General features: G+C 64.9%; 216 protein-coding genes, 2 tRNA genes, 1 other RNA gene, 2 pseudogenes and 2 riboswitches (1 of these 223 cut by a window edge). Of the genes and pseudogenes, 109 read left to right on the top strand and 112 right to left on the bottom strand.

Going from position 1 to position 225,381, the window contains the following annotated elements; all coding sequences use genetic code 11:
• Positions 1–275 precede the first annotated feature (275 nt).
• Positions 276–2,426, bottom strand: coding sequence for a TonB-dependent siderophore receptor (locus JQK15_RS03035; protein WP_214863338.1), 2,151 nt, complete (start codon positions 2,424–2,426; stop codon positions 276–278).
• 657 nt (positions 2,427–3,083) lie between these two features.
• Between JQK15_RS03035 and JQK15_RS03030 the strand changes: the two genes are divergently transcribed.
• Both JQK15_RS03030 and JQK15_RS03025 read left to right on the top strand, forming a co-directional pair.
• Positions 3,084–3,959 carry an OmpA family protein gene (locus JQK15_RS03030; protein WP_026109112.1) on the top strand — a complete coding sequence of 292 codons (876 nt, stop codon included), beginning with the start codon at positions 3,084–3,086 and terminating at the stop codon, positions 3,957–3,959.
• A 199-nt stretch (positions 3,960–4,158) separates the two neighbouring features.
• On the top strand, positions 4,159–6,027 hold the full coding sequence (locus JQK15_RS03025; protein ID WP_214863336.1) for an ABC-F family ATP-binding cassette domain-containing protein: 1,869 nt from the start codon (positions 4,159–4,161) through the stop codon (positions 6,025–6,027).
• Position 6,028: 1 nt separating this feature from the next.
• On the opposite strand, the gene JQK15_RS03020 is transcribed toward JQK15_RS03025, so the two are convergent.
• From JQK15_RS03020 to JQK15_RS03005, 4 genes are all read right to left on the bottom strand, one after another.
• Positions 6,029–7,123, bottom strand: coding sequence for an AI-2E family transporter (locus tag JQK15_RS03020; RefSeq protein ID WP_048936390.1), 1,095 nt, complete (start codon positions 7,121–7,123; stop codon positions 6,029–6,031).
• 49 nt (positions 7,124–7,172) lie between these two features.
• Positions 7,173–8,408 carry a YceI family protein gene (locus tag JQK15_RS03015; protein ID WP_214863334.1) on the bottom strand — a complete coding sequence of 412 codons (1,236 nt, stop codon included), beginning with the start codon at positions 8,406–8,408 and terminating at the stop codon, positions 7,173–7,175.
• Positions 8,409–8,511: 103 nt separating this feature from the next.
• Complete coding sequence (locus tag JQK15_RS03010) at positions 8,512–9,852, bottom strand: alkaline phosphatase family protein (protein WP_214863332.1); 1,341 nt, start codon at positions 9,850–9,852, stop codon at positions 8,512–8,514.
• A 1-nt stretch (position 9,853) separates the two neighbouring features.
• Entirely contained in the window at positions 9,854–12,124 is a 2,271-nt protein-coding gene (locus JQK15_RS03005) for a TonB-dependent receptor (RefSeq protein WP_214863330.1), read from the bottom strand.
• A 219-nt stretch (positions 12,125–12,343) separates the two neighbouring features.
• Between JQK15_RS03005 and JQK15_RS03000 the strand changes: the two genes are divergently transcribed.
• Positions 12,344–12,784 (top strand): acyl-CoA thioesterase, encoded by a 441-nt coding sequence (locus JQK15_RS03000; protein ID WP_214863328.1) that lies wholly within the window; start codon positions 12,344–12,346, stop codon positions 12,782–12,784.
• Positions 12,785–12,806: 22 nt separating this feature from the next.
• On the opposite strand, the gene JQK15_RS02995 is transcribed toward JQK15_RS03000, so the two are convergent.
• On the bottom strand, positions 12,807–13,193 hold the full coding sequence (locus JQK15_RS02995; protein ID WP_214863326.1) for a DUF983 domain-containing protein: 387 nt from the start codon (positions 13,191–13,193) through the stop codon (positions 12,807–12,809).
• A 93-nt stretch (positions 13,194–13,286) separates the two neighbouring features.
• Here JQK15_RS02995 and pabB point away from each other — a divergent pair, with 93 nt between their 5' ends.
• The 7 genes from pabB (at position 13,287) to JQK15_RS02960 (ending at position 19,412) form a co-directional block, all read left to right on the top strand.
• Entirely contained in the window at positions 13,287–14,465 is a 1,179-nt protein-coding gene (pabB, locus tag JQK15_RS02990) for an aminodeoxychorismate synthase component I (protein WP_214863324.1), read from the top strand.
• A gap of 32 nt (positions 14,466–14,497) precedes the next feature.
• Complete coding sequence (locus JQK15_RS02985; protein WP_017500849.1) at positions 14,498–15,121, top strand: aminotransferase class IV; 624 nt, start codon at positions 14,498–14,500, stop codon at positions 15,119–15,121.
• A 185-nt stretch (positions 15,122–15,306) separates the two neighbouring features.
• On the top strand, positions 15,307–16,509 hold the full coding sequence (locus tag JQK15_RS02980; protein ID WP_214863322.1) for a pyridoxal phosphate-dependent aminotransferase: 1,203 nt from the start codon (positions 15,307–15,309) through the stop codon (positions 16,507–16,509).
• A 310-nt stretch (positions 16,510–16,819) separates the two neighbouring features.
• On the top strand, positions 16,820–16,981 hold the full coding sequence (locus JQK15_RS02975; protein ID WP_170319005.1) for a hypothetical protein: 162 nt from the start codon (positions 16,820–16,822) through the stop codon (positions 16,979–16,981).
• On the top strand, positions 16,968–17,642 hold the full coding sequence (gene msrA / locus JQK15_RS02970; protein ID WP_214863320.1) for a peptide-methionine (S)-S-oxide reductase MsrA: 675 nt from the start codon (positions 16,968–16,970) through the stop codon (positions 17,640–17,642). Before JQK15_RS02975 ends, msrA begins: the two co-directional genes overlap by 14 nt.
• 85 nt (positions 17,643–17,727) lie before the next feature.
• Positions 17,728–18,846 (top strand): zinc-binding dehydrogenase, encoded by a 1,119-nt coding sequence (locus JQK15_RS02965; RefSeq protein ID WP_214863319.1) that lies wholly within the window; start codon positions 17,728–17,730, stop codon positions 18,844–18,846.
• A 38-nt stretch (positions 18,847–18,884) separates the two neighbouring features.
• Positions 18,885–19,412 (top strand): GNAT family N-acetyltransferase, encoded by a 528-nt coding sequence (locus JQK15_RS02960; protein WP_214863318.1) that lies wholly within the window; start codon positions 18,885–18,887, stop codon positions 19,410–19,412.
• An 80-nt stretch (positions 19,413–19,492) separates the two neighbouring features.
• On the opposite strand, the gene infC is transcribed toward JQK15_RS02960, so the two are convergent.
• Positions 19,493–20,026: a translation initiation factor IF-3 gene (infC, locus tag JQK15_RS02955; protein WP_029547879.1), complete on the bottom strand. Its 534-nt coding sequence runs from the start codon at positions 20,024–20,026 to the stop codon at positions 19,493–19,495.
• 127 nt (positions 20,027–20,153) lie between these two features.
• On the bottom strand, positions 20,154–22,136 hold the full coding sequence (gene thrS / locus JQK15_RS02950; RefSeq protein WP_214863944.1) for a threonine--tRNA ligase: 1,983 nt from the start codon (positions 22,134–22,136) through the stop codon (positions 20,154–20,156).
• A gap of 170 nt (positions 22,137–22,306) precedes the next feature.
• Here thrS and JQK15_RS02945 point away from each other — a divergent pair, with 170 nt between their 5' ends.
• The 3 genes from JQK15_RS02945 to JQK15_RS02935 all read left to right on the top strand — a co-directional run bounded on the left by JQK15_RS02945 (position 22,307) and on the right by JQK15_RS02935 (position 23,614).
• Complete coding sequence (locus JQK15_RS02945; RefSeq protein ID WP_214863317.1) at positions 22,307–22,744, top strand: ExbD/TolR family protein; 438 nt, start codon at positions 22,307–22,309, stop codon at positions 22,742–22,744.
• Between the two features lie 94 nt (positions 22,745–22,838).
• Positions 22,839–23,426, top strand: a complete 588-nt coding sequence (locus JQK15_RS02940) for a hypothetical protein (RefSeq protein WP_010338663.1) — start codon at positions 22,839–22,841, stop codon at positions 23,424–23,426.
• The gene (locus tag JQK15_RS02935; protein ID WP_214863316.1) at positions 23,423–23,614 is read left to right on the top strand and encodes a helix-turn-helix transcriptional regulator; all 192 of its coding nucleotides are present in this window, start codon (positions 23,423–23,425) and stop codon (positions 23,612–23,614) included. Before JQK15_RS02940 ends, JQK15_RS02935 begins: the two co-directional genes overlap by 4 nt.
• A 667-nt stretch (positions 23,615–24,281) precedes the next feature.
• On the opposite strand, the gene JQK15_RS02930 is transcribed toward JQK15_RS02935, so the two are convergent.
• The 7 genes from JQK15_RS02930 to JQK15_RS02900 are packed head-to-tail and all read right to left on the bottom strand — an operon-like array spanning position 24,282 to position 29,813.
• Positions 24,282–24,647 (bottom strand): DsrE family protein, encoded by a 366-nt coding sequence (locus JQK15_RS02930; protein ID WP_214863315.1) that lies wholly within the window; start codon positions 24,645–24,647, stop codon positions 24,282–24,284.
• Positions 24,635–25,402, bottom strand: a complete 768-nt coding sequence (locus JQK15_RS02925) for a HesA/MoeB/ThiF family protein (protein WP_214863313.1) — start codon at positions 25,400–25,402, stop codon at positions 24,635–24,637. The genes JQK15_RS02930 and JQK15_RS02925 overlap by 13 nt, the downstream gene beginning before the upstream one ends.
• Positions 25,399–25,803, bottom strand: a complete 405-nt coding sequence (locus JQK15_RS02920) for a hypothetical protein (protein WP_097385827.1) — start codon at positions 25,801–25,803, stop codon at positions 25,399–25,401. Before JQK15_RS02920 ends, JQK15_RS02925 begins: the two co-directional genes overlap by 4 nt.
• Positions 25,804–25,808: 5 nt before the next feature.
• Positions 25,809–26,264, bottom strand: a complete 456-nt coding sequence (gene dut / locus JQK15_RS02915) for a dUTP diphosphatase (RefSeq protein ID WP_004210314.1) — start codon at positions 26,262–26,264, stop codon at positions 25,809–25,811.
• Positions 26,239–27,483, bottom strand: coding sequence for a bifunctional phosphopantothenoylcysteine decarboxylase/phosphopantothenate--cysteine ligase CoaBC (gene coaBC / locus JQK15_RS02910; RefSeq protein ID WP_214863311.1), 1,245 nt, complete (start codon positions 27,481–27,483; stop codon positions 26,239–26,241). Before coaBC ends, dut begins: the two co-directional genes overlap by 26 nt.
• A gap of 49 nt (positions 27,484–27,532) precedes the next feature.
• Positions 27,533–29,074, bottom strand: a complete 1,542-nt coding sequence (gene ubiB, locus JQK15_RS02905; RefSeq protein ID WP_214863309.1) for a 2-polyprenylphenol 6-hydroxylase — start codon at positions 29,072–29,074, stop codon at positions 27,533–27,535.
• 7 nt (positions 29,075–29,081) lie between these two features.
• A complete protein-coding gene (locus JQK15_RS02900; protein WP_214863307.1) occupies positions 29,082–29,813 on the bottom strand; it encodes a class I SAM-dependent methyltransferase in 732 nt (243 codons plus the stop codon).
• A gap of 180 nt (positions 29,814–29,993) precedes the next feature.
• Between JQK15_RS02900 and mutM the strand changes: the two genes are divergently transcribed.
• From mutM to JQK15_RS02880, 4 genes are all read left to right on the top strand, one after another.
• On the top strand, positions 29,994–30,806 hold the full coding sequence (gene mutM / locus JQK15_RS02895) for a bifunctional DNA-formamidopyrimidine glycosylase/DNA-(apurinic or apyrimidinic site) lyase (RefSeq protein WP_214863305.1): 813 nt from the start codon (positions 29,994–29,996) through the stop codon (positions 30,804–30,806).
• A gap of 117 nt (positions 30,807–30,923) precedes the next feature.
• Positions 30,924–31,187, top strand: coding sequence for a 30S ribosomal protein S20 (gene rpsT, locus JQK15_RS02890; protein WP_010335635.1), 264 nt, complete (start codon positions 30,924–30,926; stop codon positions 31,185–31,187).
• A gap of 431 nt (positions 31,188–31,618) precedes the next feature.
• Complete coding sequence (gene dnaA, locus JQK15_RS02885; protein ID WP_214863302.1) at positions 31,619–33,037, top strand: chromosomal replication initiator protein DnaA; 1,419 nt, start codon at positions 31,619–31,621, stop codon at positions 33,035–33,037.
• A 68-nt stretch (positions 33,038–33,105) separates the two neighbouring features.
• Positions 33,106–33,723 carry a peptidylprolyl isomerase gene (locus tag JQK15_RS02880; RefSeq protein WP_214863300.1) on the top strand — a complete coding sequence of 206 codons (618 nt, stop codon included), beginning with the start codon at positions 33,106–33,108 and terminating at the stop codon, positions 33,721–33,723.
• A gap of 10 nt (positions 33,724–33,733) precedes the next feature.
• On the opposite strand, the gene JQK15_RS02875 is transcribed toward JQK15_RS02880, so the two are convergent.
• From JQK15_RS02875 to JQK15_RS02860, 4 genes are all read right to left on the bottom strand, one after another.
• Positions 33,734–35,428 (bottom strand): putative bifunctional diguanylate cyclase/phosphodiesterase, encoded by a 1,695-nt coding sequence (locus JQK15_RS02875; RefSeq protein ID WP_214863298.1) that lies wholly within the window; start codon positions 35,426–35,428, stop codon positions 33,734–33,736.
• 102 nt (positions 35,429–35,530) lie between these two features.
• Complete coding sequence (locus JQK15_RS02870; protein WP_037490930.1) at positions 35,531–36,064, bottom strand: Smr/MutS family protein; 534 nt, start codon at positions 36,062–36,064, stop codon at positions 35,531–35,533.
• A 9-nt stretch (positions 36,065–36,073) separates the two neighbouring features.
• Positions 36,074–37,339 (bottom strand): murein transglycosylase A, encoded by a 1,266-nt coding sequence (gene mltA / locus JQK15_RS02865; protein ID WP_214863296.1) that lies wholly within the window; start codon positions 37,337–37,339, stop codon positions 36,074–36,076.
• The gene (locus JQK15_RS02860; RefSeq protein WP_026109117.1) at positions 37,336–37,992 is read right to left on the bottom strand and encodes a Tim44/TimA family putative adaptor protein; all 657 of its coding nucleotides are present in this window, start codon (positions 37,990–37,992) and stop codon (positions 37,336–37,338) included. The genes mltA and JQK15_RS02860 overlap by 4 nt, the downstream gene beginning before the upstream one ends.
• Before the next feature lie 221 nt (positions 37,993–38,213).
• Between JQK15_RS02860 and secB the strand changes: the two genes are divergently transcribed.
• The 3 genes from secB (at position 38,214) to trpS (ending at position 41,440) form a co-directional block, all read left to right on the top strand.
• Positions 38,214–38,717 (top strand): protein-export chaperone SecB, encoded by a 504-nt coding sequence (gene secB, locus JQK15_RS02855; RefSeq protein WP_099234505.1) that lies wholly within the window; start codon positions 38,214–38,216, stop codon positions 38,715–38,717.
• A 122-nt stretch (positions 38,718–38,839) separates the two neighbouring features.
• Positions 38,840–40,414 (top strand): murein biosynthesis integral membrane protein MurJ, encoded by a 1,575-nt coding sequence (gene murJ / locus JQK15_RS02850; RefSeq protein WP_214863294.1) that lies wholly within the window; start codon positions 38,840–38,842, stop codon positions 40,412–40,414.
• A gap of 21 nt (positions 40,415–40,435) precedes the next feature.
• Positions 40,436–41,440 carry a tryptophan--tRNA ligase gene (trpS, locus tag JQK15_RS02845; protein ID WP_017500871.1) on the top strand — a complete coding sequence of 335 codons (1,005 nt, stop codon included), beginning with the start codon at positions 40,436–40,438 and terminating at the stop codon, positions 41,438–41,440.
• Between the two features lie 33 nt (positions 41,441–41,473).
• Here the strand turns inward: trpS and JQK15_RS02840 are convergent, their stop codons facing one another.
• Complete coding sequence (locus JQK15_RS02840) at positions 41,474–42,061, bottom strand: energy transducer TonB (protein ID WP_214863292.1); 588 nt, start codon at positions 42,059–42,061, stop codon at positions 41,474–41,476.
• 195 nt (positions 42,062–42,256) lie between these two features.
• Between JQK15_RS02840 and JQK15_RS02835 the strand changes: the two genes are divergently transcribed.
• The gene (locus JQK15_RS02835) at positions 42,257–42,904 is read left to right on the top strand and encodes a DUF4136 domain-containing protein (RefSeq protein WP_214863290.1); all 648 of its coding nucleotides are present in this window, start codon (positions 42,257–42,259) and stop codon (positions 42,902–42,904) included.
• 174 nt (positions 42,905–43,078) lie between these two features.
• A complete protein-coding gene (locus JQK15_RS02830) occupies positions 43,079–44,320 on the top strand; it encodes a dicarboxylate/amino acid:cation symporter (protein WP_214863289.1) in 1,242 nt (413 codons plus the stop codon).
• A gap of 589 nt (positions 44,321–44,909) precedes the next feature.
• On the opposite strand, the gene dapE is transcribed toward JQK15_RS02830, so the two are convergent.
• Positions 44,910–46,052 (bottom strand): succinyl-diaminopimelate desuccinylase, encoded by a 1,143-nt coding sequence (gene dapE, locus JQK15_RS02825; protein WP_214863288.1) that lies wholly within the window; start codon positions 46,050–46,052, stop codon positions 44,910–44,912.
• 53 nt (positions 46,053–46,105) lie between these two features.
• On the opposite strand from dapE, the gene JQK15_RS02820 reads away from it, so the two are divergent.
• Together JQK15_RS02820 and JQK15_RS02815 are read left to right on the top strand one after the other, a co-directional pair.
• Positions 46,106–46,552, top strand: a complete 447-nt coding sequence (locus JQK15_RS02820) for a cupin domain-containing protein (RefSeq protein WP_214863287.1) — start codon at positions 46,106–46,108, stop codon at positions 46,550–46,552.
• Entirely contained in the window at positions 46,549–47,598 is a 1,050-nt protein-coding gene (locus JQK15_RS02815) for a S66 peptidase family protein (protein ID WP_214863286.1), read from the top strand. Before JQK15_RS02820 ends, JQK15_RS02815 begins: the two co-directional genes overlap by 4 nt.
• Positions 47,599–47,659: 61 nt before the next feature.
• Here JQK15_RS02815 and JQK15_RS02810 read toward each other — a convergent pair whose 3' ends face one another.
• Positions 47,660–48,961 (bottom strand): dipeptidase, encoded by a 1,302-nt coding sequence (locus JQK15_RS02810; RefSeq protein WP_214863284.1) that lies wholly within the window; start codon positions 48,959–48,961, stop codon positions 47,660–47,662.
• Positions 48,962–49,042: 81 nt separating this feature from the next.
• Here JQK15_RS02810 and aat point away from each other — a divergent pair, with 81 nt between their 5' ends.
• Positions 49,043–49,795, top strand: coding sequence for a leucyl/phenylalanyl-tRNA--protein transferase (gene aat, locus JQK15_RS26775; protein ID WP_214863282.1), 753 nt, complete (start codon positions 49,043–49,045; stop codon positions 49,793–49,795).
• A gap of 35 nt (positions 49,796–49,830) precedes the next feature.
• Here aat and JQK15_RS27400 read toward each other — a convergent pair.
• The 4 genes and pseudogenes from JQK15_RS27400 to JQK15_RS02785 all read right to left on the bottom strand — a co-directional run.
• Positions 49,831–50,001, bottom strand: a pseudogene (locus tag JQK15_RS27400) (DUF2155 domain-containing protein); the annotation flags it as partial.
• Positions 50,002–50,243: 242 nt separating this feature from the next.
• Positions 50,244–50,642, bottom strand: a complete 399-nt coding sequence (locus tag JQK15_RS02795; RefSeq protein WP_004210347.1) for an NADH:ubiquinone oxidoreductase subunit NDUFA12 — start codon at positions 50,640–50,642, stop codon at positions 50,244–50,246.
• Positions 50,643–50,692: 50 nt separating this feature from the next.
• Positions 50,693–51,250 carry a DUF192 domain-containing protein gene (locus JQK15_RS02790; protein ID WP_004210348.1) on the bottom strand — a complete coding sequence of 186 codons (558 nt, stop codon included), beginning with the start codon at positions 51,248–51,250 and terminating at the stop codon, positions 50,693–50,695.
• Positions 51,251–51,298: 48 nt separating this feature from the next.
• Positions 51,299–51,823, bottom strand: a complete 525-nt coding sequence (locus JQK15_RS02785) for a regulatory protein RecX (protein WP_214863280.1) — start codon at positions 51,821–51,823, stop codon at positions 51,299–51,301.
• Between the two features lie 163 nt (positions 51,824–51,986).
• Here JQK15_RS02785 and JQK15_RS02780 point away from each other — a divergent pair, with 163 nt between their 5' ends.
• Together JQK15_RS02780 and JQK15_RS02775 are read left to right on the top strand one after the other, a co-directional pair.
• A complete protein-coding gene (locus tag JQK15_RS02780; RefSeq protein ID WP_214863278.1) occupies positions 51,987–53,747 on the top strand; it encodes a fatty acyl-AMP ligase in 1,761 nt (586 codons plus the stop codon).
• Positions 53,748–53,855: 108 nt separating this feature from the next.
• On the top strand, positions 53,856–56,159 hold the full coding sequence (locus JQK15_RS02775) for a putative bifunctional diguanylate cyclase/phosphodiesterase (RefSeq protein ID WP_214863276.1): 2,304 nt from the start codon (positions 53,856–53,858) through the stop codon (positions 56,157–56,159).
• A gap of 9 nt (positions 56,160–56,168) precedes the next feature.
• Here JQK15_RS02775 and JQK15_RS02770 read toward each other — a convergent pair whose 3' ends face one another.
• From JQK15_RS02770 to aroQ, 5 genes are all read right to left on the bottom strand, one after another.
• Positions 56,169–56,918 (bottom strand): ParA family protein, encoded by a 750-nt coding sequence (locus tag JQK15_RS02770; RefSeq protein ID WP_017500882.1) that lies wholly within the window; start codon positions 56,916–56,918, stop codon positions 56,169–56,171.
• 84 nt (positions 56,919–57,002) lie between these two features.
• Positions 57,003–57,347 (bottom strand): arsenate reductase family protein, encoded by a 345-nt coding sequence (locus JQK15_RS02765; RefSeq protein ID WP_125997200.1) that lies wholly within the window; start codon positions 57,345–57,347, stop codon positions 57,003–57,005.
• The gene (accC, locus tag JQK15_RS02760; RefSeq protein WP_004210354.1) at positions 57,344–58,696 is read right to left on the bottom strand and encodes an acetyl-CoA carboxylase biotin carboxylase subunit; all 1,353 of its coding nucleotides are present in this window, start codon (positions 58,694–58,696) and stop codon (positions 57,344–57,346) included. Before accC ends, JQK15_RS02765 begins: the two co-directional genes overlap by 4 nt.
• Positions 58,697–58,708: 12 nt before the next feature.
• The gene (gene accB / locus JQK15_RS02755; protein WP_004210355.1) at positions 58,709–59,197 is read right to left on the bottom strand and encodes an acetyl-CoA carboxylase biotin carboxyl carrier protein; all 489 of its coding nucleotides are present in this window, start codon (positions 59,195–59,197) and stop codon (positions 58,709–58,711) included.
• Positions 59,198–59,280: 83 nt separating this feature from the next.
• Complete coding sequence (aroQ, locus tag JQK15_RS02750) at positions 59,281–59,721, bottom strand: type II 3-dehydroquinate dehydratase (protein ID WP_010335659.1); 441 nt, start codon at positions 59,719–59,721, stop codon at positions 59,281–59,283.
• 131 nt (positions 59,722–59,852) lie between these two features.
• Between aroQ and thiS the strand changes: the two genes are divergently transcribed.
• A complete protein-coding gene (gene thiS, locus JQK15_RS02745) occupies positions 59,853–60,854 on the top strand; it encodes a sulfur carrier protein ThiS (protein WP_161731984.1) in 1,002 nt (333 codons plus the stop codon).
• Positions 60,855–61,184: 330 nt separating this feature from the next.
• A complete protein-coding gene (locus JQK15_RS02740; RefSeq protein WP_214863274.1) occupies positions 61,185–61,502 on the top strand; it encodes a hypothetical protein in 318 nt (105 codons plus the stop codon).
• A gap of 22 nt (positions 61,503–61,524) precedes the next feature.
• Here JQK15_RS02740 and JQK15_RS02735 read toward each other — a convergent pair whose 3' ends face one another.
• Complete coding sequence (locus JQK15_RS02735; protein WP_214863272.1) at positions 61,525–62,409, bottom strand: LysR family transcriptional regulator; 885 nt, start codon at positions 62,407–62,409, stop codon at positions 61,525–61,527.
• 88 nt (positions 62,410–62,497) lie between these two features.
• Between JQK15_RS02735 and JQK15_RS02730 the strand changes: the two genes are divergently transcribed.
• The 9 genes from JQK15_RS02730 (at position 62,498) to JQK15_RS02690 (ending at position 70,946) form a co-directional block, all read left to right on the top strand.
• Positions 62,498–63,208: a CoA transferase subunit A gene (locus JQK15_RS02730; RefSeq protein WP_048936425.1), complete on the top strand. Its 711-nt coding sequence runs from the start codon at positions 62,498–62,500 to the stop codon at positions 63,206–63,208.
• Entirely contained in the window at positions 63,208–64,104 is an 897-nt protein-coding gene (locus JQK15_RS02725; RefSeq protein WP_214863270.1) for an HAD family acid phosphatase, read from the top strand. The genes JQK15_RS02730 and JQK15_RS02725 overlap by 1 nt, the downstream gene beginning before the upstream one ends.
• Before the next feature lie 2 nt (positions 64,105–64,106).
• Positions 64,107–64,742 (top strand): CoA transferase subunit B, encoded by a 636-nt coding sequence (locus JQK15_RS02720; RefSeq protein WP_214863268.1) that lies wholly within the window; start codon positions 64,107–64,109, stop codon positions 64,740–64,742.
• Positions 64,743–64,751: 9 nt separating this feature from the next.
• Complete coding sequence (locus JQK15_RS02715) at positions 64,752–65,192, top strand: HIT family protein (protein ID WP_214863266.1); 441 nt, start codon at positions 64,752–64,754, stop codon at positions 65,190–65,192.
• Between the two features lies 1 nt (position 65,193).
• Positions 65,194–66,489 (top strand): glycosyltransferase family 4 protein, encoded by a 1,296-nt coding sequence (locus JQK15_RS02710; protein ID WP_214863264.1) that lies wholly within the window; start codon positions 65,194–65,196, stop codon positions 66,487–66,489.
• Between the two features lie 131 nt (positions 66,490–66,620).
• The gene (locus JQK15_RS02705) at positions 66,621–68,264 is read left to right on the top strand and encodes a capsular polysaccharide export protein, LipB/KpsS family (RefSeq protein ID WP_214863261.1); all 1,644 of its coding nucleotides are present in this window, start codon (positions 66,621–66,623) and stop codon (positions 68,262–68,264) included.
• Entirely contained in the window at positions 68,257–69,543 is a 1,287-nt protein-coding gene (locus JQK15_RS02700) for a capsule polysaccharide biogenesis protein (protein ID WP_214863259.1), read from the top strand. The genes JQK15_RS02705 and JQK15_RS02700 overlap by 8 nt, the downstream gene beginning before the upstream one ends.
• Positions 69,544–69,613: 70 nt before the next feature.
• On the top strand, positions 69,614–70,309 hold the full coding sequence (gene modB, locus JQK15_RS02695; RefSeq protein ID WP_214863257.1) for a molybdate ABC transporter permease subunit: 696 nt from the start codon (positions 69,614–69,616) through the stop codon (positions 70,307–70,309).
• Positions 70,299–70,946: an ATP-binding cassette domain-containing protein gene (locus tag JQK15_RS02690; protein ID WP_214863255.1), complete on the top strand. Its 648-nt coding sequence runs from the start codon at positions 70,299–70,301 to the stop codon at positions 70,944–70,946. Before modB ends, JQK15_RS02690 begins: the two co-directional genes overlap by 11 nt.
• A gap of 39 nt (positions 70,947–70,985) precedes the next feature.
• On the opposite strand, the gene modA is transcribed toward JQK15_RS02690, so the two are convergent.
• Positions 70,986–71,771, bottom strand: coding sequence for a molybdate ABC transporter substrate-binding protein (gene modA / locus JQK15_RS02685; protein WP_214863253.1), 786 nt, complete (start codon positions 71,769–71,771; stop codon positions 70,986–70,988).
• A 143-nt stretch (positions 71,772–71,914) separates the two neighbouring features.
• On the opposite strand from modA, the gene JQK15_RS02680 reads away from it, so the two are divergent.
• A complete protein-coding gene (locus JQK15_RS02680) occupies positions 71,915–73,552 on the top strand; it encodes a molybdopterin-dependent oxidoreductase (RefSeq protein ID WP_214863251.1) in 1,638 nt (545 codons plus the stop codon).
• A gap of 652 nt (positions 73,553–74,204) precedes the next feature.
• On the opposite strand, the gene JQK15_RS02675 is transcribed toward JQK15_RS02680, so the two are convergent.
• Together JQK15_RS02675 and JQK15_RS02670 are read right to left on the bottom strand one after the other, a co-directional pair.
• On the bottom strand, positions 74,205–75,374 hold the full coding sequence (locus JQK15_RS02675; RefSeq protein ID WP_214863249.1) for a glycosyltransferase: 1,170 nt from the start codon (positions 75,372–75,374) through the stop codon (positions 74,205–74,207).
• A gap of 57 nt (positions 75,375–75,431) precedes the next feature.
• Entirely contained in the window at positions 75,432–75,995 is a 564-nt protein-coding gene (locus JQK15_RS02670; RefSeq protein ID WP_004210404.1) for a helix-turn-helix domain-containing protein, read from the bottom strand.
• 148 nt (positions 75,996–76,143) lie between these two features.
• Between JQK15_RS02670 and JQK15_RS27625 the strand changes: the two are divergent.
• Both JQK15_RS27625 and JQK15_RS27620 read left to right on the top strand, forming a co-directional pair.
• Positions 76,144–76,311, top strand: a pseudogene (locus JQK15_RS27625) (DUF6456 domain-containing protein); the annotation flags it as partial.
• A gap of 40 nt (positions 76,312–76,351) precedes the next feature.
• A complete protein-coding gene (locus tag JQK15_RS27620) occupies positions 76,352–76,570 on the top strand; it encodes a DUF6456 domain-containing protein (RefSeq protein WP_251007518.1) in 219 nt (72 codons plus the stop codon).
• A gap of 218 nt (positions 76,571–76,788) precedes the next feature.
• Here JQK15_RS27620 and JQK15_RS02660 read toward each other — a convergent pair whose 3' ends face one another.
• Genes JQK15_RS02660 through JQK15_RS02645 form a run of 4 tightly spaced genes read right to left on the bottom strand, consistent with a single transcriptional unit; the run spans position 76,789 to position 79,418 of the window.
• Positions 76,789–77,331 (bottom strand): NUDIX hydrolase, encoded by a 543-nt coding sequence (locus JQK15_RS02660; RefSeq protein ID WP_214863247.1) that lies wholly within the window; start codon positions 77,329–77,331, stop codon positions 76,789–76,791.
• Positions 77,328–77,954 (bottom strand): TPM domain-containing protein, encoded by a 627-nt coding sequence (locus tag JQK15_RS02655; RefSeq protein ID WP_214863942.1) that lies wholly within the window; start codon positions 77,952–77,954, stop codon positions 77,328–77,330. The genes JQK15_RS02660 and JQK15_RS02655 overlap by 4 nt, the downstream gene beginning before the upstream one ends.
• Before the next feature lie 50 nt (positions 77,955–78,004).
• Positions 78,005–78,805, bottom strand: coding sequence for a TPM domain-containing protein (locus JQK15_RS02650; protein ID WP_214863246.1), 801 nt, complete (start codon positions 78,803–78,805; stop codon positions 78,005–78,007).
• Between the two features lie 10 nt (positions 78,806–78,815).
• On the bottom strand, positions 78,816–79,418 hold the full coding sequence (locus tag JQK15_RS02645; protein WP_004210411.1) for a LemA family protein: 603 nt from the start codon (positions 79,416–79,418) through the stop codon (positions 78,816–78,818).
• 101 nt (positions 79,419–79,519) lie between these two features.
• Between JQK15_RS02645 and mscL the strand changes: the two genes are divergently transcribed.
• The 14 genes from mscL (at position 79,520) to JQK15_RS02575 (ending at position 91,946) form a co-directional block, all read left to right on the top strand.
• The gene (gene mscL / locus JQK15_RS02640; protein WP_004210412.1) at positions 79,520–79,954 is read left to right on the top strand and encodes a large conductance mechanosensitive channel protein MscL; all 435 of its coding nucleotides are present in this window, start codon (positions 79,520–79,522) and stop codon (positions 79,952–79,954) included.
• A 143-nt stretch (positions 79,955–80,097) separates the two neighbouring features.
• Positions 80,098–80,370: a hypothetical protein gene (locus tag JQK15_RS02635; RefSeq protein WP_004210413.1), complete on the top strand. Its 273-nt coding sequence runs from the start codon at positions 80,098–80,100 to the stop codon at positions 80,368–80,370.
• 136 nt (positions 80,371–80,506) lie between these two features.
• Positions 80,507–82,876 carry a chemotaxis protein CheA gene (locus JQK15_RS02630; protein WP_214863245.1) on the top strand — a complete coding sequence of 790 codons (2,370 nt, stop codon included), beginning with the start codon at positions 80,507–80,509 and terminating at the stop codon, positions 82,874–82,876.
• Between the two features lie 11 nt (positions 82,877–82,887).
• Positions 82,888–83,325: a chemotaxis protein CheW gene (locus JQK15_RS02625; protein ID WP_125986173.1), complete on the top strand. Its 438-nt coding sequence runs from the start codon at positions 82,888–82,890 to the stop codon at positions 83,323–83,325.
• A gap of 84 nt (positions 83,326–83,409) precedes the next feature.
• Entirely contained in the window at positions 83,410–83,775 is a 366-nt protein-coding gene (locus tag JQK15_RS02620) for a response regulator (protein WP_004210416.1), read from the top strand.
• Between the two features lie 63 nt (positions 83,776–83,838).
• Complete coding sequence (locus JQK15_RS02615; protein ID WP_214863244.1) at positions 83,839–84,933, top strand: chemotaxis protein CheB; 1,095 nt, start codon at positions 83,839–83,841, stop codon at positions 84,931–84,933.
• Positions 84,933–85,802, top strand: coding sequence for a CheR family methyltransferase (locus JQK15_RS02610; protein ID WP_214863243.1), 870 nt, complete (start codon positions 84,933–84,935; stop codon positions 85,800–85,802). Before JQK15_RS02615 ends, JQK15_RS02610 begins: the two co-directional genes overlap by 1 nt.
• A gap of 137 nt (positions 85,803–85,939) precedes the next feature.
• Entirely contained in the window at positions 85,940–86,638 is a 699-nt protein-coding gene (locus JQK15_RS02605; protein WP_004210419.1) for an N-acetylmuramoyl-L-alanine amidase, read from the top strand.
• Positions 86,639–86,667: 29 nt separating this feature from the next.
• Positions 86,668–87,053: RNase P RNA component class A (rnpB, locus tag JQK15_RS02600), an RNA gene on the top strand.
• A gap of 97 nt (positions 87,054–87,150) precedes the next feature.
• Positions 87,151–89,103 carry a hypothetical protein gene (locus JQK15_RS02595; protein ID WP_251007517.1) on the top strand — a complete coding sequence of 651 codons (1,953 nt, stop codon included), beginning with the start codon at positions 87,151–87,153 and terminating at the stop codon, positions 89,101–89,103.
• A 49-nt stretch (positions 89,104–89,152) separates the two neighbouring features.
• Positions 89,153–89,701, top strand: coding sequence for a J domain-containing protein (locus JQK15_RS02590; RefSeq protein ID WP_214863242.1), 549 nt, complete (start codon positions 89,153–89,155; stop codon positions 89,699–89,701).
• Positions 89,674–90,024, top strand: a complete 351-nt coding sequence (locus JQK15_RS02585; protein ID WP_214863939.1) for a (2Fe-2S) ferredoxin domain-containing protein — start codon at positions 89,674–89,676, stop codon at positions 90,022–90,024. The genes JQK15_RS02590 and JQK15_RS02585 overlap by 28 nt, the downstream gene beginning before the upstream one ends.
• Positions 90,025–90,096: 72 nt before the next feature.
• Positions 90,097–90,417 carry a hypothetical protein gene (locus tag JQK15_RS02580; RefSeq protein WP_004210423.1) on the top strand — a complete coding sequence of 107 codons (321 nt, stop codon included), beginning with the start codon at positions 90,097–90,099 and terminating at the stop codon, positions 90,415–90,417.
• A complete protein-coding gene (locus JQK15_RS02575; protein ID WP_010336709.1) occupies positions 90,417–91,946 on the top strand; it encodes a methyl-accepting chemotaxis protein in 1,530 nt (509 codons plus the stop codon). Before JQK15_RS02580 ends, JQK15_RS02575 begins: the two co-directional genes overlap by 1 nt.
• A 7-nt stretch (positions 91,947–91,953) precedes the next feature.
• On the opposite strand, the gene JQK15_RS02570 is transcribed toward JQK15_RS02575, so the two are convergent.
• Both JQK15_RS02570 and JQK15_RS02565 read right to left on the bottom strand, forming a co-directional pair.
• Entirely contained in the window at positions 91,954–92,400 is a 447-nt protein-coding gene (locus JQK15_RS02570; RefSeq protein WP_214863239.1) for a hemerythrin domain-containing protein, read from the bottom strand.
• A gap of 169 nt (positions 92,401–92,569) precedes the next feature.
• On the bottom strand, positions 92,570–93,184 hold the full coding sequence (locus tag JQK15_RS02565; protein ID WP_010336711.1) for a superoxide dismutase: 615 nt from the start codon (positions 93,182–93,184) through the stop codon (positions 92,570–92,572).
• A 421-nt stretch (positions 93,185–93,605) separates the two neighbouring features.
• Between JQK15_RS02565 and rnk the strand changes: the two genes are divergently transcribed.
• A complete protein-coding gene (gene rnk / locus JQK15_RS02560) occupies positions 93,606–94,010 on the top strand; it encodes a nucleoside diphosphate kinase regulator (RefSeq protein WP_214863237.1) in 405 nt (134 codons plus the stop codon).
• Between the two features lie 120 nt (positions 94,011–94,130).
• Here the strand turns inward: rnk and ispZ are convergent, their stop codons facing one another.
• From ispZ to JQK15_RS02535, 5 genes are read right to left on the bottom strand one after another with little or no spacing between them, the layout of a single operon-like run.
• Positions 94,131–94,784, bottom strand: a complete 654-nt coding sequence (ispZ, locus tag JQK15_RS02555) for a septation protein IspZ (RefSeq protein ID WP_004210432.1) — start codon at positions 94,782–94,784, stop codon at positions 94,131–94,133.
• Complete coding sequence (gene ftsY, locus JQK15_RS02550) at positions 94,774–95,712, bottom strand: signal recognition particle-docking protein FtsY (RefSeq protein ID WP_214863235.1); 939 nt, start codon at positions 95,710–95,712, stop codon at positions 94,774–94,776. Before ftsY ends, ispZ begins: the two co-directional genes overlap by 11 nt.
• The gene (gene mtaB, locus JQK15_RS02545) at positions 95,712–97,034 is read right to left on the bottom strand and encodes a tRNA (N(6)-L-threonylcarbamoyladenosine(37)-C(2))-methylthiotransferase MtaB (RefSeq protein ID WP_214863233.1); all 1,323 of its coding nucleotides are present in this window, start codon (positions 97,032–97,034) and stop codon (positions 95,712–95,714) included. The genes ftsY and mtaB overlap by 1 nt, the downstream gene beginning before the upstream one ends.
• Before the next feature lie 2 nt (positions 97,035–97,036).
• Positions 97,037–97,849, bottom strand: coding sequence for a diaminopimelate epimerase (gene dapF / locus JQK15_RS02540; protein WP_214863231.1), 813 nt, complete (start codon positions 97,847–97,849; stop codon positions 97,037–97,039).
• 40 nt (positions 97,850–97,889) lie between these two features.
• Positions 97,890–98,897 carry a threonine ammonia-lyase gene (locus JQK15_RS02535; protein ID WP_214863229.1) on the bottom strand — a complete coding sequence of 336 codons (1,008 nt, stop codon included), beginning with the start codon at positions 98,895–98,897 and terminating at the stop codon, positions 97,890–97,892.
• A gap of 139 nt (positions 98,898–99,036) precedes the next feature.
• Positions 99,037–99,278: riboswitch (cobalamin riboswitch) on the top strand.
• Positions 99,279–99,449: 171 nt separating this feature from the next.
• Here JQK15_RS02535 and JQK15_RS02530 point away from each other — a divergent pair.
• The 3 genes from JQK15_RS02530 to JQK15_RS02520 are packed head-to-tail and all read left to right on the top strand — an operon-like array spanning position 99,450 to position 103,064.
• Positions 99,450–101,306 (top strand): TonB-dependent receptor plug domain-containing protein, encoded by a 1,857-nt coding sequence (locus tag JQK15_RS02530; protein ID WP_214863227.1) that lies wholly within the window; start codon positions 99,450–99,452, stop codon positions 101,304–101,306.
• On the top strand, positions 101,293–102,297 hold the full coding sequence (locus JQK15_RS02525) for a FecCD family ABC transporter permease (RefSeq protein ID WP_353047173.1): 1,005 nt from the start codon (positions 101,293–101,295) through the stop codon (positions 102,295–102,297). The genes JQK15_RS02530 and JQK15_RS02525 overlap by 14 nt, the downstream gene beginning before the upstream one ends.
• Positions 102,291–103,064: an ABC transporter ATP-binding protein gene (locus JQK15_RS02520; RefSeq protein ID WP_214863225.1), complete on the top strand. Its 774-nt coding sequence runs from the start codon at positions 102,291–102,293 to the stop codon at positions 103,062–103,064. Before JQK15_RS02525 ends, JQK15_RS02520 begins: the two co-directional genes overlap by 7 nt.
• Before the next feature lie 37 nt (positions 103,065–103,101).
• Here the strand turns inward: JQK15_RS02520 and JQK15_RS02515 are convergent, their stop codons facing one another.
• On the bottom strand, positions 103,102–104,307 hold the full coding sequence (locus JQK15_RS02515; RefSeq protein ID WP_374552798.1) for a penicillin-binding protein activator: 1,206 nt from the start codon (positions 104,305–104,307) through the stop codon (positions 103,102–103,104).
• An 11-nt stretch (positions 104,308–104,318) separates the two neighbouring features.
• Between JQK15_RS02515 and rsmI the strand changes: the two genes are divergently transcribed.
• The 4 genes from rsmI (at position 104,319) to JQK15_RS02495 (ending at position 107,372) form a co-directional block, all read left to right on the top strand.
• Positions 104,319–105,176, top strand: a complete 858-nt coding sequence (gene rsmI, locus JQK15_RS02510; RefSeq protein ID WP_214863223.1) for a 16S rRNA (cytidine(1402)-2'-O)-methyltransferase — start codon at positions 104,319–104,321, stop codon at positions 105,174–105,176.
• Complete coding sequence (locus JQK15_RS02505; RefSeq protein WP_004210447.1) at positions 105,173–105,526, top strand: YraN family protein; 354 nt, start codon at positions 105,173–105,175, stop codon at positions 105,524–105,526. The genes rsmI and JQK15_RS02505 overlap by 4 nt, the downstream gene beginning before the upstream one ends.
• 130 nt (positions 105,527–105,656) lie before the next feature.
• Entirely contained in the window at positions 105,657–106,631 is a 975-nt protein-coding gene (gshB, locus tag JQK15_RS02500; RefSeq protein ID WP_004210448.1) for a glutathione synthase, read from the top strand.
• A 141-nt stretch (positions 106,632–106,772) separates the two neighbouring features.
• Positions 106,773–107,372, top strand: coding sequence for a DedA family protein (locus tag JQK15_RS02495; protein WP_004210450.1), 600 nt, complete (start codon positions 106,773–106,775; stop codon positions 107,370–107,372).
• 6 nt (positions 107,373–107,378) lie between these two features.
• Here the strand turns inward: JQK15_RS02495 and JQK15_RS02490 are convergent, their stop codons facing one another.
• From JQK15_RS02490 to JQK15_RS02480, 3 genes are all read right to left on the bottom strand, one after another.
• Complete coding sequence (locus JQK15_RS02490) at positions 107,379–107,672, bottom strand: hypothetical protein (RefSeq protein ID WP_214863220.1); 294 nt, start codon at positions 107,670–107,672, stop codon at positions 107,379–107,381.
• Between the two features lie 62 nt (positions 107,673–107,734).
• On the bottom strand, positions 107,735–108,625 hold the full coding sequence (locus tag JQK15_RS02485) for a tyrosine recombinase XerC (protein ID WP_214863218.1): 891 nt from the start codon (positions 108,623–108,625) through the stop codon (positions 107,735–107,737).
• A 161-nt stretch (positions 108,626–108,786) separates the two neighbouring features.
• On the bottom strand, positions 108,787–109,188 hold the full coding sequence (locus JQK15_RS02480) for a hypothetical protein (RefSeq protein WP_097382232.1): 402 nt from the start codon (positions 109,186–109,188) through the stop codon (positions 108,787–108,789).
• A 137-nt stretch (positions 109,189–109,325) separates the two neighbouring features.
• Here JQK15_RS02480 and JQK15_RS02475 point away from each other — a divergent pair, with 137 nt between their 5' ends.
• From JQK15_RS02475 to JQK15_RS02445, 7 genes are read left to right on the top strand one after another with little or no spacing between them, the layout of a single operon-like run.
• Positions 109,326–110,204 carry an MBL fold metallo-hydrolase gene (locus JQK15_RS02475; protein ID WP_214863935.1) on the top strand — a complete coding sequence of 293 codons (879 nt, stop codon included), beginning with the start codon at positions 109,326–109,328 and terminating at the stop codon, positions 110,202–110,204.
• On the top strand, positions 110,189–110,902 hold the full coding sequence (locus tag JQK15_RS02470; RefSeq protein WP_214863216.1) for a DUF4230 domain-containing protein: 714 nt from the start codon (positions 110,189–110,191) through the stop codon (positions 110,900–110,902). Before JQK15_RS02475 ends, JQK15_RS02470 begins: the two co-directional genes overlap by 16 nt.
• 31 nt (positions 110,903–110,933) lie before the next feature.
• Positions 110,934–111,920 (top strand): quinolinate synthase NadA, encoded by a 987-nt coding sequence (nadA, locus tag JQK15_RS02465; protein WP_048938376.1) that lies wholly within the window; start codon positions 110,934–110,936, stop codon positions 111,918–111,920.
• A gap of 24 nt (positions 111,921–111,944) precedes the next feature.
• Entirely contained in the window at positions 111,945–113,360 is a 1,416-nt protein-coding gene (gene cls / locus JQK15_RS02460; protein WP_214863213.1) for a cardiolipin synthase, read from the top strand.
• A gap of 32 nt (positions 113,361–113,392) precedes the next feature.
• Positions 113,393–115,519 carry a prolyl oligopeptidase family serine peptidase gene (locus tag JQK15_RS02455; protein ID WP_214863211.1) on the top strand — a complete coding sequence of 709 codons (2,127 nt, stop codon included), beginning with the start codon at positions 113,393–113,395 and terminating at the stop codon, positions 115,517–115,519.
• Positions 115,516–116,370: a carboxylating nicotinate-nucleotide diphosphorylase gene (nadC, locus tag JQK15_RS02450; protein WP_214863209.1), complete on the top strand. Its 855-nt coding sequence runs from the start codon at positions 115,516–115,518 to the stop codon at positions 116,368–116,370. The genes JQK15_RS02455 and nadC overlap by 4 nt, the downstream gene beginning before the upstream one ends.
• Positions 116,363–117,070, top strand: coding sequence for a ribonuclease T2 family protein (locus JQK15_RS02445; RefSeq protein ID WP_214863207.1), 708 nt, complete (start codon positions 116,363–116,365; stop codon positions 117,068–117,070). The genes nadC and JQK15_RS02445 overlap by 8 nt, the downstream gene beginning before the upstream one ends.
• A gap of 142 nt (positions 117,071–117,212) precedes the next feature.
• Here the strand turns inward: JQK15_RS02445 and JQK15_RS02440 are convergent, their stop codons facing one another.
• Both JQK15_RS02440 and JQK15_RS02435 read right to left on the bottom strand, forming a co-directional pair.
• Positions 117,213–117,635, bottom strand: coding sequence for a DUF4112 domain-containing protein (locus JQK15_RS02440; protein ID WP_010336734.1), 423 nt, complete (start codon positions 117,633–117,635; stop codon positions 117,213–117,215).
• 65 nt (positions 117,636–117,700) lie between these two features.
• Positions 117,701–119,209: an ABC transporter substrate-binding protein gene (locus JQK15_RS02435; RefSeq protein ID WP_214863205.1), complete on the bottom strand. Its 1,509-nt coding sequence runs from the start codon at positions 119,207–119,209 to the stop codon at positions 117,701–117,703.
• A gap of 246 nt (positions 119,210–119,455) precedes the next feature.
• Between JQK15_RS02435 and JQK15_RS02430 the strand changes: the two genes are divergently transcribed.
• On the top strand, positions 119,456–120,895 hold the full coding sequence (locus JQK15_RS02430; protein WP_214863203.1) for a porin: 1,440 nt from the start codon (positions 119,456–119,458) through the stop codon (positions 120,893–120,895).
• Positions 120,896–120,910: 15 nt separating this feature from the next.
• On the opposite strand, the gene JQK15_RS02425 is transcribed toward JQK15_RS02430, so the two are convergent.
• The 3 genes from JQK15_RS02425 to rplJ form a co-directional block, all read right to left on the bottom strand.
• On the bottom strand, positions 120,911–122,332 hold the full coding sequence (locus tag JQK15_RS02425) for a carboxylesterase/lipase family protein (RefSeq protein ID WP_214863201.1): 1,422 nt from the start codon (positions 122,330–122,332) through the stop codon (positions 120,911–120,913).
• A gap of 169 nt (positions 122,333–122,501) precedes the next feature.
• Positions 122,502–122,876: a 50S ribosomal protein L7/L12 gene (gene rplL, locus JQK15_RS02420; protein WP_004210471.1), complete on the bottom strand. Its 375-nt coding sequence runs from the start codon at positions 122,874–122,876 to the stop codon at positions 122,502–122,504.
• 72 nt (positions 122,877–122,948) lie between these two features.
• Entirely contained in the window at positions 122,949–123,464 is a 516-nt protein-coding gene (gene rplJ, locus JQK15_RS02415; RefSeq protein WP_037506115.1) for a 50S ribosomal protein L10, read from the bottom strand.
• Between the two features lie 372 nt (positions 123,465–123,836).
• Between rplJ and JQK15_RS02410 the strand changes: the two genes are divergently transcribed.
• Together JQK15_RS02410 and JQK15_RS02405 are read left to right on the top strand one after the other, a co-directional pair.
• Positions 123,837–124,127 (top strand): type II toxin-antitoxin system RelE/ParE family toxin, encoded by a 291-nt coding sequence (locus tag JQK15_RS02410; RefSeq protein WP_214863199.1) that lies wholly within the window; start codon positions 123,837–123,839, stop codon positions 124,125–124,127.
• 34 nt (positions 124,128–124,161) lie between these two features.
• Positions 124,162–124,449: an addiction module antidote protein gene (locus tag JQK15_RS02405; RefSeq protein WP_214863196.1), complete on the top strand. Its 288-nt coding sequence runs from the start codon at positions 124,162–124,164 to the stop codon at positions 124,447–124,449.
• A gap of 55 nt (positions 124,450–124,504) precedes the next feature.
• Here the strand turns inward: JQK15_RS02405 and JQK15_RS02400 are convergent, their stop codons facing one another.
• On the bottom strand, positions 124,505–126,610 hold the full coding sequence (locus JQK15_RS02400) for a RelA/SpoT family protein (protein ID WP_169859819.1): 2,106 nt from the start codon (positions 126,608–126,610) through the stop codon (positions 124,505–124,507).
• Positions 126,611–126,731: 121 nt separating this feature from the next.
• Between JQK15_RS02400 and JQK15_RS02395 the strand changes: the two genes are divergently transcribed.
• From JQK15_RS02395 to JQK15_RS02385, 3 genes are read left to right on the top strand one after another with little or no spacing between them, the layout of a single operon-like run.
• Positions 126,732–127,214, top strand: a complete 483-nt coding sequence (locus JQK15_RS02395) for a winged helix-turn-helix transcriptional regulator (protein ID WP_214863194.1) — start codon at positions 126,732–126,734, stop codon at positions 127,212–127,214.
• A gap of 55 nt (positions 127,215–127,269) precedes the next feature.
• Positions 127,270–128,376, top strand: coding sequence for a sensor histidine kinase (locus JQK15_RS02390; RefSeq protein WP_004210476.1), 1,107 nt, complete (start codon positions 127,270–127,272; stop codon positions 128,374–128,376).
• On the top strand, positions 128,373–129,176 hold the full coding sequence (locus tag JQK15_RS02385; protein ID WP_004210477.1) for a LytR/AlgR family response regulator transcription factor: 804 nt from the start codon (positions 128,373–128,375) through the stop codon (positions 129,174–129,176). The genes JQK15_RS02390 and JQK15_RS02385 overlap by 4 nt, the downstream gene beginning before the upstream one ends.
• Before the next feature lie 216 nt (positions 129,177–129,392).
• On the opposite strand, the gene JQK15_RS02380 is transcribed toward JQK15_RS02385, so the two are convergent.
• Complete coding sequence (locus tag JQK15_RS02380) at positions 129,393–130,124, bottom strand: SDR family oxidoreductase (protein WP_214863193.1); 732 nt, start codon at positions 130,122–130,124, stop codon at positions 129,393–129,395.
• Positions 130,125–130,313: 189 nt separating this feature from the next.
• On the opposite strand from JQK15_RS02380, the gene JQK15_RS02375 reads away from it, so the two are divergent.
• Positions 130,314–131,207, top strand: a complete 894-nt coding sequence (locus tag JQK15_RS02375; RefSeq protein WP_214863192.1) for an AraC family transcriptional regulator — start codon at positions 130,314–130,316, stop codon at positions 131,205–131,207.
• Positions 131,208–131,225: 18 nt separating this feature from the next.
• On the opposite strand, the gene JQK15_RS02370 is transcribed toward JQK15_RS02375, so the two are convergent.
• On the bottom strand, positions 131,226–131,642 hold the full coding sequence (locus JQK15_RS02370; RefSeq protein WP_004210480.1) for a GtrA family protein: 417 nt from the start codon (positions 131,640–131,642) through the stop codon (positions 131,226–131,228).
• A 44-nt stretch (positions 131,643–131,686) separates the two neighbouring features.
• Between JQK15_RS02370 and JQK15_RS02365 the strand changes: the two genes are divergently transcribed.
• Positions 131,687–133,600, top strand: coding sequence for a hypothetical protein (locus tag JQK15_RS02365; RefSeq protein ID WP_214863191.1), 1,914 nt, complete (start codon positions 131,687–131,689; stop codon positions 133,598–133,600).
• Here the strand turns inward: JQK15_RS02365 and JQK15_RS02360 are convergent.
• Positions 133,562–134,020, bottom strand: a complete 459-nt coding sequence (locus JQK15_RS02360) for a nucleoside deaminase (protein ID WP_214863190.1) — start codon at positions 134,018–134,020, stop codon at positions 133,562–133,564. The two genes, JQK15_RS02365 and JQK15_RS02360, sit on opposite strands and share 39 nt — an antisense overlap.
• Positions 134,021–134,169: 149 nt before the next feature.
• Complete coding sequence (locus JQK15_RS02355; protein ID WP_004210483.1) at positions 134,170–134,391, bottom strand: hypothetical protein; 222 nt, start codon at positions 134,389–134,391, stop codon at positions 134,170–134,172.
• 153 nt (positions 134,392–134,544) lie between these two features.
• Between JQK15_RS02355 and rpmB the strand changes: the two genes are divergently transcribed.
• The gene (rpmB, locus tag JQK15_RS02350; RefSeq protein WP_004210484.1) at positions 134,545–134,838 is read left to right on the top strand and encodes a 50S ribosomal protein L28; all 294 of its coding nucleotides are present in this window, start codon (positions 134,545–134,547) and stop codon (positions 134,836–134,838) included.
• A 117-nt stretch (positions 134,839–134,955) separates the two neighbouring features.
• On the opposite strand, the gene JQK15_RS02345 is transcribed toward rpmB, so the two are convergent.
• Positions 134,956–135,939, bottom strand: a complete 984-nt coding sequence (locus tag JQK15_RS02345; protein WP_214863188.1) for an esterase-like activity of phytase family protein — start codon at positions 135,937–135,939, stop codon at positions 134,956–134,958.
• Positions 135,940–136,122: 183 nt separating this feature from the next.
• Between JQK15_RS02345 and JQK15_RS02340 the strand changes: the two genes are divergently transcribed.
• Positions 136,123–136,566, top strand: a complete 444-nt coding sequence (locus tag JQK15_RS02340; RefSeq protein ID WP_010336747.1) for a DEAD/DEAH box helicase family protein — start codon at positions 136,123–136,125, stop codon at positions 136,564–136,566.
• 58 nt (positions 136,567–136,624) lie between these two features.
• Here the strand turns inward: JQK15_RS02340 and JQK15_RS02335 are convergent, their stop codons facing one another.
• On the bottom strand, positions 136,625–136,858 hold the full coding sequence (locus tag JQK15_RS02335; protein ID WP_214863186.1) for a hypothetical protein: 234 nt from the start codon (positions 136,856–136,858) through the stop codon (positions 136,625–136,627).
• A gap of 84 nt (positions 136,859–136,942) precedes the next feature.
• Positions 136,943–137,161, bottom strand: a complete 219-nt coding sequence (locus tag JQK15_RS02330) for a hypothetical protein (RefSeq protein ID WP_004210488.1) — start codon at positions 137,159–137,161, stop codon at positions 136,943–136,945.
• Between the two features lie 213 nt (positions 137,162–137,374).
• Between JQK15_RS02330 and JQK15_RS02325 the strand changes: the two genes are divergently transcribed.
• The 6 genes from JQK15_RS02325 (at position 137,375) to JQK15_RS02300 (ending at position 146,199) form a co-directional block, all read left to right on the top strand.
• Positions 137,375–138,346: an ArsR/SmtB family transcription factor gene (locus JQK15_RS02325; RefSeq protein ID WP_214863184.1), complete on the top strand. Its 972-nt coding sequence runs from the start codon at positions 137,375–137,377 to the stop codon at positions 138,344–138,346.
• Positions 138,343–139,263 (top strand): methylenetetrahydrofolate reductase, encoded by a 921-nt coding sequence (gene metF, locus JQK15_RS02320; protein ID WP_214863181.1) that lies wholly within the window; start codon positions 138,343–138,345, stop codon positions 139,261–139,263. Before JQK15_RS02325 ends, metF begins: the two co-directional genes overlap by 4 nt.
• Positions 139,264–139,361: 98 nt before the next feature.
• A complete protein-coding gene (locus JQK15_RS02315) occupies positions 139,362–140,408 on the top strand; it encodes a homocysteine S-methyltransferase family protein (RefSeq protein WP_214863179.1) in 1,047 nt (348 codons plus the stop codon).
• A 140-nt stretch (positions 140,409–140,548) separates the two neighbouring features.
• On the top strand, positions 140,549–143,149 hold the full coding sequence (gene metH, locus JQK15_RS02310) for a methionine synthase (RefSeq protein ID WP_214863176.1): 2,601 nt from the start codon (positions 140,549–140,551) through the stop codon (positions 143,147–143,149).
• A gap of 141 nt (positions 143,150–143,290) precedes the next feature.
• The gene (locus JQK15_RS02305) at positions 143,291–143,560 is read left to right on the top strand and encodes a SemiSWEET family transporter (protein WP_004210495.1); all 270 of its coding nucleotides are present in this window, start codon (positions 143,291–143,293) and stop codon (positions 143,558–143,560) included.
• A gap of 80 nt (positions 143,561–143,640) precedes the next feature.
• Positions 143,641–146,199, top strand: coding sequence for a PepSY domain-containing protein (locus JQK15_RS02300; protein ID WP_251007516.1), 2,559 nt, complete (start codon positions 143,641–143,643; stop codon positions 146,197–146,199).
• A gap of 336 nt (positions 146,200–146,535) precedes the next feature.
• Here JQK15_RS02300 and JQK15_RS02295 read toward each other — a convergent pair whose 3' ends face one another.
• From JQK15_RS02295 to JQK15_RS02275, 5 genes are all read right to left on the bottom strand, one after another.
• Positions 146,536–146,802 carry a hypothetical protein gene (locus JQK15_RS02295; protein ID WP_161730190.1) on the bottom strand — a complete coding sequence of 89 codons (267 nt, stop codon included), beginning with the start codon at positions 146,800–146,802 and terminating at the stop codon, positions 146,536–146,538.
• A gap of 127 nt (positions 146,803–146,929) precedes the next feature.
• Positions 146,930–147,799, bottom strand: a complete 870-nt coding sequence (locus JQK15_RS02290; protein ID WP_214863174.1) for an FAD:protein FMN transferase — start codon at positions 147,797–147,799, stop codon at positions 146,930–146,932.
• Positions 147,800–147,909: 110 nt separating this feature from the next.
• Complete coding sequence (locus JQK15_RS02285) at positions 147,910–148,782, bottom strand: DUF4198 domain-containing protein (RefSeq protein ID WP_010337107.1); 873 nt, start codon at positions 148,780–148,782, stop codon at positions 147,910–147,912.
• Positions 148,783–148,797: 15 nt separating this feature from the next.
• The gene (locus JQK15_RS02280; protein ID WP_214863172.1) at positions 148,798–149,331 is read right to left on the bottom strand and encodes a DUF2271 domain-containing protein; all 534 of its coding nucleotides are present in this window, start codon (positions 149,329–149,331) and stop codon (positions 148,798–148,800) included.
• A gap of 17 nt (positions 149,332–149,348) precedes the next feature.
• Complete coding sequence (locus JQK15_RS02275; RefSeq protein ID WP_004210504.1) at positions 149,349–149,993, bottom strand: PepSY-associated TM helix domain-containing protein; 645 nt, start codon at positions 149,991–149,993, stop codon at positions 149,349–149,351.
• A gap of 309 nt (positions 149,994–150,302) precedes the next feature.
• Here JQK15_RS02275 and JQK15_RS02270 point away from each other — a divergent pair, with 309 nt between their 5' ends.
• A complete protein-coding gene (locus JQK15_RS02270) occupies positions 150,303–151,418 on the top strand; it encodes an MlaA family lipoprotein (RefSeq protein ID WP_214863171.1) in 1,116 nt (371 codons plus the stop codon).
• 117 nt (positions 151,419–151,535) lie between these two features.
• Here JQK15_RS02270 and JQK15_RS02265 read toward each other — a convergent pair whose 3' ends face one another.
• Both JQK15_RS02265 and JQK15_RS02260 read right to left on the bottom strand, forming a co-directional pair.
• Positions 151,536–156,197 (bottom strand): NAD-glutamate dehydrogenase, encoded by a 4,662-nt coding sequence (locus tag JQK15_RS02265; RefSeq protein ID WP_214863168.1) that lies wholly within the window; start codon positions 156,195–156,197, stop codon positions 151,536–151,538.
• Positions 156,198–156,529: 332 nt separating this feature from the next.
• Positions 156,530–157,804, bottom strand: coding sequence for a PAS domain-containing protein (locus tag JQK15_RS02260; protein WP_214863166.1), 1,275 nt, complete (start codon positions 157,802–157,804; stop codon positions 156,530–156,532).
• 204 nt (positions 157,805–158,008) lie between these two features.
• On the opposite strand from JQK15_RS02260, the gene JQK15_RS02255 reads away from it, so the two are divergent.
• Positions 158,009–158,084: transfer RNA gene (locus tag JQK15_RS02255), tRNA-Thr, on the top strand.
• Between the two features lie 812 nt (positions 158,085–158,896).
• Here the strand turns inward: JQK15_RS02255 and JQK15_RS02250 are convergent.
• From JQK15_RS02250 to JQK15_RS02225, 6 genes are all read right to left on the bottom strand, one after another.
• Entirely contained in the window at positions 158,897–160,678 is a 1,782-nt protein-coding gene (locus JQK15_RS02250) for a hypothetical protein (RefSeq protein ID WP_214863164.1), read from the bottom strand.
• A gap of 50 nt (positions 160,679–160,728) precedes the next feature.
• Positions 160,729–161,655, bottom strand: coding sequence for an ATP-binding protein (locus JQK15_RS02245; RefSeq protein WP_214863162.1), 927 nt, complete (start codon positions 161,653–161,655; stop codon positions 160,729–160,731).
• A gap of 132 nt (positions 161,656–161,787) precedes the next feature.
• Positions 161,788–164,031 (bottom strand): GmrSD restriction endonuclease domain-containing protein, encoded by a 2,244-nt coding sequence (locus tag JQK15_RS27390; RefSeq protein ID WP_214863160.1) that lies wholly within the window; start codon positions 164,029–164,031, stop codon positions 161,788–161,790.
• A 47-nt stretch (positions 164,032–164,078) separates the two neighbouring features.
• Positions 164,079–164,903: a hypothetical protein gene (locus JQK15_RS02235; protein WP_214863158.1), complete on the bottom strand. Its 825-nt coding sequence runs from the start codon at positions 164,901–164,903 to the stop codon at positions 164,079–164,081.
• 338 nt (positions 164,904–165,241) lie between these two features.
• Entirely contained in the window at positions 165,242–165,640 is a 399-nt protein-coding gene (locus JQK15_RS02230; protein WP_214863156.1) for a surface-adhesin E family protein, read from the bottom strand.
• 162 nt (positions 165,641–165,802) lie between these two features.
• The gene (locus JQK15_RS02225; protein WP_214863153.1) at positions 165,803–166,972 is read right to left on the bottom strand and encodes a DUF6161 domain-containing protein; all 1,170 of its coding nucleotides are present in this window, start codon (positions 166,970–166,972) and stop codon (positions 165,803–165,805) included.
• Positions 166,973–167,503: 531 nt separating this feature from the next.
• Between JQK15_RS02225 and JQK15_RS02220 the strand changes: the two genes are divergently transcribed.
• Both JQK15_RS02220 and JQK15_RS02215 read left to right on the top strand, forming a co-directional pair.
• On the top strand, positions 167,504–168,442 hold the full coding sequence (locus tag JQK15_RS02220) for a right-handed parallel beta-helix repeat-containing protein (protein ID WP_214863929.1): 939 nt from the start codon (positions 167,504–167,506) through the stop codon (positions 168,440–168,442).
• A 31-nt stretch (positions 168,443–168,473) separates the two neighbouring features.
• A complete protein-coding gene (locus JQK15_RS02215; RefSeq protein ID WP_004210651.1) occupies positions 168,474–168,668 on the top strand; it encodes a hypothetical protein in 195 nt (64 codons plus the stop codon).
• Between the two features lie 114 nt (positions 168,669–168,782).
• Here the strand turns inward: JQK15_RS02215 and ahpF are convergent, their stop codons facing one another.
• The 3 genes from ahpF to betI form a co-directional block, all read right to left on the bottom strand.
• Entirely contained in the window at positions 168,783–170,363 is a 1,581-nt protein-coding gene (gene ahpF / locus JQK15_RS02210; RefSeq protein ID WP_214863151.1) for an alkyl hydroperoxide reductase subunit F, read from the bottom strand.
• Between the two features lie 186 nt (positions 170,364–170,549).
• Positions 170,550–171,113 (bottom strand): alkyl hydroperoxide reductase subunit C, encoded by a 564-nt coding sequence (gene ahpC, locus JQK15_RS02205; protein WP_004210655.1) that lies wholly within the window; start codon positions 171,111–171,113, stop codon positions 170,550–170,552.
• 134 nt (positions 171,114–171,247) lie between these two features.
• A complete protein-coding gene (gene betI, locus JQK15_RS02200; protein WP_214863149.1) occupies positions 171,248–171,850 on the bottom strand; it encodes a transcriptional regulator BetI in 603 nt (200 codons plus the stop codon).
• Between the two features lie 170 nt (positions 171,851–172,020).
• Here betI and JQK15_RS02195 point away from each other — a divergent pair, with 170 nt between their 5' ends.
• The gene (locus JQK15_RS02195; RefSeq protein WP_214863147.1) at positions 172,021–172,503 is read left to right on the top strand and encodes a hypothetical protein; all 483 of its coding nucleotides are present in this window, start codon (positions 172,021–172,023) and stop codon (positions 172,501–172,503) included.
• A 619-nt stretch (positions 172,504–173,122) separates the two neighbouring features.
• On the opposite strand, the gene rsmA is transcribed toward JQK15_RS02195, so the two are convergent.
• The 4 genes from rsmA to JQK15_RS02175 form a co-directional block, all read right to left on the bottom strand.
• Positions 173,123–173,977, bottom strand: a complete 855-nt coding sequence (gene rsmA / locus JQK15_RS02190) for a 16S rRNA (adenine(1518)-N(6)/adenine(1519)-N(6))-dimethyltransferase RsmA (RefSeq protein WP_214863145.1) — start codon at positions 173,975–173,977, stop codon at positions 173,123–173,125.
• Positions 173,967–174,992 (bottom strand): 4-hydroxythreonine-4-phosphate dehydrogenase PdxA, encoded by a 1,026-nt coding sequence (gene pdxA, locus JQK15_RS02185; RefSeq protein ID WP_214863143.1) that lies wholly within the window; start codon positions 174,990–174,992, stop codon positions 173,967–173,969. The genes rsmA and pdxA overlap by 11 nt, the downstream gene beginning before the upstream one ends.
• On the bottom strand, positions 174,970–176,334 hold the full coding sequence (locus JQK15_RS02180) for a peptidylprolyl isomerase (protein WP_214863141.1): 1,365 nt from the start codon (positions 176,332–176,334) through the stop codon (positions 174,970–174,972). Before JQK15_RS02180 ends, pdxA begins: the two co-directional genes overlap by 23 nt.
• Before the next feature lie 86 nt (positions 176,335–176,420).
• Positions 176,421–178,685: an LPS-assembly protein LptD gene (locus JQK15_RS02175; protein WP_214863139.1), complete on the bottom strand. Its 2,265-nt coding sequence runs from the start codon at positions 178,683–178,685 to the stop codon at positions 176,421–176,423.
• A 179-nt stretch (positions 178,686–178,864) separates the two neighbouring features.
• Between JQK15_RS02175 and JQK15_RS02170 the strand changes: the two genes are divergently transcribed.
• The 3 genes from JQK15_RS02170 (at position 178,865) to ndk (ending at position 181,289) form a co-directional block, all read left to right on the top strand.
• Positions 178,865–180,310: a leucyl aminopeptidase gene (locus JQK15_RS02170; protein WP_214863137.1), complete on the top strand. Its 1,446-nt coding sequence runs from the start codon at positions 178,865–178,867 to the stop codon at positions 180,308–180,310.
• Between the two features lie 5 nt (positions 180,311–180,315).
• Entirely contained in the window at positions 180,316–180,753 is a 438-nt protein-coding gene (locus tag JQK15_RS02165) for a DNA polymerase III subunit chi (protein WP_169859870.1), read from the top strand.
• A gap of 113 nt (positions 180,754–180,866) precedes the next feature.
• Positions 180,867–181,289 carry a nucleoside-diphosphate kinase gene (ndk, locus tag JQK15_RS02160; protein ID WP_004210674.1) on the top strand — a complete coding sequence of 141 codons (423 nt, stop codon included), beginning with the start codon at positions 180,867–180,869 and terminating at the stop codon, positions 181,287–181,289.
• Between the two features lie 98 nt (positions 181,290–181,387).
• Here the strand turns inward: ndk and JQK15_RS02155 are convergent, their stop codons facing one another.
• The 3 genes from JQK15_RS02155 to JQK15_RS02145 form a co-directional block, all read right to left on the bottom strand.
• On the bottom strand, positions 181,388–181,798 hold the full coding sequence (locus JQK15_RS02155; protein WP_139278703.1) for a hypothetical protein: 411 nt from the start codon (positions 181,796–181,798) through the stop codon (positions 181,388–181,390).
• 108 nt (positions 181,799–181,906) lie between these two features.
• Positions 181,907–182,545, bottom strand: coding sequence for a hypothetical protein (locus JQK15_RS02150; protein ID WP_214863135.1), 639 nt, complete (start codon positions 182,543–182,545; stop codon positions 181,907–181,909).
• Positions 182,546–182,549: 4 nt separating this feature from the next.
• On the bottom strand, positions 182,550–183,224 hold the full coding sequence (locus JQK15_RS02145) for a glutathione S-transferase family protein (protein WP_083575487.1): 675 nt from the start codon (positions 183,222–183,224) through the stop codon (positions 182,550–182,552).
• 83 nt (positions 183,225–183,307) lie between these two features.
• A riboswitch (TPP riboswitch) is annotated at positions 183,308–183,417 on the top strand.
• 29 nt (positions 183,418–183,446) lie between these two features.
• Here JQK15_RS02145 and JQK15_RS02140 point away from each other — a divergent pair.
• The 3 genes from JQK15_RS02140 to pnuC are packed head-to-tail and all read left to right on the top strand — an operon-like array spanning position 183,447 to position 187,452.
• Entirely contained in the window at positions 183,447–185,741 is a 2,295-nt protein-coding gene (locus JQK15_RS02140) for a TonB-dependent receptor (protein ID WP_214863132.1), read from the top strand.
• Between the two features lie 2 nt (positions 185,742–185,743).
• Positions 185,744–186,886 (top strand): phosphotransferase enzyme family protein, encoded by a 1,143-nt coding sequence (locus JQK15_RS02135; RefSeq protein ID WP_214863129.1) that lies wholly within the window; start codon positions 185,744–185,746, stop codon positions 186,884–186,886.
• Entirely contained in the window at positions 186,886–187,452 is a 567-nt protein-coding gene (pnuC, locus tag JQK15_RS02130; protein ID WP_010338517.1) for a nicotinamide riboside transporter PnuC, read from the top strand. Before JQK15_RS02135 ends, pnuC begins: the two co-directional genes overlap by 1 nt.
• Before the next feature lie 44 nt (positions 187,453–187,496).
• On the opposite strand, the gene JQK15_RS02125 is transcribed toward pnuC, so the two are convergent.
• Positions 187,497–187,570: transfer RNA gene (locus JQK15_RS02125), tRNA-Cys, on the bottom strand.
• Between the two features lie 190 nt (positions 187,571–187,760).
• Between JQK15_RS02125 and JQK15_RS02120 the strand changes: the two genes are divergently transcribed.
• The 8 genes from JQK15_RS02120 (at position 187,761) to JQK15_RS02085 (ending at position 197,696) form a co-directional block, all read left to right on the top strand.
• Positions 187,761–188,393 (top strand): protein-L-isoaspartate O-methyltransferase family protein, encoded by a 633-nt coding sequence (locus tag JQK15_RS02120; protein ID WP_004210712.1) that lies wholly within the window; start codon positions 187,761–187,763, stop codon positions 188,391–188,393.
• A 10-nt stretch (positions 188,394–188,403) separates the two neighbouring features.
• Complete coding sequence (locus JQK15_RS02115; protein WP_063976333.1) at positions 188,404–189,846, top strand: TolC family outer membrane protein; 1,443 nt, start codon at positions 188,404–188,406, stop codon at positions 189,844–189,846.
• 69 nt (positions 189,847–189,915) lie between these two features.
• Positions 189,916–190,404 (top strand): DUF2497 domain-containing protein, encoded by a 489-nt coding sequence (locus tag JQK15_RS02110; RefSeq protein WP_004210714.1) that lies wholly within the window; start codon positions 189,916–189,918, stop codon positions 190,402–190,404.
• Positions 190,405–190,545: 141 nt separating this feature from the next.
• Complete coding sequence (locus JQK15_RS02105; RefSeq protein ID WP_214863127.1) at positions 190,546–192,606, top strand: alpha/beta hydrolase family protein; 2,061 nt, start codon at positions 190,546–190,548, stop codon at positions 192,604–192,606.
• 38 nt (positions 192,607–192,644) lie between these two features.
• Entirely contained in the window at positions 192,645–192,860 is a 216-nt protein-coding gene (locus tag JQK15_RS02100) for a hypothetical protein (RefSeq protein WP_004210716.1), read from the top strand.
• Positions 192,857–193,453 (top strand): ATPase, encoded by a 597-nt coding sequence (locus tag JQK15_RS02095; protein ID WP_214863126.1) that lies wholly within the window; start codon positions 192,857–192,859, stop codon positions 193,451–193,453. The genes JQK15_RS02100 and JQK15_RS02095 overlap by 4 nt, the downstream gene beginning before the upstream one ends.
• Positions 193,454–193,500: 47 nt before the next feature.
• Positions 193,501–196,200, top strand: a complete 2,700-nt coding sequence (locus JQK15_RS02090; RefSeq protein WP_214863125.1) for a valine--tRNA ligase — start codon at positions 193,501–193,503, stop codon at positions 196,198–196,200.
• A 44-nt stretch (positions 196,201–196,244) separates the two neighbouring features.
• A complete protein-coding gene (locus tag JQK15_RS02085) occupies positions 196,245–197,696 on the top strand; it encodes an MATE family efflux transporter (protein ID WP_214863124.1) in 1,452 nt (483 codons plus the stop codon).
• A gap of 14 nt (positions 197,697–197,710) precedes the next feature.
• Here the strand turns inward: JQK15_RS02085 and JQK15_RS02080 are convergent, their stop codons facing one another.
• Positions 197,711–199,375 carry an ATP-binding protein gene (locus JQK15_RS02080; RefSeq protein ID WP_214863123.1) on the bottom strand — a complete coding sequence of 555 codons (1,665 nt, stop codon included), beginning with the start codon at positions 199,373–199,375 and terminating at the stop codon, positions 197,711–197,713.
• Positions 199,376–199,612: 237 nt separating this feature from the next.
• Between JQK15_RS02080 and JQK15_RS02075 the strand changes: the two genes are divergently transcribed.
• Positions 199,613–200,695: an acyltransferase family protein gene (locus tag JQK15_RS02075; RefSeq protein WP_214863122.1), complete on the top strand. Its 1,083-nt coding sequence runs from the start codon at positions 199,613–199,615 to the stop codon at positions 200,693–200,695.
• Positions 200,696–200,699: 4 nt separating this feature from the next.
• On the opposite strand, the gene JQK15_RS02070 is transcribed toward JQK15_RS02075, so the two are convergent.
• The 11 genes from JQK15_RS02070 to JQK15_RS02020 all read right to left on the bottom strand — a co-directional run bounded on the left by JQK15_RS02070 (position 200,700) and on the right by JQK15_RS02020 (position 211,099).
• A complete protein-coding gene (locus tag JQK15_RS02070) occupies positions 200,700–201,704 on the bottom strand; it encodes an LLM class flavin-dependent oxidoreductase (RefSeq protein ID WP_069336658.1) in 1,005 nt (334 codons plus the stop codon).
• 45 nt (positions 201,705–201,749) lie between these two features.
• On the bottom strand, positions 201,750–202,181 hold the full coding sequence (locus JQK15_RS02065) for an Hpt domain-containing protein (protein ID WP_010338559.1): 432 nt from the start codon (positions 202,179–202,181) through the stop codon (positions 201,750–201,752).
• Positions 202,182–202,236: 55 nt separating this feature from the next.
• Complete coding sequence (locus JQK15_RS02060) at positions 202,237–202,473, bottom strand: sulfurtransferase TusA family protein (RefSeq protein WP_097382319.1); 237 nt, start codon at positions 202,471–202,473, stop codon at positions 202,237–202,239.
• The gene (der, locus tag JQK15_RS02055) at positions 202,463–203,827 is read right to left on the bottom strand and encodes a ribosome biogenesis GTPase Der (protein WP_010338561.1); all 1,365 of its coding nucleotides are present in this window, start codon (positions 203,825–203,827) and stop codon (positions 202,463–202,465) included. Before der ends, JQK15_RS02060 begins: the two co-directional genes overlap by 11 nt.
• Before the next feature lie 32 nt (positions 203,828–203,859).
• A complete protein-coding gene (locus JQK15_RS02050) occupies positions 203,860–205,209 on the bottom strand; it encodes an outer membrane protein assembly factor BamB family protein (protein WP_037516361.1) in 1,350 nt (449 codons plus the stop codon).
• A gap of 8 nt (positions 205,210–205,217) precedes the next feature.
• The gene (locus JQK15_RS02045; RefSeq protein ID WP_004210734.1) at positions 205,218–205,916 is read right to left on the bottom strand and encodes a tetratricopeptide repeat protein; all 699 of its coding nucleotides are present in this window, start codon (positions 205,914–205,916) and stop codon (positions 205,218–205,220) included.
• Between the two features lie 74 nt (positions 205,917–205,990).
• A complete protein-coding gene (gene panB, locus JQK15_RS02040; protein ID WP_004210735.1) occupies positions 205,991–206,863 on the bottom strand; it encodes a 3-methyl-2-oxobutanoate hydroxymethyltransferase in 873 nt (290 codons plus the stop codon).
• A gap of 102 nt (positions 206,864–206,965) precedes the next feature.
• Positions 206,966–209,425: a TonB-dependent receptor gene (locus tag JQK15_RS02035; RefSeq protein WP_010338564.1), complete on the bottom strand. Its 2,460-nt coding sequence runs from the start codon at positions 209,423–209,425 to the stop codon at positions 206,966–206,968.
• A gap of 167 nt (positions 209,426–209,592) precedes the next feature.
• Positions 209,593–209,781, bottom strand: a complete 189-nt coding sequence (locus JQK15_RS02030) for a YezD family protein (RefSeq protein WP_004210739.1) — start codon at positions 209,779–209,781, stop codon at positions 209,593–209,595.
• Between the two features lie 110 nt (positions 209,782–209,891).
• On the bottom strand, positions 209,892–210,560 hold the full coding sequence (locus JQK15_RS02025) for an RBBP9/YdeN family alpha/beta hydrolase (RefSeq protein ID WP_010338566.1): 669 nt from the start codon (positions 210,558–210,560) through the stop codon (positions 209,892–209,894).
• A gap of 173 nt (positions 210,561–210,733) precedes the next feature.
• Positions 210,734–211,099 (bottom strand): PRC-barrel domain-containing protein, encoded by a 366-nt coding sequence (locus JQK15_RS02020; protein ID WP_037511472.1) that lies wholly within the window; start codon positions 211,097–211,099, stop codon positions 210,734–210,736.
• 86 nt (positions 211,100–211,185) lie between these two features.
• Between JQK15_RS02020 and JQK15_RS02015 the strand changes: the two genes are divergently transcribed.
• On the top strand, positions 211,186–211,617 hold the full coding sequence (locus tag JQK15_RS02015) for an OsmC family protein (RefSeq protein ID WP_004210744.1): 432 nt from the start codon (positions 211,186–211,188) through the stop codon (positions 211,615–211,617).
• Here the strand turns inward: JQK15_RS02015 and JQK15_RS02010 are convergent.
• The 7 genes from JQK15_RS02010 to JQK15_RS01980 form a co-directional block, all read right to left on the bottom strand.
• Complete coding sequence (locus tag JQK15_RS02010; protein WP_169859969.1) at positions 211,614–212,519, bottom strand: DMT family transporter; 906 nt, start codon at positions 212,517–212,519, stop codon at positions 211,614–211,616. The two genes, JQK15_RS02015 and JQK15_RS02010, sit on opposite strands and share 4 nt — an antisense overlap.
• Before the next feature lie 53 nt (positions 212,520–212,572).
• On the bottom strand, positions 212,573–213,379 hold the full coding sequence (locus JQK15_RS02005) for a class I SAM-dependent methyltransferase (RefSeq protein ID WP_214863120.1): 807 nt from the start codon (positions 213,377–213,379) through the stop codon (positions 212,573–212,575).
• Positions 213,380–213,466: 87 nt separating this feature from the next.
• Entirely contained in the window at positions 213,467–214,192 is a 726-nt protein-coding gene (locus tag JQK15_RS02000) for an anti-sigma factor family protein (RefSeq protein ID WP_017500511.1), read from the bottom strand.
• Entirely contained in the window at positions 214,185–214,712 is a 528-nt protein-coding gene (locus JQK15_RS01995) for a sigma-70 family RNA polymerase sigma factor (protein ID WP_037516480.1), read from the bottom strand. Before JQK15_RS01995 ends, JQK15_RS02000 begins: the two co-directional genes overlap by 8 nt.
• A 5-nt stretch (positions 214,713–214,717) precedes the next feature.
• Entirely contained in the window at positions 214,718–215,941 is a 1,224-nt protein-coding gene (locus JQK15_RS01990) for a glycosyltransferase family 4 protein (protein WP_214863118.1), read from the bottom strand.
• Positions 215,942–215,987: 46 nt separating this feature from the next.
• Entirely contained in the window at positions 215,988–216,713 is a 726-nt protein-coding gene (locus JQK15_RS01985; RefSeq protein WP_234792185.1) for a hypothetical protein, read from the bottom strand.
• 79 nt (positions 216,714–216,792) lie between these two features.
• Positions 216,793–218,325 (bottom strand): TadA family conjugal transfer-associated ATPase, encoded by a 1,533-nt coding sequence (locus JQK15_RS01980; protein ID WP_004210759.1) that lies wholly within the window; start codon positions 218,323–218,325, stop codon positions 216,793–216,795.
• Between the two features lie 243 nt (positions 218,326–218,568).
• Here JQK15_RS01980 and JQK15_RS01975 point away from each other — a divergent pair, with 243 nt between their 5' ends.
• Both JQK15_RS01975 and JQK15_RS01970 read left to right on the top strand, forming a co-directional pair.
• Positions 218,569–219,594: a glycosyltransferase family 2 protein gene (locus tag JQK15_RS01975; RefSeq protein ID WP_063976337.1), complete on the top strand. Its 1,026-nt coding sequence runs from the start codon at positions 218,569–218,571 to the stop codon at positions 219,592–219,594.
• The gene (locus JQK15_RS01970) at positions 219,567–220,292 is read left to right on the top strand and encodes a class I SAM-dependent methyltransferase (RefSeq protein ID WP_063976338.1); all 726 of its coding nucleotides are present in this window, start codon (positions 219,567–219,569) and stop codon (positions 220,290–220,292) included. The genes JQK15_RS01975 and JQK15_RS01970 overlap by 28 nt, the downstream gene beginning before the upstream one ends.
• On the opposite strand, the gene JQK15_RS01965 is transcribed toward JQK15_RS01970, so the two are convergent.
• The 6 genes from JQK15_RS01965 to atpA all read right to left on the bottom strand — a co-directional run.
• Positions 220,266–221,825, bottom strand: coding sequence for a hypothetical protein (locus JQK15_RS01965; RefSeq protein ID WP_251007515.1), 1,560 nt, complete (start codon positions 221,823–221,825; stop codon positions 220,266–220,268). The two genes, JQK15_RS01970 and JQK15_RS01965, sit on opposite strands and share 27 nt — an antisense overlap.
• A 121-nt stretch (positions 221,826–221,946) precedes the next feature.
• A complete protein-coding gene (locus JQK15_RS01960) occupies positions 221,947–222,201 on the bottom strand; it encodes an ATP synthase F1 subunit epsilon (RefSeq protein ID WP_004210764.1) in 255 nt (84 codons plus the stop codon).
• A gap of 153 nt (positions 222,202–222,354) precedes the next feature.
• On the bottom strand, positions 222,355–223,800 hold the full coding sequence (gene atpD / locus JQK15_RS01955) for a F0F1 ATP synthase subunit beta (protein WP_214863116.1): 1,446 nt from the start codon (positions 223,798–223,800) through the stop codon (positions 222,355–222,357).
• 24 nt (positions 223,801–223,824) lie between these two features.
• The gene (locus tag JQK15_RS01950; RefSeq protein WP_097382327.1) at positions 223,825–224,709 is read right to left on the bottom strand and encodes a F0F1 ATP synthase subunit gamma; all 885 of its coding nucleotides are present in this window, start codon (positions 224,707–224,709) and stop codon (positions 223,825–223,827) included.
• A gap of 3 nt (positions 224,710–224,712) precedes the next feature.
• Positions 224,713–225,303, bottom strand: coding sequence for a LysE family translocator (locus tag JQK15_RS01945; RefSeq protein WP_004210767.1), 591 nt, complete (start codon positions 225,301–225,303; stop codon positions 224,713–224,715).
• 42 nt (positions 225,304–225,345) lie between these two features.
• Positions 225,346–225,381, bottom strand: partial view of a F0F1 ATP synthase subunit alpha gene (atpA, locus tag JQK15_RS01940; protein WP_004210768.1) — the final stretch only. 1,494 nt of this gene lie beyond the right edge of the window; the window shows 36 of its 1,530 coding nt (coding positions 1,495–1,530); its start codon lies off the right edge, out of view; its stop codon occupies positions 225,346–225,348.

Below are 225,381 nucleotides of genomic sequence, written 5' to 3'. Positions count from 1 at the left end.
CGCTCGCCACCCACCCCAACCCCTCCCTGGAAGGGAGGGGCTATGTCTTGTTCCCACTCAAACCCGCCCCTCCTTCTTTCTCCTTCGCGCTCTTTGCGGCTCCGCGCGAAAAATGAATCACGCGGAGCCGCGAAAAACGCGGAGAAAGGGGTATGAAAGACTGAAAACAGTCTGGCGCTTCAACGTTGCGCCATTCCACATGCTGAAGCCGCGCCAGCATCCATCCGCCCCCAAACAAAAAGGGCGCCCTGGTCTCCCGTGGCGCCCTTTCAGCATCAGAACTTGTAGTTCGCGCTGATCGTGAAGTTGCGCGGGGCGCCGTAGCGATACTGGCTGAACGAACCGGCCTGGCTATAATATTTCTTGTCGAACAGATTTTCGACATTGGCCTGGAGCTGCAACTGCTCGGTCACGGCATAGCGCGCCATCAGGCTGACCAGAGTATAGCCGTCCTGCTGGAAGCGGAAGGGCACGGCCGGCGTGGTGCCGGGGATGGTGCCGTCCGAATAGGCCTTGCTGCGATAATTGACGCCGCCGCCGATGGTCAGGCCGGTCAGCACGCCGGGCAGGTCATAGGTGGTGAAGATCTTGAGCAGCTTGCGCGGCTGCGCGGTGTTCACGTCATTGCCGTCCGGATCCTCGATCTTGAACTGGCTGTAGCTGGCATTGACGTTCCAGCCCGGCAGCGGCTGGCCGGTGGCTTCCAGTTCGAAGCCCTTGCTGGTGACACCTTCGACCGCGCGATAGGGCTGGAAGGTCTGGCCGTTCAGGATGATTTCCGGGCCGTCCATCTCGCCGACATTATCCTGCTCGATGCGGAACAGCGCGATCGAGGTCTGCAGTGCATCGCCGAAGAAGCTGCTCTTGAGGCCGATTTCATAGGCCGCGCCGTTCAGCGGATCGAGCAGGCGCTGTTCGCGGTCATACAGGTTCTGCGGCTGGAAGATCTTGGTATAGCTGGCATAGACGCGATGGTTCGACGTGATGTCGTACAATGCGCCGACATAGGGGATGAACACATTGTCGTCGCCATAGTCGCTCGGCCCGCTCCAGGCGAAGCCGCGCTGGTTCCAGCTGGCGATGCGGCCGCCCAGGATGACCTTGAACGGATCGGCCACGTTCAGGCGGAACGCGCCATAATAGCCGGTCTGCTCGATCCGTTCCTGTTCGTTGCGCACCGCGTCGGTGCCCCAGATCGGCTCGGGATAGGGCACGCCTTCCTGGCCGATCACCGGCACGTCCGTCAGCCAGGGCGAGGGCGCTACATAATTGTCGGTGTGCCGCTTCAGCACGCTGTGCAGCGCGCCCAGCACGACCTCATGATCGCGGCCAAACAGCGCCACCTGGCCCTTCAACTGGGCGTCGATGCTGTTCTGGATGCTTTCACCCTTGGACTTGTAGGGGTTGGTGCCGTCCATCGTGCCGGTCGCCTTGTCGACGCCGCCATAGAGATAGAGCAGCTGCGTATCGCCGGTGGTCTTGAGCCGGTTGTAATTGGCGGTCAGGTTCCAGCGATCGCCAAATTCCTGGCGCACCGTGGCATAGATATTCTGGTTGGTGGTGTTCCAGTAGGTCCAGTCCGCCGCCGTGGTCTGCGACCGGGGCAGGTCGGTCAGCGTGCCATCGGTGTAGAAGGTGGGCAGCGCGCCCCAGGTCGCGCCCTTGGGCTTGCTGTCCTGGTGGCTCATGCCGACGCGGACCAGCGTGCTATCGGTGACGTCGGCCTCGACCACGCCATAGAGGACCCATTTCTTGCGGTCCTGAATGTCGATGAAATAGTCGCCCTTTTCATAGCGACCGACCAGCCGGGCGCGGATGCGGCCATCGGCGGTCAGCGCGCCGCCAATGTCGGCCGACAGGCGCCAGGTGTTCCAGCTGCCGACGCTGGCATTGACATAGCCGGTCAGGTCGGTGGCGTCGGCATGTTTGCGCACCAGGTTGACCGACGCGGACGGATCGCCCGCGCCCGACAGCAGGCCGGTTGCGCCGCGCACGACCTCGATCCGTTCATAAATGGAGACGTCGATGCTGGTCTCGCCATTGCCACCGGCCAGCGTCCAGGCCGCGGGCACGCCATCGACCTGGGTGTTGCGGATCTCGAAGCCGCGCGCGAAGAAGCTGTTGCGCACGTCATCGACTTCGTTGGCGGATACGCCCACCGCATTGGTGATGACATCCTTCACGCTGATCAGATTCTGGTCGAGGATGCGCTGCGCGGTCATGATGCTGACCGACTGCGGCGTTTCCTGCACCGTCAGGCCGAGGCCCGTCGCGGTGTCGATCTTGTCGGGCAGGGTATAGGTGCCGGTGACGACGATCTGGTCATCGCGATTCTCATCGGCCGGTGCGGCGCTGGTCTGGGCGGCGGCGGGAAGGGCGACGACGCATAGTGCGACGCCGGCAAGCCAGTGATATTTGGACAGCATGAAGACCCCTGTTTTCTGGTAGGAAATTGGGCGTCGTCCTACGGGATGTTGCGAGGTAATCGCAATAATAATGCGAATGCGTCGCAATGCTATTTTGCGCAAAATATGCGAATATTTCCGTCTGTGACGATAATGCCACAGTTGGTGCCGTCGATCGGCGGGTGATGCGCGGTGCGGCTGCGGCCGGTCGAGGCGTCCCTCGGCCTGCTTCCGCACGCGCACACAAACCGCGTCGTCAAATAATGTTTCAAGTCAATGGCATGAAAGCGCAAAAATAGAAATTCGGAATTTGTTCCACGCGGAAGCTGATTTTTGTTTCACAACAACAGGGTGCTTCTTGGCGAAGTGTGTTGGAAATCTATAGCTGCCCTGACTCAAGTGGATCGCGTTAACACTTTCCGTCTTCGCCTTCGTTTCGTCGCAACATCCGCTCATCTGGCCTGCGCAACACGGCCGGAACACGGGCTGTTCATGCAGCAGAAAGCCGGACACGAACAGGCAATGTGTCTGGCGCATCCCACGGCGCCAAGACGTCAAAATTTATGAAGGTCAGAAGAAGGGGGTTCTGACGGTTCGAAACGCCACCAGGCGGCCGCCGTCGGACGACAAGCTGCGATGCTGCAGGCCCGACCGATCGAGAAGTGAAGGAGCAGCGTGATGCCTATCATGTCCAAAAACCAAAAATATCTTGTGATGCTTGCCCTGCTGGCCGGGGCCGCCCCGGCCGCCGTCGTGGCGCAGGACCAGGCGCAGGACGCGCCGCCGGCCGATGTGTCGGCCAGCGTCGCCATGCCGGCCGCCGAACTGACGGAGGGGCCCGAGATCAAGGGCATCATCTCCGCGCGCAGCGGCGACCGGATGCAGGTGACCGCCGCCGACGGCAGCAAGAGCGTCATCACCATCAATGACGATACCAAGATCAGCGCCAGCAAGGGGCTGTTCGGCCTTGGCCGCGACCATCTGGCCGCGACGTCGCTGCTGAACGGTCTGCCGGTGACAGTGAAGACCCTGCAGGCCGGCGAAGGGCTGCTTGCCAGCAAGATCGCCCTGCAGAACAAGGATCTCAAGACCGCGTCGATGATCAACAACGGCACGGCCCAGCGGTTCGACGAACAGACCGCCGCGACCGAGGCGCTGCGCGGCCGCATGGGTGAGATCGACCAGTATAATGTGAAGGGCACGACCAACGTCAATTTCGACACCGGCAAGGCGGTACTGTCGGATCAGGCGAAGAATGACCTCTGCGCCGCGGCGACCTCGGCCAATGGCATGAGCAACGCGCTGCTGCTGGTCGTGGGTTATACCGACTCCACCGGTGGCGAAGAGCTGAATCAGGAACTCAGCGAAAAGCGTGCCTCGCGCGTGGTCAATTATCTGCAGCAGGCGTGCGGCTGGAAGCCCTATCGCATGCTGACCCCCACCGGCATGGCCGAGGCCGATCCGGTCGCCAGCAACGACACGATCGAGGGCAAGGCGCAGAATCGCCGCGTCGCGGTCAATATCCTTGTCAGCAAGGCCGTCGACGGCCTCTGACACCTGCGGGGTGGGCCCTTGCCCACCCCCATTTTTTGCGTGTCGACCGCAAGACTTCGCAAAAATCTCCTATTGCGAAGTCCCGGCTGCGGACCGGCAGCGGCTCAAATGCGTCCTCTGCGACACTATATATTTTGCAGCTTTCGCAAGCGTGCCAAGCCGCTTCACCCCCCGCCGCAGCTCTGCTACAGGCGCGGCCATGCTTAACTTGAACGGTATCACCGTGCGCCTGGGCGGCCGCACCATCCTCGACCGCGCCGGCGCCGCACTGCCGCCGCGCAGCCGCGTCGGCCTCATCGGCCGCAACGGCGCGGGCAAGTCGACCCTGATGAAAGTGATGATCGGCCAGCTCGACCCGGACGAGGGCAGTTGCGACATGCCGCGCGACACCCGCCTTGGTTATATCGCCCAGGAAGCCCCCTCGGGCACCGCGACTCCATTCGACACCGTGCTCGCCGCCGACAAGGAACGCGCCGCACTGATGGCGGAGGCGGAGCATACCGAAGATCCCGATCGGCTCGGCCATATCTATGAGCGGCTGACCACGATCGATGCCTATACCGCGCCCGCGCGCGCCGCCCGCATCCTCGTCGGCCTCGGTTTCGACGAGGAAATGCAGGGCCGCCCGCTCGACAGCTATTCGGGCGGCTGGAAGATGCGCGTGGCGCTCGCCGCGCTGCTCTTCTCCAACCCGGACCTGCTGCTGCTCGACGAACCGTCGAACCATCTCGATCTCGAAGCGACCTTGTGGCTGGAGAATTTCCTCAAGGCCTATCGCGGCACCGTGGTCATCATCAGCCATGAGCGCGATCTGCTCAACAATGTGGTCGACTATATCCTGCATCTCGAAGGCGGGAAGGTGACCCTTTATCCCGGCGGCTATGACGCGTTCGAGCGCCAGCGCGCCGAGCGCCTGGCCCAGCAGGAGGCGGCACGCGCCAAGCAGCAGGCCGAGCGCGAGAAATTGCAGGATTATGTCGCCCGCAACTCCGCCCGCGCCTCGACCGCCAAGCAGGCCCAGTCGCGCGCCAAGGCGCTGGCCAAGATGCAGCCCATTGCCGCCGCGATCGAAGACCCCAGCCTGCATTTCGGTTTCCCAAGCCCCGCCGAACTGCGCCCGCCGCTCATCACCATGGACATGGCCTCGGTCGGCTATGACGACACGCCGATCCTGCGCCGCGTCAATCTGCGCATCGATCCCGACGATCGTCTGGCGCTGCTAGGCCGCAACGGCAACGGCAAGACCACGCTGGCGCGCCTGATCGCGGCGCAGCTGGCGCCGATGGAAGGCGCCATCAACAGCTCGGCCAAGATGAATGTCGGTTATTTCACCCAATATCAGGTGGAGGAGCTGGACGTCACCGACACGCCGCTGGAGCATATGACCCGCGTCATGAAGGGGGCGACGCCCGGTGCGGTGCGTGCCCAGCTTGGCCGTTTCGGCTTTTCCGGCGAGCGCGCGACGCAGAAGGTCGGATCCATGTCGGGTGGCGAGCGTGCGCGTCTGGCGCTGGCGCTCATCACCCGCGATGCCCCGCACCTGCTGATCCTCGACGAACCGACCAACCATCTGGACGTCGACAGCCGCGAGGCGCTGGTGCAGGCGCTCAACGAATATTCGGGCGCCGTCGTCATCGTCTCGCACGACCGCCACATGATCGAACTGGTCGCCGACCGGCTGGTGCTGGTCGACAATGGCACGGCCCAGCCGTTCGACGGATCGCTCGACGATTATACCGACATCATCCTGCGCAAGGCGGACGGCAACCCGTCGGGCGGCGATGCGCCCAAGGTCGACCGCAAGGCCGACAAGAAGGCCGCCGCCGAATGGCGCGAGAAGCAGAAGACGCTCAAGAACGCCGTCAACAAGGCCGAGCGCGAGATGTCCACGCTGATCGCCGAGCGCAAGCGCATCGACGCCATACTGTCCGATCCCAAGAGCGCAACCGGGGCCGAGGCGAAGATGACCACCAGCGAACTGATGGTGAAGCGCGCTGCGGTCGAGAAGAAGCTCGAAGCGGCCGAGGAAGTCTGGATGGAAGCCGGCGCGGCGCTGGAAGCCGGCTAAGCTAAAAGGTCAGCGGTGGTGCACCCGCTTCGTTGGAGCGGGTGCGGATCACGATCTGCCAGGTGGCGATGAACAGGGCGGCAATCACCGGCCCGATGACGATGCCGTTGAAGCCGAACAATTGCAGCCCGCCGAGCGTGGTGATCAGCACGACATAATCGGGGATGCGGGTGTCGCGGCCGACCAGGATCGGGCGCAGCAGATTGTCGACCATGCCGATCACGAACATGCCGCAGAAGATCAGGATCAGCCCCTTCCAGATCGCGCCGGTCGCCAGCAGATAGATCGCCACCGGCGCCCAGATGAGGCCGGTGCCGACGGCCGGCAGCAGCGAGAAGAAGCCCATCATCACGCCCCACAGCAGCGCGCCGGAAATGCCCAGTGCGCCGAACACCAGCCCGCCGATCAGCCCCTGCAAGATGGCGACGACGATGCTGCCCTTGATCGTCGCACGGATGACGATGACGAATTGCCGCATCAGCGCGCGGCGATGCAGCACCCGCAGCGGCGCGGCCCGGTCCAGCTTGCGCGTCAGGTCGAGCCCGTCGCGCAACAGGAAGAAGGTGAGATAGAGCATCACCGTCAGCGCGATGATGAAGCTGAAGGCGCCCTGGCCGATCAGGAAGGCCTGGGCCGCGACGGTGCGGAAACTGGCGGTCAGGCCATCGGTCAGCAGCCGCTGGACCGCCGCGAAATTGGATATGCCCAGCCGCCGCAGGCCGATCGACGCCCAATCCGGCAACGCCGCCTGGAACTGCGCGAACATGTGGGGAATGTTGATCTTCCCCACATTGATCTGGGCGTAGAGCGCGGTCGCTTCCTGCACCAGCGCGATCGACAGGATGATGGCCGGCACGATCACGATGGCGATGATCAGCAACAGCGTCAGCAGCGCGGCGCTGTTGCGATGGCCGGGGATCAGCTTGAGCAGCCCCTGGTTCACCGGGATGAACAGGATGGCGACGATCACGCCCCAGAGGATCGCCCCGAAGAAGGGCTCGACCACCAGCGCGAAGGCGATGGAAACCAGCACCACCAGGGCGACGAACACCCCATCCTCAATCTGCGTTCGGCGATGCCGGCTCTGTCGTTCCATGTCCGCTCTTTGGCAGAAACCGTTACGTTAATCCATGCATCGCATGGTCTTATTGCGCCTTGGCGTCAAAGCTGAAGGTCACCGTTACTTTGGGATCAAGGCCGGTGCTGCTGTCGCCATTGCCCACGCCAAAGGGCAGGCGGGCGACGCTGGCTGATCCGCTGACCTTGCGGCTTTTGCCGCTGCCCGACAGGGTGAAGCGGATCGCCTGCGGCTTGGCCACGCCCTTCAGCGTCAGCGTGCCATGGGCGCGATAGGCGTTGGCGCCGCTCTTCTCCGCGCCCTTGGCGACGAAGGTCGCGGTCGGGTGGGCGGCGCTGCCAAAGAACTCGTCGCCCGGCAGCATGCCGTCCTTGTATGCGTCGCCGACGCTGGCCGATGCCATGTCGATCGTCACCTTGATGTCGGCGCTTTCGGGATGATCGGGGTCCATCACGATCTTCGCGGTCCATTTCGAGAAACTGCCGCTGATCGTCTCGCCGCTGTTGCCGACGGCAAAGCTGATCCGGCCGCCGGGTTGCACCGTCCAGGCGGGGGGCGGACCGGCCGGTTCTTCGGTGACGGCGGCGGTCTCGTTCGCCACCGGGGCGGCCGCATTGTCGCTCGCATTGCTCGCGGCTTCGACGGCATTGTCTTCGACCGGCGCCTCAACCGCATTGGCGGCGGGCGCATCCGGCGCGACGGGCGCGGCACCCGGCAGGATCGCCCGGCCCAGCAGGAAGCCGACGAGGATCAGCGCAGGCAGGCCGATCAGCAACGCGGTCGAACGACCCGGCACCATCCGCCAGATCAGCCCGTCGCGCATCATCACATGATGGCGCAGAGCGCCGGCGACATGCAGCGCGACCAGCGCGATGCCGATCCAGGCGAGCAGGCTATGGCCACCTTCAGCCAGGCCATGGCTCGCCATCGGCAGCGGCAGATGGGGCAGGGGAATGACGCCGAAGAACAGCGTCGGCACCTTAATCTTGGCGGTCGAGACCAGCGCCCAGCCGGTCAGCGGCGCGCCCAGCATGAAGGCATAGAGGCCGACATGGACGCCGGAGGCCAGCGCGCCCTGCCAGCCGCCTTCCAGCTTGGCCGGGCGCGGCTTCCACCAGCGCACGCCAATGCGCAGCAGGGTCAGCAGCAGCACGGTGATGCCGATCGACTTGTGCAACTGGAACAGCGCAAAGCCGCGCGCGCCCAAACTGCCCAGCGCCCAGCCGACGGCGATCTGAAAGGCGAGCAGGGCGGCGATCGCCCAGTGCAAGATGATGGCGGCCAGGCTGTAACGCTGCGGCATATGGACTACCCCGAAAATGACCCTGTTGGATTGGGCGCAAAATTATGTCGCGGGGGTAATGAAGTCCATCGTTGCAGCCGGAAACGATCCGTTGCCGGGTGGATCAGCGCAGGTCGATCGGCGCCGCCTCCGCGTCGGGCAGGCTGGCGCCCATCGCCTTGGCCAGGGTCGGCGCGATCGCGCGCATGTCGATCAGGCCCAGATCCTTGCCCGGCTTCACGCCCGGTCCCATCGCCATGAAGGTGGCGCGCAGATTGGCGGGGCCGGGGAAATAGCCGTGCATGCCCTTGACCGGCGTCGGCGCGACCAGCGGCGCATTGGCGCCGCGGAAGATGTCGGTGACGAAGCCGGGCTTCAGGTTGATCGTGAAGGCAGCCTGTGGATTGCCGCCGAGCTTCGCCATTTCCGCCCGGTCGACGATGCGGTCGATGCCGTTGGCGGGATTGGCGGCCAGCCTGTCGAGCAGGCCCTTCACCTTGTCGGCCAGCATCTTGTCGTCCGGGCGGGCGAGCATGATCGCGGCCGATCCGCCGCCGATCCAGGGCATGGCCTGCCACGACGCGACCTTGCCGTCCGCGCCCAGGGTGATGAGGCCAGCGTCGATGAAGGGGCGGAACAGGTTGAGGCCGCTATGCGTCGCCTCGAACCCATGGTCGCTGACCAGCGCGATCAGCGCGTCGGGATGGGCCTTGCGCTCGGCGGCGACCAGATCGCCGACGATCGCGTCGATCTTTTCCAGCACGGCCTTGGCGGCCGGCGTGTCGGGACCGCTGCCATGCTGCTCATGGTCGAGCGCGGTGAGGTAGACGGTCAGGAAGTTGGGCTGGTGCGCGGCGATCAGGGCGGTGGCGAACCGGCCCCTGTTCTGGTCACCGGACAGGCTTTCATCGATACCCATGGCATAGGGCTGGCCGACCGCCCGTTCCAGTTCCGCCTTCAGGCCCGGCGTCGCCAGCGCATCCAGCAGTTGCGCGTCGTCGGCATGGCCGGTGCGCCAGATTTGCGGCAGGTTCCAGCTTATGCCCTTGGCGGCGACGCTGACCGGCCAGTGGATATTGCCGGTGGACAGCCCGGCTTTTGCGGCCGCATCCCACAGCATCGGCACCTTCACATCCTGCGCATACCAATACCAGCCGCCCTGGTTGATCTGCATCGGGTCGAAGCTGTTGTTGCTGACGATGCCATGCTTGCCCGGCGACACGCCGGTCATCAGCGTGGTGTGGCTGGGATAGGTCAGCGTCGGCAGCACGCCGGTGACACCCGATGCATGGGCGCCATCGGTCAGGAACCGGCGCAGATTGGGCAAGGCAAGGCCGCGCTTGTCCGCCTCCAGCACGTCGCCGGGGCGCAGCCCGTCGATCGAGATGAGCAGCACCGGCTCGGCCAGCGCCGGGAGCGGCGTGATGGCGAGCAGGGCGGAGGCAAGCAGCGCGGCCTTGTTCATCTTAGAAGCCCGCCTTGAGGGTGACGAAGAATTGCTGCGGCGCACCGATCAGCAGCGTCTGCGCGTCGCCGCTATTGCCAAAGCCGCCCGATCCGATCGTGCTGATATATTTCTTGTCGAACAGGTTGCTGGCGTTGAGCTGCACTTCGATCTGGTCGGTGACGCGATAACCGATCGAGGCGTCCACGATCACTCGGCCATCGACCGACGCATCGTTGGTGTAGCTGTAATAGCGCTTCGACATATAGTTGGCGCCGATCCGGCCGAACAGCGGCCCCTGGTCATAATTGAGTTCGCCGCGCAGCATGTGCTTGGGGCTGTCGACCACGGTTTTGCCCTTGATCGCGGCAACCAGCGTGCCGTCCGAGCTGTTGAGCACATCGTCGCGATAGGTGGCGTCGGTGTAGCTGTAGCTGGCATAGAGGCCGAAGCCCTGGCCCAGCTTCAGGTCGCCCGCCGCCTCGATGCCGACGGCGCGAACATTGCCGACATTCTGCAGCGCAGAGGCGAGGCCCAGGATCGGGCTGCCGACCTGCACCGCCAGCAGGCGGTTGCGGAAATTGACCAGATAGGCGCCCAGCGTGCCGTTGAAGCGCGAGCTATTATAGCGCAGGCCCAGTTCGTAAGTGTCCGAGCTTTCCGGCTTCAGGTCGTCGCGGATCTGGTCGAAGCCGGCCTGGTTGGTGGAGAAGGGGCCGGTGGTGGTGGCGCTGGCAAAGGCCTTGGTCACCTGGGTGAAGCCACCGAAGATTTCCGCCTCGGGGCTCAGCTCGACGGCGAAGCCGGCATGGGGCTGGAACCAGTCCTCGGCCTTGATCTTGCCCTCGGGGAAGCTGCTCGACACGACCGCCTCGGCCTCGTTGGTGACCTTGAAGCCCTTCCAGCCCAGGTTGATCGTCAGCATGCCCAGGTCGATCTTGTCGCGGACATAATATTGGATCGTGTCGGTGGTGAAATCGAACTCCCACTGGGTCGCGAACGGGTTCTTGGGATAGTCGCGGAAGGACAGACCGGCTTCGGTGCGGCTCTTGAACGCATAGAAGCGGCGGGCCTGGTTGAACTTGTTATTCTCGTACCAGGCGCCCGCTTCCAGCGTCTGGACGCCGATCGTCGCATCGACGCTGCCGAACGCGCCGATCCGGTCCATGTCATATTCGGTGGTGCGGATCGACAGCGGCGAACCGCCGGTGGGGCTGGGGACCGAGGGCGTCGCCCACAGGCCCATGCCGCTGTTATTGTGATAATAGCCCTTGATCTTGAAATTGGCATGATCGCCCAGCGGCGTGCTGTAGCCGATCGCGCCCAGCCAGTCCTCGCGCAGGCCGGCGGCGTCATAATAGGCGTCCCAGACCGACGTCACATTGTCGGGATAGACGGTGCCGGCAGCGGCGTTGCTGACCGGCGCGCCGGTTTCGCCGCGATTATTGCCGATGTCGGCATAGAGCACGGCGCGGGCATAATCGGGCGACGTATTGTCCCATTTCCAGCCCAGGCGGTTGATCATGTCCATCGACATGTCCTGATAATCCTGCTCGCGGCGGTCCGAATAGCTGAGCCAGCCATCCAGCTTGCCGTCGCCGACCGGGATCACGACCTTGGCATTGACCATATGCTGGTCCTGCGTGCCCTGGCCCTTCCACTTGTCGGTCGAGCCGTATGCATAAGAGACATAGCCGCGAATGCCGTCGGCGCTGCCCATGTTCAGCCGGGCGAAGGCGCGCCAGGTTTCGTCGCTACCATAGGTGAGGTTGCCCTGCGCGCCCAGCGCATCGGCCGGGTCGATCGAGAAGGTCTCGATCGTGCCGCCCAGATTGCCGGTCGACTGGGTGCCGAGCGAACCCGAGCCCTGCGACACGCGGACGGTGCCGATATTCTCGCTGCTGATGGCGCGGGTGATGTGCAGGCCGTTATGATTGCCATAGCTCATGTCGCCCAGCGGAATGCCGTCGAAGGTGAAGCCGAGCTGGTTCTGGTTGAAGCTGCGGATGCTGACGCGCTGCGACCATTCATAGCTGCCGAACGGATCGGACGATTGGAAATTGACGCTGGGCAGCTTCTCGATGGCTTTGAGCGCATTGGTGCCGGGCGTCAGGGTGACGAGATCGCGGGTGGTGATTTCCTGGACCTGGCGGGTTTCGCCCCGGCCAAAGACGATGATGCCGGCGCTGTCCGCGTCGGCCGATGCATCGGCGGCGGGCGCCATGTCCTGGGCAAGGGCGGGTGCGGCGATGCAGGCGGTAGAGGCGAGCAGCAGGCTGAGTGCGTGGCGCATGGTGAAATCCCCCAATCATATGTGATTGGCGGGCGCTCTAGGCTGGCCATGTTGCACTGCAATGTGACTATCGCGACGCTGCGGCGTCAGTTTCGTGACAATATCGTTATGATTTTGTCTGTGTCATAAAGGTCGCAGTCGCGGCATTTTCGCCGCGAACATTGCATCGCAAGATCGCTGGGCTAAGAGCGAAAAAAACAATTTCAAGGAAAGCAGGACATGGCCAAACCCGAATCCTGGCGGTTCAGTCCCGACGCATATCGCTTCATCACGAGCATCGATACGCGTTTCCAGGATCTCGATACCATGGGTCACATCAACAATGTGGCCATTTCCGGTATCTTCGAAACGGCCCGTATCCGCTTTCATCACCATATGGGCCGCCACCCGCAGGAACAGGGCGTGCGCTGGCTGGTGGCCAATGTGAACCTCAACTTCATCGAGGAATCGCATTTCCCCTATCCGTTCGAGGTCCATTGCGCGATCGGCCATATCGGCCGCACCAGCTGGACGATCAGCTCGGCCGGCTTCCAGAAGGGCGTGTGCGTCGCCACCTGCGACACCACCGTCGTCACCCATGGCGCCGAAGGCCGTCGCTCGATCGACGACACGCTGCGCGAAGCGATGGAACTCAACTTCATCCGCAGGCCGGCTGAATAAGGCTCGGCTTGCCGGCGCGCCGTCAGGCGAAGCCGTGCATCCGGCGCGACCATTGGAAGGCCAGCACCGCCCCCTTGGCGGGCTGGATCATCGCCAGCCCCAATATCGCCGCCAGCGTCGGCCATAGCACCGCCTGCCAGCCCAATGGGATGGCCAGCGCGGCATTGACCTCGATCATCAGCGGCACCAGCAGATGGCCGAGCAGCAGGATGACGATATAGGCCGGGAAATCATCGGCCTGATGCCCGTCCCAGCGCTGGCCGCACTGGCTGCACGCGGCGACCGGTTTCAGGAAGCGCGCGAACAGCTTGCCCTCGCCACAGGCCGGGCAGCGGCTGCGCAGGCCCAGCAGCAAGGCCGGTTTGAACGGACGCGGTTCGCTGGTCGGGGCAGGGGGCTGGTCGGACATGCCCCCTGTCTAGGCCAGCTTTGCCCCGCCGGGCAATCATGGCGCCACCTGCATCGCTCTTTCGTGCGCGCCAAAGCCTGTTAAGAGGACGCCATGCGCCTGCCTGGTCCCACCGAAGCCTTTGCCCTGTTCGACGATGCGCGCGTCCAGGGGGCAGCGCCCGCGCGGCTGTATCGCGATCCGGTGTCGGTCATCGCCGCCTGGCGGATGGAGGAGGTACAGCCCGCGCTCGATCGCATCGCCGAGGCACGCGAGGCCGGCCTGCATGCCGCCGGCTATATCAGCTATGAAGCCGGGCTGGTGCTGGAGGATCGGCTGGCGCCGATCGCGCATCGCCCGCCCAAGGGCGGGCCGCAGGCCATGCCCCTGCTCTGGTTCGGCCTGTTCGAGGGCTGCCGCTTCATCCCGGCCGATGGCGTCGCGGACCTGCTGCCCGATCCTGCGGCGGTCAGCGTCGATGCGCCCTGGCCGCTCGTCAGCGAAGCCGACTATCGCGCGCAGTTCGACCAGGTGCAGGAACTGATCCGTGCCGGCGACATCTATCAGGTCAACCTGACCTTCCCGTGCGAATTGCGCTTCGCCGGCGATCCAATGGCGCTCTATGCAGCGCTGCGTCCGCGCGCGCAGGCTGGCTATGGCGGCATCATCAATATCGGCGGGCATCAGATATTGTCCTTCTCGCCCGAACTCTTCTTCACCCAGGTGCGCGGGCAACTGACGGCGCGGCCGATGAAGGGCACCGCCGTGCGCGATCATGATCCGGATCGCGATGCCGCCCTGGCGACCGAACTGGCGCGCGATGCCAAGCAGCGCGCCGAAAATCTGATGATCGTCGACCTGTTGCGCAATGATCTGTCGCGGGTGGCGCGGGCCGGATCAGTCACGGTCCCTGACCTGTTCAAGGTCGAAACCTATCCGACCGTCCACCAGATGGTCTCCACCATTCGCGGCCGCGTGCTGCCGGGGCTGGCGCCGGTCGACGTGTTGCGCGTGCTTTTTCCCTGCGGATCGATCACCGGCGCGCCCAAGGTGCGGGCGATGGAGATCATCGACATGGTCGAGCCTTTTGCCCGCGGCGTCTATACCGGGGCCATGGGCTGGATGGATCCGGCGGGGGACGCGGCTTTCAATGTTGCCATTCGCACCATTTGCGTCGAAGAAGGAAGCGGTATCGGTCGCCTGGGCCTGGGTTCCGGCATCGTTGCGGATTCGGATGCGTCGGCCGAATGGGCGGAATGCCTGGCCAAGGGGCGCTTCCTGTCGCTGGGATGAAAGATGATTGCAGTGGGGCGTGAATAGGTTCGATGTCGGTGGCTGACGGACGATATGATCTGCTCGAGACCATGGCCTTCGATCCGCATGAAGGTGTGCGTCTGCTGGAACTGCATCTGGGCCGGCTGAAGGACAGCGCGCAGGCGCTGGGCTTCGCCTTCGACCGCCACAGCGTGCGCAACGAGCTTCAGGCCGCAACCTTCCGCCTGCGCGAACTCAGCCGCGTGCGGCTGTTGGTATCGCGTCAGGGCTCGGTGTCGATCGAGGTGCGCGAACATCGCACCTGGCCCAAGGCGATCATGCAGGTGAAGGTCGTGCCCCGGCTTGCCGCCGCCACGGATCCCCGGCTGGAGCACAAGACCACCGACCGTTCCCTCTATCGCGACGCGCTACGCCGCGGCGGCACCTATGAGGTGCTGATGACCGACGAACAGGGCTATCTGACCGAAGGCTGCTTCTCCTCCATCTTCGTGGAGCGGGGCGACAAGCTGGTGACGCCGCCGGCCTCGCGCGGGCTGCTGCGCGGAATCCTGCGCCAGAGCCTGCTCGACATGGGCGAGGCGGTGGAGGGCGATCTGCGCATCCATGATCTGGAACGTGGCTTCTTCATCGGCAATGCATCGCGCGGGATGGTCGCGGCCTCGCTGGTCCGATAGTTTTCCTAGGACGCGCACAAGCCAATAACCGGCAACTGGCGGTTGCTCCGGCGTCCTTTGCGCACTAAGGACCGCCGCGTCTGCCTGCGCGGCAGGCGAGGAGATAATATTATTTTTTGTCGCGATGCCGTCGAACGCGGACTCTTTTGTCCGTCTGGGCATCGCTCTGGAGAAAGATCATTGCCATGAGCCAGACTTCCGCAGCCCTCGGTCGCATCCAGCCCTCCGCCACCCTGGCGATGAGCGCGCGCGTGAATGCCCTTAAAGCCGAAGGCGTGGACGTCATTGGTCTTTCCGCCGGCGAACCCGATTTCGACACGCCCGATTTCGTGAAAGAGGCGGGGATCGAGGCCATTCGCAAGAATCTGACCCGCTATACCGATGTCGACGGCACCGCCGACGTCAAGGAAGCCGTGGCCTTCAAGTTCAAGCGCGACAATGGCCTGATCTACAAGCGCAGCCAGATCAGCGTGAACTCGGGCGGCAAGCACACCCTGTTCAACGCGCTGGTCGCCACCGTCGAAGTGGGCGATGAAGTCATCATCCCGGCGCCCTATTGGGTCAGCTATCCCGACATCGTGAACTTCGCCGGCGGCACGCCCGTGTTCATCGAAGGCCCGGCCAGCCAGGGCTACAAGATCACCCCGGCCCAGCTCGACGCCGCGATCACCCCGCGCACCAAGTGGGTGATGCTCAATTCGCCGTCCAACCCGTCGGGCGCCGCCTATTCGGCGACCGAGCTCAAGGCGCTGGGCGAGGTGCTGCTGCGTCACCCGCATGTGCTGGTGATGACCGACGACATGTATGAGCATGTCTGGTACGCGCCGACCCCCTTCGCCACCATCGCCCAGGTGTGCCCGGACCTTTATGACCGCACGCTGACGGTCAATGGCTGTTCCAAGGCCTTCTCGATGACCGGCTGGCGCATCGGTTTCGCCGGCGGTCCCGAATGGATCATCAAGGCCATGGGCAAGCTGCAGTCGCAGTCGACCAGCAATCCCTGCTCGATCAGCCAGGCCGCGGCCGTGGCCGCGCTGACCGGCCCGCAGGATTTCCTCGAAGAGCGCAATGCCGCCTTCAAGAAGCGCCGCGACATGGTCGTCGCCATGCTGAACGATGCGCCGGGCCTCGACTGTCCGACGCCTGAAGGCGCCTTCTATGTCTATCCCGACGCCAGCGGCGTGATCGGCAAGGTGACGCCCAAGGGCCAGCGGATCGACAGCGACGAAGCGCTGATCGGCTATTTCCTCGACGAAGCGAAGGTCGCGGCCGTCCATGGCGCCGCCTTCGGCCTCTCGCCGGCCTTCCGCATCAGCTATGCGACCTCGGAAGAGGTGCTCAAGACCGCCTGCGTGCGCATCCAGGAAGCTTGCGCAGCGCTGAAATAAGCGCCGGCCGATGATCGTCGGCCTGCAACAAGTTCTTGAAAATCCGGTCGCGATACTGTCTATCGCGGCCGGATTTTTCCATTGTCTCAAAAAATGAAACGGTCTTTTTCGCACTGCAGCGTCTTGTGATCGACGCCGCAGGCGCTATATGCCCGTTGCGTAAAGAAACTTATGTGCGGTGGCATTTCGTCGCTCCGCTCCTGTTCTTGGTCGAAAGCCGCTGTCCGGCGCGATCATGTTCAGACAGGGGCAAGGCGCAATGTCCTACCGGGCGACGATCGCGAAGATATCGCGACAGAAAGGCTTGGCCATGTTGGCGTTTTTGAAATCCGAACTGTTCTTCCGCTTCCTGGGTGGCTTTGCCATCGGGGCGGTCGCGATGTTCGCGCTTCAGCCCAATAATGAGCCGCCGGCGTTGACCTCGACCGCGATCGCGTCGACCGCGACCCCTGTCGGCAGTGCGGCGCTCTAAGGGCCTTTTCCTACTCCCCCTTGCGGCGCTCGCCGCCGCGTCTTCCCCGTTGCATGCCGAACCTGCCGTCCCCGCACCGATTCCGGCGCTGGATGCGCAGCCGACCCGATCGCTGGAAACCGCGATCTTCGCGGGCGGCTGCTATTGGGGCGTTGAGGGCGTATTTTCCCATGTGAAGGGCGTCAGGCTCGCCGTGGCGGGGTTCGCCGGCGGACCGCGCGACCGCAAGGTCGATTATGACATGGTCAGCGGCGGCGATACCGGCTTCGCCGAGTCGGTCCGGGTCACCTATGATCCGAAGATCGTCAGCTATGGCACGCTGCTGCGCATCTTCTTCTCGGTCATCACCGATCCCACCACGCTCAATTATCAGCGGCCCGACAGCGGCACCCAATATCGCAGCGCGCTCTTCCCGCTCAATCCAGAGCAGGACAAGGCAGCGCGCGCCTATCTCATACAGTTGCAGAAGGCCGAGCTGTGGCGCGACCCGATCGTGACCAAGGTGGAGTCCTTCACCGGCTTCCAGGATGCCGGGGCCGATCATCAGGACTTCATGGCCCGCTATCCCTATCATCCCTATATCCAGCGCTGGGACATGCCCAAGCTCAAGGCGTTCCGCGCCATGTATCCCACGCTCTACCGCGCGGTCCCCGCCGCCTGATCGAGCCGATGCTGGCCGATGGCGACGTGGCAGGCTAAGCCCCAATCATCGCCGCCAATGTCATCGCCGCCAAGGGAGCCTCCTCATGTCCGACATCACCGGTCTGCAAATTCTTTCGACCCTCGCGCCCGATGGCCGCCTGACCGTATCGCTGGCGGAGCAGACCCTGCCAGCGCCGACCGGATCTCAGATCGTGCTGCGGGTCGAGGCGGCACCGATCAATCCATCCGATCTCGGGTTGCTGCTGGGGTCGGCCGATGTCGACCATGCCGAATATGGCGATGGCTATCTGGTGGCGCAGATGCCCGAGGCGTCGATGCGCGCCATGGTCTCGCGCCTGGGTGAAGCCATGCCGGTCGGCAATGAAGGGGCTGGCACGGTGATCGCAGCGGGCGAAGCGCCGGAGGCGCAGGCGCTGCTCGGCAAGCGCGTCACCTGCGTGCCGGGCGGCATGTATGCCCAATATCGGCTGGTCGATGCGCGCGCCTGCATGGTCTTGCCGGATGGCGCCACGGCGGAGCAGGGGGCATCGGCCTTCGTCAATCCGATGACCGCGCTCGGCTTCGTCGAAACCATGCGGGCAGAGGGGCACAAGGCGCTGGTCCATACTGCGGCCGCCTCCAACCTTGGCCAGATGCTCGTCAAAATCTGCCAGGCGGATGATATCCCGCTGGTCAATATCGTCCGTAGCCCGGCGCAGGTCGCGCTGCTGCGCGATCTGGGCGCGCGCCATGTGCTCGACAGCACGGCCGATGATTTTGCCGAACGGCTGGTCGCCGCTCTGACCGAAACGGGGGCGACCATTGCCTTCGATGCGATCGGCGGCGGATCGCTGGTCAGCCGGATATTGGGCGCGATGGAGCAGGTGGCGAGTGCGGGCGCTGCCTATAGCCGCTATGGCTCCGCCACCATGAAGCAGGCCTATATCTATGGCGCGCTCGACCTGTCGCCGACCCTGCTGACGCGCAGCTTCGGCTTCAGCTGGCGGGTCGGCGGCTGGCTGCTGACGCCCTTCCTGGCGCAGGCGGGGGCGGAGACGGTGGAGCGGATGCGCGCCCGCGTGCGCGACAATCTCACCGGCCTCTTTGCCAGCCACTATAAGGCGCGCCTGTCGCTCCGTGAGGCGCTGACGCGCGACGCGGTGCTGGCCTATAATGCCCGCCGCACCGGCGAGAAATATCTGATCGTGCCGAACCCGGCCTGAGCCCTAATATGAACCCATCAAGGAGTGACCTGCGCCCAATGACCATTCGGGATGCCGGCCCGGCCGATGCGCCGGCCATCGCGGCCATCTATAATGATGCGGTCGTCAACACGACGGCGATCTGGAACGAGCATCAGGTGGACGCCGCCAATCGCCGCGCCTGGCTGACGGAGCGGCAGGGGCAGGGCTATCCGGTGCTGGTCGCGGTCGATGCGCTGGGCGAGGTTGTCGGCTATGCCTCCTTTGGCGACTGGCGCGCCTGGGATGGCTATCACAACACGGTCGAACATTCGGTCTATGTCCGCGCCGATCAGCGTGGGGCGGGAATCGGCAAGGCGCTGATGCTCGCCCTGATCGATCGCGCCCGCACGATCGGCAAGCATGTCATGATTGCCGGCATCGAGGCCGGCAATATCGGGTCGATCCGGTTGCACGAACGGCTGGGCTTCACCCAGGTCGGCCTGCTGCCGCAGGTCGGCATGAAATTCGGCCAATGGCTCGATCTGGCCTTCCTGCAACTGACACTGGATGCACGCGCCACGCCCGACACGTCGTTGATCGACTAAGTCGCGCTCAAATGCGTATCGGGCGGAGTCTGTCGCCAGACCCCGCCCGATACGCATGTTCTTCAATGTCGCGGCGCCGCTTATTTCGGCGACAGCACCATCAGCATCTGGCGGCCTTCCATGCGCGGATAGGCTTCGACCTTGGCGATCTCGGCGACATTTTCCGCCACGCGCTGGAGCAGGTTCATGCCCAGCTGCTGGTGGCTGAGTTCGCGGCCGCGGAAGCGCAGGGTGATCTTCACCTTGTCGCCATCGCCGATGAAATCATGGACCTTCTTCATCTTCGTATCATAATCATGATCGTCGATGTTCGGGCGCATCTTGATCTCTTTGAGTTCCTGCGTCTTCTGGGTCTTGCGGGCGATATTCGCCTTCTTCTGGGCTTCGTACTTGAACTTGCCGATGTCCAGGAACTTGCAGACTGGCGGATCGGCGTTGGGCGACACTTCGACCAGGTCCAGGCCAACGTCGGCGGCCTGTTCGATCGCCTCCTGCGTAAACATCACGCCCAGATTTTCGCCTTCGTCATCGATCACGCGCACCTTGGGCACGGTGATGAATTCGTTATACCGGGGGCCGGACTTCGGCGGCGGCGCCAGTGGGCGGCGCATCATCGGGGGACGTATAGCAGCTTCTCCTGAGTCTATTAAAACCGAGTGGCTCTTAGCGGCTTTTCTACAAAACCGAAAGGGGTGCGTGCCTCCGTCGTAACGGAATCACGCACCCTGTGGCATTGCTGCCTCAACCTATATCGGGTGCGCGACCTTCTTTTTCAAGGCGGGCAATCACTTCGCTCAGCGAAAGCATGGTCTGGCCATCCTTGCCCAGTTCGCGCAGAGCCACCGTGCCTTCTTCCGCCTCGCGGCGGCCGACAACCAGCAGGTTGGGCACCTTGCCCAGCGAATGTTCGCGCACCTTGTAGTTGATCTTCTCGTTGCGCACGTCGGCCTCGGCACGAATGCCGGCGGCGCGCAGCTTCTCGACCACGTCCAGCGCATAATTGTCCGCATCCGACACGATCGTCGCGACCACCGCCTGCACCGGCGCCAGCCATAGCGGGAACTTGCCGGCATAATGTTCGATCAGGATGCCGATGAACCGCTCATAGCTGCCGAAGATCGCGCGGTGCAGCATCACCGGCCGGTGACGCTCGCCATCCTCGGCGATGTAGCTGGCGTCCAGCCGCTCGGGCAGCACCCGGTCCGACTGGATGGTGCCCACCTGCCAGGTGCGGCCGATCGCGTCAGTGAGGTGCCATTCCAGCTTGGGCGCATAGAAGGCGCCTTCGCCGGGCAGTTCTTCCCAGCCATATTCGGGCGTGTTGAGGCCGGCGGCGGCGACCGCGTTGCGCAGTTCCTCTTCCGCCTTGTCCCACATTTCCTCGGTGCCGAAGCGCTTTTCCGGGCGCAGCGCCAGCTTGATCGAGTAGGTGAAGCCGAAATCCTTGTAGATCCGGTCGGCCAGCGCACAGAAGGCGCGCACTTCCTCGACGATCTGGTCCTCGCGGCAGAAGATATGGGCGTCATCCTGGGTGAACTGGCGCACCCGCATCAGGCCGTGCAGCGCGCCATGCGGCTCGTTGCGGTGGCAGCAGCCATTTTCATAGAAGCGCATCGGCAGGTCGCGATAGCTCTTGATCCCCTGTTTGAAGATCAGGATGTGCGCCGGGCAGTTCATCGGCTTGAGCGCCATCCAGTCGACATCGTCCGACACCAGCGGGCCTTCGTCCGCCACGTTGGGCACTTCGTCGGGGATGACGAACATATTCTCGCGATATTTGCCCCAATGGCCCGACTGCTCCCACTGGCGCGCGTCCATCACCTGCGGGGTCTTCACCTCGCGATAGCCGGCATCGTCGATCGCGCGGCGCATATAGGCTTCCAGCTCGCGCCAGATCAGATAGCCCTTGGGGTGCCAGAAGACAGACCCGTGCGCTTCCTGCTGCAGGTGGAACAGGTCCATCTCCGCGCCCAGCTTGCGATGGTCGCGCTTGCCTGCTTCTTCCAGGCGGGTCAGATGCTCATTGAGCTGCTTCTTGTTCAGCCAGCCGGTGCCATAGATGCGGCTCAGCATCGCATTCTTCTGGTCGCCGCGCCAGTAAGCGCCCGACACGCGGGTCAGCTTGAACGCGGCCGGGTCCAGCTTGCCGGTGGAGGCCAGATGCGGGCCACGGCACATGTCGTACCAGCCGTCGCCACTATGATAGACCGTCAGTTCCTCGCCCTGCGGCAGTTCGGCGGCCCATTGCGCCTTGAACGTCTCGCCGGCGGCTTCCCACTGGGCGATCAGCGTGTCGCGGGCGATGACTTCGCGGCGCAGCGGCTTGTTGGCGGCGATGATCTTGCGCATCTCCGCCTCGATCGCGGGCAGGTCTTCCTCGGTAAAGGGGCGATCCTTGGGCGCGAAGTCATAATAGAAACCATCGTCGGTCGCCGGGCCAAAGGTGATCTGCGTGCCGGGGAACAGCGCCTGCACCGCTTCGGCCAGCACATGGGCGAAATCGTGGCGCGCCAGTTCCAGCGCGTCGGCCTCGTCCTTCGCCGTCACCAGCGCCAGCTGCGAATCCTGTTCCAGCGGGCGCATGATGTCGCGCAGCTCGCCATCGACCTTCGCGGCGATCGCCGCCTTGGCCAGGCCCGGCCCGATCGCCGCTGCAATGTCTGCCGGGGTAGTGCCGGGCGCGACTTCACGCACGGAACCATCGGGCAGGGTGATCTTGAGCATGGCGGACACGGGGGGTCTTTCTGTGAAATTTGCGGGTTGCGCAGCCCAAAAAGCCGCGCCTTCCCCATAAATGGGCGGTCTGCCCTGTCAATAGAAGGCCTCTTGCCAAGAGTCACCCATGGGCGCATGTTTTATGTGCTGATATATCATTATCAGCGCAGGAGGGACTTATGGCTTTGAGCTTTGCAAAATCCCGTGGCGCACAGGATGAAGCGCCGATGGGCGAGATGAACACGACGCCGCTGATCGACGTCATGCTCGTGCTGCTGATCATGTTCATCATCACCATCCCGATCCAGACCCACAGCGTGGGCATCAACCTGCCCCAGGCGCCGGTCGATACCAGCCTGCCCCAACCCGATCCGATCAAGAACAAGGTGACGATCGACGCATCGGGCGTGGTCCGCTGGAACGGCATGGCGGTCGATGCCCTGACGCTGCGCCGATACCTCGCCCAGACGCTGGCCATGCCGGTCGAACCGGAACTGCAATTCCAGCCGGATGCCGCCGCCCGCTATCTGGTGGTCGACCAGACCCTGGCCGACATCCGCCGCTCCGGCGTCACCAAGCTCGGCTTTGTCGGCAATGAGCGCTATGGCCAGTTCTGACAAGCGTGCACGATAAAATGTAAAGGTAAGTTGACTCGTCGCTTCCCGCTTATGTAAAGGACGCTTGACCCTTTCAGAGCAGGAGGCACGAGTCATGATCGCCCCGGAACCCATTCACCCCTTTCCCTGGCGCATCTGCGCGGCGGCCGCGCTGTTCACGGTGCTGATGGTGGCCGCGGCCGTCGCCGCCAATATCTTCACCATCAGCGGCAATGGCAAATTGCCGCTGATGGTGCCGGGCCTGCTGGCGCTGGGCTGGCTCATCTGGGAAGCGATGCGGCTGGCGCGGGGCGTGCCCGGATCGGCGATCGCCCGCTATATCGGCCGGGTCGTGCCGCTGATGATCGCCAATATCGTCACCGTGGTCGCGGCCATCACCATCCAGCGCGAATGGCATCCGGCGGGCGTATGGGCCGTGCTCGTCGCCTTGCTGCCGGCGCCGCCGCTGATCGGCTTCATCTGGGCGATGGGCCGGCTGCTGGTGGAGGAGGCCGACGAATATCTGCGCATGGTCCATGCCCGACGCGCGCTGATCGCGGCCGGCTTCATGCTGGTGATCACCACCGTCTGGGGCCTGCTCGAAGGATCGGGCCTTGCCCCCCATGCGCCCGCCTATGCCGCCTTCATCCTGTGGAATTTGGGCCTGCTGCTGGCGCCGATCCTGCCCGGCGGCCGCGCATGAGGAACCGGCTCAAAATCTTGCGGGCGGAACGCGACTGGAACCAGAGCGATCTCGCCGCCCATCTCGGCATTTCGCGCCAGAGCGTTAATGCGATCGAGACCGGCAAATATGACCCCTCGCTTCCGCTCGCCTTCCGCATCGCCGACCTGTTCGGTTTGAAGATCGAGGATATCTTCCTGCGCGACTGAGGCCGGAAGGAGGGGGGGGGGGGCAGGGCGCGCTGGCGCCATGCAAATGCCATGGCGCGAAGCGACCATAAGCTGCCCTCACCATCGTCGTCACCCCGGCCTTGAGCCGGGGGCCCGCTTCTTTATCTGTGGCATAGAAAAGCGGGATGCCGGGTCAAGCCCGGCATGACGGATGTGGGTAGGGCGGCTAACGACCAGATGCTGCCGTTCCCAGTTCCTCCCCAAGCTTGTCTTGGGGAGGTGGCAGCGCGAAGCGCTGACGGAGGGGAATGGCGCAAGCGCAACGCTATTGCCCCTCCACCGCCTTCGGCGGTCCCCCTCCCCAAGCAAGCTTGGGGAGGATTTTCGGACTGTCCGGCTCCCCACCCCATCCCGGTTGCTTTCGCGATGAAAGCCCTGTCCTACAGCGGCGTGTCCGGTGTAAAGTTCCGGCAGGCTCTTTTGATCGTCAACCCACTCCATTGTCGTCGATTTTTCGCGGGTCGCGAAAATCTTCCATGGCGCATACGCGCAAACTTTCGCGTATTTCCGGCTAAGGCATTGAAAAGACTGACGTCACCCCGCGCGACTCGCCGTCTAACAAGCGCTCAAGTCGGGGGAAGTCGTTAATTTAGGACGTCAAACGATCCAGGTCGGCCATGTCTGCCGCTGAACGTGCAGACCGCGATCAGGCGATCAGCAGCCGGGCAGCGTCGTCGGTCTGCTGCAGGAAGGAAAGCGGGCCGCCAATCTCGACCCCGGCGGGCAGGGCGTCGACGGACAGGCCCGACAGCGCCAGGCCGCTCTGGCAGGCGATCAGGGCCACTCCCATGTCCAGCGCCTCAGCCAGCAGTTCGGCGAGCGTCGGCAGGCCCGCCGCCCGATGCGCCGCATCTTCCGGCGCGGCCAGCGGCGACGCCAGCAGCGCGACGGCATCCAGTTGCAGGAACAGGCTGGCCTCGCCGCCCAGCGCGGCCTGCGCCGTCGCCATCACCAATGCGCCCCGCAGCCGCTCCGCATCGGCCGTGATGACGACGATCCTCAGTGCGCGCACAGTTCCGCCGCGCAGCCCGGACAGGCCGGATCCTTGGGCACGCCCAGCGTGCGGAACCGCATGGCCAGCAGGTCCGCGATCAGCAACTGCCCCGCCATGTCGGTGCCGAACGGCACCAGCGCGCGGATCACCTCCAGCGCCGCCAGGCTGCCCATCACCCCGGTCAGCGCGCCGATCACACCGGTTTCCGAACAATTGCGTTCGGGCGCGTCGACCGGGCTGCCGACCAGGCAGCGATAACAGGGCTTGTCCGTCTCCCAGCCGCGATAGGTGGCGAGCTGCCCCTCGAACGGGCCGACCGCCGCCGATACCAGCGGCATGCGCAGCGCCTGCGCGGTATCGGCCACCACCAGCCGGGTGGCGAAACTGTCGCACCCGTCCAGCACGACATCGGCCTCGCGCAGCAGCATGGCGGCATTGTCCGCGTCGATCCGCGCGTTGATCGGGACCAGCTTGACGTCGGGATTGAGGCGCGCGACCGCCGCCATCGCCGCTTCCGCCTTGGGCGTGCCGATCTCGGCGGTGCCGAACAGCACCTGCCGCTGCAGATTGGACAGGGCGACGGCGTCATCGTCGATCACCCGGATCGTGCCGACGCCGGCGGCCGCGAGATAGAGGATGGCCGGGCTGCCGATGCCGCCTGCGCCGATCACCGCCACATCCGCCGACAGCAGCCGGGCCTGACCGGCGCCGCCAATTTCCTTCAGCACGATATGGCGGGCATAGCGCTCCAGTTGGTCGTCGCTCAGCGTCACGGCGCATCCGACCAGAGGAACCGCACCTGCGAGCGCATCCATACCGGTTCGGCCGAGCCGGTCCTGGGGAAGCTGCGGCTGAGCGAACTCAGAATGCGGTTGCTGACGAATTTTTCCACGCCCGGGCAACTGGCATTGACCGGGGCGATCTTCATCAGCTTGCCGTCCCCGCTCAGCAGGAACAGCATGTCCATTTCCAGATATTGCGATCCCTGGCGATTGACCGCACCGCTGCACGCGCCACGCCGATAGAGCTTGGCGACATCTTCCGACCATTGCGGCGAATTCTTGCGTCCCAGCCAGTCGGGAATCTCCGGTACTTCGCTCAGATCCTGCGGCATGGGCTGCGCAGCCTGCGGCGTGGCAGCGGCAAGCATCAGCGAAAGCACCGGCGTCATCATGATGGTCACACTCCCGTAGAACCGAAGCCGCCCTGTCCCCGGACGGTATCGTCGAGCATATCGACCTCGACGAAGCTCGCAAGCTGAACTGGCGCAACCACCAGTTGCGCGATGCGATCGCCCCGCTTGATCGGGAAGGGATCGGCGCCATGGTTGATCAGCAGCACCTTGAGTTCGCCGCGGTAGTCGGCGTCGATCGTGCCCGGGGCGTTGGGCAGGGTGATGCCATGCTTGAGCGCCAGGCCGGAACGAGGCCGGACCTGAATCTCATAGCCTTCGGGGATCGCCAGCGCGAAACCGGTCGCGACCGGATGGCGATCGCCAGGGTTGAGAATGATCTCCTCGGCCGACACCACATCCATGCCGGCGGCATGCGCGGTGGCATAGGCGGGGACGGGCAGGCCCTCGCCATTGGGCAGGCGCATGAGTTGGATATCAATCGGCGGCAGGGGAGAGGGCATTGGCAACCTTTTCGATGAGTTTGGTGGCGACATCGCTCTTGGCCATGGCGGCCCAGCTTTCGATGCCGGTGGATGTGACGATCTGGACGCTGTTGCTGTCGCCGCCCATGACGTCGCCGGACACGTCATTGGCGACGATCCAGTCGGCGCCCTTGCGGGTCAGCTTGGCCTGCGCATGTTCGGCGATCTTCTGGGTTTCGGCGGCAAAGCCGATCAGCAGGCGGGGTCGGCGGACATGATGGCCCAGCGTCGCCAATATGTCGGGATTCTCGACCAGGCTAAGCGGCGCGGGCGCGCCCGATCCGTCCTTCTTCAGCTTCTGCTCGGCTGCGTCGGCGGTGCGCCAGTCGGCAACGGCCGCGACCATGATCGCTGCGTCGGCGGGCAGCGCGTCTTCGACCGCCGCCAGCATCTCGCGCGCGGTCTCGACATCGATGCGGGTGACACCGGCGGGCGTGGGCAGATGCACGGGGCCCGCCACTAAAGTCACCTTCGCCCCGGCACGCGCAGCGGCGGCGGCGATAGCAAAACCCTGTTTGCCCGAAGAGCGATTGGCGATGTAGCGCACCGGATCGATAGGCTCATGCGTCGGCCCGGCCGTCACCAATATATGCCGTCCGGTCAGCGGTTCATCCGCGCCGGCGAAATCCGGCTGACCCGCCAGCGGATCGGGCAAAGTCGGAGCGGCCAGCAAGCGCCCAATCTCCGCCGCAATCGCTTCCGGCTCGGGCAGGCGCCCCTTGCCATATTCGCCGCAGGCCATCTCGCCATCGTCGGGCGTCATGATGTGAACGCCGTCGGCATGGAGCTGCGCCAGGTTCCGCTGCGTGGCCTTGTGGTGCCACATGCGCACATTCATCGCCGGTACCGCCAGCACCGGCTTGTCGGTGGCGAGCAGGATCGTGGTGGCCAGGTCATCGGCGATGCCGGCCGCCATCTTGGCCAGGATGTTGGCGGTGGCCGGCGCGACGACGATCAGGTCCGCCTGGCGCGACAGCTGGATATGGCCGATCTCGCGCTCTTCCTTGAGGTCGAACATGTCGCCATAGACATGATCCTCGGTCAGCACGCCCAGGCTCAGCGGCGTGACGAACTGCTGCGCGCTTTCGGTCAGCACCGCGCGCACGGCGATGCCGCGCTTGCGCAACTGGCGCACCAGTTCCAGCGACTTATAGGCCGCAATGCCGCCGGACACGATGAGAAGGACACGCTGGGTCATGGCCAACATTTGGTCGTGCGACCGGGACTTGTCCAGCCCGGTCGCCGACTTAGAAGAAGGTCGTGGCGGCGGCCATCGCCCCGGCGCCGATCGCCGCCGCCAGCAGCGCAACCAGCCCATAGCGCCAGCCGCCGCCCACCTGGATCAGCTTCACGTCGCCCAGCGGCAGCGGCGGCGGGGCACCGCCCTTTTCGGGGAAGGCGTCTTCGATGCGGCGGACCAGCGCCGGCAGCCGCTGAATCAGGCGCCAATTCTCGATCAGCGCATCAGCGGCCTTGGCTTCCGGCCCCAATTCGGTGCGCAGCCATTCCTTCACATAGGGGCCGCTCGTCTCCCACATGTTGATTTCGGGATCGAGCTGATGGGCGACGCCCTCGACCATCACCATCGTCTTCTGCAGCAGCAGCAGATGCGGCTGGGTCTGCATGTCGAAATCGCGGGTGATGGCGAACAGTCCGTCCAGCATACCGCCGACCGACAATTCGCTCGCCGGCTTGCCGCGCATCGGCTCGCCCACGGCGCGCAACGCGGTAGCGAACTCGTCGACATTATGATGGCCGGGCACATATTGCGCCTCGAAATGGATTTCGGCGACGCGCTTGTAGTTGCCGGTGATCAGGCCATAGAGAATCTCGGCCAGCCACATGCGGGCGCGCCGATCGATCCGGCCCATGATGCCGAAATCGATCGCGACGATGTCGCCATTGCCCTTCACGAACAAATTGCCCTGATGCATGTCCGCGTGGAAGAAACCCTCGGCGATCGCCTGGCGCAGGAAGGCGTTGACCAGCCGCGCGGCGATGTCCTTCAGGTCATGGCCGGCGGCGATCAGCGCATCGCGATCGGAGATCTTGATGCCGTCGATCCACTCCATCGTCATGACCTTGCCGGTCGTGCGATCCCAGTCGATGGCGGGAATGCGATAGCCCGGCATCGCTTCCATCGCCTCGGCCAGTTCGGACGCCGATGCCGCCTCGCGCCGCAGGTCCAGCTCGCGCGCGGTCCAGCGCTTCATATTGGCGATCACCAGACGCGGGCGCAGGCGGGCGACTTCGCCACCCAGCATCTCGACATGAGCGGCGGCCCATTCATAGGTCTGGATGTCGCGGTTGAACTGGTCGATCACGCCGGGGCGGATCACCTTGACCGCCACGTCGCGGCCATCGGTCGTGACGGCGCGATGTACTTGCGCGATCGATGCGGCGCCCACGGGCACCTCGTCGAAACGGGCATAGACCTGCTCCAGCGGCCGGCCGAAACTCTGCTCGACCTGCGCGCGGATCGTGTCGAACGGAACCGGGGGCAGGGCGTCCTGCAGCCGTAGCAGGTCGTTCGCCGCTTCCTCGCCGACCAGGTCGGGGCGGGTCGCCAGCGTCTGGCCCAGCTTGATCGCCGCCGGGCCGATCGACTGGAACGCGTCGGCATAGCGCGGCTGCTTGGGCACGCGCGCGCCGAAGCGAGCGAGACGCACCAGCCGGCGTACCGGCGTCGGCGTCAGCGGATCGCGTTCAATGCCAGTGAGGGCGCCATGGCGTGCGAGTGTCCGGCCCCATTTCAGGAGCCGCCAGATATGAGTCGCGTGGGTGGTCATGCGGGCGTCAGATCTTCCAGCCCGAATGGATCGCCACCAGTCCGCCCAGGATCGGCTCGACCTTGGTGTTCACGAAACCAGCCTCGCGGATCATGCCCTCGAATTTGGGCATGGGCGGGAAGCGGCGGATCGATTCGATCAGATAGCGATAGCTGTCGGCATCATTGGCGAACAGTTTGCCCAGCTGTGGCACCAGCTTGTGCGAATAGCTGTCATACACGTCGGAAAAGCCGGGCCAGGTGGTGGTCGAAAATTCCAGGCAGAAGAAACGGCCGCCAAACTTCAGCACGCGGTGGGCCTCGCGCAGCGCCATGTCGATATGGGTGACGTTGCGGATGCCGAAGGCGATCGTATAGGCGTCGAACTCCCGGTCGCCAAAGGTCAGCGTCTCGGCATTTTGTTCCGACCAGATGAGGCCCTCATAGCCCTTCTTCTGCGCCCGCTCGACGCCAACGGCCAGCATCTCGGGATTGATGTCGGACACGGTGATGTGCGCGCCCAGCTTGTGCATGCGAAAGGCGATGTCGCCGGTGCCGCCGGCCATGTCCAATATCTGTTCGCCCGGCTGCGGCTTCACTCGCTTGACGAACTGGTCCTTCCACAGCCGATGGGCGCCGCCCGACATGGCGTCGTTCATCAGGTCATATTTGGCGGCGACATTGGAGAATACGGCGCGGACCATGCCGGCCTTCTCGGCGGCATCGACGTCGCGATAGCCGAAAGATGCTGTTTCGCTCATGCGGTTCGCTCTAGAGCCTGATCGTGCCAGATGGAAGCGCTATGCGCGCTCACGCGATGCGGCGAATCCCGCTCTTGTGTGATTACGCAGTTTCAGCGTCAGTCCGGCGCGAAGGCATGGGTTGGGCGCTGGGTGTAAACGCCCCTGTCGCTCCGCTATCCGGCATCCTACATAGGGGCCATGCCAGAGCTTCCCGAAGTCGAAACCACCGTTTCCGGCCTGCGATCCGTCTTGCAGGGCGCGACCCTCACACGGGTCGAGCCGCGCCGCGCCGATCTGCGCTTCCCGATTCCGGTGGACCTGCGTCAGCGTATGACCGGCGCCACCGTCACGGGACTGTCACGCCGGGCCAAATATGGCCTCATCGAAACCGATCGCGGCGACATGATGATCTTCCATCTCGGCATGTCGGGGCGTTGGCGAATCGATCCGGCGGAAATCGGGGCGCATGACCATCTGTTGCTGGAGACGGGCAGCGGGCATCTTCTCTCGCTCAACGACCCGCGCCGCTTTGGTTCGCTAGATCTGGTGCGCAGTGACGCCTGGCAGGGCTATGCGCCTTTTACCCGCATGGGGCCGGAACCATTGGGGCCGGATTTCGACGCGGCCTATCTGGCGAAGGTGCTGGATGGCAAGGCAACATCGATCAAGGCGGCGCTGCTCGACCAGCGCATCGTCGCGGGCCTGGGCAATATCTATGTATGCGAAGCGCTGAACATGGCGGGCATCGCCCCGACTCGAGCTGCGGGTCGCATATCGAAGCCCCGGCTCGGCTCGCTGGTGGAGGCGATTCGCACGGTTCTGTCCGCCGCCATCGTCGCCGGCGGTTCCACCCTGCGCGATTATGCGCGGCCGGATGGCGAATTGGGCTATTTCTCCAATCAATGGCGAGTCTATGGGCGCGAAGGACAGATTTGTCCCTGTGGTGGCACCGTGCAACGCCGAGTCGATGGGGGGCGATCGACCTTCAATTGCCCCAAATGCCAGAAATAGCGGGGGGCTCGCTGGTTGACGACACCCCGGAACAGCTGTAAGGGGCGCACCTTCACGAGGCTGGTTGGCGAATCCGACGGGCCTCTTCCCGAGATTTGATGAGAACCGAGGAATAGAATGGCCAATACGCCGCAAGCCAAGAAGCGCATCCGTCGCAATGAGCGTCGCGCCGCGATCAATGGCGCCCGCATCAGCCGGATCCGCACCCTGGTGAAGAAGGTGGAAGCCGCCATCCTCGCCGGTGACAAGGATGCTGCTGCGACCGCGCTTCAGACTGTCCAGCCCGAACTGGCCCGCGGCGTTGCCCGTGGCGTTCTGCACAAGAACACGGCCGCTCGTAAGTTCGGTCGCCTGACCAAGGCCGTCGGCGCGATCGCCTAAGCCTTACGTTAAGCTACCCGCTTATCTGAAAAGCCCGCTCCGGATCGCCGGAGCGGGCTTTTTCTGCTGTAGTCATGGAATAGTCATTTCCCTGACCCGCGAATTTCTCACGATTCGAGCCAGATCGTCAGAATCGCCACCAAATAATTCACTGAAAAATAGTCATAATTTGTGAATCTGCGGTTTTCTGCGGGATTCCCGAGTCAACGTCTTTATTTCAGTTTTTTGAAGCGACCCGCCCTTGATCCGGCGAAGCGGCCCTGTCTATTTTGATCCTCCGGCCGCTGATCGAATCACTTCCTGGCGGTCGTCATAATGTCAGTCGATGTATCAGACTCGGAAAGGCGGGGGCGCTTTTCCGAACCATCTTGTTGCGTCCGATAGTCGTGCCCTCAGGGGCATTTTTGTTGGTATTTTGGGGGCAGCATTCAATGAAGGATAATGCGGCGGTGCTTGGAATTCAGGACGGAGAGGCAGCGGCAGATATGGCCCGCCTGGAATCCGCCTGGACGACCATCCGCACCGGTCTGCGCCGCGACATCGGCGCGCGCATGTTCGACCAATGGTTGAAGCCTGCGCGCCTGGGTGACTATTGCCCCGATTCGCAGACGCTGGATCTCCATTTTGCGTCGGATTTCAGCGCGAATTTTGTTTCCGGCCAGTTTGGCGATCGCCTGCGCATGGCCTGGCGCTGCTCGGGCGCCGGTGTGCGTGAAGTGCGCCTGCGTCGTGCGCCCGATTCGTCGGGTCCGCGCCTGCTGGAGGTGAAGCGCGATGTGGCCGCAGCCGTGACGGCGCCGGCGATCGTTGCCGCTGCGCCGACCGTCGCCTGCAACTTCCAGCCGCGCCACGCCTTCGACCAGTTCGTTCCGGGTGAAACCAACCAACTCGCCTATTCGGCGGCGCTGGCAATGGCGGGCGAGGCAGAGCCCCGCTTCACGCCGCTCTTCATCCATGGCGGCACCGGCCAGGGCAAGACGCACCTGCTGCACTCGATCGCGCGGGCCTTCTCGGCCCATTCGCCGAGCGCACCGGTGCTCTACATGTCGGCCGAACGCTTCATGGTCGAGTTCGTCAATGCGATGCGCTCGAACGAGACGATGGCGTTCAAGGCCCGCCTGCGCGCCGCGCGCCTGCTGCTGATCGACGATATCCAGTTCATCGCCGGCAAGGGCTCGACCCAGGAAGAATTCCTCCACACGATCAACGACCTGATCGATACCGGTGCCCGCATCGTCGTGACCGCCGACCGCGCGCCGCAGATGCTGGACGGCATTGATCCGCGCATCCTGTCGCGTCTGGGGGGCGGTCTGGTGGCCGATATCCGTCCGGCGGGTCTCGACCTGCGCCTTGCGATTCTGGAAGCGCGCCGCGCCCATGCCGGCGATCCGCCGGTGCCCGATGCGGTGATCGATTTCCTCGCCCGTTCGATCCGCTCGAACGTGCGCGAACTGGAAGGCGCCTTCAACAAGCTGGTTGCCTATGGCCAGCTGACTGGTCGCTCGATCGATCTGGAATTTGCCCAGACCATGCTCGCCGATGCGGTGCGCGCCAATGTGCGTCGCCTGACCATCGACGAGATCCAGAAGGCCTGTGCCGCCCATTTCAAGATCGACCTGTCGGAAATGAAGTCGAAGCGCCGTGCGCGCGCCGTCGCGCGTCCGCGTCAGGTGGCGATGTATATCTCCAAGAAGATGACGCCGCGTTCGCTGCCGGAAATCGGCCGCACCTTTGGCGGTCGCGATCATAGCACGGTGATTCACGCGGTGCGCACGATCGAGAAGCTGCGCGAGAGCCATCCGGACATGGACGCCGACGTCCGCGCCCTGATGCGCCAGTTGGAAGGCTGATAGCAGTCCCAACCATGGGCTGACTCCATGGGCTGACAGGGCAGGGTGGTTGGACTAGGCTTGATGCCATGATCCGCACCCTGGCCCTGTTCCTCCTTGCCGCGCTGGCCTCCGGCCCGTTGCTGGCCCAGTCTTCAGCCCCGGTTCCGCCGCCTGTCGCCTCAAGCGATGTGCGGGTGGCGCTCGATACGAGTGCCGGGCGCATCGTGGTGGCGCTGCATCCCGATAAGGCACCGGTCACCGCCGGTAATTTCCTGCGCTATGTCGACCAGAAGCGGTTCGACGGCACCGTCTTCTATCGGGCCGTCGGCGGCCCGGACTATGGCTTCATCCAGGGCGGGACACAGAATGACCCGAAGCGCGTCCTGCCGCCGATCAAGCATGAGCCCACGAGCCAGACGGGCCTCACCCATGATGATGGTGCGCTGTCGATGGCGCGCTATGCACCGGGCAGCGCGACCGGGGATTTCTTCATCGTGCTGGGCAAGATGCCGGCGATGGATGCCCAGCCTCAGTCGACCGGCGATAATCAGGGCTTTGCCGTTTTCGCGCATGTGGTCGAGGGGTTGGATATCGTGAAGGCCATCCAGGCCGGTCCGAAATCGCCCACCGCCGGCAATGGCGTGATGAAGGGGCAGATGCTGGAGCCGGTGGTGAAGATCCTGTCGGCCCGTCGTCTGCCCTGAATCGTCCGGCTTAGAGGCTGCGTCGCTCCGTCGGTTCGACGGTGGGCGCGGCGGCATATCGATCCAGATATTGCGCTTCGCCCATCGGCCGGGCGAGGTGATAGCCTTGGAACAGGGTGCAGCCGATGACGCGCAGCATGTCCATCTGCGCTTGCGTCTCGACCCCTTCGATCACCACTTCCATGCCAAGGCCCTGAATCAGGCCGACGACCGCGCTGCAGATCGTCCGCGCCTCTGCAGAGGTCGCGATGTCGCGCACCAGGCTGCGGTCTATCTTCACCCGGTCGACCGGCAATTCGCGCAGCCGGGCCAGGTTGGAATAGCCGGTGCCGAAATCGTCGATGGCGATTCGCACGCCGTCCTGCCGCAGTGCGCTGAGCTGCCCCAGCACGCGCTCGTCCATGTCCATCGCCAGCGATTCGGTGATCTCCAGCTCCAGCATGAGCGGCGGGGTCTGGTGCGTCGCCATGGCATGGCGCAGGCGCAGGAAGAAATCGGCCTGCGCCAGTTCGCGAGTCGAAATATTGATCGCGATTCGCTGATGCACGCCTGATCGCGCCCAGCGCGCAGCGGTCTCGCATACCCGGCTCATGACCCAGTCGCCCAGCGCGACGATCATGCCGCTTTCCTCCGCAACCGGCACGAACGCGCCGGGCATGATGAGCGCGCGTTCGGGATGGACCCAGCGCACCAGCGCCTCGGCCGTGACCGCATGGGCCACCCCGCCATGGCTCATCTCGATCTGCGGCTGAAATTCCAGCAGAAATTCGTCGCGCTCAAGTCCCAGCAGCAGGTCGCGTTCCAGTTCGGCCCGGTCCGCCGCTTCCAGTGCCAGTTCGGCGGTGAACATCTCGGCGCGACCCCGCCCTTCATGCTTGGCATGATACATGGCGATGTCGGCCGATCGCAGCAGCGCGGACAGGCTGTCGCCATGGTCGGGATAGCAGGCGATGCCGATCGACGCGCCCAGATCGACATGCTGGCTGCCCAGTTCGAATCGTTCGCCCAGCGCGAACTGGATGGCACGCGCGATGCGCGTGGCTGCTTCACGGCTGGGCAGGGTGGGGAAGAACATGGTGAACTCGTCGCCGGCCAGGCGGCCGATCACGGCGTCGCCCAGACCCGCGCTGACCTGCGCCATCACCACTTCGCGCAGGCGGCCCGCCACCCGCGCCAGCAATTGGTCGCCGGCCGCATGGCCCAGCGTATCGTTGACCGCCTTGAAGCCGTCCAGGTCGATGAAGAACAGGGCCGCCGGTCCCGAGCCGCCACGTTCGACGAGCAGGCGTTCGACCTGCCGACAGAAGCTGGTGCGGTTGGCAAGGCCGGTCACCTGGTCGAACAGCGCCAATGTCTGGACATGGTCCAGATTGGTGCGGACCTGGCTGAACAGGCTTTCCATCGCCACCGACAGGTCGGGCAGTTCCAGTCCGATCTCGGCGGGGACATGGGAATGAAGATCGCCATGGGCGGCGGCCAGCAGCCGCTCGGTCGCGGTATCGATGGCGCTTGCAGTAGCGGCGATGGTGCGCTGGGCCGACGCCCAGCTCATCGTGCCGCACAGGATCGCGATGATCAGGGATCGGCCGACATCGACCAGATCGTCGGCCGCGCCATGGCCCAATAGCAGTGACAGGATGAAGACGAGCGCGCCGGCCGCACAGGCAAAGGCAGCAGCGCGGCTTTTCACTGTCACGCCCTGCATGTGCCTCCCTGCCTGCTCAAAGCCCCCGATAATCGGTGCTGCTGGATCAGGCGGATATGAAGGACAGTGGTTAAGAAAAGGTCAGTGGCTGCGCAAATTGCGTCATTTTTTGCGGCGCAGGATCAGATAGATGGCGCCGTCGCCGCCATGGCGGGGATGGGCAATGCGCACGCTGGCGATGCGATCGGCATAGGGGCTGGTCTCCAGCCAGTGTCCGATCTCGCCCCGGATCGCGCCGCGACGGCTCGAATCCCCGTGGCTGCTGGCTTTCGGCGGCTTGCCGGTCACGACCAGCAGCACCCGGACATCACGGGCAATCGCTGCCGCCAGCGCCTGATTAAGCCTGACATGGGCGCCGGCCAGATTATGGCCGTGCAGGTCGATCGACATGTCGGGGGCGATGTTGCCGCTACGGATTCGCTTTTCCCAGCCAGTGTCGAGTACGGCTGCGGGCGTGCGGGCGGGGGTGATCGGCACCGCCTTGGCAGGCTGCGGCGTTAACCTTGTTTCCGGGGTCGGCGCCGGGGCGACAACGGGCAGGGGCGGGCGCATCATCCCCGGCCGCAGCGGCCGGACCGAACGCGTCAATGCGCCCCAGAGCGCCTGCTCTTCAGAAGATAGGGTCCGGCGTCGCATGGCGCGCGATCACGGGCGCGCCAGCCGTGCGGCGGACCCGATCGGCAGCAATATCAGTGCGCTGCCCCGAGCGGACATGCCGCCGGCAATGCCGCGCGCGCGGTCGCCTGCCCCCCAGAAACTGTCGAACCGATTGGCGCCCTTGATCGCGCCGCCGGTGTCCTGGGCGATCCAGATGCCATTGGGTTCGGCCCGGTCCAGCGACAGCAGGACAGGGGCGCCCAGTGGAATATATTTGGGGTCGGCTGCCACCGTCGCCTCGGCCGTAACCGGTACGCCCAGCGCGCCGATCGGTCCCGCGCCGGTCAATTCACGGAAGAAGACGAAGCTCTTATTCTCGTTCATGATCGCCGCGCCCTCAGCGGGGTGGGCGCGCAGATATTGCATGATGTCCTGCATCGACCCGGCCTGGATCAGGCCACGATCCTTCATCAGCTTGCCGATGCCGGTATAGTCGCGCCCATTCTGCCCGTCATAGCCGATGCGCATCACCCCGCCGTCGGGCAGGGTCAGCCGACCACTGCCCTGGACCTGCAGAAAGAAGAATTCGACCGGGTCGGCGGCCCAGGCCAGTTCCAGCCCGCGCCCGGCGAGCGATCCGTCGACGATCTGCGATCGCTCGTCGAACGGCACGAAATTGCTGCCCTGCACCTTGCCGCGGATGGTACGGCCCTTCAGGCTGTCGCTGAACAGGCCGAGGTTGACGTCGATCAGTTCCGCCGGGCGGCGATAGATCGGCACCTGATAGCCGGGCTGGCGGGTGCGCGACCCGGCGATTTCCGGCTCATAATAGCCGGTGACGAAGGCCTTGCCCTCGCCCACCTGCACCGCCTCGAAATAGCGGGAGAAAAACTCGGCAGCGGTGGCTTCGGGCCAGCTCGACGCCGCGCTGCAGGCGCTGTTCCAGTCTGATCCGCGCGTCAGGCCGCTCTGGTCCGTGCGCTTCATCAGCGTTGGACAGGAAATGCGGAAGGCCTGCAGGGCGGCGCGGGCGCGCTCGCCGGACGGGATCAGGCTGGCAATGTCGGGGCCGGGCGTGACGCCCAGGCCGGCGGCATTGGCTTGATCCGTCGACAGGTCGCCCGGCGATACGTTCGGCAATTTCGGCGGCAGGGTGGGGCGGGGCGTGGCCGGAACCGGCCGGGTCGCGCCTTCGCCGCCATTGCTCGGCCGGCTTGGCGCAGGGCCGCCGGCCGATGGCGGAATGACGCCACCCGCGCAGGCGGACAGCATCAGCGCCGCAAGCAGCGCTCCCCCCGAATGACGCAGGCTCACGCCGCCTCGTCGGTTTCGCTGAGCTTCCAGTTGGGATCCGCGCTGCGGATGTCGCGGGTGAAGGTCCAGATATCATTGGTGCCGACCGCGTCGGTCAGCGACCCGGCAATGACATTGCCGTCCTTATCACGGGTGACGGCGGCAATGTCCGCCTCGAACCGCAGCGAAACTTCGGCGATACGGCCATTGACGCTGGCATCGACGATCTGTGCCTTCTCGATCCGCACCAGGCGATTGTCGAGCACATGGCCCTCGGCTTCGCGCGCCGCGATCGCTTCCTCGAAGGAACCGAGAACATCGGCGTCGCACAGCCAGGCCAGTTCGTCGCGATCACCGCGCCAGAAGGCTTCCAGCACCATCTTATAGGCGCTCTTGGCGCCTTCGACGAATTGCGGCACGTCAAAGCTGCGATCGGCACTGATCAGCGCGCGCACGCCGGCTTCGCCCGTCGGGGTGATCAGCCCTTCGGCCAGACGAACCGAATCGCCCGTCGCTTCCGGCATCGGGCGGGGCTGCAAGCCGCCCACCTTGGCACGTTCCTCCGCCGGACGCAGCGCAGGCTCCTGCTCATGGCCCGTCCGCTTTCCAAGAACGGAATAGAGCCGCAGTGCCAGGAAGCCGGCAATCATGGCGAGGATGACGATCACGTACACGGAGGCAAATACCCTTTGTTCGGGATGATGTTCCATCAACATAGGCATGTTTGCACGATACTTCAAATATCGGCTTGCCCTGTAATGCGCAGCAATTGGCCGACGTTGCTTCCTGTCGGGCGGCATTGCCCTGATCTTTCGCCACTGCTAAGCGCGCGGATCGATATCGCGGGCCGTTCCGGCCCTTCGAGCAACGAACGATCAGCAAGGATTTGAGGACAATGGCCGACGAAGCCGACACCATCCAGACCAACGTGACCGGCAATGGCGCCGACACCGCGCCGCAGATTGCGCTGATCAGCCAATATGTGAAGGATCTGTCGTTCGAAAATCCGAACGCCCCGGCCGTTTACCAGTGGCAGGACCAGCCGCAGATCGACGTCCAGTTCAACATCGGTGCCGACCGCGTCGGTGACGAAGTGCTGGAAATCGCCCTGAAGATCGAAGTGAAGGCCGTCGCGCCGCAGGGCACCGCCTTTGCCGTCGAACTCGTCTATGCCGCGCTGTTCGGCATGCGCAACGTGCCCGAGGACCAGATCCAGCCCTTCATGCTGGCCGAAGCGCCGCGCCTCGTCTTCCCCTTCGCGCGCCGCGTGCTGGCCGACGCGATCCGCGACGGCGGCTTCCCGCCGCTGCTGCTCGATCCGATCGATTTCGGTGCGCTCTACCTGCAGCAGGCTGAACAGATGCAGGCGACCGCAGGCGAACCCGCCGGTCACGCCTGATTCTTCATGAATACCCATCCGTTCGCCCTGAGCCTGTCGAAGGGCGCGGCTGAGCGTAGCGAAGCCCTTTCGCTACGCTCAGGGCAGGGCTTCGACCTCGCTCAGCCCGAACGGAGATTGCCATGAAATTGGTGAAGGCCCTTGGCTCGGTCGGCGGGCTGACGCTCGCCAGCCGGGTGCTGGCGCTGGTGCGCGATTCGCTCGCGGCTCGTTATGTCGGCGCCGGCTTCGCGTCGGACGCCTTCAACGGCGTGGCTTTCCGCCTGCCCAATATGTTCCGCGCCCTCTTTGCGGAGGGGGCCTTCTCCGCCGCCTTCATCCCGCTGTTCAACAAGAAGGCGGCCGGGCCGGGCGGCATGGCGGACGGCTATCATTTTGCAGAGCGGGCGCTGGCCGTGCTGCTGCCGGTGCTGATCCTGTTCACGATCGTCCTGCTGGCGGCGGCCTGGCCGATCACCTGGGCGCTGTCGGGTGGCTTTTCGCGCCAGAATCCGACACTGGATCAGTTCGCCTTCGCCGTCACTCTGTCGCGCATCACCATTCCCTATCTGGCGCTGATCAGCCTCGCCTCGCTGCTGGGCGGCATCTTGAACTCGCTCGACAAATTCTGGGTCAATGCGGCCGCACCGATTCTGCTCAACGTCGCGATGATCGCGGGCCTGTGGTTCTTCCACGGCGCCGACGAATATGAAACCGCGCGTGTTCAGGCGATGTCGGTCACGGTCGGCGGGGCGTTGCAACTGCTCTGGCTGATCTGGGCCTGCAAGCGGGCCGGCGTCTCGATGAAATTGAAGCGTCCGCGTCTCGACGCCGATGTGCGCGAACTGCTGCGCCTGATCGTGCCCGCCGCTGCCGGCGCCGGCGCGTCGCAGATCAACCTCCTGATCTCGACTGCGCTGTCGGGTTGGCTGCTCGCCTCGGGCTCGATCACCTATATCTATTATGCCGACCGGTTGAATCAGCTTCCCCTGGGCCTGATCGGCATCGGGCTTGGCACCATCCTCCTCCCCACCATCTCGCGCATGCTGTCGAAGGGCGAGGATCAGGCGGCGATGGAGACGCAGAACCGGGGCATCGAACTGGCCCTGTTCCTGACCCTGCCGGCGACCGTCGCCTTTATCACCGTGGCCGAACCGATCGTGCGCGGCCTGTTCCAATATGGCCGCTTCAGCGCCGAGGATGCGATGCGCTGCGGCTGGGCACTCTCCGCCTTCTCGATCGGCCTGCCCAGCTATGTGCTCGTGAAGGTGCTGACGCCGGGCTATTATGCGCGCGGCGATACCAGGACGCCGGTGCGCTATGCGATGTTGTCGATCGCCATCAATATCGTCGGCAATCTCGCGATGATCCCGACGCTCGGTCATATCGGGCCGCCGCTCGCCACCGCGCTCTCCTCGACCGTCAATGTCGCGATGCTTTATCGCACGCTGGTCGCGCGTGGCCATTTCACCGCCGATCCGCAGTTGCGCCGCCGCATTCCACGCCTCGCCGTGGCGGCCGTGGTGATGGGGCTGGCGCTCTGGGCGGGCGAGGATCTGCTCGATTCGATGCTCTCGGGCACGATGGTCAGCCGCTATATCGGGCTTGCCCTGCTTGTCGGCGCGGGCGTCGCGCTGTACGGGCTGGCATGCTTCGTCACCGGCGCCTATCGCCTATCCGACCTCAAGGCGCTGATGCGGCGGCGAGGCACCCCATAATCAACAGAATGGATTAGAGTAATGCGCGTCCTTTCCGGCATCCAGCCCACCGGCAATCTGCACCTTGGCAACTACCTTGGCGCGATCCGCAACTGGGTGAAGATGCAGGACGAGATGGACGAAGGCAGCCAGTGCTTCTTCTTCCTCGCCGACATGCACTCGATCACCGTGCATGAAGGGCGCGAGCAGCGCATCCGCAACGTACGCGACATGGCCGCCGCCCTGGTCGCATCGGGCATCGATCCCGATCGCTCGGTCCTCTTCAACCAGGCGCGCGTGCCGGCCCATGCCGAACTCGCCTGGCTCCTGAATGGCACCGCGCGGATTGGCTGGCTCAACCGCATGACCCAGTTCAAGGACAAGGCGGGCAAGGACCGCGAGGGCGCGTCGGTCGGCCTGTTCGTCTATCCGGTGCTGCAGGCGGCCGACATCCTGCTCTATCAGGCGACCCATGTCCCCGTGGGCGAGGACCAGAAGCAGCATCTCGAGCTGTCGCGCGACATCGCCACCAAGTTCAACACCGATTTCGGCGCTGACGTCTTCACCCTGCCGGCGCCGATCATCCCCAAGGAATCGGCGCGCATCATGTCGCTGCGCGACGGCACGGCGAAAATGTCCAAGTCCGATCCTTCGGACATGAGCCGCATCAACCTTACCGACGAGGATGATGCGATCATGACCAAGGTGAAGAAGGCCAAGACCGATCCCGAGCCGCTGCCCGAAACGGCGGAGGGTCTGGCCGGTCGTCCGGAAGCGACCAACCTGATCGGCATCTACGCCACCCTGTCGAACAGCACGCCTGACGCCGTCTGCGCCCAGTTCGCCGGCAAGGGCTTTGGCGCGTTCAAGCCGGCGCTGGGCGAGTTGCTGGTCGAAACGCTGCGGCCGATGCGCGAGCGTTTCGTGGAACTGCGCACCGACGATGCCGCGCTCGACGCGATCCTCGACAAGGGCGCGGCCAAGGCGGCTGCTGCAGCCGAACCGACCCTGCGCGCGGCCTATGACGCCATGGGCCTGATGCGCTGAGCCAACTGGAAGGACGGGCGCGAACTGCGCCCGTCACTTACCTTCTTCGATCGTTTCGAATGTCATCGCCATGCGCATCTTCTTGCGCACGGGATTGCCGGCGCTGTCCCGCTGGATCGGATAACGCCGACTGAGAATTTGCGTTGCGCAATGTTGTTCCGGCATCGGCTTGTCGTTGATCGTCGCGACGCAGTCCGATGCGCTGCCATCGGTGTTGATCGTGAAGGTCGTGACCTGCCGGAACGGCAACGGGGGTAGTCGGAAGCTGCCATCGGGCTCCGGTATCCGCCAGTTGATCTTGTTGCTGTAGCTTCCGACGAGGGGCTTGCCGTTCGTGTCGCGCGCAGGCGCAAAACGGGCGCGAGCTATGAGTAGGTCGCAGGTGGCCTGATCCAGTGTGGCGGCGCCGCTGCTGGAACTGATCGTGCATTTTACCGGCACGCCATTCTTGTCGATGTCCAGCAAAAAGGCAGTAACTCCCTCCTGTCCCTCGCGCAGTGCCGTTGCCGGATAATCTTCGGACGTGACCCAGTCTGCCGGATTGCCAGTTGGCGTGGGCGAAGACGCGGCTGCTATCAGCAAGGGAGCGAACAGCGGCAGGGTGAGAAAGGCATGCTTCATGCGGCTTTCCTGCAACAGTCTGTCACTCTTTTCCAGTGGCTTGACGGATCGCTTTGCGACATGCCGTCATGGATGTGCGGACATGGCTTGCGTCCAATCGACGGGTTGGTGCGTTCAAACGATGTTCAGTTGCGTTTTGCTAGAGCAGGGCGCAAGAAGACTAACAGGCATCCGCCTGATTCAGGACGCGAAAAAATGAAAGCTTTCAGCAAGATCGGCCTTTTCGCAGCGCCCGCGCTGGCGTTGGTGGCCCTGTCCGGCTGCGCCACGTCATTCAAGGCGGACGTCGCCCGTTTCCAGCAGCTCCCTGCACCCGCGGGGCAGAGTTACACGATCGTCGCCGACGATCCTAAGCTCGCCGGTGGACTCGAATTTTCCCATTATGCCCAGATGGTCGGCCAGCGTCTGGCCCAGACGGGCTATGTCGCGGCCAGCGATCCGGCCAAGGCCGACCTCATCGTGCGTGTCGCCTATGATGTCGACAATGGCCGTGAGCGTGTGCGCTCGACCGGCGGTTTCGGTCCGAGCCCCTATTTCGGTGGCGGCTGGGGCTATGGCCGCTGGGGTCGTCCTTGGGGCTATGGCTTCTATGATCCCTGGCTGTTTGGCGGCGGCGGCTTCAACGACGTGTCGAGCTACACCGTCTACACCAGCGACCTCAGCATGAAGATCGATCGTGCTGCCGACAATCTGCGCCTGTTCGAGGGCAAGGCCAGCGCCCAGTCGCTGTCCAACAAGCTGACCTATCTGGTGCCGAATCTGATCGACGCCATGTTCACCAATTTCCCCGGCCAGAATGGCGAGGATGTGAAGATCACCCTGCCGCCCGAAAAGAAGGGCTGACGCGACACCCCATCGGTCGGCTCCCAGGCAGACCCGCTTTGCCCGGCGATCCGTTTCGATCGCCGGGCTTTCTTTTTGTCGGCAGGCGCTTAGACCTGGGTCGGTTCAGGTTGAAAACAAGCTCCGGCACGGTCTCAGGGGAGCGATGACGCCGGATCGGGGGACACGGCCTGTATGTCGTTGACGATTAGAATATTGATAGCGCTGCTGCTGGGGCTGGCCAGCGGCATCGCCCTGTCCGAATGGGGCGGGGCGCTTGATGCCGATATTGTCGACATTGCCCAGCCGATCGGCAAGGCCTGGCTCAACGGCCTGCAGATGCCGCTCATCCCCCTGATCTTCTCGCTCCTCGTCACCGGGGTCGCCTCCGCGGCGACGACGGCGCGAACCAGCGGCATGGCGGGCCGCGCCCTGCTGCTGTTCGCGCTGATGCTGCTCGGCTCGGCCAGCGTCGCGGCTTTGATCGGTCCGTTGCTATTGCACTGGTGGCCGGTGCCGGCCGGCGCCATCGGCGCCCTCGCCGGGGCTGGCGCCACTGCCGACGTGCCCGGGGTACGTCCCTCGGCCGAATGGCTGCTGGGTTTCATACCCGCCAATCCGATCCGTTCGGCGGCGGAAGGGCAGGTGGTGGCGGTCGTGCTGTTCGCCCTGGTCTTCGGCTTTGCCGTCACCCGCATTTCGGATGATCGCCGCGTTGCGCTCACCGGCTTCCTGGCGGCGCTGGTCGATACGCTGCTGGTCGTCGTCGGCTGGGTGCTGTGGCTGGCGCCGATCGGCGTCTTCGCCCTGGCGCTGGTCGCCGGCAGCCGATCCGGCCTCGCCACGGCCGGCGCGCTACTTCACTATATCGGCTTCATCGTGCTCATCTGCCTGGCGGTGACGCTGCTCGTCTATCCGCTGGTGATGGGGCTTGGGCGGATCGCGCCCGGCCGGTTCGCGCGCGCCGCGCTGCCTGCACAGATCATCGCCTTCTCGACGCAAAGCTCGATTGCGTCCTTGCCGGCCATGATCGCAGCGAGCGACGGCCCGCTGGAAGTGCGGGAAGCGACGCGCAGCATCGTCCTCCCGCTCGCCATCTCGCTGTTCCGCATCACCAGCCCGCCCGCCAATCTGGGCATCGCCCTCTATGTCGCGGCCATGAACGGCGTGGCGCTTGGCCCGTTGCAGATCGTCATGGGGGTATTGGTCGCGGCGGTTGTCAGCCTGGCGGCGGTCGGCCTGCCCAGCCAGATTACCTTCTTCACCACCACGGGTCCGATCTGCCTCGCCATGGGCGTCCCGGTCGAGGCGCTGCCGCTGCTGCTCGCGGTGGAAACGGTACCCGACATCTTCCGCACCGTCGGCAATGTCACCGCCGACATGGGCGTCACCCGCATCATCGATCGCCTGGGGAGTGGTATTCAAGGAGAGTATTGAGGGCGGGAAACGAGTAGAAGCGGACATTCCTCCCCGGAACGGGGAGGTGGCAGCGCGAAGCGCTGACGGAAGGGCAGGTTCCTATTAACGCTGTGCTGTCAGGCTAGTGCCCCTCCACCACTCGCCACGCGAGCGGTCCCCCTCCCCGTGCCGGGGAGGAATGTCTTGTTCCCATCTCTTTTCGTCATTCCCGCGAAAGCGGGAACCCATCTCCTGACCGTGCATGTCGCACCAGACTGGGGCAATGGATCCCTGCCTCCGCAGGGATGGCGGGAGGAAACAGGCCGTCGCTTAACCACCCGCATGACATCGGGTGGGCTGTCCTACTGCGGGCTTTTATGATCTATCCTGTCGGATGCAGAGGCTAAGGCTCCTTGATCCGGCATCGGCCGATGGGCCGTTGGCGCGTGGCTGTCGCTTCACTGTCATTTCATCGTCGCGTCAATGGCGCGTCAGCATGACCCTGGTGTCGCGTCCGTGGCGCGCAACTGTCGCGTCACAGACGCGTCGGCGTGGCGTTTCAGGCGCAAATGGCCCAAAACAGCCTCACGACACTGTGAACTTCGGACTGTCGCGTCGTGAATCGGCGTCAGCCCCGCAGCGCCCGCTCCGTGATCAGCGTGTAGATGCGGGTCAGGTCGTGCAGGTCGGCGACCGCGACGGCCTCGTCCAGCTTGTGCATCGTCGCATTGTTGAGGCCGAATTCGGCGACCGGGCAGAGGCGCGAGAGGAAGCGTGCATCCGACGTGCCGCCGGTGGTCGACAATTCGGTCTCCACCCCCGTCACTTCGCGGATCGCATCGCTGATCAGGGTGGAGAGCGTGCCCGGCTGCGTCAAGAAGGGCTCGCCGCTGATCTTCGCCTCGACGCTGCCGCCCTCACTTGCTGCGATCGCGCTGATCCGCTCGATCAACGATGCGCCGCTATGCTGATCGTTGAAGCGGATCGAGATGCGCGCGGTTGCTGCCGCCGGGATGACATTATGGGCCGGGTTGCCGACTTCCAGGTCGGTGATCTCGATATTGCTGGGCTGGAACCAGTCGGTGCCGGTATCCAGCACTTCCGCATCGATCTTAGCCAGGATGCGGACCAGCGCCGGGATCGGATTGTCGGCCAGGTGCGGATAGGCGACATGGCCCTGCATGCCCGCCACCTTGATCCACATGTTGACCGAGCCGCGCCGGCCGATCTTCACCACGTCGCCCAGCCGTGCCGAGGAGGTGGGTTCGCCGACCAGGCACATGTCGGGGTGCAGGCCATGGGCGACCATCCGGTCCATCAGCGCCAGCGTGCCATAGGTGGCCGGGCCTTCCTCGTCACCGGTGATGATCAGGCTGATCGTCCCCGGCAGGTCGTCGGGCAATCCGTGCAACGCCGCGACGAAGGCGGCGATCGCGCCCTTCATGTCGACCGCGCCGCGGCCATAGAGCAGGTCGCCGCGCACCACCGGCGTGAAGGGATCGCTGGCCCAGCCATGGCCGGGCGGGACGACGTCGAGATGGCCGGCAAAGGCGAAATGCGGGCCGGCACCGGTCGTACGCCAGGCGAGCAGATTTTCGACCGGGCCGTCGGGCGCGACGCCGCTGACGAAACGGTCTACGGTGAAGCCCAGCGGGACCAGCATCGCTTCCAGCTCGGCGAAGACATCGCCGACGGCCGGGGTGACGGAGGGGCAGGCGAGCAGGCGCTCGGCCAGGGCCAGGGCGTCATGATTGGTGCTGGTCTTGGTCATGGAGCAGCGTTAGCGAAAGCCGTCTTTCTTGGCCAGCGCAGAGGAGAGGGGCCATGCCGAAGATCGATCTCGTCGCCATTCCGCAGAGCAATGCCACCGGCTATCCGGGCGATCATGCGCGGGCGGTCGCCGGGCGTCATTATCGCCGGCTTGGGCCGGCGACGGGGCTGGGCGATTTCGGCGTCAGCCATGTCGTGCTGAAACCCGGTGCGGCCTCCTCGCAACGTCACTGGCATGAAGGTGAGGACGAATTTGTCGTCATGCTGTCGGGCGAGGCGGTGCTGGTCGAGGAGGGCGGGCGCACCCCTATGGTGGCGGGCGACATGGCGGCCTTCCCCAAGGGCGTGGCCAACGGCCATCATCTGCTCAATGAAAGTGACACGGATTGCGTCTTCCTTGCCTTTGGCCGTCCTTCTGTCAGTGATTGCCATTATCCCGATATCGATCTGCACCTGTCCGGTGGGGTCTATCGCCACAAGGATGGGAGCGTTTTTGCATGATCGATCGTCGTGGGTTGCTGGCCGGCATAGGTGGCGCTGTGGTCGCTGGAGGGGCAGCGGCACGCGTTCCTTCGGCTTCGGCAGCGGCACCGGCCGGGCTGATCCGGCCGCCGCGCCTGCGCGAAGGGGATGTGGTCGGCCTGGTCGAACCGGCGGGTTTCACCGATGACGCCTTCGACCTGGGCCTGGTCAAGGAAACCATCGTCGCCATGGGACTGAAGCCCAAGGCTGCGCCCCATCTGGTCGAACGCTATGGCTATCTGGCGGGCAAGGATGCCGACCGCGCTGCCGACGTCAACGCCATGTATGCCGATCCGGAGGTGAAGGCGGTGTTTGCGGTGCGCGGCGGCTGGGGCTGCGCGCGCATGCTGCCCTATCTCGACTTCAAGACGATTCGCGCCAATCCCAAGCTGCTGACCGGCTTTTCCGATATCACGGCGCTGCACTTGGCTTTTGCGGCCCGCGCCGGCTTCACCACCATCCACGGCCCCAATGCCGCGAGCGGCTGGGGCAAGCTCAGCTGGGACAGCTTCCGCGCGGTGGCGTTTGACGGGGCGACGCCGACCTATGTCAATCCGGTGGGGGCGGAGGATCGGCTGGTGCCGCGCAGCGGCCGCATCCGCACCTTTGGCGGCGGCAAGGCGAGCGGGCGGTTGCTGGGTGGCAATCTCACCGTGTTGACGGCCTTGATGGGCACGCCCTGGTTGCCCGATTTCACCGGCGCGATCCTGTTCGTGGAGGAAACCAACGAGGCGGAATATCGCATTGACCGGATGCTGACCCAATTGTCGCTGGCGGGCATATTGCCAAAGCTCGCCGGCTTCGTCTTCGGCCAATGCACCAGCTGCACGGCCACCGGCGTGTCCTATGGCGGCTTCACCCTGTCGGAAGTGCTGCAGCAGCATCTGGCGCCGCTCGGCATTCCTGCTTTCCAGGGCGCGCTGTTCGGCCATGTCGCCAACCAGTTCAGCCTCCCGGTCGGCGCCCGCGCCGAAATCGACGCGGACGCGGGTACGATCCGGTTGCTGGAGCCGGCTGTCAGTTAGAGCCTGATTCACGCCATCGCTGGAAGCGCTCCGCGCTTCCAGCGATGGCGTGAATCAGGCTCTATTCCTTTGTTGCGGGCTTGGCGCCGTCCAGCGATGCGACGGTGCCATTGCCGATCGGCTCGCCTTTCATCCCCTCGGCGACCTTTTCCGCGGCCGCCATGACACGCAGCACATTCTCGCCAGCCAGCTTGGCGATGTCGGCATCGCTCCAGCCGCGGCGCATCAGTTCGGCCAGCAGCGCGGGATAGGTGGCGACGCTGCCCAGCCCCTGGGGCAGCGATCCCACGCCGTCGAAATCGCTGCCGATGCCGACATGGTCGACGCCCGCGACCTTGGCGATATGGTCGATATGGTCGGCGACCATTGACAGGGTGACGACCGGCTCGGGATTGGCCTTTTCCCATTCCGCCAGCGCCTTCTTCGCGCCCTCGGGATCACCGATATAGAGGCCGCCAAAGGGCGGGGCGTTATAGCGGGCCATTTCCGCGCTGCGCGCCGCGCTCCAGACCCGGCGGGCCTCCGACACATATTGCGGCGCGAAATTGACCATGACCACGCCGCCATTGGCCGCCACCTGCTTCAGGATCGCGTCGGACACGTTGCGTGGCGTGTTGCACAGGGCGCGCGCGCTGGAATGGGAGAAGATGACCGGCGCCTTGCTGATCTTCAGTGCGTCCAGCATCACGCCTTCGCTGACATGGGCGAGGTCGACCAGCATGCCCAGGCGGTTGAGTTCATGCACCACCGCCTCGCCGAACGGGGTGAGGCCGTCATGCTGGGGATTGTCGGTGGCGCTGTCGGCCCAGGCGATGGTCCGGCTGTGGGTCAGGGTCAGATAGCCGGCGCCAAGGTCGTGATAGGCGCGCAGCACGGCCAGGCTGCCGTCGATCTGGCCGCCGCCTTCGACCCCGATCATCGACGCAATCCGTCCGGCCTTGTGCGCGGCACGGACCTCGGCAGCGGTGGTGGCGAGGGTGAAATTCTGCGGGTAGCGGCGGGCGAGGCTGTGGACCAGTTCGATCTGCTCGACCGTATCCTTCACCTGCTGCAGTTCGGGCAGGTCGGCCGACACCCAGACGGACCAGAATTGCCCGCCCATCTGCCCGGCACGCAGGCGGGTGATGTCGGTATGATATTGGCTGGGGTCGAGCCGGTCGAGCGGCATGGTCCAGCGGGCGTCCCCGGCCTTGCCGGCCATCGCTTCGGGCCAGTCATTATGGCCGTCGATCAGCGGGGTGGCCTTCAGCACCTTGGCGATTCGCGCGGCATAGGAATCGGATGCGGGCGCGGCCGAGGCGGCGAAGGGGAGGGCGACGGTGGCGAGGAGCAGCGGCAGGGCTGCGAGGCGGAGGGATATCATGGCGCGGGAGACTAGGGGGGCGACGGATCAAGTCAATCGCGGCTGGCGGGCGGGTTCGACATTGGCTAGACCCTTGAATCGATGACGATCGATCCGCTGTTGCTGCTGCAGGCCTATGCCATCGGCGTGTTCCCGATGTCCGATGACCGGCAGGCCGACGATGTCTATTGGGTCGAGCCCAAAAGGCGGGCGATCCTGCCGCTCCATGGCCTTCACCTGTCACGTTCGCTGTCAAAGACGATCCGGCAGGACAGGTTTCGCGTCACCGCGAACCGCGCCTTTGCCGGCATCGTCGCCCTATGTGCGGAAGCCGCGCCCGATCGTCCGTCGACCTGGATCAATGGCCCGATCGAGCGCGCCTATCGCCATCTCCACGAACTGGGCTTTGCCCATTCGATCGAATGCTGGGACGGGGATGAACTGGTCGGCGGCCTCTATGGCGTGGCGCTGGGTGGCGCCTTTTTCGGCGAGTCCATGGTGTCGCGCCGCACCGACGCGTCAAAGGTGGCGCTGGCCTGGCTGGTGGCGCGGATGCGCTTTGGCGGCTTCAGCCTGCTCGACTGCCAGTTCATGACCGATCATCTGCGCAGCATGGGCGCGCAGGAAATCAGCCAGCGCGACTATCTTCAGTTGTTGGGCGTTGCCGTCGGCGACGTGCCGCTGGGAGCGGGCGACGCGGCGCTGTCGGCCGGTTCTGGCGCGGCGGCCGAACTGGCGTTTGCGCCGCTGGCCGGCGATGCGGCGGCAGGCACCTTGCCCTTGTCGCCCAGCTTGACCGTGGCAGGACCGCTTTCGGGCCATTCCATCGTGCAGCTCTTGACCCAGACGTCATAGACGGGGTGCTGGACGACATTGCGGTCGGGCCGTTCGCGGAACAGCCAGCCGGAAAAATTGCGGCGCCACTTGCCGTCGGAACTGCTGCGCACGTCCAACTGCACGAAGGCGCCGGTTTCCTGCACATTCTCCCAGGGGGCCGTGGTCTCGCACGCCTGCAGGCGGACGATGGCATCGCCGACGCGCAGCGCCTCGCCGGGCTTCATCGTCAGGTCGCGGGTCAGGCCGTTGCGCTTGTTGAGCAGGCCGATGACGGCGGTGCGCTCGGCCATCGGCGTGCCGGACAGGTTGGCCTCGTCCGCGTTGCGGATAGGCTGGCCCTCGATCTTTACCGGGCCGCTCTGATTCGCTTCTGGCGCATCATTGCGACCGCAGGCCGCCAGCAGCGCGCACCCCAGAAGCGGCGCGCCAAGCAGGATCGGCGGGAATCCCCCCGCCGGACGCCGAATCATGCCGCGTCGGGGCTCCATGCCTCGTAATCGCCGGTCGCCTTCTGGCGCTGGCCGCCCTTTTCGAGCGCGCCCGAGGGACGATAGGCGTTGGCGGTGCCGGTCGCGTTGGGGGTGAATTCCTTTTCCCAGATGCGCGGCGGCGGCAGGAAGCTTTCGGGCGTGCCCTCGATCGAGTGGTGCAGCCAGCCATGCCATTCGGCCGGCACGCGGCTCGAATCATTGGCGCCGTTATACATCACCCAGCGGCGCGTCAGGCCGTTCGGATCGACGCCGCCTTCATAATAGACATTGCCCTGATGGTCCTCGCCCACTTTCGTGCCCTTGCGGGCCGTGAAGAGCCAGGTGCCGAAGGTGGCGCCATTCCACCAGGTGAAGATGTTTGCCAGGATACCCATGGCCGATGCGCTTAGCCGCTGGGATTGACGTGGGCAAGGAAGATATGGCCCTAACGGGCGGTTGTCGGGCAGAAATCGAGGTCGATCGCGCTCTTGCCGTCGGTTGTTGCGCATTTGCCCCAGGCCAGGCGGTCGCCTTCCTTGATTCCCAGTTCCGCGGCGCGGCCGCCGCGCAGTTCCAGCACTGCCACCACCGGAACGCCGGCGGACACCGGCTCGCGCGAATAGGGGGCGACATTGGCGCCGATGAAGGCGATCGTGCCGTCGGTATGAATGAACAGCATGTCGAGCGGGATGATCGTGTTCTTCATCCAGAAGCTGGCGGTGCGCGGCGGCTCCATCGGGAAGAGCATGCCCTTGTCGGCATCCAGTGCCTTGCGGAACATCAGTCCCTGTTCCTGCTCCGCCTCGGTCCGGGCGACTTCCACGTCGAAGCGATGCACTCCCTTCGCCGTGTGGATGACGAGGGGGAGCAGCGCGCCCTGCGGTGCGGCGGCCTGAACATTGCCGCTGTCATTTGCAGCATCGGCGCCGGCATCGGGCTTGGCAGAGCAGGCCAGGAGCAGCGCGGGCAGGGCGGCGGCGAGAAGCAGTCGGGTAAGGATCATGCGATCCTGCCTAGCGGGTTTCGGGGAGGTGCGGGAGAGAATTAACCCTCAATCCTCCGCTTCGGGGAAGTCGCCGGGTGCTGCATCGACCCAGCGCCGGGCCAGGGCATAATCATGGCCGGCGCGCAGGAAGGCGGCGATCGCCTTTTCCCGTCCCTTGGGATCGGGCGCCTGCATTGCATAGGGGCCGATCCGCTTGCGTCGGGCGAATCGGTCGGCAGCCGCCCAGCGATCAGCCTGTGCCTGGGCATCGGCCGCGCTGCGATCGGCCTCCTCTATGCCGGCGGCGCGCAGCGTTTCGGTGATGCGGCGGGCGCCGTAGCCGCGCCGACCGAGCGCCGCGCTCTTCATCAGGGCAAAGCCGCTGTCGTCGACATAGCCAAGTTCCGCGAAGCGGGCGACCAGCGCTTCGGGATCGGCCGGCGCTTCCCCGCCCCATCCGCGCTCGCGCAATTTGCGCGCAAGATAGGCGAGCAGCTTGCCGCGGCTGGTCGCGAACCGGCCAACATAGCGCAGCGCCAATTCGCGCAAGGCGTCTTCGTCCAGGGGTGGGGGCGGGCGTTTGCTGGTCATGACCGGTCGTGCATTGTGCGCCATCATGCGCTAAGCGCCATCTTTATGCCACAGTCGGGCCGGAATTTTACCGCGCCTTATGGTCTAGAAGCACAGGCTGGATTGAAACTATCCGGTGCAAGTCGACGTCAAAACTGATAGCGGCCGCCGGAATATGACAGATATGACATTGGGTGACACCAATATGACGGGTTCGCAGATTATGATGGCACCTACGCCGACCAACGATGTTCTTCCGCGCCGCTTCTCCGATTTCGAGACGTTGGGCGAAGCGTTGGATTATGCGGCGCAGGGCAAGCGCGGTCTCAATTTCCATGATGCGCGCGGCAATCTGGCGCGGCCCTATCCGTTCAGCGAACTGCGCGAGGACGCGATCGCCTGTGCCCATCGCCTGATCGCCCATGGCGTGAAGCCCGAGGACCGCGTCGCCCTGGTCGCCGAAACCGGCGCCGACTTCGCCATGCTGTTCTTCGGCATCGTCTATGCCGGCGCCTGGCCGGTGCCGCTGCCGCTGCCGACCAGCTTTGGCGGCAAGGAAAGCTATATCGACCAGCTCAATGTCCAGTTGTCGAGCTGTGACCCGATGCTGTTCCTCTTCCCCAAGGAACTGGAGGACATGGCGGGCGAATCCGGTCGGCAGAAGTCGGTCGAGAGCATCGCCTTCGAGGATTTCATCGCCCGCGAAGCGATCCCCTGCGACCTGCCGCAGGCCAAGGGCGAGGAAATCGCCTATCTGCAATATTCGAGCGGTTCGACCCGCTTCCCCCATGGCGTCGCCGTGACGCACCATGCGCTGCTGTCCAACCTGTCGGCGCACAGCCATGGCATGGAAGTGCAGGAAAGCGATCGCTGCATCAGCTGGCTGCCCTGGTATCATGACATGGGCCTGGTCGGCTGCTTCCTGTCGGTCGTCGCCAATCAGGTGTCGACCGACTATATGAAGACCGAGGATTTCGCCCGCCGTCCGCTGGCCTGGCTGGACCTGATCAGCCGCAATGAAGGCACCTCGATCAGCTATTCGCCGACCTTCGGCTACGACATCTGCGCGCGTCGCATGTCGAGCCAGACCAAGGCGGCCGATCGTTTCGACCTGTCGCGCTGGCGCCTGGCCGGCAACGGCGCCGACATGATTCGCCCCGACGTGATGCAGAGCTTTGTCGATGCGTTTGGCGATGCCGGCTTCAGCCCCAAGGCGTTCCTGCCAAGCTATGGCCTGGCCGAAGCCACCCTGGCGGTCACCATCATGCCGCCGGGCGAAGGCATCATCGTCGAACTGGTCGAGGAAACCGACCTGTCGGGCGGTGCCGCACCGGAAGGCCGTCCGCAGCGTTTCCGCTCGATCGTCAATTGCGGCAAGCCCGCCAAGGACATGATCGTCGAGATCCGGGACGAGGATGGCGGCCTGATGAACGAGCGCCAGATCGGCAAGGTCTGGACCACCGGCCCCTCGCTGATGGTCGGCTATTTCCGCGACCCCGAAGCGACCGAGGCCTGCATGGCGGATGGCTGGCTGGACACGGGCGACATGGGCTATCTGTCCGATGGCTATCTCTACATTGTCGGCCGCGCCAAGGACATGATCATCATCAACGGCAAGAATCACTGGCCCCAGGATATCGAATGGGCCGTGGAACAGCTGCCGGGCTTCAAGCAGGGTGACATTGCCGCCTTTGCGATCACCACGCCGGGCGGCGAGGAAGCGCCGGCGGTGCTGGTCCATTGCCGCACCTCCGACAATGAGGAGCGTTCGCGTCTGCGCGACCAGATTCGCGAGCGGGTTCGCGCCATCACCGGCATGAACTGCGTCGTCGAACTGGTACCGCCGCGCACCCTGCCGCGCACCAGCTCCGGCAAGCTCAGCCGGTCCAAGGCACGCAACCTCTATCTGACCGGCGAGATCCGTCCTTACGATATCGCTGCCTGATCGGGCGACGCATACCGATTGATAACCATTGCGTGCTAGGCCGGGCATGTGGGTATCGAGCAAGGGCAATCCGAAACCGACCGACAGGGACGGGGCTCGCTAAGGGCGATGATGGGGCTCGCACGCCTCGTCGATGAAGCCGATATGCGCGTCCTGACTGCCCAGTTGCAGTCGGCAGACAGCGTCGCGCTGCTGCGTCTGGCGATGAACGTGTTCGGCCTGCTGTTCCTCTGGCGCGTGTTCGGCAGCCATGTTTCGGCGACCGTCATGATTGGCTGGAGCGTCGCGCTGATCGGTGCCGTCGCCATCAGTGCCCTGTTGATCCATCGCCGGAAGATCGGCGCCAGCGGCGTGCCGCAGGCGCGCGACCTGCGCCGTCATGCCCTGACCGGCCTGCTGCACGGCCTGGTCTGGGCGGCCTGCATGACGCTTTTTTCGAGGGGAGAGGGGGCCGAGCATCTGGTGGCGCTCTGGACCCTCATCAGCTGCATCATGGTGTGCGGCGCAATCAGCTATGCGGCGACGCCGCTGGCCGCGATCGCTTTCCTGGTGCCCTGCATCGTCGGTCTGTCGGCGATGTTCGATGGCGAAACCCTGTTGCCGCTGCGGGCGCTCGCCACCAGCTATGCACTGTCGCTGCTGGTCGGCTGCCTCATCTATGCCCGCACCTTCGCGCGCCAGCACAGCACCACGGTCCAGTTGGCCGAGCAGACCGAAGTCGTCAGCCTGTTGCTGCGCGAATATGAGCAGGGCGCATCCGACTGGCTGTGGCAGACCGATGCGCTGCGCCGGATCAGCGGCGTATCCCAGCGTTTCGCCGAAAGCGTCGGCATGACGCCGCAGGCGCTGGAAGGGGCGCCGCTGGTCCAGGTTCTGGCTGGCGCCGGATGGGAAAGCGGCCGCTTCGCCTCCAGCCTGCATAGCCTGGCGGATCATCTCAAGCGGCGGGAGAGCTTCAGCAATCTGGCGCTGCCCGTCGATGTGCAGGGGCGCACGCGCTGGCTCGAGCTGTCGGCTTCGCCCCGCTATGATGACAATGGCAATTTCCAGGGCTTTCGCGGTGTCGGGTCGGACATCACCGTCCAGCGGGAATCGGCCGACAAGATCGCCCAGCTGGCGCGCTTCGACACGCTGACCGGCCTGCCCAACCGCGCTCATCTGCGCGATGCGCTGGACCAGGCGATGGCCGATACCGGCAATCGTCGGCCCGGCTGCGCGTTCCTGATGCTCGATCTCGACCGATTCAAGGCGATCAATGACAGCCTGGGCCATCAGGTCGGCGACCAGTTGCTCAGCCAGGTGGCGCAGCGCTTGCGTCATGTCTGTGGCGGTGCCGGTTTTTGCGGGCGCATCGGTGGCGACGAATTTGGCGTGGTGATCGCGCGGATCGACGATGACCGGGCGGTGGCGCGCCTGTCGATCGCGATCATCGACGCGCTGTCGGCCCCCTATCAGATCGATCAGCATGTGCTGCATGTCGGGGCGTCGGTCGGCTCGGCCGTCTCGCCGATCGACGGGCATCAGTCCGAATCGATCATCCGCAGCGCCGATCTGGCGCTCTATCGCGCCAAGGACGAAGGCGGCGGTGTCCATTGCCCCTATGAGCCGCAGCTGCATGCCAAGGCCGAGGAACGGCAGCGGCTGGAGCAGGCGCTGCGCGAGGCGCTGGAGAAGGATCAGCTCCATCTTCTCTATCAGCCGGTCGTGGATGCGACGTCCGGCGTGATCACGGGGTTCGAGGCGCTAGCGCGCTGGACCCATCCCGAACTGGGGCCGATCCCGCCGTCGAAATTCGTGCCGGTGGCCGAGGAGGCTCGGTTGATCGGGCCGATTGGCGAATGGGTGCTGCGCACCGCCTGCCGCGAGGCGATGCGCTGGCCCGCGCATATAAGGGTCGCCGTCAACGTATCGGCGGAACAGCTGCACCAGTCCAACTTCATCTCCGCGGTGATCAATGCGCTGGCGCAGAGCGGGCTCGATGCGCGGCGGCTGGAGCTGGAGGTCACCGAAAGCGTGTTCATGCATGAGGATGACGGCGCGCTGCGCGTGCTGGATCAGTTGCAGGCGATGGGCATACAATTGTCGCTCGACGATTTCGGCACCGGCTATTCTTCGCTCGGCTATCTCAGCCGCACCCGTTTCAACACGATCAAGATCGACCGCAGCTTCGTCGTCGGCGCGGCGCATAACACGCCGGAAAATCTGGCGATCATCCGGGCGGTGGTGACGCTGGCGGAAAGCCTGGGCATGTCGACCACGGCGGAAGGGGTGGAAACCGCGACCGAACTGGACATGGTGCGCCGGCTGGGCTGCAAGAAGGTGCAGGGCTATTATTATGGCCGGCCGATGCTGCCGCAGGATGCGGCGCGCCTGTTCCCCGATCCGCCGGCGCAGGCCTGCGCCGTTGGCTGAGGCAGGGCCTCAGCCCTGCTGAACCTGCCGCTCGACCATCGTCCATAGCGCGCCGAAGGCCTGGGCCGGGGGCGAGGCGGGGGCGAAGGCGCCCAGTGGCTTGCGACGGACCGTCATCTGCTCGATCGTGCTGGCCATAGGGATCGCGCCCCAGCCGGGCTGTTCGTCCAGTGCCTTGCGATGCAGGCTGCGGCGGCGGTCGACCATCGAATAGACCGGCAGGATCGGCGCATGATTGCCGCCGCGCTGCACCAGATAGCGTGCCACCTCGCCCATCGCGCGCTGCGACAGGGGGGAGGGGATGACCGGGATGACGATCAGGTCGGCGGCGCGCAGCACTTGCTCGCTGGTTTCGGTGAGGCCCGGCGGGCAATCGAGGATGATGCGGTCATAATCCTTGCCCAGGCTGTCGATCAGCTTGGCCAGCCGCTTCTTCTTGTCCATCTCGCGGAACAGATGGTCGAGGCTGCGCAGCGAGGTGTCGGCGGCGATCAGGTCCAGGCCCGGCACGGTGGTGGGCTGGATCAGCTTGCGGACCTCGACATCCTTGCTGAAGATGGCCTGGGCCGCATCGCGGCTTTCAAGATCGGTGGAGAGGAGCCAGCTCGACGCCGCCTGCGGGTCGAGATCCCAGAGCAGGGTGCGCCGCTTCGATATGCTCGCCGACGCCCAGGCGAGGTTGACCGAAAAGGTGGTTTTGCCAACGCCCCCCTTGAGGCTGTAGACGGCGATGGTCGCCAATGCCGGTTCCTTTGCCATGGGAGAGGAAGCTACGGCTTCCCCCCGTCAAAGCAAGGGCTCAAATCAGCCGCTTGTTACATGGGCGTGACAAGCGGCTGATATTCAGAGGATTTCCAGAACCTTGTCCTGGGGGCGGCAGAAGCGCACGCCCTTTTCGGTTTCGACGAAGGGGCGGTTCACATAGGCCGGATTGGCCGCCATCTCGTCCAGGATCGCATCCGCCGTCATGTCCGACAGGCCGCGTTCCTCGGCATCGGTGCCCATCTTGCGGACCGCTTCGGCCGGAGTCATCCCGGCGTCGGCGAACAGCTGGGTCAGCTTGTCGCGGGTGAAGGGGGTCTTCAAATATTCGACCACCTCCACCTCGACGCCGGGCGTTTCCTCAAGGATCGCCAGCGTCTTGCGCGACGTGCCGCATTTGGGATTGTGCCAGATGGTGGCCTTCACTGGCCATCCTCACGGGCAAGCCATTCTTCCAGCCACTTGATCGTATAGTCGCCGTTGAGGAATTCGGGATCCTTCAGCAGCGCCTGGTGCAGCGGGATGGTGGTCTTCATCCCTTCGATCACATATTCTTCCAGCGCGCGGCGCAGACGCATGATCGCGCCCTCGCGGGTGCGGCCATAGACGATCAGCTTGCCGATCATGGAGTCGTAGTAAGGCGGCACCTTATAGCCCTGATACAGGCCGCTATCGACGCGGACATGCATGCCGCCCGGAACATGATAGCTGGTGACGGTGCCCGGCGAGGGCGCGAAGGTCTTGGGATCTTCCGCATTGATGCGGCATTCGATCGCATGGCCGGTGAAGCGGATATCTTCCTGGTTCACCGACAGCGGCTTGCCTTCGGCAACGCGGATTTGTTCGCGCACCAGGTCGAGGCCGGTGATCATCTCGGTCACCGGATGCTCCACCTGCAGACGGGTGTTCATCTCGATGAAGTAGAATTCGCCATTTTCCCACAGGAACTCGATCGTGCCCGCGCCGCGATAGCCCATGTCGGCCATCGCCTTGGCACAGATGCCGCCGATCCGTTCGCGCTCGGCCTGGCTCAGGACGGGCGAGGGCGCTTCTTCCAGCACCTTCTGGTGGCGACGCTGCAGCGAGCAGTCGCGTTCGCCGAGGTGAATGGCGTTGCCATTGCCGTCGCCGAACACCTGGATTTCGATGTGGCGCGGATTACCGAGATATTTCTCGATATAGACGGTGGCGTCGCCGAACGCGGCCTTCGCTTCCGACCCGGCCTGCTGCATCAGCGTTTCGAGCTGGTCGGGCGAGGTGCAGACCTTCATGCCGCGACCGCCGCCGCCGGACGCGGCCTTGATGATCACCGGATAGCCGGCAGCATCGGCAATCGCACGCGCTTCCTCGACATCGCTGACCGCGCCGTCCGAACCCGGCACCAGCGGCAGGCCGAGCGCGCCAGCGGTACGCTTCGCCTCGATCTTGTCGCCCATGGTGCGGATATGTTCGGGCTTGGGACCGACAAAGGCGAGGCCATGGGCCTCGACGATTTCGGCGAACTTGGCGTTTTCGCTGAGGAAGCCATAGCCCGGATGGATCGCGTCGGCGCCGCTGATCTCGGCCGCCGAGATGATCGCGGCGATGTTGAGATAGCTGTCCTTGGCGGCGGGCGGCCCGATGCAGATCGCCTCGTCGGCGAGGCGCACATGCATGGCATCGGCGTCGGCGGTCGAATGGACCGCCACCGTCTTGATGCCCATTTCATGGCAGGCGCGGTGGATGCGGAGCGCGATCTCGCCGCGGTTGGCGATCAGCAGTTTTTCGATGGCCATGGGATCGCGGCCTTATTCGATGACGATCAGCGGCTGGTCATATTCGACCGGCTGGCCGTTATCGACCAGCACGGCCTTGACGGTGCCGGCGACGGGCGCGGTAATCGCGTTCATCACCTTCATGGCCTCGACGATCAGCACGGTTTCGCCGGCCTTCACCTGCGCACCGACGCGCGCGAAGGGGGCGGCGCCCGGCTCGGCCGAAAGATAGGCGGTGCCGACGATCGGCGACTTCACCACATTGCCGGCCGGCAGGGCGGGTTCGGCCGCTGCGGCGGGGGCAGCGGCCGGTGCCGCAGCCGGGGCAGCGACGGGTGCCGCTACGGCAGCGGGTGCTGCGAAGATGGGGGCGCCGCCACCGATCTTGCGCGCCACGCGAATCTTGCGGTCACCGTCTTCGACCTCGATCTCGGTCAGGTTGGTGTCGTCCAGCAAAGCTGCCAGTTCGCGCACCAGGGTGACGTCCACCTGCATCGCGCCCTTGTCATGCTTGTCGTTCATGCTTGACCCTTGTCGTCTTTCAAAATGCGTTCTGGCGGCCAGCGCCTATGCTCATTTGCGCCAAAGCGCAACTTTTGTGCGTTCTACAGTTCCAGGGCTGCTTCGAGCGCCAGCATGTAGGACATGGCGCCGAAGCCCGCGATCGTGCCCTTGGCGGCCATGCCGACATAGGATTTGTGGCGGAAGGCTTCGCGCGCGTGCGGGTTGGACAGGTGGATCTCGATCACCGGCACGGTGATGCTCTTGATCGCATCATGCAGCGCGATCGACGTGTGGGTATAGGCGCCGGGATTCATGATGATGGCGTGGGCGCCCTCGCGATGTGCCTCCTGCACCCAGTCGACCAGATGGCCTTCATGATTGGATTGGCGGAAGTCGATTTCGACGTGGGCGCGGTGGGCGGCATCCTCCATCCGCTCGGCAATGTCGTCGAGCGTGTCATAGCCGTAGATTTCCGGTTCGCGGGTGCCGAGCATGTTGAGGTTCGGGCCGTTGAGAACATAGATTTTGCGTGTGTCCGCCATGGCGATCCCCCAGTCGGTCGAGACTTGTCTGTTGCGGGCGCGGCGTCGCCGCCCCTATATGCGCGCTGATCTTTAGCCCTTCGTGTCGCGCCAAGTCGAGACACGTTTCCAGCCACGAACGGGATAATGTAGTGAGCATCGACGGCACCATCTCCATCCATATCAATGGCGAGCATCGCCGCATCCGCGACGGCCTGACCCTGGCTGAGCTGGCGAGCGAGCTGGGCTTCGCGCCGGAGAAGGTGGCGGTGGAGCGCAATCTGGAAGTGGTGCCGCGCTCGACCCTGGCCGATGTCAGGATCGAGGACGGCGACGAGCTGGAGATCGTCCATTTTGTGGGTGGCGGCGATGTGTCTCCGGTGGATGACGATAGCTGGACGGTGGCGGGCAAGACCTTCCGTTCGCGCCTGATCGTGGGCACCGGCAAATACAAGAATTTCGAGCAGAATGCGGCCGCGCTGGTCGCGTCGGGCGCGGAGATCGTCACCGTGGCGGTGCGTCGCGTCAACGTGTCCGATCCCAACGCGCCGATGCTGACCGACTATATCGACCCGAAGAAGGTCACCTATCTGCCCAACACCGCCGGCTGCTTCACCGGCGAGGAGGCGATCCGCACCTTGCGCCTGGCGCGCGAAGCGGGCGGCTGGGAGCTGGTGAAGCTGGAAGTGCTGGGCGAGGCGCGGACGCTCTACCCGGACATGGTCGAAACGCTGCGCGCGACCGAGGTGCTGGCCAAGGAAGGCTTCAAGCCGATGGTCTATTGCGTTGACGATCCGATCGCGGCCAAGCGGCTGGAGGATGCCGGGGCGGTCGCGATCATGCCGCTGGGCGCGCCGATCGGGTCGGGCCTGGGCATCCAGAACAAGGTGACGATCCGCCTGATCGTGGAAGGCACCAAGCTGCCTGTGCTGGTCGATGCGGGCGTGGGCACGGCGTCGGAAGCGGCACAGGCGATGGAGCTGGGCTGCACCGGCGTGCTGATGAACACTGCCATTGCCGAGGCGAAGGACCCGGTGCTGATGGCGGCGGCAATGAAGGCGGGTGTCGAGGCCGGCCGCATGGCCTATCGCGCCGGCCGCATGGGCAAGCGCATGTATGCCGACCCGTCGAGCCCGCTTGCCGGCCTGATCTGATTCCAGCGCGTCGCGGCGCGGGATTCGACGCGACAGTCGAAGTTCACAGTGTCGTGGGGGTGATTCCGGGCCAATGCGCCAGGAACGCGCCCGCGACGCGACAGCGAAGCGACAGTCGCGCGACAATCGGGTCACGATCGCGCGCGTTCGGCGCGACAGTGACGCGACACGCAAACGACAGTGAAGCGACGCTTGGGCGGCACATGACCGGTTGCTTGGGGGCGGATGTCCCATCCCTCAGAATAAATCAGAAGAAGCGCGTGTAGGACAGGAGGCTGCGCTTGCATGGTGCCTAGCCCGTCCGTCTCCATTCATGCTTAGATGCGTCGCATGAGCCGACAATCGCTGATCCTGATTGGGCGTTACGCCCTGTTTGCTACCTTCCTTCTGGCCGTTGCCCCTGCCGCTGTCCTGACCTTGCCAGCCTTCATGTTGCTTGGCGGACCGCATGTGGACCTGTCGGGCTATGTTTTCGGAGTGCTGATGCTGGTTTGCGCACCCGGCGCGATATTCATGGGGCTGATATATAGTTGGCCGTCCGTGAGGAATGCAGCCAGGCGTTCCGTCGCGATAGCTCTGGGAATGGCTGTCATAGCTGTCATGAGCTACGTTCTTGCCTGGGGAATGATGCGCTTGTTCGGAAATTGACCGTAAGCCTATTCCTTGTTCTTCACTCTTCACCCCGCAATTCCAGCCGGCTGGCCCGGTCGAAGATCGCGAGGACCAGCGGGTCGGCTTCGGCGGCGCGGACGGCGACGTGGAAATCGACCGGGGGCATGAGCGGGGCGCCGGGCACCGGGACCAGTCGCCCTTCGGCCAGTTGCTGGCGCGCCATCGGCCGGGGAAAGATGCCGATGCCGCCGCCTTCCAGCACGATGTCGATCATGGTGCGGACATTGTTGCACAGGTTGAGCGGGCAGTCGGCCAGGTCCGACGCGGCGATCGCGTCCTTCATGATGCGGTAGAGCGGCGACAGGTTGGTGAGCGACCAGATCGGCGGGCGCACGTCTGCCATCGTCGCGACGGTCGCGGGGCTGGCGAGCCAGAGCAGGTCGACGCTGCCGATCGGCGCGGTGCGCAGCATCGGATGGGCGATGCGGCCGGCGGCGAAGGCGAGGTCGGCATGGCCCGAGGCGAGCTGCTGGATAAGGTCGGCGGTGAGCGCGATGTCGACCTCCAGGCTGACATGGGGCAGGTCGCGGCCAAGCTGGGCGACGAAGCCGGGCAGGCAGCTGGCGGCGGCAATCTCGCCTGCGCCGATGCGGATGATGCCGGTCGCCCCGGATATGTCGCTGCAGCCCATCAGCACGCCCTGGAAGCGCGCCCAGAGCGGTTCGCTCTCGCGTACCAGTTCGCGCCCCGCTGGGGTGAGGGCCATCGTCCGCCCCTCGCGCCGGAAGAGCGCGGTGCCCAGATGGCTTTCCAGCTCGCGCACCCGCGCGGAAATGGCCGGCTGGGTGGTGTTGAGGCGCGCCGCCGCCGCCGCGAAGGTGCCCAGCCGCGCGATCCAGAGCAGGGTTTCGAGGTGGTAGAAGGCGATGCGATTGATAGACATTGTTTGGGTTTAACTGAAAAAACAAATCATTGGTATTGATCGGTTTGCCTGCCTAGTCTGCGCTGAAATTTCAAAAGGATGGATGCCGATGGCCAAGAAGCTCTACCCCGATGCCGCCGCTGCGCTGGAGGGGCTGCTGTTCGACGGCATGCATCTGTGCGCGGGCGGCTTTGGCCTGTGCGGCATCCCCGAACGGCTGATCGACGCGATCCGCGATTCGGGGGTCAAGGACCTGACCATCGCCAGCAACAATGCGGGCATCGACGGCGAGGGGCTGGGCAAGCTGCTGCGCACGCGCCAGGTCAAGAAGATGATCTCCTCCTATGTCGGCGAGAACAAGGAGTTCGAGCGGCAATATCTGGCCGGCGAGCTGGAGGTGGAATTCTGCCCCCAGGGGACGCTGGCTGAGCGCTGCCGCGCGGGCGGGGCGGGCATTCCCGGCTTCTACACCAAGACCGGCGTCGGCACCGCGGTGGCCGAGGGCAAGGAAGTGAAGAATTTCGACGGCCAGGACTATATATTGGAGCGCGGCATCTTTGCCGATGTCGCGATCATCAAGGGCTGGAAGGCGGACGAGAGCGGCAACCTGATCTTCCGCAAGACCGCGCGCAATTTCAACGCGCCGATGGCGACGGCGGCGAAGATCTGCATCGCCGAGGTGGAGGAAGTGGTGCCCGTGGGCAGCCTCGACCCCGATGCGATCCATCTGCCCGGCATCTACGTCAAGCGGATGATCGTCGGCGCGCCCTATGACAAGAAGATCGAGTTCCGCACCGTGCGGCAGAGGGACGCGGCCTGATGGCGACGATGATGCGGCTTGCGCCGGCGCTGTTGCTGGCGCCGCTGGCGGCCTGTGCGACGACGAGCGCGACGACGAGCGCGACCGGCCCGGCGCCGGTGCTGCCGACCGGTCCGGCGGTGCCGCCGGCGGGCATGCAATATCTTTATGGATCGGGCGAGGCGGCAGCCTTGTCGCGCCAGGCCTGGACCGCGCTGGTCGCCCATGCCGCCGCCGTCGTGAAGGCGCGGCCGGCAGACTCTGTCGTGCTGGCCGAAGGCGCGAGCCTGGACGCGCCCAAATATGTGCCGTGCGGCAACCGGCCGTTCGCCGCCGTGTTCGACGTCGACGAGACGGTGATGCTGAACACCGGCTTCGAATATCATGATGCGAAGACCGGCAAGGGCTATAATGCCGCCGACTGGGACGCGTGGGAAAAGACCGGCGAAGGCGCGGTCGGCCCGGTGCCGGGCGCGGACAGCGGCCTCGACGCGCTGCGGGCGATGGGCGTGACCGTGATCTTCAACACCAACCGCTCGGCCGCCAATGCGGACGCGACCGAGCGCGCGATCAAGGCGGCGGGGCTGGGCGAGGCGGTGCATGGCCAGACGCTGTATCTGGCCGGCGACGATGCGATGGGATCGCGCAAGGACGGCCGGCGCTGGACGATCTCGCGCACTTATTGCGTGATCGCGCTGGGCGGCGACCAGCTCGGCGATTTCACCGACCTGTTCAATGCGGGGCAGAGCGTGCGGGCGCGCCGCGCCGCGACGCAAGGCCCTGCAATCGCGAAACTCTGGGGCGCGGGCTGGTTCGTCCTGCCCAACCCCGTTTATGGCAGCGGCCTCAAGGGCGGCTTCGACGATGTTTTTCCTGCCGACAAGAGGTGGGCGCCGCCCGCCCAAGGGGAGAAGTGATAATGGCCTGGACCCGTGACGAGATGGCCGCACGTGCGGCGAAGGAGTTGGAGGACGGCTTCTATGTGAATCTGGGCATCGGCATTCCGACGCTGGTGGCGAACCATATTCCCGATGGCGTGGAAGTGACGCTGCAGTCGGAAAATGGGATGCTGGGCATCGGCCCCTTCCCCTATGAGGGGGAGGAGGATGCGGACCTGATCAACGCCGGCAAGCAGACGATCAGCGAGCTGCCGCAGTCGGCCTATTTCAGTTCGTCCGACAGTTTCGCGATGATCCGCGGCGGGCATATCGACCTGACCGTTCTTGGCGCGATGGAAGTGGCCGAGAATGGCGACATCGCCAACTGGATGATCCCCGGCAAGATGATCAAGGGCATGGGCGGCGCGATGGACCTGGTCGCGGGCGTCAAGAAGATCATCGTGGTGATGGAACATACGTCCAAAAATGGCGATCCCAAGTTCATCCCGGCCTGCACCCTGCCGCTGACCGGCAAGAATGTGGTCGACATGATCGTCACGGACCTGTGCGTGTTCCAGCGTCCCGACCATGACAGCCCGTTCAAGCTTGTCGAGCTGGCACCGGGCGTGACCGCCGAGGAAGTCGCTGCTAAGACGACCGCCCATTATATCAGCTAAGGGCGTTTCATGAGCCTCGACGGCACCTATGACGAAGCCAATATCTTTGCCCTGATCCTGCAGGGCAAGATCCCGTCGACCAAGCTGTATGAGGACGAGAAGACCTTCGCCTTCCTCGACATCATGCCGCAGACGTGGGGCCATGCGCTGGTCATTTCCAAATGGTCCAAGGCGCGCAACCTGCTGGAGATGGAGGATGAGGCGCTGGGTGAGGTGATGGCGACCACCAAGAAGGTCGCCACCGCCATCCGCAAGGCGCTGAACCCCGACGGCATCCAGATCGCCCAGTTCAATGGCGCGCCGGCGGGCCAGACGATCTTCCACCTGCACGTCCATATCCTGCCGCGCTGGGAAGGCGACCCCAAGGGCTTCGCCGCCCATGGCGCCGGCGCGCAGGCGGACAAGGATGCGCTGGCGGCGCTGGCCGAAGAGATTCGCGCGCAGTTCTGACGTGGCACTCAAACCCTTCAAGGCGCCGGGCGCGCGGCTGGCGCTGCGGTCCAAGCCGGCCAACAGCTATCTGACCGGCGACAGGGGCCGGGCCGAGGTGATCCTCGATATTTCGCGCCTGCTCTCGCGCGCTTTCCACCCGACGCCGACCGGCATCGACCGGGTCGAATATGTCTATGCCCGCGAATTGCTGGAGCGGCTGCCCGACCGGCTGGCCTTTGCGGCCGTTCACCCCGCCGGCGGCTATTATGGGCGCCTGAACCATGCCGCGGTGCGCCATTTCCTGGCCTTCACCGCAGCGAAATGGCGCAACGTCGATTCGCCTGACGAGCGCAAGGAGCGGGCGGCGGTGATCCGCCACATGTTCGCGACGCGCCCGCGCCCGGTGCCCAAGGCCAAGGGGCCGCGCATCTATCTGCAGGCGTCGCCCCATCATCTGGACGATGCGGCGCAGGTGGGCGCGATCCTGCGTGCGGAGGGCGCGAAGTTCGTCACGCTGGTGCATGATGTCATTCCGCTCAGTCATCCAGAATTTGCCCGGCCGCAGGGCGCGGACGAGCATCGTCGCCGGCTGCGCAGCATCGACCTTTATGCAACCGGCATCATCGGCAACAGCCAGGCGACGCTGGACGCGCTGGAACCGCATCTGTCGAACGGCCTGACGGATCGCCAGACATGCGTCGCCCATTTCGGCGCCGATCCGCCCGATGTGTTTGGCGGTTCCGGCACGGCGATCCCTGAGCGGCCCTATTTCGTCTATCTGTCGACCATCGAGCCGCGAAAGAATCATCTGCTGCTGCTCAATATCTGGCGGCGGATGGTGGACGAACTGGGCGATGCGGCGCCGATGCTGGTGCTGATCGGCCGGCGCGGCTGGGAAAATGAGAATGTCATCGACATGCTGGAGCGGGGCGAGGCACTGCGCGGCCATGTGGTCGAGGCGGGCGAACTGCCCGACAACCAGATGCAGGATCTGGTCGCGGGCGCGCGGGCGATGCTGATGCCGTCCTTTGCCGAAGGATTCGGCATGCCGGTGGTCGAGGCGCTATGCGCCGGCGTGCCGGTGATCTGCAGCGACATTTCGGCGCATCGTGAAGTCGGCGGGGACGCGCCCGATTATATCGATCCGCTCGATGGCATCGGCTGGATGCGGATGATCCACGCCTATGCCGCAGCGGATTCGCCGCAGCGGGCGGCGCAGCTTGCACGGATCGGCGGATGGCATGCGCCGACCTGGCGTGACTATTTCGACATAGTGGCGCAGCTATTGGAAGATGTGACAGCGACTGTTCCTTGACCTGTCATCGCCCGGCGATCATGACTGATCCGGTCGAGAAGATGACCGCGTGCCGGATCAGGGGGATATGTGACCGGGGGTTGGTGGAAAAGGCGAATGGGACCTATGTCTCAGGTGGAGCGCGACGCTCCGTGACCATGATGCCATTCCTGCGTTCTCCCCCCTTTCCGGGCATTGATCCGGATGTGGCGGCGATCAGCCATCCGGTAGCCGGCGCGTCGGTCGCGGCTATTCCCGACACATTGTTCGACATGATTGTGGCTGCGCGTGTCGGGGGCGATTTCTGGGGGCATCGGCCACGGGGTGTGCAGGTCGTGGCGCGGGCCGGGATCGCGATTCCCGCAGAGGCCTGTGTCGGTCTGGTCGCTGGACAGATTGGCATCCTGCCGCTGGCGCGACGGGGTGGTGCGGCCGTCAGCGCAAAGATCGGTCATTTTCTGCCGGTCGGTTGCGACCCATGGACATTGGTGGCGCAGGCGCGTGCCATCTATGCCCAGCCGGACGATGATCTGGCGATCATCGGGGGCCTGCTCGGCGTGGCGGTCTTTGGCGCGAATGGTGATCGGTTTGCGCCGGAGCGATTGCGCGCGGCAGCACGGGACAGGCTGGCGGCGGCGATCTATCGGGATTGTTTTACCGGTGCGCCGGTCGATGCCGCGCATGTCGTTGCGCAACTGGCCGACTGGCGCCGCCATATCGACGGCAATCGTGGTATCGCCGCTGCCAGCGGCATGGCCTTCTGGAAACGGGAGGCGATCCGGCATTTTCTCTGGGATGGGCTTGATAGCCCGCCCTTCCTGTCAGTTGCCCGAGGCTTGGCTCGGGCGCGTCAGCGTGGCGCGGCGCTGGCGATCTGGCCGTCCCGTGTGCCGTCCGATACGGTTAGCGAGGCAGCGGCCAAGGGCGTTTCGATCGCGCGGGTGGAAGATGGTTTCCTGCGATCGCGCGGATTGGGGGCAGGCTTGCATCCGCCCGGGTCCGTGGTGATTGATCGCAGCGGCATCTATTATAATGCCCGAAGGCCCAGCGATCTGGAGACATTGCTCGCAACCCAGATATTTACGCCTGCCCTGGTCGACCGAGCGCGCCGCTTGCGCAATCGGGTCTGCGCGGCGGGCGTTACCAAATATGGACTGGAGGCTGGGCAGATGATCGATCTGCCGGCCGACCGGCGGACCGTCCTGGCCGTGGGACAGGTCGATGACGACATGTCCGTCCAGCTGGGCGGCGCGGGCGTTGGCGGCAATCTGGATTTCCTGGCCCGCGTGCGCAAGGCGGAGCCGGACGCCTGGATCGTTTACCGCCCCCATCCCGACGTCCAGGCCGGACATCGCAAGGGCCATCTGAGCGATGCGGTCGTGCTGGAACATGCCGACGCGATCGACAGCGGGGCACCATTGATGGAACTGGTGCAGCGGGTAGACGAAGTCCATGTGCTTTCCTCGCTGACAGGCTTCGAGGCGCTGATGCGCGGTCGCTCTGTCACGGTGCATGGCATGCCCTTCTATGCCGGCTGGGGGCTGACCCGCGACCTGGCCAAGCCGTCATCCCGAAGAGGGCGTTTGCTGGATGTGGATCAGCTTGTCGCGGGCGCACTCATTCTCTATCCTCGCTATCTCGATCCGGTGACGCGCTTGCCCTGTGGCCCCGAACTGATGGTGGACCGCATGGCCAGTGGATCGACGCCGCCGATGACATGGCTCATTCGGCTGCGCGCGCTACAGGGGAAGCTACGAAGATTTATGACATTGTCCGCTGAGTTCCTTCATGGCTGAACCAACGTCGAAAATATTCTTGTTCCTGCAGGGGCCGCATGGTCCCTATTTCTCGATGCTTGCGTATGCGTTGCGCAAGCGCGGGCATTCCGCTCTGCGGATCAACATCAATGGTGGCGACAAGGTCGATTGGCCAGGAGATGCCACCGATTATCGTGGAACATTTCGTAACTGGCCACTCTTCTTTGACGATTTTATCGTCAATCATGGCGTTACGGACCTGATTCTCTATGGTGATTGCCGTCCCTACCATACCTCGGCACATGGCATGGCACGGCTGCGCAACTTGCATGTTCATGTCGTGGAGGAAGGGTATATTCGCCCCGATTTCCTGACCTTGCAGGACGATGGCGTGAACGGCAATTCGACTCTGCCGCTGGACCCACAATGGTATCTAGACCAGGTCCGGGGCTTGCCAGACTATATCGATAATCTGCCGCCCGTGCCCTCGACCTTCAATGCCCGTGCGCGCAACACGATGCGCAATGGTCTGGCCGCTGCATTCATGCGGCCCTATTTCCCATTCTACCGAACCCACCGGCCGCATAGTTTCCTGATGGAATCGGTCGCCTGGTGTCGCAAGCTGGTCATGCGTCGCGGTGACGGGCGCCGGTCTTTCAAGGCGTGGGATACGGTCAAGGATAAACCCTATTTCGCGCTCCCGTTGCAACTCAACTCCGATTATCAGATTCGCGTTCATTCGCCCTTCGGCAACATGCGCGCTGCGCTGCGTTTCGCTATCAAGAGCTTTGCTCAGCATGCGCCTGATCATGTCTCTCTTGTGGTGAAACGCCATCCGCTGGACCCCGGTCTTGTCGCCTGGGACCGACTGACTCGCCGGCTGGCCGCGTATTATGGCGTAAAGGACCGTGTCGTCTATCTGGCCGATTGGGACATTGCCGAAGTGGTGGGCAAGTCGTTGGGCGTGGTGACGGTGAACAGCACTGTAGGCACGCTGGCGCTCAATGCCGGCAAGCCTGTCGTGGTTCTGGGGCACGCAGTCTACAAGGTGCCAGGAGTGGTGCATCAGTCGAGCCTTGATGATTTCTGGTCGGCGCCGCGCCAGCCGGACATGACGCTCTATTCAGCGTTTCGGCGAGTTCTGGTCGATCGCTGCCTCATTCGCGGAGGGCTTCTGAGCGAGGAAGGGCTGCAGATGCTCGTCAGCAACGCGGTTGATCGGCTGTTGCGGGCGCCTGCGCAGATTATCCGGCCAGACCGAGGTCGGGCACCACGATGGACAATGCAAAAGGGCCCGGTGTTACGTGGAATACGCTAAAGGACAATTTTGGTGACCATCGCCATTGATCGGCGAATGCGCAATCTTGCCGAAGTGAATCGGTGACTACATGCTATTGTCATCGATCAGTGCTGAAGAATGGGCGATCATCGGGCTTTCGCTCCGGGTCAGTCTGACAGCGGTCTTCGCGATGCTGCCGATAGCTTTTGCCCTGGCATGGTTGCTCGCGCGCTATCGTTTTCCTGGCAAATTGATGCTTGATGCACTGGTGCATTTGCCGTTGGTGGTGCCACCGGTGGTCACCGGCTGGCTACTGCTGCTTCTGTTTGGTCGGCAGGGTGTTTTTGGTTATTGGCTGGAAAGCTGGTTTGGCATCAGTCTGTTGTTTCGCTGGACGGGCGCAACGCTCGCGGCAGCAATCATGGCGATGCCGCTGATGGTGCGCGCTATTCGGCTGTCGATTGAGACAATCGATCGACGATTGGAGGCTGTCGCCCAGACGCTCGGAGCCGGCCGTATCCGGGTCTTCTGCACCATCTCGTTGCCACTCGCGGTTCCGGGCATATTGGCTGGCATGATCCTGGGTTTTGCTCGATCGATCGGGGAATTTGGCGCCACCATTACCTTTGTGTCCGATATACCAGGGGAGACCCGAACACTGCCGATCGCCATCTATTCCGCGCTGCAACTGCCGGACAGCGAAAATGCGGTATTGCGGCTGGCACTGATTTCGATTGCGCTGTCGCTCGGCGCGCTGATGGCATCCGAATGGCTCGCGAGACGCATGGGCGACCATGTCCTTTGACATTCATGTCCGTCGCCGACTGGGGGCCAATCATCTGGCCATAGACATTGCCAGTTCCAGTGCGATCGTCGGCCTATTTGGTCCATCTGGGGCAGGCAAGAGCAGCCTGCTCAACATGGTGGCCGGTCTATTACGTCCCGATGAAGGTCGTGTCGCGATTGCCGGGGGCACGTTGTTTGACAGCGCCGTCGGCGTAGACCTGCCCATCGCGCAGAGGCATTGCGGCTATATTTTTCAGGATCTGCGCCTCTTTCCGCACATGAGCGTGCGCCGGAACCTTATTTATGGCCGAAGGCATAGTGGAGTAAGCGCGCTTGATATGCCAGCTATCGTCGACATGTTAGGCATCGGCGATCTGCTTGAGCGCCGGCCACATTCTCTCTCCGGGGGGGAGGCGCAGCGCGTGGCGATTGGGCGTGCCTTGCTAGCCAATCCTCATTTTTTGTTGATGGATGAGCCATTGACGGGCCTGGACCAGGGCCTGAAGGACCAGATACTGGAGCTTATACGCAAGTTGCACGCGGCCACATCGATCCCGATTCTTTATGTCAGTCACGATCGTGCAGAATTGGAGGCGCTGGGAGCCGACCTTGTCTCGATCCGTCCGTCGAAAACCGGAGATGGGGCGGGGCTTTGAGATGATGGCGTGCGCGATCCGTAGAAAAACAATCGGCGATCAGGGCGCGCTGAAGCCGTAACGGCCAAGGATCGCCCGGCCCTGCGCCGACAGCAGGAAGCGACGGAAGCCTTCCGCGGCACGGTGGCGACTGGCGGTCAGCCGCGCCACCGGGTAGCGGATCGGCGGATGGCTGCCGGTCGGGAAAGTCCCGACCGTCTGTACCGATTTCGAGGCACGGGCATCGGTCGCATAGACGATGCCGAACGGGGTGGCGCCGCGCTCGACGAGGGCGAGGGCGGCGCGCACGCTGTCGCCGCGCGCGACCTTGTCCGCGACCGAGGGCCAGACGTTGAGCGCGGTGAGTGCCGCCTTGCCATATTTGCCGGCCGGCACGGCGTCGGGGTCGGCCATGGCGAGGCGGCCGCCGTCCAGCGCTGCGGCGAGCGGCATGTTGCGGCCGATGCGCAGCCGCACCGGCTTGCCAACCGGCGCGACCAGCACCAGTCGGTTGCCGGCCATGTCGGCGCGGCTGCCGCGCGCGACGAAGCCGGCCTTCTGGATATCGTCCATCCAATCTTCGTCGGCGGAGGCGAACAGGTCGGCGGGCGCGCCGGCCTTGATCTGCCGGGCCAGTGCCGAGGAGGCCGCGAAGGACAGGACCGGGCGGGCATGGCCCTGCCGCGCCCAGGCATCGGCGGCGGCATTCATCGATTCCTGCAGGCTGGCGGCGGCAAGCACGAGTGGCCCGCGCCTGTCCTGCGCGGCGGCCCAGGATAGCGACAGCAAAAGTGACAGGAGCGCGAGCGCGCGCAGCAGGAGCGGAATCGGAGAGAAGAAGCGCATGACCGCCTTGTGCGCCCAGCGCCGGGGCCATGCAATTGTCGGCACATGCTTTTGTCGCCGCGCCCGATCCGCTAAGCAGGCGCTGGTGACGCCGATCCTTCCCCCCTTCGTCCGTTCCGGCCGGACTCGCGCAGCCCTTTGACATGGCAGTGATACGCACGCTTTGCGGCCGGTGCGGCGTCGGCTGTGGCCTGCGCGCCATCACCGGCGAGGATCGCGACCTGATGGTCGAGGGCGACCGGATGCATCCGGCCAATGCCGGGCGGCTGTGCGGGCGCGGGCTGGAGATCGCGGAAGAGGTCGGGCTGGAAGGGCGATTGCTCCAGCCGATGATCGACGGTCGGCCGCAACGCTGGGAGAAGGCGATCGCGCAGGTCGCGCGGCGGCTGTCGGCGGTGATCGCCCAGCATGGCGCGGACAGCGTGGCGCTGCATGTCGGCGGCGGCCTGCTGACCGAGGATTATTATGTCGCCAACAAGCTGATGAAGGGCTTCATCGGTTCGGCCCATATCGATGCGGGCTGGGCCGCCAATGATGGCGCGGCGCTGGCGCAGCGCGCGGCCTATGGCGAGGATGTGATGCCCGCCGCCTATGAGGATATCGAGCGGGCCGAACTGATCCTGATGATCGGCGCGGATCTGGCGCAGGATCATCCGGTGCTGAATGCGCGGATTGCGGCGGCGCGGGCCGAGCAGGGCGTCGAACTGCTGTTGCTGGCGGCGCCGGGCGAGGGGACGAGCGTCGAGGCCGACCTGCGCATCGACGTGTCGCGCGACGGCATGGCGTCCTGGATCGCCGGGCTGCTGCGTCATTGCCATGATGTCGGCGCGACCGATGGCGACTATCTGGCGCGCAATGTCAGCGTGCCCGACGATTTCTGGGCGCAACTGTGGACCCGCCATGATCTGTGGTCGGTGGCGCGCAGTTGCGGCCTGTCGCCGGTGGAGCTTCGCGCGCTCTATGACCGGATCGCCGCCGTGCCGCGGATCGTGACGCTGTTTGGCGGCGCGGACGAGGGGCTGGCGCGGGCGGTGATCGATTTCCATCTGGCAACCGGACGGATTGGCAGGCCGGGGGCGACGCCCTTTGCCATGACGGCCGCGGCCAATGGCATGGGCGGGCGCGAGGTCGGCTGCAATGCGACGGGGCTTGCGGCGCATCGCGGCTTCACGGCAGAGGCGATGGCCGAAATAGATCGCTTCTGGTCGGCCGAGGCGATGGCGACCGGGCCGGGGCTGGATGGTGCGGAACTGGCCGACGCGGTGCGGGACGGGCGCATCCGCGCGCTGTGGAGCATAAGCGGCGACGGCATCGATCCGGCCTGGCTGCGCGCGGCGCTGGACGTGGTGCCGCTGGCGATCCGCTCCACGCCCTGGGCCGATCCCGAGCGGGACGGGCGCGGCATCGTGCTGCCATCGGCCAGTTGGGTCGAGAAGGACGGCACGCTGACCGGGGCGGACCGGTTGATCAGCCGCCAGCGCCGGCTGTTCCCGCTGCCCGGCGAAGCGAAGCCCGACTGGTGGATCGTCACCCAGGTCGCGCGTGCCATGGGCTGGCAGGCGGCCTTCCATTATGAATGGGCGGCGGAAATCTATCGCGAGCATGTGCGCCTGACCGCCTATGGCAATGAGGGCGCGCGGCTGCTCAACCTGCGCCGCCATGCCCCGATTTCCAACCCCGCCTATGAGGAACTGACCCCCTGGCGCTGGGGCGAGCTGCCGTTCGACGAGGGGCGGTTCCCGACGCCGGATGGCAGGGCCCGCCTGCTGCCCCTGTCCTAGGGACAATCGACATTCAGCCCTGACGGCCTGCAAATGGCGGTTCTCCGCGCTTCCGGTGCTCACGTACTTTGAGTACGCTGCGCTCCGGGTCACGGAAAACCACCATTTTCGTCACGTCATCATCTGAATGTCGATCGCCCCTTGGCCGTAGAGCGACGGGATCGTCGGGCGACGGGGCGCCGACGCGACAGTAGAAAGTTCACACCGTTATGCGGCCTATGGTGGCGCGGCTTCTGGCGGATTTGCGCCAGGTCGGTCGGCGCGGGGTAATGGCCGCGCGACGATCAGGCGCCGGTGCCGCGCCTGCGACGCGACAGCGAGGTGACAGGGAAAGGACAGCGACGCGACAGTGTCGCGTGGGCGGCGGCAGTGGAGGCGGGAAAGGGCGCGGCGTTCCATCGACGCATGTGGAACAGAAAGGACGAGAGTAGGAAAGCGATGGGGCTGCTACCGACCAATTCGAGACTGTTCCCCCTCCCGTAAACGGGAGGGGGTTAGGGGGTGGGAAGGACGTCGCCAAAGCCCACCCCGCTGCGACTAACGCGCTGCGCGCGCAAGTCTCGCTTCCCCTCCCGTTTACGGGAGGGGAATGGCAGGAGACCACCCAACATTGCCATCCCCGCGGAGGGCTAGGGCCATATTCTGGATAGCTTCAGCCTCGCGTTATGCCCGTGAGATGATCGAGCAGGGCGTCGCCATTGGCGGTCCAGGTGAAGCGTAGGGCGGCGGCGCGGACGGCTTCGCGCTCGGGCGGGTCGGCCAATATGTCGGCGATCGCTTCGGCCAGGGCTTCGGGTTCGCGATCGACGATCCTGCCGGCTTCGGGGCGATCGAGCAGTTCGCGGGCGCCGCCGACATCGGTGATGACGATCGGCGTGCCGCAGGCGAGCGATTCCACCCAGGCATTGGCGAGCCCTTCGGATTCCGACGGCAGCGCCATCACGTCGGCGGCGGCATAGAGGCGCGGCAAGCGGTCGTGCGGCACCGAGCCGAGGAAGCCGATGCGCCGTTCGACGCCCAGTTCCTGCGCGAGATTTTCGAGCATCCGGCGATATTGGCCCTGGCCGGCGAGCAGCAGGGTGGTGCCGGGTAGCAGCGGCAAGGCGCGGACCAGAATATCCTGCCCCTTGCGCGGGATGAGCGCGCCGACGCAGAGGATCAGCGGCCCTTCGAAGCCGAGCGCGGCCTTGGCCTGATCGCGGTCGGCGATCTCGAAGCGGTCGAGGTCGACGCCGGTATAATGGACCCGGATCTTGTCGGCATCGATGCCCATCCGGCCCATGGAACGGCGCATCGCGGCCGAGACGGCGAGCAGGCCGGCGGCGCCGTCGGCGGCGCGCTTCACCATCTTCCTGGTGCCGCGCTGCGTGCCCCAATGATGAATGTCGGCGCCGCGCGCCTTGACCGAATAGGGGATGCCAAGCGCCTTCGACAGGCGCTGGGCCACCGGACCATCGGGGAAGAAGAAGCTGGCGTCGATCACGTCGAACGGGGTCTGGGCGTGCAGCCGCTTGACCAGCGGCAGGATCGCGCGGGTCATGGTGAGGACATTGGTGCGGCCGCCGAATTTCGGGATGATCGGGAAGGTCGGTCGATAGACTGTCAGATCCTTCCACCTTTCCTTGGGCGGCAGGGCGCGCAGCGGGGCATAGCGGCCGGCGCGCGACAGCGGCCAGGGCGGCATGCCGATCGGGGCGACAACGGTGACGCTGACGTCGGGGCGGCTCGCCAGTTCGCGGGCCTGTCGCTCCACGAAGACACCGAAATTGGGCCGGCTCATGTCCGGGAAGAGCGTGGAAAGCGTGAGGACGTTGAGTGTCATGGGCCCTCCCTACTGCATGTCGGTTAAGCGAGGCTTAGGCGTGGCGGGGGCGCTTGGCTATAGCCGTCGGACGAGTTGCACCGCCACTGCGCCCCAGGGTGGGTCGGTCAGCACCTGTTGCCGGGCGCCGTGGCCGAGCGGCAATATCTGGAGCCGGTCGCCCTCGCGGCCGATGAGGCGGCCGAACAGGAAGCGGCCGGCGGGACGGGGGAAGAGGACGTCGCGGTTCAAGGCGCTGGCGAAATCGGCCGGGGCGATGCGACGGCACCAGATGGCGTCGCCGCTGCGATAGTCGCCGATGCTGGCATTGACCTGGATGCCGATCATGCCGTCGGCGGGCACGGGCGGCGGGAAGGACAGGGCGCGGACGGGTGCGCGCGCGCCCTCCGGTCCGAGCAGGGCGGCGACGGGCACTTCGCTCTGGCCGGGCAGGGCGACCAGTTCGGCGCTGGTGACGCCGAGCGCGTCGGCGATGCGGTTCAGCCATTTGACCGAGACGGTGCGGGTGCCGGTTTCGAGCCGGCCGATCGTCTGGGCGGTGGTGGGCGGCAGGCAGAGCAGGCCCACCTGTTCCAGCGTCAGGCCCTTGGCCTTGCGGACCTCGCGGATGCGGGTGATCATGGCTGTCCTCGGGTTGATAACCTATTTGGTTTTCTCTTTCCTACAGATTATCCGTCGTGGCAAGCCCTTGGCCTATCCCACCTTGTCAGGAGATGCCGCCATGGCCGCCCAGTTTGTCGACCAGATGATCGAAGACCCTGCCGGCAAGATGCAGGCAATGAAGCTGCATCTGGGGGAATCGCCGATCGGCTGGCTGCATGCACGCGGCCATGTGAGCGACCGGCAGCTGGCGGCGGGGGAGAGGTTGCGCCGCGACTGGGAGCAGGCGGGACTGGGCGCACGGGTGACGATGCGCTGGGACGGGGCACCGGCGGAGCGGCGACGGGGCGGCGCGGCGACGGGGCGGCGCGGCGGCGATGCCCGATCCGAGCGCCGCGCAACTTTCGGCGCGCGAGCGGTTCGATGGTGCGGTGCGGGCGGCGGGGCCGGGGCTGGCCGACATATTGTGGCGCGTGGTGTGCGCGGGCGAGGGGCTGGGGCCGGCGGAACGGGCGCTGGGCTGGCCCAGTCGCGCGGGCAAGCTGGTGCTGGGGCTGGCGCTCGACCGGGTGGCGGACTGGTATCGGATGGGGTGAGGGGGGCTAAATGAACCGTCCGGGCTGAGCGAAGTCGAAGCCTTCGGCCGAGCGGCGCGAGGCGATGACTTCGCCTTCGCTCAGTCATGCCCTTCGACTTCGCTCAGGGCGAACGGAATAAATATGCAGCGGCCCGTAGCGCCTAGGCCACGAACCCCGCTGCGCTCGCTACCCACCCCAACCCCTCCCTGGAAGGGAGGGGCGAGGTATGTTTGCATTCAGGCCAAGAATCCTGCGCCGAGGAGCAGGAGCAGCTTCACGTCCATGGCGAAGCCCTGGTCGCGCCAGGCGGTGATCTGGTCCGGCAGGGTGGCGAGGGGGACGCGGTGGACGCGGATATCCTCGCTGTCGACGCCGCCGCCATCGCCGGTCTTTACCAGATCATGGGCGCGGAACAGGGTGAAGCTTTCCGAGACCATGCCGGGGGAGCTGAAAAATTCGCCGAGCGATTCGAGGCGACCGGGGAGATAGCCGGTCTCTTCCTCCAGTTCGCGGCTGGCGGCAAGGCTGGCGTCCTCGCCGGCGTCATGATCGCCGACGAGGCCCGCGGGCAGTTCGATGCAGCGCTTGCCGAGCGGCACGCGATACTGGTCGACCAGCAGGACATGGCGGCCGTCGACGTCCTCGTCGATCGCCAGGATGACGGCGGCACGGATGCCGCGGGCGCGGCCGACATATTCCCATTTGCCGCGCTTCTTCGCGGTGATGAAGCGCCCGGTCCACACGGTTTCCTCGGGCGCATTCCAGTCATTATCGCTCATAATTCGATCAGTCTGTCCGGCAGTTCGTTGATGTCGTCGGCGGCGCGGGGGAAGTGCGGCGCCAGGATCGCGCCGACCCGGCCGATGGCGAGGGCAAGGCCTTCGCCCGGCCGGTCGTCGCGCACCGCGTCGATCAACAGCGCCATCGCCTCGCCCCAGGCTTCGGGCGTGACGCGGTCGTTGATCGCCTTGTCCGCGACAATCTCGGCGCGATGCTCGTCGAGCGAGAGATAGATGAGGACGCCGGTGCGGCCGGCGGTGCGGGCCTCGGCAGCGGCGCGGAACAGCAATATGGCGCGGCGGCGGACCCGGCGCGCCTTGGTCGCGCGCGGGGTGAGCGCCATGCGCAGCGGCATGATCGCGAGGAGATAGCGCACCACCAGAAAGTCGAGGATCAGATCGCCGAGCAATAGGGTCAGCATCTTCCAGTCGGCGACCTGATGGTCCCAATCGCCCAGCAGCCGGCCGGCCAGGTCGCGCAGATAGTCCGGGAAGAAGGCGAAGAAGGCGAGGGCGACGAAGACGGTGCCGATCGCCCAGTGCAGGCCGACATCATGATAGGCGTCGGACCGACGCGCGACGATCGGCACGATCTCGCCCGATGTCTGCTGTTCGGCCTCCATCACGGCGGCCGAGACGAGGTCATGATCGCGTTCGCTGAACTGTACGGGCTTCACCAGCTGCCTCCCGCACCGCCGCCGCCGAAGCTGCCGCCACCGCCGGAAAAGCCGCCGCCATCGCCGCCGCCCCAGCCACCGCCGCCACTGCCCCAACCGGAACCGCCGCCGCTGCCCCAGCCGCTGTCGGACGGGCCCCAGATGATGACCGGGCCGGCACCGCCGCGATAGCGGCGACCGCGACCGCCGCGGCTGGCGAACATCGATATGCCGACGATGACGATCACGATGACCCAGAAGACCAGCATCACGGCGCCGCCGCCATTGTCGCCCTTGCGCTGCTCCGCCTCGGCTGCGGCGGCGCGCGCCTTCGCCTCCTCGGGCGGCAGGGTCAGCAGGGTGGCGAGTTCGTTGACGCCCGCATCGATGCCGCCGGGAAAGTCGCCCGCCTTGAAGCGCGGGATGATGGCGGTGCGATAGATGCGCGAGGCAAGCGCGTCGGTGACGATGCCCTCGACACCATAGCCGGTGGCGATCCACACTTTGCGCTCGTTCGGGGCGACCAGCAGGATCGTGCCGTCGTCCTTTTCCTTGCTGCCAATGCCCCAGCTGCGGCCGAGCTGATAGGCATAGTCGCCAATCTCATAGCCCTGGAGGTCGGGCACGGTGGCGACCACCACCTGCCGGCCGCTCTGCTTGTCGAGCGCGGCCAGCTTGGCGGTCAGCGTCTGTTCCTGCTGCGGCGAGAGCAGGTTGGCGGCATCGACCACCTGGCCGGTCAGCTTGGGGAAGGTCTGTGCCTGCGCTGCCGGTATGAAGACCAGCAGCGCAAGGACCAGCAGCAGGCGCCGCATCATCGTTATCGGCTCAGTTGCCGAAGTCGACCTTGGGCGCTTCTTCCGCGCCGGGCGTGACTGCCTGGAACGGGGCCATGGGCTTGGCGCCATGGATCAGCTTGGCGCCGATCGCGTCGGGGAAGGTGCGGATGCGGGTATTATAGGCCTGGACCGCTTCATTATAGTCGCGGATCGAGACGGCGATGCGGTTTTCCGTGCCTTCCAGCTGCGACTGGAGCTGGAGGAAATTCTCGTTGGTCTTGAGGTCGGGATAGGCCTCGACCGAGGCGAGCAGGCGGCCAAGGCCCTGGCTCAGCTGTGCCTGGGCGGCCTGATATTGCGCGACCTTGGCCGGATCGGACAGGTCGGCGGCGTTGATCTGGATCGACGTCGCCTTGGCGCGGGCCTCGGTCACGGCGGTCAGCGTCGCCTGTTCCTGCTTGCCGGCGGCCTTGACCGTGGCGACCAGGTTGCCGGTCAGGTTGGCGCGGCGCTGATATTGCGCCTGGACGTCAGCCCATTTGGCCTTGGCATTTTCCTCGGCAGTGGGGACGCTGTTGATGCCGCAGGCGGACAGCGCAAGCGCGCCCATGACCGGCAGCAAAAGGCGGGAGAGGCGACGCGGGAAAAGCATGGAACATCCTCGGCTCTGTTTCGCTGACGGAAATAGGGCGTTGTCGGATGGCGTGCAACGGGCCATGCAGAGTTTATCGAAGGCGAGACAAGAGGTTCATCATGGGGCTGATTTCGGAATTCAAGACGTTCATCAATCGCGGCAATGTCATGGACCTGGCGGTTGGTGTCATCATCGGTGGCGCGTTCGCCACCATCACCAAGTCGCTGACCGATGACCTGATCATGCCGGTGGTCGGCTATCTTTTCGGCGGCGCTGACTTTTCGGGCTACTTCCTGCGCCTGGGCGACCTGCCCGAGGGGTTCAAGGGTAATCCCAACAGCTATGCCGACCTGAAGGCGGCCGGTGTCGCCATGTTCGGCTGGGGTCAGTTCCTGACCGTGCTGGTCAATTTCATCATCCTGGCCTTCATCATCTTCCTGCTGGTGAAGCTGGTGAACAAGGTTCTGGCCAAGCCCGAGGAAGCGCCGGCGCCGGCCGTCACGCCCGAGGATATCGTGCTGCTGCGCGAGATTCGCGACTCGCTGAAAAAATAAGTGATTGCGACGAACCGAGGCCCCGGTGGGAACCATTGGGGACGCGGCCGGTTGATCGGCGTCAGGGTTCGGGATGGCAAGGACCGTCCCGGACCTCGTGTCGAATATGTCAGCCCTGAGGGGGCGCAACAGGAGAAAACGCTGTGAAAAGCTTCGTCGCAATCCTTGGCCTTGCCAGCATGGTCTCGCTCGCCGCGTGCGATTCCAAGCAGGAAAACAAGGTCGAGAATGCCTACGAGAATCAGGCGGACGCTCTCGACAACCAGGCCGCGAACATGGAAGCGATGGCCGACAACCTGTCGGGCAACGCCGAAAACGCAGCCGAAAATGCGGCCGACGCGCTGGAGAACAAGGCCGACGCCACCCGCGAGGCGGGCGAGGCTGCCGCCGACGCGGTGGAGAAGAAGCAGCACTGATCTGCTGCGGCACCGACCATCGGGCCAAAGGGGCGTCGCGCTTGCGGCGCCCTTTTTCTTTGCCGGCTCTCGCCTTTAACGGCCCCTTAACCACGGCCGGCCATGGTGCCCTCGCGCGCATCCAAAGGTCGTGGGAATGGACGAGTTACTTCAGGAATTCATATCCGAAACGCAGGAAACGCTGGAGGCTCTGGCGGGCGAAGTCGTCGCCTGGGAGGCCAATCCGGGCGATAGCCAGCGGCTGGACGCCATTTTCCGCTTCTTCCATACGGTCAAGGGGAGCTGCGGCTTCCTCAATCTGCCGCGCTTCGAGAAATTGAGCCATGCGGCCGAGGATGTGCTGTCGGAGATTCGCGCCGGCAACCGCAAGCCCGATCCCGCGACCGTCAGCGCGGTGCTGGCGATCATGGACCGGATCGGCGAACTGGCCGAGGCGGTGGCGCGCGGCGCGGCGCTGCCTAACGAGAATGACGAATATCTGATCGGTGCGCTGACGCAAGTGGAGGCGCCGGCCGCGCCCGCCGAGGAAGCGGAGCCCGAAGAGCCGGCGGCCCCGGTCGCGGCGGTGCGCCAGGGCCAGGCGCTGCGCACCATTCGCCTGCCGCTGTCGCTGATCGACCAGCTGATGAACGGCGTGTCGGATATGGTGCTGGCGCGCAACGAATTGTCGCGCAAGCTGCGCGACCGGTCGGCCGACCCCGAACTGGACAGCGCGTTCGAGCGGCTGTCCACCTGTGTCGCAGACATGCGCGACGTGATTTCCAAGACCCGCATGCAGCGGGTCGAGCGCCTGTTCGCGGCGATGCCGCGCATGGTGCGCGACCTGAGCCGCGATCTCGACAAGCGGATCGAGCTGAGGCTGGAAGGCGGCGATGTCGAGATGGACCGCGAGATGGTGGAAATGGTCGTCGACCCGCTCACCCATATCGTGCGGAACAGCATCGACCATGGCATCGAGACGCCCGAGCGGCGGCGTGCGGCGGGCAAGCCGGAGGCCGGCCGGTTGCGGCTGGAGGCGCGCCAGTCGGGCAACCAGATCGTGATCGAGATCAGCGATGACGGCGCCGGCATCAACACTGCGCGGCTGGTGGAAAAGGCGATTGCTGCCGGGCGGCTGACGCCCGACGCGGCGGCGCGGATGACCGAGCAGGACAAGCTGGACCTGATCTTCCAGCCGGGGCTGACGACGGCGGCCAAGGTGACGGCGGTGTCGGGGCGCGGTGTCGGCATGGACGTGGTGCGTGCCAATATCGAACGGATCGGCGGCGTCATCGCGCTGGACAATCATCCGGGGCAGGGGCTGCGCATCACGCTGCGCGTGCCGCTGACGCTGACCATCATTCCGGGGCTGATCGTGCGCGCCGGCGGACTGCATTTCGCGATCCCGCGCGCGGCGGTGGTCGAGATACTGCACGACAATAACGAGATGATGCAGATTGCCGATGTCGGCGGCGCCAAGATCGCGACGATCCGGTCGATCCGCCATTCGATGATCGACCTGGAAGATGTGCTTGGCATGGACAAGCCACAGCAGATCGGACCGCGCGCCGTGATGGTGGTGCGATCGGCGACCGGCGTGCCCTTTGCCATGGGCGTGTCCGCAGTCGAGAATCATGAGGAACTGGTGATCCGTCCCGCATCGCCGCTGGTGATGGCGAGCGGCGTCTATGCCGGCATGACCCTGCCCGACAATGGCAAGCCGATGCTGCTGCTGGATGCGGCGGGCCTGGCCAATGCGGCGCGCCTGCCGAACCTGATCGACGATCGCGCCCATGGGGCGGTGGCGGATGCCGCCGCGCAGGAGGCCGGCGTCGAAATGGTGGCGGCCCTGCGTTTCGAGGAATTGTCGGGCGAACGGCGCCTGCTGCGCCTGTCGCTGATCGAGCGGGTCGAGGATATCGACGCCAGGCTGTTCGGCCGGTCCGGCGGCCAGGCCTTCGTCCGGCTGGACGAGCGGCTGGTGCCGGTGGTGAACGGCCGCCATGCCTTTGCGGAGGACAAAGTCTGCGCGCTGCGCCTGCGCGATGGCAGCCTGGAAGCCTGCTACCCGGTCGCGGCGGTGCTGGACATCGTCCAGATGCCGCTGGTGCCGGACATGGTGGCGATGCACGGCATGCTGAGCGGCGTCGCGGTGGTCGATGGCGAGCATCTGGAGGTCATCAACCCCTTCGCCCTGTTCGCCGCGCTGCCGCAGGAGCCGATCGCGCCGCACAGCCGGGGTCGTTGCCTGCTGGCCGATGCGGAGGATGGCTGGACCCGCGAGATATTGGCGCCGCTATTGCGTCAGGCCGGGCATGAGGTTGTGCTGGGCCTGCCGGGCGACGCCGTCGATGCGCAGGATATCGTGCTCTATTCGGCCGGTGATGTCGGGCAGGTGGCCGAGATCATGGGATGCCGGGTGGTGCATCTGCGCGCCACGCCGCGGGCGACCGGGCCGATGGATGCCAGCATCTACCGCTATGACCAGGACGCGCTGATGGCGGCGCTGTCCGGCGCACGCGGGTAAGGGGAAGAGCGATGGAGCAACTCTATCTGTTGGCGACGCTGGCCGGCACCCGCATCGCGGTCGATGCCAGTGAGGTCGAGGCGGTGGTCAAGCTGACCGAGATATCGCCCGTGCCCGGCATGGGCGTGCATGTCGCGGGTCTTTCCGCGCTGCGCAGCCGGGTGCTGACGATCATAGATGTCGCCGCCCTGATTCATGGGCGCGCGACCCCGGCCGACCAGCGCGACCTGGCGATCATCGCCAATATCAGCGGCCATAGCTATGGCCTGATGGTCGATGGCGTATCGGATATCTGCCGCGTGCCCGAGGGCGAACTGCCGCTGCGCGGACAACTGGATTCAGCCTGGATGCCCTTTGCGCGCGGCGTGGTGGAGCATGAGGGCGTACCCCATCTGCTGGTGTCGCTGGCCGGCTTCATCGAGGCCGGCGCCCAGGCACAGGCGGCCTGATCGCTTGGCCGCGTCGTTTACCATTTCCTCGCCTTTCGCGTTTACGCCTCTCATCCCGGCACGTAAAAATCAAAGGGACGCTTCATGAAGAACTGCCTGGTCGTCGATGATTCCAAGGTCATCCGCAAAGTGGCACGCCACATATTGGAATCGCTGGACCTGACCGTGACCGAAGCGGTGGACGGGCAGGATGCCCTGACCCAGTGCGAGGCCAGCCTGCCCGATGTGGTGCTGCTCGACTGGAACATGCCGGTGATGAGCGGGATGGAATTCCTGCAGGCGCTGTCGGCCACCAAGATGGAGGCCCGGCCCAAGATCATCTTCTGCACCACGGAAAACGGCATCAGCCATATCAAGGCGGCTGTCGAGGCCGGTGCCGACGAATATGTGATGAAGCCGTTCGACCGCGAGACGCTGGAGAGCAAGCTGGCGATCGTCGGGGTCATCTAGGCCCGGCCCCTCCCTTCGAGGATATCGCCGTCTTCCCAGCCTCTTCGTTCTGAAAGCCCGTCAATGACCGTCTTCGTGCCGACCATGGTCAGCCTCGACAGCCACACCGCTCCCGCGGTGCGCACGCTGGTGGTTGACGATTCGGTGGTGGTGCGCACGGTGATCGAGCGCATCCTGAACGCCGATCCCGGCTTTACCGTCGTCCACAAGACCAACAGCGCGGAAAATGCGCTGCGCTATCTGGCCGAGCATAGCGTCGACCTGGTGCTGCTCGACATCGAACTGCCGGGCCAAAGCGGCCTGGCGGCGCTGCCTGCGATCCTGCGATCGAACCCGCAGGGCAAGGTGGCGATCCTGTCGGGCCGCTGCGAGGAGGGCAGTGCGGCGGCGGTCGAGGCGCTGGCGCTGGGCGCGAGCGATATTCTCTCCAAGCCGGGCAGCGGCAGCTTTGGCGAGCAATTCCCGCAGGCATTGATCGATCGGCTCGGCCGGCTGTTCGGTGGCGAAGCGCCGACGGCACCGACGCAGCGGTCGACCATGGTTCCGCCCGCTCATGCGACCGGCGCAGCGGTCGAACCCCTGGCCTGCCTGGGCATCGGCGCGTCGACCGGGGGTATCCATGCGCTCAGCCAGTTGTTCAGCGGCCTGACTGCGCCGCTGGGCGTGCCGATCCTGCTGACCCAGCATCTGCCGGTCAGCTTCACTGTCTATTTCGCGCAGCAACTGGCGCGCATGACCAGCCTGCGGGTCAAGGTGGCGGAGGCCGGCGACCTGCTGGCGCCCGACACCGTCTATGTTGCGCCGGGCGACGCCAACCTGCTGCTGCGGCGCGGGCTGCATGGTCGGGTGAGCGTGGTGCTGGACCCGGAACGGACGCCGTCGGGCAATTTGCCGGGTGTCGACCCGATGTTCGCCGCCATGGCCGATGTCTATGGCGCGGGCGCGGCGGGGATTGTGCTGACCGGCATGGGCCGCGACGGCACGGCCGGGGCGCGGGATATCGTGGCGGCGGGCGGCTGGATCGTCGCCCAGGATGAGCCAAGCAGCGTGGTATGGGGGATGCCGGGATCGGTAGCGGGGGCAGGGCTGACCTGCGCCCTGATGGAACCCCATGCGATCATGGATTTTGTCGCACGACGCGGAAAGATGAACGACTGATGGCCTTGCCCCCTTCCAGGATGGGATCGGGCGCTGCCCGGATTTTGACGGGTCTGCTGGAAGCGCGGACCGGCCAGGTTCTGTCCGAGGGGCGGGCATGGCGCATGGAGACGGCGCTGAAGCCCGTGCTGCGCGATCATGGGTTGCAGGATATCGACGAACTGGCCGGCAAGCTGCTGCGCAGCCGCAATCCGCGCCTGGACGAGGATGTGGTGAACGCACTGCTGAACAATGAAAGCAGCTTCTTCCGCGATCTGCAGATATTCGACCTCATCCACCGGCAGATATTGCCGCGCATCCAGGAGGCGCGGGGCGACCGGGTGCTGCGAATCTGGAGCGCGGGCTGTTCGACCGGGCAGGAAGCTTATTCGCTGGCGATCCGCTTCTGCAACGAGGCGGCGCGCTGGGCGGGCTGGCGGATCGAGATATTGGCGACCGATATTTCGAGCGCGGCAATCGACCAGGCGCGCAGCGGCGTCTTTTCGCAGATGGACGTGCAGCGCGGCCTGCCGATCGGCGATCTGATCAAATGGTTCGAGCCGGCGGGCGATGACTGGCGGGCGAACCCGGAGCTGCGGCGGATGATCGATTTCCGTCAGGATAATCTGTTCGCCGCGCGGGTGCCGAGCGGCGCCTATGACCTGCTGCTGTGTCGCAATGTGCTGCTCTATTTCTCGCCCGAACGGCGCCAAAGCGTGTTCGACCTGCTGGCCCGGCACAGCCATGACCGGTCGGTGCTGCTGCTGGGCGCGGGCGAGACAGTGATCGGCCAGAGCGAGGAATTCGTGCCGCATCCCGAATTTCGCGGGAGCTATGCGCGGCGAGGCTATTCGGCCGATGCCGGCAATTCGGCCCGGCGCGCGGGCTAATCGTCCGCCGATCATTTACCACGCTTGATTGCCGCGCCGGTCTCGGCCATGATTCCGCCTGTGGCTGCATGACGCGGCGCGACGCAGGGCGGAACAGGGCGTGAAACTGGACTTTTCGTGGTGACGGGCCCTTTGCGATGACCGACATCCCCATGATCGAGACGCCGTCGCCCAATTATGACGAGCGCAGCCTGCCGATCACCATGCTGGTGCTCCATTATACCGGCATGCCGGACGCGGCGAGCGCCATCAACTGGCTGGCCAATGCCGAATCCAAGGTGTCGGCCCATTATGTCGTGACCGAGGATGGCCAAATCATCCGCATGGTGGCCGAGGACAAGCGCGCCTGGCATGCGGGCCGATCGCACTGGCGCGGCATCGATGACGTGAACAGCGCCAGCATCGGCATCGAGATCGTCAATCCCGGCCATGAATGGGGCTATCGGCCTTTTCCCGAGGCGCAGATGGGATCGCTGATCCCGCTGGTTCACGACATCGTCCAGCGCCACCGGATCACGCGCGGCAATATCGTCGGGCACAGCGACATCGCGCCCGCGCGCAAGCAGGATCCGGGCGAACTTTTTCCCTGGGGGCAACTGGCGCGGCTGCGGCTGGCGTTGCCGCGACCGACCAAGAATCTGATGGACCCGCACTGGACCGACAGTGGCTTCATGCTGGCGCTCGAACGTTTCGGCTATGACATTGCCGAGCCGGAACCTGCGGTCGTCGCCTTCCAGCGGCGCTTTCGCCCCGAACTGATCGACGGCGTCATCGATGGCGAATGCCGGGCGATTTTGCTCGCCCTGCTGCTGCCCAAGCCGACAGGGGATGACTGACCCGATTTTTGCGCCTATAGGCGCCTGTGCCAGAGGGCCGGGCGGCCGCGGCGTGGCGGGTAACTTCCACGGCGAGGAAAGTCCGGGCTCCACGAAATGACGGTGCCGGCTAACGGCCGGCTGGAGTGATCCAAGGGACAGTGCAACAGAAAGCAGGTCACTAAGGCTTCGGCCCAGTGAAATTGAAAGGGTGCGGTAAGAGCGCACCGCGTCTGCGGCAACGCAAGACGGCACGGTAAACCCCACCGGGAGCAAGACCGAATAGGGGCGGCGCGCAGCTTGACTGCTAGGTCTGTTTCGACTGAGACCGCTCGGGTTGGTTGCTTGAGGGACGGAGCAATCCGTCTCCTAGAGGAATGGTCGCCTATCCCCCTTTGGGGGTGGACAGAACCCGGCTTACAGGCCCTCTGGTATTTCCCCTGTTGCGAGGTTATCGCAATAACCGGTCCGTGGTCTTGGGGGGATATGGTTTGCGTAACAGATATTTGGCCTTGCTGATGGCGATGGCCGCCATGCCCGCTATCGGGCATGCGATGCAGCAGGCGGCGCCGGCAGCGCCGGCCCCCGCGCCCGCAACCGGCACGATCCAGCAATTGTTCGAGCAATCGACGCAAGCCACCGAGGCGGCGGACTATCCCCGCGCACTGGAAATCCTCACCGCGCTCGAAGGCCGGGTGGTGCGCAATCCGCGCAGCCTGGCGATCGTGCGGGTGCGCAAGGCGATGGTGCTGGCGGAACTGTCGCGCTGGGCCGAGGCGCGCGACCTGCTGAACCAGGCGGCGCCGGGCCTGCCCAGGGATGATGCCAGCCTGTCGACCGACCGCTATCGTGCCGCCTACACGCTGGGGCGCGTATCGATGGGCGACCTCGACTATGTCGGTGCGCTGGCCCATTTCAGCGCGGCGCTGGCCGAAGCGGAGGGGCCGGCGGCGCGCATCCAGGCGCTGCTGGGACAGGCGCAGGCCGGCACGTTCGTCGATCCGGCCGAAGCGCTGAAGGCCGCCGAAGCGGCCAATGCCATCGCGGTGGCGGACCCCAAGATGTTCGACAAGGCATCGCTGGCGCATATCGACCTGATCCGGGGGCGGGCGCTGCTCAATCTGGGCCAGTTCGATCCTGCGGAAAAACTGTTCGCGCGGGCGGTGAAGCAGCAGGGCGGGCTGACCACCAGGGTCGATTTCAATGATCTGGTGACCCGGTCGGATGCGTCGATCGCCGCCATGCTGGCCGGCCATCGCGACACGGCGCGCAATTATCTGGTCTATACCGGTGCCGGACGCATGCCGCAGCAGGACTTCACCCAGGGCGCGGACATGGCGCTGCCGCGCTGTGGCGAGGATGGCGTCCAGCCTGACGATTATGCCGTGGTGGAATTCGGCATCAGCGACAGCGGCGCCGTTTCCTATGCGCGGCCCGTCTATGGATCGCGCCCCGGCCCTTCGGCGCTGGCGTTCGCGCGGGCGGTGCGGGACTGGTCGTGGCGGCCCGATGACGTGAATAAGATCCCGGCGCTGTTCCGGTTCGTGACGCGGCTGGAACTGCGTTGTTCGACCGCGGAAGGCGGCCCGTCGATGCTGGCTGGCCCGACCAAGGCGCTGGCCGACTGGCTGGAGGCCAGGCGCGTTCCCGGCCCGGTGCTGGACAATGTGCCGATGACCCGGCAGCGCGCGCTGCTGTTGCAGCAGGCGCAGCTGATCCGCAGCCAGAAGGGCGATACGACGGTGGAACTGGTGCCGGTGTTGATCCCGCTGCTCGCCGGATCGATGGCCGCGCGCGAGGATGTCGAGACCTATGGCCCACTGCTGCGCCGGGTGGTGCGGACGGCGGATGCCCCGCCGCTGGCGCAATTGCGGGTCGACCGCCTGGTCCATGATGCCGCCGAGCATGTGGATATCCGTATCCGCGCCGATTCCCCCTATGCGTTGCGCGCCGCCGACTATCAGGCCGATGCCGATGCACGGGCGACCTTTGCGATCCTGGCCTATGATGATCTGAGGCCCAGGGAAAAGGTCGGGTCGCAGGCGCTGCTCAACGCGGTGATCGATGATGGCGCCTTGCCGGCCAATGACCCGCTGCGCGTGGCGGCGCTGGTGCGGCGCGCCAGCCTGCAGGCGACTGGCGGCAATCTGGAAGCGGCACAGGCCGATTATGCCGCGACCGGATTGTCGGCGCAGCAATGTTCGATCGTCGATGCCAAGCCCAGCCTGCGCAGCGCGCCGGTGTCATCCGCCGATTATCCCACGGACATGGTGTCCGTCGGCGTCGAGGGATGGACGCGGGTTCAGTTCGACATCGCAGCAGACGGCACGACCCGCAACCAGCGGGCGGTCATCACCTATCCGCCGATGATCTTTGGCACCAACGGCACGAAGATCGTGACGCGGGCCAAATATGAGCAAAGCTATCGCCCCGATGGTGGCCTTGGCTGCGGCGGCAACATGCAGGGGGTGACTTTCCGTCGCTAATCCCGGCGCAGGGCTGGCTTTCCGGGCGCGGCTTCCCTAATTTGGTCCGATGGCAAGACAGAGCCGATCCAATGACTGGGGTTTTCCCCGCTGGCGTGCCTATGGCGCGACGCGGGAAGCGCAGCGCGTGCGCATCTGCGACCGTTTCGGCTGTGACCAGCCGGGTAACTGCCCCGCGCCCAAATCGCCCAACAGCCCGGACCGCTGGTATTTCTGCAGCGAGCATGCGGCCGAATATAACCGCAACTGGGACTATTTTCAGGGGCTGGACGAGGAAGAGCGGGCCGAGCGCGAGCGCACCGAACGGCGCGATGCTGGCGGCTATCAGTCGAGCGCCCATCATGGCTGGGGCGGCCCCGGCGACGGCAGCCGATCGCGCGACGAGATGCACGCGCTGCAGGCGCTGGGGCTGGAGGATGACGCCGATTTCGAGGCGGTGCGCAAGAGCTGGCGCAGCCTGGCCAAGGAATATCATCCCGACGTGAAGCCGGGCGATGCCGAGGCGGCGGTGCAGTTCCAGACAATCCAGGCCGCCTATGAGGTGCTGCGTGCGGCCGAGGAACGACGCACCTGGAAGCCGCGGGGCGCCCGCGATTGAAGGATCATGTCCGGTCCAACTGGCAAAATGCCGTGCTGGTCTGCCGCAAATGCTCGAAGAAGCTGGACGGCGGCTTCGGCAAGGATGGCGAGGAGCGGCTGGCCAAGGCGCTGCGGCGGCATTTGTCGCTGAAGAAGGGGCGCAAGGCGGCGGCGGGCATCATCGAGGTGAATTGCCTGGGCGTCTGTCCGAAGGGCGCGATCACGGTGGTCAATGGCGCCGCGAGCCGCGACTGGCTGCTGGTGCGGCCGGGGGCGGATCTGGACGCACTGGCGACGGCGCTGGACCTGCCGGCGCAGGCGGAAGCGCAGAATCCGGGCTAACTTACGCAAAATGCGTAAATCCGGACGGGCCTGTTAAGCCTATCCTTACCAACATTTCCTAGGGGGGATGCCATGCGGATATGGCTTCCTTCCTCGCGCGGTGCGGTGCTGCTGGCCCAGCTCGCGATCATCCTCCTGGGTCTCGCCCTGCTCTATGGCAATCCGCCGGCGCAGGGGCGCATCCTGCTGATCCCGATGACGGCCGGTGCGCGCGCGCATCTGGTGCCCGATGCGGTGGCGCATGGCGCCCGGCTGGTGGCGAGCGGACGCCTGCCCGGATCGATGGTGGTGGAGGGGCAGCGCGACGCGCTGCTGCCGCTGTTGCGGGGCGGTATCTTGCCGCTGCGCGCCTTTGCCGCGGCCTGTGGCGAACCGGTGGGAGGGTTGGCCTGATGGCGTTCAACAGTCTCGAAAGCCTGCGCCTGCATGGCCTGCGCATCCTGTTGCTGTGTAGCCTGATCTGGACCGTGCTGATCGGCATTGGCGGCATGATGATCGGCAATGAGCGGGCGGCGCCCGCCATGCTGCTGTCGGCGTTGGCCAATATCCTGCCGACCTGGATGGTTATGCGGCGTCGCAACGACCTGGAGGTGCGGCTGGTGATGGGGACGCTGGCGGCGGTGCAGCCGGCGATCACCCTGTTCCTGCTGAGCGGCCATGTCTGGCAGATGGACGCGCACATGTATTTCTTCGTGGCGCTCGCCTCGCTGGCGGTGCTCTACGACTGGCGGCCGATCCTGCTGGCGTCGGTGCTGATCGCGCTGCATCATCTGGTGCTGACCTATGTTGCGCCCAATTGGGTGTTCTCGGGGCAGGCGGAGATTGGCCGAGTCATCATCCACGGCTTTGCAGTGGTGCTGCAGGGCACGATCCTGGGTTATCTCAGCATCAAATTGCATGGGCTGCTGCTGGCGCAGGATGCGCATGTGGCGGACACTGCCCGGCTGGCGCGGGAAGCGCAGGCCGGGCGCAATGCGGCGGAATCGGCGATGGATGCCCAGCGCCAGTCCGACGCGCGCGAGGCGCATCTGCGGATCGAGCGGGACGCCGAAAAGACACGGATGGCACAGGACCGGCGCAGCGAGACGCTGGCGCTGGTCGGCGCGTTCCGTCAGTCGGTGGCGGGCGTGGTGAGCGCGGTCAGTGCGGCAACGGGCGAACTCAAGGAATCGGCCGGGCTGCTGCATGATCTGGCGCGCCGCGCGAGCGTGGGCACGGACGAGACGATGGCGGCGGCGGGCCAATCCTCGGCCAGCGCGGCGGTGCTGGCGCGGCGGATCGAGCAATTGTCCGAATCGATCAGCGCAATCGCGGCGGCGGCCAGCCAGCAGGCGAGCCTGGGCGGGGAGGCGCAGCGCGTGTCGGTGGCGGGGCATGAGGCGATGCAGGCGATGGAAGGGCGCACCGCGTCGATCACCAGCTTCGCCGATTCGATCACCGAGATTGCCGCCCGCACCAATTTGCTGGCGCTCAATGCCACGATCGAGGCGGCACGGGCCGGCGAGGTCGGGCGCGGCTTTGCGGTGGTGGCCGGAGAGGTGAAGCAATTGGCCAACCAGACGGCGAGTGCGACCGGCGAAATCCAGTCGCTGGCCTCATCCGCGCGGCAGGGGGCCGGGGTGGCGCAGGAAGCCCTGTCCGAGGTCGCCGGGAGCGTCGAGGAACTGGCGCAGGCGGCGCAGGCGATCCAGCGTGCGGTGGCCGACCAGCGCGATGCGACGGCGGCGATCGGCCAGTCTGCGCGCGATACCGCCCGCGATGCCGATCATATGGCGCAGCGGATGGCGACCGTGGCCGATGTCGCGCGCAATACCGAAAATCTGTCCGATCGCGTGTCGAGCGCGGCGGCCGGCCTGTCACGCACCGCGCAGGAATTACAGCGCGCGACCGACCTGTTCGTGGCGCAGCTGGAAGCGGCCTGATCGGCGGTCAGCCGGCGCGGGCTATCTGGCCGGTTGCCTGGTCATCGATAGAGCGCGCCAGCGGGTAGAGGACGCGCTCTTCCCGATCGATCCGCCGGCCGAGGGCATCCAATATCCGGCCGCTGTCGGCGCAGAAGCCGCGCCAGTCGCGGGTAATCCGCTCGTCGGTCCAGGCGGCCATGTAGCGGGCGAAGCTCTCGGCCAGCGCGCCGATTTCGGCCTGGATGCGCGCGGCAGTGGCGCGGACGCGATCGTCGCCCTGGCGCTGGAGCGCGGGGTAGAGGATGCGATCCTCCAGCGCGAGATGGGCCATCAGCTTGCGCGCCAGTTGCCAGCGCAATGCGCTCACCGCCTGGGGCAGATCGGGATCGGCGATCGCCTGGCGCAGTTGCGCGGCGATCAGGGCGATCTCCTCATGCTGCGTGCCCAACTCGTCCATGTTCATCGCGATCATCCTCCCTGTCGCGTGCGATCATGCGTCGGCCGGCGTTAAGAGGGGATTGGAGCGCAGGGCGGGCAAAGCGCGCAAAGCCTGTAAAAAGAAAGACCGCCCGGCGCCTGCGCACCGGACGGTCCTTCTGTCATCGATCCTGTGGATCAGGCCCCATCGGAGCCTGTCGCGATCAGGCCGGCTGGTCGGCGCGGCTGGCGCCCTGGCCGTCGAGATTGAGGGCCGCGAAGTCCCAGTTGATCGCTTCCTTCAGCAGCTTTTCGGCATAGGCCGGGCGCAGGTTGCGATAGTCGATGTAGTAAGCATGTTCCCACACATCGAGGATCAGCAGCGGCGCATGGCCTTCATGGGCGACCGGGGTGTCGGCGTCATGATAGCTGGTCACTTCCAGCTTGCCGTCCTTCAGGATCAGCGCGGCCCAGCCGCTGGCGAAGTGGCCGACGGCCTCTGCCTTGAGCTTTTCGATCAGCGCGTCGACCGAACCGAAGGCTTCCTCGATCTTGGCGAGCAGGTCGCCGGTCGGGGCGGTCTTCACCGGCGACAGCGAGTTCCAGTAGAAAGTGTGGTTCCAGATCTGGCCGACCTGGTTGAACAGGCCGCCCTTCGACGACTTGATCAGCTCGACCAGCGACTTGCCCTGCAGGCTCTCGTCGGCGGCGACCAGTTCATTGGCCTTCACGACATAGGCATTGTGATGCTTGCCGTGGTGGAAGTCGAAGGTTTCGACCGACAGGATGTCGCCAAAGGCGTCCTTGGCATAGGGAAGATCGGGCAGAACAAAGGCCATGGCGGAACTCCTCGGGTTCGTTATGGGGCGGCTCGCAGTGATGCTTGCGATGCCGGTTTATCATATGGTCCATGCGGGGCGTGGACGCCTCCGTCGCTTCCCATATGCGCACCCAACGCCCAAGAAAACCAATATGTGCCTATTGCGAAACGATCGCAGAAACAGGCGGTTGGCGGGGCTTTCGGACGGTGATGGGCGGGGCAGGGGCGGGGCGGCTTGCTTGACAGGCGGGACGGGGCCGAACATGATCCCGGCCATGTCGTTTAAGGTCATCTTTGCACGCTTCCGCCATCATGGGGGACAGCTTCTCGCGGGCCATCCGCCCCGGACCTGACAGGCGCGCTGCCGACAGGTTCGGGGCACCCTTCTTGACGCTTTGCGCCCGAGGACCGGGCGCGCACCCCTATCAGGAAGTTTTCCCATGACCCTGCAACAGAAATGGGCGGCCGTGCCGCCGATCCATATCGTCGAATCCGAAGCCGACATGATTTCCGATCTGGCCTGGGCGGCGCGCGACCGCTTCCCGGACGTCAGCCAGCTGCTGCTGGAGGAGGTCGGCCGGGCGCAATTGTGCAGCCGGGCGGCGCTGCCGGCCGATGTCGCGGCGATGGGATCGACCATCCTCTATCGCGATGGTGCGCGCGGAGCGCCGCGCCGGGTGGAACTGGTCTATCCCAGCCATGCCGATGTGGCGCTGGGCCGGATATCGATCCTGACGCCGGTCGGCGCCGCGCTGATCGGGATGCGGGCGGGCAATGCCATATTGTGGCCGGACCGCGACGGCCATCTGCGCGACATCCTGGTGGATGCGGTGGTTCAGGCCTAGGGCCAGTCCTGCCCCGCATCCGTCATCCTGACGTAAGTCAGGATCCATTCGGCACTACGCCCGAGAGCGAGCGCAGAATGGATCCCGGATCAAGTCCGGGATGACGGCAGTTTTTAGGGGTCAGCCCTGCGGCGGGGTGGTTTCGCCCACCTCGTCGCTGTCGAGGCCATCGTCCAGGGTCAGGCCGTGGCGCAGCAGCATCGGGATGTTGGCGCCGGCGAAGACGACCGAGACGATGGTGACGCCCCAGACCTTGACCGCGAGCCAGGTGTCGAAGCTCATTGACCGGCGCATCAGTTCGTTGGCGACCGCCATGGCGACGAAGAACAGCGCCCAGTTGCGCGACAGCTTGCGCCAGCCTTCCTCGGTCAGCCCGTCATAGGCGGCCTGGAGCAGATATTTGAGCAGCGGCTTGCCGCGCAGCAGCCCGGCGAACAGCATCAGCGCGAAGAAGGCGTAGATGATGGTCGGCTTCAGCTGGATGAAGCGCTGGTCGTGGAAATAGATGGTGAGGCCGCCGAAGAAGAGGATCAGCAGCGCCGAGAGCCACAGCATCGGCGAGACCCGGCCGAGCTTCACTTTGGAGATGATCACGGCGATGACGATCGCGGCCATGAAGGCGGCGGTGCCGAAGCTCATGGCGGTGATCGGGTTGCCCGCACCCCAGAACCAGCCCGCGCCCTTGTAGCTCAGGAAAAAGACCAGCAGCGGCCCGAAATCGAGCGCGAGGCTGAGGCTGCCGCCATGGGCGGGCTTCTTGGCGTCAGCGGGCATAGGCCGTCCCCGCGATCGCGCGTGCCATGTCGCCGGCATCGAACGGGCGCAGATCCTCGATCTTTTCGCCGACGCCAATGGCGTGGATCGGCAGGCGATATTTCTCCGCCGCCGCGACCAGCACGCCGCCGCGCGCCGTGCCGTCCAGCTTGGTCATGACCAGGCCGGTGACCTGTGCGGTTTCCTTGAAGACTTCGATCTGGTTCAACGCATTCTGTCCCGTGGTGGCATCGAGGACCAGGACAACGTCGTGCGGGGCGGCCGGGTTCAATCGGCCGAGCACGCGGCGCACCTTGGCCAGTTCGTCCATCAGTTCGGTCTTGTTCTGCAGCCGGCCAGCGGTGTCGACGATCAGCACGTCGATGCCGCTGGCCGTCGCCTGCTTGACCGCGTCGAACACGATGCCTGCCGCGTCGCCGCCTTCCTTGCCCGCGACGATGGGCACGCCGAGGCGTTCTGCCCAGACCTTGAGCTGGCCGATGGCGGCCGCGCGGAAGGTATCGCCCGCCGCCAGCATCACGCCATAATCCTGTTCCAGGAAATTATTGGCGAGCTTGGCGATGGTGGTTGTCTTGCCCGATCCGTTGACGCCGATCACCAGGATCACCTGCGGCCGCGGAAAGGCTTCGATCTCGAGCGGGCGGGCGACCGGGGCCAGCACCTTCTCGATCTCCTCCGCGATGATCTCGCGCAGATATTCCTCGGTCAGTTCCTTGTTGTAGCGCCCCTCGGCCAGGCGATCGCGAACCCGGCCGGCCATGGCCGGGCCGAGATCGGACATGATCAGGGCTTCCTCGATCTCGTCGAGGGTCTGGTCGTCGAGCGCGGCCTTGGTGAAAAGGCCGGTCAGATTCTCGCCGAGCTTGTCGGATGTGCGCTTGAGGCCGCCGAAGAGGCGGTCGCGCCAGCTGGTGCCGGTGTCAGTCATTATTGCGCCTCTTGCGCGATCAGCGCGCCATTCTCAAGGCCGCTGATGCGGGCCGCGACGATCGTGGAGGGGGGCTGGGGCGTGGTGAAGCGCACCGGCGCGAAATTTTCCGCATGGCCCGACAGGCCGTTGCGTTCGACCAGCACCGACTGGCGGGTGCCGACCAGGCGGGCGAGCCAGGCGTCGCGCTGCGCCGTGCAGGCATCGCGCAGCAGCGCGGCGCGCGCCTTGATGGTCGTGCGATCCAGCTGGGGCATGCGCGCGGCCGGCGTGCCGGTGCGCGGCGAATAGGGAAAGATATGGCCATGGACGATGTCGCAATCGGCGACCAGCGCCAGGCTGTTGGCGAACATGGCGTCATCCTCGGTCGGGAAGCCGGCGATGATGTCGGCGCCGATGCTGATGTCCGGGCGGGCGGCCTTCACCCGCTCGACGATGCGCACCGCGTCGGCGCGGGCATGGCGGCGCTTCATGCGCTTCAAGATCATGTCGTCGCCGGCCTGTAGCGAGAGATGCAGATGCGGCATCATCCGTGGCTCATGGGCGATGAGGTCGAACAGCCGCTCGTCAATCTCGACACTGTCGATCGAGGAGAGGCGCAGTCGGGGCAGGTCCGGGACATGGCGCAGCAGCCGTTCGACAAGCTGGCCGAGCGAGGGGCTGCCCGGCAGGTCGGGGCCATAGCTGGTGACGTCGACGCCGGTCAGCACGATCTCGCTATAGCCCGCATCGACCAGTTGCTTCGCCTTGTCGATCACCGCGCCGGCGGGGACGGAGCGGCTGTTCCCCCGGCCATAGGGGATGATGCAGAAGGTGCAGCGGTGATCGCAGCCATTCTGCACCTCCAGAAAGGCGCGGGCATGTTCGGCAAAGGCGCTGGCCATGTGCGGCGCGGTGTCGCGCACGGCCATGATGTCGGAAACGTTGACCTTCGCTTCTTCTTCCGTCACCCCAGCGAAAGCTGGGGTCTCTTGCGACAGGGCGCTCCATCCGGCCTGAGATCCCAGCCTTCGCTGGGATGACGGGGTATAGGCGGCGGCCTCCAGCTTCTCCCGGTTGCCGATCACGCCGTCCACTTCCGCCATGGCGGCGAAGGTCTGGGGCTCGGTCTGGGCAGCGCAGCCGGTGACGAGGATGTGGGCGTCGGGGCGGTCTCGCCTGGCGCGGCGGATCGCCTGCCGGGTCTGGCGCACGGCCTCGGCCGTCACGGCGCAGCTGTTGACGACGATCAGGTCGTCCTGCGCGCCGGCCATTTCGCGAATAGCCTCGCTCTCCGCGATGTTGAGCCGGCAGCCCAGGGTGATGATGTCGGGACCGGCCACGGTCAGAAGCGGTCCCAGTCCGCCTCGCCGTCGAACACATGGGTGGCGGGGCCGGTCATGCGGATCGTGCCGCCCGGCGCCCAGTCGATCTCCAGGTCGCCGCCCGGCAGGCTGACCGTCACCGGCCCGGCCATCAGCTTGCGCCGGATCGCGGCGACAGCGGTGGCGCAGGCGCCGGTGCCGCAGGCGCGGGTGAGGCCGGCGCCGCGTTCCCAGACGATCAGGCGCAGATGCTGCGGACCGACGACCTGCGCGAAATTGACGTTCACGCGGGCGGGGAAGAGCGGGTCATGCTCGATCAACGGGCCGAGCCGTTCGCAATCGACCGCGTCCAGATCCTCGACGAAGAAGATCACATGCGGGTTGCCGACATTGACGGCGGCCGGGGCGGGCAGGTCTTCCCAGCTGGCCGACATCGTCAGCGTGTCCATCGGATAGCCAAGCGGGATCGCGTCCCATTCGAAGCGAGGCGCGCCCATGTCGACGCTGGCGCCGCCGTCCACGCTCTTGGCGTCGAGCAGCCCGGCCCTGGTCCGGATCAGCACATCCTTGCCAACGAACAGCGGCACGCAGCGGGTGGCATTGCCACAGGCTTCCACTTCCGAACCGTCGGAATTGAAGATCAGCATCGACACGTCGGCCTGATCGCCGGCCTCCGCATCGCCGATGACGATCAGCTGGTCGCAGCCGATGCCGGCATGGCGATCGGCAATGGCGCGGGCGCGCGCTTCCGTCATCGCGACCGGCGCCTGGCGCGCGTCGATCACGACGAAATCATTGCCCAGACCATGCATCTTGGAAAAGCGGCTCATCATGGCGCCGCATTTAGTGCGGGACGGGGCAAAAGACCAGCGGTCAGGCGTCTTGGCCGCCGATGATCGCGGCATAGGCGGCCGGATCGACATTGGCGCCGGAGATGACGAGGGCGGTGGCGCCGTCGGTGGGCGGGGCGAGGCCGGCGAGCATGGCGGCGAGGGCGACCGCGCCGCCCGGTTCGACCACCAGCTTGAGCGTGGTGAAGGCGAAGCGCATCGCGTCGCGCACCTGATCGTCGCTGACGACCAGGCCGCCGGCCAGCAGGGCATGGTTGATCGGGAAGGTCAGCGCGCCGGGGCTGGGCGCCAGCAGGGCGTCGCAGATGCTGCGCGCGTCGGGCGAGACACTTTCGCGCACGCCGCTGGCGAGCGAGCGGGCGGTATCTTCGAAACCGGCAGGCTCGACCGCATAGACGCTGATGTCCGGGCGGGCGGTCTTGATCGCCGTGGCCGTGCCCGCGACCAGCCCACCGCCACCGCAGCAGACGAGAATCTGTGCGAGGTCGGCGCCGGCGGCCTGGGCCTGGTCGAGTATTTCGAGGCCGATCGTGCCCTGGCCGGCGATGATGAAGGGATCGTCGAAGGAGGGAACCAGCGTCGCGCCGCGTTCGGTGGCCAGGGCGGTGGCGATTTCCTCGCGGCTCTGGGTGAAGCGGTCATAGGGAACGACCTCTGCGCCGAGCGCGCGGGTGTTGGCGGTCTTGATCGCCGGGGCATCGGCCGGCATCACGATCGTGGCGGGAATGCCGAGCAGGCGGGCGGCAAAGGCGACGCCCTGGGCATGATTGCCCGAGGACCAGGCGACGACGCCCGCCGCCCGTTCCGCATCGTTCAGCCGGGCGAGGCGGTTATAGGCGCCACGGAACTTGAACGATCCGCTATGCTGGGCGCCCTCGAACTTCACCAGCACGCGCCGGCCGCACAAATCGTTGAGCGCGGCATTCTCGATCAGCGGGGTGCGGACCGCCGCCGGCGCGATCAGCCGCGCGGCATCGGCGACGTCGGCGGCAGTGATGGCCATCAAGGATAGATCTGGCGAATCGGACATGTCGGCTCCTTGGGTCAGAGGCCTCTGCATAGCCGCCCGCCGGCGCCGCGCAACGATCCGCCGGGGCGATCCTGGCCCGCTTGGCAGGGCTTGTGCTTTGGCTTATGGGGGCCGCGCGCCGGGGTGATCCAAAGCCCCGGACGCGCATGATCGCGCCGGTGCCCGCAAGGGCTGAAAACGGGAATGCGGTGCGGGGGGCGCAGCCCTTCCAAATCCGCGGCTGTCCCTGCAACTGTAAGCGGTGAGCGCGATGCGCAGGGTTCCCAAGCTCTTCAAAAGGGGAGGGCCGGAACCGGCCACTGGACCGACAGGTCCGGGAAGGCTGGCGCATCGCTGCCCTGACCCGCGAGCCAGGAGACCTGCCGGCGTCTGGTCGCTCTTGCCCTGGCCCAGGGGATGGCCATGGCGCGGTGTTTCCGTCGAGCGACGCCCATGGCGGCCGGGGCCGCATCGATGCGTGGGGCGGGGTGCTGGCGTCTTCCCGATCCTCACGCAGCGACCGCTTGTGCGGACGCCCCGGTTCCAAATCGACGGACGCCGGGGGACGATAAAATGAAGATGTTGGGGATTTCGCTGATCGCGCTGCTGGCCGCTACGCCGGCACTGGCCCAGGATCTGGCACAGGATGACGATATCGTCGTCACCGCTTCGGGCATTGCGCAGCCGCGCGACGAGGTCGGCCAGGCGATCACGGTGATCGATGCCGACACGATCAGAACGCGCCAGGCGGTCGATGTCGTCGAACTGCTCGCCACCACGCCGGGCGTCCGCTTCAGCCGCAACGGCTCCACCGGCGGCGTGACCGGCGTGTCGCTGCGCGGCGCGGAGACGACCCAGACGCTGGTGCTGATCGACGGGGTCAAGGTCAACGACCCGAGCGGCATCGGCGACGGCTATGATTTCGGCCATCTGCTGACCGGCAATATCCGCCGGATCGAAGTGCTGCGCGGCTCCAACTCGGTGGTCTATGGCAGCCAGGCGATCGGCGGCGTGGTCAATGTGATGACCGGCGCGCCCAGCGAGGGTTTCGAGGTTAACGCCTCGGCCGATTATGGCTATAGCGATACGCTGAACGCCAAGGCCGATGTGTCGGGCACGCGCGGCGCGGTGTCGGGCGGGTTGGGCGTCGCCTATTTCAACACCGACGGCATTTCCTCGGTCGGCCGGTCGTTTGGCGGCGTGGAGAAGGATGGCTATGAGAATATCGCCACCAACGCCAAGCTGAAGATCGCCTTTTCCGACACGCTGAGCCTCGACCTGCGCGGTTACTATATCCATGCCGATCTCGACTATGACAGCTTCTTCGGCGCGCCGGCCGACAGCAGCGACGTCAGCAAGCTGGACCAATATGTCGGCTATGCCGGGATCAATCTGGCGCTGCTCGACGGCAAGCTGACCAACCGTGCCGCCGTCACCTGGATGCGCAACGATCGCGACTATTATTTCGTGCGCGGCACCGACCCGGACTATGGCTATTCGGGCACCAATCTGCGCTTCGAATATGAGGGTGTCTATGCCCCGGTGGATCAGGCCAAGCTGATCTTCGGCTATGAGCATGAGCGGCCGGACTATGAGTATTTCGGCTTTGGCGACATAGCGAGCGCGAAGGCGAATATCGACAGCGTCTATGCGCTGGCGGTGGTGAAGCCGCTCACCGGCCTCGCCGTCACCGGCGGGTTGCGCCATGACGATCATAGCCAGTTCGGCGGCGCGACCACCTTTGGCGCCAACGCCAATTACACGCCGAACGCCGGCGCGACCAATATCCGCCTTTCCTATGGCGAGGGGTTCAAGGCGCCGTCGCTCTATCAGCTTTACGACACCTATAGCGGCAACAGCGCGCTGCGGCCGGAGCGGTCGAAAAGCTATGATATCGGCTTCGACCAGAGCCTGGACGGGGACAAGGCGGTGCTGTCGCTGACCGCCTTCCGACGCGATACCCGCAACCAGATCAACTATGACTATGCGACCTACATCTATGGCAATCTGGACCGGACCCGCGCCAAGGGCGTGGAAGCGACGCTGACGCTGAAGCCGGTCGAGGCGCTGACGGTGGCGGCGTCCTACAGCTATGTCGATGCGCGCGACCGGTCGGGCGGGGCCACCGACGGCAATCGCCTGCCGCGCCGCGCCGCCAATGCGGTGAGTGTGTCGGCCGACTATCTCTGGGCCTTCGGCCTGTCGACCGGCGCGACCCTGACCATGGTTGGCGACAGCTATGACGACACGGCCAACACGCGCCGGCTCGACGGCTATGCGCTGGCCGGGCTGCGCGCGTCCTTCCCCGTGGGCGACCATCTGGAAGTCTATGGCCGGATCGACAATCTGTTCGATGCGGATTACGCCACGGCCTATGGCTATGGCACCTATGGCCGGTCGGCCTATGGCGGCGTGCGTGTCCGCTTCTAAGGAGCGGCGGCATCCCCTGTTGCTGCCGGGGCTGATCGCCCTGCTGCTGGTCGCGGGCATCGCGTCGGTCGCGCTGGGATCGGTGACGATCGCGCCGGCGCGCATCTTGGCGGTGCTGGCGGGCGGTGGCGACATGGTGGCGCGCGCGATCGTCATCGACCTGCGCCTGCCGCGCATGGCGATCGGCCTGCTGGTCGGCGCCATGCTGGGCCTGTCGGGTGCGGCATTGCAGGGCTATCTGCGTAATCCGCTGGCCGAACCCGCCGTGCTGGGCGTGTCCAATGCGGCGGCGCTGGGGGCGGTGATCGCGCTTTATTTCGGCCTGTCCGAACTGCACCCGATGGCGTTGCCGCTGCTGGCGATCGTCACCGCGCTGGCGGCGATCGGCGCGCTGTTCCTGCTTGCCGGGCCGTCGGAAAGCCCGTTGACGCTGATCCTGGCCGGCATTGCCGTCGCGACGCTGGCGGGGGCGGGAATCAGCCTGGCACTCAACCTGTCGCCCAATCCCTTTGCCGCGATGGAGATCATGAGCTGGCTGATGGGGAGCTTGGAAAATCGCAGCATCGACCATCTGCTGCTGGCGCTGCCCTGCATCGCGGTTGGCGCGGCGCTGCTGCTTTATGACGGACGCGCGCTCGACGCGCTGACCTTGGGCGAGGATGGCGCGCGGGCGCTGGGCGTCGACCTGTCGCGGGCGCGGCTGCGGCTGATGGCGGGGGTGGCGATCGGTGTCGGCGGCGCGGTGGCGGTGACCGGATCGATCGGTTTCGTCGGTCTGATCGTGCCGCATCTGGTGCGGCCGCTGACCGATCGCTCGCCGTCCGCGCTGCTGCTGCCGTCCATGCTGGGCGGCGCGGTGCTGCTGACCCTGGCCGATATCGGCGTGCGCATCATCCCGACCAGCAGCGAATTGAAGCTGGGCGTGCTGACCGCGATGCTGGGCGTGCCGGTCTTCCTCATTCACCTGATGCGGGAGCGGCGGCTATGGTGACCCTGTCGACCGAGCAACTGGACGTCCGGCTGGGCCGCCATCTGGCGGTGCGCGGCGTCGACCTGACCATGGCGCCGGGCCAGTTGATCGGCGTGATCGGCCCCAATGGCGCGGGCAAGTCGACGCTGGTGCGGGCGCTGCTGGGGCTGGTGAAGCCGGTCGCCGGTCGCGCATTGCTGGACGGCACGCCGGTCGAGCGGCTGTCGCGCCCGGCGGTGGCGCGGTCTATCGCCTATTTGCCGCAGGGCCAGATATTGCACTGGCCCCTGGCGGTCGAGCGGCTGGTGGCGCTGGGGCGGTTGCCGCATCTGGGGCCGCTGTCGCGGCTGAGCGCTGATGATGAGGCGGCGATCGAGGATGCGATGGCCCGCGCCGACGTCACCGGCTTCAAGGGACGGATCGCGACCGAGCTGTCGGGCGGCGAGCGGGCACGGGTGCTGCTGGCACGGGCGCTGGCGGTGGGCGCGCCCGCGCTGATCGCCGACGAGCCGCTTGCCGCGCTCGACCCCGGCCACCAGATCGACGTGATGGCCTTGCTCCGGGCGCAGGCGCAGGGCGGGGCGCTGGTCGTCACCGTGCTGCACGACCTGGCCATGTCGGCGCGCTATTGCGACCGACTGCTGCTGATGGATGGCGGCGCGCTGGTGGCGGACGGCGCGCCGATGGATGTGCTGACGCCGGAGCGGCTGGCATCCGTCTATGGCGTCGCCGCGCGGATCGACGTCAGCGACGGCCTGCCGCTGATCGTGCCGACGACGCGGGTCTGATCGGGAACGAAAAAGGGGGCCTTCCGGCCCCCTTTGCTTAGTTGCCGAAGCCGCGTGGGGCGGGATCGACCACGCTGATCGTGCCGGCGCCGACCTCGCTCACTTCCAGCGCGCGTTCGGCGATGCCGTTGCGATTGAAGCGGAAGGCGCCGTCGATGCCGGCAAAGCCGCCCGGATCGCGCAGGCGCGCGGTGGGGAAGGGCGCGCCCGGCTTCCAGTCCTGGGCGATCCGCACCGTCAGCAACACCGCGTCATAGCCCATCGAGGACAGGCGGAAGGGCGCGCTGCCATAGCGGGTGCGATATTTGGTCGCGAGCTGGCGATAAAGGCCGTCCGACACGCTGGCATACCAGGCGCCGCGTAGCACGGGGCTGGCGGCCAGCGATTCTTCGGTATTCCAGATTTCGGTACCGAGCAGGCGGGCATTGGCGCCGCCATTCTTGCGCACGATCGGTGCGACCTGCAGCGCGACCCGGCCGCTGTCCGCGATCAGCAGCGCGTCATAGCTGGACGAGGCCTGCAATTTCTTGACCGCGGCGGTGATCGAGGCGGGGGTGCGATCGAAGGTCTGCATCGACACGACGGTGCCGCCAGCCTGTTCGACCGCGCGCAGCAGCGCATTGCCGGCGCGCTCGCCATAGGTGCCGCGCGGCACCAGCGCGCCGAAATTGGACAGGCCCTTTTGACGGGCGAAGCCGATCACGCGCTCGATCGACTGGTTGGGGGTATAGCCCATCAGGAAGATGTTGCTGCCCGCGACGCTGGTGTCGTTGGAGAAGCTGATGACCGGGACATTGGCCTTGGCCGCAATCGGCCCGACGATGCGGGCGTCATCGGCCAGCAATGGACCCAGGATCAGGCGGTTGCCGTCGGCCAGCGCCCGGTTGGCGGCGGCCGCCGCGCCGGTGGCGGTGTCATAGGTGGTGATGCGGACCTTGTCGGTCTTGATGTCCATCAGCGCCAGGGTGGTGGCATTGGCGATCGACTGGCCGACCCCGGCATTGGGGCCGCTGGTCGGCACCAGCAGCGCGACGCGGTGGCGCGCGGTATCGGTCGGCAGGCCCTGGGTCACTTCCGGGCCGGTCGGCTTGGCGGGGCCGGTGGGCTGGGCAGGGCCGGGGCCCTTGGGCACGATCGACTGACAGGCGGCAAGCATGATGGTGCTTGCAACGAACAGCAATCGCGCGCTGCGCTTCATCGCCGCGAACATGTTCGCTTGCCGGGGGGCATCCGTCTCTGTCATCTGGGATCCTTATGGAAACTATATTGGCATCCGGGCTTGAGCCCGGGCTTTACATCGTGGCGGGGCCGATCGGCAACCTTGGAGACCTTACGCCGCGCGCGGCGGAAGTCCTGCGGTTGGCTGACGTGGTCGCCGTGGAAGATACACGGGTCAGCGCAAGGCTGCTGCGCCATGCGGGATCGGATCGACCGATGATTCCCTATCATGACCATAGCGCGGAAAATGTGCGGCAACGGCTGATCGAGCGGATGGCGAGCGAATCGGTGGCGCTGCTGTCGGACGCGGGGACGCCGCTGATTTCCGATCCGGGCTACAAGCTGGTGCGCGATGCGCGGGCGGCGGGGCGCAAGATCACGACCCTGCCGGGGCCGAGCGCGGCAATCGCGGCGCTGACCCTGTCGGGCCTGCCGACCGACCGCTTCCTGTTCATGGGCTTCCTGCCGAACAAGGCGAAGGCGCGGGGCGACGTGCTGGCCGAAGTGGTGGCGCTGCGCGCGACCCTGGTCTTCTACGAAAGCGGGCCGCGCCTGTCGGACAGTCTGGCGGCGATGGCCGCCCATTTGGGCGATCGCGAGGCGGCGGTCAGCCGGGAGATCAGCAAGGCGTTCGAGGAGACGGCGACCGGCACGCTCACGGAGCTGTCCGCCCGCTATGCGGATGCCCCGCCGAAGGGCGAGATTGTCGTCATCGTCGGCCCGCCCGGCGAGGCGCCGCCGGCCAGTGCCGAGGATGCCGATGCGGCGCTGCGCGAGGCGCTGACCCGGCTGCCGGTATCGAAGGCGGCGGGCGAGGTCGCCAAGAAGCTGGGGCTCGACCGGCGGACGCTCTATGACCGGGCGAACGAACTCAAGGGAGAACGCGAGGCGTGAACCGCCAGCAGGCGGAGAAGCGCGGCCGGCAGGCCGAACGCATCGCCGCCTGGTGGCTGCGCCTCAAGGGCTGGCAGATTGTCGGCCAGCGCCTGCGCACGCCCGCGGGCGAGGTGGACCTGGTCGCGCGCAAGGGGGCGATGCTGGCCTTTGTCGAGGTGAAGAGCCGCGCCACCGACGCCGAACTGGACGTCGCGATCGACCAACGCCGACTGGCACGGGTGGCGGCGAGCGCCGAAATATTATGGCATCAGCTGGCAAGACCCGGAGACGACATGCGAATTGACGTCATCCTCCTTGCGCCCGGCCGCCCGCCACGCCATCTGGCCAATGTCTGGCATGGGGGGTGAAGGCTCTCTATTCCGTTCGGGCTGAGCGAAGTCGAAGCCCACGCCTGAGCGCCAGCGAAGGCAAGTCACCTCGCTAACGCTCGGCGGAGCCCTTCGACTTCGCTCAGGGCGAACGGTAAAAGGAATGAAGATGACCGAACTCAACCCCCTGACCGTCGCCATGCAGATGGACCCGATGGAAGGGATCAGGATCGCCGGCGATTCGACCTTCCACATCATGCTGGCGGCGCAGGCGCGGGGGCATAAGCTCTATCATTATCTGGCGCCTGACCTGACCTATCGCGACGGCCGGGTACTGGCCAAGGCGCGGCCGGTGAAGGTGCAGAAGGTCGAGGGCGACCATTATGCGCTGGGCGAGCCGGAGATGCTGGACCTGGGCCGCGACGTCGATGTCGTGTGGATGCGGCAGGATCCGCCCTTTGACCTGAGCTACATCACCGCCACCCATTTGCTGGAGCGGGTGCAGGAAGAGACTCTGGTGGTGAACGACCCTGCCAGCGTCCGCAATGCGCCCGAAAAGCTGTTCGTGCTCGACTATGCCCGTTTCATGCCGCCGACGATGATCACCCGCGACCTGGCCGAGGTGAAGAGTTTCCTGGCCGAGCATGGCGAGATCGTGGTGAAACCGCTTTATGGCAATGGCGGCGTCGCGGTGTTCCATGTCGGCAGCAATGGCGCGAATCTGTCGTCGCTGGTGGAACTGTTCAAGGCCTCGTGGGTCGAACCCTTCATGGTCCAGGCCTTCATTCCCGGCGTCGCGCAGGGCGACAAGCGCATCGTGCTGGTCGATGGCGAGGTCGCGGGCGCGGTCAACCGCATTCCGGGCGCGGGCGAGATCCGCTCCAACCTGGCGGTCGGCGGATCGGCGGCCAAGACCGTGCTGACCGATCGCGAGCGGGAAATCTGCGAGGCGATGGGGCCGGAATTGAAGCGTCGCGGCCTGTTGTTCGTCGGCATCGACGTGATCGGCGGCGAATGGCTGACCGAGATCAACGTGACGTCGCCGACCGGCATCGTGTCGATCGACGCATTCGACGGCACCGACACCGGCGGCATGATCTGGGACGCGATCGACGCGCGCCTGGCGGCACGGGCGGCGGCCTGACGGATGTGCGCCATCTCTCCGTTCGTCCTGAGTAGCCATTGAACATGTCGAAATGGCGTATCGAAGGATGTTGCACGCGATGCTTCGATACGAGGCTTCGACTTCGCTCAGCCTCTACTCAGCACAAACGGGCATAGGGGCATGACCGACTGGGTGCTGCGCCTGATCGATGCGGGGGGCTATTGGGGGATATTCCTGCTGATGATCCTTGAAAATGTCTTTCCGCCGATCCCGTCCGAACTGATCATGGGGATTGGCGGCATCCGCGTCGGCCAGGGGCGGATGGCGATGGAGTGGCTGCTGCTGGCGGGCACGCTTGGCACCACGATCGGCAATTATTTCTGGTATCTGGTCGGTCATATATTGGGCTTTGGCCGGCTCAAACCGCTGGTCGATCGCTTCGGCCGCTGGGCGACGCTGGAATGGCGCGATGTCGAGGCGCTGGACCGGCTGTTCGGCAAATATGGCCAGATCGTCGTCTTCGTCTTCCGCTTCATGCCGGCCTTCCGCACGATGATCTCGCTGCCCGCTGGCCTGTTCCGCATGGGGCATGTGCGCTTCCTGATCTGGACTGCCGGCGGCGCGCTGGTGTGGAATCTGGTGCTGGCCTATGCCGGCTTCCTGCTCGGCCAGAATTTCCGCGACATCGACAAATATGTGGGGCCGGTGGCGACCGCCTGCGTGGTCGGCGCGGTGCTGCTTTACCTCTGGCGGCTGGCGACCTGGCGGCCGAAGGGATAAGCTCGGTTAGAAGGGCAATTTGATCCCCACCATCACCCGCTGTGAGGTGGTGCCGTTGCCCATGCCCTGGCTCTCGACATCAACATTGCCCTTCACCTTGCCGAACAGGGTGGTTTCGGCGCGGCCGAGCGGTGGCTCGTCACCGGTGGCGGCGACCTCGCGCTCGACCCGTTCGTCGCGGCGACGGCCGGTGACGACGATGGCGTTGGGACTGGGCGCGGGCTGCACCTTCTGAAGGTCGAAATCGGGCGGGATGTCGGTGCCGCCAACGCTTTGCAGGGCCATCAACAGACGCAGCATCCTGGGGTTCCTCCGGTCGCAACGGGAGGCTGACGCAGGATTACGGCGAATCCATGGCCGTTTCAGGCGCGGGGATGGGCGGCGCGATAGACGTCGAGCAGATGGGCGGCATCGACCTGCGTATAGACCTGGGTCGAGGTCAGGCTGGCATGGCCGAGCAGTTCCTGCAAGCTGCGCAGGTCGGCGCCCCGGCCGAGCAGATGGGTCGCGAAACTGTGGCGCAGCGCATGGGGCGTGGTCCGGTCCGACAGGCCAAGCCGCCCGCGCGCGCCCTGTACCGACCGGCGGATCAGCGCGGCCGAAAGCGGGCCGCCGCGCGCGCCCCGGAACAGCGACTGGTCGCGCTCCGGCGACCAGGGGCATTGGTCGGCATAGGCCTCGATCGCGGCGCGGACCTGCGGCAGCAGCGGCACCAGTCGAGTCTTGCCGCGCTTGCCGGTGACGCGCAGCGTGTCGCCCAGCGGCATGATGTCGCCCATCAGCCCCATCGCCTCGCCAATGCGCAGGCCCGCGCCATAGAGCAGCAGCAGCACCGCCCAGTCGCGCGCGCCGATCCAGTCCTCGCGCGCGCCCTCGGCAATGTCGCCGGCCAGCGCCAGCGCCTCGTCGGGGGAGATGGGGCGGGGCAGGCCGCGCTTGACCCGTGGTCCCTTGAGCTGGGGCACGCGGGCTTCCGCGCCGCCGACAAATTTCAGGAAGCCGCGCACCGCCGACAATTCGCGTGCGGCGGAGATATTGCCGATGCCGTCGACCCGGCGGCTGGCAAGATAGGCGCGCAGGTCCGCCTGCTCCAGCCGGGCGAGGCTGGCGGCGGTCACGGCCTGGCCCTGATGCTCGGCGAGGAAGGCCACCAGCCGCTCGGCGGTGGCGACATAGGCCCGCACCGTATGGGTGGAGCGCCGCCGGTCGAGGCTGAGATGCTGGCGCCAGCGTTCGGGGAGCGAGGGGGTCATGTTGGAAATGCCGCGCTTAACTTCGCATATTTCCCGCACATTTTGATAGTATGAAACAAGAGTTGGAAATCTTGTTGCGTGGAGCGGGGAATGCGGGGAGGGGCTGCGCTGCGCATGGCGGCAGCCTAGCAGAGGGGGGCGACGTAGGACAGTTGTCGCAGTTAATCGGCCCGGCGGATCTCCAAAAGCTGGTCGATCCAGACATCCTTTTCGCCATCACCTAGATAGCGGGATTTGTGCGGGGCAAGGCCGCGTCGCCCGATGAAGCGAATGCGGAACGCCCCTTCTGGTGGTTCCTGCGACTTGGCGCCCATGATCCTCCGGGCAGGCTGATCGAGCATCGCGCAGCTCTTGTCGGCGCAGGCGATCGATGCCCATTCGCTGAGGCTGTCGCCCTCGCAGCTGTCGCTGCATTCGAGGAACCGGCTATTTTCGAAATTGGTGAACCATATGCCCGAGAGCGTGGCCTTTTCGCCATAGGCGATGCCATCGATCATCTCCCCCTGCGCGCAGGAGGTGGTGGCAAGGAGGATTAGGGCCAGAGCCAGCGGCGCTTTCGTCATCGGGACAGGCTGGACGATATCGATGCGGAGGGGAAGGGGGATGTCGTTCCTGCCAAAGCCCCTCCACCACCGCCTTCGCTGGCATGACGGTCATCTGCGGCCCTTGAAATCCGCCGGGAAATGGGCACATGGGGGCCATGGCTACCCCGTTCGATCCGGCCGATTTGCCGACCGGCATCCTGATGACGCTGTCGCCGCTGGTGGCGCGCGTGCTGGCGCCCAATCCGTCGCCCTTCACCTATACCGGCACCCAGACCTATCTGGTCGGTGGCGCGGATGTCGCGGTGATCGATCCGGGGCCGGACGAGGCCGAGCATCTCGACGCGCTGATCGCCGCGATCGGCGGGCGGCGCGTGGTGGCGATCCTCTGCACTCATACCCATCGCGACCATAGTCCGGCGGCGCGGCCGCTGAGCGTGATGACCGGCGCGCCGATCATCGGCTGTGCGCCGTTGACGCTGAGCGACGACGGGCCGCGCGCCGACGCGGCCTTTGACGCGGACTATCGGCCCGACCGGGTGCTGGGCGATGGCGAGGGGATCGCCGGCACCGGCTGGACGCTGGCGGCGGTGGCGACGCCGGGCCATACATCCAACCATCTCTGCTTTGCCTTGGCTGAGGACAAGGCGCTGTTCACCGGCGACCATGTGATGGGCTGGTCCACCAGCGTCATTTCCCCGCCCGATGGCGACATGACCGCCTATATGCGCTCGATGCAGCGGCTGCTGGAGCGGGACGATATCGTCTATTATCCGGCCCATGGCGAGCCGGTGGAAAATCCGCAGCGGCTGGTGCGCGGCATGATGGGCCATCGCAAGCAGCGCGAGGGGCAGATCATGCGCTTCCTGGAGCGCCATGGCGACAGCGCCATCCCCGACATGGTGGCGGAGATGTACAAGGGCGTGGACCCGCGCCTTTACGGGGCGGCCGGGCGATCGGTGCTGGCGCATCTGATCGACCTGAATGGCCGGGGCATGGCCGCGCCGCTGGAGGATGGGCGATGGCAGATGCGCTGAAGCGCTATGCCGGGCCGGTCGCGGTCGCGCTGCTGATCCTGATCGTCGGCGGGGCGATGCTGGTCGGCTGGCAGCGCTATAATCGCGACTATGTGGTGAGCGTCGAGGACGATGGCACGGCAGTGACCAAGGTCATTGCCGAAAAGATCGCCGGCACCAGCAGCCTGAAGGTTTCGGAACTGAGCGGCACGATCCAGAGCAGCGCGCGCGATGTGCGCGGCTTTGGCTGGCTGAAGTCCGACCAGGTGGTGAAGATGCCCTTTTCGGTCGATTATTTCGTCAATGTCGGCGCGATCGGCGCGGATGACCTGGAATGGGATGCGGAGCGCCGCACCCTGATCGTCAATGCGCCCGATGTCACCGTCGGCAAGCCCAATGTGGACGAAAGCCAGCGGACTCTGGTGCGCACCGGCGGCCTGTTCGTGACGCGCGAGGCGGGCGAGGAACTGAGCCGTCGCACATCGGCTTACGCGCAGGCGCGGGCCGCCAAATCGGCCGGGTCGCCCGAGCGGATGGCGCAGGCGCGCGAATATGGCCGGGCCGCGCTGGTGAAGCTGATGGCGGCGCCGCTGGCAGCGGCCGGGCAGGGCGATGCGCGGGTGATCGTCACTTTTCCGGCGGAACGCCCCAATCGCGATCGCTGGGACGTGACCACGCCGGTTAACGAGGTACTGGCAAACCGGAGACAGGCCCGCTAGGGCGCCCGGTAAGACCGAGGAGTCACAGGGTATGAACGCTTTCACCGATATTCCGCAGGGGACGGACCTGCGCGCGGAGATCGACCGCCTGCGCAAGGAGCGCAACGCCGTCATCCTGGGCCATTATTACCAGTCGCCCGAGATTCAGGATCTGTCCGATTTCGTCGGTGACAGCCTGGAACTGTCGCGCAAGGCGGCCGAGACCGACGCCGATGTCATCGCTTTCTGCGGCGTGCGCTTCATGGCCGAAACGGCGAAGATCCTGTCGCCGCAGAAGATCGTCGTGCTGCCCGACATGGACGCCGGCTGCAGCCTGGAAGACAGCTGCCCGCCCGCCCAGTTCAAGGCGTTCCGCGAGGCGCATCCCGATCATATTGCGCTGAGCTACATCAACTGTTCGGCCGAGGTGAAGGCGCTGTCCGACATCATCGTGACATCGTCGTCGGCCGAGAAGATCCTGGCGCAGATCCCCAAGGAGCAGAAGATCATCTTCGGCCCCGACAAGCATCTGGGCGGCTATCTCAAGCGCAAGCTGGGCCGCGACATGCTGCTGTGGCCGGGCGTGTGCATCGTGCATGAGGCGTTCAGCGAGACCGAATTGCTGAAGCTCAAGGCCCAGCATCCGCAGGCGCCGGTCGCCGCGCACCCGGAATGCCCGCCCTATATCGTCGATCATGCCGACTATGTCGGGTCGACCAGCGGCATCCTGGACTTTGCCAAGACGATGCCGGGCGACACGCTGATCGTCGCCACCGAACCGCATATCATCCATCAGATGCAAAAAAGCGTGCCGGACAAGAATTTCATCGGCGCGCCGGGCGCGGACGGCAACTGCAACTGCAATATCTGCCCATACATGGCGCTCAACACGATGGAGAAGCTCTATCTGTCGCTGCGTGATCTCAGCCCGCGCATCGAGATGGACGAGACGCTGCGCGTCGCCGCCAAGAAGAGCCTGGACCGGATGCTGGAAATGGCCAGCGGCACGGTCGGCCAGGGCGATCTGGGCGCACGCTGAGGATAGACGGGGGAGGTCGGTCACATGGTCAACCTCCCCGACAGCGACTTCGGCCTTTTCTATTATTGCCTCGAATGGGCGATCCGCATCGGCGCGCTGATCGCCGTGCCCTTTCGCCGGACGCCGGCGGCGACGCGGGCCTGGCTGCTGCTGATCTTCTTCCTGCCGGTGCCGGGGCTGATCCTGTTCTGGATCATCGGCAGCCCGCGTTTCCCCGAATGGCGGCGCGCCCGGTTCGGCGAGCTTGATCCCTGGTTCGGCGGCATTGCGGCGCGGCTGCTGCCCCATGCGCCATCACCCGACCCTGATCGCGCGCCGATCGTCGACTTGGCCGCAAAGCTTGGCAAGATGCCGGCGACCGGCGGCAACCGGGTCGATCTGATCTTCGACTATATCGTCGCGATCGACCGGCTGGTGGCGGACATCAACGCCGCGCGGCACAGCGTGCGCATCCTGGTCTATATCTTTGCCGATGATGCGGTGGGACGGCGGGTGGCCGATGCGCTGGGCGCGGCGGTGAAGCGCGGCGTCACCGTGCAGGTGATGTATGATCCGGTCGGATCGCGGCCCTGGCGCAAGGGGATGGAAGCGATGCTGACCGCGGCGGGCGTCGAGTTGTGCGCTGCGCTGCCGTTCCGCTGGATCCGCGGGCGGACAAGGCGCGACATGCGCAACCATCGCAAGCTGTTCGTGATCGACGGGGTGATCGGCCATGTCGGATCGCAGAATATCGTCACGCGCGACTTCAAGCCCGGCATCGTCAACCAGGAACTGGTGGCGCGGGTGGCCGGGCCGGTGGTGGCGGAGCTGGAGGCGCTGGTGCGCGCCGACTGGTATATGGAGACGCACCAGTTGCCCGAGGGGCCGGTGATCATTCCCGATCCGGCCGGCGAGGCGGTGACGCAATTGCTGCCGAGCGGGTCCAATTATCCGCTGGAAGGGTTCAAGACGCTGCTGGTGTGGCAACTGCACCAGGCGCGCAGCCATGTGATGCTGGTGACGCCCTATTTCATTCCCGACGATGACCTGGTCGATGCGATGCGCACGGCGGTGGTGCGCGGGGTGAAGGTCGACCTGATCGTGTCCAAGCCGGTGGACCAGTGGCTGGTCCATGCGGCGCAGGCCTCCTATTATGCCGAGCTGATGGCGGCGGGCATCGGCATCCACGCCCACCGGCCCGAATTCGTCCATGCCAAGACGGTCAGCATCGATGGTCGGCTGGCGGTGGTCGGCTCCTCCAATGTCGACATGCGCAGTTTCGAGCTGAACGAGGAGGCGAGCCTGCTCATCTATGACGCGGAAACGGTGGCGGCGGTGGAGGTGGTGCAGCGCCGTTTCATGGCGCGGGCCGAGACGCTGGACCGCGAAACATGGCGGGCACGGCCGCTCTATCGCAAGGTTGCGGAAAATGTCGCGCGGATGGTCGGCTCGCTGTTGTAACGGCCCCGCATCATCGCCTATCGCATCGGGCCATGAGATATAAGCTGACGCTCCGTTCCGCCCTGATGGCGATCGCCATCGCTTCCGCTCCTGCCCTGATCGCCGCCGCGCCCGCCACGGGCGACGATCCCTATCTCTGGCTGGAGGATATCGAGGGCGCCAAGGCGATCGCGCAGGTCGAGCAGTGGAATGGCGAGACGGAAAAGCTGCTGCGTGCCAGCCCGCGGTTCGAGGCGGACCGGGCGCGGGCGCGCGCGATCCTGGACGATGAAAGCCAGATTGCGGTGCCGGACAAGGTGATGGGCGACCGGGTCACCAATTTGTGGCGCGACGCGAAGAACCCCCGCGGCCTGTGGCGCTCGAGCGACCTGGCGTCCTATCTCGCCGGCAAGCCCAACTGGACGACGATCATCGACGTCGATGCGCTGGGCAAGGCGGAGGGCAAGAGCTGGGTCTGGCATGGCGCCGATTGCCTGGCGCCCGATTACAGCCGCTGCCTGATCTCGCTGAGCGCCGGCGGCACCGATGCCGATGTCGTGCGCGAATATGACCTCGCCACCGGCAAGTTCGTCGAGGGCGGCTTTACCCTGCCCGAAGCCAAGAGCGACGTCGCCTGGGCCGACAAGGACACGCTGCTGGTCGGCACCGACTATGGCGCGGGATCGCTGACCGCGTCGGGCTATCCGCGCATCGTCAAGCGCTGGAAGCGGGGCACGCCGCTGTCGTCGGCGACCTTGGTCAAGGAAGGCGTGGACAGCGACATTTCGGTGCGGCCGCGTGTCGAGCAGGATGGGGACAAGCGCTGGGTCTTCATCGACCGGGCGCTGACCTTCTACACCAACGACCTCTATGTCGAGGGTGCGAACGGCCAGCTGATCCGCACGCCGGTGCCCGACACGGCCGACTTCCGCGGCCTGATCGACGGGCAGATGATCGTGCTGCTGAACAAGCCGCTGGGTGATATTCCGACCGGCTCGCTGGTGTCCTGGCCGATCGCCGATGTGGCGGCGGGCAAGGCGGGCGCGCCGCAGGTCGTGCTGAAGCCGACCGCGACCACCGTGGTCGAGGAAGTGCGCACTACCGACAATATCCTGTGGGTGAAGCAGCTCGACAATGTCTCGGGTGCGCTGCTGGCGATGACCCGCGATGCCGCCACCGGCCGCTGGACCAGCCGTTCGGTGCCGCTGGCCGAAAAGGCGACGGTCCATCTGGTCGGCGCCGACGACAAGGGCGACCGGGTGTTTGCCTCGGTCGAGGGGATGCTGACGCCGCCCAGTCTGATGGTGGCGGGGGCGCAGGGAGCCGCGCAAACGATCCAGCAATTGCCCGCGCGCTTCGACGCCAGCCAGTTCGTGGTGGAGCAGCGCTTCGCCACGTCGAAGGACGGGACGAAGGTGCCCTATTTCCTGGCGCGCAAGAAGGGCGTGACGGGGCCGGTGCCGGCGTTCATCCATGCCTATGGCGGGTTCCGCGCGGCGCAGACGCCGACCTACCTCACCACCGAACCCTATCGCGCCGGGCCGCTGGGCCTGTTCTGGGTCGAGGATGGCAATGCCTATGTCCTCGCCAATATCCGCGGCGGCGGCGAATATGGCCCGGCCTGGCATCAGGATGCGCTGCGCGAGAAGCGCCAGAATGCGTTCGACGATCTGGCGGCGGTGGCCGAGGATCTGGTCAAGACCGGCGTGTCGACCAAGGGCGATATCGGCATTTCCGGCCGCTCCAATGGCGGCGTGCTGGTGGGCGCGGCGATGACCCAGCGGCCCGACCTGTATGGCGCGGTGATCGCGGGATCGCCGCTGGAGGATATGAAGCGCTATTCACATCTGTCGGCTGGCGCCTCGTGGGTGGCGGAATATGGCGATCCCGATGTGCCGTCGGACTGGGCGTTCATGTCCAAATGGTCGCCCTATCAGAATGTGAAGACCGGGGTGCAGTATCCGCCCGCCTTCTTCTACCTGTCGACCAAGGATGACCGGGTGCATCCGGGCCATGCGCGCAAGATGGCAGCGAAGCTGAAGGCGACCGGCAGCAGCGTCTATTATCATGAATATCGCGAGGGCGGCCATTCGGTCGGCGCCGACCATGCCGAGGATGCGGTGCGCGCGGCGCTGCTGCACGCCTTCCTGACCCGCGAACTGGTGGAGAAGAAGAAGTGAGCACGGCTTTCACGCTGGAGGGGTTCGACCTCGACGCCTTTGTCGCTTCGACGCTGGCCGAGGATCTGGGGCCGGACGGCCGCGACGTCACCAGCGAGGCGGTGATCCCGGCCGATGCGATCTTCGACGGGGTGATGGACAGCCGCGACGCGGTGACGCTGGCCGGCCTGCCGATCGCGGTCGCCTTCTTCCGGGCGCTCGATCCCGATGTCGAGATCGAGCTGCTGCACCAGGATGGCGACCGCGTGGCGGCGGGGACCGACATCATGCGCATCCGGGGCAAGGCCCGCGCGCTGCTGACGGCGGAGCGATCGGCGCTCAACACGGTGCAGCATCTGACCGGCATCGCCACCATGACGCGCGCCTATGTCGACGCGATCCTGGGCACGGGCGCGACTTTGCTGGATACGCGCAAGACGATCCCCGGCCTGCGCCGGCTGGAGAAATATGCCACCCGCATGGGCGGCGCGACCAATCATCGCATGGGCCTGTGGGATGCGGCGATGATCAAGGACAATCATGTCGCGGTCGCCGGGTCGGTAGAGGAAGCCACGCGCCGTGCGGTCGCCGCCGGCATCGCGAATATCATCGTCGAGGTCGACCGGGTCGACCAGATCGAGCCGGCGCTGGCGGCGGGGGCCACCCATTTGCTGCTCGACAATATGGATGCGCCGACCTTGCGCGGCGCCGTCACCCTGGTCGGCGGACGGGTGCCGACCGAAGCATCTGGCGGCGTCACGCTGGAGACAATCCGCGCCAAGGCGGACACCGGCGTCACCTATATCAGCGTCGGTCGCCTCACCCAATCTGCCCCTGCCGCCGACATCGGACTGGATTTTTCCCATGCGTAAATATCTGCTGCCCCTGATCGCCCTGCTGCTGCCCGGCATCGCCCATGCCCAGGCCAATCAGTGCCGCCTGCCCGAGATCATCGCCCGCCCGCAGGTGGAAGGGCCGAGCGCCGACGAGCCCAAGCGGGTGCTGCCGATCGGCTATTACACGCTGGCCGTCAGCTGGAGCCCGCAATATTGCAAGACGTCGCGCGGCGGCGCCCGCGATGCCTTCCAGTGCGGGTCGGGCAATGATTTCGGTTTCACCCTGCATGGCCTGTGGCCCGACGGCTATGGCAAGGAATGGCCGCAATATTGCAAGCCGGCCGCACCGCTGCCGCGCAAGGTGATCCGCGAGCATCTCTGTTCGACGCCTTCGGTGCAGCTGATCCAGCATGAGTGGGTCAAGCATGGCACCTGCATGCCGACCACGCCGACCAAATTCTTTGCCCTGTCGCGCAAGCTCTATCAGGCGGTGCGTTTCCCCGACATGGATGCACTGGCACAGCGGCCGACCCTGTCGGCACAGGATTTCGCCAAGGCGTTCGCGGCACAGAACAAGGGCATGGTCGCCGATGGCATCCGCCTGAACGTCAGCCGCGACGGCGCGCTGAGCGAAGTGTGGATCTGCATGGACCGCAAATATCGCTACATGACCTGCCCGCCGCAGCAGGGTGGTGTGCGCGACCGGGCGCAGTTGCGGATCGAGCCGAGGGGCTGAGACCCAGGCGCCCTTTCCCGCGTGGAAAGGGCAATGATCGCGGGGCAGGCGGAGAGGCAGCGCTCCATCGAGAGCGGGACACCCCTCCACCGGCTTTGCCGGGCCCCCTCCCCTGGCAGGGGAGGATCAACGATGGTGCATGTCAGCCGTCGATCGTCACCGTCGAGGGATGGTGGCGATCGAGATGCTTGCGGATGATGCGCAGATTCTTCGTGTTCGACTTGTAGAGAAAGTCGAAGATATCGCCGGCAAAGGGGATGGCGCCGACCAGCGTGTCGACGCCGACATTGGCGGCCATGCGGGTGAGCTGCCATTTCGACAGGCCGAGATTGCGGGCTTCCCACACGATCCAGGCGCCCATGGCGGCGGTCGCGATGTCGCCCACGACGGGGACGAGGCCGATCAGGCTGTCCATGCCGACCCGGCGCTTGGTGCCGGGGATGACGAACAGCCCCTCCAGCACGGCCTCCATCATCTCGATCCGGCGACGGATCGAAGCGGGGTCGCGGCCGAAACCGGGCATGTCACGAACAAGGTCATCGAACTGCTTGGCCGAAACGGGCATTCCATCACTCTCCAAAGCCCCGTGCTGCCGGATAACGTCCGGCGCGGCAAAAAGGGCGCAGACCCTTAATTGGTGCTGCGGAAGAGATGGTTCAATGGGTGGCGGCCACGCGGCGAGGGCAGAAAGCCGCTGAGCCGTTTCGACACCAGCGACCAGCGGATCGGTGCGCCGAGCGGGATATAGCCATCATGGCCCTGAATCAGGCCCACTGCCTGGGCGACGCGGGCGGCGCGTTCCTCCGCCGTGCTGGCGAGGCTGGCGGCCTGCAGCGCGGCTTCGCCCTCCGGGCTGCAGTGAATCTTGCGGGCACAGCCGATGCGGCCGAGATACCAGAGCGCGCTGTCATAGGCGGCGACCTCGTCGATCAGGGACAGGTCCGCCTTGTCGGCCAGGTCGACCCGCTCTGCGGCAAGGCCGATGGCGCCCAGATCGCGCGCCAGCAGGCCGAACAACAGGGTCGAGCCGGGGCCGGCTGGCAGGGCGATGCGCAGCGGCGGCGGATCGCCATGGGTATTGCGCCAGCGGTCGATGATGGCGCGGCCCTGTGCGCGGCGATCATCCATCGCCTGCCCGACCCAGGCGGGCGTGGGCGGCGCCACCGGCAGGTCGAGCTGACCGGGCAGCAACTGCTCGCTGATCGCCCAGCCGCCCAGCGGGAACATCTGGAGTAGTTGGTTGCGATCGACCGCCATGTTGATCGCGGCGCGCACGCCGTCATCGTCGAGCAGATCGCCCTTGCCGGTGACGGCCAGGCCCAGCAGCCCCTGCACCGGGTCCATCCGCACCGCGTCGCGATCGATGCCGGCGGGCACCAGCAGGGGCAGGTCGGCATAGCGGCCGCCCAGCACCAGCGCCGACTGTTTCTCGCGGAAGCGGATGATGGCGAGCGACGCACGCTCGGCGCGCAGCACGCGGGTCTGCCAGGCGGGGACGCCGGCTTCTTCCTCATCGCTGTCGGCATCGTCGCCGCTGAGGCGATCGACCGGGGCGAGCATCGCCGCGCCGCTGCGCCAGACGCTGCGATAGGGGCCGGTGCCGCCGTCGCGCGACAGCACCGCCATTTGCGGCTGGGCCAGCATCTGCAGCACATAGGGGCGGGCGGCGGCCATGCGAATCTCGATCACCTCGCCGGTCATCGGCACGACCGCCTGCACCGCGTCGAGCGGCCCGTCGGGGTCGAGCTGGCGCAGCATCTCGATCCGCGCCATCAGCATGCGGGCGACATCGGGCGCGGTGACGCGGGCGCCATTGGCCCAGAAGGCGCGGCGCAGGCGGAAAATATAGCTGCGCCCATCATCCTCCACGACCCAGCGCTGGGCGAGGGCCGGCAAGATGTCGCCGCCGGCATCGAAGGCGACCAGCCCCTGGGCGGTGGCCTCCAGGATCAGCTTGGCAGCCGGATTGGGCAGGTTCTGCAAGGGCTTGGCAAGTTCGGTGCGGCTGCCGATGACGCTGACCACCACCGGGCCGCTGCCTTCGTCGGAACAGCTGCCGAGCGCGAGGGCGAGGCTGGACCCGGCGATCAGGGCGGCGCGGCGCGACAGGACGCGCAGGCGGGGCGGGACGGCGAACATGCAGGAACGGGCTTAAAGCGTTTTCCAATCAGGTGGAATCACCTGATGACTCGGAAAAGGCGGGAAATCAAAAATATGGAGCAGCTGATCCGGCACAGCCGGATCGAAATCTGCTCCAGCCCGATGGGGCGCCGCCGCCAACCGCGATCGGCGCTTTTGCCGATGTCACAAAACCGACATCTGAAAGACGCTGCGATGTAACATAAGATTCATACTGGCGTCCCCGAAACAGGGGAATGGACAGGAATGACGCTCCGATTGCGACTGGCCGCCGGCACCGCGCTGGCGACGCTGATGATCTCCACGCCGGCACAGGCGCAGGATAATGCGGCCTTGCAGCGCCAGATCGACGAACTCAAGGCGCAGGTGCAGGCGCTGACCGCCGCACTGGCAGCCAACAAGAGCGCGTCGCCGGTGGCGGCCGCGCCAGCGCCCGCGGTGGACGCCGCTTCAGCGCCTGCTGCGCCCGTCGCCCTTGCCGCTGCGCCGGCCGCGCCGGCGGTCGTCCCGGTGTCGGCGGAGGCGCCCAAGTCCAAGGCCTGGTATGAGAAGCTGTCGCTGCGCGGTTATACCCAGATGCGCTATAATGGCTTCCTGTCAGGCGACGACACGGCGCCGGCCGGCGAGTCCCGTTTGCGTTCTCCTCATGACAGTTCGATTTCGGATCGCGGCGGCTTTTCGCTGCGCCGGGCGCGGTTGGTGCTGCAGGGCGATGTGTCGGACCGGGTGTCGCTCTATCTCCAGTCCGATTTCGCGTCGGCGGTGAACAATCAGGCGGGCAGCGAGCGGCGCGAGGGCTTCGTCCAACTGCGCGATGCCTATGCCGACGTCTTCCTCGACAAGGGCAAGAATTGGCGCCTGCGCTTTGGCCAGTCGAAAGTGCCGTTCGGCTGGGAAAATATGCAGTCCTCGTCCAACCGGCTGACGCTGGATCGCAGCGACGCGATCAACAGCGCGGTGCCGAGCGAGCGCGATCTGGGCATTGTCGGCTATTATACGCCGACATCGGTGCAGCAGATCTGGGATCGGCTGGGGCATGACGGGCAGAAGCTGTTCGGCAATTATGGCGCCTTTGGCCTTGGCGTCTTCAACGGGCAGGGCACCAACCGGACCGAGCAGAATCGCGGGCTGATGAAGGTCGCCTTTGCGACCTGGCCGTTCGAACTGGACGGGCTGGGCGGTGCCTTTGAGGGGCAGGTGCTGGAAATCGGCGGATCGGCGATGATGAACGATGTGCAGCCCGAACTGCGCAGCGGCGGCGTCAGCACGATTGCCTATGACGATGATCGCGTCGGCCTGCACGCCATTCTCTATCCCCAGCCCTTCGGCATCCAGGCCGAATGGAATTGGGGCAAGGGACCGGAATATGACCTGGACAGCCAGTCGATCGAGACCAAGAATCTGAGCGGCGGCTATGTCCAGATGATGTATCGCCTGCCGACCGAGACGATCGGCGCGCTGATGCCCTATGCCCGCTGGCAGCATTATCGCGGCGGGTGGAAGGCCGGCACCAACGCGCCGCGGCTGGAAACCGACGAGTTCGAACTGGGCATCGAATGGCAGCCGTGGAAGGCGCTGGAATTCACCTTCGCCTATGCCCGGATGAAGCGCGCCGAAGCCGACGAACGCCGCACCGGCCGGGCAGAAGGCAATCTGATCCGCACCCAGGTGCAGTGGAACTACTGACCGGCCATGCCCCTGTCAGGGCGTGACCGGCGGTAGGGGATCCTTCTGTGCTGCGGCCTTGCCGTCGGGGTTGAAGAGCATGATCCGGTCCTCGCTCGCGTCATAGCGCGGCCAGGCGGCAAGGCCGGTGCCGTTCGGATCGCCGCTGCGCGCGAAATTGACGATATAGGCGCTGATGGTGCGGCCCATATCATTGTCGCGTGGCGTGGTCGCGGCGCCATATTTGATCGCCTGGGTGTCAAAGAAATAGGGGATGTCGGTGGCATGGCCCGCGCCGGGCTTGCCCACCGAAGTGGCAACATAGTCGAAGCGATAGGCATAGACCGGCAGCTTGGCCGCCGCGAGCGTGGCGGCGACGGTGCGGGCGCCGCCGACCATGAAGCCGGTCGGCCCGCCAATATCGGCGCCGGTCGCGCCGACCATCACCGGCACATGGGCGAAATTGCCGGCCGCATAGGCTGCGGCGGGATTGACCGCGATCTTCCCGTCGGGGAAGGGCGGGCTGTAGGGGCCGAGCTGGCCCTTGAACATGCCTTCCAGGTTGAGGCCGTCGATCACCTGGTCGGCGGGGAGGGCGCGCAGCCCCTTGAGCGCGGCGGCATCGCTGCCCTTGATCCCCTTGGTCGCGGCGAAGGCTTCGCCGATGGTCGCGGCGCTGCCATCCTTTGGCCCCATCATCTGGCCATCGCCGCCCGACATGATGACCGCGCGCTGGAACAGGCCCTGCGACAAAGGCGAGGTCAGCAGGGCATGGACCGACATGCCGCCCGCGCTTTCGCCGATGATGGTGATGTTGGCGGGATCGCCGCCGAAGCGGGCGATGTTGCGCTTCACCCATTGCAGCGCCGCGACCTGATCCATCAGGCCGTAATTGCCGGCGAGGCCCTTGTCCTCGTTCGCGGCGGCAAGGGCGGGGTGAGCGAAGGTGCCGAAACGGCCGAGCCGATAGTTGAAGCTGACCACCATCAGCCCCTGCTTCGCCAGCGCCGCGCCCGAATAGGTGGGCGGCGACGATCCGCCATTCACGAAGCCGCCGCCATAGATCCAGAACAGGACCGGCAGCTTGGCGGTGGCGCCGGTGGGCTTCCAGACATTGGCGTAGAGGCAGTCCTCGGCCGGCGGGGTGCCGAGCGGCGCGGCGTCGCTGGGGAAGGGGAGCTGCATGCAGTCGTTGCGATAGGCGGTGGCTTCGCGCACGCCCTGCCAGCGGGCCGAGGGCTGGGGCATGCGCCAGCGCAGGTCACCGACCGGCGGCGCGGCGAAGGGAATGCCCTTCCAGCTTTCCACCCCGGCGTCGAGCGCGCCATGGACGATTCCCGCTTCGGTCTGAACCATCTGCGGCTGGGGCGTGGGGGAACGGGCGGCGAGCGGCGCCGTGCCAAGGGTGCCGGTGCCGAGCAACAGGGCGCCCAGCCCGATGATAGTGGTCCGCCGCATCGCCCGCATCCTCCATTCCATTCTGTGGGCGGGAATAGAGGCAAATATGGCGCGGAAATCAATCCGCTTGATCGGACAAAGAAAAAGGGGCGGCGCCCGAAGGCACCACCCCTAATTTCTCCGGTTGCAACCGGAAAGCCTGGCCTTGCCGAAGCAAGGCCGCAACAGCTTACTTCAGCTCGACGGTCGCGCCGGCTTCTTCCAGCTGCTTCTTCAGCTTTTCGGCTTCGTCCTTGCTGGCGCCTTCCTTGACAGCCTTCGGGGCGCCTTCGACCAGAGCCTTGGCTTCGGTCAGGCCCAGGCCGGTGATGGCGCGGACTTCCTTGATGACGTTGATCTTCTTGCCACCGTCGCCGGTCAGGATCACGTCGAATTCGGTCTGCTCTTCAGCAGCCGGAGCGGCGCCGCCGGCAGCCGGAGCGGCCACAGCGACAGCAGCGGCGGCCGAAACGCCCCACTTTTCTTCCAGAGCCTTCGACAGCTCAGCGGCTTCGAGGACGGTGAGGGCCGAGAGCTGATCGACCAGAGCGTTGATGTCTGCCATTTTTCAATTCCTTCTAAGGGGCGATCGCCCCGAACAAATGAGGTTCAAAAGTTAATGAGGATGAGGGGCGGCTCAGGCCGCTTCCTTCTCCGCATAGGCGTTGAAGACGCGCGCAAGCTGCGCAGCCGGTGCCTGGGTGACGGTTGCGAGCTTGGTAGCCGGGGCGACCAGAAGGCCGACCAGCTTCGCACGCAGTTCATCCAGCGACGGCATCGATGCCAGGGCCTTGACGCCCTCCGCATCGAGCAGCACTTCGCCCATCGCGCCGCCAACGATCTCAAGCTTGTCGTTGGTCTTCGCGAAATCGACTGCAACCTTGGCGGCTGCAACCGGATCGACCGACGAGGCGAGGCCGACGGGGCCGGTCAGCAGGTCGCTGATGCCGGTATAGTCGGTGCCTTCGAGGGCGATCTTGACGAGGCGGTTCTTCGTAACCTTGTAGGACGCACCGGCGTCGCGCATCTTCTGGCGCAGGACGGTCGACTGGGCGACGGTCATGCCGAGGTTGCGGGTCACGACGACCACGCCAACTTCTGCCAGCTGAGCGTTCAGCGCGGAGACGACCTCAGATTTCTGATTACGATCCATGCCATTCTCCACTTCATGTTCGCGTCGCTTGCGCCACGCGAACGGCTAAAACCCATGGCAAGCCATGGGGCAGTTAAGTCCGAAGGGGAGAGGTCGACTGGCCCATATCCTCGAAAAGGAAATCAGGCAGACCCGAATCGGGCGCGTGGCCCGTCCGGTAAAGAACTTTTCCCCGTCTAGGCTGGAGATTAAGAAGGGCAAATTCCCTTCACCAACTGTCTCGGACGGAAGACCAATGGCATCAGCCACGGGTCTGCTGGGGCGCCCCTACAGATTTTGGGCATGGAACGCAACGGATAAACGCTGGCAGGACGGCGGGTGCGGCCGACGATGGCTTGATAAGTATCGGCGTGTCACATATATGTTGTCGGCATGGAAGTGCTGCAAACGCCGATCTTTGCAGAATGGTTCGCCGCGCTTCGCGATCGCCGGGCGCGGTCGAAGATTGCCGCGCGGATTGCCCGCTTCGAACTGGGATTGCTGGGCGATGTGAAGTCGGTGGGCGATGGTGTGCTGGAGGCGCGTGTCGATTTCGGTCCGGGCTATCGCCTCTATTTCGTGCGGCGCGGGGATCGGCTGATCGTCCTGCTGGTTGGTGGCGACAAGTCGAGCCAGCCGCGGGACATCGCTAGGGCAAAGGATATGGCGGCCCGGATCGATTGAGCTGTCCCTCATCGACCCGGCCAAGGAGGCTGATATGACGATCGAATTGACCCGCTTCGATGCGGCTGAGGCGCTGACGCAAGCGGAGGATCAGGCGGAACTGCTCGCCGATGCGTTCGCCACCGGTGACGTGCATGTCATCACCCAGGCCATAGGGATCGTGGCGCGCGCGCACGGCATGACCGAACTGGCGAAGGCAACGGGCATGAAGCGCCAGCAACTTTATCGGATGCTCGGCCCCGAAGGGAATCCGACGCTGGGCAGCATGTTGAAGCTGCTGCCGGCGCTGGGCCTGCGGATGCGGGTCGAGGCGGCCGCCTGATCGATGGCCTGCTTCAGCGGTGGCGATAGGTGCCACCGCCGAAGCGAGGATGGTCCTAGACCCGGTCCGCCTGCACCACCGTGTCGAGGGCGCGCAGCGCGGAGACGATGCGGCTCAGATGCTGGGCGTCGGCCACTTCCAGGTCGATGATGTCGGTGTGGAAGGGGCCTTCGCGGTTGACCAGTTGCAGGTTGAGGATGTTCGCCTTGGTCGCGCCGAAGACATTGGCGACCGCGGCGAGCGCGCCGGGCTGGTTCTTGACGATGACTTGCAGCCGGGCGGTGCCGCCCTTGGACTTGCTGTCCCAGCTGAGGTCGACCCAGTCGTCGTCCTGGCCCGCCTCCAGCGTGCGGCAGTCGATGGTGTGGACCTCGATCGGCTCGCCGGTGCGGCGGATGCCAACGATGCGGTCGCCCGGCACCGGGTGGCAGCATTCGCTCAGCTTGTAGGCGATGCCCGGCGTCAGGCCGCGGATCGAGACCGGGGCATGCTGGCGCGGATGGGCTTCCACCAGTTCCTCGCCGCTGGTGGAGCCGGGGATCAGCGCCTCCATCACTTCGGAATCGAGCAGGCGATGGGTGGCGATCGCCACCATCAGCGAGGCACGATCCTCCAGCTTCAGCCGCTTGAGCGCGGCATTGAGCGCCTTGTCGCCCAGCTCGCTCGCCAGTTCGGGCGAGAAGCGGCCGATGATTTCCTCATAGAGTTTTTCGCCCAGCGCCACTTCCTCGCCGCGCTGCTTCTGGCGGATGAAGCGGCGGATGGCGGCGCGCGCCTTGCCGGTGATGGCAAAGCTGAGCCAGCCGGGCTGGGGTTCCTGGCCGGCCGATTTCAGGATTTCGACCTGATCGCCATTTTCGAGACTGGTGCGCAGCGGCACCACCCGGCCATTCACCTTCGCCCCCACTGTCTGGTTGCCGAGCGAGGTGTGGACGGCATAGGCGAAATCGACCGGGGTCGACCCCTTGGGCAGCTGGTGCAGCTCCCCCTTGGGCGAGAAGGCGAAAATGCGATCCTGGTACATCGCCATGCGGGTGTGTTCGAGCAGCTCGTCGGCATCCTGGCTCTGTTCCAGGATCTCGACCAGGTCGCGCAGCCAGGCCGCATTCTGGTCGGTGGCGTCGCCCTTCTGCTTGTAGGCCCAGTGCGCCGCGAGGCCGAGTTCGGCGTCATTATGCATGTCGCGGCTGCGGATCTGCACCTCGATACGGGCATTTTCCTGATGGATGACCGTGGTGTGCAGCGAGCGATAGCCGTTGCGCTTGGGGGTGGAGATATAATCCTTGAACCGGCCCGGCACCATCTTGAAGGTCTGGTGGATCACGCCGAGCGCGCGATAGCAATCCTCGGTCGTTTCCGTGATGACGCGGAAGGCCATGACGTCGGTCAGCTGTTCAAAGCTGATGTGCCGTTCCTGCATCTTCTTCCAGATGGAATAGGGATGTTTTTCGCGGCCCGACACGGTGACGGACAGATTATGGCCGCCCAGCAGCAATTGCAGTTCGGCGCCGATCCGGTCGACCTTGTCATGGCCGCCTTCCTTCAACTGCTCCAGCCGCTTGGTGATGCTGTCATAGGCTTCGGGTTCCAGCACGCGGAACGAGAGAAGCTGCATCTCGCGCATGAAGTCATACATGCCGATCCGCTCCGCCAGCGGGGCATAGATGTCCATCGTCTCCTTGGCGATGCGGCGGCGCTTCTGTTCATTCTTGATGAAGTGCAGCGTGCGCATATTGTGCAGCCGGTCGGCCAGCTTCACCAGCAGCACGCGGATATCATCCGACATGGCGAGCAGGAACTTGCGCAGATTTTCGGCCGCCCGCTCATTTTCGGACATGGCCTCGATCTTGGAGAGCTTGGTCACGCCATCGACCATGCGGGCGACATCCTTGCCGAACGCCTCCTCGATCTCGTCATAGGTGACCAGCGTATCCTCGATCGTGTCGTGCAGCAGCGCCGTCACGATCGTCTGGTCGTCCAGATAGAAGTCGGTCAGGATACCCGCGACCTCGATCGGATGGCTGAAATAGGGGTCACCGCTGGCGCGCTTCTGGCTGCCATGCTTCTGGACGGAGAAGACATAGGCGCGGTTGATCATCGCTTCATCCGCATCCGGATCGTAGCGCTTTACCCGTTCGACAAGTTCATATTGACGTAGCATCGTTTCCCGATTGTGTGGGAAGCGCCTTGCAGCGCAACAAAAAAATCCCGATCTGTGTGATTTGGGTTGCCTTTGTGCAACTTTTGCAACGGTTGCCGCTTTGCGCTATTAGATCGACATCATGAAACATAATCTTGCCCAGGACCTGGAACAATGCGCCCTTCCCGCCGCGCTGGAGGCGATGGGTGAGCGCTGGTCCTTCCTGATCCTGCGGGGCGCCCTGTCGGGCATTCGCCATTTCGAGGAGTTCCAGTCGACGCTGGGCATCGCCCGCAATATCCTGGCCAACCGCCTCGCGCGGCTCGTCGAAAATGGCATCATGCTGCGCCAGCCGATGCAGTGCGACCGGCGCAAGGTCGAATATCGGCTGACCGAAAAGGGGCAGGAACTGGCCCCGGCGATGATTGCGCTGCGCCAGTGGGGCGAGAAATGGGGCAGCGCGCCGCCCTTCTGCCAAGTGCTGGCGGACAAGCGTGATGGCCTGCCGATCCGCGCGATCGCGATCCAGGCGCATGACGGCCGCACGCTGGAACTGAGCGACCTGGTCTGGCTGTGCCGCGACGAAGTGACCCCGATGGCGCAAGAGCCGGCTGCGGCGGCCTGATACCGGACGACGGGGCGGCTTCACCATGGCGCTGAAATCGCCTAGGCTGTCGGCAATGTCAGTCCATCCCCTGCAGCCCAAACCCTTTTTCGCGGACAAGAATCGCGCTTTCTGGAACCTCCAGTCGCTTGGCTGGGCCGGGGCCTTCCTGCTGCGTGGGTCGTCCACCATCGCCAATGGTCAGCCGCTCTCCAGCCTGATCCCGGTGCTGATCTCCACCGTCACCGGCTATTCGGCGACCTTGCTGATCGCGGTCGCCTTCCGCTTCCTGCAGAAACAGCGGCCGATCCTCACCTGGGGCGCGTCGATCGTCACCGTGGTCGCCGCCGCCGCGATGGTCGCCTTCATCGATGCCTGGGTCTTTTCGACCCAGAACAAGGGCAGCGAAACCGCCGGGTTGCAGCTGTTTCTGGGCGCCTTCTACCTGTCGATGACGCTGCTGGGGGCCTGGTCGGCGCTTTACTATGCGATCAACTTCTACCTGACGGTGGAGGAGCAGGCGGACCAGCTGCTGCATCTGGAGAATCAGGCGTCGAGCGCGCAACTCGCCATGCTGCGCTATCAGCTCAATCCGCATTTCCTGTTCAACACGCTCAATTCCATCTCGACCCTGGTGCTGCTCAAGGAAACGACGCGCGCCAATGCGATGCTGTCGCGCCTGTCCTCCTTCCTGCGCTATACGCTTATCAACGAGCCGACCGCGCAGGTGACGATCGAGCAGGAGATCGAGACGCTGAAACTCTATCTGGAGATCGAGAAAATGCGCTTCGAGGACCGGCTGCGCCCGTCCTTCGACGTCCATCCCTCGGTCGCTCATGCACGCCTGCCGTCGCTGCTGCTGCAGCCGCTGGTGGAAAATGCGATCAAATATGCGGTCACGCCCAAGGAGGAAGGGGCGGAAATCTCGGTCTCGGCGCAACCTGCCGGTGAAAATGTCCGGATCGTCGTGTCGGACAGCGGGCCGGGATTGAACGATGGCGCAATGAAGCCACACATTCCGGTCAGCGAGGGGACGGGCGTCGGCCTGCCGAACATCCGGGACCGGTTAATTCAGGCCTTCGGGGAACGACAGCGGTTCGAAACGCGTTCCACGCAAAGCGGATTTTCGGTCATCATCGAAATTCCGCTTAACATGGATGAAACATCGAAAGTGGCCGCATGACCATCAGAACAATCCTCGTCGACGACGAAAGCCTGGCTATCCAAGGCCTTAAGCTCCGTCTGCAAGCGCATGAGGATGTCGAAATCATCGAGACCTGCACCAATGGCCGCGAAGCCATCCGTGCCATCAAGACGCATAAACCCGACCTTGTGTTCCTCGATATCCAGATGCCCGGCTTTGACGGCTTCTCCGTCGTCCAGGGGATGATGGAGGTCGAACCACCGCTGTTCATCTTCGTCACCGCCTATAGCGACCATGCGATCCGCGCCTTCGAGGCACAGGCCGTCGATTATCTGATGAAGCCGGTGGACGAAGGTCGCCTGGCTGATGCGCTCGACCGGGTGCGCCTGCGCCTGTCCGAGAAGAAACAGGTGCAGGAAGCGGAAAAGCTGCGCGAGGTGCTGGCCGAAGTGGCGCCCGACGCGATGCACGACTTTGCCAATGGCGACGAGGATGCGCCGGCGTCGAACCGCTTCGAAAAGCTGATCAACATCAAGGATCGCGGGCAGATTTTCCGCGTCGACGTGGATTCGATCGAGCGGATCGACGCGGCGGGCGACTATATGTGCATTTATACCGCCGACAACTCGCTGATCCTGCGCGAGACGATGAAGGATCTGGAAAAGCGGCTTGATCCGCGTAATTTCCAGCGCGTCCATCGTTCGACCATCGTCAACCTGAGCCAGGTGCGTCAGGTGAAGCCCCATACCAACGGCGAATGCTTCCTGGTGCTGGAATCCGGCGCCCAGGTGAAGGTCAGCCGTTCCTACCGCGACGTCGTCGCGCGTTTCGTCCACTGACGAAACGGCGCCGGCCGCCCGTGCAGGGGCGGCCGGCCGTTTGGTGCGGGATGGCCTGAACCGATCCCGGACTCTGTTTGGAAAAATCGCGAAAGAGCGATTTTTCGGTACGGTACCAGCCCGCTCCCCCGCCCAACCACCCGATCCAGTGTCATCCTGTCGGGTGGTTGGGCGGGGGAGCGGGCTGGTACCGCCATTTCTCAAATGGTCTCTTCCTCAGTCCATCGTCCGTACCGGACGGACGATCAATTCGTTCACATCGACATCGTCGGGCTGCTCCACCGCATAGGCGATGGCGCGGGCGATCGCGTCGGGGGTCAGGGCGATGGCGCGGAAATCCTCCATCGCGGCGGCGGCGCCCGCTTCGGTGATGGTATGGGCCAGTTCGGATTCGACCACGCCGGGCGACACGATGGTCACGCGGATATCGTCATGCTCCATCCGCAGCCCGTCGGAAATGGCGCGCACCGCATATTTGGTCGCCGAATAGACGCCGCAGGTTGGCCAGACGCGATAGCCGCCGATCGACGAGATATTGACGAAATGGCCGCTGCCCTGGGCCTTGAAGCGGGGCAGGGCGGCGGCGATGCCGTGCAGCACGCCGCGGATGTTGACGTCGATCATCCGGTCCCATTCGTCGACCTTCAAACTGTCGAAGCGCGACAGCGGCATCAGCCCGGCATTGCTGACCAGCACGTCGATGCGGCCAAATTCGGCCTGCGTCGCGGCAATGAACCCCTCGACATCGGCGCGGTCGGTGACGTCGAGCGCGCGGAAAGCGACCTGGCCGCCGGCAGCATTGAGTTCGTCGGCGAGCGCGGCCAGCCGGTCGGTGCGGCGGGCGCCCAGCATCAGCTTCGCGCCGCGTGCCGCCAGCAGCCGCGCCGTGCCCTCGCCAATGCCGCTGCTGGCGCCGGTGATCGCGATGACCTTGTTCTCGATAGCCATGATTGAAGCTCCATCCTTGGGGCGGATCGACATCCGATCCGATGGAGCAGGAATGCGCCCGATTGCCCCCGGAGCGGTAGAATGGTCCTGCGCCATGATTGCACGATATTCCGAATGAATGATCGGTTGTGGCCATTGGCGGGTTTATGACCTATTTCGATTGCCTGAAATTCCTGGAAGGCGGTGTGGATGAGCCATGAGCATCTGGGCGAGCAGATCGCCCGCCATATGGACGCGGACGGTATATGCGACACGCTGATCCCGCGCCTGACGCTGGTGCGCTGGTCGCAGCCGGGCGAACCGGTGCATATGCTCCAGCGCCCGGCGCTCTGCATCATCGCGCAGGGTGCCAAGCAGGTGATGATGGGCGACGCGGTCATAGCCTATGGCCCGGCCAGCTATCTGGTCGCCTCGCTCGACCTGCCGATCACCGGCACGGTGACGCAGGCGGATGCGGACAGCCCCTATCTCTGCTTCTGCCTCTATCTCGACCCGGCGATGCTGTCCGACATGGCGCTGGCCCTGCCGGCTGCTGCGGCGGTGGAGGAGGGGCGGGCGCTCTCGCTCCATCCAATCACGCCCGAACTGCTGGACGCGGCGAGCCGGCTCACCAGCCTGCTCGGCCAGCCGGACAGCGCCGCGCTGCTGGCGCCCTTGGTCGAGCGGGAATTGCTGCTGCGGCTGATGATGGGACCGAGCGGCGGGCTGCTGCGCGCGATTGCGAATGGTGACAGCCGCACCGGCCAGATTGCGCGCGCGATCCGCTGGCTGAAGGCCCATTATCGCGAGCCGTTCAGCGGCCCGGTGCTGGCCGATCTTGCCGGCATGAGCCTGTCGAGCTTCCATGATCATTTTCGCCGGGCGACGGCGATGACGCCGCTGCAATATCAAAAGCAGCTGCGGCTCCAGCAGGCGCGGCAGATGATGCTGGCGGAGCGGATCGACGCGGCCGAGGCCGGCTATCAGGTCGGCTATGACAGTCCGTCCCAGTTCAGCCGCGAATATCGCCGTCTGTTCGGCGCGCCCCCCCAGCGCGACGTCGGCCGGTTGCGCGCCATGCCGAACCGGGCGCTGGCGATCTGAGGAATCGGGGGATTTGCCTTAGCGGAACACCCATTGCCGGTTGAGGCCGAAGACCACGGCGGGGGTGAGGAAGATCATTGCCGGGATCGGCGACCATTCGGGCCAGCGCATATGGGTGACGCACAGATAGACCCACAGGGCGTTGAGCGCATAGCTGACCAGCGAGACGGCGACGAAGCGGAAGCCGCGCGCGGCATGGCCCGACTGGCTGCCATGGCCGCGAAAGGTGAAGGCATTGTGCAGCACATAGCCGATCGCCACCGCGCAGAGATAACCGATGCCGTTGGCGACCTGCGGATGGAGGCCCACCGGCGCCGCCAGCGTCCAGTAGATCGCCGCCTGGCAGGCGGTGATGAACAGGCCGCTGATGCCATAGCGCAATATCTGCCAGAACAGGGCCTGATGGGCCGGCGACAGTCGGTCGATGATTTTCATGGAGCCCCGTTGCGCTTTGGTGTGGAGCGTCTAATCCACCGGCCATGAATTTGCAAAGCTGGCCTGCTTTTCGCGCCCGCGCGTCCCATTGGTTCGCGATCCTCACCGCCTATGCCGATCGCCACTGGAAGTGGCTGACCTTCCTGATCTGGATCGCGATCCTGGTCGGCATGCTGGTCGACCGCTGGCCCGCCATCCACTGGCTGACGCTCAGCGACACGGACGACAATATCCGCTTCGTCCAGGTGAAGGACTGGCTGGCCGGGCAGGGCTGGTATGATCTGCGCCAATATCGGCTGGATCCGCCGGGCGGCGCCAATATCCACTGGTCGCGGCTGGTCGACATCCCGCTCGCTGGGTTGATGCTGTTCTTCCGCGCCTTTGTCGAACAGGATCTGGCCGACCGGCTGGCCTGCGCAATCGCGCCGCTGCTGCCGCTGTTCCTGCTGATGCTGAGTCTGGGATCGATCGCACGCCGGCTGGCGGGCGACGCGGTCGGTGCGCGCTGGGCCTGGCTGTTCGCGGTGCTGGCGCCGCTCGCCGCGCAGATGGGCCTGGGCATGTTCGCGCCGATGCGGATCGACCATCATGGCTGGCAGCTGGCGCTGGCGCTGACGATGATGGCGGGCCTCATTGACCGCAACTGGCTGCGCGGCGGCGTGGTGGCCGGCGTGTCGAGCGCCCTGTCGGTGGCGATCGGCATGGAGATGATCGTCTATCTCGCCGCCGGCGGCGCGCTGGTGGCGTTGCGCTGGGTGTTCCGCGATGGCGCTGGGCGGCGGATGCTGCCCTATGGCCTCAGCCTCGCGGGGGCGACCTCGCTCTGCTACGTCCTCTTCGCCAGCTACGACAATCGCCATATGGTGTGCGATGCCATCTCGCCCATCTGGGTCGCGGTGTTCGGCGCGGCCGGCGCGGGCATGGTGCTGCTCGGCCGCCTGCCGCTGCGGCTCTGGTGGCAGCGGCTGATCGCCGGTATGATCGTCGGCGGGGCGGTGGGCCTGTTCTTCTTCCTGAACTGGCCGCAATGCCTGAGCCCCTATCAGATCTCACCCGAACTGCAGCAGCTCTGGCTCGCCAATATCCGGGAAGCCAAGCCGATCACCGCGCAGGCGCAGAGCCTGGTCGTGCCGCTGATGGCGCTGCCGGCGGTGGGCCTTCTTGGTCTGCTCTGGGCGCTATGGGAATTGCGGCGCGACAGTGACCGGCTCTGGGCGTTCGCGACGATCGGCCTGATGATGCTTTTCTCGACCGCTCTGCTCTTCTGGCAGCTGCGCGCCGGGCCGGCGGCGCAATTGCTGGCGATCCCGCCCGCTGCCTGGGCCGGATGGCGGCTGGTGACGGCGATCTTCACCGGATCGCGCCGGGTGCGCATCCTGGCCGGGATCGGCGCACTGCTGGTCGGCGCCATTGCCTGTGCCTATCCGCTCTATCCGCAGGTGATTACGCTGTGGCAGCAGGCGACCGGCACCAAGCCCAAGCCCTGGCGCCCGTCCGCCATCGCCCGCACCGACGCGATCAAGAAGGCCAATGGCCGCTGTCGCACCCTGCCGGCGCTGGAGGTGCTGGACCAGCTGCCGCCGGCGACCATCTTCACCATGGTCGATCTGGGACCGCGCATCATCGCCACGACGCATCATAGCGCGGTGGCCGGTCCCTATCATCGCAATGGCGCGACGATCCTCGACATGCATCATGCCTATGACGGGCCGGCCGACGCCTTCCGCCCGATCGCGGCGAAGCATCATGCGACCTATTTGCTGGTCTGTCCCAATTTCCCCGAAGGGACCATCTATCAGTCGCGCAGTCCGCGCGGCTTCTATGCGGACCTGATGCGCGGCACGATTCCCGCCTGGTTGCAGCCGGTGACGCTCAAGACGGCGATGACGCTGCCCTACACGCTCTACCGCATCGATTATTCAGCGCCGGGCGGCAAAAAAGTCGCGCAGCAGCGCTGATCCCTCCGCCTCGGCCAGCCCGCCATAGATTTCGGGGCGGTGCAGGCATTGCGGCTGGGCAAAGAGGCGCGGTCCCTGTTCGACCGCGCCACCCTTGGGGTCGGACACCGCATAATAGAGCCGGGCGACGCGCGCGTGGGAAATCGCGCCCGCGCACATCGGGCACGGCTCCAGCGTCACCCACAGGTCGCAGCCGGTCAGGCGGAAGTCGCCAATCCGGGTGGCGGCCGCGCGAATCGCGACCATTTCGGCATGGGCGGTGGGGTCATTGTCGCGGCGGTTGCGATTCTCGCCCTCGCCGACGATGATGCCATCGCGCGTGACAACGGCGCCGATCGGCACCTCGCCCGCCGCTTCGGCTTCCCGCGCCAGCGCAAAGGCGCGGCGCATGGGTTCGGGCAAGGGAAAGGGCGAGGTCATGACCCCGCCTTAGTCGGAGAGGGAGGGCCGCACCAGCCCGCACCCCCACCCGGCCGCCCATTCCAGAATAGGCTGTTGGGCGGCCGGGTGGGGGTGCGGGCTGGTGCCGTCCATGCGCCGGGAGGCGCATCAAAAACCCGCGAATCGACTCAGGGTTTCTTCACGTCGACGGTCGGAACCTCGACCGTTTCGTTGCGGCTGCCCACTTCCACCTTGGCGACGCTCGCCTCATATTTGGGCAGGGCGCCCTGTTTTACGGAGACTTCGGGCAGGCGACCCTCCTGAGTCTTCTGCAGGTCGATGAATCCGGTTGCTATCCCGGCGCCGATGACGATAAGCGCGATCAGCAGCAATCCGCCGATGAAACGCATGGCACTCTCCTCTGTTGAACAGGGGGATGAACGCGGGGCCCGGTGAAATGGTTGCGATAGTGCCACGAACCGAGCGGAAGGTTGACGGCGAGCGGGAATCCCGCTATCGGCGCCGCTTTCCGAACGAACCCGAATTTCAAAGGTTGATTGACTATGTCGCGCATTTGCGAGCTGACCGGTAAGGGTCGCCAGGTGGGTCACAATGTTTCCCACGCCAACAACAAGACCAAGCGCGTGTTCCTGCCGAACCTGCAGAACGTGTCGCTGATCTCCGAAACGCTGGAAACCACCGTCAAGCTGCGCGTGTCGACCCATGGTCTGCGCTCGGTCGAGCATAATGGCGGCCTCGACAACTGGCTGGTCAAGACCAGCGACGACAAGCTGTCGCTGAAGGCCCGTCGCCTGAAGCGCGACATCGTCAAGAAGCAGGCAGCCGCAGCCGCCTGATTCGCTTCGATTCGTTTCGGCATAAGAAGCGGCCTGGCAACAGGCCGCTTTTTTGCGTTTCTTGATATTCCCTGCGCGGCAGGGAATGCGCCGCACCAGTCCGCGCCCCGACCCCGATCAATCCAATCGGAATTTCAGCAGCAAGGTGCGCTGGAAGAATTCGTGATTGTCGTCGGAGGCGACCCACAGGATCGTCCGGCCCCGTTCCCGGCTGAGCGCCAGTCCTTCGAAATTGTCGGCCAGCAGCGACGGCGCCAACCGTGCCAGCGTCCGGGCGCGCAGTTCCGTATTCGGGGCGGGATGTGCCGGCAGCTCGATCATCGCGATCGTCGCGGTGAACAGTTCCTGCAGGGTCAGGCGCCGGTTCAGCACCAGCAGATGGCGATCGTCCAGCGCGACCATGTCGGTCGGGCGATAGCCCTGCGGCGCGACATAATGGAGATGGATCGGATCGGCCGTGTCATGCTCGGCCGGATCGCCCGACCAGAGCAAGGTGTCATGATGGCCGTCGGCGGTCATGCCCATCTCGCCGATCGCGATGAAGCGGCCGTCGGGCAGGCGGGTGAAGGATTCGATCGATCCGGTCTTGGGCCAGGCGACGATTTCGGGCCAGGTCCGGCACGCCTCCACCCGCGCGAAGCCGGGCGAATAGCGGCAGATCGCCTGGAGCAGCTCGAACCCCACCCAATAGCGGTCGCTGGCCGGATCATGGGTCATGGATTCCGAATCCCAGGACCACCAGGGCCGGTCCCTGTCCTGCGCCCGCACCGGCAGCGGCGCGATGAAGGGGCGGCGACTGGCGCGGCCGGGGCCGACATGGAAGCCCATCAGCACGCCGGCATCGCTCAGCGCCAATATCTGGCCCGGTCCGTCGACCAGCAGCGAGGATATGCTGCCAAAGCCCGGATTGTCGCTGCCAAGCTGCCAGCCGCCCAGATAGGTGAGCGTGCCGACCCGGCGGCGATCGGGATCGCTGCTGTCGAGCGGCACGGCCCGCGCCGTCACCAGCAAGGTGCCCGGTCGCACGGCGGCGGGCTTGGTGGACGGCGGAGCAGGCAGCAGCAGGATCGCAAGAGCGAGAACGATCAGGATTCGACGCATCGCGCTTTGCCATAGGGGAAATGTCGGCGGGACGCAGCAGGGGAGTGGCGAAGCGTTGCCAGCTTAACGGTGGCTGTCACCGCCATTCAGGCTCCACTCAACGCGAATCAGTCATAAGGGCATTAATCCTGGTGATCGGCCCGTCCGGTTCACCGCGGAAATGGCAATCTGAGGAGCAATGCCATGAAGATGAAGTATCTGATCAATCTGGGTGCTGCGCTCGCCATGGGCGCTGCCTCCCTCGCCGTCACCGCGACGCCCGCCATGGCGCGCGATGGCTGGGGCCGCGGCTATGAGCGCGGCGACTATTACCGGGGTGATCGCGGCTATCGCGGTGACCGTGGCTATCGCGGTTATCGGGGCGACTATTATCGCGGCGACCGTGGCTATCGCGGTGGTTATCGCGGCAATTATTACCGCAATGACTATCGCGGCTATCGTGGCGGCTATCGCTGCCGGGACAATGGCACGGGCGGCACCATCATCGGTGCGATCGCCGGTGGCCTGCTTGGTAACGAGGTGGGTCGGGGCAGCGGCCGCTATGGCCGCGGTGACGGCACCACGGGCGCCATCATCGGCGCGGGCGTCGGTGCGCTGGCTGGCCGCGCGATCGACCGCAACTGCTGAGCATCACCTCATCTGATGACCATGAAGGGCCGTCCCCGTGAAGGGGGCGGCCTTCTTGTTATCGGGCAGTGTTGCCTGCGCCCTGTCGCCGGTCGGCGCGGGCGGCCGCGACGGCGGCGGGGTTGAGCCCGGCCTCCTGCGGCGAAGCGGCACCAGCGCGCGCATCGAGCTTCGCCGCGGCGGCATTGAGCGCGCTGGCTTCGGCCGCGCTGACGCCGCCGACGCCATCATCCTGGCCGGAATTGCAGGCGCCCAGCGCCAGCAGGAGCAGCAGGGCAGGTCGCTTGATCACTCGCCGGTCCTTTCGCGCATAAGAAAAGGGCCGCTCCCGTTTCCGGTGCGGCCCTTTTCCAAGAAACTCTTCCCGAAAGGGAAATTACATCGCGTTGGCGACGTTGTTGGTCGCGTTCGAAGCGGCGTTCGCAGCGTTGTCGGCAGCGTTCATCGCGGCGTTCATGGCGTTGTCGGCAGCGTTCGAAGCGTTCTCAGCAGCGTTGGCGGCGTTGTTGGCAGCGTTTTCGGCGGTGTGGCCACCGCAAGCAGCCAGACCCAGCGAAGCGGCGAGAACGAGCGAAAGAGCAATCGACTTGGACATGGGCAAACCCCTCTCAGAGAAAAAAAAGATGCAGACCACTCTCGGAGAAAAGCTCACCCCCCATTGCGCCTGCGCGCTGATTCGTAATGCTTTGGGCGAAGCAAGGCAATCCCATTCCTGAGCGGGAGGGCCTGATAAGGCGCGGTTTTTGTCGGAAGTGCCCGCAATGGACGGCCATTGACGCATATAAAGATTTCTTTATATGATTGCTGCATGAGTGGCGCCCTCGACATTTTCCGGTCTCTTGGAGACCCGACGCGGCTGCGCATCGTCCACCTGTTGCGGGCGATGGAACTGGCCGTGGGCGAAGTGGCGCAGGTGGTCGACCAGAGCCAGCCGCGCGTGTCGCGCCATATCCGCATCCTGGTGGAATCCGGCCTGGTCGAGCGGCGCAAGGAGGGCAATTGGGTCTTCCTGCGGCTGGGCCAGAAGGCATCGGTCCAGCCCTTCATCACCCTGTTCGACCGGTTGCAGCCGTCGGCCGCCGAAGCCGCCTGGCAGAGCGCGGACCTCGCGCGCCTTGCCGCCGTGCGGGCCGAGCGCGCGCGCGCTGCCGAAGCCTATTTCGCCGAACATGCCGAGGAATGGGATGCGATCCGTTCGCTCCATGTCGCCGAAGCCGATGTGGAAGCGGCGATGCGCGCGATGCTGGACGGGCAGGCGATCGGCCATCTGCTCGACATCGGCACCGGCACCGGGCGGATTATCGAATTGTTCGGCCCCGCCGCCGATCAGGTGACGGCGCTTGATCGCAGCCCCGATATGTTGCGGCTCGCCCGCGCCAAGCTGCCCGAGGATGCGGGCGACAAATATGCGCTGCTGCTCGGCGATTTCGCCGCGCTGCCGATCGAACCCGCCAGCGTCGACACGGTGCTGCTGCATCAGGTGCTGCATTATGCCCAGGCGCCCGAGCAGGTGATCGCACAGGCGGCGCAGGTGCTGCGCCCCGGCGGCCGGGTGCTGATCGTCGATTTCGCCGCCCATGAACGCGAGGAGCTGCGCACCCGCGACCAGCATGCGCGCCTGGGCTTTTCCGACATGCAGATCGAAGGCTGGTTCGCGCAGGCGGGCCTGGAACTGGAGCGGGTGGACATGCTGCCCGGCCAGGAACTGACGGTACAATTATGGCTCGGGCGCCAGCGCGGCGCCGACATCCTGCCCATCGAAGAACGGATTTCCGCATGACCCAGACTGACCGCGCCCGCCATAATGCCGAAGGGCCGCTCTATGCGGATCTGGCCGGCGACCTCAATGTGAGCTTTGAATTCTTCCCGCCCAAGACGGAGAAGATGGAGGAGCAGCTCTGGTCGGCGATCGAGACGCTGACGCCGCTGGCGCCAAAGTTCGTGTCGGTGACCTATGGCGCGGGCGGCTCCACCCGCGAGCGCACCCATAATACGGTCGCCCGCATCGCGAAGGAAACGCCGCTGGCCGCCGCCGCGCACCTGACCTGCGTCGCCGCCAGCAAGGCCGAGATCGACGAAGTAGCCGACGCCTATTGGGAAGCGGGCGTGCGCCATATCGTCGCGCTGCGCGGCGATCCGCCGGAAGCCGGCACCGCCTTCCAGCCGCACCCCGATGGTTACAAGGGCGCGGCCGAACTGGTCGAGGGGCTGCGCAAGCGCCATGATTTCGAGATTTCGGTCGCCGCCTATCCCGAAACCCATCCCGATGCGCTGAGTGCGCAGAGCGACATCGACAATTTGAAGCGCAAGATCGACGCCGGTGCGACCCGTGCGATCACCCAATTCTTCTTCGAAGCGGACACCTTCTTCCGCTTCCGCGACACGGTCGCCGCCGCCGGCATCGATGCGGACGTCATTCCCGGCATCATGCCGGTCAGCAATTTCGCCGCGGTCCAGCGCATGTCGGCGATGTGCAACACCGATGTCCCCGCCTGGATGGGCCGCCTGTTCGACGGGCTGGACCAGCATCCCGCCGCGCGCCAGCTCGTCTCCGCCACGCTGGCGGCCGAACTGTGCCGCAACCTCTATATGGGCGGCGTGCGCGACTTTCATTTCTATACGCTCAACCGGGCGGAACTAAGCTATGCGATCTGCCACCTGCTTGGGCTGCGGCCGCAGGTGACGGTGGACGCCTGATTTGAAACCATCCCCTCCGTTCGGTTCGAGCTTGTCGAGAACCGTAAGCGCGAGGGTTCTCGACAAGCTCGAACCGAACGGGACGAGGGGATATGACGATGAACGCTGAACAGAAATTGCGCGCCCTGGCGGCGGAAAAGATCCTGATCTTCGACGGCGGCTATGGCACGTCGATCCAGAAGCACGGCCTGACCGAAGCTGATTATCGCGGTGACCTGGACCTTGCGAAGGATCAGAAGGGCAATAACGACCTGCTCTGCCTGACCCGGCCGGACATCGTCGAGGGCATTCACACCGCCTATCTCGACAATGGCGCCGACATGATCGAGACCAACACCTTCTCCTCCACCAAGATCGCGATGGCCGATTATGGCTGCGAGCATCTGGTGTGGGACATCAATGTCGCCGCGGCCAAGATCGCGCGGGCCGCCTGTGAGAAGGCGACGGCCAAGGACGGCCGCCCGCGCTTCGTCTGCGGCTCGATCGGCCCGACCAACAAGACGCTCAGCATCTCGCCCGACGTCAACGATCCCGCCTATCGCGAGGTCGATTATGACACGCTCAAGGCCGATTATCGCGAACAGTGCGACGCGCTGATCGCCGGCGGCGTCGACTTCCTGCTGATCGAAACCTGCTTCGATACGCTCAACGCCAAGGCGGCCGGCATGGCCGCGCGCGAGGCGGAGGAGGCTGCGGGCCGTTCGGTGCCGGTGATGCTCAGCTTCACCATCACCGACATGTCGGGCCGCAACCTGTCGGGCCACACGATCAACGCCTTCTGGTATTCGCTGCGGCATTTGAAGCCACTGACCATCGGCGTGAACTGCGCGTTCGGTGCAGACCTGCTGCGGCCTTATCTCGCCGAACTGTCCAAGAATGCCGACACGCTGATCCTGGCCTATCCCAATGCCGGCCTGCCCAATGAACTGGGGCAATATGACGAGCTGCCCGAAACCACGGCAAGCCTGATCCGTCAGTGGGTGGACGAAGGGCTGGTCAATATGGTCGGCGGCTGCTGTGGCACGACGCCCGCCCATATCGGCGCGGTGGCGAAGGCGCTGGACGGCCACAAGCCGCGCCAGGTGCCGGAACTGACGGTCGTGACGCGCCTCGCGGGCCTCGAACCGATGCATATCGCGGCCTAGTTTCATCCTCCCCTGGAAGGGGAGGTGGCTGGCGAAGCCAGACGGAGGGGTGTCACCCCCTCGATAGCGTGATACCCCTCCACCATGCCTGCGGCATGGTCCCCCTCCCCCTAAGGGGGGAGGATTTTTGGAAGAAACCGATGACCCAGCAATCCACCGCCACCTTCGTCAATATCGGCGAGCGCACCAATGTCACCGGCTCCGCCAAGTTCAAGAAGCTGATCATGGCCGGCGACTATGCCGCGGCGATCGATATCGCCCGCGAGCAGGTCGAAAATGGCGCGCAGATCGTCGACGTGAACATGGACGAAGGCCTGCTCGACGCGGTCGAGGCGATGACCACCTTCCTGAAGCTCATGACGTCGGAGCCGGACATCAGCCGCGTGCCCGTCATGATCGACAGCTCGAAATGGGAAGTGATTGAAGCTGGCCTGAAATGCGTCTCCGGCAAGCCGGTGGTCAACTCCATCAGCATGAAGGAGGGCGAGGAAGCCTTTCTGCATCATGCGAAACTCTGCATGGCCTATGGCGCCGCCGTGGTGGTCATGGCCTTCGATGAGACCGGCCAGGCCGACACCCAGGCGCGCAAGGTCGAGATTTGCGAGCGCGCCTACAAGCTGCTGATGACCATCGGCTTCCCGCCCGAGGACATCATCTTCGATCCCAATATCTTCGCCGTGGCGACGGGGATCGAGGAGCATAATAATTACGGCGTCGACTTCATCGAGGCCTGCCGCGAGATCAAGAAGCGCTGCCCCCATGTCCATATCTCGGGCGGCCTGTCGAACTTCTCCTTCTCCTTCCGTGGCAATGAACCGGTGCGCCGGGCGATGCACTCGGTCTTCCTCTATCATGCCATCCCCGCCGGCCTCGACATGGCGATCGTCAATGCCGGGCAGCTCGACGTCTATGACGCGATCGACCCGGCGCTGCGCCAGGCATGCGAGGACGTGCTGCTGAACAGCGATCCCGAAGCCGGCGACCGCCTCGTCGCGCTGGCCGAAAGCTTCAAGGGCAAGGATGCCGCGTCGGAAAAGGCCGCGCAGGAATGGCGCGGCTGGCCGGTCGAAAAGCGGCTGGAGCATGCGCTGGTCAAGGGCATCGACATGTATGTCGTGGAAGATACCGAGGAATGCCGCCTTGCGGCCGAAAAGCCGATCCAGGTGATCGAAGGCCCGCTGATGGACGGCATGAACGTGGTCGGTGACCTGTTCGGCGCGGGCAAGATGTTCCTGCCCCAGGTGGTGAAGTCCGCCCGCGTCATGAAGAAGGCGGTGGCTCATCTGCTGCCCTATATCGAGGCGGCGAAGGAACCCGGCGCCAAGGGCAAGGGCAAGATCATCATGGCGACGGTCAAGGGCGACGTCCATGATATCGGCAAGAATATCGTCGGCGTCGTGCTTCAGTGCAACGGCTTCGAGGTGATCGACATGGGCGTGATGGTGCCCTGGCAGGACATCATCAAGGCCGCGAACGAGAATGACGCCGACATGATCGGCCTGTCCGGCCTCATCACCCCCTCGCTCGACGAGATGGTGACCGTGGCGGCGGAAATGCAGCGCGCCAACATGACCATGCCGCTGCTGATCGGCGGCGCGACCACCTCGCGCGTCCACACCGCGCTGCGCATCGACCCGGCCTTCACCGGCCCGGTCGTCCATGTGCTGGACGCCAGCCGCGCGGTGGGCGTGGCGACGGCGCTCGTCTCCGAAACGCAGAAGGCCGACTTCGTCAGCAAGACCAAGGCTGATTATGAGCATGTCCGCGTCGCCCGCGCGAACAAGGGGCAGAGCCAGCTCCTGTCGATCGAGGATGCCCGCGCCAACGCCTTCGAAATGGACGAGAGCCTGAAGGCACCGCGCCCGCTGCTGCCCGGCACCCACCGCTTCCCCGACTGGGACTTGAAGGATCTGGTCAACTATATCGACTGGACCCCCTTCTTCCGCGCCTGGGAACTGGCCGGCAATTATCCCGCCATCCTGGAGGACGAGATTGTCGGCGAAAGCGCCCGCAGCCTGTTCGCCGATGCGCAGAAGATGCTCCAGAAGATCATCGACGAGAAATGGCTGACCGCGCGCGGCGTTGCCGGCCTGTGGCCCTGCCGTCGTCAGGGCGACGACATCATCGTCCATGTCGAGGACGAGAAGCATTACACCCTGCCGATGCTGCGCCAGCAGATCGCCAAGCGCGAAGGCCGGGCCAATATGTGCCTCGCCGACTTCATCAGCCATGATGGCGACTGGATGGGTGGCTTTGCCGTGTCGATCCACGGCATCGAGCCGCACCTCGCCCGCTTCAAGAATGCGATCGACGACTATTCGGATATTCTGCTGAAGGCCTTGGCCGACCGTCTCGCCGAAGCCTTTGCCGAGCGGCTGCACCATTATGTCCGCACCGCGCTCTGGGGCTATGCCGAGGGCGAGCAGCTGACCAACGAGGCGCTGATCAAGGAAGAATATCGCGGCATCCGCCCGGCGCCGGGCTATCCGGCCTGCCCGGAGCATAGTCTGAAGCCGATCCTGTTCGAGATGCTGGACGCCCATCATGCGACCGGCGCGACCCTGACCGAAAGCTTCGCCATGCTGCCGACCGCGGCGGTCAGCGGCTTCTATTTCGGCCACCAGCAGGCCGAATATTTCGGCGTCGCCCGCGTCGGCCGCGACCAGCTGGAAGATTATGCCCAGCGCCGCGGCATCGACCTGGAAACCGCCGAACGCTATCTGCGCCCGAACCTGGACTGACGCCCGGCGCCTCCCTCCATCGGGGGTGGTCGCCTGCTTCCCCATGCCCGGCGGTGCCATGCGCGCCTCCGGGTAATTGCGGTCTTGCGCGCGGGCGGCGGTCGGTGGCTAAGTGCCGCCGACGACAGGCATGGGGGCAGGATGGCACGACATCTCGACGAGCGGACGTTGCGGGTGGTCGGCTGGATCGCGACCGTCACCGCCATCCTCATGTATGGTTCCTATCTGGACCAGATCCGGATGAACCTGGCCGGGGACAAGGGATCGGTGATCCAGCCGCTGGCGACCGTGCTCAATACCTGCCTGTGGGCGGCCTATGGCTGGCTGCACAAGGACAAGGACTGGCCGATCATCGTCGCCAATGTGCCCGGCATCATCCTGGGCGCGACTTGCCTTTACACCGCGCTTTAGGGCTGATCTTTACCCGGTTTGCTTGAAACTAAGTCGCAATTGCATTCATGTTGCAGATGCGTAATAGGCTGGGCTTTCGGATGGCAGCCAACGGAGCCCAGGTGACCAAGCGCATATTGTTCCAGATCCACTGGTTCCTGGGGATCACCGCCGGCCTGGTGCTGGCGCTGATGGGCGTGACCGGCGCGACCATGAGCTTCGAGGACGAGATCAGCGAGGCGCTGTCGCCGCGCCTCTATGCGCCCGGCGTGCCTTCCAAACCCGACCTGTCGCCCGACCAGTTGATCGCCAGGGTGCAGGCCGACAATCCGGGCTATTATATCGCGCGGCTGGACTGGGAAATGGCGCGCGACCGGTCGCACAGCGTGCGCCTGTCGTCGAGCGAAGGGCGCGGTCGCAAGCAGGGGCAGGTCGATCGGGCCACCGGCGCCTGGCTTGGCGCGCCGGCGGGCGAAGGCTTTTTCCACCTGATGGACGATCTGCATCGCTGGCTGGCGCTGCCGGGCGGCGGCAATGGCATCGGTCGGCAGATCACCGCCTTCAGCGCGATTGCGCTGATCTTCTTCGCTCTGTCCGGCCTCTATCTGCGCTGGCCGCGCCAGGCGCTGGACTGGCGCGCCTGGCTGGTGCTGGACCTGCGCAAGACCGGGCGCAACCTGTGGCGCGCGTTGCATGTCGTGATCGGCACCTGGGTGCTGCTCTTCTATCTGCTGAGCGCGCTCACCGGCCTGTGGTGGAGCTATGACTGGTATCGGCAGGGGGTGATCTACAGCCTGACCGGCAAGGCGCCGAGCGAGGAAGGGCGGCGGCCGGAGAAGCGCGACGGGATCGCGCCGCGCCCGTCGATCGATCCGGCCTGGACCGCCTTCCGCCGCGCCACCGGCAATGACTATATCTGGGTGCGCATCACCCAGCCGGCGCCGTCGCAGCCGATGAAGACGATCAGCTTCGACGCCCGGCCCGAAGGCGCGCGCCATCTGCGCCAGACCGACAAATATAGCTATGATCCGGCCAGCTATGCGCTGGAGAAGCGCGACCTCTATGATCGCCGGCCGCTGGGCGTGATCATCACCCAGAGCGTCTATGAACTGCACCGCGGCGCCTTTTTCGGGCTGCCCGGCCGCATCATCATGATGCTGACCAGCCTCACCATGCCGCTGTTCACGGTGACCGGCTTCCTGCTCTATCTCTCGCGCCGCAAGCGCAAGCAGGCGGCACGGGCGCTGGCCGGCGATGTTGTGGCGGTTGCCGGCGGCGACATGGGCGGCGGCGACCTGCTGATCGCCTATGCCAGCCAGACCGGGACGGCCGAAATCCGTGCGCGCAATGCGGCGCAGGCGCTGGCCCATGGCGGGGTGCGGGCACAGGTGGTGCCGGTCGGACGGCTGACCCGGGACATGCTGGCGGGGGCGCAGCGCATCCTGTTCGTCGTTTCGACTTATGGCGAGGGCGAGCCGCCGGACATGGCGCGCGGCTTCGCCAGCCGGTTGCTGCGCGGCGGAGCGATCGATCTTGGCCATCTCCATTATGGCGTGCTGGCGATCGGCGACCGGGAATATCCCGATTTCTGCGCCTTCGGCATCGCGGTCGACGGCTGGATGGCGGGGGCGGGCGCGCAGCCGCTCTTCCCGCTGATCGCCATGGGGCATGACGATGAAGCGGCGGAGCAGGCCTGGCATGATGCGCTGCATGATCTGGGCGCGGGCGAGGGTGATCGGGGCCAGATGGTGATCCCGTTCACGCCGTGGCGACTGGTGGCGCGCCATGCGCTCAATCCGGACAGCCCGGCGCTGACCGCCTATCATCTGCAGTTCGAGCCGGTCGGCACGGATGTGCCCGAATGGCAGGCAGGCGATATCGTCGAACTCCACCCCTGCAACGCGCCCGAGGCGGTCGAGGCGCTGCTGGCCAGCCAGGCGCCCGAGGGCGACCTGATCGCGGTGCCGGCGGCGTTGCGGGCGGAACTGGCACGCGCGATGCTGCCCGAAGCCGGAACCCCGCTCACCATGGCAGAAGCGCGGGCGCTGCGCCCGCTGCCGGCGCGCGAATATTCGGCGGCGTCGATCATGGCCGATGGCGTGCTGGACCTGGTGGTGCGGCAGGTGCGCGATGATGACGGGCGGCTTGGCATCGGCTCGGGCTGGCTGACCGCGCATATGGCGCCGGGCGAGACGACGATGATGCGGGTGCGGCCCAATCCGGGCTTCCGCACCGATCCGGCGGCGCGCGGCGCGATGATCCTGATCGGCAACGGCACCGGCATTGCCGGGCTGCGCGCCCATCTGCGCGCCGCCGCGCATGACGGGATGGGCGGCCACTGGCTGCTGTTCGGCGAGCGCAGCCGGGCGCATGAGCGCTATTTCGATGCGGCACTGTCGGCCTGGCTGGCGGATGGCACGCTGGCACGGCTGGACCGCAGCTTCTCACGCGATGCGGATTGCGGCCGCTATGTCCAGCATCTGCTGGCGGACGCCGGTGCGGAACTGCGCGAACGGATCGGCCAGGGCGCGACCATCCTGGTCTGCGGCAGCCTGGAAGGCATGGCGCAGAGCGTCCATGAGGCGCTGATCGCGATCCTGGGCGAGGCGACGCTCAACGATCTGGCCGAGGCCGGCCGCTACAAGCGCGACGTCTATTAAGGGCGGTTTGGAAGCGACCAGAGGCTGCCATCGTCACCCCGGCCTTGAGCCGGGGTCCCGCTTCTTTATCTGTTGCATAGAAAAGTGGGATGCCGGACCAAGCCCGGCATGACGGATGTGGGTAGGGCGGCTAACGACCAGAAGCTGACGTTTCCAGTTCCTCCCCAAGCTTGCTTGGGGAGGTGGCAGCGCGAAGCGCTGACGGAGGGGCAGGTGCCTCTTAGCGATGCGCTATCCGGCCTGTGCCCCTCCACCACTCGCTACGCGAGCGGTCCCCCTCCCCGTGCCGGGGAGGAATGTCTTGTTCCCACCCCTAATTGCCTCTGACACGGCAAATCATCGATGTTTGAAGGTCCAGCTTCGATCTTCGGCTTCCTCTCCGTTGATGAGATATTGCATTTGATGGGTTTCACCGTTCGGCCAGGCGACGAGTTCGTGATCGTTGATGAAATCAATGGTGATGGCGTCCCCATTTTCGGAGGCATCCCATATAAGCGTTAGCCTGTCGCCCGGCTCCAACTCAAAGCATTCTGGCCATGGTTCGACCGATACATAAATCGGGCCTTCCTTGCGGTTTACGAAGCTATGCTGGGTCTGCGCCATGGGCAGGGCATAAAACGCCTATCGTTTGGTGCCAAGCGTCAGCTTGTCTCTGTTCTCTATCGTAAGCAGCCATTCCGCAACCCACCCAACTCCGCCCTCTGGGGCGCCACCTTGCCCAAAGTCGCCGTCAGTCGGCCAGCATGGCGGCGAGGGTGGGGGTCATATATTCCTGGCCGCCGGTTTCGGTGCGCAGGATGAGGCGGGCGGCGAGGTTGTGGCGGGTGGCGAGGGCCATGCCGCGATCGGCGCCCAGCACGGTGATCGTGGTGGCCCAGGCGTCGGCCAGCATGGCGGAGGCGTGGAGGACGGTCACGGCAGCCACGCCCTCCGCAATGGGCGCGCCGGTCGCGGGATCGATGCTGTGCGACAGGCGGCGATCGCCCTCCATCCGGTAGCGGCGATAATCGCCCGAACTGGCCATGGAAAGGCCGCAGAGCGCGACCCGCAGCGTCGGGAGGTGGAGGCCCGGCGGCACTTCGGCATCGACCCACCAGGGCTGGATATCGGGCTTCACCCCTTCGCCGCGCAATTCGCCGCCAATCTCCACCAGGAAGTTGGGGAGGCCGAGGCTGCGCAGACAGGCCGCGACCGCGTCGACGGCATAGCCCTTGGCAATGCCGGAAAAATCGAGCGCGACGTCGGCGGTGCGCCGGGCGCGGTCGCCATTGAGTTCGATGCAGGTCCAGGGCGCGACCGAGGCGGTGGCGCTGCCGCCGGCGAGGGCCGGGCCGAAGCCCCAGCGCGCAACGATGCCGCCGATCGCCGGGTCGAAGGCGCCGTTCGACAGACGAGCCATGGACAGGCCCGCGCGCAGCACGCCCATCATCGCGGGCGGCAGGCGGGTCCATTGGCCGATCGGGCTGCGGTTGAAGCGGCTGATGTCGGAGCCGGCTTCCCAATTGCTCATCTCGCCGATGACGGCGGCCAGCACGGCCTCGACATGGGTCTGGCAGTCGGCGGGCGGATCGACGATGTGGGCCGACCATGTGGTGCCCATGGTCGGTCCGCCCAAAGCGACGATAGCGCCCTGACGCTGGCGCCCGGCAAATTGCTCGGGCGCCAGGTCGGGCGCTATCGCGATCCGGACGGGATTGCCGGCGGGCCGGGTCAGGGCGCCAGCACTTCCAGCGTGGTGATGTAGGAGGCGCGCTTCTGCGGCGGGCCGGCCGGCGGGGCGGGCGGTGCGCCCTCCGGCTTGCCGCCCTGCGCGCCCGGACCACCGGGGCCACCTTCGCGGCCGCCGCCGGTGCTGGCGTTCAGCCAGTACATGCCGGGGGCGCCCCATTTGACGGCCAGCTTGCCATCCTTGTCGGTGACGAGGTCCATCTGGCCCAGCGCATCGCGATAGCGGATGCCGCCGGGAATGACGGTGACCTTGAGGTCGGCGGCGGGCTTGCCGTCGAGCAGGAACTGGAAGGTCGCGGTCTCGCCCGACACCAGGTCATTGGGATGGGTCACCGGGACCAGTTCGATGCCGGTGCCGGTCGGCTTGAAGATGGTGGTGGTCGGCGCGCCCAAGGTCACGAAGATTTCGTTGCGGTTGCTCGCCTCGGCGGTCTGGACATTGGTGGCGCCGGCGGGGATCGCCTGCGCCAGATTGGCCTTGGTCGTGCCGCGCGGCAGGCGCTCCTGCTTGCCGTTCAGGGTGTAGCTGCCCATCACCATGGTCGAGACATTGGCGATGCGATAGGTGCCGGGCTTGGTCAGATGCACGTCGAAGGTCGAGCGATATTTGCCGGTGGCGGCATTTTCGATCTTGCCGGTGGTGCCATCCGGCTCGGTCACGGCGATGCCGTCGGTGCGCATCGGGAAATGTTCGAAATAGAAGAGGTCGTTGGAGACCGCCGCGTCGACCGTCACCCAGCTGTCGGTGCCCGACAGGGTGGTGGAGGAGGGCAGCATCCACTGGCGGTGGGCCTGGGCCGCGCCGGAGAGCATCAGGGCGGCAAGCGCGCCCGCGATCAGATATTTGGCTTTCATGGTCTTTGTCCCCTGTTACTTGCCGAAGCTGACGCTGACGGCGCCGAGTTCGCTGCTGCCCTGCGCCTTGGCGGCGACGCCGGGCCTGGCCGGCCAGGTGAAGGGCAGGCGGAGCAGTTCGCGGCCGCCGACTTCACGGGCGGCTTCCACCACCAGCGTATATTTGCCCGGACCCAGGGCGCCGAGCGGCCCCTTGCCGGCGGTGAAGGCGATCTTCTGGTCGCCCGGCGCGCGGGTCGCGCCCGATACGCCATCGGCCGGGAAGCTCATCGTGCGGCCCGACACGCGCCACCACTGGCGGATGTCGCGCAGCCATTTGGTGCCTTCGCCCTTGGCCTTGTCGACATCATACCAGACCGCGAGCGTGCGGGGGGCGGCGCCCTCCTTCTCCAGCCAGATGGCGACATAGGGGCGATGATATTCGGCAACCGACAGGCGCGGGATATTGACCGTGACGGTCATGGTCTGCGCGGCGGCCGGCGCGGCCAGCGCACCGGTAGCGCCGAGCGCGGCACCGCCGGACAGGATGAGCTTGGGACTGATCTGCATGGAAAGATGGACCCCCGTTAGTGGATGAAGAGGATGGCGAGCAGCGCCGGCAGCGCAAGCCCGATCGCGACCAGCGGCCAGGTGCTCGGCCGCTTGGCGGCGTGCAACTGGAGCAGCAGCAGGCCGGTCAGCGCGAACAGGAAGCAGGCGACGGCGAAGATATCGATGAACCATTTCCACACGGTGCCGGCATTGCGGCCCTTGTGCAGGTCGTTGAGGTAGCTGACCCAGCCGCGGCTGGTCGCTTCGCTGGTGACCTTGCCGTCATGCCGGTCGATCGACACCCAGCCATCGCCGCCGGGACGCGGCAGGGCGAGATAGACCTCGTCCGCCGACCATTCCGCCTCGCCCGCGCCGCTCTGGCCGATTTCCTTTTCGACCCATTGGGCGATCGGGGCGGGCAGGGGCTTCTTGGCATCGGGCGCGTCATCGGCCGCGACCAGCTTCAACAGCGGGGCGGGCAGGGTGGCGCTCTTCTCGACGGTCTGGGGCGAACCCTCGACATCGGCGGCATGGTTGAGGGTGATGCCGGTGAAGGCGAAGAGCAGCAGGCCGATCAGGCTGATCGCCGAACTCACCCAATGCCAGGTATGCAGCTGCTTCAGCCAGAATGCCTTGGCGCTCTTCTTTTTCTTGGGCTGGGCGCGGGCGGGAGCGTGCATCGAGAGAACGGCGAGTCCTGTGGGAAATGAGGTGGCCCGAATAACGCGAACGACTCGCAATTGCAAACCGCTCGCAACAGGAAAAATGTATCAAAATGTAAGCGGTCGGGAACCAAAGCGCCGCACGCGCGTCTCCGCCTGCCGCCTCCTGCTTGACCACGATACTTGACGGGTGCGGCACGCCCCCCTAGCGAAATCAGCTTGGACAGCGATGTCGCGGGGATGCGATGTCTGTTTATCGGCCCTTATCCAGGCCGTTGCTGGCCGTTGGGCCCGTCGTCCAGACGGGGCCGTGACAAGGGACGATTTATGCTGCTTTCGGTTGCCGCCACTGGAATGATGCTGATGGCGGGACAGGGGGAGGTCGTGGACAGCGGCGCTCCGGTGGTGCCGGCTGCGGCCGTGGCACCTGCGCCGGCGGAAACGCCCCAGACCGTCCCTGCCGATCCGCTCCAGCCAGCGCCAGCACAGGCGCCGTCACCCGACAGTCCCTATCCGCCGCCGGTCGTGCTGCCGACGCTGAGCCCGATCGCGGAGCAGCCCAAGGAAGAGGTGCCGGTCGATCCCAATGCGATCGTCGTGACCGGCGATACCGGGCTGCGCAAACGCGATCCCTTCGCCGCGATCAACGAACAGTCTTTCGAAGCGGTCCAGGCCGTCGACAAGGCGCTGATCGAGCCGGTGGCCAAGGCCTATAACAAGGGCCTGCCGCGCCCGGTGCGCAAGGGGCTGCGCAACTTCTTCTCGAACCTGGGCGAGCCGGTCGTGTTCGCGGCCTATATGCTGCAGTTCAAGCCGGGCAAGGCGTTCGAGACGGCCGGTCGCTTCGCGATCAACACGACGCTCGGCTTTGTCGGCCTGTTCGACGTTGCCAAGCGCAAGCCGTTCAACCTGCCCTATCGCCCCAATGGCCTCGCGAACACGCTGGGCTTCTATGGCGTGGGGCCGGGGCCGTATATGTATCTGCCGCTGGTCGGCCCGACGACGCTGCGCGACATCATTGGCGACACGGTCGACAAGATGATCCTGCCCTTCGCGGTGGGCAAGCCCTTCACCCAGCCCACGGTCGTCACTCCGATGGCGGTGCTGGACCAGCTGGGCGAGCGCGCGGCGTTCGACGAGCGCATCCAGGCGATCCGTTCCGACGACAATCCCTATGGCAGCTATCGCGACCTCTATCTCAACCAGCGCAAGGCGGAGATCGAGGCGCTGCACGGTCGCTACACGCCGGGCGTGACGCCGGTTTATGGTCCGGGGCTGCGCGTGCCGGGCAAGGACAAGCCGGCAGCCGATGCGCCGGAGGCTGCGGCCCCGGTTGCTGCGGAGCCGGCACCGGCGCCTGCTGCTGCGCCGGCCCCCGAACCGGCCCCCGAACCGGCGCCCAAGCCGCTGATGGTGCAGCCGCTGCCCGCCGACCCGCGCTGATCGCAGCGAAGGCACAGAAAAGAAAAAGGCGCCCGATCACTGGATCGGGTGCCTTTTTGTTTTTTTTGGGGGGGGGCGGCTGAAACCCCTTCCCGCTGACGGGAAGGGGCGATGGCCTCAGCGGCCGAGCAGGCCGCGGGCCTGACCGGCGATTTCCGCCAGCATCGCGACATTGGGCGACGCCGCTGCCTTGGCGCGCTGCACCAGGGCACGGAACTGCTGAATGCGCGCACCGCGCTCGATCAGCCATTTCTCGACATGGTCGGACACGTCCTTGCCCTTGCCCTGGGCCAGGAAGTCGAGCCGCACCTGCTGCATGTCGCGCGCGACGCCGGAGATGAGCAGGCGCTCCCACGGATCGGTCGGTTCCATGCGGGCGGCGGCCGACTGGACCCAGTCGATGCCGACCGCCTCGCCCAGATGGGTGAAGGCGCGGGTCAGCGCGATCTCGTCCATCTTCAGGCGACCGGCGAGCGCGGCGATGCCGACCGCGCCATCCAGCTTGAACAGGCCGGCGGTGCGCACTGCCAGCGTATCGGGCGCACCGAGCGAGAGCAGGCGATCGGTAACGGCGGTGACGCGACGCAGGGCTTCGCTGGTGAGCAGATCATCGACCTGGTTGGCGAGCGTTTCGACGCCCTTGGCCAGGATCGCATGGCCGGCGTCCGGCAGGGTGCCGGCGGGCACGCTGCGCAGGATGTCGGCGATCTGCGCGCGCATGCCGCTGGCGATGTCGCCGAACAGGGCCAGGCGGGCGGCTTCCGACATGTCGGCCGCGTCGATATCCGCCCACAGGGTGCGGATGTCGTAGAGACGCTCGGCGATCAGGAAGGCGCTGGCAAGATCGGCGAGCGAGCAGCCCTCTTCTTCCGCCAGTTCGAAGGGATGGATGATGCCGAGGCGGTTGACGATGCGGTTCGCAACCTTGGTGGCGATGATCTCCTTCTTGAGCGCATGGGCCGCGATCGCGTCGGCTTCCTTCTCCTGCATGGCGGCAGGGAAGGCGGCGGCCAGTTCCGCGACCATGCTGGGATCGGTGGCAAGGTCGCCATGTTCGATCGCGTCCTGCAGCGCCAGCTTGGCGGTGGAGAGCAGCACGGCGAGTTCGGGGCGGGTGAGGCCCTGGCCATCCTGACCGCGCCGCAGCAGCTGGTCATTGGCGGCCAGCCCCTCGACCTGGCGGTCGAGACGGCCGGTTTCCTCGAACGTTTCGATCAACCGGACATAGGAGGCAAGGTCCGCCGCGCCGCCGCTTTCGGCGATCGACAGGCCGAGCGCCTGAAGCCGGTTATCCTCCAGCACGATCGCGCCGACCGCATCGGTCATGCTTTCGAGCAGGGCATTGCGCTTGTCGAAGGGCAGGCGGCCTTCCGCCATTTCCTTGTTCAGCGCGATCTTGATGTTGACCTCATTATCCGAACAGTCGACGCCGGCACTATTGTCGATGAAGTCGGTGTTGATCCGCCCGCCATGCAGCGAGAAGGCGATGCGCCCGGCCTGCGTGGTGCCAAGGTTCGCGCCTTCGCCCACCACCTTGACGCGCAGCTGTTCGGCATTGACGCGCAGCCGGTCATTGGCCGGGTCGCCGACATCGCCATGGCTCTGCGCGGCGGCCTTCACATAGGTGCCGATGCCGCCGAACCACAGCAGGTCGTTGGGGCTCTTGAGGATGGCGGAGATGAGCGCGGTCGGCTCCATCTCGCTTTCGGTCACGCCCAGGATTTCCTGAACCTGCGGGGTGAGCGGGATCTTCTTGAGGCTGCGGGCGAACACGCCGCCGCCCTCGGAGATCAGGCCTTTGTCATAATCCTCCCAGCTGGAGCGGGGGAGGGCGAACATGCGGTTGCGCTCTTCCCAGCTCCTGGCCGGATCGGGATTGGGGTCGAGGAAGATGTGGCGATGGTCGAAGGCGGCGACCAGCTTGATCGCCTTGCTGAGCAGCATGCCGTTGCCGAACACGTCGCCCGACATGTCGCCACAGCCCACGACCTTGACCGGCTCGCTCTGCACGTCGACGCCCATTTCGGCGAAGTGCCGCTGGACGCTGATCCAGGCGCCCTTGGCGGTGATGCCCATCGCCTTGTGGTCATAGCCGTTGGAGCCGCCGCTGGCGAAGGCGTCGCCCAGCCAGAAGTCCCGCTCCAGCGCGATCGCATTGGCGACGTCGCTGAAGGTCGCGGTGCCCTTGTCGGCGGCGACCACGAAATAGGGATCGTCGCCGTCGCGCACCACCACCTGGGCGGGGTGCTTCACCTTGTTCTTCACGATATTGTCGGTGATCGACAACAGGGTGCGGATGAAGATGCGATAGCTTTCCGTGCCTTCGGCGAACCAGGCATCGCGGTCGACCTGCGGATTGGGCAGTTGCTTGGGGTAGAAGCCGCCCTTCGCGCCGGTCGGCACGATGACAGCGTTCTTGACACGTTGCGCCTTCATCAGGCCCAGGATTTCGGTGCGGAAATCGTCGCGCCGGTCGGACCAGCGCAGGCCGCCACGGGCGACCGGGCCGGCGCGCAGGTGGATGCCCTCGACGCGCGGGCTGTAGACCCAGATTTCGCGCCAGGGCAGCGGCGCCGGCAGGCCGGGGACCAGCGCGCTGTCGATCTTGAACGCCAGCGCCTCGGCCGCAGCCGGGGCATAGAAGTTGGTGCGCAGCGTCGCGGTGATGACGGCGCGGATCAGGCGCAGCACGCGATCCTCGTCGATCGAGCTGACCTGTTCCAGGCCCGCGTCGATCTCCGCCTGGATGGCGGTCGCCTTGTCGCTGCCGTCCTGCGCGGCGGGATCGTGCAGCGCTTCGAACAGGGCGACAAGATTGCGGGCGACGCCCTGTTCACGGCGCAGCGTGTCGGCAAAGGTCGCCATGCCAAAGGCGGTGCCGGTCTGGCGCAGATAGCGGAACAGCGCGCGGAACAGCACGACCGCGCGCGGCGCGAAGCCGGCGGTGACGATCAGTTCGTTGAACCTGTCATTTTCGGCGACGCCTTCGATCACCTGGGCGATCGCCTCGGTTACCACTTCGGCGCGGTCGACCACCGCCTGGGCATCGCCGCCGGCCGGCAGTTCCAGCACGAAACGCTGGACATGGCCGAGTGTGCCGCCGTCTATCGGCGTGGTCATCTCGTCGATCACGCGGAAGCCGAAATTCTCGAAGGCGGGGACGACTTCGGACAGGGCGATCGCGTCATGGCTGTAGAGCTTGAGGCGCAGCCGCTCGGCGCTGTCTTCCGGGTTGCGATAGATGCGGATCGACTTGTCGCCCGGACCCGACAGGCCGTGGATCAGGCGGATATCGACCGCTGCCTCGACCGGGCCGGCGCCGTTGCGATAGGCCATCGGGAAGCCGGGGGCGAAGCGCTGGGCCAGCGCCGCGGCGCGGCCGGCTTCCTCGCTTTCGGCCAGCGCTTCCTCGACGGCGGGCAGCCAGCCGCGCACCATCTGCTTGAGCTGACGATCGAGCGCGGCGTCATCGGGCACCACTCCGCCGTCGCGCAGGTCGAGGGTGATGCGCAGCAGCGCCAGGCCACCTTCCTCCAGTGCGATCGACCAGCTCAATACCGGGCCATTCGCCGCCTTGGCCAGCATGTCCTGGATCGCGACGCGGCGCGCGGTCGACAGTTCGTCGCGCGGCAGCCAGACAAAGGCATAGAGGTGACGGGCGAGCGCGCTGGTGGCGAGCACCAGCTTGGGGCGCGGCCGGTCGGTCAGCGACATGAAGGTGAGCGCCAGATGTTCCAGCGTGTCGCGCTCGAAGCCGATCAATATGTCATGCGGCAGGGTTGTGAGCGCATGGGCCAGCGTCTTGCCGGCATGGCCGGCCGGATCGAAGCCATATTTGTCCATCAGCGCCGACAGCGCCGAGCGCAGCAGCGGCACCTTTTCCGGCGAGGCGGCGAGCGCCGCGCTGGTCCACATGCCGGCGTGGATCGACAGGCCAGTGACGCTCTTGCCCTCACGCACCGGCAGGATGATGAGGTCCAGCAGCACGCCGCGATGGACGCGCGAGAGGATGTTGGACTTGATGATCAGCGGGCTGCGCTTGCCTTCCTCGAACCAGGTGAAGGCGGCCTCGCGCGAGGCTGGCGCGATCATCGGCTTGTCACGCAGCGCGCAGATGCCAAGCCGCTCTTCCGAGGTGCCGACGCGGCTGCACAGTTCATGGCCGATCTGGGTGAAATGGCCGGCGAGGAACCAGCGCAGCAGCGCGGCGCCTTCATCGTCGGTGACGGCATTGGCGTCGGCCGACATGGCTTCCTGCATGCGCGGCCAGTCGCGCACGGCGACGCGAACGTCGGCCAGCGTGTCTTCCAGCGCCTTTTCAAGCGCGCGGCGGGCCTTCGCATCGGCGCGGTCGGCCTCGATATAGATCATCGATTCGCGGCGGGCGCCCGGCGCATCATCGTCAAGGATCGCGGACAGGGTGCCATCGGCGCCGCGCGATATCGACAGGACGGGGTGGAGCAGCCGGTGGATGCTGATGTCGGCGGCCGCCAGGGCAGTGGCGATCGAATCGACCAGGAAGGGCATGTCGTCGTTGATCAGCGCGATCCGCATGAAGCGGCCGGTGGCGCCTTCGCCCAGCGTTTCGATCGCGATGCCAGGCTTGCCGGCCTTGCGCGCATTGGCGGTGCGGCCAAGGAACGCGGCGGCGGCAGCGATCGCCGCCTGATCAAATCCCTCGCTCTCGCCGGGCAGGGCGCCCTTTGCCAGGACGCCTTCCAGCGCCGCGCGAACAGTTGAATCGACTTCCTTGATATTGGGATCAGCCAGCGCCGTCATTCGCCTACCTCTTAGCCGCGGGGAAATGTCCCGCCGTTGCCGAAACGGAGGAGGCGCTGGAACACCGCCAGACGACTCCTTGTCCTAGGAGCATCTATATGCCCCTCTCACCGGATCGTCTCAAGTATTGGTCGAAATAAAATTTCGCGCGCGTGAAATATTATGATGCAGCGCAGCATGGTCGGGCCGCCCGTTACTGGCGGATATCGATGTCCGGAAGGCATGGCCCGAAGAGCAGGCATGCCCCTATGCACTTGGAAAGCCGCGATGTCACCCCAGGATGGCGCGTTTGCGACACGGCTGAGGGTGAGGGCCGGCGCCGAGGCAAGACCTTAGTCGGCGGCAGCCAGGATCACGCGCTGGCCCAGGTCCGATCCTTCCGGCAGCGCGCCGACGATCGCCAGCGTGCCATCGGCCTCGCGCCGGGCGACGACGACGGCCAGGCCGTCATTGTCGGTGGCGACGGCCAGCGGATCGAGCGCGGTGGCGCATTTCATCGTGTCGCGGGCGGTCTGGCGCTTGTCGGGGCGGGCGGGCATGTCCGCCCGGCGGGCGGCGCGCTCGTCGCGGACCAGGGCCTTGAGGCCACCATCATAACCGGCCAGATAGGCGGCGAAGCTGCCGACCGACAGGCGGGCGGTCGCGGCATGATCCAGCGCGGTTGCATATTCGGTGATGCGCGTCTTGTCATAGGCGGCGCCAAAGACCAGCTTGATGACGGCGGTCATCGGGCTGCGCGCCTGCGCCTTGATGCCATAATCTTCGAGCAGTTCGGCATATTCCTCGGCCGATCGGCGGGTCACCAGCGCGAAATCATAAGCAAGGCCGATCGCGCGATAGAGGGCGGCATGGCTGCGCGCCTCGCTGGTGCGGGCCTTTTCCGCGCCTTCGCGGGCGAGCGCCAGCCAGTCGGCAAGCGGCGCATCCTCGGTCGGCATCTCCATGCCGGCCAGGTCCAGCACGTCGTCATCCTCGTCCGCGCCCGGACCATCGGCCCAGATCGGCGCATCGCTGCGCGCCGGGGGATTGTGCAGCAAATTGGTGTCGACCTCGCGCTCGATCGCGACCGACAAAGCGTGGCTGGCCATTTCCTTCCAGTTGATCACGCCGAACACGAAGTCGATCGAATCGCCCTGCGCGGAAAAGGGCATCAGGATGCCACGATAGAGAATCTCGCGGCCGCGCTGGTTGATGAACTCCGCCTCGAATCCGATCGGCGCGGCATTGGCGATGATCTGGAGATAATGATCGGTCAGGCGCGACAGCAGCGAACGTGGCGGGACATCGGCGATATGGCCGATCGCCCCCTCGATCTCGCATTCCTCGCGCAGCGCGGTGCCGAGATAGACGATCGCGGGATTCTCGATGCCGGCGGTGAAATCGAGCAGCACGCTATAGGGACCGAAATCGTCCATCTGATCGGGCGAAAGATCCTCGATCAGGGGCAGGGCGCGATCGCCCAGCAGCGACGCCCAATAATTATAGGCGCGCACCTGCATGCGCCGTTCCTCATATCCCACGGCGAGCGGACGGTCGATCGCGGCATCACCGGGATATTCGAAATCGTCCTGGTCGTTGGCGACGTCATGCCCCCGCAGAATGTCCATCCGGTCGGTCCTTGGAACAGAGAATAAGCGACTTTGCGCAAGGCTGTGCCATGGGGATGGTAAACATGCCGTAAATTCGCGCGCAAAAGCGGATGGATGGCGCGCAATATCGGTCGATCGTGCGACGAGGACGGGGCAGGGGGCAAGAAAGTGCATTTGGGCGCTTGTCCAATCGCCCGACCGCTGTTATCTGCCCGCGCCAGTGCCGCTTTAGCTCAGTTGGTAGAGCATCGCATTCGTAATGCGAGGGTCACGTGTTCGAGTCACGTAAGCGGCACCATTCCTTCTGACGTTGTCACTTAGGAACCTCGCAATTGGTACTTTTGCGAGGTTTGCAGGAATGGTCGCACCGTAGCACAGAGGCACTTGGCACGGAAGCTCGGCTCAGTGCGATTTAGTCCCAATGTGAGTCAACTTGTCGCCCTTCTGATTCGGGCTGTCCCGCTTTATCCATGATGGCTGTGGAAGTTGCCTCTGCCATCGGATCGGCTAAATGCTAGCCATGACCATCGAAGAACTCGACGCGATCCGCCGCGAGGCGTCTTAGCTGATCGCCAAGCGAAGTGGGTGGACGGCACTAAAAGCCCTGACTGTCGGAAGTGAAAGTCTCGAGCGTACGATTGCCGAGATCGCAGAACTATACGGCCTGACTGATGGCGAGCGGCGCATCCTGCGGCCTTCGATAGCTGGTGAAATCCAAAGCGGCGCGGCGGCGGCCATGAACGCTGCGAAGTCTCTCGCTGGAGTAGCAACGACTGCGACCGATGGCGCTAAGATCGCGAAGGCTGCTAACTCGGCTTGGAAGGCCGGTCGAGTTGGGAGATCACTGGCTATCGCAGCAACCCGCGGGCCGAAAGCGGCGCAGACCTTCGCGAACACGGGTCGTATTGTAGGTAAGGCGAACCCTGTGCTGCTAGGTTTGACGATCGCCTGGACCGCGGGATCGACAGGCTGGTTTGCCTATCACGCTCGGGCATTTAATCAGGCGGCTTACGAACTGAAGAGGCAGCAAATGCCAGGTCAAAGCGCGGAAGTGAGCGACTAGCTTTCCTAGTTAACCGTTGCCACTCACTTCAATGCCATGGACAGGGCTTAAAATCCCCCGTGTTTTAGGACTTTGGTCGCCGATTGCCGGTTCCAACCTAGCCGATCGACTTGATAGCAGCCATGGGAGTCCATCAGACGTTCGACATACGCGTGGTGCATGCCTGTCCAAGCGATCATCTCAGCCATAGTTATGCGGGAACTAGCGAGGCCGAGGACGACATCCCAACGAAGCTCCCATTGGTCGTCCGCCTGGACTAATTCTTTCAAGGTGTTGGCGTATTTGAAATGGAGGTTTAGAATTTCGAGCGCGTCCCGTTGCGAGCAATGTCGCGGCAGCCTTGAACATTCGATGTCCTGCGGGTCGAGAAACCGGATAGTGTCGACATCTTGCGTACGTATAAAGAGGCGGTTGATTGAGGTACCGGTCAGTCGAAAGGGTATGGGACGATCATTTCGGAGTAAGAGATCGAAAATGGTGCCCCAAGGCTTCAATCCGCCTCCCATGGCTCGCGCAATGCGGTGCAGCGGAACAATAGCCTCGGAGGTGTCGGCATCAGTCCATCTGTCCGCCGCCGCCTTCAGTTTCGTGATGAAGCGCTTATGCTCGCGGCTGTCCATCTGCGGTGCATCGAACAGGGATACGAGAAAGGGATGGCTCTGCATCTCCAGGTGACCTGCGTCTGCTATGCGCTGCATCGCGTACTGCGGCAAGCCTAGAGATGTAGACACGGCCTCAGCGCTCTTTCGGTGATCGCGGCGATCTCTGATGTCTTCCACTTCCGCCCGGTCCAGGGTGGGGAACAAGCGATTGGCACGAAGGCATATATGGGATTGGAGAAGTCCATCGCGGCGCCCCTTTGCCAAGATTCCCAATCCCAGAAGCGTTCTGTCGACTGCAGCCATCATTGCGATCTGCCCCGGGGGCGTCTCACCTGGGATCGTCCTTAGAGGGGCGAGCTGTTCGTTGATTGCGTCGCGGACGACGTCAGGGAGGACGTCGCTTTCCAATCCCGGGATGTAGTCCGCGATTCCAGTGTATCGGACATTGTATTTCGACCGGGAGCGCTGGCCGACAGCATCCTTTAGGGCGGGCATGAATGATGCGGGCCACTCCTTGATGATGTCGGCAGCCTGCGAAAGCGCGAGGGCATATTTTGCCTGCTGGTCCGGGGGCGGAGCCATGGTGCGCTTATGGCGATAGCGATCCGGGACCATGTTGAGCAAGGACAAGGCGAGTTCGAAGATCATTCCTCCGTCCCACGAAGACAGGGCTTCGGGCAGCATCCCGCGTGACGTATCGCGTCGGTTCGGATCCGGGTCCAAGAGCCCGCTGAGAAATGACAGCCCATCGCGCTGGTGCTCCGGAACCTCCCGTGCAGTGACGCTGGAAAGTAATTTGTTGCACCGATCGCACCGATCAAACCGGTGTGCGTGCTGCCAGCGCTGCAGAGCGCCGCAGTCGCATCGGCTAGCCAGGAACTCCCAGCTCTCCGTACAGCACGGCACAGTCTTAAGCGACCACAGGACCCGGTTGTGTGGGCTCGTTGCGACAGCGGCCGGAGCGAACCGCAGGGTCCTGACAAAAATCTCATCGGCCCGGACCGCTACTCCGAAGAAGTCAACATATCCGGTCTCAGAGCGTGGGAGGTGGCGCCGCTTCGCGACCTCTTCGACGGGCACGCGCAGGATTTCGGCCAACCTTGCTTCGTCGAGATCTTCAAGGAAGGCGGCGGTCGGGTTCTGAGGATGGGCCAGACCGACCTGCCGTAGAAGAGTGAAGGACGAGGGCAGATGATTCTTTGTCACCGTGCGGGTAACGAGGCTCATGAACCCTTCGGTCGGTATGGGGAGAACGCCCCAGAGAACGGGTCCAGTCATCAACCTATCTCCCCTTCTCGGGCAACAAGTGGATTGCTGTCGATCGTTCCGTCTCCAACGGCCCACTCGTTGACCGCATTTACAAGGTGGTCATGACTGATACGGTCGGCGCCTTCAGTCAGGGCCATCTCGAGGGCCGCCAGCATGATGCCATGAAATTCCCCAATAAGGCCGTTGCTTGCAACGCACAGATCTTTGGCAATCATCTTGAGGCCGGTGGGAAACTTGACGATTTCGTGATCCACCATGGCGTTGTCGATGCGATCGAGCAAACAGCTCCAATGAGCGAGGTCGTCGCCGGCCGCAACATAGGGGCGCAGGAAGACCTGCGGCTGGCAGCGGTTGCGCAGCTCGCGGTTGGACTTCACTAACGGCTCCGCATCGGAGGTTCCCATCAGAATAACGGGAACCCAGCCGAGCGTAAGGATGTTCTTGATGGTGTTGGCTGCTTCGGTCGCGAGACCCTTTCCCTTGATGTGATTAAGCTCGTCGATCACGAGGAGTTCGATCTTGAATTCCTGTATCGCCTCATGAACGCGCAGCAACAGAAGCTCGGCCTCGCCGCGGGTGGAGTATCCGCAACCGACTTCCGTGAGGATGGGCGAAGCAAGGCTTTTGGGCGTGCCGGTGGTCGACAAGGTAACATGGAGGACTGACTTGCGGGCAGGATCGAAGCCATATTGCTTTGCGACGTGCTGCGTGAGAATCTTTGCGCATGTGCTTTTTCCGGCACCGGACGGATGCAGATACCGCGCGCCTCGACGCATCTGACCGGCAGGTTGGTTAAGCCCCATGAGCCGGAGCGAGTTCATCTGCATAACGGAGGTCGCTGAGCCGTTACCTATGCAGACTAGGTGAAGCGGAGCAGCATTGGCCTGTGCAGCCACAACGATGCCCACAAAAAACAGGCCGACCTTCAGCTTCATCTTTCCCCCAATCTTTTGAAATCCAGAAGGCCATACGAAATATGAGTGTCGAAACTCTAAATATGCGCGCACTCAGGGCGTTGCGCGATAACGCCCATTATGTTGACGGTAGTTTGGGCAGTGGTTCGAGCCTCAAGGAAATCGCTGCTTCACGTAGTCAGTGATCGACGTGCCCATAAGTTCGGTTGTCGCATTGCCACCTCGAACGAAAAACCTCTGCTGGTTGCCGTCCTTCACAAACGCAGCTTTGGGACCATTTTCGCATCGGATAGCCAGAATGCGTCCGCCGTTTTGGTCCTCGAAATGAGCATGGATGTATGGAAGGAACACGTCACCGATGCGATCTTTGATAAGGTTCACGAGGTGCAATCCCATCTTGTCCTCGTTAGGAAAGCTATCTGCATCCAGTCCCAGCACTTCGCCGCTGTCCGAAACCCCAATCAGCAGCGTGCCGCCTTTGGCATTGAGAAAACCAGCCATGGTTTTCAGGGCCGACAGGTGCATTTTTTCATCCTGCTGGCCGGTATGAAGGTTAATGCGAAGCGTCGATTTGAATTCGACAGCTCCCGTTTCGCCCCCGGCGATTAGTTCGGAGACGTTGGCAGGTGCGGCAACCTCCGCTTTCGTGCTCCCTACGAGCTTGTTCCACGCCTCTCGGACGACCTGAGCCATCCGCAAGCGGCGGGCAACAAGGAATTGGTCATATGGCATTTCCCACCACAGGTGAGGCAGGGCGTGCAGGCGATAGAGGTGATCCCGCTCTATGGCGGTTAATGGGGCATCCAAGGCGGGTACATATCCAGCGGGAGATTGCTTTCCGATCTTGATATTGTCAGGCCATTCGACCGGCGCGAAGTTGGCAATCTGATTAATCAGCTTGAGGTCCGTGACACCTTGATCTTCCAGATAGCCGCGTGGGAATAGATGGTGCTGCTCAAGGGAAGCCTTCGACCCTTTGACTGCCGGATCGATCATGGCCGCGATTTTCATCGGGCTGAACAAGGCCGGGGCGTCCAACTTGATGAGTGCCGCCTGATAGGCAAACAGTGACGGGCTTCGAGCCGCAGACGTTGCAAGTTGGCTGGGGAGTGTGATTTCCCAATAATCACCTGTCAGCGTAGTTGCGCAGATTTCCCGAAGGCGGGCCACAAACGCAGTACCATCGGCAAGCCCCCGGACCATCGCTAGATCAGCTTCAAAACGGGTCTCAGGGGAGTTGGTATAGCGTCCGGTCATAGCCGCCATGAAATAAAATTCAGCAATCACTTGCCGCACCGTGGTTCGGTCTATGCCGTAGTCCCGAATGCCTATCAGGTAGAGGACATAGCAATATATGATCGCCGCTTCCGAGCTGACCATCTTTTGCCCGCGATAACCGGCCAATTTCAGGGCATCGAGGAAGTGGTGCCAGTTGGCGAGGTTGAGAACGGCCTGCTGCGCCTCCCGCATTAGGGCGAACTGCCCCTCTCGCTTTTCCGGGTTGTCGAGGCCAGTTGCCGGATCGCGTCCCCGAAGGGCGCTATAGACATTTTCCAGTCGGGCGCGTTTCAGTGCCAAACCGACCGTTGCACGAAGCATCTGGTCCGGCGATGGCTTTATGAAATGATTGAACGGAGAGGATTGCCCGTCGCTGGGCATCGCCGCTTTGTGCGAGAAGGATTCCAGATCAACCCGGCCTTCCTCCCAAAAGACCGACATGAGCGTCATAATGAAATCGGCTTGATTGAGCGGCTTGCCCTTGCCGTTGATCCGAACAAACACCTCAGCAATTGTCTGTTCATCGACTGATGCATTGAGCGTCAAAGCCGTGAAGCTGTAGCCTGTCAGATCACGCAGCTTGTTGAGGGACTTTTCGATCTTCCGCCGATCTTCCTTGGACAGTTCCCGGATTTCCGAAAGGTGGTCGATAAACTCTTCTCGGAAATCGGTAGGATCGAAGCCCGGCTCCCACAGCTTCGAGATGTTGGTGACATATGAACGATCCTTGCGAATGGCCGCGTCCGCTACGTCAAACCGCTCTGACAGCGGATTGAAGGCTATCTCGATCCGTTCCTTCTTGAAGTTGGCCCGAAGGACTTCCGCTCCCTTAATGACAGCATAGAGCGACGTGAGGCGCTGTTGCCCATCCACGATGGCAAGTTCGGGCACGGACTGCTTTACGCCGGTGCCGATGCTCTTGAGCGTCCCTTCGCCCCCGGTTTTCCAGAACAGGAGAAAACCAGCCGGATAGCCGCGATATAGCGAGTCAAAGAGATCGCGGACGTTGACATTGGGCCATACGAACGGACGCTGCAATTCGGGCAGTCCAATTTTCCCTCGATCAATATCTTCAATGAGCGTAACAATAGGTTCGCTGCTTGGCGAGAAGATCGTCACCGAAAAATCCCCGTTGTCTGAAAATGCTGAGGTAAAAGAAATTTTGTTTAGAAGGAATCTCTGTCGTATGGACTGTTATCTATTTTTGGATACCAATCATGCGGTATATATTTATTTTCTTTGAGAAAATTCAGGAGCGCATCAGGATAACTTTGGAACTGAATTTGTGAATTTTCTGGGCAACCATCGATTGCCTGAATTCGGCATCCTGTTGGTAGCTGCCAATCTGCTGAAGCATCGTAAGATGCTACCATCTTGCTCCATGCCCAGTCGATCTTTCCTAATCTCGCTGCAGCCGCAACAAAAGCAGGGCAAGCCCCATTGCGGGTGAAGCTATCTTGGCTTGGTTCGCAAAGTCCTTCAGTTTCCCGGACAGTCTTCTCGAACAAGGGGCGAAATGCCTGCCTTGAAGACACATCCGTCGTCCGACCGTCCCGAATGTTAAGGATTTTTGGTGGGGCGTAGCTATATGCGTATGGTGAGAAAGCATACAGAAAAGAATTGTCATTGAAGACGTAGTCGGTGTATCCATCTCGAGAAATGTCTTTAGGTGTATCTATTTGATCTCCATCCCAAGATCCTAGATTTACAACTTTTAGCTTTCCTCCTGAGAGCCCAGCCACTTGAACGGTGTTGCAGCAATGTGCGCCGCCGCTGAAGCTTTGTAATAGTATTACGGGGTAAGTACCTTCACGGTTTACAATCGAATTAAGATGATGGGTGTATGAATTGCTAACCATTTCTCCCTGCATAGAGATTTTGGTGTCAGCATATTCGATTTCGATGATTGGCGCGGATAGTTCTCCCTCCCGACGAGCGGTGGCGGTTATGACCATTGGCCCTAATTGCCACGAAGATGCAGTTGGGTACATGTCCGCGCGCCATTCGATACCCGAGGCGGCCGGAAATGGAGGGGGGTTAGGGGAGGACAACTGTGCTTCCACCGGAGGGTCTCGCCTTTGAGCACTATGGGATGAGTTCTTCTCTACGATGGGTTTAGTGGGCGGCCGCGTTCCTATGGTGATGGCCCCCGCCAAGCCGAGGGCAAAAGCGAAGGCCATGATGATAATCTTGCTGCCCCACTTTCCTTGTGAGAGTTCGCGAGCATCAGTCGAGAGATCAGTCTTGCAATAGTGGCAGATTAGCGCTTCAGCTCTAATCTTTTCGGCGCATTGAGGGCATCGTTTTCTTCCGGGAATAAGCACAAAAATTATTCCTGTCCGTAGGCGCAGGCAATCAAAGATGCTGATTCGGCCATGCTGTCTGGCACAAGCGGATCGTACCCTACTCCATAGCTGTAATCGGAATAGTTCTGACTAGAAACTACTTTTCCGTATGAATCATAAGAAATTACCGAAAGGGTTCTATACTTACCTGCTTGGCAATCAAAGCTGATAAGTTGTAAAGTTTCTCTCCATTGAATGGATTTATTTCGTGAATGGTTCAATTTGATCCACGCCTGCTTTTTGCCGCTGACGGTCTTAATCCTGTTGCCATCCATGAACCATTCGGTTCCGTTTGTGGCGGAGCCAATGCTTTCCCATTCCGCGTGTGCTGGTGCCGCAATCGCTCCAAGCCCAAAGCAGGTAAGTATGACCTTTTTCAACATAATGCCCCCATTTGATCTCCCGAATCAGGGCAATATACTGAAGAAGATTAATCTTCCAGCGCGGGGTATTTGTTCATCTGCAGGTATAGTGCTGTGGGCCTGACCCTAGTGAATGGGGATTCAGGGTTTCGTGACGGAATGCGGCTCATAATCATGGGCTGCCTATGGCTTCCCTGTTCCTTTGTCGTTCGACAACAGTCCGCTAGCGATCGCGGCCGGTGACAAAAATGGCATTGCGTCATCATTCACGATGCCGTCGGATACAGGCCGAAACAGCGTAGCTAGAACAATTTTTCTGTCTTCCATCGCTGCTTGCCCATCTGCAGTAAGCGCAATGTAGGTGTCGCCGAGGGCGGCTCTAGCTTCCGCATCGATCGCAAGGTGATGTTCTGTCATGTAGAGGCGAACGAATATACGCGTGGCCCACAGTCCGAGGGTTAGAACAATGAGCGTTGCGCCAGATGCAAACAGTAGGCGATGCCACGCAAACTCTTGCGCGCGCGCGCTCATGAGATATCCCGCAGAGTGAAAGAAGCTATAGGCTGACACGATCGTTAGGCCGAACGTGACTGGGGCCATAGCTATGGCAGCCCAGCCAAGTTTCTTTCGATTAGACTTGTGCGCCGCCGCTCGATTGGTCCAGAGGGTGGAAGTGCGAGTGAGTTGGAGGCGCTGGTTGTAAGCTTCCAAAACATTCTGCCACTCTGCTTCCATCTCTGCTGCGCGATTGGCAAACTCTTGCCTCTCAGTTTCTGCCGATAGCAAAATTCGTTCTTGCTCTTCCTTGAGATCCGCAAGAGCCGATTCCACTGTTAACATTTTTAAATTTGCGTCATTTATTGACGCCAGAAAGGCTTCGGGGTCGCGCACCAGATCATGAACAATGTTCGGCAAAAGATGCTTGACCGAGGCAGTCATTCGCTCATTCAAAGCGGTTTCAACGCGATCGCCGCCAACCTGAGTGTTTCCCGTCGAGAAGCGAAGTGCTCCTTCTCCAAGAAGTGTAAGCACTTCCTCCCGGTTTTCCCGTTCCAAAGCTTCGATGATTGCTTTGCCTAAAGTAGAGTCCGCCAGGATTGGGCGATGCTTTCTTATAGCTTGAGAGATTGCACGTTCGCCACTTGGCGTTCCGGCATTTTCCACGCCTGATCTTGCATCGGCAACAAAGCGCTCAAGCCGATCCGTGAGCCTGCTTATCACCTCGCTAGAGAGTTTGCTTTCCGGCTTAATATTTTTCCACTGGCTGCTAGCGCGGCCCATTTTCCGGAAAAAATCTTCGGCTGTCTCGAATGTTCGGACCGCTCCATTGCGGCTCCCGAAATCGATGTGCATTGCCCCTCCTAGCTTGTGGCTTGATTTAACTCTACTGTTGGTCGAGCCATTTCACTACAGGCGCCGGAAAATACAATCCAACGCCTCATTGTCTGAAATGACGCAGGTATAGCGCAGGTCGCTTTCCCACTTTTCTGCCTACCAAAGTACTTTCAGTAGGAAAACGCTCAGAATGCAACTCTGCTGCGTTTGGGTATGGCGTGGGACTGAGCGGATGAGTTATGTAGATTGACCCAAAGTCTGGCTGAAAACTTCGCCTTTTAGCTAGGCCGTCAGGAGCCTTCGTAATGCGAGGGTCACGTGTTCGAGTCACGTAAGCAGCGATGGGCGGGCGTGCGGTGCGTTCGATCAGGATGTCATTGCGTTGCGGTCTGCCGCTTCGCCGACGGTCAGGTGAAAGGCGAACGGCCTTTTCGGGGCGCCGGACCCCTGTAAACGTCTTGGCAATAATCCTGCCCCAAAGTGGGGCATGTGCTTTCAGGTTTACTATGGGGCTTGGCTATGATGCGGTCGGCGCCTAGCCTTGATGTCATGCGCATCCTCTCGACCCTGCTGCTGGTGTCCGCAGCCATCACCGCATCGGCCTTTGCCCAGAGCGCGCCGGCCCCGTTCACGCTCGCCGAAAATGGCCGGGGCTTTGCCTCGCTCGCCGATGCGATCGGCGCGATCGGCGATGGCAAGGGCACGGTCATCGTCGCGCCGGGTACCTATCGCCAGTGCGCGGTGCAGAATGGCGGCGAGGTGACGATCAAGGCGGCAACGCCGGGCAGCGCGATCTTCGACGGCGCGATCTGCGAGGAAAAGGCGGCTTTGGTGCTGCGCGGCCGCGCCACCATGGTCGATGGCCTGATCTTCCAGAATCTGCGCGTGCCTGACGGCAATGGATCGGGCATCCGCCTCGAAAAGGGCAATCTTTCCGTCAGTAACAGCCTGTTCCGCAACAGCGAGGAAGGCATTCTGACCGGCGAGGATCGCGGCGCCTCGGTCCAGATCGACAAGTCGACCTTCCGCCATCTGGGCCGGTGCGACCGTGATCTCGATTGCGCCCATGGCATTTATATCGGCCGGGTCGCGCGCCTTAGCGTCACCCGTTCGCGCTTCGACCAGGGCGATGGCGGCCATTATCTCAAGAGCCGCGCCGCGCAGGTCGATATCCGCGACAACAGCTTTGACGACAGCGGCGGCCATCTCACCAATTACATGATCGACCTCAGCAACGGCGCCAGCGGCCAGATCGTCGGCAACGACATGGTACAGGGCAAGGACAAGGATAATTGGTCCGCCTTTATCACCATCGCGCCGGAAGGCCGCGAGCAGGACAGCAGCGCCCTGGTGATCGAAGGGAACAAAGCCGGCTTCGTGCCGGGCCTGGCGCGCGGCTCGACCTTCGTCGCCAATTTTACCGACGATGTCGTCCGTATCGGCCAGAACCAGCTTGCCCCCAGCATGAAGGTCAAGGACCGGCGCTGACTTTGCCGCGCCGATCTGATAGGGAAGAGCCATGCGCACCACCTATGACAGCGCGACCGTCCGCCTCTATCATCTGGGCGACGACGGCGCGGCGATGACGATCCTGTATGGCCCCCTGAGCGAAGCCCTGCGCGTCGCCGAGCAACAGCCGCAGGAAGTGCAGGACGGCCTGTTCCTCGCCACCGACAATGATGTCGTGGCCTATCTCGACCTGATCGAAAGCTGAGCGGCCGCGCATTTCGGACGAGAAAATAGGAAAAAGGCCGGTCCGTCAGGGTAACGGACCGGCCTTCGCTGGCCTGAAAACCAGAAGGGGGGGACTGGTTCAGGCGGGCATTTTTCAGGCTGCCTCGGCCGCTTCCTCGGCAGTGGGCAGACGGATCAGATAGTCGAAGGCCGACAGGGCTGCGGTTGACCCCGCACCCATGGCGATCACGATCTGCTTGTAGGGCACGGTTGTGCAGTCGCCGGCGGCGAAGATGCCGGGCTGGCTGGTTTCGCCGCGCGCGTCGATCTCGATCTCGCCACGGGGCGAGAGCGCGATCGTGTCCTTGAGCCATTCGGTGTTGGGCACCAGGCCGATCTGGACGAAAATGCCTTCCAGCTCGACATCATGCTCGGTGCCGCTGTTGCGGTCCTTGTAGCTGAGGCCGCTCACCCGCTCGCCATTGCCGTTCACCTTTGTGGTCAAGGCCGAGGTGATGATCTTGACGTTGGGCAGGCTGGCGAGCTTGCGCTGCAGCACCGCGTCGGCGCGGAGTTGGCTGTCAAACTCGATCAGCGTCACATGGGCGACGATGCCGGCCAGGTCGATCGCGGCTTCGACGCCGCTATTGCCGCCGCCGATTACCGCCACGCGCTTGCCCTTGAACAGCGGACCATCGCAGTGCGGGCAGTAGGCGACGCCCTTGTTGCGATAGTCGTCCTCGCCCGGCACGCCCATCTGGCGCCAGCGGGCGCCGGTCGACAGGATGATGGTGCGGCCTTTCAGCGACGCGCCATTTTCCAGCATGACTTCATGATAGCCGCCTTCGGTCTTGGCCGGGATCAGCTTCGCCGCCTTTTGCAGGTTCATGATCTCGACGTCATAATCCTTGACGTGCGCTTCCAGCGCGCTGGCGAGCTTGGGGCCTTCGGTGCGGCTGACCGAGATGAAATTCTCGATATCCATGGTGTCGAGCACCTGGCCGCCGAAGCGTTCCGCCGCCACGCCGGTGCGGATGCCCTTGCGCGCCGAATATATGGCCGCCGCCGCGCCGGCAGGACCGCCGCCGACCACCAGCACCTCGAACGGATCCTGCTTGCGGATCTTCTCGGCCGCCTTCGCTTCGGCGCCGCTGTCGATCTTGGCGACGATCTGCTCCAACTCCATCCGGCCCTGGCCGAAGGGTTCGCCGTTCAGGAAGATGGTGGGCACGGCCATGACCTTGCGGGCGTCGACCTCATCCTTGAACAGGCCGCCGTCGATCGCGACATGGCTGATCCGGGGGTTGAGCACGCTCATCAGGTTCAGCGCCTGCACCACGTCGGGGCAGTTCTGGCACGACAGCGAGAAATAGGTTTCGAACGCATAGTCGCCGTCGAGATCCTTCACCTGCTGGATCAGATCCTGCGCGGCCTTGGACGGATGACCGCCGACCTGCAGCAGGGCGAGCACGAGCGACGTGAATTCATGGCCCATTGGCAAACCGGCGAAGGTCACACCGATATCGGTGCCGACGCGGCGGATCATGAAGCTGGGCTTGCGCTTGTCCGAACCGGTGGCAAGGCTGACCTTGTCCGAAAGCTCGGCGATTTCGGTCAGCAATTCGTTCATTTCGCGCGACTTCGCGCCATCATCCAGCGAAGCCACCAACTCGATCGGCTGGGTGATGTTCGCCAGATAGGCCTTCAACTGCCCCTTGAGATTTGCGTCCAACATGTCTGTCTGGCTCCGTGGAAAAATGGCGGGCCGTCCCGATCGGGAGGACGCGACGGCCCGTCCGGGGAATTGGTGCGACCCAAAAGCCCCGTTGAAATAGAGATAAGTCTGTAGAAATTTTTTTGAAGGTCCGCCGGGTCCCCTCAATCTGGGCGAACCCGGCGGCCTGTCAGCACCTAAAGATGCTTAGATCTTGCCGACGAGGTCGAGCGAGGGGGCGAGGGTTTCCGCGCCTTCTTCCCACTTGGCGGGGCAGACTTCGCCCGGATGGCTGGTCCAGTACTGCAGCGCCTTGATCTTGCGCAGCAGTTCGGCCGCGTTGCGACCCACGCCCTCGGGGGTGATTTCGACCAGCTGGATCACGCCTTCGGGATCGAGCACGAAGGTGCCGCGGTCGGCCAGGCCAACGCCTTCGCGCAGCACGCCGAACTGGTTCGAGATGTCGTGGTTCTGGTCACCCAGCATATAATAGTTGATCTTGCCGATGGCCGGCGAGGTGTCGTGCCAGGCCTTGTGGCAGAAATGGGTGTCGGTCGACACCGAATAGACTTCCACGCCCATGCCCTGCAGGGTGGGGTAGATGTCGGCCAGGTCTTCCAGCTCGGTCGGGCAGACGAAGGTGAAGTCGGCCGGGTAGAAGAAGAAGACGGCCCACTTGCCCTTGACGTCGGCATCGGTGACATCGACGAACTTGCCTTCCTTGAAAGCGGTTGCCTTGAAAGGCTGCAGGGGGGTGTTGATGAGAGCCATGGGCTATCCAGTTCCTTGATTAGGGTTGCTGTTGCGAAGCCTGTTTAGGGAAGCGGATGATTCGGGGGAAATTGGTTTTCTCGGACATGTTGATAGATAAAAGCGATTACACACTATCCGATTAATCGAACGGTTCATTGATCCCGCAGGGCATGACCCATGGCTCGTTCAACCAGCTGCTGCGCCTCTGCCGCGCTGAAACTGGTGGGGTCCAGGCAATATTCCAGCCAGAGCCCGTCGACCAGCGCGGTGAGGCCGATCGCCTTGAGCCGTACTTGCGCGGGCGAGAAGGCCGGCGCGGCGGCGGCGACCAGCCCCTCCAGTTGCGCGCGCGACGCGGCATAGATGTCGGCATGGGCGGCCGCCACATCGGTATTGGACTTGATCAGGCTCCAGAAGGCGATCCAGGTGGCGAGCAGGTCGGCGTCCAGCACGGGCTCGCGGAAATTGGCCTGGAGAAAGGCGCGCAGCCGGTCCAGCGGATCATCGCCCGCGCCTGCGATCGCTGCGTCCATGGCCTGGGACACGCGCTGCCCGACATCGCGATAGGTGGCCAGGATCAGCGCATCGACACCCTCGAAATAATGGGTCAGCAGGCCGGACGACACGCCCGCGGCGGCGCAGATGGCGCGGACAGAGGTGCCTGCCACGCCCTTTTCCGCCAGACATTTTGCCGTTGCGTCGATTAGTGCCTGCCGCCGGACATCGGCGGACTCCCGTACGAATTTCGCTCTCACTTGCCCCCCGGCATGGGACGACCCGGCGCCCCGAACATGCTATTCTGTTGCCGCTCATTGTGCGGAAATGACGGGCGCTGGCAAGCGCCGTTCGACCCGATTGCGGATCGATCCGGCCGGTTCGCCCGTTTCCCCCGCATATTGTCGTCATGACAGCAAGGAGACCATGGATGATCCGACAGCCCGCCACCACGTCCGCCCTTCGCCTGATCCTGCCCGGTCTGGGCGCGGTATTGCTGCTGGGTGGCTGCGCCAAGGGCGTGGACAACGAAACGGTGGCGAACAATGCGAGCGTGCCGGCCCATGCCGAGGCGATCGAGGATACAGACTCGGTCGCGGTCCCGGACAATGTAGGCGCGGCGCTGCCCACCGACGAATGGGTCGGGCGCTGGACCGGGCCGGAAGGGCTGTTCCTCGACATCCAGCCCGCGCCCGATGGCAAGCCGGGCCATTATGCGCTGGCCAACAAGGATAATCTCGACCGGGAGGCGACCTATAGCGGCCTGGCCGATGGCGCGACGATCCGTTTCGTGCGCGATGGCCGCGATCTCGCCATTCGGCCGGGCACGGGGGCGGAAACGGGCTTCAAATATCTTGCCGACAAGCAGGACTGCCTGATCGTGAAGCCGGGCGAGGAAGGCTATTGCCGATAAGCCGGGATCGGCAAAGGTCATGCCGACGCGACAGGGCCGAAGTTCACAGTGTCGTGCGGCATTTGTGGCCGTTTGCACCGGATATGCGCGTGCCACGCGCCCATGACGCGACGGTCGCGCGTCAATTGGGTCAGGACAGCCTCGCACCGACGCGCCGTTCGGGTCATGCCGACGCGACAGGGAGGCGACACATGGGTCACCGCCTGTTGTGGGCTGCGGTCGGGGCGAGGGAAAGGGGGCGGCGCTGGTGCATCGCCCAGGGTAGATCAGAGATTGGGCGAGTAGGACAGGGCTTTGCTACGCTTGCCTGACGATGTCGGGTTTTGACGGCTGACGACCACCGACGGACATTCCTTCTCCCGCTAGAGGGAGAAGGATACGAAGCCTTGCCGGCAAGGCCGGCTAGGCGAAGTTGGATGAGGGCCGCTCGCTTCATAAGACCCTCACCCTCCCACGCCTACGGCGCGGGCCCCTCCCTCTCCCGCAAACGGGAGAGGGTAAGCAGACGTTCGGCAATCCACCCAACTTCGTCACTCACGTCTCCGCAGGGGTGACCGTGCCAGAGACGTTCAGTTTCTGCTCCGTCTCTGGGCCTTGCCGGGGGTGCGCTGTAGCGGAATCAGGCGCTGGTGGTTGCCTGGCCAAGCTGGCGGGCGAGGGTGACGAATTCTTCGACGCTGACGGTTTCGGCGCGGCGTTGCGGGTCGATGCCGATCGCTTCCAGTGCATCGAGCGCGCCGGGGACGGACTTGAGGCTCTGGCGCAGCATCTTGCGGCGCTGGCCGAAGGCGGCGGCGGTCAGGCGTTCCAGGATCTTGAGCTGCACGCCTTCGGGCGCCGGCTTGGGGGTGATGTGGACCACGGCCGACATCACCTTGGGCGGCGGAGTGAAGGCGCTGCGATGCACTTTCATGGCGATGCGCGCGTCGCTGCGCCACTGGGCGAGGACGGCGAGGCGGCCATAATGGTCGGTGCCCGGTTTCGCGACGATGCGTTCGGCCACTTCCATCTGGAACATCAAGGTCAGGCTGGACCACCAGGGCAGCGGTGCCCATAGCGCCGACAGCCAGCCGACCAGCAGGGCGGTGCCGACATTATAGGGCAGGTTGGCGATGATATGGGCGCCATCGCCGGCCTCGGCACGGGCATCCACTTCCATCGCGTCGCCGGAAATGACGCGCAACTGACCGGGGAAGGCCAGCTCCAGTTCGGCGAGCGCCGGCAGGCAGCGCCGATCACGCTCGACCGCGACCAGCCGTCCGCCGGCGCGCAGGATCGCGCGGGTCAGGCCGCCCGGGCCAGGGCCGACCTCGAACGCGGGCTGATCCTGGATGCTGCCGGGAATGGCGGCGATCCGGTCGAGCAACTGTTCGTCGAGCAGGAAATTCTGGCCGAGCGCCTTGCTGGCCTGAAGCCCATGGGCGGCGATCACGTCGCGCAGCGGCGGCAAGGTGGGGCGGGCGTCAGCCGGCATAGGCAATCCGTGCGCGGGCGGCTTCGGCCGCCATCTTGAGGGCGGCGATCATCGCGCCGGGATTGGCGCTGTCGGTGCCGGCGATGCCGAAGGCAGTGCCATGATCGGGCGAGGTGCGCACGATCGGCAGGCCCAGGGTGATGTTGACGCCATCGTCGAAGTTCAGCGTCTTGATCGGGATCAGCGCCTGATCATGATACATGCAGAGCGCCGCGTCATAGGCTTCGCGGGCACGGGCATGGAACATGCCATCGGCCGCCAGCGGGCCGACAATGTCGATCCCTTCGGCGCGCAGCGCCTCGATCGCCGGGCGGATCACCTCAATCTCCTCGCGGCCGAGTGCGCCATTCTCCCCGGCATGCGGGTTGAGGCCGGCGACGGCGAGACGGGGGCGGGCGATGCCGAAATTGCGCTGCAGCCCCTTCACCGTGGTGAGGGCGCGGGCGCGGATCAGATCGATGGTCAGCGCCGAAGGCACATCGGCGAGCGCGATATGGATGGTGATCGGCACCACCTTGAGCGACGGGCCGGCGAGCATCATGACCGCGTTCTGGGCCGAGACGCCGCAGCGTTCGGCGACGAATTCGGTCTGGCCCGGATGGGTGAAGCCGACGCCGTACAGCTGTTCCTTGCCGACCGGCGCGGTGACGATGCCGGCGGCTGATCCGGTGCGGGCAAGGCCGACCGCGACCTCCAGTGCCTGGAAAGCGGTGCGGGCGCCATCGATGCTGGGTGTGCCGGGCACGATCTCGCCCGCTTCGGCCACCTGCATGCAGGGCAGGGCGCGATCGAACACCTGCGCGGCTTCCTCGGGCGATCCGACGATCTCGACCGGGCCGAGCCACACCGCGCGCAGCGATGCAGCATCGCCGACGGCGAAGAAGGCGGGCAGGCCACGCGCTTCGCGCATGACCCACGCCTTGGCGACGATTTCCGGTCCGATGCCTGCCGGGTCGCCGAGCGAGACGGCGAAGGGCGGCAGGCTGACCGGATCAGTTATATTCGATAACGGCATCGCGGCGAAGATCGCGCAGATAGATGCGGGCGCGCTTGTTGACGCGTTCCTCTTCCAGCTGGGCCTGGATCTGTTCGGGATTGGGGGCGTTGGCCGACTGCGGCTCGTCGCGGCCGCAGACGATCAAGACGCGGACGCCATCGTTGATCGAGCCGAAGGGCGGGGTGGATTCGCCGACCTGCAGATTGACCAGAATGTCCTGCAGCTGGGGCGGCAGGTCGCGCAGCTTCACATTGTCATTGTCGACCACGTCGGCGCCGATGCGGGCACCGATCTCGTTCGCCTGACCGCAGCCCTTGATCTCCTTGACCGCGGCGGCGAAGGTCGCGGCCTTCTGGCTGGCGGCTTCCTTGCTGGTGCCGGCCGGGAAGAGGACCGACAGCTGCTTGAGGCTGAGCAGCGAATCGCGCGGATCGGCGGTCAGCACCTTGCGCTTGTCCATCACATAGATGATCGACATGCCGCCCACCGTCTCGATCGGGCCGGCGAGCTGGCCGACCTGCAATTCGGTGGCGGCCTGCGCCAGTTCGGTCGGCAGCTGGCTGGGGCGGACCCAGCCGAGATCGCCGCCGACGACGGCGGTCGAGGCTTCGGAGAACTGACGGGCATAGGCGGCGAAGCTGCCGCCCTGCTTGATCTGTTCGATGATGTTGCGCGCGTTGGCCGTGATCTGGTCACGGTTTTCCGGCGTCGAGGACAGGTAGATTTCGCTGATCCGCACTTCGTCGCTGCCCTTGGCGGCGTTGAGGCGATCGACCACCGACTTCACTTCGTCTTCGGAGACGTTGACGAAGGGCTGGATGTTGCGGCGGAGCAGGCGGCTCCAGGCCAGTTCGCCCTCGATCTGGCGCTTGATGCTGCTGGCCGAGCTGCCCTGTTCGCGCAGATACTGGTTGAACTGGTCGGGCGACTTGCGGAAATTGGCCGCAACGCGCTCATAGCTCTGGTTCACTTCGGCCGGATCGATCTTGATGTCGTTGGCCGCCGCTTCCTGAATCTGCAGCGTTTCGTCGATCAGGTTGCGCAGAACCTGGACGCGCAGCCGTTCCTTCTCCTCGGCCGACACCTTGCCGCCATTGGCGGTGATGATGAGAGCCAGGCGCTGATCGACATCGGTGCCGGTGATGATGCGGCCGTTCACGATCGCCGTTGCCTTGCGGACATTGGGATCATTCTTGCCGAAGATGGTGACGTCCTTGGGCAGGTTCAGGCCCTGATCGGCGTCATTGTCGACGGCCTGGGCCGACACGGTCTGTGCCGCCATGCCCAGAAGGGCGGTGGACAGGAACAGGGTGCGCAGGCCCGAGCGAACGGATTTGGGCGAGAAAACGACAGAAAGCATCGTCGGCAAAAATCTCCAATACGGTCGGGAGCCAATGCCCCGTTCCGCCTTAACCGGTCCTGAGCGGACGGCGGGAAGGCAGTTCCTTATATGCCAATATTGCGAAAAGCCAGCCGCAGCTGGAAGCTGTTGCCGGCGCGCGCGTCACCGTTGGTCTGATAGTCGCGCCGCCATGTAAAGCCCAGCGTCAAACAATCATCCTCATAGGCAACGCCGAGGCGCTGGCGCACGGGCTCATAGCCGTCGGCCGTGGTACCCGGATCTTCCTGCGCGCCGGTAAGATCGATGACGGTCGAGCCGAACACCGACCAGAAGCGGGCGAACTGGATGCGGCCGCCCAGGCGCAGTTCCTCGCGGTCCTGCAGATCCTCCAGCGTGATATTGGCGTTGCGGTTGAGGCGCAGATAGCTGATCTGGGCATAGGTCTTCTTGCTGCCCACGGTCGCGTCGACCTCGTTCCGGCGGACCGCCAGATTGTCCTTGTCGACCCGGAAGCGCTGGGTGAAGCTGACGAAATCCTTGTAGCGGACGGTCCAGCGGCCGACGATGTCGGACATGCGGTCGGACAGGCCGGTGCCGTCGGGCAGGATGCTGGCGCGGTTGTCGAGCCGGTAGCTCTGGCCGACATTGGCATCGAGCGTGAAGTCGGGCAGCGCCAGATTATATTCCAGGCCATAGGTGATGCGGCTCGAATCCTCGAACCGGTCATAGCCCGCGAAGCGGTTGAGCGCGAAGAGGTTGCTGTCCTCCAGATCGACCGACCGGGCATCCTCATTGGGCACCGACAGGTTGGCGAGATGGGGCGAGGCGACGATCTGGACGCGTGGGGCGATACGCTGCACGCCGCCGAAGGCCTCACCCATGAAGGGCCAGCGCATGTCGACCGCGGCGGCGGCGATGCCGCGCGCCTTCCAGCCCGGATCGCCGGCATAGCTGATCGTGTCGGTCAGCAGATTGTCGCTGCTGTGATAGACGTCGCCGCGCAGATAGGTGGTGAAATTCACTTCCTGGCCAAGGCCGGTCAGCTTGCGCAGATTCCATTCGAACGCGGCAAAGGCGCGCTGGGTGTCCTGCCCCTCGGTCCGGGTGATCGCCAGCGTATTGGCCTGGAACTGCATCTGGCCGCCGAGCAGCGGATCCTTCATCCGCAGCCGATAGTCCATGACCGGCAGGGCGATCGGCATCTGGCCCTGGGGATCGTCGACGCGCAGCGTCTGCACCGCCCAGCCGGCGAGCGAGAAATAGCTGTTCTCGCCGATCCGCTGGACGCCCAGGGTCGAACGCAGCCGGTCGTCGCGGCTGATGTCGTAGCGGCGCAGGAAGGTGCGGTCGGTGGCGACCCGGATCGACCCGTTGACGCTCCATTCGGGCGACAGCTGCATGCCGCCGCTGGCGTCGATCGCGCCGCGAATATCCTTTTGCGAATCGGTCGGCGTGATGCCGCTCGACCGGCTGCCATAGGTGGCATAGCCGGTGATCTGATAGGCACCGCGATCGTAGAGGTGGCGGAAATTGCCTTCGATCATCGGCAGCGAATCGCTGTAGACGTGCGGCGTGACGGTCAGGTCGCGATTGGGCGCGAGCTTGAGATAATAGGGGACCGCGACCTCGAAGCCATTGACCCGGTCATAACGGATATTGGGGACCAGAAGGCCGCTGCCGCCATCGTCGCCGACCGGATGCGACAGGCCCGGCACCGGGATCAGCGGCAGGCCGAACAACTCGACATTGGCGCGGGTATAGGAGACGCGCTGCTTGGTCGGGTCATAGACGACCTTGACCGCGTTGATCTGCCAGGTCGGTTCCTTGGGGCAGCCGTCGCTGCCCTCCACCGGACAGCCGGTGTAGGCGGCGTGGTGCAGCGTATAGACGCCATTGACCCGCTCGCCCTTGGTCGCGGCCATGCGGCCACCCTTCTGGAGGACCAGCAGGATATTGTCGACCGCGCCATCCTTGAGCGTATCGGTGACATCGAAGCGATCGCCATAGGCGACATTGCCGTCCGGATCGATCACCGAGACGGCGCCCTGTGCCTCCACCTTGCCGGTGTTGCGGTCCCACACGATCTTGTCGGCGCGCAGTCGGTTGCCGTCGCGCAGCAACTGGACATTGCCGGTGGCGGTCACGATTTGGCTGTTGGTGTCATATTCCAACGTATCGGCGGCGAAGCCGATTTCCTGGTCATTGTCGGGCACCGGCGCGTCGGGCGCGCTGATCGGCGTCTGGGGCTCGTTCAGCTTGGGCTCGGGCGCCTGTTGCGCATGGGCCAGCGGCGCCGCGAGCAGGCAGGACGAGGCAGCGCCGGCAAGCAGCGCCTGTTTGAACGACAGGGGAAACACGGAAATCTGCAAGCGTAGGGGCCTCTTTGTGGGCACTTCTGGTCCCTGCCTATCGCACTGCTTGGCCCGCGCCGCAATCGCTGCTCGCATTCGGGACGGCGGAAATCCGCCGAATGGCTTTGCAGAGCGGCAAAGCCGCACTATCTGGCTGAAACAAGAACGACACGGCATTCCAGAGAAAAGGCCCCCAGATGGACATCCAATTCAGCCCCACGCGCCCCCAGGTCGACACGTTGGTCCTTGCCGTGGCGAAGGGGACTGTCGACAGCCTGCCGCTTACCGCATCGGCCACGCTGGTCGCCGGCGCCGCCGCCGCGCGCTTCGCCGGTGAGGCGGGCGGCAGCGTCGAGAGCTTCGTCGAGGAAGGCGGCGCGGTGCTGCGCGTCCTGCTGCTGGGCATCGGCAATGGCAGTGCGGCCGACCTGGAGCGGGCCGGCGGCGCGCTGACCGCCAAGCTGTCGACCAGCGGCGCGACCCACGCAGCGGTCGAATTCCTGGCCGGCGTCAGTGGCGAGGATGCCGCCCGGCTGGGCCTGGGCGCGCTGCTGCGCAGCTGGCGGATCGATACCTATCGCACGCGTCAGCCCGAAAAGGCCAAGCCGACGCTGGCGACCGTGACGATCGTCGCAAACGGCGCCGAGGCCGAATGGGCCAAGCTGTCGGCGGTTGCCGCCGGCGTTGCCTTCACCCGCGAACTGGTGTCGGAACCGGCCAATATCCTCTATCCCGAAAGCTTCGTCGCGCGCTGCCAGCATCTGGCCGAGCTGGGCGTCAAGATCACCGTGCTGGACCGTGCGGCGATGACCGAGCTGGGCATGGGCGCGCTGCTGGGCGTGGCGCAGGGGTCGGCGCGCGAGGCGCGGCTGCTGGCGATGGAATGGGACGGCACCGATGGCGCCGCCGACAAGCCGGTCGTGTTCATCGGTAAGGGCGTGACCTTCGACACCGGCGGTATCTCGCTCAAGCCTGGCCCCGGCATGGAAGACATGAAGTGGGACATGGGCGGCGCCGGCGCCGTCGCTGGCGCCATGAAGGCGCTGGCCGGTCGCAAGGCCAAGGCGCGTGTCGTCGGCATCTGTGGCCTGGTCGAGAATATGCCCGACGCCAATGCCCAGCGCCCCGGCGACATCGTGACGTCGATGTCGGGCCAGACCATCGAGGTGCTGAACACCGACGCCGAAGGCCGTCTGGTGCTGTGCGACGCGGTGACTTGGGCGCAGAAGACCTATGAACCCGAAGTGGTGATCGACCTTGCCACCCTGACCGGCGCGATGATGATCGCGCTCGGCAGCGAGCATGGCGGTCTCTTCGCCAACGACGATGCGCTGGCCGACGACCTGCTGGCGGCGGGCAAGATCAGCGGCGAGAAGCTGTGGCGCTTCCCGCTGTCGGAGGCCTATGACAAGCTGATCGACAGCCCGATCGCCGACATGAAGAATATCGGTCCGCGCTTCGCCGGCTCGATCACCGCTGCCCAGTTCATCAAGCGCTTCGTCAACGAAGGCGTGAAGTGGGCGCATCTCGACATTGCCGGCATGGTCTGGTCGGACAAGCCCGGCGCCACCGCCGACAAGGGCGCGACCGGCTATGGCGTGCGCCTGATCGACCAGCTGGTGGCCGACAAGTTCGAGCGCTGAAGCCGGTGCAGGTCGACTTCTACCAGCTGAGCCGCGATCCCGTGGAAGGGGTGCTGCCCGCGATCGCGGCACGCATCCTGGACATGGGCGCGCGGCTGCTGGTGGTGGCCGACGAGCCGGAACGGCTGGCCCGCATATCGGCGGGGCTATGGGCGGGGCCACCCGAAAGCTTCCTGGCCAATGGCCTGGCAGGCGACGGGGTGGACGCCGCCCAGCCGGTGCTGCTGGCGCAGAGTTGCGACGCTGCCAATGGCGCGAAGCATATCGCGCTGGCGGACGGGGTGTGGCGCGAGGAGGCGCTGGGCTTCGAGCGGGCCTTCTATTTTTTCGACGCGGACACGATCGACGGGGCGCGGGCCAGCTGGCGGGCGCTCAGCAAGCGCGAGGGCGTGACCCCGCGCTTCTGGCGGCAGGAAGGCCGCAAATGGGTGCAGGGGCCGTGAACGCCCGGAAATAGGGACTTCTACCAAGCCCTCTCGCGCCCCTCTTGCGAAGTGATCCGGCCCAGTCTAAAGGGCGCGCAACTTTATTCCAACAATCCGGAGTTATGAGGGCCATGGCCGTCACGCGCACTTTTTCGATCATCAAGCCCGACGCGACCCGTCGCAACCTGACCGGCGCCGTCACCAAGATGCTGGAAGAAGCCGGCCTGCGCGTCGTCGCTTCCAAGCGCATCCGCATGAGCCGCGAACAGGCCGAAGGCTTCTACGCCGTTCACAAGGAACGCCCCTTCTTTGCTGACCTGGTCGCCTTCATGATCTCGGGCCCGGTCGTCGTCCAGGTTCTGGAAGGCGAAAACGCCGTGACCCGCAACCGCGACATCATGGGCGCCACCAACCCGGCCAATGCCGACGCCGGCACCATCCGCAAGGAACTGGCCGAATCGATCGAAGCCAATTCGGTCCATGGTTCGGACAGCGAAGAAAATGCCGCGATCGAGATCGCCTATTTCTTCAAGCCCGAAGAAATCGTCGGCTAAACCCGACACCCGTCCCCGGACGAGCAAAAGGCCCGGCGCTCCCGCAAGGAGCGACCGGGTTTTTTGTGGTTGGGATGACGGATTTGGGTGGGGTCGGCTTACGCGAAATCAGATGGGCGATAAGGACGCTTGCGCCCTATGAGGGCCGCATTTGTATGCGGCAACCGAAGTTCAAATCGCTTCAACTCGCGAGCGGCATCAACGTCTCCAAGCTTAGCAGCACGCGCCAGCCAATGCCGATATCCGCGGAGATCACGTCCATTGAATGCGTTCATAGCAAGATGCTGCGCGGCGGTCAGGTGACCACGACGAAATGCTCGATAGGCAAGGCCTGCTTGGCTAAATGGATTGGCAAGGCTACCGGGCTTGTCGAATGTGCTGCCAAGTTCCGTCATCGCTAATGGATCGCGTTGAAAGGAAAGGTGCCAGATTATAGGCATAGCATAGCCAGTTTTGTGATTGTCGCGGATACCCCAGTATCGATCCCAGAGACGATCATTTTTGCTCATAGCTCATCAATGCCATTCACACCGAACGTCCGCAATCGGGAACAACTCCCGAGATTTGGACGGCAAAAACTGGTCGCTTGCGGCCTGCCTGAACGTGGCCGGGCGGCCCTAGCCTTTTGTCTGGCGCGCCCAGCGGGCGTCGATCTGGGCCTGGGCGTCGGCGCCCTGGGCGTGGCTGACCAGGGACAGGCCGCGCAGGGTCAGCTTATGGCCGGACAGCCATTTGCCGGCGATGCCATAGCCGATGTCGTAGACGGCGGAATCGCTGTGGGTGTCGCCATTGACGACGAACTGGGTGACGATGGTCACCGGCAGTTTCTCGTCGCCGATGCTGTCGTCGGGCAGCTTGGCGGCATTGCGCGCCTTTTTCAGCGCATCCTCGAACCAGCCGGCCTCGATCCGCGGTTCGCCGGTGGTGTCGACCGGGGCGATGCCGAGCGCCTTGGGGAAATGGATGGTTTGGCTCTGCACCAGCTGATCGGGATCGGCGGGCTTGAGCGTCAGCCGGCTGTCGCCATCGGCTGCGGCGTTCAGCACCAGCCGGGCGGCACGGGCGGAGGCCTTGCTGCTTTCGGCGGCCTTGCTGGCGCGCTCGTCCTTCTTGTCGGCCCAGTTGAGATAGAGGGTGAGGGCGGAGATCAGCACCGCCGCCACCGCCAGCAATTCGCCCAGCGTGATCCAGCGACGGCGGATGCGAGCGGCTTCCTCCTTGCGGGTTTCCTGCTTGGCCTCGGGGCTGTCGCTCATCGGATCAGGCCGTCTGTGGCGGGACTTCGAACTTGTCGATCACCCATTCCTCGGCCTGCGCCTCGCCGATCCATTCCTGCATCCAGGGATGGGCGATGATCGCGCGCATATAGGCTTCGGCAAAGCGGGCGACCGGCAGCTGATAGGTGATGAAGCGGGTAACGACCGGCGCGAACATCAGGTCGACGGCGCCGAACTCGCCAAACAGGAAGTCACCCTCGCCACCATAGCGGGCGCGGGCCTGGGCCCAGAGCTGCATGATACGGCTGATGTCGTGGGCGACGGCCTCCGACGGCGGGACCGGATCATAGATCTGGCGGATGTTCATGCTGTGCTCGCGGCGGAGCGCGGCGAAGCTGCTGTGCATTTCGGCCGCCATCGAGCGGGCCATGGCGCGGGCACCCGGATCGGTCGGCCAGAACTGGTCGCCCCCGGCCTTTTCATTGAGATATTCGACGATGGCCAGGCTGTCCCACACGACGATGTCGTCGCCATCCCACAGGATCGGCACCTTGCCGGAGGAGGGGGCGAACTCATCGCCCTCGCGACGCTTTTCCCATTCCTCGTCATAGAGGGGGACCACCACTTCCTCGAACGGAAGGCCGGAGAGCTTGCACGCCAGCCAGCCGCGCAGCGACCAACTCGAATAGGCCTTGTTGCCAATGAACAGCTTCATCATGGCCATGTCTTAGCCGGGCGGGCTTCGATAAGTCGAGAGCCGATAGAGAGGGCTTTCCACTTCGCGTCGAAACGCCTAAGGGGCGGCCATCCCCGGGGGGCCGCTCATGCGCGGCTGAGAGGTGGTCAGCAGACCACGACCCGCTGAACCTGATCCGGCTGATACCGGCGTAGGGAGGGCAAGGCGGCAGGTCCGTCGTCCCTCCTGTGGAGTGGACGTGAAATGAAGACTGCCCGATTGCCCCATGTTGGAAGCGCCTGTCTGACGCTGGCCCTGTTGATGATTGCGTCGCCTGTAATGGCGGAGGATGAGCTGGACCAGTCGACCAATATCCAGGTCGTCGGCCATCCCGACCCCGAAGGCCTGTTGCCCGACCAGAGCGCGCCCAAGGCGGTCAGCGCGATCTCCACCGACTTCATCATCAAGCAGGCGCCGACGCTCAACGCGTTCCAGCTGGTCAATCTGCTGCCCGGCGCCAATGTCTCGTCCAGCGACCCCTATGGCCTGTCGGCGTCCTCCAGCCTGACGCTGCGCGGCCTGGGCCAGGACCAGATCGGCGTGCTGATGGAAGGCGCGCCGCAGAACGACATCGGCTATTATTATGCCTATCCCTCGCAATTTGCCGATGCGGAGAATGTGCGGCAGGTGATGCTGGCGCAGGGCGCGGCAGACATTGACTCGCCGGTGGTCGCGGCCGCCGGTGGCCTGTTGTCGCTGACGCTGGATGATCCCAGGGCGGAGGCGGGCGGCCTCGTCAACCTGTCGGTCGGTTCCTATGACGAGCGGCGCATCTTTGCGCGGATCGACACGGGACGGATCGGGTCGACCGGGCTGAAGGGCTTCATTTCCTATTCCAACAACCGCGCCGACAACTGGCGCGGGGCGGGCCATGACCAGCGCCAGCATATCGATGCGAAGCTGCTGAACGAATGGGGCGATGGCAATCGGGCGAGCATCGCCTTTTCCTTCAACGACGCCAAGACATCGACCTATCCCAGCCCGAGCAAGGCGGATTGGGAAGCCTCTGGCCGGGGCTATAATTTCGACGAGACCTATAGCGAGGGGAATACCAACTACTGGCGCCTCTATCGCGCGCCGTTCCGCAATTTCTATGTCGCGGCGCCCGTCCACCTGAAGCTGAGTGACACGCTGAGCTTCGACAGCAGCGCCTATCTGCAGATGGGCCATGGCAATTCGCCCTATGGCACGCAGCTGACCACCACCGGCAACTATCTGGGCACCGAGGAGCTGACCCAGCCGATCGACCTGCCCGGCGCGGTCGATGGCGTCGCCACGGTGATGGGCAACTGGACCGGCAAGCAGTTCCGCGTCGGCGACGTCAGCAAGCTGACGCTGCAGGCCGGCGCGCATCGGATCGTGGCTGGCCTGTGGTTCGACTATGGCACCGACCGGGTGACGCAATCCTATACGTCGATCGATGCCGATGGCCGGCCGGTCGACCAGTGGGGCTATCAGGACAAGGCGATCCGCACCGTCGACGGGCGCCTGCTGGCCTATGAAAATCAGCGCACGGAGACGGTCACCAAGGGCTTCTTCCTGTCCGACAGCATTGCGGTGACGCCTAAGCTGGGCATCGACATCGGCTTCAAGGGCGTCAACCTGCTGCGCAACGGCCGCAACTATTTGCCCGGTCCGCAATCGACGGTGCGGATCGACAGCTTCGCCGCGCTGCCGCGGGCGGCGATCCATTATCAGCTGGACGACCGGCAGCAGCTGTTCGCCAACATCACCACCAATTTCCGCACGCCCAACGAGTTCGCGCTCTACAACAGCTATTATGGCGGCGAACTGGTGAGCCAGGGCACCGACGGCCTGAAGAACGAATATTCGATCTCGCAGGAACTGGGCTATCGCTATATCGGCCCCAGCCTGTCCTTCTCGCTGACCGGTTTCCATTATCATTTCCGCAACCGCCAGGTGGCGACGGTGATCGACAGCGGCGGCGCGCTGGTCAATTCGACCATCAACGCCGGCAGCCAGAGCAGCTATGGCCTGGATGGCGAGATCGACTATCGCCCGGCCAAGGGGATGAGCATCTATGCCTCGGCCGAATATCTGCACACGCGGCTGAACGACGATCTGGCGATCAACGGCAATTATCTGCCGACCAGGGGCAAGCGGGCCGTGTCGGCCCCCAGCTTCCAGTTCGCGCTGGGCAGCACCTATGATGACGGCCGGCTGTTCGGCAGCAGCGCGCTCAAATATGTCGGCCGCCAATATGCGACCTTCATGAATGACGAGAGCATCAAGGGCTATGCCACGCTGGACCTGTCGGTCGGCGTGCATCTGGCCGGGCTGATCGATGCGCAGGTGATGGACCTGCGCATCAACGCGATCAATGTCACCAATCCGCGCGTCCTGTCGGGCGTCTATTCGATCAGCACCAATGCGCAGGACACGGTCGGGCGCAACGGTACGCTGATCGCCGGTTCGGCGCCGACCTATTATGTCGGCAGTGGGCGCGCCGTGGTGGCGACGCTGTCGCGCGCCTTCTGACGATGAGCGCCGCCGCTCCGCATCTGGTCCATGGCATGGGGCTGGCGCTGGAGGCGCCGGCCTGGCCGGCTATCACGGTGGACGAGGCGGCGGCGGTGCTGGCCCATTTTCCCGACGCTGGCCGGCTGGCGGCGCTGGCCTGGCATTCGCCGCGCCCCTTTTCGGCGGCAGCGCTGGTCGAGACGGATCGCGGCCCGCTGTTCCTGAAGCGGCATCACCAGCGCTTGCGGACGCCGGCGGCGCTGGCCGAGGAGCATGGCTATATGGCGCATCTGCGTGGTGCCGGACTGGCGGTGCCCGATGTGCTGCGCGCGACCGATGGTGCCGGCGCGATGGCGCTGGGCGAATGGAGCTACGAACTGCATCGCCAGGCGCCGGGTATCGATCTCTATCGCGATCGCCAGTCCTGGACGCCCTTCCTGTCGCCCGATCACGCCTTTGCGGCTGGTGTCGCGCTGGCGCAACTGCATCGGGCAGCGGCCGGTTTCGCCGCGCCGGCACGCGGGCGGCATCCGCTGGTGTCGAGCTTCACCATATTGCCTGCCGTTGATCCACTGGCCGCAGCGGACGCCTATGTCGCGGCGCGGCCGGCGGTGGCGGCCTTCCTGGCGGACATGCCCTGGCGGTCGGAACTGGCGCGGCTGTTGGCGGCATTGGGGGAGGGGCTGGCGCCGCGGCTCGCAGAGCAGCCTGCGCTCTGGACCCATAATGACTGGCACCCCTCCAACCTGCTCTGGTCGGCGGAAGGCGCGGTCAGCAGCATCTTCGATTTCGGCCTGTCGACCCGCAGCTGCCCGCTGCATGATCTGGCCACCGCGATCGAGCGGACGGCGATTCCCTGGCTAACGCTGGATCAGGGTCGGTTGGCCGAGTCGGCGGATGTCGAGGGGGCGCTGGCCTTGCTGGCGGGCTATCGCAGTGTCCTGCCGCTGGGACATGCCGAGATCGATACGCTGCTGCGCTTGCTGCCGCTGGTCCATGTCGAGTTCGCGCTGACCGAAATTGACTATTTCTTCGGCATATTGGCCGATCGCGAAGACGCGATGCTGGCCTGGCAGGCTTATCTGGTCGGCCATGCCGACTGGTTCCTGTCGGGGGCGGGGCAGGGCTTTCTGGCGCAACTTCGCGAGGGGGGGGCGGCCTGATGTCGATGCTGGAGATCATTGCCGTCATCATCAGCTTCCTCGGCATCTGGCTGACGGCGCGGCGGCATCTGCTGTGCTGGCCGGTCAACCTGATGGCCTGCGCCCTTTATGCCAAGCTGTTCCTGGACGTGCGCCTCTATGCCGACATGGTGCTGCAGGGGCTGTTCGGCATCGCCATCGTCTATGGCTGGATCGGCTGGGCGCGGGGCAAGCGGGACGAGGGCGAGGTAAGGGTGGTGCCGCTGCCGCCGATACGGGCCGCCAAGGGGCTGGCGCTGGGCGCACTCTGTGCCGGCGCGATCGGCTGGTTCACCCATCATTATACCGATGCGGCGCTGCCCTGGATGGATTCGGCGCTGAGCAGTTTTAGCCTGGTAGCCCAATATTGGACCGCGCGGCGCCATGCGGCGAGCTGGCTGCTGTGGATCGCGGTCGACATTTTCTATGTCGGCATGTTCGCGTTCAAGGGATTGTGGCTGACGGCCGGTCTCTATGCCGCGATGATCGGACTGGCGGTGCTGGGCTATTGGCGCTGGCGGCAGGCGATGCGTCGCAGCGCAGCCTGAACAGGGCTGCTGCCTTGGAGTCGGCAGGGCATCTATCTGGAAAATGGAGGCCCGAGCCGGAATCGAACCGGCGTGCAAGGATTTGCAGTCCTCTGCGTCACCACTCCGCCATCGGGCCTTCCGTGCGGTGGAGGCGGCAAATGTCCGCCTTTGATCGCAAAGTCAAGCGCGGGAAGGCGAACAATCCCAAGAATCTCGCTCTCCATCGTGGAAAGCCGCTTGGCGCGGGGGAAATGCTGATTTAGAGGTCCGGTAATCCCCTAAGTGTATTGCATTGCCAATACAGTTGTGCCAAGCGAGGAACTATCGTGACCGAGCAGAACTTTTCTTCGATGCGGACCGCCATGGTCGAGAGCCAGCTGCGCACCAGCGCCGTGGACGATCAGCGCGTGATCGCTGTGATGGCGAAGGTGCCGCGCGAGGACTATGTCCCCGCCGAGCGCCGGGCCATGACCTATGTCGATCGCCCGATCCCGCTGGACGGCGACCGTGCGCTGAACCCGCCGCTGGTCACTGGCCGTCTGCTCAAGGAAGCCGATGTCCAGGCCGGCGAGAAGGTGCTGCTGATCGGCGCCGCGACCGGCTACAGCGCGGCGCTGCTCGCCGAGCTGGGTGCGCAGGTGACGGCAGTCGAGGTCGAGGGTGGCGCGGAGATCGCGGTGCCCGGCGTGACCGTGGTGCGTGGCCCGCTGGCCGCCGGCGCATCGGCCGGTGCGCCCTATGATGTTCTTTTCATTGACGGCGCGGTGGAGGAAGTCCCTGCTGCGCTCGTCCAGCAGCTAGTCGATGGGGGACGGGTGGTGACGGGCGTCGTCGAACGCGGTGTCGCTCGCCTGTGCAGCGGCCGCGCGGTGGCGGGCGTGCTGGGTCTCGCCAGCCTTACCGACATGGAAATGGTCGTGCTTCCCGGTTTCGCCGCGCCGGAGCAGTTCGTTTTTTGAGACAGGATAGATGACAGCAAAGCGTATGACCCTTCGGCGCCAAGCCGCTACAGCCTTGCTGTTGCTATCCTCCTCCATGGCAGGGGTGGCGCATGCCGAAACCCTGCAGGGCGCGCTGGCCAAGGCCTATCGCACCAACCCGACCCTGACCGGCGCACGCGCCGGTCAGCGGGCGACGGATGAGAATGTCCCGATCCAGAAGGCAGCGGGGCGGCCCACGGCCAATTCGCAGCTCCAGTTCCAGGAACTGGTCATCCGCCCGTCGAACAGCTTCCTGGCGCCGCATCGGTCCGCCAGCGCCAGCGGCAGCATCGATGTGCCCATCTATTCCGGCGGCACCGTGCGCAACAGCGTGAAGGCGGCGGAAACGCGCGTCGAATCGGGCCAGGCGAATCTGCGCGGGACCGAAGCGAGCGTGTTCTCGCAGACGGTCGCAGCCTATATGGACGTGATCCGCGATATCGCGCTGGTGTCGCTCAATGCGGCCAATGTGAAGGTGCTGGAGGTCAATCTCCAGGCGACCAACGACCGGTTCGAGGTCGGCGATGTCACCCGCACCGACGTAGCCCAGTCCGAATCGCGTCTGGAACTGGCCCGGTCCGACCTGCAGCGCGCCGAATCCAACCTGATCACCAGCCGCGAAAATTATATCGCGATGGTCGGAGAGGCGCCGGTCGATCTGGAATCGCCGCCCGCTCTGCCGGGCCTGCCGGCCGATCCCGACAGCGCCGTGCGCGTCGCGCTGGCGGACAATCCCGATATCCTCGCCGCGCAGAAGTCGCGTGAGGCGGCGCGTTATGACGTGAAGGCGGCCAAGGGTGCCACGCTACCGACCCTGAGCGGGTTCAGCCAGGGCAGCTATACCGACTATATGGACAAGGACATTGCGGCCAACAAGCAGGCGGCCGTTGGTGCGACCCTGACCATTCCCTTCTACCAGGGCGGTCGCCCGGCCGCGCAGGTGCGCCAGAACCAGGCGCTCGAGTCGCAGGCGATCGAGCGGCAGATCGAGGTCGAGCGCGGCGTGATCTCGCAGGCGCGCGCCGCCTATGCCGCGTTGCAGGCGTCGCTGCGCACGATCCAGTCGAGCCAGAAGGCGGTCGATGCCGCCGAACTGTCGCTGGAAGGCGTGCGGGCGGAAAATTCGGTCGGCAGCCGCACCATCCTCGACATCCTCAATGCCGAGCAGGAATCGCTCAACGCCAAGGTTGAGTTGGTGACCGCGCGCCGCAATGCCTATGTCGCCGGCTTCACCCTGCTGGCCGCGATGGGCCATGCCGAGGCCGACGATCTGGGCCTGGAAAGCGGCACCCTCTATGACCCGATGGTCAATTATGACCGGGTCGAGGGCAAGTGGTTCGACTGGGACTATGACGGCAAGCCCCAGGCGGTTTCGACACGTACCGTTGACACGCCGGCTCAAAACGCCAAAGTCGATGCCGCGCAGCCTTAACCGCTTGTTAACCTGAACAGGTAATCTTGGCGGAATAGGTGCGGAATGAAATTTGGACGGGAATTATCCATGGGTGACATGACCAAGGAACCCTCGATGGAAGAGATACTCTCGTCCATCAAGCGGATCATCGCCGAAGAGGGCGAGGACGCCGTTCAGGCCGCGCCGCAGCGCCGCCAGAAGACCCCGATCGACCTGAGCGCCGCGTCCCATGCGGTGATGTCGGCCGAGGTTGAGGAAGTGCTGGAACTGACCGACGAGATTCCGGTGGAGGAAGTGATGCCCGCGCCCAAGTCGACCCGCGCCGTGAAGGCTGTGGCCCCGTCCGAATCGGACGGCGACTCGATCCTGTCGGTGGAAAGCGAAGTGGCCGCGCGTCATTCGCTCTCGGCCCTGTCCACCATGCTGGTCAGCCCGCGCGAGGGCGAGGACAATACGCTGGAGGCTCTGGTCCGCTCGATGCTGCGGCCGATGCTCAAGGAATGGCTCGACGCGCGCCTGCCCGCGCTGGTCGAGGACATGGTCGCCAAGGAAATCTCCCGCATCACCGGCCGCTGAGGCCGACAGGCCGGCGATCGCGCGCCGGCCTCTTGCCGGGGGCGTAAGGCGGGCCTAGACCACGGATCATCTCATCGACGCGCCCGGCCGTGCATCGCATGCGCCGGCACGCCGTGTTTTCGATCCGAGGGTGATTTTTCCATGAAACATATCCTGCTTGCCGGCCTTGGCGCACTGGCCCTGTCGCCGATGCTGTCGTCTGCGCTGGTGGCGCCGGCGGCTGCCCGTCCTTTCACGCCCAATGACATGGTGTCGCTGGACCGGGTGTCGTCGCCGACCGTCTCGCCGGACGGCAAGTGGATGGCCTATCAGCTGCGCAGCACGGATCTCGCCAATAATCGCGGCCGCACCGACCTCTATCTGCTGGCAATCGACAAGGCGGGGCAGGCGCCCCGGCTGATCGCGTCGGTGCCCGACAAGAATGAGGCATCGCCGGTCTTTTCGGCTGACGGCAGCGCGCTTTATTATATCTCCAACGCCAGCGGCGACGACCAGCTGTGGCGGGCGCCGATCACGGGCGGCCAGCCGGTGCAGGTCAGCAAGGCGCCCGGCGGTATTTCGGGCTTCCTGCTGAGCCCGAAGGGCGACAAGATCGCGATCTGGGCCGACCGACCAGTCGGCGCACGCACGATCGACGATGTGAAGGCGCCGACCCCGCCGAGTGCGGGTAGCGGCCGGGTCTATGACCAGCTGTTCGTGCGCCACTGGGACACGTGGAGCGATGGCCAGCGTTCGCAGATCTTCGTCATGCCTGTCGCCGGCGGCAAGGCGGTGTCGGTGATGGGCGGCCTGGTCGGCGACAGCCCGTCAAAACCCTTTGGCGGGGCAGAGGAACTGGCCTGGAGCGCGGATGGCAAAACGCTGTTCTTCACCCTGCGCGAGGCCGGGCGGATCGAGCCGCTGTCGACCAACCTCGACATCTTCAGCGTGCCGGCCGATGGCAGCGCCAAGCCGGTCAACCTGACCGACGCCAATGATGCGACCGACACGATGCCGGTGGTGTCGCCCGACGGCAAATGGCTGGCCTATGCGGCGATGAAGCGGCCGGGTTATGAGGCTGATCGGCTGGTGCTGATGCTGCGCAACATCGCCACCGGCGAGACGCGCGCGCTGACGCAGGGCTGGGATCGTTCGATCGGCTCGATCGCCTGGGAAGCCAATGGCAAGGGGCTGCTGGTCACCGCCAATGACGTGCTCGACAATCCAGTGTTCCGGGTCGATGCCGCATCGGGCAAGGTGACGCGCCTCACCGAAAAGGGCCATGCCGGCAGCGTCGTGCCGCTGCCCGATGGCGGTTTCGTCTATGCGCTCGACAGCATCCAGTCGCCGGCCGATTTCTGGAAGATGCCGGCGAAAGGCAAGCCAATGCGCCTGACGAATGTCAACGCGCAGAAGCTGGCCGGGGTGGATGATGTCTCGGTCCAGCGCTTCAGCTTCAAGGGCGCCAATGGCGACACGGTCTGGGGACAGATCGTCAAGCCCATGGCTGCCAAGGGCAAGCTGCCGGTCGCCTTCCTGGTGCATGGCGGGCCGCAGGGCAGCTTCAACGACAGCTGGTCCTATCGCTGGAATCCCAAGGCCTTTGCCGCCCATGGCTATGCTGCGGTGATCGTCGATTTCCATGGCTCGACCGGTTATGGCCAGGCCTTCACCGACGCGATCAACCAGGATTGGGGTGGCAAGCCGCTGGAGGATCTGAAGATGGGCCTCGCTGCAGCTGCGGCGAAGGACGCCAATGTCGATGCGAAGAACGCCTGCGCGCTCGGCGCCAGCTATGGCGGTTACATGATGAACTGGATCGAGGGGCAGTGGCCCGATGGCTTCAAGTGCATCGTCCAGCATGACGGCGTGTTCGACGCCCGCGCCATGGCCTATGAGACCGAGGAGCTGTGGTTCGACGAATGGGAGCATGGCGGCCCCTATTATGAGAAGCCGGAGGAGTTCGAGAAATGGAACCCGGTCAATCATGTCGCCCAGTGGAAGACGCCGATGCTGGTCGTGACCGGCGAGAAGGATTTCCGCATTCCCTATACCCAGGGGCTGGCCGCCTTCACTGCGTTGCAGCGGCGCGAGATCCCGTCGCGCCTGGTCGTCTTCCCGGACGAGAATCACTGGGTGCTGAAGCCCAAGAACTCGCTGCAATGGTATGATGAGGCGCTGGGCTGGCTGGACCAGTGGACCGGCGCGGCCAAGGGGAAATGAGCCTTTGAGGGGCTGGCCCGGCCTGCTATATTGACCCCATGGCAAAGATGAAGGTCGATATCGTCGATGGTCCCATCGACCTCGGCAAGCCGGGCAAGCCCAGATACCGGACCGTCCACAAGGACGGCAAGGCGGTGAAGTTGCGGGTGGTCGATGCCGATAGCCCGCAGTTCGAGGCTGAATTCCTCGCATCCTTCCGCGCCAGCGTTCGCAAGGCGCGGGAAGAGAATAAGGCGATCAGGGACAAGATTTGATCGGCAAGGGCCATGCGCGGCCGCGTCTGTGGATAGTCGCGGGCCCCAATGGCTGTGGCAAAAGCTCGGCCTATGGTCGCAGCGACGTGGCCGAATTTGATGGTTCGGTCTGGATCATCAACCCAGACCTGCTGACCGCCCGGTTGCGGGAAAGCGAAGGATTGGTGAAGGATGCCGCCAATCTGGCGGCCGTGCAGCGGATCGAGGCCTGGCTGGATACGTCGATCGACGTGCATCAGACCATCGGCGTGGAGACCGTGCTGTCCAGTCCCAAATATCGGCGGTTGGTGAAGAAGGCGCGGGCGCGCGGCTTCGAGATACGGCTGATCTATGTCTATCTGGATTCTGTGGAGCGCCAACTGGAACGGATCGCCTATCGCGTGGCGAAGGGCGGGCATGATGTGCCGGCCGACAAGGTGGCGGCGCGGCGCATAAGATCCTTTGCGCAACTGCGCTGGTTCTTCGACCAGGCGGATCGGGCCTGGGTGTTCGACAACAGCCTGAGCGAACCGCAACTGGTCGCCCGAAAGGGGGATGGCGGCATCACGATCCGCGCTGGTCTGCCATCGGAAGTCATGGTTAGCCTGATCTGACGCGCGCCATGCCTTGCGTGTCGTGCGGCAGGCGTTAAAGCGCGATCATGACCGAACTGCCCAAAACATTCGACCCCGCCGCCATCGAGACCCGCTGGTACCAGCATTGGGAGGCCAATGGCCTGTTCCGTCCGGACCGTCCGGGCGCAGAACCCTTCACCATCGTCAATCCGCCGCCGAACGTGACCGGCAGCCTGCATGTCGGCCATGCGCTCGACAATACGCTGCAGGACATCGTTGTGCGCTATGAGCGGCTGCGCGGCAAGGATGCTTTGTGGGTAGTCGGCACCGACCATGCCGGCATCGCGACCCAGATGGTGGTCGAGCGGCAGCTGAACGCGGCCGGGCAGAAGCGCACCGATTTCAGCCGCGACGATTTCGTGGCCAAGGTGTGGGACTGGAAGGCGGAAAGTGGCGGCGCGATCACCAGCCAGCTGCGCCGCCTGGGCTGTTCGATGGACTGGGCCAATGAGCGCTTCACCATGGACGAGGGCTTTTCCAGGGCCGTCATCAAGGTGTTCGTGGAACTGCACCAGCGCGGCCTGCTCTATCGCGACAAGCGTCTGGTCAACTGGGACCCGCATTTCCGATCGGCCATTTCCGACCTGGAGGTCGAGACCAAGGAAACGCAGGGCGGCTTCTGGCGCTTCCGCTATCCGCTTGCGGACGGCGTGACCCTGGCCGATGGCAGCGACCATATCGTCGTCGCCACCACCCGCCCGGAAACCATGCTGGCCGACATGGCGATCGCCGTGCATCCCGACGATGCCCGCTATCAGGCGGTTATCGGCAAGGAGATTCTCCAGCCGATCACCGGTCGCCGCTTCAAGATCGTCGCCGACGAACATGCCGATCCGGAACTGGGTTCGGGGGCGGTCAAGATCACGCCGGGCCATGACTTCAACGATTTCGAGGTCGGCAAGCGCGCGGGCATGAAGGCCGCGGACATGCTCAACATGTTCGATGCCGACGCCAATGTCGTGCAGACCGCCGATGGCCTGATCCCCGATCGCTTCCTGGGGCTGCACCGCTTCAAGAAGGATGGCGTGGACGGCGCCCGCGAAGTGGTGGTCGCCGAGATGAAGGCGCTGGGCCTGCTGGTGCCGCATGTCACCAAGAACAAGGAAGGCGAGGAAATCGCCGCCGATTTCGAGCCGCGCACGATCCAGACCCCCTATGGCGACCGTTCGGGCGTGGTGATCGAACCCTGGTTGACCGATCAATGGTATGTCGACGCCGGCAAGCTGGCGGTGGCGCCGATGCAGGCGGTGCGCGACGGCCGGATCGAGATCGTCCCCAAGAGCTGGGAAAAGACCTTCTTCAACTGGATGGAGAATATCCAGCCCTGGTGCGTGTCGCGCCAGCTCTGGTGGGGGCACCAGATTCCGGCGTGGTTTGATGACGAAGGCAATGCCTATGTCGCCGAGACCGAGGAAGAGGCGCAGTTGCAGGCCGGCAACAAGAAACTGGTGCGCGATCCCGACGTGCTCGACACCTGGTTCTCGTCCGCCTTGTGGCCGTTCGGCACGCTGGGCTGGCCGGAACAGAGCGATACGCTCAGCCGCCATTATCCCAATGACCTGCTGATCTCCGGCTTCGACATCCTGTTCTTCTGGGATGCGCGCATGGCGATGCAGGGGATGGAGTTCATGGGCGATGTGCCGTGGAAGAAGCTCTATCTCCATGGCCTGGTGCGTGCGGCCGATGGGCAGAAAATGTCCAAGTCCAAGGGCAATGTGGTCGATCCGCTGGGCCTGATCGACAAGTTCGGCGCGGACGCGCTGCGCTTCTTCATGGCGGCGATGGAAAGCCAGGGCCGCGACGTGAAGATGGATGAGAAGCGGGTCGAGGGTTATCGCAACTTCGCGACCAAGCTGTGGAACGCGGCGCGCTTCCTGCAGGCCAATGGCGTCACCGCCTCGACCAGCCGCGAAGCGCCGCACGCCGCGCTGCCGGTCAATCGCTGGATCATCGCCGAAACGGTGGCGACGGTGCAGGCGATCGATACCGCCATGGCCGAACTGCGCTTCGACGCCGGCGCCAACGCCATCTATCACTTCGTCTGGGACCAGTATTGCGACTGGTATATCGAACTGACCAAGGGTTCGATGGACGACGAGACGAAGGCCGTTGCCGGCTGGGCGTTCGACCAGATCCTGGTCATGCTGCACCCTTTCATGCCCTTCATCACCGAAGAGCTGTGGCAGCTGACCGGGCAGCGCGCGCAGGAACTGATCGTGGCGGAATGGCCGGTCGCCCTCTATGAGGTCGACACCGATGCACAGGGCGAGATCGACTGGCTGATCCGTCTGGTGAGCGCGATCCGCACCGCGCGGACCGAACTCAACGTGCCGCCGGGCGCCAAGCTGCGCATGGTCGTGCGCGACGCGTCGGAGTTGACGCGGGGGCGCCTGGATCGCCAGGGCGCGGCGCTGGCGCGTCTGGGCCGGATCGAGAGCCTGGCCTTTGGCGAGGAGGTCGCCGGCGGCGCGGCGCAGATCGTCGTCGACGAGGCGACCTTCATCCTGCCGCTGGAAGGCGTGATCGACATCGCGGCGGAAAAGACCCGCCTCGAAAAGGCGCTGGCAGCGGCGGCCAAGGAACGGGATTCGCTGGGCGGTCGCCTGTCCAACCCGGCCTTTGTCGAGAAGGCCAAGCCCGAGGCCGTGGCCAAGGCGCGCGAGGACCATGCCGAAAAGACCGCCGAGGCGGAAAGGCTGAAGGCGGCACTGGACCGGCTGGGCTGAGCCGCCTAGCCTGCGCCGCAATCGGGGATAAGGGGTAAGGGCGAATGGCAGCAGGGGTACAAGGGGCGCGGGACCTGACACAGGGGCCGATCGCCTCCACCTTGCTGACATTCGCCATCCCGACGCTGGCGTCCAATATCCTCCAGTCGCTGAACGGATCGATCAACGCAATCTGGGTCGGCCGCTTTCTGGGGCCACAGGCGCTCGCCGCGACGGCGAACGCCAATATCATCATGTTCCTGATGTTCTCCGTCGTGTTCGGCTTCGGCATGGCGTCGACGGTGATGATCGCGCAGGCGGTCGGCGCGCGCGACATGGATGCTGCGCGGCGTGCCTTCGGCTCGGCGGTCGGCTTCTGCTTCCTGCTGGCCATGGGCGTCGCGGTGGCGGGCTGGTTCGGCGGGCCGGCGCTGCTCCATCTGCTGGCGACGCCGCCCGAGGCGTTCGACATGGCGCTGACCTATTTGCGCGTCATCTTCGTCGCGATGCCGGCCTCGCTGCTGAGCGTCATGATGATGATGGGGTTGCGCGGCACCGGCGACGCGCGCACGCCGTTGATCTTCATGATCCTGTCGGTGGCGATCGACCTGGTGCTCAATCCGGTGCTGATCCTGGGGCTGGGGCCGATCCCGGCGATGGGCATTGGCGGTTCGGCGGCGGCAACGGCGGCGGCGGGTTTCGTCAGCCTGATCGCGCTCGTCATCTATACCTATGCCAAGGATCTGCCGTTGCGGCTTCGCGGCGCGGAGCTTGGCTATCTCAGGCCCGCGATGGACGAGATGCGGGTGCTGTCGACCAAGGGCCTGCCGATGGGCCTGCAGATGATCGTCATGTCGACGTCCGGCCTGGTGATGATCGGCCTGGTCAATCGCGAGGGGTTTCTGGTGACCGCCGCCTATGGCGCGGCGCAGCAGATCTGGACCTATCTGCAGATGCCGGCGATGGCGATGGGCGCGGCGGTCAGCGCGATGGCGGCGCAGAATATCGGCGCGGGTCGGTGGGACCGGATCAGTCGGATCACCGGCTATGGCATATCCTATCTGCTGGCGATCACCGGCGCGATGGTCGTCGTCATCCTGATCTTCCATGAAGCGCTGCTGGCGCTTTTCCTGAGCCATAACCAGGCGGTGATCGATGCAGCCTGGAACATGCAGCTGCTGGCGAGCTGGAGTTTCATGCTGTTTGGCTGCACCATGATCCTGTTCGGGGTGATGCGCGCCAATGGCGTGGTGGTGGCGCCGCTGCTGATCCTGGTCTTCACTCTCTTCGCGGTGCGGCTGGGCTTCTATTATCTCGCCTATCCCCGGATCGGCGCGGATGCGCTGTGGCTGAGCTTCCCGGTGGGGTCGGCGGTGTCACTGACGCTCGCGGCTCTGGTCTATTGGCAGGGCGGCTGGCGCAAGGCCAAGCTGATGGTGCCGATGCATGAAGAGGAATGCCGCGAGGCGGTGCATAGCGAGACCGAGCCGGCCGGTCGGATCGCGCCGACCGGCTGAGGCCGATACGTCGATCAGCGCCCCTGGTTGCGCCAGCGGGTGATGGTGCGGGTAAGGATATCGTCCTCGCCGCCGGCCTGGCGCCAGAGCTGGGTGAAGCTGGGATCGCCGGAAGCCGGGCGCCGCGCTTCTTCCAGATTGTCGAGCGCGACGCGGATCGGCACGGCGACACCTTCGCCGCAGATGATGGCCTCGCGGTTGCGCAGGGCAGGGATCGAATCGAGGAAACCGCGCGCGCCTTCGGGCATGGCCGCCTTCACGAAGGCCTGGTCGCGGTCGTTGTTGAGGCGCATCGAGATGATGGTGCCGCACTGCGACAGCACGCCTTCGGCCAGGTCGGACGGACGCTGGGTGATGAGGCCCAGCGATACGCCATATTTACGGCCTTCCTTGGCGATCCGCTCCAGGATGCGGCGCACCGCCTGCCCGCCGCCGGCGGTGCTGGCGGGAATGTAGCGATGGGCTTCCTCGCATACGAGCAGGATCGGCCGTTGGGGTTCGTCGCGTGCCCATAGCGCATAGTCGAACACCAGCCGGGACAGCACCGAGACCACCACCGAGGTGATGTCGGAGGGCATGGAGGACACGTCGATGATGGAGATCGGCTTGCCGCCCGAGGGCAGGCGGAAGACCTTCGCGAGGAAGGCCTGCATCGAATCGGCTACCAGCATGCCGGAGAACATGAAGGAATAGCGCGGGTCGCCCTTGATCTCGTCGACCTTGGACTTGAGGCGCAGATAGGGAAGCGATCCGGTGCCCTTGTCGAGCTTGCCCATCTCGTTCTGCAGGATCGCGGTGAGATCGGACAGCAGATAGGGGACGGGCGAATCCACGGTCAGGCGGCCGATGCTTTCGGCCAGGCGGTTCTTCATCCGCGCGGCGAGCAGGCATTTGGCGAGGATGTCGCAATCCTGGGTGCGCTCGGCGCCTTCGGAGGTGACGAACACCTCGCAATGTTCCTCGAAATTCATCAGCCAATAGGGCAGGGCGAGGTTGTTCACGTCGAACACCGCGCCATTCTGCTGGAAGGCCGCGCCATATTCGCCATGCGGGTCGATCATGACGATATGGCCCTGGGGCGACAGGTCGCAGATGCGGTGCAGGATCAGCGCCGCGCTGGTCGACTTGCCGGTGCCGGTGGAGCCGAGCAGCGCAAAATGCTTGCCCAGCATCGAATCGACATAGAGCGCCGCGCGCGTGTCCATCGTCGGATAGACCGTGCCGATCTGGACATGCGGCCGGTCGTCGGCGGCATAGATCTGCTGCATGTCGTAGCTGGATACGGGATAGATGTCGGTGCCGGGCGTGGGATAGCGGGTGACGCCGCGCCGGAAGCCGTAGATGCGGCCGGTCAGCTTTTCCTCATCGCCTTCGCCCAGAAAATCGATATCGGCGATAATCGCGCCACCATCGCGCCGGTCGAGCATCAGCGACCGGATATTGGCGATCAGCCAGCGATCGCCGACCCGCATCTTCACCTGACTACCGACCTGGCCGGCCATGGCGAGGCAGGTGTCGGGATCATGCGCCAGCGCCGCGAGGCTGTTGGGATCGACGAGGATCTTGGAACTCGACCCGGCGATCTGGAACACCATGCCCAGCGCCTGGTGCATGCCGGCAGAGGATGCTGCAGCGCCCGTGTCGTGCGAAAATTGATGTGCGCCCGGCATCTGGGTCATGAGCCTCTATTGTCCCCCGCAGCCGGCACGCGTCCGGCAATCGACCAGATTGCTATCGGGGGGAGGTAAATATTGGATTACCCACGGGCCGAAATGCCCATTGCGGAACGGCCCGTGGAGCGCGGAAATCCGCGCTGATGCGTCCCATGATCCCGCTTCCGGCTCGCTCCGTCGCGCAGCAGGGGGAACAGGAGCGGGTTTCGGGCATTGGAAACCTGCCACAATCAGGATTTTTGCTTGCCCGATATCGTCTTGGCCAATGCGACCCGCCGTTCCGACGCGATCGCGATTGCGCGTGTGATCTGCATTCTGGGTGTCGTCTATGTCCATGCCTGGACCGGACGGAACGGCCAGGATCTGGAATTGCTGCGTGGCTCCCCGCAGGAAGGGCTCCGCTGGGTGCTGATGGAGATTTTCGGCCGTAGCGCGGTGCCGCTGCTGGGCCTGATCTCCGGCTGGCTGGTCGGCGGGTCGGCGCGCACGCGGAACTGGTTCGATCATGTCGGGCGCAAGGCGCGGACGATCCTGCTGCCGATGCTGTTGTGGAATGCGGTGGCGATCCTGCTGGTGTCGGGCGCGGCCTGGCTGCTGGGCCTGTCGGCGCCGGTGCCGCAGTCGGGCGGCTGGATCGCCGAGGAATTGTTCATCATCAACCGCAATCCGGACATCAATGTCCAGATGCCGTTCCTGCGCGACCTGTTCCTGTGCATGGTCGCCGCGCCCTTGCTGGTGCGGTTGCCCAACTGGATGCTGATGGCAGTCGCGCTGGCGGCGCTGTCGTGCCAGATTGCGGGGCTGGGGCCGCCGGTGTTGATGCGCCCGTCGATCCTCTTCTTCTTCACCATCGGCATATTGGCCCGGCGCGAGGGCTGGGCGGACCGGGCCGCGGCGGTGCCGATGCTGGCAGCTTCATTGCCCTTCGGCCTGCTGATGGGCGCGCAACTCTATGTCTCGCTCGAGGGCGGGGCGGGGCTGGCGCCGCTGGCCTTGGCGAGCCTCGACATGGCGGTGCGCATGGCGGCATCGCTCTGCTTCTGGCGGTTGGCCTGGGCACTGGCGGAAAGCCCGGCGCGCGGCCTGCTGATGCGGGTCGAACCCTATGCCTTCTTCCTCTTCTGTGCCCATCTGATCCTGATCTGGCTGGGCGGGCCGTTACTGGGGCAATTGTTCGGTCCGCTCGGATCGCCGCTCTATCCGCTCTATCTGATCGCCCAGCCCTTCCTGGTGCTGGCGGTGGTGATCCTGATCGGCAACCTGATGCAGCGCCTGTCGCCGACCATGGCCGGGCTGATGAGTGGCGGCCGGCTGGCCGCCACCTGAGGCATCAGGCCAGTTCGCGGGCGCCGATCGCCTGTGCCGCTGCCATGGCGATCTCATAGCTGCGCTTGCGTGCCGCCGGATCGAAGATCTGGGCGGCGATGATCACCTCATCCACGCCGGTGCGATCGATGAAGGCGGCCAGGTCGCGCTCGACATCTGCCTGGGTGCCGATGCTGGAGGCGCTCAGGACATCGGACAGCATGGCGCGGGCCTGCATCGGCAGGCTGTCATAATAGCCTGCCAGCGGCGGTTGCAGCTTGCCGGGCTGGCCGGTGCGCAGCCGCACGAAGGCCTGCTGCATCGAACTGGCGACCAGTTCGGCCTCCGCCGCACTGTCGGCCGCGAAGACATTATAGCCGGCCATGGCATAGGGGCGGTCAAGCTGGGCCGAAGGGCGGAAGTCGCGGCGATAGATGGCCAGCGCCTCGTCCAGCGCGGCCGGGGCGAAATGGGAGGCAAAGGCGTAGGGCAGGCCGAGCGCGGCCGCCAGTTGCGCGCCGTAGAGGCTGGAGCCGAGAATCCAGAGCGGCACATTGGCGCCTTCGCCCGGCGTGGCCTGAATGCCCAGCCGATCGTCGCCGGCGAAATAGGCCTGGAGTTCGAGCACGTCGCGAGGGAACTGGTCGGCCCCGCCGCTGAGGCTGCGGCGGATGGCTTGCGACACTTTCTGGTCTGAACCGGGCGCGCGGCCCAGGCCCAGGTCGATGCGGCCGGGGAACAGCGCGTCGAGCGTGCCGAACTGTTCGGCAATCAGCAGCGGCGCGTGGTTGGGCAGCATGATGCCGCCAGCGCCGATGCGGATGGACGATGTCGCCTGGCCGATATGGGCGAGCACGACGGCCGTGGCGGCCGATGCGATGCCGGGCATGCCATGATGTTCGGCCACCCAGAGGCGGTGATAGCCCAATGCTTCGACATGGGCGGCCAGATCGGCAGCGTCGGCAAGGGCGGCGGACACGTCGCTGCCTTCGCGGACAGGAACGAGATCAAGGACGGAGAAGCGGGTCATGGCCGCCATATGGGGCCATGGTCAGTTTTATTTCAATACCGAATATCAGCCGGCGCGACCAAAGCCCTGTGGTTCGACGCGGCGGCCGAAGGTGGGACGGCGCGCGACCAGCGGATTGGCGTCGCGATCGAGCAGGGCCATGGTCTCGGTAAAGCAGGGGCGCAGCGCCACCACGGTCTCGATCAATTCGTCCGGGCTCTCGCGAAATTCGACGCAGCGGCGTGCGACCATTTCGATCTCCTCGGCCATGGCACTGAGCCGATGGGCGCCGAACTGGGCTGATTCGCCCTTCAGCGTATGGGCCGGACGGACGAGGGAGACGGCATCGCGATCGCGAAAGGCCTGCTCGATGCTGCCGATCGCCTTTTCGCCATCTTCGCGGAAATAGCCCAGAATGCGCATGAAAGCCGTACCCAGCTCCGTGCGGGTCCGGGCAAAATCGTTCCAGTCCACCAGTTCGGTAGCGTGTTCGGGCACCTGCGCACTCCTTTCCTGACGCTCGCGAGATTAGCCGGCGGGCGTAAACAGCCGGTTAAGCCGGCACCTTGCTGAGTGCGAAACGCTGCGGGGAAAGGGCGGAAAATTGCCATCCATGCTGCTGCGCCAGCGCTGCCAACTCGCGCGGAGCGATAGCGTCATCGGCATCGATCGTCACATGATCTGCGTCACGCATCGCTCGGGCGGCGCGCAGGACGGGCCAGGGACATTTCATGCCCCTGGCGTCGACATGAAAGGGGGCGGCCTCAGGGCCGCCCGCCTCATTTGGCATAGGGGTTTTTGGCGCTGCGCAGCGTCAGGCGCACCGGCACGGCGCCGAAGCCCAGTTCCTTGCGGATCCCGTTCACCAGATAGCGGCGATAGCTTTCGGGCAGTTCGTCAAGCCGCGTGCCGAACAGCACGAACGTCGGCGGGCGCGTCTTGTTCTGGGTGATGTAGCGCAGCTTGATCCGCTTGCCGCCCGGTGCCGGCGGCGGGTTGGCCTCCAGCGCGGCTTCGAACCAGCGGTTGAGCACGCCGGTCGAAATACGCTGCGACCAGGCGGTGCGGGTTTCGAACGCGACCTTGATCAGGTCATCGAGCCCCTTTCCGGTGGCGGCCGACACGGTCATGATCGGCACGCCGCGGACCTGCGCCAGGCCGTCGAACAGCGCCTGCTTGATGCCCTGATAGAGGGCCGAGCCATGTTCCACCGTATCCCATTTGTTGAGGGCGACGATGAGGGCGCGGCCTTCCTCCAGCACCTTGTCGGCGATGCGCAGATCCTGCGCTTCAAGCCCGCGGGTGGCGTCGAGCAGCAGCACCACGACTTCGGCGAAGTTCACGGCGTTCAGGCCATCGGAAACGGCCAGCTTTTCCAGCTTGTCCTGCACCTTGGCGCGCTTGCGCATGCCGGCGGTGTCGATCAGGCGGACGGGGCGTTCCTCGCCCTCATAGCTGGTCCACATCCAGTCGACGGCGATGCTGTCGCGGGTGATGCCGGCTTCCGGTCCGGTCAGCAGGCGATTTTCGCCGAGCAGCCGATTGATGAGGGTCGACTTGCCGGCATTGGGGCGGCCAACGATGGCGAGCTTGAGCGGCGCGCTCTCCTCGTCCTCGTAAAATTCCTTCTCATGCTCCTCGCCATCCTCGCGCTCGAGATAGGGGAGCAGTGCCTGGAACAGGTCGGCCAGACCCTGGCCATGTTCGGCGGAGAAGGGGATAGGTTCGCCCAGACCCAGTATGAAGGCTTCCATGACGCCGGCTTCGGTCGCCTTGCCCTCGGCCTTGTTGGCGACCAGGATAACCGGGGCGTCGCCTTCGCGCAGCCAGCGGGCGATTTCCTCGTCCAGCGGGGTGATGCCGGCGCGGGCATCGACCATGAACAGGGCGACGTCGCAATTTTCGACCGCGGCCTGGGTCTGCATGCGCATGCGGCCGGGCAGGCTGTGGGGATCCTCATCCTCATAGCCGGCGGTGTCGATGATGGTGAAGTCGAGGCCCAGAAGATGAGCCTCGCCCTCGCGCCGGTCGCGGGTGACGCCGGGCTGGTCATCGACCAGCGCCAGCTTCTTGCCGACCAGGCGGTTGAAAAGGGTGGACTTGCCCACATTGGGCCGCCCGACAATGGCAACTGTGGGCAGCATGATGTGGGCCCGTTTCCTTTCTATCGCTGCCCTTAACGCAGCGCCGTCAGCTTGCCGTCATCGGCAAGGATGTAGAGCATGTTGTTGGCGACCACCGGCGAGAGCGACATGGACTTGTTCATGTCCACTGCCTGCTGGATGGTGCCGGTCGCCGGATCGACATAGTTCAGATCACCATGGGTCGATACCAGAATCAGGCGGCCACCGGCAAGGACCGGGCCGGTCCAGCGGATCGCCTTGTCCTTCTTCTTTTCCTTCTGCCAGCGGCGCAGCTGGCTGATCCAGCGGATCTTGCCGGTCGCGCGGGCGACACAGAGCAGCTTGGCATCGCTGGTGACGGCAAACACCCACTCACCTGCGATCCAGGGGGTGGAGATGCCGGCGATGTTGATCTCCCACAGGCGCTGGCCGCTGGTGAGTTCGTAGGAGGCCATGCGACCGCCCTGGCCGATCGCGAAGACGCGGCCGCGGTCGATCACCGGATCGGCGTCGATGTCGGTCAGCGAGGCGACGGCGGTGGAGATGCTGGTGCGCGATAGCGCATCGCCCCACAGGGTGCGGCCATTTTCATAGCGATAGGCGTTGATCTCGCCCGAGCTATAGCCTGCGATCACCGTGCCCTGCGCAGCGGCCGGAGCGGCCACGCCGAAAATGCCGGTCACCTGCAGCGTGCCGCTGTCGGTCCACTGGGTGGCGCCGTCGCTCTGGTTGAGGGCGAAGATCTGGTTGTCCTGGCCCATCACATAGACATGGCCATTTTCCAGCGTCGGGGCGCCGCGCAGCGGGCCGCCGGGATGGACCTTCCACCCGATCGAGCCATCGGCCACGTTCATCGACACGACGTCGCCGACGCCGGTGCTGGCGAACAGCTTGTCGCCCAGGACGCTGACGCCGCCGCCGAACAGGGCGCGACCATTGCCCTCGGCCGGAAGGCTGGTCTGCCACAGCTTCTGGCCGGTGTTGGCATCCATCGCGATGACATGGGCGCCGGCGTCGATCACGAACAGCTTGCCGCCGGACACGACGGGCGCGGAGGCCAGGCGCGCCTGGGGCGTGCTGCCTTCGATCGATGCGGTCCAGGCCTGCTGCGGCGATGCGCCCAGCGCCAGATGGCCCATCGCCTTGGACGGATCGCCGCCCGGCTGCGACCATTGGTCATTGGCGTAGGATTCGGGCAGGGTGACGGGCACGTCGGCCAGGGTCGGATCGACTTCGATCCCCTGTTCGTTCGACAGGATCGAGGTGCGGTTGCCGACCACCGGGGTCTTGGGGCCGCCCTTCTTGCCGCCGACCACGCCGCAGCCCGCCAGCATCGCAACCAGGGCGACGGTGGTCAGGGTACGGCCCATCGGACCGAATTTCGTGATGCTGTGCTTAGCCATGCGCTTGCTTATCCCTGTACCGGTTCGGCGGGCGTTTCGACCGCATCAATTCCCAATAGCCCCGCCATCTGTCGCGCACGTGAACGGATCGACTGGGGCACATTCTCATCCTTGGCCATGGCTGCGAACATCGGGCCGGCCAGTTCGGGCTTGCGCATCTTCATATAGGCGATGGCAACCAATTCGCCGGCGCTGCCGAACCAGGGCGCACCCTCGACGGCGAGGGGCTTGAGGCGGTCGACCACCTGCTGCGGCTTGAGCGCATCGAATTCGATCGTTGTCTGACGGATCAGGGCCAGGTCGCGATAGGGCTGGTCGAGCGAGCTGTCCGCCGCCATTGCCTTATAGGCTTCGATCGCGGCCTTGTTGTCGCCCTTGCGCGCGGCAAGGCCGGCCTTCACCAGCAGGGCGGAGGCGCGATAGCCGGGCTGGCTGGCCTTGGCCAGCGCATCGACATCCTTGGCATCGGGCGTGCCACCACCGACCGCCGTCGCCAGCATCTTGTCCATCTGTTCGGACACGGCTTCCGACTGGGTCTTGCTGTAATGCTGCCAGTAGAGCCAGCCGCCAAAGGCGGCGAGGCCGACGATCAGCAGGACGGCCAGGGCGCGGCCATAACGCTGCCAGAAGGTCAGGAGCTGGTCCTGGCGGACGGCGTCATCGACCTCCCGCATGAAGGCTTCGCTGTTTTGCGGCGTCAGGGCCACGGGAATCTCCGAAAAATGGTCATTAGGGGCAGCCGGAAGGCGGGATCATTAGCGGCGTGGCAGGGACTCGCAAATCACTTTTTCGGCCGATAGACCTGATCATCGCCCGGAAAGCTGCGATTGCGCACCTCCGCGGCATAGCTTTCCGCCGCCTGGCTGATCGTTTCGGCAAGGTTGGCGTAGCGTTTCACGAAGCGCGCGGTGCGTTCGAACATGCCCAGCATGTCCTCCGCCACCAGCACCTGGCCATCGCACCGGGCCGATGCGCCGATGCCGATCACGGGTATGTCGACGCTGGTGGTGATGATGTCGGCCAGTTCCTCCATCACCCCTTCGACCACCATGCCGAAGGCGCCTGCGGCGGCCACGGCCTTGGCGTCGCCCAGGATCTTGGCATGTTCCTCCTGGCTCTTGCCGCGCGCGCCATAGCCGCCCAGCGCATTCACCGCCTGCGGCGTCAGGCCGATATGGGCCATCACCGGGATGCCGCGCTGGGTCAGGAAGCGGATCGTCTCCGCCATCGCCTCGCCGCCTTCCAGCTTGACGCCGGCGCAGCCGGTTTCGGCCATGACGCGGCTGGCACTGGCAAAGGCCTGCTGCGGCGATGCCTCATAGGAGCCGAAGGGCATGTCGACCAGGACGACGCTGTGATAGCTGCCGCGTACCACGGCCGCGCCATGGGCGATCATCATGTCGAGCGTGACCGGCAGGGTGGAGGGCAGGCCATAGATGACCTGCGCCAGCGAATCGCCGACCAGCAACATGTCGCAATGCGGGTCGAGCAGTTGCGCCTGACGCGCGGTATAGGCGGTCAGCATTACCAGCGGCTCGTCGGTCTTGCCCTCGAACTTGCGACGCTGGATCTGGGGCACGGTCAGCCGCTTCATCGGCGCGGGCGTGGGATTGGCGCGGCTGGTCGCGGTGTCGAGCGTGAAGGTCGTGGACATGGGGCGCGGTCTAGCCCAGCGCGGGGCGGCGTGCAAATGCCGGACCGGCCGGCGCGGCATGATGCGCGCGCCGGCCGGCCGTCCTGTCCGTGTTCGATCGGATCAGAAGGAGAATTTGATCGTGCCGCCCCAGGTCTGCGGATCGCCGACCTGGCCGGCGATCAGGCCGGTATTGCCCGGTGCGACCTGAAGATTTTCGATATAGTTGACGTCGAAGGCGTTGCGCACCCAGCCGAACACATCGAAGCCTTCGCCGCGGAAGCCGGCGCGGACGTTGGTCAGGGCATAGCCCTTCACTTCGGTGTAGATGGATGGCGAGGCATTGCTGTTCCAGTGCGAACGATAATTGCCGTCGACGCCCAGATAGAGCTGCCCGTCCTTCGCCAGCAGCGTGACCGGAATGTTATATTCCGCGCCGTAGGAGAAGGCCCATTTCGACACGCCGGGCAGGTTCTGCCCCGAAATGTCGCACTGGCGCGGGCTGAGTGCGCCGGGGACGCCGGGCTGCGAATAATCCGGCGTGGCGCCCGACGGCTGATAGGTGCCGCCGGACAATTCGGGCGGGCAGGGCGCGTCGACGAACTTCTTGTACTTGGCGTCGGTGAAGGCGCCATTGGCATAAGCGGTGAAACGGTCGCTGGCGACGATCTTGAAATCCGCCTCGATCCCCTGCGAGCGGACCTTGCCGGCATTGGCGAGATAGCCGCGCACGGTGCCGAACTGGCCGCCATTCACGGTCGCCTGGAAATTCTTGATGTCGGTGCGGAAGGCGGTGAGGTTGAAGGTCGCCCGGCGATCCAGGAACTGGGTCTTGAGGCCGATTTCATAATGATTGACCGATTCCGGCTTCACCGTGCTGGCGTCGTAATTGACGGTGTTGTCGGCGTTGAGCGGCAGGCCATTCTGGTTGATGCCCAGCGTCTTGAAGCTCTTCGCATAGGTCGCATAGGCCAGCACGTCCGGCGCGATCTTGTAATTGACGTTGAAGTCGTAGGTGAAGTTCCAGGCGCTGTCGGACGGGGAACTGACCTGGGGCTGGTAAACGCCGCACTGCTGCGTCGTCCCCTTGATGGTGCCGGGCTCCGCAACCGTGGTGCAACTGATGGCCTGGCCCTGCGCATTGGTGACGACACGCTGGTAGAAACCGGACTTCTTGTCATAGTTCAGGCGCACGCCGGGCTGGATGGTCAGGGCGTCCGTGACCTTCCAGCTGAGCTGGCCGAACAGGGCGGCGCTGTCGGCCTTGAGCCATTGCGTGTTGCTGGCGGTCAGGCCCGCCAGAGTGGCCGGAATGTTGGCGGGGTTGTTCGGGTCGGTCGAGGGGGCAAGGCTCCACTGGGCCGCATCTTCGCCCTGCTGTTCGGTGCCCTGGGTGTCGATCCGCTGCTTGAAGCCGAACAGGCCGACGACGAAGTCGATGTCCTTGCTTTCGTAATTATAGCGGAATTCCTGGCTATACTGGTCCTGCTGCGAGGGGTTCTGCGACTTGGAGACGATCGACAGACCGGTGAAGTCGCGGTCATTTTCCGGCTTCCAGTCCCAGAAGCGCCAGGCGGTGACCGAGGTCAGCGTGCCGGGGCCGACATCCCATTTGATCTTGGCCGAAACGCCGCCGATCTTGTTGCCGGCATTGAGGTTGGAATCGAGGTCCGTCAGCCGGTCATAGGGGTTGCGGCTGGGCACGACATAGCCCTGGGCAGCGGCCAGTGCATCATATTGGCGATTGAGCGGACGCTGGGTCTTGCCGACGCGCACGAAGGTGGTGCCGCAGCATTCGGGATCCTGCTTGCTATAGTCGCCCGACAAGGTGAGGCTGAAATCCTCGGTCGGCTGGAACAGCAACTGGCCGCGAATGCCCAGATTATCCTGCTCGTTGATCCAACGCTGGCTGGTCACATTGTAGAGCGTGCCGCGGCGGCTTGTCGCGGCGACGGCGATGCGGGCGGCGATCGTGTCGGTCAGCGGGCCGGAAATGGCGGCCTTCGCCTGCTTGTAGTTCAGATTGCCGACCGTCAGTTCGGCGCGCCCCTCGAAGTCGAAGGTCGGCTGGTTGGTCGTGATGTTGATCGCGCCCGCCGTGGTGTTCTTGCCATAGAGCGTGCCCTGGGGGCCGCGCAGCACTTCCACCTGGTTGACGTCGAGAAAGTCGAAGGTCGCGGCGGCGACGCGGCTGTTATAGACATCGTCGACATAGATGCCGACGCCCTGTTCGAAGCCGTCGCTGGTGAGGCCGAACGGCACGCCAAGGCCGCGGATGTTGACCGAGGTGTTGCGTGGATTGGTGGTGTAGACCTGCAGCGTCGGCGCGAGCTGCTGCAGCTTCACGATGTTGAAGTTGCCGGTCGCCTCGATGCTGTCGCCCTTCACCACGGAAATGGCCAGGGGCACTTCCTGCGCGGTTTCCTGACGGCGGCGGGCGGTGACGACGATCACGTCGCCGCGCGGGCTGCTGGCCTGCTGATCATCGGCGGCAGCGGGTTGGGCGGCTTCGGCCGCAAAGGCGGCAGGCGTGACAAATGACGCGCTCGCCACGCTGGCGAGCAACAGAAAACGCGCAATCATGTTCTTCCCCTTGGTTCCGGAGGTCCGGTGAGTTTTGATCGCGGCGTTTCCGGTGGTCCGGTCAAAGCCGTGCTGGGGTCGTTTCTGGTGATGCGGCGTCCCCAGTGCCGCATCGGCATGCCATCCCCGACATGCCCTGATCTATGCGCTTGCCCTCCCTTGATCGGTCAGGCGGTCAGGCGCGTCTTTTCGGTGACGTCGATCTGCACGACGCGGGCGTCGTGGACGGTCAATGTGATGGAGCCGAAGCGCAGCCCTTCCAGCACGTCGCGCACCTTGTCGATGCTGGCGATGATGTCGGGGCGCTGGCCTTCGGCGCGGCTGTGGCGAAGTTCGATGGTTCTATGTTCGGTCATGTTCATCCCTCTGGCCGCGTTTTAACTCAACTACATTGGTAGACAAAAAAGCAAATATAAGGGGCGCGCAAGATTCTCTTGTCGCGCCCCGGCGATGTCTGGGGCCGATATCAGCTGGTCATGCGCAGCCCGTCGGATGGGCGATCAAGCCGCGCCATCGGCATGGCCGGGCGCATCTGGCGCACGGCGGAAGCCTGTTCCTGCGCATTGTCGATCAGCCGTTCCAGCAGCGCCTGGCCAAAACCCCAGGCGCCCAGCCCCGAATCCGCGTTGATATGGCCGCTATGGCCGGCATCGACGAACTGGCTGCCCCAATTCTTGCCGATGCTGTGGGCGCGTTCGAAGAAGATATAGGGGTCGTTGCGACTGGCGACGAGGATCGACGGGAAGGGCAGCGGGGTGCGCGGCGTAGGGCCGAATCCGCCGATCGTTTCGGGCGTCTCCATCCGGTCGCAATCGGGCGGCGCCACCAGCAGCGCGCCGGTCACCGGCCAGCCATAGGCCTGGCTTTGCAGGGCGCCCCACCAGGCGACGGCCAGGCAGCCCAGGCTGTGCGCCGCCAGGATGACCGGCCCATCAGCCTGACGAATGGCCGCGTCGAGCCGCGTGACCCAGGCATTGCGATTGGGGCTGGCCCAGCTGCCCAGGTCGACGCGCTGGCAATCGCCGCGTCCGCTGTCCCACAATGTCTGCCAATGATCCGGGCCGCTGTTGTTGAGGCCGGGGATGGTCAGCACGACCGGTTGGCGCGCGTCACCCGAATGTCCGAATCGCTCCATTATCCTTATCCTCGTCCTATATTCTGAGCCTCCCAAATAATACTATTCATCTGGTAGACAATGGGCGAGCGCCGAAATGTGTCAGAATCTGGGCAACCTGAATGGCAGATAAACGGGCGCGTCGACCCCATGGCCGCGCGCCCGCATCAAGGCCCTGAACGGGCAGGGAAAAGCTACCAGGGGTAGATCAGCCCATAATATTGGTAGACGTTGCGGCCATAGGCATCGTCGAAGGCCGGCCGGTCCTCGTCCAGATAGTGGGGCGCCTGTTCCAGCACCTCCTTGGCCAGTTCGATCACATAGCCGCCCTTGTCCGTATCATAGGCCAGCATCGACCAGGGCAGGGGATAATGTTCATTGCCCATGCCCAGGAAACCGCCGAAGGACAGCAGCGCATAGCGCACATGGCCGCTGCGCTTGTCGACCATGAAATGGGAAATCTTGCCAAGCCTGTCGCCCTGGCGGTTGTAGACGGCGGTGCCCTCGACCCGGTCGGACGCGATCAGGTCATGGCGATGCGCGCTCATCATCTCGGCCATTGTCACTCTCCTGCAAAAACATTCTATTCTGATGCAACCATGGGGAACCGCTGGGGTTCCTCCGCTTCACAGCAAGGAGCATCGGCATGAAGATCAATCGCAGCGGTTCGGCGGCCTGGAGCGGCGGCCTGAAGGACGGCAAGGGCACGATCTCGACCCAGAGCGGCGCGCTCGACGCCTATCCCTATGGCTTCGCGACCCGGTTCGAGGGCATGCCGGGCAGCAATCCGGAAGAACTGATCGCGGCGGCCCATGCCTCCTGCTTCACCATGGCATTGTCGCTGATCCTGGGCGAAGCCGGACTGACGGCGGAAAAGATGGAAACGAGCGCGGTCGTCACTCTGGAGCAGCAGGAGGGCGGCTTTGCCATCACCGCGAGCAAGCTGACGCTGAAGGCGAAGATACCCGGTGCCGACGATGGGACTTTCCAGGAACTGGCGGCGAAGGCGAAGGCCGGGTGCCCGGTATCGAAACTGCTGAAGGCCGATATCAGCCTGGACGCGGAACTGCTGGCCTAGGCCGTCGCGATACGCCTGGCGTGGCGATGTTCACGCCAGGCGATATAGAGGCCGCTGGCGATGATCAGCGCGGCGCCGACCCAGGTCGTCCACATCGGCCAGTCGCCCCAGATCGCCCAGCCCAGCAGCGTGGTCCACAGGATCGAACTATAATCCATCGGCAATACCACCGACACCGGCGCCCAGCGCAGCGCGGCGGTGAGGCAAAGCTGCGCGATGCCGCCGAACAGGCCGATCATCAGCAACAGGCCCCAGGTCTGCGCGTCATGCGGCTGGCCATAGAAGAGCATGCCGATGCCGAGCGGTGGGACTGACAGGGCAGTGAACCAGAAGACGACGACGCCCGCGCTCTCGGTGCGGCCCAGTTCCCGCAGCACCAGGCTGACGCTGGCCGTCACCAGCGCGGCGGTGATGGCGACGGCAACGCCCATCGGCGGAAAATGGCCGCCTTCGGGCCGGACCATGATGAGGACGCCCAGAAAGCCGATCAGGACCGCAGCCCAGCGATGGATGCCGGTGGGTTCGCGCAGGATCAGCGCCGACAGGATCGTGCCGAAGATCGGCATGGTGAAGCCGATCGTTGTCGCCTCGGCCGGCGGCAACAGGATGTAGGACAAGAAGTTGAGCGCCATGCCGGTGAGGCCGATGACCATGCGGGTCGCATGGACACTGATCCGCCGGGTGCGGATGGCGCCGATGCCGCTGCTCATCGCCAGCCAGGCGAAGACCACGGGCAGGGCAAGCGCCTGACGGTAGAAGAGGGTTTCGACCAGATGGACGCCATGGGCGTCGGCAACCCGGCCGGTCACGAACATCACCGCCAGACAGATGACCGCGACCAGGCGCAGGCCGATGGCGAAGAGCGGGCGATGCGGGCGGGACGGGGCGGCGGCGCTGGACACGCCGCTTCCTTAACCCGGTTACGCGATGGCGCAACCGGGCTGGGTCGGGTTTCTTACTTGAGCGGCTTGCGGAATTTCAGCGTCATGCGGTCGCTTTCGCCGATCGCAACATACTTCGCCCTGTCAACTTCGCCGTTACGCAGCGTGGGCGGCAGGGTCCAGACGCCCTTTTCCCAGTCGGCCGTGTCCTTGGGATTGGCGTTCACTTCCGATGCGCCGACATATTCGAAGCCCGCGCCTTCCGCGATGCGGCGGATGGTCGAGACCTTGAGATAGCCGCTGCTCTTTTCCAGCGCCGTGTCGCGATCCTCGGGCAGGCGATGGTCGACGATGCCCAGCGTGCCGCCGGGCTTGAGCATGGCGAAAAAGGCCTTGAAGGTCGCATCCTCGCTGCCGCCCATGACCATGTTGTGGACATTACGGAAGGTCAGCACGGTGTCGACGCTGTTGGCCGGGATGCTGGCGGCTTCCTCGGGATAGGCGACCAGCTTCACCTTGTCATAGGCCTGCGGCTTTTCGGCCAGGAACTTCTTGTAGCCGTCAAGATAGCGGCCGGTCGGCTGCAGCGCGTAGAAGCTGCCCTTGTCGCGCAGCAGCGGCGCCAGGATTTCCGTGTACCAGCCGCCGCTTGGCGCCCATTCCACCACCGTCTGGGTCGGCGTCACGCCAAAGAAGGCGAGTGTTTCCTGCGGGTGGCGATATTTGTCGCGGGCGACATTGGCCGGGGTGCGGCTGGACGCGCCGATGGCGGCTACCACCGGATCGGCGCCATGGCCGGCATGCTGGGCGACGGCCGCGCCCAGCGGCAGGAGGGCAAGGGCAGCGGCAAGCGCGATCGATCGGCGGGGAAAAGCGGACATGGGCAACCTCTCAACGGATCTGGAGCGCAGGGTGTGCCGTGCCCGCATCCCACTGGCAAGGAAATCCAGTGCTTATGGACCGGTTGGTCAGGACCAGCTGCCCGCGATCGACTCCGCCGTGGCGTCGATCGCGGCCGGTTCATCCTCGCCGGTCAGCGCATAGGACATGTCGCCGCGCCGCCAATAGGCCACCGACTGGGCGCCCTCGCGTACCGAATCCGGCCGCTCTGGGGCGTCGGTGCGCCGGTGCATGGCATAGATGGACAGGTCGCGCCCTTCGGGCGTGCGCAGCGCGATCAGCAGCGCGGGCGTGCGTTCACCGGGGAAGAGCTGGACATCGGTCACGCGCCAGTCGGCGGGCAGGCCGGGAATGTCGATATGGGTGCTGGCCAATATCTCGCGCGGGTCGAAGCTGGGTGATTCGATCTGCCCCTGCATCCGGGCGCGGATCATGGCGACGCGGTGGGAGGTTGCGGCATCGACCACATAGGCGGGCGGCCCGTCGCGTACCATGAGAAGGGCAACGAAGCTTGCCGCCAGCAGGGCAAGGCCGCCGCCGGCGCCGATCGCAAAGCGACGATGGCGCGCGGCCGGCGGGTGGAGCGCGCTCACCTGTGCCGCCATGGTTTCGGGCAGGGGCGCGCGGTCCTGCGCCAACAGGCGCAGCCCGGTGCGGGCGCTGAGGTCGCCCATCACCTGCGCGGCGAGGTCGGGCCGGCGCGACAGGCGGGTTTCCACCGCAAAGCGCCGGCCAGGATCGAGCTGGCCGTCGACATAGGCCATCAGTTCGATCTCCGAAGGATCCTCACTCATCCTGTCCTCCCACGATGCGCAGCCGATCGCGCGGCTGCCTGTCCCTGTCCTGTCGCAATGTCGCCCGCGCACGGGCAAGGCGCGACATCACCGTGCCGACCGCTATGCCCAGAAGGTCGGCGCTTTCCTGATAGCTCAGCCCTTCGACGACGGTCAGGTGCATGACGGCGCGCTGATGGTCGGGCAGGTCGGCAAAGGCGCGGGCGACCTGCATCAGGTCGGCGCGCACCTCCTGGTCGGGATCGGCATGATCGACCTGGATCTGGGCAAAGGCCATATTGCGACGCGTTTCCGCCGCCTCGCGCCGCTTCGCCGAGATGAACACATTGTGGACGATGGCCAGCAGCCAGCGGCGGCGGCTGCGATCGGGCTGGAACTGGTCGCGCCGTTCGATCGCGCGCATCACGGCGTCCTGCACCACATCGTCGGCGACGACATGGTCGCGCGACAGGGCGCGGGCATAGCGGCGCATGGCGCGCAGGTCCGCCTCCATTTCCATGTCCGTCCGCTTGCCCGTCATCCACATCATTCCATTGGGGCGCCCGCCAGTTCGCGATAGACGCGCGCCACCGAATCCAGGACATGGTCCCAGCGATAGTCGCCCGCCGTCGCCTCCGCCGCGCGGCCAAGCCGCCGCCTTAGGCCGGTGTCGCGGACGAGGGAAGCCAGGTCGCCGGCATAGGAGCCAACGTCGCCCGGCGGGACCAGCAGTCCGTTGACGCCATTATCGATCAGCGCGGAAGCGCTGGGGACGTCGGCCGACAGCACGGCAAGGCCGCTGGCCATTGCCTCCAGATTGACGTTGCCAAACGCCTCCGTGACGCTGGGATTGACCAATATGTCGGCGCTGGCGACCAGCGCGCCGAGACGTGCCCCTTCGACATGGCCGGCAAAGCTGGCATTGGGCAGATGGCGGGCGAGGGCATCGCGTGCCGGGCCATCGCCCAGGATCAGGGGGCGCAGCGACAGGCCGTTGGCGCGCGCCGCCATGATGGCGTCGGCAAAGATATCGAGTCCCTTTTCCCGGACCAGCCGGCCGAAGAAGAGCGGCACGACATCGTCGGGCGCATAGCCAAGCTGGGCGCGCAGGCTTTCATCTCGCATCGCCGGATGAAAGACGGATCGATCGACGCCCCGGCTCCAGAGGGTAATGCGCTCGGCGCCATGGATTGCGGCGAGGTCCGCGGCGATCGGCGGGGTCGGGGCGAGGATGCGGTCGCAGTCGCCATAGAAGCGATCGAGATAGGCCTCGACCTTCGGGCGCAGGAAGGCGAGGCGATAATAAGCAAGATAGGTCTCGAACCGGGTGTGCAGGCTGGCGACGGTTGGTACGGCGTTGCGCCGCGCCCAGTTCAGCGCCTGCCGGCCGAGCAGGTCGGGTGCGGACAGATGCACGATGTCAGGCTGGAACGCCTCCAGATCGGCGCGGGCGGCACGGGTCAGGCCGATCGCGAGCCGATATTCCGGGCGACCGGGAATGCAGAGCGAGCGCACCGATCGGACATCGCCGGCCGAGGTGAAGGCCGGCGTCGGCGCGGTCGGCGAATAGATGCGCACCTCTGCCTGATGCTCGTCCAGCATATGCCGGACCAGGCGGTTGAGTGCCCGGTTCGCGCCATCGCGCACGCAATCATAATTGCCCGAAAACAGCGCGATCTTCAGCGGCCGGGATGATGTCGGCGCCGTGGCGACCGGCAGGGCGGCATGAATATGGGCGCGAAGGGAAGAGAGCGGGGAATGCAGCGTCATGCCCCGCTTACGCTTGTCGGATCGCGCCTATTCCATCGATGGGCAATTAAAATTGCCGAATGATGCGCAGGCCGGCGGTGGGGCGGAAGACATCGCCACGCGGCCGTTCCGCGCCAAGGCCCGCCTGCATGGCGAAATTGCCGCCCAGTTGCTGGTGCAATTGCGGCATCAGCAACAGGCCGCCCTCGCTGCCGCCCTGATAATTGATCTCCAGCCCCAAGACCTGCCCTTCGCGGCTGTCGTAGAAGGCTGAGTGGTTGAGGATCACGCCGTTGCGGCCATGGCCGCCCGACAGCTTGACGTCGGCAAGCCCTGCCATCGTCACGCTGCTCCAACGGTTGTTGTAGCGGTGGGCCGCCATATAGGCGAAACTGCTGCGATACTGTTTGGCGCGGCGGTCATAGATGCCGAGATATTGGACGCCATGGCCGGTGCGCCCGCCGCCTGTGGTGCCGAAACTTGCCTGCAGACCCAATTTCAGTTCAGCAAGCCGGCCGTTGACGAAGGGCAATTCGCCCTCGATCGCGAAGCCGTCGGCAAAGGCATATTCGATTTCCGGCGCCCAATGGACGGCGTCGTCATCGCCCGACAGCGGAACGGTCGCCAGGGTATTGACCTCCAGTTCGCCGCGCTTGGCGCCTAGCGGCCGCATCATGTCGAAGATCATCGGTTCGGGCACGTCGGGATAGGCGTCGGACGCCAGCGCGACATCGCCCAGAAAGGCGCTCGCCATGGCGGCAAGGCCATGGCGCGAAAGGGATCGAACGGACAAGAAAGGCTGCTCCCGCGATGAGGATGTGACGATTCACATCCCCGTCTACGCGGGAGCGGGCGCCCTTATTCCCTAAGGGTCAGAGACAGGCTTCGAGGAAGGGCTGGTCGAAGCCGAACATGCGGGCCTTGTCCAGCGTATAGGGGCGCAGGCCCATCGAGCGATATTCGCCGATGATCTTACCGCTGTCATCCTCGTCATGATATTCGAACTTGAACAGTTCCTGGGTGACGATGACGTCGCCTTCCATGCCGATGACTTCGGTCACGTTGGTCACGCGACGCGAACCGTCGCGCAGGCGCTTGACCTGGACGATCAGGTCGACCGAGTCGGCGATCTGCTTGGAAATGGCTTCCTTCGGGATCTTGATGTCGCCCATCAGGATCATGTTTTCCATACGGCCCAGACACTCACGCGGCGAGTTGCTGTGGAGCGTACACATGGAGCCGTCATGGCCGGTGTTCATCGCGGCGAGCAGGTCGAAACATTCCGCGCCACGAATTTCGCCGAGGATGATGCGGTCAGGACGCATACGCAGGGCGTTCTTGACGAGATCGCCGATGGTGATCGCGCCCTGGCCTTCCAGGTTGGGCGGGCGGGTTTCGAGCGGCAGCCAGTGCGGCTGCTGCAGGCGCAGTTCGGCCGCGTCCTCGATGGTCAGCACGCGCTCGCCCGGATCGATCATCTTCGACAGCGCGTTGAGCATCGTCGTCTTGCCCGAACCGGTACCGCCCGAAATGACGATGTTGAAACGGCAGGCACCGGCGATCTTGAGCGCGGTCGCCATCTTCTGGTTCATCGCGCCCCATTGGGCGAGCATGTCGATGGTGATCGGCTTGGCCGAGAATTTACGGATCGAGATGGCCGTGCCCTTGAGGCTGAGCGGCGGCACGATCACGTTGACACGCGAACCGTCGGGCAGGCGGGCGTCGGCCAGCGGCGTGGTCTGGTCGACGCGGCGGCCGACCTTGTTCACGATGCGCTGGGCGATTTGGAACAGATGCTCTTCATCGCGGAACTTGATCGGCGCGATCTGGAGCTTGCCCTTCTTTTCGACATAGGTCTGCTCGGGGCCGTTGACCATGATATCGCTGATGTCCGGGTCGGCCAGCAATTCCTCGAGCGGGCCAAGGCCCAGAAGCTCGTCGACCAGCACCTTTTCCAGCGCGAACTGCTCGCGCCGGTTGAGCGTCAGCTTCAACTCGGCCAGCACTTCCATGATGATCGGCCGGAATTCCTCCGCCAGTTCATCCTTGGTGAGGGTCGCGGCCGCTTCGGGATCGACGCGTTCGAGCAGGCGGGGAAGCACCTGTTCCTTGATCTTGTGAACCGACGCCTCGAACCCCTGCGGGCCGGCATCGGCGACATGTTCGGCATTGGCGCGTTCGGACAGGCGCGACATGGCGTCCGCATTGCGCTGCATCTGGCTGGTCGGCGCCGACAGCGGATCGAGCGGAATTTCGCCCGGCAGGGCGGCCAGGTCGAGCGGCGGGAACTGCTCGCCGCCGCGCGGGGCCTCCTCGCGCGCTGCGCCGCCGCTGTGCATCGGTCGGGCGACGCCGAAACCCGGTTTGATGCCGGCAGGTCCATTTTTCCGTCCAAATGCGCTCATAACTCTCCGCCGGTATTCTGCGATCGGGCCAGCCACCCCAAAATGGGCCGATTCACCATGGCTGGAGAAGGTGAATAAGCTGGAAACTTTGACAAATGGCTAATGCGCCGGCGCCCATTCTGAGGATCGCGGATCGCCGGCAAGGATGGCGCCGTACCGGATCGGGGTGAAGGGCGGGGCACGGTTACCCGACATTAACCAATCTCGCCGATAGGGATTGCAGGCTTTCAGGATTTCGGTGCCATGCGAACCTTGTCCATCGTCATTCCCGTTTTCAACGAACAGGATGGCATCTCCCTTTTCCTTGATGCGGCGCGGCCTGCAGTGGATGAGGCGCTGTCCCTGATCGGCGCCGACGCGCGCGCCGAATATCTGTTCGTCGATGATGGCAGCGCGGACCGCACCGGTGACGTGCTGGAGATATTGTCGCGGTTCAACCCGGACCTGCGCTATGTCCGGCTGTCGCGCAACTTCGGCAAGGAGGCCGCTCTGGCGGCCGGCATCGACCATGCTGTCGGAGACGCGGTCATCCCGATCGATGTCGATCTGCAGGACCCGCCCGAAGTGATCGTCGACATGGTTCGCCTCTGGCTCGCTGGCGCCCAGGTGGTCAACGCGCGGCGGGCCGATCGATCGAGCGACAGCTGGTTCAAGCGCTGGAGCGCGCGGGGCTTCTATGCGCTGCTCAATCGCCTGTCCGATTATCCCATTCCCGAAAATGTCGGTGATTTCCGCCTGCTTGACCGGCAGGCCGTCGATGTCGTCAAGCAATTGGGGGAACAGGCCCGGTTCAACAAGGGCCTGTTTTCCTGGATCGGCTTCCGGGTCGCGACGGTTGATTATGTCCGGGCGCGGCGGGAAACCGGACGCAGCAAATGGGGACTGGGCAAGCTCTGGTCCCTGGCCGTCGACGGCATCACCGCGTCGACCACCATGCCATTGCGCATCTGGTCCTATGTCGGTGGCGCGATCGCGCTCATTGCCTTTGCCTATGCCGGTTTTCTGGTCGTACATACGCTGGCGACCGGCGTCGACGTGCCCGGCTATGCCTCGATGATGGTTGCCGTGCTGGGCCTTGGCGGGCTCAACCTGCTCAGCCTGGGCATCATGGGCGAATATGTCGGGCGGATCGCCCGCGAGGTGCGGCAGCGGCCACTATATATTGTCGCCGCCGATGCCGGGGCGCGCAACGTCGGGGGCGCCGCGGCCCCGGCGCTCGATCAACTGGAAAGGGACGAAGAATGGATCGCTCAGCCTATACGAGCATGAATGCTCAGGAGGGCGAACATTGGTGGTTCGTCGCCCGCCGCGCCATCATCGATGGCCTGATCCGCGATCATGTCGCCTTGCCCGATGACGCCCGCATCTTGGAAGCCGGCTGCGGTACAGGCGGCAATCTGGCGCTTCTGGCGCAGCATGGTAGCGTCGATGCGCTTGAATATGATGACGAAGCACGGGCCATCGCGGCCGCGCGGGGCGTCGCCACCGTGGAGGCAGGCGCCTTGCCGGAGAAGGTCGGCTTCGGCGATCGGCGCTATGACCTGATCGCCCTGCTCGACGTGCTGGAGCATGTCGACCAGGATGAAGCGTCGCTCGCCGCACTGCGCGGCCGGCTTGCGGCAGGCGGGCGACTGCTCGTCACCGTGCCGGCGGTTCCCTGGCTATGGTCCGATCATGACGTGCTGCACCATCACAAGCGCCGCTATACCCATGATGGCCTTGCTGGCGTCGCCGCGGCGGCCGGCTTGCGGGTTGAGGCATCGGGCTATTTCAACAGCCTGTTGTTCCCGCTCGCCGTTGCCCAGCGGATGGCGCATCAGTTGCTTCGGCGGGAAGCACCGCTCGATGCCCGCCCGGCCCCCTGGCTCAATCGCTCGCTGCAACAGGTGTTCGCGGCCGAACGCCACATGCTGGGCCGCATCAATTTCCCGATCGGCCTGTCACTTTACGCGATTCTCTCCGCCTGATCCTGGCTGCCGGAAATTATGCGGACTGAACCATAGTCCGTCCCAGCACCGGGCTGGTTCGCTGGCAGGAACAGGTGCGGGCCTTGCCGGTCGCACCAGGGCGGGCATGGCGGGCAGGGGCGCGAAATAGGATACCTTGGGGAAGGCGGCAAAGGTCTGATCCCACGCCTTCGATACCGAACAGCGCACTTCGGGCGCAGGCGGATGGACAAGCGCGCGGCGGATTTCGGCCAGCCCGGTCAGGCTGCCAATCAGCAGCATGGCGATCAGCCAGGTGCGCCGTTCGGTCCCATTGCCCAGCTCATCGGCCAGCATCGCTGCCAGGATGGCCAGCGCGGTGATGGATGCCCGCGCCATGAAATCGATCGACCATCCGATCTGCACGAACGGGATCAGCATCAGCCAGGCGAAGGCCAGCCAGAGCGTGTCTCGGCCAAATCGCGACGGTCGGGCGACCAACAGCAACGGCACCAGATAGGGCAGGGTTTCGATCCCCTGGAACATCAACCATTGTAGCGGCGGGATCGGCTGGAATCTTAGTCCCACGTCCGCGCCAGATGCCGCGCCGAGATAAAGAAGGGACGGGACGGCCAACAGGCTGGCCAGCGCCGGGAGCAGCATGTCGGCGATACGCAGCCGGCGCGCCGCCAGGGTACGGATGCCGGCCAGCGCGGCGAAGGGCATCGCGCCCATCAGTCCGAGCGGAGACCATAGGGCCGTCAACGGCAGCAGCGCGAGATAGGGCGCCAATGGCAATCGTTCGCGGCGCCAGAGCAGATAGCCCATCGCCCCGATCCAGCCGGACATGGCATGTTGCGGAACCCAGAAGGCCAGGGTGATGGTCGAGGAATATTGGAGGCCGATCCAGTCCTCCAGATGATCGCCCAGCCGGCCATTGAGGACCAGGTCGCCGATCGCGTCTATGCCGCTGAAGCCGAGGAAGACGAGCAGCGCGACCAGTCGACCGCGCCGGCCGTCGAACAGTTGCGCGGCAAGCGCGAGAGTCAGGCCCAGCAGCAGGGCATTTTGCGCCAGCAATGCGATATCGCCCGCGCGCACGCCCAGCGCCTTGTAGAGCAGGGCAGGGGCGAGGAACATGCCGATCGGCGCCCGCAACAGGTAGGGGACGGCCCGTTCGGTATAGACGAAGGGCCAGGGATTGACGGCCATGTCGCGAAGCGCGGCGAGCCGCACCTGCCAGTCGACATTGGCATAGAAGAACCGGCCTTCGCCGCCGAGCATCAGCAGCAGCAGAGAGACCCCCGTGCATAGCAGCAGCGTGCCGATGCTCGGTCCCGATCGGTCGGGCATGGTGCGCAGCATGACGCCGCACAGCCCGCCGATCAGCAGCAGGGCGAGGGGATAGGCCCAGAACGGGGCGACATCCAGGAAGCGCCAGAGCAGCAACTGGTCGAGGCCGAGCCAGGCAAACAGCGCGGCGATCAGCCAGCCGGCCGGAACGGTGTGCGCGAGCAGGCCGCCAGAGCCGGCCGGTGGCGCAGAAACAGCGGTCTTGGCGGCGAGGGCGGTCATCGGCGGGCGGCACTCACAAGAAAAAGGGGCGCGAAGCGCGCCCCTTGGTCCGTTCGTCTGGCATGAATGCGGCAGGTTGGAAAGAGCCTGGCTCCCCCATCGGCCTGCGCGCCAGGAAGCCTCAGCCCGCCTTTTCGGCGAGAACCGTCAGGCCCTTTTCATTGACCTCGGCAAAACCGCCCTCGACCGGGATGATTTCCGGTGCGGCGCCAGCCGATGCGAAGATCTGGATCGCGCCATCGCGCACGGTCGACATGAAGGGCGCATGGCCCTCCAGCACGCCGAAGTCGCCATCGGTGCCGGGAACGACGACCTGATAGACCTCTTCCGAGCGGACGAGCTTTTCAGGGGTCACGAGTTCGAAATGCAGTGCCATTCTAAAATCTCCCCCCTCCCTTCCAGGGAGGGGCCGGGGGTGGGTGCCATCGCGATGCGATGGCCTGCGCCCTAGCCGAGAGGCAGGAAGCGCGCTTCGCGCGCTACCCACCCCTCAATCCCCTCCCTTGGAAGGGAGGGGAGGGTTTGTTGCTTAGGCTGCTTCGGCAGCCAGCTTCTTCGCCTTTTCGATGGCTTCGTCGATGCCGCCGACCATGTAGAAGGCGTTCTCGGGCAGATGGTCATATTCACCATCGACCACGGCCTTGAACGACTTCACCGTGTCTTCGATCTGGACGAACTTGCCCGAGATGCCGGTGAAGACTTCGGCGACGTGGAACGGCTGCGACAGGAACTTCTGGATCTTGCGCGCGCGGGCGACGGTGATCTTGTCCTCTTCCGACAGCTCGTCCATGCCCAGGATCGCGATGATGTCCTGCAGCGACTTGTACTTCTGCAGGATCGACTGGACGGCACGGGCGGTGTCGTAATGTTCCTGGCCGACGACGCGGGGTTCCAGAACGCGGCTGGTCGAGTCCAGCGGATCGACCGCCGGATAGATGCCCAGTTCCGAAATGGCGCGGTTGAGAACGGTGGTGGCGTCAAGATGCGCGAACGAGGTCGCCGGCGCCGGGTCGGTAAGATCGTCCGCGGGAACGTAGACGGCCTGAACCGAGGTGATCGAACCCTTGTTGGTCGAGGTGATGCGTTCCTGCAGCGCGCCCATGTCGGTCGCCAGGGTCGGCTGATAGCCCACGGCCGAAGGAATACGACCCAGCAGAGCCGACACTTCGGCACCGGCCTGGGTGAAGCGGAAGATGTTGTCGACGAAGAACAGCACGTCCTGGTTCTCGACGTCGCGGAAATATTCGGCGATCGTCAGGCCCGACAGGGCGACGCGGGCACGGGCGCCCGGCGGTTCGTTCATCTGGCCATAAACCAGGGCCACCTTCGAACCTTCGCTGATCGCGTTGCCGTCGGCATCCTTGGCGATCACGTTGGCGTCGAGGAATTCATGGTACAGATCGTTACCTTCACGGGTGCGTTCACCGACGCCCGCGAAGACCGAGGTGCCGCCATGGCCCTTGGCGATGTTGTTGATCAGTTCCTGGATGAGCACGGTCTTGCCGACGCCAGCGCCGCCGAACAGGCCGATCTTGCCGCCCTTGGCATAGGGGGCCAGAAGGTCGATGACCTTGATGCCGGTGACCAGGATCGACGCGTCGGTCGACTGGTCGACGAACTCGGGTGCCTTGGCATGGATCGGCGAACGCAGTTCGGTGGCGACCGGGCCGCGCTCGTCGATCGGCTCGCCGACGACGTTCAGGATGCGACCGAGGGTGGCCGGGCCGACCGGAACCGAGATCTGCGCGCCGGTGTCGGTGACTTCCTGGCCGCGGGTCAGACCATCGGTCGAGTCCATCGCGATGGTGCGGACGGTGTTCTCACCCAGATGCTGGGCGACTTCCAGCACCAGGCGCTGGCCGTTGTTGCTGGTTTCCAGCGCCGAAAGGATCGCCGGAAGCGCATCGGGGAAGGTCACGTCGACGACGGCGCCGATGACCTGCGAGATGCGGCCTACATTGTTGGTGGTTGCCATGACTATGTCCTTGCCTGCTTGTCCTTAGAGGGCTTCGGCGCCCGAGATGATTTCGACGAGTTCGGTGGTGATCGCGGCCTGGCGGCTGCGGTTATACTGGATCGTCAGCTTGTTGATGAGATCGCCGGCATTGCGGGTCGCATTGTCCATCGCGGTCATCGACGCACCCTGTTCGGACGCGTTGTTTTCCAGCAGCGCCTTGAAGATCTGCACCGTGACGTTGCGCGGCAGCAGGTCGTCGAGGATCGCTTCCTCGCTCGGTTCATATTCCACCGTGGCGGCGATCGCATTGCGGTCGGCGTCGGCGGGGATCTTCACCGGGATGATCTGCTGTTCGGTCGGGATCTGCGCGAGCGCCGACTTGAAGCGCGAATAGAAGAGATGGGCGACGTCGAACTTGCCGTCGAGGAACATCTGGCTGAGTTCCTGCGCCACCGCCTGGGCCTGGGCAAAGCCCGGCTCCTTGGCGCCGGTGGTGTCGTAATTGGCGACGATCTTGCCCGGATAGGTGCGGTTGATGACCGGACGGCCCTTGCGGCCGATCAGGTAGAACAGCACTTTCTTGCCATCAAGCTCCAGCGCGCGGGCCTTGGCCAGCGCGGCCTTCACGATATTGGCGTTGAACGCGCCGGCAAGGCCGCGATCGCTATTGGCGACGACCAGCAGATGGACTTCGTCCTTGCCAGTGCCGGCGAGCAGCGGCGAAGCGCCTTCGCCCGAGCCACCGGCGATCTTGGTCGCCAGGCTCGCGACGACCGCTTCCAGTCGCTCGCTATAGGGGCGGGCAGCTTCGGCAGCGGCCTGCGCCTTGCGCAGCTTGGCCGCGGCGACCATCTGCTTCGCCTTGGTGATCTTCTGGGTCGACTTCACCGACCCGATGCGCAGCTTCAGTTCCTTGAGGCTAGCCATAGTTCAAATATTCCGAGCAAGGGCCAGACGGCCCGCGAGACCAAAGAAACCGACGCCCATGGCGCCTTCGAACCAGCGCATCGCGCTGCTCTGCCCCACTTTGCGACCCGCCTTGGTGGCGAGCAGCGCGAGCAGGGCGCACCACAGGAAACCGAGCCCATAGACGATCGCGATCAGCAGCATGCCCTGCCACGGCGCATCCGGGCCGGTGCCCACGAACTGCGGCAGCGCGGCGAGGAAGAAGATCGCGACCTTGGGGTTCAGCACGGTGCTGACCAGGCCCTGGGCGAAGGGCGATCCGCCGATCCGGACCTTGGGCGTTTCGCTTGCCGGCGTCGGCTTGATCGCACCGCGCAGCAGGCCAAAGCCCATCCAGGCCAGATAGAGGGCACCGGCGATCTTAACGCCCAAGAACAGCCCCGGCACCGCATTCAGCACGCTGAGGAAGCCGAAGCCGCACAACAGCATGTAGAACAGGCCGCCGAGCTGGATGCCGCCGATCGCCGCCATTCCCGCCTTGAACCCGCGGCGCGCCGCGTGGCCGGCCACCAACATGGTGTCCGGCCCCGGCAGAAGCACCAGACCGATCGACATCACGGTCCAGGCAAGAAGGGAATGGGCGGTCAGCACAGCGTCTTAAGCGAAGGTCTTGCCGAACGAGTCCAGCGCAGC

Source organism: Sphingobium sp. BHU LFT2 (genome assembly GCF_018604485.1).
GTDB classification, from domain to species: domain Bacteria; phylum Pseudomonadota; class Alphaproteobacteria; order Sphingomonadales; family Sphingomonadaceae; genus Sphingobium; species Sphingobium yanoikuyae_A.
This window is presented reverse-complemented; position numbering and strand designations above follow the sequence as displayed.

Bases quoted from the DNA above. Each gene is read 5' to 3' on its own strand.
- JQK15_RS02920 (WP_097385827.1), bottom strand. From the start codon at position 25,803: ATGATGACGCCGGTGCTTTCGCTGATGCTTGCCGCTGCCACGCCGCAG.
- JQK15_RS02365 (WP_214863191.1), top strand. From the start codon at position 131,687: ATGAATTTGCAAAGCTGGCCTGCTTTTCGCGCCCGCGCGTCCCATTGG.
- JQK15_RS02775 (WP_214863276.1), top strand. From the start codon at position 53,856: ATGATGGGGCTCGCACGCCTCGTCGATGAAGCCGATATGCGCGTCCTG.
- JQK15_RS02965 (WP_214863319.1), top strand. From the start codon at position 17,728: ATGTCCGACATCACCGGTCTGCAAATTCTTTCGACCCTCGCGCCCGAT.
- JQK15_RS02220 (WP_214863929.1), top strand. From the start codon at position 167,504: ATGCGCATCCTCTCGACCCTGCTGCTGGTGTCCGCAGCCATCACCGCA.
- JQK15_RS02975 (WP_170319005.1), top strand. From the start codon at position 16,820: ATGTTGGCGTTTTTGAAATCCGAACTGTTCTTCCGCTTCCTGGGTGGC.
- JQK15_RS02050 (WP_037516361.1), bottom strand. From the start codon at position 205,209: ATGGCTAAGCACAGCATCACGAAATTCGGTCCGATGGGCCGTACCCTG.
- JQK15_RS02235 (WP_214863158.1), bottom strand. From the start codon at position 164,903: ATGTACCCAACTGCATCTTCGTGGCAATTAGGGCCAATGGTCATAACC.
- JQK15_RS02725 (WP_214863270.1), top strand. From the start codon at position 63,208: ATGGCGACGATGATGCGGCTTGCGCCGGCGCTGTTGCTGGCGCCGCTG.
- JQK15_RS02455 (WP_214863211.1), top strand. From the start codon at position 113,393: ATGAGATATAAGCTGACGCTCCGTTCCGCCCTGATGGCGATCGCCATC.
- rpsT (WP_010335635.1), top strand. From the start codon at position 30,924: ATGGCCAATACGCCGCAAGCCAAGAAGCGCATCCGTCGCAATGAGCGT.
- aat (WP_214863282.1), top strand. From the start codon at position 49,043: ATGACGATCGATCCGCTGTTGCTGCTGCAGGCCTATGCCATCGGCGTG.
- JQK15_RS02230 (WP_214863156.1), bottom strand. From the start codon at position 165,640: ATGTTGAAAAAGGTCATACTTACCTGCTTTGGGCTTGGAGCGATTGCG.
- JQK15_RS02435 (WP_214863205.1), bottom strand. From the start codon at position 119,209: ATGTTCGCCGTCCCGCCCCGCCTGCGCGTCCTGTCGCGCCGCGCCGCC.
- murJ (WP_214863294.1), top strand. From the start codon at position 38,840: ATGAAATTGGTGAAGGCCCTTGGCTCGGTCGGCGGGCTGACGCTCGCC.
- der (WP_010338561.1), bottom strand. From the start codon at position 203,827: ATGCTGCCCACAGTTGCCATTGTCGGGCGGCCCAATGTGGGCAAGTCC.
- JQK15_RS02480 (WP_097382232.1), bottom strand. From the start codon at position 109,188: ATGACGAAAGCGCCGCTGGCTCTGGCCCTAATCCTCCTTGCCACCACC.
- JQK15_RS02690 (WP_214863255.1), top strand. From the start codon at position 70,299: ATGTCCTTTGACATTCATGTCCGTCGCCGACTGGGGGCCAATCATCTG.
- JQK15_RS02680 (WP_214863251.1), top strand. From the start codon at position 71,915: ATGGCAGTGATACGCACGCTTTGCGGCCGGTGCGGCGTCGGCTGTGGC.
- JQK15_RS02100 (WP_004210716.1), top strand. From the start codon at position 192,645: ATGGCAAAGATGAAGGTCGATATCGTCGATGGTCCCATCGACCTCGGC.
- JQK15_RS01965 (WP_251007515.1), bottom strand. From the start codon at position 221,825: ATGACCGCCCTCGCCGCCAAGACCGCTGTTTCTGCGCCACCGGCCGGC.
- ndk (WP_004210674.1), top strand. From the start codon at position 180,867: ATGGCCGTCACGCGCACTTTTTCGATCATCAAGCCCGACGCGACCCGT.
- JQK15_RS02490 (WP_214863220.1), bottom strand. From the start codon at position 107,672: ATGCTGCGTCTGTTGATGGCCCTGCAAAGCGTTGGCGGCACCGACATC.
- JQK15_RS02390 (WP_004210476.1), top strand. From the start codon at position 127,270: ATGTCAGTCCATCCCCTGCAGCCCAAACCCTTTTTCGCGGACAAGAAT.
- JQK15_RS01950 (WP_097382327.1), bottom strand. From the start codon at position 224,709: ATGGCTAGCCTCAAGGAACTGAAGCTGCGCATCGGGTCGGTGAAGTCG.
- JQK15_RS02410 (WP_214863199.1), top strand. From the start codon at position 123,837: ATGGAAGTGCTGCAAACGCCGATCTTTGCAGAATGGTTCGCCGCGCTT.
- JQK15_RS02720 (WP_214863268.1), top strand. From the start codon at position 64,107: ATGGCCTGGACCCGTGACGAGATGGCCGCACGTGCGGCGAAGGAGTTG.
- dnaA (WP_214863302.1), top strand. From the start codon at position 31,619: ATGAAGGATAATGCGGCGGTGCTTGGAATTCAGGACGGAGAGGCAGCG.
- JQK15_RS02790 (WP_004210348.1), bottom strand. From the start codon at position 51,250: ATGATCCTTACCCGACTGCTTCTCGCCGCCGCCCTGCCCGCGCTGCTC.
- JQK15_RS02945 (WP_214863317.1), top strand. From the start codon at position 22,307: ATGGCTTTGAGCTTTGCAAAATCCCGTGGCGCACAGGATGAAGCGCCG.
- JQK15_RS01960 (WP_004210764.1), bottom strand. From the start codon at position 222,201: ATGGCACTGCATTTCGAACTCGTGACCCCTGAAAAGCTCGTCCGCTCG.
- JQK15_RS02280 (WP_214863172.1), bottom strand. From the start codon at position 149,331: ATGCAGATCAGTCCCAAGCTCATCCTGTCCGGCGGTGCCGCGCTCGGC.
- JQK15_RS02180 (WP_214863141.1), bottom strand. From the start codon at position 176,334: ATGCTTTCTGTCGTTTTCTCGCCCAAATCCGTTCGCTCGGGCCTGCGC.
- JQK15_RS02285 (WP_010337107.1), bottom strand. From the start codon at position 148,782: ATGAAAGCCAAATATCTGATCGCGGGCGCGCTTGCCGCCCTGATGCTC.
- JQK15_RS01995 (WP_037516480.1), bottom strand. From the start codon at position 214,712: ATGACGGGCAAGCGGACGGACATGGAAATGGAGGCGGACCTGCGCGCC.
- pnuC (WP_010338517.1), top strand. From the start codon at position 186,886: ATGTCGATGCTGGAGATCATTGCCGTCATCATCAGCTTCCTCGGCATC.
- ubiB (WP_214863309.1), bottom strand. From the start codon at position 29,074: ATGACCACCCACGCGACTCATATCTGGCGGCTCCTGAAATGGGGCCGG.
- JQK15_RS02810 (WP_214863284.1), bottom strand. From the start codon at position 48,961: ATGATATCCCTCCGCCTCGCAGCCCTGCCGCTGCTCCTCGCCACCGTC.
- JQK15_RS02080 (WP_214863123.1), bottom strand. From the start codon at position 199,375: ATGACCCAGATGCCGGGCGCACATCAATTTTCGCACGACACGGGCGCT.
- JQK15_RS02820 (WP_214863287.1), top strand. From the start codon at position 46,106: ATGCCGAAGATCGATCTCGTCGCCATTCCGCAGAGCAATGCCACCGGC.
- pdxA (WP_214863143.1), bottom strand. From the start codon at position 174,992: ATGCCGTTATCGAATATAACTGATCCGGTCAGCCTGCCGCCCTTCGCC.
- JQK15_RS02870 (WP_037490930.1), bottom strand. From the start codon at position 36,064: ATGCGACGCCGGACCCTATCTTCTGAAGAGCAGGCGCTCTGGGGCGCA.
- JQK15_RS02985 (WP_017500849.1), top strand. From the start codon at position 14,498: ATGTCGGTGGCTGACGGACGATATGATCTGCTCGAGACCATGGCCTTC.
- JQK15_RS02355 (WP_004210483.1), bottom strand. From the start codon at position 134,391: ATGCGTTTCATCGGCGGATTGCTGCTGATCGCGCTTATCGTCATCGGC.
- JQK15_RS02625 (WP_125986173.1), top strand. From the start codon at position 82,888: ATGGAGCAACTCTATCTGTTGGCGACGCTGGCCGGCACCCGCATCGCG.
- JQK15_RS02520 (WP_214863225.1), top strand. From the start codon at position 102,291: ATGGTGACCCTGTCGACCGAGCAACTGGACGTCCGGCTGGGCCGCCAT.
- JQK15_RS02140 (WP_214863132.1), top strand. From the start codon at position 183,447: ATGAAGACTGCCCGATTGCCCCATGTTGGAAGCGCCTGTCTGACGCTG.
- JQK15_RS02360 (WP_214863190.1), bottom strand. From the start codon at position 134,020: ATGACCTCGCCCTTTCCCTTGCCCGAACCCATGCGCCGCGCCTTTGCG.
- JQK15_RS02260 (WP_214863166.1), bottom strand. From the start codon at position 157,804: ATGGACATTCTGCGGGGGCATGACGTCGCCAACGACCAGGACGATTTC.
- ftsY (WP_214863235.1), bottom strand. From the start codon at position 95,712: ATGACTGACACCGGCACCAGCTGGCGCGACCGCCTCTTCGGCGGCCTC.
- JQK15_RS03020 (WP_048936390.1), bottom strand. From the start codon at position 7,123: ATGGAACGACAGAGCCGGCATCGCCGAACGCAGATTGAGGATGGGGTG.
- JQK15_RS02145 (WP_083575487.1), bottom strand. From the start codon at position 183,224: ATGATGAAGCTGTTCATTGGCAACAAGGCCTATTCGAGTTGGTCGCTG.
- JQK15_RS02135 (WP_214863129.1), top strand. From the start codon at position 185,744: ATGAGCGCCGCCGCTCCGCATCTGGTCCATGGCATGGGGCTGGCGCTG.
- JQK15_RS02395 (WP_214863194.1), top strand. From the start codon at position 126,732: ATGAAACATAATCTTGCCCAGGACCTGGAACAATGCGCCCTTCCCGCC.
- trpS (WP_017500871.1), top strand. From the start codon at position 40,436: ATGCGCGTCCTTTCCGGCATCCAGCCCACCGGCAATCTGCACCTTGGC.
- JQK15_RS02370 (WP_004210480.1), bottom strand. From the start codon at position 131,642: ATGAAAATCATCGACCGACTGTCGCCGGCCCATCAGGCCCTGTTCTGG.
- JQK15_RS02995 (WP_214863326.1), bottom strand. From the start codon at position 13,193: ATGTCCGACCAGCCCCCTGCCCCGACCAGCGAACCGCGTCCGTTCAAA.
- JQK15_RS02660 (WP_214863247.1), bottom strand. From the start codon at position 77,331: ATGAGCGATAATGACTGGAATGCGCCCGAGGAAACCGTGTGGACCGGG.
- JQK15_RS02265 (WP_214863168.1), bottom strand. From the start codon at position 156,197: ATGACGGCGCTGGCTGATCCCAATATCAAGGAAGTCGATTCAACTGTT.
- JQK15_RS02330 (WP_004210488.1), bottom strand. From the start codon at position 137,161: ATGTCCAAGTCGATTGCTCTTTCGCTCGTTCTCGCCGCTTCGCTGGGT.
- JQK15_RS02015 (WP_004210744.1), top strand. From the start codon at position 211,186: ATGAAGATCAATCGCAGCGGTTCGGCGGCCTGGAGCGGCGGCCTGAAG.
- JQK15_RS02795 (WP_004210347.1), bottom strand. From the start codon at position 50,642: ATGGGTATCCTGGCAAACATCTTCACCTGGTGGAATGGCGCCACCTTC.
- JQK15_RS02880 (WP_214863300.1), top strand. From the start codon at position 33,106: ATGATCCGCACCCTGGCCCTGTTCCTCCTTGCCGCGCTGGCCTCCGGC.
- JQK15_RS02670 (WP_004210404.1), bottom strand. From the start codon at position 75,995: ATGATCACCCGCATCCGCGAGGTCCGCAAGGCCAAGGGCCTGACGCTG.
- JQK15_RS02325 (WP_214863184.1), top strand. From the start codon at position 137,375: ATGAGTGGCGCCCTCGACATTTTCCGGTCTCTTGGAGACCCGACGCGG.
- JQK15_RS02740 (WP_214863274.1), top strand. From the start codon at position 61,185: ATGAGCCGACAATCGCTGATCCTGATTGGGCGTTACGCCCTGTTTGCT.
- ispZ (WP_004210432.1), bottom strand. From the start codon at position 94,784: ATGCCCGCTGACGCCAAGAAGCCCGCCCATGGCGGCAGCCTCAGCCTC.
- JQK15_RS01990 (WP_214863118.1), bottom strand. From the start codon at position 215,941: ATGACGCTGCATTCCCCGCTCTCTTCCCTTCGCGCCCATATTCATGCC.
- rplL (WP_004210471.1), bottom strand. From the start codon at position 122,876: ATGGCAGACATCAACGCTCTGGTCGATCAGCTCTCGGCCCTCACCGTC.
- JQK15_RS02935 (WP_214863316.1), top strand. From the start codon at position 23,423: ATGAGGAACCGGCTCAAAATCTTGCGGGCGGAACGCGACTGGAACCAG.
- JQK15_RS02375 (WP_214863192.1), top strand. From the start codon at position 130,314: ATGAGCCATGAGCATCTGGGCGAGCAGATCGCCCGCCATATGGACGCG.
- JQK15_RS02595 (WP_251007517.1), top strand. From the start codon at position 87,151: ATGCCCGCTATCGGGCATGCGATGCAGCAGGCGGCGCCGGCAGCGCCG.
- panB (WP_004210735.1), bottom strand. From the start codon at position 206,863: ATGTCCACGACCTTCACGCTCGACACCGCGACCAGCCGCGCCAATCCC.
- JQK15_RS02485 (WP_214863218.1), bottom strand. From the start codon at position 108,625: ATGACCCCCTCGCTCCCCGAACGCTGGCGCCAGCATCTCAGCCTCGAC.
- JQK15_RS02290 (WP_214863174.1), bottom strand. From the start codon at position 147,799: ATGGGCACCACATGGTCGGCCCACATCGTCGATCCGCCCGCCGACTGC.
- JQK15_RS02735 (WP_214863272.1), bottom strand. From the start codon at position 62,409: ATGTCTATCAATCGCATCGCCTTCTACCACCTCGAAACCCTGCTCTGG.
- JQK15_RS02060 (WP_097382319.1), bottom strand. From the start codon at position 202,473: ATGCCAAATGAGGCGGGCGGCCCTGAGGCCGCCCCCTTTCATGTCGAC.
- thrS (WP_214863944.1), bottom strand. From the start codon at position 22,136: ATGCTCAAGATCACCCTGCCCGATGGTTCCGTGCGTGAAGTCGCGCCC.
- JQK15_RS02000 (WP_017500511.1), bottom strand. From the start codon at position 214,192: ATGAGTGAGGATCCTTCGGAGATCGAACTGATGGCCTATGTCGACGGC.
- atpD (WP_214863116.1), bottom strand. From the start codon at position 223,800: ATGGCAACCACCAACAATGTAGGCCGCATCTCGCAGGTCATCGGCGCC.
- JQK15_RS02475 (WP_214863935.1), top strand. From the start codon at position 109,326: ATGGCTACCCCGTTCGATCCGGCCGATTTGCCGACCGGCATCCTGATG.
- JQK15_RS02470 (WP_214863216.1), top strand. From the start codon at position 110,189: ATGGCAGATGCGCTGAAGCGCTATGCCGGGCCGGTCGCGGTCGCGCTG.
- JQK15_RS02830 (WP_214863289.1), top strand. From the start codon at position 43,079: ATGTCGTTGACGATTAGAATATTGATAGCGCTGCTGCTGGGGCTGGCC.
- pabB (WP_214863324.1), top strand. From the start codon at position 13,287: ATGCGCCTGCCTGGTCCCACCGAAGCCTTTGCCCTGTTCGACGATGCG.
- JQK15_RS02105 (WP_214863127.1), top strand. From the start codon at position 190,546: ATGAAACATATCCTGCTTGCCGGCCTTGGCGCACTGGCCCTGTCGCCG.
- mscL (WP_004210412.1), top strand. From the start codon at position 79,520: ATGGGGCTGATTTCGGAATTCAAGACGTTCATCAATCGCGGCAATGTC.
- JQK15_RS02900 (WP_214863307.1), bottom strand. From the start codon at position 29,813: ATGAGCGAAACAGCATCTTTCGGCTATCGCGACGTCGATGCCGCCGAG.
- JQK15_RS27620 (WP_251007518.1), top strand. From the start codon at position 76,352: ATGCCCGATCCGAGCGCCGCGCAACTTTCGGCGCGCGAGCGGTTCGAT.
- secB (WP_099234505.1), top strand. From the start codon at position 38,214: ATGGCCGACGAAGCCGACACCATCCAGACCAACGTGACCGGCAATGGC.
- JQK15_RS02405 (WP_214863196.1), top strand. From the start codon at position 124,162: ATGACGATCGAATTGACCCGCTTCGATGCGGCTGAGGCGCTGACGCAA.
- cls (WP_214863213.1), top strand. From the start codon at position 111,945: ATGGTCAACCTCCCCGACAGCGACTTCGGCCTTTTCTATTATTGCCTC.
- JQK15_RS02980 (WP_214863322.1), top strand. From the start codon at position 15,307: ATGAGCCAGACTTCCGCAGCCCTCGGTCGCATCCAGCCCTCCGCCACC.
- JQK15_RS02875 (WP_214863298.1), bottom strand. From the start codon at position 35,428: ATGCAGGGCGTGACAGTGAAAAGCCGCGCTGCTGCCTTTGCCTGTGCG.
- dut (WP_004210314.1), bottom strand. From the start codon at position 26,264: ATGCCCTCTCCCCTGCCGCCGATTGATATCCAACTCATGCGCCTGCCC.
- metF (WP_214863181.1), top strand. From the start codon at position 138,343: ATGACCCAGACTGACCGCGCCCGCCATAATGCCGAAGGGCCGCTCTAT.
- rsmI (WP_214863223.1), top strand. From the start codon at position 104,319: ATGGAAACTATATTGGCATCCGGGCTTGAGCCCGGGCTTTACATCGTG.
- coaBC (WP_214863311.1), bottom strand. From the start codon at position 27,483: ATGACCCAGCGTGTCCTTCTCATCGTGTCCGGCGGCATTGCGGCCTAT.
- JQK15_RS01970 (WP_063976338.1), top strand. From the start codon at position 219,567: ATGGATCGCTCAGCCTATACGAGCATGAATGCTCAGGAGGGCGAACAT.
- rnk (WP_214863237.1), top strand. From the start codon at position 93,606: ATGACCCTGCAACAGAAATGGGCGGCCGTGCCGCCGATCCATATCGTC.
- JQK15_RS02005 (WP_214863120.1), bottom strand. From the start codon at position 213,379: ATGTCCGCTTTTCCCCGCCGATCGATCGCGCTTGCCGCTGCCCTTGCC.
- JQK15_RS02940 (WP_010338663.1), top strand. From the start codon at position 22,839: ATGATCGCCCCGGAACCCATTCACCCCTTTCCCTGGCGCATCTGCGCG.
- JQK15_RS02630 (WP_214863245.1), top strand. From the start codon at position 80,507: ATGGACGAGTTACTTCAGGAATTCATATCCGAAACGCAGGAAACGCTG.
- JQK15_RS02655 (WP_214863942.1), bottom strand. From the start codon at position 77,954: ATGGAGGCCGAACAGCAGACATCGGGCGAGATCGTGCCGATCGTCGCG.
- JQK15_RS02300 (WP_251007516.1), top strand. From the start codon at position 143,641: ATGGCAGCCAACGGAGCCCAGGTGACCAAGCGCATATTGTTCCAGATC.
- accB (WP_004210355.1), bottom strand. From the start codon at position 59,197: ATGAACGACAAGCATGACAAGGGCGCGATGCAGGTGGACGTCACCCTG.
- JQK15_RS03030 (WP_026109112.1), top strand. From the start codon at position 3,084: ATGCCTATCATGTCCAAAAACCAAAAATATCTTGTGATGCTTGCCCTG.
- JQK15_RS02400 (WP_169859819.1), bottom strand. From the start codon at position 126,610: ATGCTACGTCAATATGAACTTGTCGAACGGGTAAAGCGCTACGATCCG.
- JQK15_RS03035 (WP_214863338.1), bottom strand. From the start codon at position 2,426: ATGCTGTCCAAATATCACTGGCTTGCCGGCGTCGCACTATGCGTCGTC.
- modA (WP_214863253.1), bottom strand. From the start codon at position 71,771: ATGCGCTTCTTCTCTCCGATTCCGCTCCTGCTGCGCGCGCTCGCGCTC.
- JQK15_RS01980 (WP_004210759.1), bottom strand. From the start codon at position 218,325: ATGAGCGCATTTGGACGGAAAAATGGACCTGCCGGCATCAAACCGGGT.
- ahpC (WP_004210655.1), bottom strand. From the start codon at position 171,113: ATGGCTCTCATCAACACCCCCCTGCAGCCTTTCAAGGCAACCGCTTTC.
- JQK15_RS02070 (WP_069336658.1), bottom strand. From the start codon at position 201,704: ATGACCCGCTTCTCCGTCCTTGATCTCGTTCCTGTCCGCGAAGGCAGC.
- JQK15_RS02440 (WP_010336734.1), bottom strand. From the start codon at position 117,635: ATGCCCGTTTCGGCCAAGCAGTTCGATGACCTTGTTCGTGACATGCCC.
- JQK15_RS02445 (WP_214863207.1), top strand. From the start codon at position 116,363: ATGCGTAAATATCTGCTGCCCCTGATCGCCCTGCTGCTGCCCGGCATC.
- rplJ (WP_037506115.1), bottom strand. From the start codon at position 123,464: ATGGATCGTAATCAGAAATCTGAGGTCGTCTCCGCGCTGAACGCTCAG.
- JQK15_RS02340 (WP_010336747.1), top strand. From the start codon at position 136,123: ATGAAGATGAAGTATCTGATCAATCTGGGTGCTGCGCTCGCCATGGGC.
- aroQ (WP_010335659.1), bottom strand. From the start codon at position 59,721: ATGGCGGACACACGCAAAATCTATGTTCTCAACGGCCCGAACCTCAAC.
- JQK15_RS03010 (WP_214863332.1), bottom strand. From the start codon at position 9,852: ATGAACAAGGCCGCGCTGCTTGCCTCCGCCCTGCTCGCCATCACGCCG.
- JQK15_RS02580 (WP_004210423.1), top strand. From the start codon at position 90,097: ATGCGGATATGGCTTCCTTCCTCGCGCGGTGCGGTGCTGCTGGCCCAG.
- JQK15_RS02770 (WP_017500882.1), bottom strand. From the start codon at position 56,918: ATGGCAAAGGAACCGGCATTGGCGACCATCGCCGTCTACAGCCTCAAG.
- JQK15_RS02090 (WP_214863125.1), top strand. From the start codon at position 193,501: ATGACCGAACTGCCCAAAACATTCGACCCCGCCGCCATCGAGACCCGC.
- JQK15_RS02215 (WP_004210651.1), top strand. From the start codon at position 168,474: ATGCGCACCACCTATGACAGCGCGACCGTCCGCCTCTATCATCTGGGC.
- ahpF (WP_214863151.1), bottom strand. From the start codon at position 170,363: ATGTTGGACGCAAATCTCAAGGGGCAGTTGAAGGCCTATCTGGCGAAC.
- JQK15_RS02195 (WP_214863147.1), top strand. From the start codon at position 172,021: ATGATCCGACAGCCCGCCACCACGTCCGCCCTTCGCCTGATCCTGCCC.
- gshB (WP_004210448.1), top strand. From the start codon at position 105,657: ATGACCGAACTCAACCCCCTGACCGTCGCCATGCAGATGGACCCGATG.
- JQK15_RS03000 (WP_214863328.1), top strand. From the start codon at position 12,344: ATGGCCAAACCCGAATCCTGGCGGTTCAGTCCCGACGCATATCGCTTC.
- JQK15_RS02155 (WP_139278703.1), bottom strand. From the start codon at position 181,798: ATGAGCAAAAATGATCGTCTCTGGGATCGATACTGGGGTATCCGCGAC.
- JQK15_RS02650 (WP_214863246.1), bottom strand. From the start codon at position 78,805: ATGATGCGGCGCCTGCTGCTGGTCCTTGCGCTGCTGGTCTTCATACCG.
- JQK15_RS02700 (WP_214863259.1), top strand. From the start codon at position 68,257: ATGGCTGAACCAACGTCGAAAATATTCTTGTTCCTGCAGGGGCCGCAT.
- JQK15_RS02620 (WP_004210416.1), top strand. From the start codon at position 83,410: ATGAAGAACTGCCTGGTCGTCGATGATTCCAAGGTCATCCGCAAAGTG.
- JQK15_RS02170 (WP_214863137.1), top strand. From the start codon at position 178,865: ATGGACATCCAATTCAGCCCCACGCGCCCCCAGGTCGACACGTTGGTC.
- JQK15_RS02025 (WP_010338566.1), bottom strand. From the start codon at position 210,560: ATGGAGCGATTCGGACATTCGGGTGACGCGCGCCAACCGGTCGTGCTG.
- metH (WP_214863176.1), top strand. From the start codon at position 140,549: ATGACCCAGCAATCCACCGCCACCTTCGTCAATATCGGCGAGCGCACC.
- JQK15_RS02385 (WP_004210477.1), top strand. From the start codon at position 128,373: ATGACCATCAGAACAATCCTCGTCGACGACGAAAGCCTGGCTATCCAA.
- JQK15_RS02085 (WP_214863124.1), top strand. From the start codon at position 196,245: ATGGCAGCAGGGGTACAAGGGGCGCGGGACCTGACACAGGGGCCGATC.
- JQK15_RS02610 (WP_214863243.1), top strand. From the start codon at position 84,933: ATGGCCTTGCCCCCTTCCAGGATGGGATCGGGCGCTGCCCGGATTTTG.
- JQK15_RS02590 (WP_214863242.1), top strand. From the start codon at position 89,153: ATGGCAAGACAGAGCCGATCCAATGACTGGGGTTTTCCCCGCTGGCGT.
- JQK15_RS02275 (WP_004210504.1), bottom strand. From the start codon at position 149,993: ATGCACGCTCCCGCCCGCGCCCAGCCCAAGAAAAAGAAGAGCGCCAAG.
- JQK15_RS03005 (WP_214863330.1), bottom strand. From the start codon at position 12,124: ATGCGCCACGCACTCAGCCTGCTGCTCGCCTCTACCGCCTGCATCGCC.
- JQK15_RS02530 (WP_214863227.1), top strand. From the start codon at position 99,450: ATGAAGATGTTGGGGATTTCGCTGATCGCGCTGCTGGCCGCTACGCCG.
- JQK15_RS02020 (WP_037511472.1), bottom strand. From the start codon at position 211,099: ATGGCCGAGATGATGAGCGCGCATCGCCATGACCTGATCGCGTCCGAC.
- JQK15_RS02535 (WP_214863229.1), bottom strand. From the start codon at position 98,897: ATGTCCGATTCGCCAGATCTATCCTTGATGGCCATCACTGCCGCCGAC.
- JQK15_RS03025 (WP_214863336.1), top strand. From the start codon at position 4,159: ATGCTTAACTTGAACGGTATCACCGTGCGCCTGGGCGGCCGCACCATC.
- JQK15_RS02785 (WP_214863280.1), bottom strand. From the start codon at position 51,823: ATGACCAGCAAACGCCCGCCCCCACCCCTGGACGAAGACGCCTTGCGC.
- JQK15_RS02115 (WP_063976333.1), top strand. From the start codon at position 188,404: ATGACAGCAAAGCGTATGACCCTTCGGCGCCAAGCCGCTACAGCCTTG.
- JQK15_RS02715 (WP_214863266.1), top strand. From the start codon at position 64,752: ATGAGCCTCGACGGCACCTATGACGAAGCCAATATCTTTGCCCTGATC.
- JQK15_RS02035 (WP_010338564.1), bottom strand. From the start codon at position 209,425: ATGATTGCGCGTTTTCTGTTGCTCGCCAGCGTGGCGAGCGCGTCATTT.
- JQK15_RS02250 (WP_214863164.1), bottom strand. From the start codon at position 160,678: ATGAGCCTCGTTACCCGCACGGTGACAAAGAATCATCTGCCCTCGTCC.
- modB (WP_214863257.1), top strand. From the start codon at position 69,614: ATGCTATTGTCATCGATCAGTGCTGAAGAATGGGCGATCATCGGGCTT.
- JQK15_RS02835 (WP_214863290.1), top strand. From the start codon at position 42,257: ATGAAAGCTTTCAGCAAGATCGGCCTTTTCGCAGCGCCCGCGCTGGCG.
- JQK15_RS02605 (WP_004210419.1), top strand. From the start codon at position 85,940: ATGACCGACATCCCCATGATCGAGACGCCGTCGCCCAATTATGACGAG.
- JQK15_RS02430 (WP_214863203.1), top strand. From the start codon at position 119,456: ATGACGCTCCGATTGCGACTGGCCGCCGGCACCGCGCTGGCGACGCTG.
- rpmB (WP_004210484.1), top strand. From the start codon at position 134,545: ATGTCGCGCATTTGCGAGCTGACCGGTAAGGGTCGCCAGGTGGGTCAC.
- JQK15_RS02960 (WP_214863318.1), top strand. From the start codon at position 18,885: ATGACCATTCGGGATGCCGGCCCGGCCGATGCGCCGGCCATCGCGGCC.
- JQK15_RS02515 (WP_374552798.1), bottom strand. From the start codon at position 104,307: ATGACAGAGACGGATGCCCCCCGGCAAGCGAACATGTTCGCGGCGATG.
- JQK15_RS02305 (WP_004210495.1), top strand. From the start codon at position 143,291: ATGGCACGACATCTCGACGAGCGGACGTTGCGGGTGGTCGGCTGGATC.
- JQK15_RS02840 (WP_214863292.1), bottom strand. From the start codon at position 42,061: ATGAAGCATGCCTTTCTCACCCTGCCGCTGTTCGCTCCCTTGCTGATA.
- JQK15_RS02570 (WP_214863239.1), bottom strand. From the start codon at position 92,400: ATGATCGCGATGAACATGGACGAGTTGGGCACGCAGCATGAGGAGATC.
- JQK15_RS02815 (WP_214863286.1), top strand. From the start codon at position 46,549: ATGATCGATCGTCGTGGGTTGCTGGCCGGCATAGGTGGCGCTGTGGTC.
- infC (WP_029547879.1), bottom strand. From the start codon at position 20,026: ATGATGCGCCGCCCACTGGCGCCGCCGCCGAAGTCCGGCCCCCGGTAT.
- JQK15_RS02345 (WP_214863188.1), bottom strand. From the start codon at position 135,939: ATGCGTCGAATCCTGATCGTTCTCGCTCTTGCGATCCTGCTGCTGCCT.
- dapF (WP_214863231.1), bottom strand. From the start codon at position 97,849: ATGATGAGCCGCTTTTCCAAGATGCATGGTCTGGGCAATGATTTCGTC.
- JQK15_RS02150 (WP_214863135.1), bottom strand. From the start codon at position 182,545: ATGAGCGACAGCCCCGAGGCCAAGCAGGAAACCCGCAAGGAGGAAGCC.
- JQK15_RS01945 (WP_004210767.1), bottom strand. From the start codon at position 225,303: ATGTCGATCGGTCTGGTGCTTCTGCCGGGGCCGGACACCATGTTGGTG.
- accC (WP_004210354.1), bottom strand. From the start codon at position 58,696: ATGGCCATCGAAAAACTGCTGATCGCCAACCGCGGCGAGATCGCGCTC.
- JQK15_RS03015 (WP_214863334.1), bottom strand. From the start codon at position 8,408: ATGCCGCAGCGTTACAGCCTGGCCGCCATCATCTTGCACTGGGCGATC.
- JQK15_RS02245 (WP_214863162.1), bottom strand. From the start codon at position 161,655: ATGAAGCTGAAGGTCGGCCTGTTTTTTGTGGGCATCGTTGTGGCTGCA.
- JQK15_RS02615 (WP_214863244.1), top strand. From the start codon at position 83,839: ATGACCGTCTTCGTGCCGACCATGGTCAGCCTCGACAGCCACACCGCT.
- JQK15_RS02575 (WP_010336709.1), top strand. From the start codon at position 90,417: ATGGCGTTCAACAGTCTCGAAAGCCTGCGCCTGCATGGCCTGCGCATC.
- JQK15_RS02730 (WP_048936425.1), top strand. From the start codon at position 62,498: ATGGCCAAGAAGCTCTACCCCGATGCCGCCGCTGCGCTGGAGGGGCTG.
- JQK15_RS02030 (WP_004210739.1), bottom strand. From the start codon at position 209,781: ATGACCGAACATAGAACCATCGAACTTCGCCACAGCCGCGCCGAAGGC.
- JQK15_RS02780 (WP_214863278.1), top strand. From the start codon at position 51,987: ATGACATTGGGTGACACCAATATGACGGGTTCGCAGATTATGATGGCA.
- nadA (WP_048938376.1), top strand. From the start codon at position 110,934: ATGAACGCTTTCACCGATATTCCGCAGGGGACGGACCTGCGCGCGGAG.
- JQK15_RS02225 (WP_214863153.1), bottom strand. From the start codon at position 166,972: ATGCACATCGATTTCGGGAGCCGCAATGGAGCGGTCCGAACATTCGAG.
- JQK15_RS02675 (WP_214863249.1), bottom strand. From the start codon at position 75,374: ATGACACTCAACGTCCTCACGCTTTCCACGCTCTTCCCGGACATGAGC.
- mutM (WP_214863305.1), top strand. From the start codon at position 29,994: ATGCCAGAGCTTCCCGAAGTCGAAACCACCGTTTCCGGCCTGCGATCC.
- JQK15_RS02565 (WP_010336711.1), bottom strand. From the start codon at position 93,184: ATGGCCTTTGTTCTGCCCGATCTTCCCTATGCCAAGGACGCCTTTGGC.
- dapE (WP_214863288.1), bottom strand. From the start codon at position 46,052: ATGACCAAGACCAGCACCAATCATGACGCCCTGGCCCTGGCCGAGCGC.
- JQK15_RS02110 (WP_004210714.1), top strand. From the start codon at position 189,916: ATGGGTGACATGACCAAGGAACCCTCGATGGAAGAGATACTCTCGTCC.
- JQK15_RS02645 (WP_004210411.1), bottom strand. From the start codon at position 79,418: ATGCTTTTCCCGCGTCGCCTCTCCCGCCTTTTGCTGCCGGTCATGGGC.
- rsmA (WP_214863145.1), bottom strand. From the start codon at position 173,977: ATGCCGGCTGACGCCCGCCCCACCTTGCCGCCGCTGCGCGACGTGATC.
- JQK15_RS02295 (WP_161730190.1), bottom strand. From the start codon at position 146,802: ATGGCGCAGACCCAGCATAGCTTCGTAAACCGCAAGGAAGGCCCGATT.
- JQK15_RS02425 (WP_214863201.1), bottom strand. From the start codon at position 122,332: ATGCGGCGGACCACTATCATCGGGCTGGGCGCCCTGTTGCTCGGCACC.
- JQK15_RS01975 (WP_063976337.1), top strand. From the start codon at position 218,569: ATGCGAACCTTGTCCATCGTCATTCCCGTTTTCAACGAACAGGATGGC.
- JQK15_RS02495 (WP_004210450.1), top strand. From the start codon at position 106,773: ATGACCGACTGGGTGCTGCGCCTGATCGATGCGGGGGGCTATTGGGGG.
- JQK15_RS02270 (WP_214863171.1), top strand. From the start codon at position 150,303: ATGCTGCTTTCGGTTGCCGCCACTGGAATGATGCTGATGGCGGGACAG.
- JQK15_RS02380 (WP_214863193.1), bottom strand. From the start codon at position 130,124: ATGGCTATCGAGAACAAGGTCATCGCGATCACCGGCGCCAGCAGCGGC.
- JQK15_RS02315 (WP_214863179.1), top strand. From the start codon at position 139,362: ATGAACGCTGAACAGAAATTGCGCGCCCTGGCGGCGGAAAAGATCCTG.